Here is a 219881-nt window from a genome sequence, read left to right on the forward strand (position 1 = left end):
CGGAGAAGAAAATCCGGTTTTCCTGACAATGAATGGCGCCATCTCACGGGCACTCTCTTTAAATAGCCAGGTAAAAGCAAGCAGCTATGCTGTAAAAAAAGCAGATTGGGATAAACTATACGCCTGGACGCTTCTATTTCCAACCATCAGTTTTAATTCCAATTATACATGGATTGATGACAGTACTTTCGCTCTACGTGATTTTAGCCGCTACTTTCAAGATCCAAACTCACCTTTTCAAATTCCACAAACTGTCTTTCAGGAATCTTACTACAGTTCTTTAGATTTGAATATGCCAATCTTCCGAGGTTCTCTTTTAAATGGTTTATCAATCGCCGGATCGAATCAGGAAATGGCTGTTGAAATGGGTGAATCAACACGTAGAAATATTATCTTTACAACGGTCAGCAGCTATTTAAATAAATTAAAGGCCGAAGAAATTTTAAGACTGCAAAAAGAATATCTGAATCTTTCAAAATTGAATTACGAAAAATCCGAAAGACTTTATAACGCCGGGAGAGCCTCTAAAACAGAATCTTTACGCTGGAAGGTTGAATACCAAAAACAAAAAGTGACAGTGGTTAGCAGTGAGTCTGGCTTGCGAACTGCGAACGCTTTTTTGAACCGGGTTTTAAATATTGATATGCAAAAGAGTTTGAAAACTGAAAACCTGATCCCGGAAAAAATAGATCGTGAAAGTAAGCATTTAATTTCTTTAAGTGATGAAGAAATCATTGCTATGGGTCAGCTTGATAATGATAAACTGATAAAAGCCAATGCATCATTAAAGGCAGGAAAGCTTGGAGAAGAGATCAGTTATTTACAATACCGAAACTCTTACGCTTCATTTATGCCCGATATTTCCCTGACATATTCCCATGCCTGGCGGGAAAACAGTACCATCGATCTTGATGATTATTCACCCAAAACTTTGATGGTAAATTTTTCGCTACCACTGTTTAACAGCTTTCAGGATTACACCCAGCTAAAATCCGCCTATTATGAATACAAAAAAAACCAGGAAGATTTTAACGATCAGTTACAAAATACACGCTATGTCATTACTGAAACTATTAACAAGGTAATCAATCAAAAAACTCAAATTGAGCTCGCCAGACTTAATATAGAATATACGGAAGCAAACTATACCACGGTGGAAAAGCAAAAGGACCGAGGGCTAATTTCCAATATTGATTTTATTGATGCCAAATTAAATATGCAAAATGCGCGGCTTGAAATGATCAATAATCAATACGATTTCGTTTCATCTATGGTTGAGCTTTATTACCTGGTTGGTAAATTAGAGACACTTATAAAATGAGCAAGAGTTATGCTTTTGGGAGAAAGAATAATGAAACCATTGTTGATAATTTTTTTTACTTTATTACTTTTTTCATGTGAAGAAAATAATTCGCCAGATCAGAACGAAGAATTAATAGTTGATAAAGAACCTGCAAAACCACAGCTGGTTGTCCCTGTAGAAGTTTCAATCGTAAAATATGAAATCGTCAAACAAAGCATTCCTTTGACTGGCATATTACAGCCAATATCTGCCATTGATATTATTTCCGAAACCAGCGGGAAAGTACAACAAATATTTAGAAATCTTGGCGATCCCGTTTCAACCAGAGATACACTTGCCAGAATTGATGACCGTGTTCCACTAAGCCAGTATCACCAAGCTCAGGCACAAGTTCTTTCTGCAAAAAACAATTTGGATATTGCAAAATTAAATCTTAGTAGCGATAAAGATTTATTTGAAAGTGGTGATATTTCCAAACTCGAATTTGAAAACACCTTACTCGCGGTAAAAACTGCAGAAGCTAATCACCTATCAGCCTTGGCCAGCTTGAGCTTATCAGAAAAATCATTTCTTGATACACGCATAACTTCCCCAATATATGGAGAAATCTCACGAAAACACATCGATCCCGGCACTATGGTAAATATTGGGATGAACCTGTTTCGGGTTGTTGATTATAGTACACTAAAAATAGAAATCGGCGTATCGCAAAAGCTTATCAGCCTAATTAATGTAGGAAGCCCTGCAAAAATAACTATTTCCGCGCTGAATGGTTTAACCGTTGAAGGCAAAGTTCGCCACATTTCGCCTCAGGCCGATGAACAGACAGGTACATTTTTAGTAGAGATCCATATTCCGAACAATGCCAAGCAAATGAAAGCAGGAATGACAGTGAGCATAGAGTTGACAATAACAAGTGACGACGAGAAAATCGTTATTCCCAATCACGCTTTGGTTACAAAGAATGGCAATTCATTTGTTTACAAAATTGAAAATGGAAAAGCCCAAATAACCGAGGTTCATCTTAGTAATTCAATCGGTTCAAAAACAATTATTGAAAGTGGGATTTCACAGGGTGATTCGATTGTTGTTGTTGGGTTGAAAAGTCTTGGAATGAATACTCCTGTTTTAATCGAAACTGTTCATGAGTAGGATAAAACCTAGTACACTGTAATGAAATATTTTAGGAAAACTCCATGAATATCTCTGATTTCTCCGTAAAAAATCCCGTGCTAATAAACCTTTTGATGGTCGGCATTATCATATTTGGTATAATTACATTTCTTAGAATGCCAACCGAACTAAACCCCGAAGTTAGTTTTAATTGGGTTTTTGTTACTGTTACATATCCTGGAGCCTCCCCTGAAGAATGTGAAAATTTCATAGTTGATCCAATTGAGGCAGAAATCCAGGACATCGATAATATTTCTGAAATTCAATCAAACTCCGGAGAAGGATTTGGCTTTATTATGGTCAAATTCGAAGACATGTCCGATAGTGATTTTCGAGAACATTTTACGGATTTGAAAGCCGAAGTGGATAAAGTGGATATTCCCGATGATGCCGATGATCCAATCGTAGATGATTTTGGTAGTGGTGATTTTATGCCGGTGATCACCATAAACATGTCTTACGAAATCCCTGAGGACAACGCTCAACTTATTGCTGATGACCTTGAAAAAGATTTGCAGGACCTGCCCGGTGTGGCAAAAGTGCAGGTATCCGGTTTGGCCAAGCGTGAAATTTGGATTGAAGTAGATCCGGTTAAATTGAACGCACTCAATATAACATTTAATGAAATTGTTGCTGCACTAATGGCCCGTAATATCAATATTCCCGGGGGCAACATTTCTTTTGGGAAAACCGAATATGTAATCCGTTCCCTGGGAGAATATACATCCGTTGCTGAAATTGAAAACAGCATACTTCGTACATCAGGAAATGGTGATTATATAAAAATTTCTGATGTTGCAAAAGTTCAGGACCGCCGGGAAGAAGCTAATATCCTTTCCCGAATGAATAATGCCCCATCAATAACATTTTCAATGTCCAAAAAAAGTAATGCCAACTCAATAGATGTTATTGATGACATAAAGGATCTTGTCAAAAAATATGAAGATAAAGTACCGGATGGAATTGAATTTAGCTGGTCCAATGACAATTCTGTTTATATTCTCAGGGTAATAAATGTACTTCGCAATAATGCCATCACTGGGATGGTTCTTATTTTCCTGGTCCTTATGGTTTTCCTTGGAAAAGGAAATGCGCTGCTTGCCTCTTTAGGCATTCCAATCTCATTTTTTGTGGCGTTCATTTTAATGGATGCTTTTGGTTATTCACTGAATGGCAATACACTTTTTGCCCTGGTAATGGTGCTCGGTATTATTGTCGATGATGCCATCATTGTTGTCGAGAACTGCCATCGGTACCGGCTTTTGGGATACAATTCCTTCGAATCTGCGGTTCGTGGTACAAGTGAAGTGGTCACTCCAATTCTATCGTCGATCGGGACAAATATTGCCGCTTTTTTACCTCTGATTTTATTGCCCGGAATTATGGGAAAATTTATGCGGGTTATCCCCGTCGTCTTCGCACTTGCATTAATTGCTTCCATGTTCGAGGCGTTTTTGTTACTTCCTTCCCACTATGCCGATTGGACAACAAAATCCAAAACACATAAAAAAGGCGAAAAACCTTTCTTTAAAAAACTACGAATTAAATACAGCCACATGCTTATTCGGGTTCTTCGTAGGCGTTATATCGTTCTTGTCCTGCTCGTCCTTATTTTTGGTGGATCATTTAGTATAATTGGCCTTGTTGGTGTTGAAATGTTTGGCGATGAAGACTTCGATCAATTCCGGGTTTTAGTCAGAATGCCGGAGGGGACCAGTTTGCAGGAAACTGACCGTGTCATGAAAAAGTTTGAGGATCAGGCAAACCTGCTTGACAAATCAAACATCCAAACAATGGTTTCTAACATTGGCCTTCTCCAGGGTCAGGAAGAGTGGGTGACACGAAAAAGTGTTGCACAACTCATTCTTGAATTAACTCCTCAAGAAAAAAGAATTGCTGATATTGATGAGATTTTAAATGACCTCAGAGAAAAAACTAAAAATATTAGTGGTCCGATTAGTGTGGTTTATGAGAAAGTTAGCGGAGGTCCACCCGTTGGGAAACCAATATCAATAAAGGTTCAGGGAAAATATCTGGATGACATAAAAAAAGCTTCTTTGGCGTTACAAGACTCTATAAAAAAACTAACCGGCGCTTATGGAATTGCGGATGATTTTCCTCCCGGTAAACAGGAAATACGTATCAAAGTTAATGAAGAAAAAGCTGCCTTATTTGGGTTTAATACGCAATATGTCTCTATGATTGTTCGCTCTGCGTTCGATGGCGTCAAAGCCGGTGAATACAGGGATGGCGATGATGAAATTGATATGATAGTAAAATATAATTCCAAACATCGTTCTTCTGTAGATGATGTTCTTAACCTCAAAGTATCTAATGCAAATGGGCAAACTGTTGCACTAAGCGATATAGTTAGTTTCGAAATTAAACCCGGCCCGACCCAAATAAATCGTTTTGATCAAAAACGGACTATTATGGTTACAGGTGAAATTAATGAAAATATAACAACGCTTGATAAAATTAATGATAAAATTGTTGACCTGTTTCCTATGTTAGAGCAAAAGTTTTCCGGAGTAACATTCAGCGTTGGTGGACAGTATGAGGAATTCCAAAACACCTTTGATAACATCAGTTCTCTTTTTGCATTAAGCCTTGTTCTCGTTTTTCTAATATTGGGAACCCAGTTTAACTCATATTCACAGCCATTGATTATAATGACTTCTGTACCATTTGCAATAATTGGTGCGATGCTGGGTCTTCTAATTTCAGGAAATCCATTCAGTATTGCTGCAATGTACGGATTTGTGGCCCTTGCAGGCATTGTTATAAACGATGCCATTGTAATGATTGACTTTTTAAACAAACGCCGCAACGGAAAAAATACGACTGTTTTTCAATATTGGCGCAGTATTATTAATGCCGGCCGTTTACGTTTACGTCCGATTATTTTAACATCGCTAACAACAATTTCCGGATTGATCCCGATGGCTTTTGGGATTGGCGGTAAATCAAATCTTTGGTCACCACTGGCAAATGTTATTTTATTTGGATTGTTAATATCGACGATCTTGACTCTTTTCATCATCCCAAGTTTTATTGCCATTCTTGATGATGTAAAACGTAGTAGAAAAAAAGCACGTTTAGTTGCTTTTGGCAAGATTTAAATCACAAAATTTACAAAGAACCGTGTATAAGCTTTACGTTTAGAGATGTCTTCTTTTAGTTGTTATACAAATCCTGCTAAGTGCTATTTCTTTTTTATATACATACCCCGATTTTTTTTGTATATTTTTGTAAAACCCTAATCATTGGAGGAACAAATGAAAACAAAAAAAATTTTGTGCCCACTTGATTTTTCTGATGTGTCCAAGAAATTATTAGATTATTCTGTAGAATTCGCTCAAGTAAACAAAGCAAAGTTAATTTTACTCCATGCTGTTGATCACCCCCATTTGTATGATAATTATGAAATTCTGACCATCACACCACATGAAATTGGCGACAAGCTGGAAAAAGAAGCACAACAAAAATTAAGAACTATTGCACAAGAAATTGAACATATTATTCCTGTGAAAACCATTGTATGCATGGGCAAACCGTTTTTTGAAATTATCCGCGTCGCTAAAGAAATTCAATCAGATCTGATAATAATTGGCAGCCATGGAAGAGGGGGCTATCGCGCATATGTTGATTGGAAGTACAACTGAGAAAGTTGCTCGCAAAGCACCGTGCCCTGTTCTTATTTATAAGGAAAAGAAAAAATTAGATTTTGTTCTACCGTAACAAAAGATTAAAAAAAATTATTTTTATGGATTTGAGTTCTAATATTTAAAGTGTGACATATTTTCTAAAATTCTGCCAGACTTTCTATATAGTTTTAGTCTACTTATTCACTTTACTTTCAGATATTTTATACTACTTGTCATAAACCTTTGTAATTAAACGAATTACAAAGGTTTTAATTTTTTGGCATGGTTATTGTTTAAATGCCATCGTTTGCAATCAAACTTATGTCAATAAAACAGATCGAAGGAGAAAAAATGAATATTAAACCAATGCAAGACAGGTTGCTGGTAAAACCTGTTGATGAAGAACAAAAAACAGCAAGCGGTATAATTGTACCCGATACTGCTGCCAAAGAAAAACCTATGCGTGGTGAAGTTATCGCCGCAGGTCCTGGAAAAGTATCCGAAGAAGGTACCCGTCTTCCAATGGATGTAAAAGTTGGTGATCAGGTTATATATGGCAAATATGCCGGAACTGAGTTTAAACTTGAAGACGACCAATTATTAATCATAGAACAAAATGATGTTTTAGCCATTTTTGAAAATTAAACTATACAAACGAAAGGAAGACCAAATGTCCAAAGAGATATTATTTGATGCCGAAGCGTTCGGCAAGTTAAAAAAAGGGATCGATGTACTGGCCCGCACTGTGAAAGTGACCCTTGGCCCCAAAGGCAAAAATGTGGTTATCGATAAAAAGTTTGGCGCACCAACCGTTACTAAAGACGGCGTTACCGTTGCCAAAGAAATCGAACTCGACGACTCATTTGAAAACATGGGCGCACAAATGGTTAAAGAAGTTGCCTCTAAAACAAGCGATGTGGCCGGTGACGGAACCACAACTGCAACCGTTTTGGCGCAGGCCATTTTTACACAAGGCCTCAAAAATGTTATCGCCGGATCTAACCCAACCGAACTAAAACGCGGTATCGATAAAGCCGTTTTGGAGGTTGTAAAAAACCTTAAAGGTATGTCACGCGATGTGGCCGGTAAAGAAGAAATCGCCCAGGTAGGTTCTATCTCTGCCAACAACGATCCGACCATTGGCGATTTAATTGCCGATGCCATGGACAAAGTGGGCAAAGACGGCGTGATCACTGTTGAAGAAGCCAAATCAATCGAGACCAGCCTGGATGTTGTGGAAGGTATGCAATTCGACCGTGGATACATTTCCCCATATTTTGTAACCGATAGCGAAAGCATGGAAGCGGTTATGGAAACCCCGAATATTTTAATCTATGACAAAAAGATCAGCGCCATGAAAGACCTGCTGCCGATCCTTGAAAAAAGTGCCCAGACAGGCAAACCGCTGATGATCATCGCTGAAGATATTGATGGCGAAGCGTTGGCCACATTGGTTGTAAACAAATTGCGCGGCACCTTAAAAGTTGCTGCCGTAAAAGCACCCGGTTTTGGTGATCGTCGTAAAGCCATGTTGGAAGATATCGCCATTTTGACCGGTGGCCGTGTTATTTCTGAAGAGACCGGTTTTAAACTGGAAAGTGCTTCTTTGGATGATTTGGGTACGGCCGCGACAGTGACCATCGATAAAGACAACACAACCATCGTTGAAGGTGCCGGTTCAGGTGACGACATCAAAGGCCGTGTCAGCATGATTCGTTCACAAATTGAAAATACATCTTCTGATTATGACCGTGAGAAGTTGCAGGAGCGTTTGGCAAAATTGGCCGGCGGTGTTGCGCTTATCAAAATTGGTGCTGCCACAGAAGTTGAGATGAAAGAGAAGAAAGCCCGCGTTGAAGATGCGCTTCATGCTACCCGCGCTGCTGTTGAAGAGGGAATTGTTCCTGGTGGCGGTGTTGCTTTGCTTCGCTCGATTGCAGCATTGGATGGTTTAAAGCTTGATGGCGACCAGCAAATTGGTGTGGATATCGTACGCCGCAGTTTGGAAGAGCCGATGCGTCAGATTGTTGCCAACTCCGGCTTGGAAGGCAGCGTTATTGTGCATAAAGTAAAAGAAGGCAAAGATGCTTTTGGTTTCAACGCAGCTACTGAAGAATACGAAGATTTAATCAAAGCCGGTGTTTTGGATCCGACCAAAGTTACACGCAGTGCTTTGGAAAATGCGGCCTCTGTTTCTGGTCTGTTATTAATGACAGAAGCCTTGATTACCGACAAGCCTGAAGAGTCTGCTCCTGCAATGCCTGCTATGCCTCCGGGTGGTGGTATGCCGGGTGGTATGGGCGGTATGTATTAAAAATAACTCTCGATAAAAAAAGTAACCTTCCAGGATTAAAAACCTGGAAGGTTTTTTTATTATAAAATTTTCCTTGCAGTTAATATTTCCCTTTTTCCTAAAGGCCCTTTCATTTTTGTTACTTCAAATCCAGCTTCTATCATTGCCCTTCTTACACTTCCTTTTGCTGAATAGGTACTTAGCTTCCCATTCCGTTTCATGGCCAAAAGAAGTTTTGAGAAAAAAGAAACTGTCCATAATTCCAGATTCTTATCCGGGCTAAATGCATCTAAATAAACAGCATTAAATTCTTGTTCTGGAAGAGAAACTTTTATCGCATCACCAATCAATAATTTCAAAAAAATGTTTTTTCCAAAATCTATTTTATATTTTCCTTCTGGAAGAATTTTTGGCTGACCGTCGCGCCATTCCAAAAATGGTGAATATAAATTGTTTTCTGAGGCTGTTTTACTGTGGTTTAGTTTTTGAAAGAGGTCATATTTTAAAAGATCGTTTTCAATTGATGTAAATTCTAATCGGGTTTCTGTTTCGGCAGCTTTCTGCGCTGTAAGGAAAAAATTAAAACCTGTACCAAAACCAATCTCCAAAACCGATGTTTTTAGTTTTTTTTGTAATCTTTCAGCAACACCCGCGCCTTGTAAAAATACATGATTGGCTTCCTGCAAAACACCGTGTTCTGAATGGAAGGTTTGTTTATACTTTTCAGAATATAGTGTATCAAGACCATCCGCTGTTTTTAAAATTTTCATATGAAATATTTTTTAATTGCATTTAATACTAATATTTTTAAATTAGTATTAAGCTTTTCATATATCTAACTATATATAAAAAATTACTTAGAAATTAAAGTGCTTAACCTATAATAAACAATGAAGTTACCCACAAAACCTCCTAACTACAATATTGTTATAAAAAATATAGTAGAATCTGGCAATGTAGATCTACTTTTAAAGTACAATCTCAATACAACTAAACAATATTATCATTGGGATAAGTTAAAACACTTGTCACCCCCAGATAACCTGACCAACAAAGAATGGTGGGCATGTATTAAATATTACAGACATAGTGCAGCGAAAATTGTACCCGGTTTAGTTGACAACTTCACTAAGGATTTTTCATTCGTTCTTACAGACTCCATTTCTCGTGACCTTCATTGGTTAGATATGTATGCAGCTGGAAGTATTCAATCGAGTTCCCTAATTACTACACCTGAAACTCGTAATACATATTTGGTAAAATCTTTGATAGAAGAAGCCATTAGTTCAAGCCAATTAGAGGGGGCATCAACAACACTTCCTATTGCAAAAGAAATGATCCGGCAAAATAGGAAACCCCGAGACATAAACGAGCAGATGATTTTTAATAATTATCATGCTATGGAATTTATCAGGGAAATAAAAAATGAAAGCCTTACACCAGAAATTATATTAGAGCTACACAAATTATTAACCTATAAAACCCTTGAAAAAGAAAGCAAAGCTGGAAAATATAGAACAAAGAATGATAAAGATGACAATGTTGTTGTTATAGACCCAAATGATGGAATAATCTTGCATATACCATCAAAAGCTTCTGAAGTACCTCAAAGAGTTAAGGCTCTCTGCCATTTTGCAAATCAAGTATCGGATGACGAATTTGTTCATCCTGTAATTAAATCAATAGTTCTGCATTTTATGCTTGCATACATTCATCCATTTACTGACGGCAATGGACGGACAGCCCGGGCCTTATTTTATTGGAGTATGGCTAATAAAAAGTACTGGCTTATGGAATTTGTTTCCATTTCCAGGGTTATTAAACAAGCCCCAACTCAATATGGTAAAGCATTTTTGCACACAGAATCTGATGAAAATGATTTGACATATTTTATCATACACCAACTTAAAACTATCAAACAAGCAATTGGCGATTTATTTAAATATCTTGATAAAAAAACAAAACAACTTCAAGATTCTGAAAAACTTTTAGAAGAAAGTAAAACTTTTAAAAATAAATTAAATTTCAGACAACTCACTTTATTAAGACACGCCCTTAAACATCCACGGTTTGCCTACAAAATATCTGAACACATGAACTCACATGGGATAGTCTATCAAACTGCCCGCAACGATTTAATTCAAATGGCTGAAAGATTTAATTTATTAATCAAAGTTAAAGCAGGAAAGTCTTTCTTATTTTTGTCACCGGATGATTTACATGAGCGGTTAAAACAGGGTTAAATAAATCCCCTATCGACTCCGCTTCTAATAAGCCGAAGAGAACTCCTTGCTATTCTTTTAATATGATCGAAATTGGGAAATGATCGCTAAAGCCCTTTTTGTTTAATGACTTGCCCCTACTAAAACGGATTGGAGTGGGATAGGTACCGGTGTTGACCATTTCAGCAAACTGCACTACTTCAACAGAATCTTGCTTAATTTTTAATCCTGAATTACCTGTTAATAATCCTTTGGAGGCCAAAAATTGGTCCAGCATATTGGGATCATTCGCGTTATAATAACTTCCTTTCCCTTCGCCCATTAATGGCCACATCATGTTTAAAAACTTTGCGCTGCGTGCCCTGGTAACTTTTGTACGTGTTTGCTCAGCCCGTGCATACTCTGTTATCGAGCGGTTAAAAGGCTCGTCATTAAAATCACCCATTGCTAAAACAGCAACATCTTTGCCATAGATTTCTCTTATTCGCTCATGAAAATAACCAAGTGTTTCCCCAGCCATCATGCGGTACGGCTCAGATTCGTATTGCCCACCCATTCGCGCAGGCCAATGATTGCCAACTACGACTAAAAGGTTATCATATTTTGTTTTAAAATTTACCTGGAACAGATCACGGGTTGCTGTACGTTTTTGGATAAAATGCGAAAACTGTTCATGGGCTTTTAGTTTTTTAGAATCGTAAATAAAGGCTACATCAATGCCACGATTGTCCTGAGAATTGTCATGAGAGATTTTATAATTACGTCCATCAATTGCAATTTTATCTGCCAACATTTCCAGCACGAAAGCATTTTCAACTTCGCAAACACCAAGTAAATCCGGACCGGAATTATTGTTCATTTGTTTTATTATTGAGGCGAGCTGGTCTAACTTTTTTTCAAGCACTTGGGCTGTCCAGCCAGTTAATTCATTTTTTAAAACACGTTTTAATTTCTCCGACCTTTGTGGTGAATCTTTTACATCGAATAGATTTTCTACATTCCAAAATGCAATATAATATTCCATGATTTTTCCTTTTAATTTTACCGCAGAGTTCGCGGACAAATACACTTCAAATAATCTTTAAATATTATTGACCATCCTCTTTATACCTTCTTTAAATAATTTAACATTAGAATTAATCAGTATTCAAACTTTTAGTTTGCTTAGCTTTAGATAGGTTAATATCTGGGCTTCATGGATGGGCATTATTCTTTCAACAGATTTTAATTCTACAATTATCATGTTTTCAATCAAGAGATCAATCCGGTAGCCAGCATCTATCTTTAACCCATCATAGTTAACCGGTAAAGAAATTTGTAATAATACTTTTATTTTTCTTTTTTGCAGTTCATATTTTAAACATGCCTCATAGGTTGATTCAAGTAATCCTGGACCCAATGACTTATGGACATGAAACGCTGAGTCGATAATTGAACCTGATAAATCATTTATGTGCATTATTTTCCTTTTTCTGCGTTCTCTGCGGTATAATTATCTTGATAACATCGGGCCAAGTTTACGGCCACCAAAAAGATGCATGTGTAAATGATAGACTTCCTGACCACCGTGGTCCCGGCAGTTAATCAGAACGCGGTAACCGTTTTCCGATATTCCCTGTTCTCGGGCAATCTTTGCAGCAACTGTAACCATGTGCCCTAAAACTTGTTCATCAGCTTCAGTCACATCATCCATGGTTGGGATTATTTTATTGGGAATAATTAAAATATGCGTCGGTGCCTGCGGATTAATATCACGGAAGGCAGTAACTGTATCATCCTGGTAAACCATATCGGATGGAATTTCTTTGCGGATAATTTTACTAAAGATTGTTTCTTCATGCATTTCATTTTCTCCATATAAATTTTGTGTGCTGTGCTTGTCGAAGCATTAATAAGCAATCACCATTTCTAAAACTTCAAAAACCTTAGAAGATATCTCTGGTTCTATAGTTACCTTAACTTTAAAATCTTTGTGATTGACCGTAACAGTTTTTCTCCCTTTCTTATATCCCGGAAGTAAATTTTTAAACTCTTCAATTGGATATAGACGACCGTATACATAAATTAATTTTGCAACCAAACTAGAAATTCGTTTTTGGTTTTTTTCATCTGAATTGCCTTCCAAAACTGGCTCTAATAATCGCATTGCTAACAAATAGCGATAATACCAAATTCGGATTTGCCGGGGCGTTGCAATTGGCATTTTTGCTACAACACCTTCCAAGATTAATTCTTCAAATATTTCTAATTCAAATTCATTTGAGGAATCTGATTTTTCTTGTTCAGATCGAACAATCTTAATATCTGCATAATTTTCCAGTGAATTATTTTGTTTTGCTATCCGCTCATTATTAGGATCACCCGTTTTTTCATTTGCACTGTTTTTCTCTTCGGAACCGGGAGAAGCTTGGCCGGCATCATTGACCTTGAAAATATCTTCTGGGTTTACAACTATGCGGCCCGATTCTTCATCATCGGAAGTTAGGCTTTTGAAAAAATTACCCATTTGATTGCTGGTAAGCTGCATCAACTTAATGCCCGTGATAAAAAGCTTATCCATATATTCACGGGTTAAGTTATTTATATAGTCTTTATATTTAATAGTGTTTTCGAACCATTTTTCATCAACAAGTTTTTCATATTTTTTAATGATTGCCCTTTTTAGAATTCGTTCATCCACGGCCGAAAGGACTATCATTCTTTTTACTAGGTTTTCATCTTCCAGCATAACACGCAATGCATCAACAATTTGAATAATTTTTTCTTCGTCACAGCGATCGATATCATCAACAAATAATAATAATCGTTTTTTTAGGGGATTAGGAAACCACGCTTCTAGCAATACAACTAATTCTTTTTGAATCTCTGCTTGTGTTCCTAGCAAACCGGTAAAGGATACTTTTTTTGTAAGCCTCTCGTAGAGATCCATGGCTTTCGTGCTAAAGTTTTTTTTAAGTTTATCATAAATAAGTATTAATAAGGATGGAATGGCAAAGCCGGATGTAAGAACAAAATATTTATCCGTTATTTCAGAAAGATTAATCTTACCTAAAATGGACTCAAGTGTACCAGTTAAAAACAATCCAAAATAGCCAACTACAGAAACCGCCAAAAAAGTAAAAAGTGGTTTTTTCCAAATACCCCGGAACATGTTTAGCTTGAACTTTCGCCAGGTCGATACAATTGGCCTAAATAGAAAAAAAATATGTTTACTTTTTATATAATGGTTTGCCAGTATTTCATAAAGGTAAGCCCAAGAAGCTGGTGTGTCTTGATATTTCCAAGCCTGAAACTCGACAGCTACAAAATGTGGTTTTTTTTCATTTGTAATGATTTTCTTAACCTGTTCCCAAAAATACGTCTTACCCCGCCCCCATTGGCCAAAGATCCCGACGAACTGGCCACGTTCAGAACGAAAATTAGTTAGCAATTGGGCCATTAAACCGGCATGGCGCTCAACATCTAATGCGGGTTTGGTTTTATGACTAACAATAGAAAAAATCGTTTTTTTTACAAATTCGGAAGTTGAACCGACAAGTTTTGAGACCTGCTCCTCGACAAATTTCCCTACTTTATCCCCAAGACCAGGTTTTTCAGGATCAGCCGTTTTTTCCAAAGGTAGGTTAATATAGGCTGCTCCACCAGATTGGTAGCGGTCAAATAATTTTGTGTAGTTGATGGATTCAAGGGCTTTGTAGAAGTTGTTTTCAACTTCATCCCAGTTTTCAGGATGAGTTGTTCTTGGCCATATTGGGCGTTGATAAAAACTTTCTACATTTTTTCTGCCTTTGGAAAAAGGCATTTTTATTAAAAATTCGTAGTCATCCCGATGAACTGAATTCAATTCAAAATCATTCAATGTAGCACTGGCTGCCAAAGATGCTGCTGATAAAACATAAGTGTTATCATTTATTGCTCCTAATGCAGCAAAAGAAGAAGATCTTGCATATGCAGCTTTTGGGTTAGGAATTGGTGCATAAGATGCTATAATAGGTTCATTGGTAATATCAACAGTACTATTTAATTTATTTACGCTAAAAAGAATGGCCTTATGTACTGCTTTTTCAATCTCTAGTAAATACATCCTGTTAAATGCACCCCAAAAACTGAAATTACCACGTTCGCCAATTATTGGCCAAACACGCAAAGCACAACGAGCAGCAAAAGCAACCATAGCCTCATGTGGTAACTGGCTAAGTTCTTCTTCTGTAACGGGTTGCATTTTTTGTGGTTCTACTGCCATGGGATTCTTCACTTCACTTCGTTTCGTTCTGAATGACAAAAAAGGTTTTGGCCTCTTTCGCTTTACGGTGAAAACTATTTGCAATATAGTCCGTGTTTTTCTTTCAGGCAATTTCATTTATGTGATGTTTGCCAATGGCTTTATTCTTGGAAGAATTGTAAGTTCAGCTGAACTTCTTAAAAAAGATGTCGTTACTCAAATTCAAAATCAACTAACATTGTAATAACCTGATGATAAAATCGATTATTTTTGCTGCTATACTTTTCGTATTCACACTTCAATCTTACGCGCAGGATTCCTCGTTATGGACACCCCCGGAGAAAGATTCCCTGCTGGTAATTCTCGATCATGCCTATAACCTGGAATTTGACTCCTTTGAGAAAAAAGTAGACGCCTATCAAAAAAAATATCCCGATCGTCCTGAAGCTTTGTTTGTCGACGTTGTGGCTTTATGGATCAAAGTAACAACTGATCTGCATAATCCAAAATACAATGAAACCTTTGATGAAGCACTTGATAATATTAGCGATAAACTGGATGATTTTGATGATGACCACCCGCTTTACGAAGTAGCTCAGTTTTATGTAAATGCCACTGCCGGGTTTAAAGCCATTATGCATGTTGCCAGAAAAAACTGGTTTTCTGCCGCTTTAGAAGGCCGTGTTGCAGTTCGTGGAATTGAAGATGCGCTGGAAGGAAAAATCCCAAACCCTGATGCAAAATTTGGCACAGGGCTTTATCTATATTATGCCGATTTAATCCCCAACCGATACCCAATCTTGAAACCGTTATTTATCTTTTATCCGGATGGTGATAAAAAACGTGGACTTACGGATTTACAGGAAACAATTGATACCGGTATTTTTGCCAGGGTTGTTGCAGCATATATGAATAGCGTAATTTTATTTACTCGGGAAAAGAAATACGCAAAAGCATTTAAGATTATGAAGGAGCTTTCAGATACTTATCCTCAAAACCCAATATTTTTGATGTGGCAAATAAGTATCGCCACACGTATGCGCAAACACAGTTTGGCGCTTGATTTGCTTGATATTTATACGGAACGTACACAATCTTCCAAGCCCTTTTATCCTGAACATAAAATGCGTATTGTAAACTTTCGCTATGGGGTTATTTATTACCAGGCCGCCAAATATGAAAAAGCGCTAACATATTTATCTGAAGCACAAAAGCCGCTTGAACAACCAATGGAAAGTTATCTTGAACGGTATAAGGTTTACTCAATTCTGCAATCGGGTTATTGTTTTAAAAATTTAGGCCGCTTGGAAAAGGCAAAAAGTATGTTTGAATTGATACTGACTATGAAAGAATATCGCCGCAGCCATGACGTAGCTCTCGACTATTTAAAGCGGTTGGAAAAACTCTCTAATAAAAAAACCGGATCATAAAATGATCCGGTTTCTAATAGTTTCTACTTTAACAATGTCATTTTTTTCCTGAGACGCTGCTGGTCTGAACTTACCTCATAAATATAAATTCCCGAAGCAAAGTTTGATGCATTAAACTCAACTATATGAAACCCGGTATTTAGGAATCCTTTTTTAATTGTGGTAACAACCCGACCGGAAATATCATAAATCTTGATAGATGTTTCTGAGGGCTTGTCTAAGTAAAAGCGGATTTTTGTCGCCGGGTTAAATGGATTTGGATAGTTCTGGTAAAGTGTAAATTTCTGAGGAATTGTTTTGACTTCAGTATCATCGATATTATTTGGATCGATTTTTACAAATCCAGGCTCATTTGTTTTCGTCCAAAATAAACTGGAATAAAGAGGTGTGCCATTATTGGTAGCTCCATTGTCAAAAGATTGGATATAATAATAGTAATCATTGCCTGGGCTAACATCTTTATCCTCATAATGATTTACAACCTGAGGATTGTCTGTATTTAAGCCACAACTATAAATTTGTTCAAAAGTTGTATCGGGTCTATTCAACGCTCGAAATATTGAATATCCTGCAAAATTTTCATCCTCCTCAGCATTCGAAGACCAGGTCAATTGTATATAATCATCAAAAGAATCTACTTTAAATGTATCGGGAGGAACCGGAGCATCTGGGATATTATAGCCACCTTCATAATTTAAAACCGCATTTGTAAATGTATTAAATAATGAGTCCCTTCCAGTGAAAACCCATGCATTTTTAAATTCATCCCGGTTAGATGTTGTAGTACCATCTGGTAAACTAAAAGGTGCATCCCCGTTTAACCATTCATCACCTACACTATAACATAATTCCCGGCTTAACCCAGCGACGCCTTCTGCAATTATTATTCTTATACTATCTTCCGGTGCCAGGTTATAAGGGCCAAATCCCTGAGTATGGGAATAACCGCCTGGTGTACCCCCAAACAGATCGGTATACCCATTTCCAACCGCATCAGCATGCCTAACAATTGCATGCCCTTTAGCCATTGCTGCATATTCGGCAACCATTTTTGTAGAGTCGAAATGGCTGTTATTGGCAGTGATACTTTCATCGGACCCGAGATAATGTGTTGTCGAAGGTTGGTTTGGGTCATTAGAATTATCCTCAGCGGACTTATCTGCATGCAGTACAACACTACCAACAAACTGTGCAGCACCCAAATGCCCATCACCTCCTGTATTAGGCCCGCCGATTAAATTCGCTGATTCTTGTGAATGTCTGCCAAGCCAGGAATATAACGCCCTGAATGGATCTTCTGATCCTGGGTCTTCACCTCTAACGTCAAGCATAGTGCTTTTTCCCCACGAAGTTGATTGAGGTGCAAAGTTATATCCATATGGACCAATTTCACGGGTTGGTGCATATCTGTATTGAAAAAAGAAAACCACATCCTTTAACGTTTGATTAACGGTGGATCCATCCTTATCAAATATTCCAGTATTTTTAAAAACATATTCGTATATATGGTAGTTGTCATGATTTTGCTGGCTGAAAGCATAAATCTTGCGAGTCATTGTAATGCCAATTCCGGTATTTACAACATTATATAGCATTCTATCTGAAACAAGATTTTTGTCAATTTCATCCACAAGGTCGGCATAAAGATTATTTGTAGCGGGAGTCCCGTCTACTTTAACAACTGGATGATGGTACTTTCCAACAAGCCTAAACTCAACAGGCATAAATTCGCTTTCTTCATTTAAGACCCGCGGTCCATTGTGCACAACTTTGTGAGAAAATAATTTTCCTTCTAGCAAAGGATCATTGTAATCAACTGTCCCAATCCACAGTGCCTTAGCGACTTGCATGTCTTGAAATTTATAAAGTGCCGGGAAACGTAAACCATCTTGTTGGTCTGAAATTATTCCACGCCTGCCAACTTCCCTCTCGGCTCCAGAACTGGAATACCAATTATGAAGGTCTCCAATAGCAATCCACTTATTCTCATCAGCAAAAAGTTGTACTTGCAGTATAAGCAAAAAAATAAATATTTTGTGCATTCGCTATTCTCCAAAAATTTGATATCGTCCTAAAGTTAAGCTGTGAATGTTTCAAAAAAAACCGGATTTTAAAAAATCCGGTTTAAATAGCCTCTTACTTTAACAAAGTCATTTTTTTCCTGAGACGCTGCTGGCCTGAACTTACCTCATAAATATAAATTCCAGAAGCAAAGTTTGATGCATTAAACTCAACTATATGAAACCCGGTATTTAGAAATCCTTCTTTAATTGTAGTTACAACCCGTCCGGATATATCATAAATCTTGATAGATGTTTCTGAGGGCTTGTCTAAATAAAAACGGATTTTCGTTGCCGGGTTAAACGGATTTGGATAGTTCTGGTAAAGTGTAAATTTCTTAGGAACTGTTTTGATTTCAGTTTCACCAATACTTGATGGATCTATTGATTTTTTTACAATCCTAAGATCATCAAAATAAATATGACCTGTTGAAGTTGCGGTTGAGTCATAAGTTAACTGGTGACTATCAATCCTGTAAGATGCTCCATTTAATACTTTGTCCGGGCTAATCCAACTACCAACCTGACTTGGATTATTTAAATCCCATTCCACCAAACGCCAACCAATCCAATCAATTGTTATCCACTGCGAGACTTCGTGATCAGACCAGTTGGACCCATGTTTTTCATCAAGTGCAAACCTGTATTTGTTATTACTACCATCTCCAAAAATATAAGTTTGAAGGACATAAGTTGTATCAAACGTTATTCCACGGGGTGTTCCTCCGGACAAGTACTCCCTTAGTAAATGTGACCCCGATGAAAGGTCCCAACCATATTTCAAACTCCCAGCTTTTTTTATATTTGTTGAGGGTACATAAATTTGAGAGGAGTAATTCCACTTTGTTTTGCTAACAATTATACCAACCGTTGATCCACTGCCTTCAGGATTCCACCAATCACCTGGCTGAGAAAAGTTTTCAATCATTTTTATTTCTGCGTAATACTCTGCGGCCGTCATAAAGTTATATGTAAAATCTTCTCCTAGCAGATTGCCAATTGTGTCTGTGATAGCGCTGCTTAAGAAAATGGTATATTCAGTCGAAGGATTTAATTCTTCCTTTGGTGTTATAGTAATAACAGATTTTTCATCTATCAAAGTCACTAAAACATCCGCTTCAATGCTTGCTGAATTTGTTGACAAATATACATTTTCTTCTGTGACTGTCTCAGCATCCAACTCTTCGTTAAAGATAATTGTTATAATATTCTGAACATCAAATTTGTCATTATCCTCATTATCGTTCGGATAGGTGTATTCTACATTTGGAGCTACGTCATCAAAGGCTTTTGTGAAGAAGTTAATAACGTAATTGTCTCCTTCAACTCCATCTGAATTGCCATCAATACTTTTTCCATTAATATCTTTAACACTATTGGTAATTGTGAGCTCATAAGCCGATGCAAAAGTTAAATTATCTTGCAGAATTATGGACAGGGTTTTATCATCATTGCTCCAATTATATCCAGTAATAGTTACTGCCGGATCAAATAGAACATTGCCATCAATTGTTTCCGTATCTATTGTTTTGGAAAAATTGATTGTGATTTCCTTTGTTACAGGAATAGTATCACCCTCATTCATCCCAGCTGATAAAACAACCGGTGGTAGTGATGGTATGGAATCTGATACAGCAATTTGAGATAAATCCGACTCATTCCAATAGCGGTTCATTGTTGTAGCATAATAATGATATGTTCCATCGAAATCCTGGATTCCGCTAATAACGTCATCATAAGTAAAGGCCTGATCATTAAAAAATAAGTCCAGAATTTCATCATTGTCCGGGTTATAATTATCATCTTCTGATCTGTATATTGCAAACCAATGATCTGACCCACCTGTGTTTGGTGTTACTTCTATTTGGTATTTTAATGAATCAAGCTTTGTAACTGCAAGAGATGGGGCTGTGGGTATTGCATCTGAAATTAGTTTTGTATCCCGGATTTTTGTCTTATTTGCAAAAAATGTGTCTCCTGCTTTTTCCCAATAATCTTTGTCGTCCCAGCTTCCGTAGCTAAAAAATTGCGTACCATCAACCCACGGGATAGTTCTTAACCTTTCAATAATAGACGGGTGGTTATTCCAATCGCTTCCAAAATTATACGATCCCGGCCCAACCGTGTATAACCTTCCTGCCGTAATTCCAGGTCCTATCCAGCTTTCCCAACAACTTGGGCAACTGCCTTTTAGCATATCGTAAAAGCCTTCTTTTGTAGTCCAGTGATAATGCATTCCGATCAATTGTTCGATGTACCCTTTGTTAAACCAAAGCGCTGCGTCCTGATAAACTACATTATAACCATTCCAACCACTCCAGTTATATTTGCCAAGAGCTGCGGGAGAAAGCCTTACATAAGGCTTCACACTTTGTACTGAATCATGTAGTGTTTTCACAAATTCAGTTACACTCCAACGCCAGTAATTTTCCCACGAAACAAAAGGTGTTCCCGGAACACTATCAGGCACACCAGCTGAAAACGGGTGTTCAACATCGTACAAGTATCTTCCACCGGCTGCATTGATCAGTGCTTTAGTTTGCTCTTCGGTAAGCGGCTTATCAAGTAGTTTTTCTTTTTCAGATTGCTTTCCAAATACACTTGATGACAATGTACTTGAATATTCATTCCAACGAATATAATCGAGATGCAATCCATCTATATCGTAATTATTAACTATTTCCATTGCTACATCTGTTGTATAATCACGTACAGCTTTTAGTCCCGGAGAAAGAGCACGCGAGGATGTCATCGCATTTCCATTTTGATCACGGCAAACCCATTCCGGATGTTCTGCCGCAGGTGTTCCCGGGTCGGTGTGAGAAGCTGAAAAAACATTGAACCAGGCATGTATTTCCAAACCACGGGCGTGTGCCTGTTCAATTGCATATTCAAAAATATCATAGGTTGCAGGGTCTACATTTGGATAATAAGATCCAACAGGTTCATAAGAAGAATTATAATATGCTGAGCCTCCTTGCCTTACTTGCCAAAGAACTGCATTCATATTTGCCTTTTTAACATTGTCTAAAACTTTATTTATTCTTGCTTTGCTCTCTTCAACATTATCAGACCCACTGCTATGTTCCCATGTTATTACCCAGGCAGATCTAAATTCTTCGTTGTTTCCTGCATATGCGTTTATCAAAAAAAGAAAAAGAACCATGTAAGCGGTTCTTATTATGGTGGCTTTGATCATGATATTTCCTGTATTTTCATTTAAGTTTTATCTAATTATTATAAACTTTCTTACAACTTGTTCACCTTTTTTATAAAGTATCACACCTGTTTCTGGATCGGGATAATCCCTGGTAACCTTAATATGAGCTAAATAAATTCCGCTAACAACAGTTTGCCTGGAAGAGGTAACTGAATTCCATGCTTCATCTCCACTGCCATTTGTATGGTGAATTGTTTTAATTAAGTCTCCACGTTCTGTGAAAATTTTTATTGTGCAAAAAGCTGGTATATTCAAAAACATTATACGATCCGCACCATCATCTGTACCAAACTGTAAATTTTGCGCCCGGATATTATATGGATTAGGAACAACCCTTGCGTCTGAAATACTGCGACCTGGTTCACGTTGCAAAATAGCTGCTTTATTGGTTTTTGTATAAAAACGTCCGCTTTCTAATTGTCCTTTTGGATTTGCTTCTCCACTTGTATTATTACTTCCATCATTGAAAGCCACAAGATAGTAATAATAAGAGAACCCACGTTGTGGCGTTTTATCATCAAATGAATAAACAATATCAGGATTGTCAGTACCTAAACCACATTCGAATATTTCTTCAAAAACGGTATCTGGTTTAGTTACTGCCCTGTAAATTCTATAGCCGCCAAAATCTGATTCTGATTCCGAAGAAGAGCTATTCCATTTCAAACTAATTCTGTCTCCACCGGATGTTATTTCAAAAAGAGATGGAGGAAGTGGGGGTTGCGGTATTTCATAATTCAGATCAAAGTTTCTTTTGGCCCTGCCGAAATTTTTCATTATTGAATCTTTACCCGTATAAAACCAACTATTTTTAAAAACATCTTTATCTGCGGTTGTTGAGCCATCGGGCAAATCAAAAGGGCCTGTATCGTTCGGATTATCGTAAGCTTCTTTCCAGCGATAACCAATTTTTTCACACATTGTCCTGCTCAAACCTGCAACAGATTCAACTTCAACAAGAGTGATGCTTTCATTAAGTTCCAGATCAAATGGACCATAGTTTATCCACACATTTGCCCCGCCGCCGTCATTTTTTCCAATGGTACTTGGATCCGAGTTGGTGTCCATATAACGTTCATCCATTCTTTCTACTCCACCCATACTTTCATGCGGGTTTCCACTTAGCATACTATAAAGCTTGTTCATTAAAGAACCAGTATTTAAATCGCCCAAGCTTGGATATGTATCCCCTGCATGCCAACCGATGGATGCAGGTTGTGTTGCATCATCTGTAGAATCCTGGCTGCTTTTATCTACATGAATTATTGCCGTTCCCGCATGTTGTGGTGCCGTAAGTCTTCCGCCGCCATTTGTGGCCGGGCCACCAATATTATCATGAGTAATTGATGAAGATTGACCTGCCCAGCTAAACCCTGCCCGAATCCAATCCACAATAGGATTGTCTTCAGTGATTACATCGTTTTGATGAAGGGCATAATTTTCTCCACGCGTAGTAATCCAGGAAAATGCACCCCAAGATTGTCCACGTCCAAGATTTGGTGATCCTTCACGGCCTGTGCTGTATCGAGCGCTGTGTCCTATTCGCAATCCTTTTATAGGCGCTGGTAACTCAATGTCATCATCGTAATCCGTGTTACCTGTATTGGTATAAGTATAAATCTTGATGAAATAATTGTCATGATATTGCTGACTAAAAGCTAATATTTTTCTACTGACTGTTAACCCGAGTGAAGTATTAACAATATTTGATACAATTCGGTCTGGTTTCTGGTCTGGATCAAACTCATCAACATCTTCTTTATATGGCGCATTGATATTATCACCATCAACATAAACATCAGGAATTGAGAATTTGGCTGTTTGTTTATGTTCTATTGGAAAAAGCGAAAGACCTACATAATCTTTATTAAAATATATTCCGTAATTTTCCCATACACGGCCATCAATATCGGTAAAGTCCTGGACAGCAATCCACGATCTTTCAATAACGGCATTATCTTGAAGAAGATAATCTGCAGGCCATTGCATTCCCTGATAATAACTGTTATTCCAGGCTCTTTCGGCACCATAAGCCGTAAAATGACTTTGCAAAGAACCAACCCTGATATGCTGTTCTTTTGATCCGGAAACCTGTGAGTGGATAGAGGTTGCTAACAATACGATGGTAATTATTATCAAATTTTTATACATGTCTATCTTTACATTTTAGGTGATTTGATTAAAAGTTTATTTTCAGTCCAAACCAAATATCTCTCGGATTTAAAAAAGTAAAAGATTTAATATTTGGGTTATCAATATAGGATTTATTTTTTTTGCGTTTCTTATTCCTGGCCGCAATTTCGGGATCATTATTTGGGTTTTGTTCAAGCGGATCATATGCAACATTCGAAGGCCTGTAATCACCAATCCGGTCATCTCCCTTTTCTTCCCCTGTTTCCCAGGAAAAATTCAAGGATCCTAAATACTTATAATAATCGTCCCGATCAGAAAAACCTGCACTGCTCATTAACTTGTTATTAAAAACATTTTTTATTTGCATGTAAACCTGAAGGTCAACTGTTTTTATTCTAATATTTTTACTAACACGTATGTCTGTGTTTTGGAAATCTGTCCATTGGGCGTCTCCATACAACGCAGCACTCTTCTTTTGGCTTTCAGTTAAATATGCCCCCGATTTCCATTTCCATAATAAACTTAGGTGCCAATTAGATATTACCTCATTTACAAATGGGTCAATACTATAATTTGCCGGTGAATGGAAAGCTATATTTGCCCTCGCATAAGGACGTGGGCGTGACTTAAACTGAATTGGTGACTCTAAAAGATAAGCCCTTTGTTCATTTGGGTTTTCATAATTTTCTTTTACACCAAAATAACCAGAAGTCCTGACATCATATGTATAGTTAACTAATCCACTAACCCAGCCACCTGCCTGTTTAGAAAGAGTAAGCTCAAAGCCACGAATATCTTCATAGTTATTGTTTTCTGCGATATTGTATTTAACATTTCCACTTAAACTTTGATAATAAACCCAATCAGCCTGGTTTGTTATATCTTTATAGTATCCTGCAACTTTTAATAGAAACAGGTCGGAAATATTATGCTCATAACCCAATTCATAAGAAACCGTTTTTTCTAAATCAAGACTTGGATTCCCAATGCTTTTTACTAGCCCACTAGACTCCCTCTGAATTCTGAAGCGTAGTGATGAAACTGGTTCTGATCTGAAATGACCGTAATTAAAATATAATTTTGAGTTCTCAGAAATTGGGTGTGATATCCCTAAACGTGGACTTATTGTAAACCTGGATTTTGCGTTTGTACTTGGCGCTTCATCTTCAATTAGTGAACCTTTTTCTTCGCTATAAAATTTATCATAATCTTCAAGAGTATATTTCTTTGTATTCGAATTTGAATAATCAAAACGTAGGCCTACGTTTGCTATAAATCCATGAAACTCCATTTTATCCTGGATATAAGCACCAACCCGGAACGGGTTAATTTGATAAACTTGGGAACGGTTCCAAAAATTGTTTGAAGGGCTTACAGAGGTTGAGTTAATATCAAAGTCATTATATGTGATTTGTAAACCCGCTTTAATTAAATTATTGTGGTTCGCATTTAGAGAATAAGCTGAGTTCAGGTTCCAGGTTGAGATTTCACTATCATCCCGGCCAATATTCATCCAGCCTCCCATTCCCATTCCGTCTATTCCCGCTTCTCCAAACCCCATATATCCAAATGGCGCTTCATCTACAAAATAACCTGGAACGGGTTCATACACTTCCGATGTATTTCTGTCTCTTGTTTGGAATGTATTGTATTTACTGTTTTTATATTGAATTGATACTTCATAGAATGAACTTGAATTAATTGTTTCATTTAGCTTTACACCAAACGAACTCCTGTATATTTTAGTTGGGCTGTAATATCCGGGCATATAAAGTATGCTGTTGCCATCACTGCTATTAAGAAGGTTTGCAATCTCTGATGTACTTCTTAAAATGTATCCTGTGGGAGTTGTGGTCCAATTATAAGGCGAGACTGATTCCGTTTCACCATAAAACCCGCTTATCGTCAGCTTCATTGTATTAGTAATATCGCTTGTTATTTTAAGATTTCCCTGTGTATCTCCATAACTATCCCTGGATAATGGAAACACGAACATTTCTCTCAAATTTATAAAAGAAAAATAAAAACGGGCATTACCCAAATAACTGCCAAATGGAATAGGTCCTCCAAAACCAAAATCAATATTATAGTCAGATTTATCTATAGTCCCGTCTCTTCTGTGCTGCCATTTAAAAAGTTGTTGTGCGCCTTCCGGAGTAAGGTCATTTGTGGGGTCATCATCTTCCAAGGTTTCATCGGCAACCGCTTGCCACCCCTTAAAATCAATATATTGGTTTTTTGTGTGTTCATCCCAAGCACCTTCAAGTGTTCCAACCCAAGCGACATCAGGATCATAAAATGGCCGGTTAAAATAGGAGTTTTTATTGTAAATTGATTTGCCGAAATTTTTTAAGCCCGGGGCACTGTATTGGGTATTTACAGTAATGGAGTAACTATTTTTATCACCCTCTTTTGTAATTACATTTACAAGGCCAGACCTTGCTTGACCATATTCTGCGTTAAATCCGCCTGTTTGGACTTGTACCTCTTCTACAGATGCCGGGTTTAAAGAAGAATATGGGTTATTTGAACGTTCATCATTTAAAGAAAATCCATCCATAATTACAGCGGTTTCGTTAACATTGCCACCCCTGATAATTATACCATTTGTTGATAACTCTACACCTGCCTGAATGGATATTGCCTGATTTAAAGTTGTAACTGGAAGTGATTCTAGCTCTTTTGCCTGAAGAACAGCCTGGCTATTAGAAATATCTCTAACAACAAGCTCTTTTTCTGCTGTTACAATTATTACTTCACTTGTTAATGATTCCTGCACCATTTCTATATTAACATTCGTTGTAAGATCAATACTAACTTTAACGTTTTCTATTTTCTTTTCTGAGTAGCCAATATATGAAGCAACCATCAGATATGTACCTGAAGGGACATTAATTATTGAATATATTCCATCCACATCTGTCGCAGCTCCAATGCTGGTTCCTTCGAGATAAACATTCACACCAATAAGCGGCTCATTTGTTTCAGAATCATAAACAGATCCAACAATTTTGCCTGTTGTACCAGCAAATATATATGCTGACAAAATACAAATCATAAATAGCGTAGTAATTATTTTCATAGAAAACTCATTTTATTAAAGCTGTTATATTTTTTGTTGACACGAACCTGATTGAAATATGTATATGCTTACAATATTGGGAAAACGATATTTTCGGTAATTTGATCGGTAGAAAATGGGCTGTCTGCATATGCCTTAAGCCAATGAGGTGAAAAATTAGTAGAATACTTACACAAAAATTAAATAATAACCGGCACACAAGGTGCCGGTTTATGTACATCTTTTAAAAATTACTTAATCAACAACATTCTGTTACTAACTTGTTGTCCATCTACATTCAGACGATAGATATATGTACCGGACGCTAAGTTGCTTCCGTCAAACTGATATTCATAGTTACTTGGAGAAAGTTTTCCATCAATTAGAGTAGAAACTAAACGACCAGAAATATCATAAACTTTCAAAGTAACATGTTTAGTAGCATTAATACTAAATGGAATTGAAGTTGAAGGGTTAAATGGATTTGGATAATTCTGCTTTAATTCAAAACTAACCGCAACTTTTAAACCACCAACATCTTCAAGAGCTGTAACCACTAATTCAGAAAGAGGAATTATCGCACTGCCCGGTCCTTTAGGATCTGCGTTTGTCCATTTATGAATATAGCCTCCATCAAAATCGGCAGTATAAGCAGTTTTCCCATCAGCTGAAAAAGTAATGCCACGTGGAGACCAATAAGAACCAGCTCCAACTTCGCCATCTGCCTTACCATTTCCAAGCTCGGTATCTGCGTTATGACCAATTGTGTCTACAACAGCCCAATCCTGTGTAGGATCAAGTGCATACCATCCAGAAAAATCAAACGCCGCAACATCCCAGTATGTACCAACCCACATAAGACCGTTATTGTCCCAATCCAGGCATTGTGCCCACATCGCACTTGCAACGGCACCAGTGTCGTCAAAAACGGTAGCAAATGTATCCATAAGGGCAAATGATTCAGATTCAGCCCCACCACCATCTGTACTTTGGTAATGACGAACTCCATAACCGGTTGAATAGATTTTTCCAAAATATACATCGTTGCCGTCTGGAGTAACAAGAACACTTCTTTGTAAGCCACTAACTGTATCATCTACAAAGCTGAAAAGTGCAAGGTCTTCATCTAAAATATAACAAGGTTTATTTCCACCAACGTGTCCGACATAAGTATATCCATCTTCAGTCTCAGTTGCCTCAGTCATAGAACCATTATCCGGTGCAAATTTATGCATACCTACCCGTGTTTGATAATTAACCCTGAAAAGCATATACTGACCATTATTACTTTTTATACTTAGGAAAACATTCCCGCTATAGTCAAGGCTTATACCACGGAATTGTACAATTGTATCTGTAACCGCGCTTACTGTAACTGTTCTAATAAATGCATCAAAAGTACCATCTTCATTATAAATTCTAACCGGGTTTGAAAACAATGTATCACCTGGTGCATTAACTAATGTATCTTGCCTACTAAAATTTGCAACCCATATTTTACCGTCAGGTGTTTGGACAACACCGTGCGGCGTATTTTCTTCTGAAAAGATTTTATCAAACTGCCATACTTGTGCCTGAGCAACCGTTGCTGCAAACAAACTTACAGCAAGTGCTAGTATCAATTTCTTCATAACAAAATATCTCCTTAACTTTATAATGATTGATTAGTTAAATAAAAAGTTGTTTTCTCCTCCTTTCTGAAGAAATAAAGTTAGTTTTTAACGTCCATAATATATTGCACCATTTATTGTTGTCTCCACGCGGACAAGTGTCCTTACTGTGGGATCATCCGAATGTTTATTGATATAAAGGAAATTTCCATTTCCCCAGGTTAAACTTGTAACAGGAGCATCTAATATTTGTGGATAAAAATAAGTACCGGCATTTAACATATATATAGCTTCATCTCTACTTTGACCAATATACATCTCACCACTTTCGTCAAAAGTAAGCGATAGTATTTCAGGGCCATTTTCCCCAACAAAACCAGACCAGTTAAACACGTGTTCATTTGGCCCTAAATTACCATCAACATCAAGGATTTGATTGCGCCAAATTTCTTCCAGAACTGCGGTACTATCATAATCAATATCTACTCCTGGCAAACGGTTATATTTCATTGCAGCATATACATAGCCATCATAAACGCGCAAAGCAGTGATTGTATACCCAGGATATTCAGCAACTGTCTCATCGGTACCATCAGAGTTTTTTAAAACCTCAAGTGTCTCTCCTTTTCCTCCAGCAAATAAATTTTTGTTTTCATCAAAATCAATTTGGGCAACATTATTATTATAGGAGATTAGCTTTTTAGTTTTTCCTCCTTCAGCAACAGTATACAAGCTTTTTGTACCCCTGGTCATGTATATTAGCGAATCCGGGCCAATTCGCATGCAAGGTGTAACGATAAAAATTGCATCCCCATATTCAACTGCTGGACTATCCGGATGGCTTATTTTTAATATTTTTTTCTCCAGGGTAAGCACATAAACATTTTCGTTAGCATCAACAGCTAGGCCCGAAACGTCTATATCTTGGTCAATGGCAAAATAAGTTGGTACAGCATTTTTAGCCCTAAATGGAGAGTAATAGTGTTGTCCATTATAATCTGCATATAAAATAGCACCGGCCGAGTTAACATGGACTTTTACAGAATCACCCCATACGTTGGACATTCGAACCTTTAAAAGCGTTGTACTTGCCTCCAACGTTTCACCTAATTTCCCATCAAAATGAACCCTGTTTCCGTTGACAGTGCTTGAAAAGTTCTGCCCTTCAATATACACAATTCCAACGCCGGCAAAAGAAACCGCATTTTGGTCACTTGTAGCAGGATCTGGGTATATTTTTGTGATTACCGGCCTAGGTTCCTCTGCTGAATAGTTTGGAGGCCAAACTTCATTATCCTGTTTTTCTTCACAGCTAAAAACAATAAATGAAAACAGAACAAATAAAACGTGTATCAAATTACGCATTTTGAGATTCTCCTTTTTCCTCTGGATCATCTTTACTTAGAATTAGTTAATATGAATATGATATTGAATAACGTTGAACTGAATCAAAAACACCAAATGGGGTAAAGGAATAATCAATTCCTAATCCCTCCCAATTTAAACCGGCACCAAATGAAACCCCTTGTTCATCTTGTGCAGAAATATAACCAAACCTCAAAGCGGCCATTTCAATGGGAGTGTATTCTAAACCGATATTTAAGTATTCATCAAATGAGCGCGGGTGGACCGCATCAACTGACATAAGGAGACTTTGTGATTCCGGTAAAAATTCAAAATAATCATTTACATTGGCAGAAACACCGATTTTAAATGTTAATGGAAGTTGAAGACTTTCTTTTTCAAATTTAATTTCTTCTGAAAAGTTGCGAACCGACATACCAATTGCAAGGCTCTTAAAGCCTGTTTTGAAAATTGTTCCAAAATCAAATGCCAGGACATCTGCCAGGTTTTTTTTAACACCTTCTCCCGGAATAACACTTTCACCAAGATGTTGACTTACCCATTTAACCTGACCACCAACAGAAAATTTTTCAGTTAGACTACGAGCATACCCAAAACCAATGGCAATAGCATTTGCATCGATTAAACCCGTTTCAATAAAACCATCATTATTTCCCCAAACCTGTGTTCCATGAATATCGTTTCCATAATCTATTGTTGTAACACTTATTCCAAAAACACCATATTGGCCACGTTCCGGGCTAAACGATAACGTTAGTGCATTATAGTTTATGTTGGCAATCCATTCCATTGTTGAAAAAGAAACATCAACCAAACCAGACATATCTGCCATCCCTGCCGGATTATAAAACAATGATGACGATTTACCAGTTACGGTTGTATATGCATTACCCATGGCTGTGGCCCGTGCATCAGTATTTACACTAAGAAATTGGAAACCGGTCTGTCCAAGCTTTGTCTGTCCAATAAGATTTGACAAAGACAATAATACCGCTAAAAAGGAGATTATTATTTTGCTCTGATTCTTCATATTTATTTGCCTCCAAAAAGTGCTAAATGGCACCTGAAGAAAATTATTGATTGATAATTAGTTTAAATGCATTCTTATCTGTCTGATCGTTTTTAAGAAACTGAAAAATAGCATTGTCCGGCACACTGTTAAACACATATCTGGACCGAATATAGTATTCTTTCGAGGTTGTCCCGTATAGGCTTTCAAAAATAGCCGGCAACTCCATCGAGGTGTCATCTGGGTCTGAAGGGTTACCATTACTATCCAGGATTTTGATATCAATATAGTCTTCTATAAAAATAATTATCCGGGAAGCCTCCCCTGAAAAGGTAGCGTAACTTGTATCATTTGTTGAAGGAATTTTGAGAAAATATGCTGTGTCCAGAACAGAAAGAACCGTACCCGAAGTATTAAGCGTATCTCTCAAATCTACCAAAATTGTATCCAGTGCAGTATTTTCCCATTTATTATTGAAGGCTTTTAAAGCTTTTGTAGAAAATGATATGCTAACAGAATCAGCAATGGCAGCAATAGCCTTCTTATCCACATTGGAAGTAGAAAAGCTTTCGGTTTGAAACTCTTCACAACTGAATAACGAAAGCATCAGAATTGTTATAATAAAAATTCGCATAATTCAAACCTCTTTCATCTATCTGATAATAATAAATTTTACGTAGGTTGAGGACCCTTTTTTAAACTTAAGTTTGCTTGTCTCCGGGTCAATATCATCTTCTAAAACTTCTATATAAGCTATATAAACACCACTCACTACCGTTTGCCTGGATGATGTAATAGAATTCCATTCTTCATCACCACTTCCGTCAAGATGTTCAATTTTTTTTACAAGATCCCCACGTTCTGTATAAATTTTTATTCTACATTTTGGTGGTAGGTTTACAAATAGAATTTTGTCTTTTCCGTCATTTATCCCGAATTGAATTTCTCGTGCACGGATATTAAAAGGATTAGGAACAGCCCGGATGTCTGAGAGCCGCTCTCCTGGTGGACGTTTTAAAAACGCCGGTTCATTTGTTAAAGTAAAAAACTTACTACTTATTAGTGGTTGCCCATTATTTGTAGAACCATCATCAAAAGAAACAATATAATAATAGTAATCAAAACCTCTTTGAGGAGAACGGTCATCATATTCGTTTACAATTTCAGGATGGCTTGTTCCCGTTCCGCATGAGAAAAGTAGTTCGTAGGTTGTATCTGGTTTTTCAATTGCCCTATATATTTTGTATCCCGAAAACCCCGGTGAACTTTCAGCGTTTGCTGACCAACTTAGGGAAATTCTGTCCCCGCCTGAGTTTACCTCAAACTTTTCTGGTGGTGGTGGTGGAGATGGAACATTTAGTCCATTCTCAAATGTTGTTATGGCATTATTAAAAGTTTTAAAAAGCGAATCACGCCCGGTAAAAACCCATGCATTTTTAAACTCATCTGCATTCGCAGCTGTGCTTCCATCAGGCTTTATCAAAGGTCCGCCATTCAACCATTCATCTCCAATACTGTAGCATTTATCGCGGCTTAACCCGCTTACGCCCTCAGCGATAACAATGTGAATACTATCGCCCGGTGCTAATGTATAAGGACCAAAACCTTGTGAATGTGAATAACCTCCACCTGTTCCACCAAAGGCATCTGCGAAACCATCTCCAACAGCATCAGCATGCCTAACAATTGCATGCCCTTTAGTCATTGCTGCATATTCGGCAGTCATTTGTGCCGAATTGAATTGATCATTTCCAGATTGAATACCCAAATCTGATCCTATATAGTGTGTCGTTGTAGGCTGGAAAGGGTCATTTGCCTGGTTTTGTGGCGAAGTATCGGCATGAAGAACAACATTTCCTACAAACTGTGCTGCACCTAATAGCCCATCTCCATCTGCGTTGGGGCCACCAATTATATTAACAGATTGGTTGGAATGTAACCCCAACCAGGAATATAATGCCCTAAAAGGGTCGCCGGAATTTGGATCTTCACCCCGGACATCATTCATTGTACTATGACCCCATGAAGTAGACTGAGGTGCATAATCAAAACCATAGGGCCCAATTTCGCGGGTTGGTGCATAACGATATTGAAAAAAGAACATCACACCCTTAAGGGTTTGGTTCACAACCGTTCCATCAAGGTCTATAATACCGGTGTTTTTAAATACATAATCATATATGAAATAGTTGTCATGATCTTGCTGGCTAAATGCATGGATTTTGCGGGTCATTGTCACACCCAAACCCGTATTTACAACATTTAGCAGCATCCGGTCTGCTAATATGGACGCATCAATTTCATCAACAAGGTCATCAAGTACTGTGTTTGATGCCGGAATTCCATCCACTGTAACTTCAGGATGATTAAATTTACCAATTAGTTTAAACTCAACTGGCATAAACTCGCTTTGTTCGTTTAATACACGAGGCCCATTGTGAACAACCTTATGTGAAAAGGTTTTCCCGTTTGCTAAGGGGTCACTATAATCTATTGCCCCAATCCATAAGGCTTTCGCAGCCTGAACATCCTGAAAACTATACAAAGCCGGCCAACGTAACCCATCTTGTTGATCCGGGATTAAACCCCGTCTTCCAACCTCTCTTTCCATTCCTGAACTAGAATACCAGTTTTTTAGATCACCAATGGCAATCCACTTGCTTTCATCAGCAAAACTGAGAGAGTAAAAAACTAAAAATCCAAAAATTAAATATTTCATCGAATTTCCTTGATTTTAAAACTTATACGAAAGATTTATACCAAAAAAGATTTGTCTTGGATTTAAAAAAGTGAAATATGTGTGGTTGGGCATATCAATATATGCTTTATCTTTTTTTATTTTATTAATTCGAGAGGAGCTTGCATGCTGCCACTCACTATTGTCAGAGTTATATTCAAAATATTTACTCGTACTTGCATCATAATAAATTGCCGCCGGATCCCAAGCAGACATATTATCCGTATTTGCAATCCACTCCATCGGAACAAAGTCTACACCATTTTTACGGACATCACCCGGTTGGTCATTTCCAGGTATCAGGTTCTCAGTTGTTTTTGCAATTGTACTTTTTGGTAAATGTAGTGAGGACAAATAATCATCATAATCAAAAGAATCAAAGAAAGAAACTTGTGAAAAGTTTTTAGTATTGCCAAGGTTCAAAATATCTGCAAAAAACTTAACATCTACTGATCCAAAATGGAATGTCTTAGAAATCTTTAGATCAACATTAAAATAATCATTCCACTGCATATTTGGGGTATTACCCTGTACATTGGACCGCCACTGGAAATGTCTTCCAGATGTCCAGCGTGTTAAAAAATTAAAATGCCAATTGTCCAAAGGATATTGACCCAAGAACATAGGCCCAAACCCAAGCGGTGTGTGCAGGTCTATTGTACTCTTAAAGCGGGGTCTTGGAGTCGCTTTTGTTTGTTGCGGAGGATTTTGTCTTATATATTCCCGTTGCTCAGATGAGCTCAAATAAATTTCTCCAAGATCGAAGTTCCCTGAGGTATTTACACGATATTCATAATTTACCATACCGGTAACCCATCGACCATATCTTTTTGTAATATCTGCTTCAAAACCGCGAATATCCTCATAGCTGTTGTTTGTCAGCTGTCTATAATTAACACTACTAGCCGAACCCGCACCTACATATCTGGTCCAATCCTGTTGCTCGGTAATATCTTTATAATAAGCAGCCAAATGAAAAAGATACTCATTCGACAATGCATGGTCGTACCCAAGCTCATATGAGACTGTTTTTGCGAGAGAAATAGTGGGATCCCCGATTCTGTTAAGTTTATCTCCAACACCCCTTTCAACACGGTATAAACCTTCAGAAGTTGCGATTTGACGATAATGTCCATAGTTGAAATAAAGCTTTGCTGTTTCAGAAATTGGATGTGATATTGCTAAACGGGGACTTATTGTAAAACGGGCTTTCGCAGATTTTGTCCTGTATAATTCATCATTTTCAGGGTCAAAATTAGAAGTAAAAAAATCAACATTAAATGGATCAACATCATACCATTCATCATTTGGGTCTGTGTATTCTGCAATAAAACCTACAGTAGAAATAAAACCCTCATATTCAAGCTTATCCTGGAAATACGCAGTAAGCCTAATTGGGTTTTGTTTAAATTTTGAGCGAAAATTTCCTTCAGGTAATTGCTTGTTTACGCTTCCAAAGTTCATTTTATAATCGCTATAAACAAATTCAAAACCAGCCTTCAATTCATTTCTGCTATCAATTTGGTTAACATAGTCAATCATTGCGCTATATGTATAGATTTCGCTTGAATCTCTTGAGTTGCCAATTGACCCGCCCATTGACATTCCATCAATACTAGTAGATGGAATGTCTGAATGCCCAAAAGGTGCCTCGTCAAGAAAATAACCTGGAAATATCTCATATAGTTTTTCTGTATCGCGTATTGCAACAGGGCCTGTCCTATAAATTGTACCAACGCGCTTTATCTGGGCATTATAAAATGAGGTTGAGCTCAAAATATGAGTAAATTTTGCCGAAATTGAATGATTATATCTGGACGTTTGCGATAAGTAACCAGGAACCCAGATTCTCCAATCTTGAGTGTGCCCTGTCTGGTTTAGAAGACTCGCCACTCCGCTTGCTGATGTCATGATACTTGTCCCACCAGAGCGTGAACCTGATGTGGCATAAGTTTCACCAACAAGACCCAGTACCGATAGTTTCATGTTATTAGAAATATCTGAAGTCATCTTAAGCATATAGCTATGGTCTATACGGCCATCTGTTGCCAAAGACATTGCATATTGGTTTTTCTCTTTACGATAAGAACCATAAAAGCGAAGATTACCCAACTGCTTACTAATAAAGGGAGCTGGTCCGCCAAATCCGAAATCTATATTATAATCGCCTTCATCAATCTGACCTTGCTTTCTATGTTGCCACTTAAAAATTCTTTGTGCAGCCTCCGGTGTTAAATCATTTGTCGGATCATCATCCTGAAGGGTTTCTTCCGAAACGGCATTCCAACCTTTAAAATCAATATATTGCCTCTGTTCATAAGTTGACCAAGCACCGTTGTCTGTGCCTGTCCAAGCAACCTCGGGATCTAAAAAAGGCCTATTATAATATGAATCTGCATCATAAGGAGAACCGCCAAAGTTTTTCTGTTGCACTGGGCTCGCTTTTACAGAAAGGGTCGCACTATATTTCTGAGGGTCGCCTTCTTTTGTAACAACATTTACTACTCCTGATCGAACATTATGATATTGAGCATCTGCTCCACCTGCCTGAACAGATATTTCGCTAACAGCACTCATTGGGATATTGGTTATCGGTGTATTGTTTCTTTCATCTCTTAGTAAAACGCCATCAACCATAAAAGCAATTTGGTCAGAACTACTGCCTCTAATTCCAAGATCCGATGTGACCCCTGCTTGTAAACCAACAACCTCTTCAACACTTGTAACTGGTAATGCTTGTATATTCTCAGAGGAGATAATAGCAACGCTTCCAGCAACATCTTTTTGCACCACCGGACGCTCTGCTATTACTACTACCTCATCCGTTTCCAAAACATCGCTATTAAGAGTAATATCTATGCGGGTTGTTAAATCAACACTAACAGCAACATTTTGAATTATATAATCTTTATAGCCTATATATGATGAGATGAGCTGATATTTTCCCGGAGGAACATTTAAAATCACATAGTAGCCGTCAATATCAGTTGCTGCTCCTAATGAAGTGTTTTCCAAATAAACATTTACGCCCGATAAAGTTTCACCTGTTTTAGCGTCTTTAACAATACCTGTGATTTTTCCTGTAGTACCGGCATAAAGTTGGATGGATATAGATAAAACGAGAACTACAAAAAAGAATGATTTTTTCATTAAAATACTCCAACTTATAAAAAACGTTTTTGTATGTAGGGGTTAGTACAGTTGGCGAACAAACTTTGTTAAATATAATACATTCATTCTAGTTAACAAATTTATTTTACTCTATCGTTAGATTTTTTTTGTAATAAATATAATCAAAAGTTGAGCGGATTGTTACTTTTTTTCTAATCGTAAATCCCAGTTACTATGCCTGGGAACAATCGTCTGTCCAGGAAAATGAGTTTTTAAAACCATCATTTTGGTTGTATTAATAGTTAATGAATCAAAACCGGCCCAATTAATATCTGTTGAAATATTATCTTTTAAGCTGTCTAAAACTGTTTTCACTTTTTTAGGTGACTTCAAATATGTCCCAACTGCCTGGGAAAAATAAAAATCTCGCCACATTGATGACTGCCATGTGACATAATTACTGTTATCCATTTTGTATTCAAGACCCTTTTGAAATAATAATTCATCATCGAGTAATCTTTTTGCTGCCCGAATCATACTATACCGAAATGCATCTTTTGAAGAATAGTTTAACGGGTAAGGTGATATAGCCAGGCGTTTAAAAAAAGTTTCCGTTGACCAGGATTTACTATTGCCAAAGTTCACCATTGTTGTTTTTGGATCTATCTCGTTTTTAACTTTTAGGAGATCAAACAGCTCAAGGTTTGTTCCATCTAGCTTTTCTTTTCCTACCAAAAAAGATTCTAAATATTTTGTTAATTCCTTAAACTTCTCTTGATCCAACCTGTAACTGCTTTTCTTAAAAGTTTTTTTTACATACGACAGAAAACGTTTTTGTTTTTCAAACTTTAAATACTGTTTTTTAACTGATCTTTTATTCTGTTGAAATTCTTGTCGGCTTAAGATTTTTTTTTGCCACTCTTGCAAAGGCTTATAGACCAAATATTTATGGCTGATTTTAACCGGGTGAGAAATTTGCCCGAGTGGTGCATTGAACACTTCTTTTTCAAGAACAGCAATATTTCCATCAAAACTAATGCTATCCGTTTGCAAGATTTGTTTAGCCTTGGGATTTTTGTTTTCCCATTCTACCCGGAAGTTTTTTGCACTTGATGAGTCTTTAAAAACAGCAAATTCAACAGAACGTTGTTTATTTGATTTTATATAGAAATCCCATAAAGTGGGATCACTAATATCAATATCCTTAAAAATTACTTCATCCCACAATTGTTCAATAACCGCTTCGCGTTTTTTTTGGTTTGCCAGCAATGAAACAATTTCCGGTTGCTCAAAATTTTCCATTTGGCCGAGAAGTGCTTCTGCGACAATAGAGCTTAACACATCGTTTTTATATTGGGCTTGTGTTTTGTTTCCTGGAATGGGATTAAAATTCGCGCGGTCTTTAAACTCGGAAACCGTAATTTTACGATCGCCAATTGTTGCAATCAGAGGAGTGTTGTTCTGACCCTGCTTTTGACAGCAGAACATAAAGAGGAGTAAAAATAGAAAAGGTTTTCTTAAATTCATTTTTTAGCGAGATCAAAAACTATTCCGAACTCAACAGCAACCATGCTTGTTTCCTGTTCTTCATAATTCCCACTTAAATCCAGTGAATAATCGACACCCGGCTCTAGCAGTTCAAATTTATATTCATCTTTTGTCATAGCATATTTATATGCTACCTGCCCAAACAAACTAAACCCTTCTCCATTAAGGAAAGTCATGCCTACACCTGCGGTAAAATATGGGATTGTTTCACCTGTAAAATCAGGGCCACTAAAACCTATTAGTATCTCGTCGGTACTCATATTTATCAAGCCTGCCCCTAGTGACAAATAAGGATTGATTGTTTCATTTGGCATAGGAAATATTTTTGCACCTATTGATGTTTCCAAAATGTATCTGTTTCCACCATTTACAATAAAGTCGCCAATTTCGCCTTCCAGCTCTGGGATCTCTTCTATTGCGGTTGCTTTCAAATCTTTTTTCCATTCGTCATGCATAAATACAAATGTGTTGAACGCAGCATCCCACTTTAAAGTAATCACATCATTGAGAGTATATTCCAATCCTCCGCCAAAATGAATCCCGGGGTTCCAGTATTCTTCAAAATGTGTTGCGGAAAGAGGTAGCGCCGTTCCTGTATTTATCTGCAAATCAATTTTTTCAGAAAGCTGTGCTGATAGTGTAAATGGAAAGCCAGCTAGTAGCAAAAGTGTTACAAACCATTTCTTAAACATAATTATTTTCCTAAAAATGGAGCATTAAAGTAAATCTTTGTGAATTATCTAAACGACCGAAATCAGCATAGGCATAATCTACCTGAATTTTCATTGTACCCTCAAGACGTAAATTAAAACCCAATCCAGCCGTCATACCTTCTTCAGTATCTTTTTGAAAAAGTGACTTATATCCTGCGCGAAGAAATACAGACTGATTCCAGCCATATTCAAACCCGGTATTAACAGATTCAAAATTATCATTTGGTGTCAGGGCATCAACTGCGATTGTTAGTTTATTTTGTTCTCCAAAATTTAACGTTTTTGCCAAACCAACTTGAAAATACAAAGGCAATGGATATTTTTGCATTTCATATTGTGCGTTAACCACATTTACGTTGCCGGTATTGCGATTATCTGGGTCATAAGCAAATTTAATATCGCGACCATCCAATTGCATTTTAGCACCAAAATTGCGGATGCTGGTTCCAAGTACGATTCCCCAAAATGGTGTGTTGAAAAGAGTTCCAACATCAATTGCCATACTTGACGCTTCTGAATGCCACAATCTTTGATATATATACTTTCCGGTAAAGCCAATTGAAAAATTATTAGTCAGGTTCCGAGAATATGCCAAACCAATTAGTAAATCCTGTACGTCAAATAAAGCCCCGGTGCCATCCGGGTTATCTAACGTGGTTACAGCCATATCTCCCGATGAAAATGAAGATACCATAAAACCTATCGAGCCGATATCTGTTAAATTAAGTGTAACGGCGCCAAAGTCATATTTAGTGCCTGCAATCCATTCCGTATGAGTAAACATTGCCTGGTAGCCGCTAACCCTTGCCAATCCGGCAGGATTTGTATATATAGCGCTGGCATCATTTGCAATAGCAACAAAGGAGCCTCCCATAGCTATTGAGCGTGCACTTACATCAATTTTTAAAAATTGGGCAACGGTTGTTCCAACTTTTGAAATATCCGAAGAGGATATCCTTTGGGCGTTTAATGGTGCCGATACAAGGATAAATGTAAGAACTATTCCAACAAATTTTAATTTCATCTGTAACTCCAGAATAAGTATCCTTATTAAAGGATTATTTTATTATTGCAAATTTACCAACTTTTTTCCCAATCCCGGGAGCGTCAACATGGAAGAAATAAAGACCATACGCTACTTCCATATTATCTTTTGTGAGTAGGTTCCAAAACTCTTTACCATCATCCAATGTAGAGTCATGATGTAGAACTTTTACAAGCTCTCCTGATGTTGTGTAAATCCTTATAGTGCACTTTGCTGGTAGGTGATTAAAATATAAACGCCTAAAGCCACGCTCACTACTTGAAACAGTGTTAACCGGTTCAATTGCGTTTGTTGCTATATAGGGATTTGGTACAACATTAATTCTATCTAACTGGTTTTTTGCTTTGCTAACATTGACGACAGCTTCTTGTGTTGAAAAAGAAAAACGGTCTCCATTAGAAAAGGGTTTGTCAGTTGAAAGAAAAAATACATCGTTTGAGCCGGGAATAACTTTAACTGAATCAGTACTGTTTAGAGTAACCTGCCAAACAATATTATTTGGGCTTACAGGGCCTCGAATAATATTTATCGTTTCTCCAAGATCCCATACACCGTCATTGTTTGTCTCAGTAATTTCATAAGGTGCAAAATCGTTTGTAGAAACATCAATTACTTTAAAATTACTTTTAACGTTTAAGACAGGTGTTGTATCAACAATTGTGTCAAAAAACTTGATTTCATAATCAAAGGGGTCTTGCGCATAGCCGGTTTCACGGGTTATCAAATAATCTAAATCCCCTCTACTTGATGCAGACCAACCCGTTAATTTATTGTTCAATTGAAAATCCGATTCCTTTACAACCAGTCTTAGACCATCAAATACAGGATTGCTTAACTCAGAGTCTATTTTTGTTGTTCTGTAAATCGGGTAGTTTTTATACCTAGCAAGATACTCCTTGTCGTCTTGCATCTGGGCCCCTGGATGTAGGTTTGGATCAAAAACAATTATTGATCCGCCCGAGCTGTCAATTTCGAAATCTGTTCCTGCCTGAAATTCGGTGTTTCCATCCGTTGACAAAATGGAAATATCTCTTAAATAATTATATTTAAGAGGTACTGAGTTTTCATAAAAAGAAATAAACGTTTGTGATTTTTCTTTTGTATCAAGAACGGAATATTCTGTTTCACCGGAGGTATCTGCAAATTCAATCTTGAAAACATTATCACTTTCAACTTGCCGCTCGTCAATAATGTCAATAGAAAAATTGCCTGTTGAAAAACCTTCCTCGCGAATAATGCCATTATTGTCATCAGCATCGTTTATATAAGGGCGCTCATACCCGGCTACTTTAGACCTAGGAATAGCACGTCCGGTATTTGTATCAAAATTGTATACGTTTGTTACGGGGTTAAAAGAAATGATTTTTGAACACTCCGATGGAGCTACGTTCAAAGAATCACTACCGCGGTCATAAGAAACTACGGCGTAAAAATAGGTTTGTCCGTTTATAACATTGTTAGAATCAACAAAAACATGGCGTAACCCTCGATCATCTCCCAGATAATATGAAATACCACGGTCTGTGTATGGAATACTAGAAGGACCTGTTAATCCATTTGCTAAATCAAATCTTGCATCCACGCCTTTATCGGTTTTTAATGGTTCAAACAGAAACGAGTTGCCGTTAGCATCCGTTATTGTTTGCTGGTCTAAAAATTTCGGATCGGTACTTCTATAAATAACATACCCTTCAAAATCCTGTTCTTTAGAAATTGGATCAACAGAGCCTTCGGCAACATCATCCCAATATAAAGTAACTTTCCTGTCACCGGGGACAATCGTTACATTGGGTTTTTCCGGTGGTTTGGCAAATTGATAACCGGAGTTATAAATCCTCTGTACTGCTTTTGCATTTAAAATGAGATCATTTCGATCTGCTGCAACAATTAGTGCTATTGAAAATCGCTTTATCGCATCGCTGACCCGATCATCGCTAACAGTAAAAATAGATTTTAATGTGAATTTCCCGGAACCATATAGAAAAACATAATCTCCCTGGACTTGTGTTGTATCAAATTGTCCTGATTGCAAATAATCCGTCCACATTTTTTCGTCATCACCAATACTCAAGCCGGAAAACAAAGGTTGTGCAAAGCTTGTCAATCCCAACATGTCAGATTCATCAATATCTGTAAACTCAAAATTTGGTTCACCGGGCTTGGTAATATCAAATGGATCTCCAGCGGTTGGCACACCATCTTTCTCGCCTTCATCGCCTGTATTTGGAATTCCATCTCTACCAATGTCATCCGTATCGGCACGCCAGTCACCATCATTGTCAATACCGTCGGTCCAGCTTTCATCCACAAGGCCATCTAAATCATTATCTATACCATCAGTTGAAACACCGGGGCTTTCCAAAAACTTGTAACCCAGGTATCCGGGAATAATATTCGCATCGTTTAAACTGAAACCATCAGCATCCCAAGCAAAGGTCATTTCAAATTCTTTATCAAAGTTTGCCCAATCATCACGCCAATCATCAGGACCTCCAATATGAGGATCTCCCCACATTCCAAAAGCAACTTTCTCAAGATCAAAATGTCCTTTGTTTTGGATTTTATAAATCAAAAATATTGCATCTTCCGCTTCTGCATTAGACCATTGATAATACCTGGCTTCAACTTCCAGGCCAAGCCCTCTTCTATCGGTTTCACCAGGATATGGAAAATATTGAAACTCCAGGTTGTCGCGGTCATCCATTACAAAAAAAGTTTCTTTATCCGCATTTGTTGCACCAAGCCCTAGTGCGCCCGGCCAAACATATTTTCTTAAATTTTCATCAAACCATTCTTTTGGCCAACTATCCGGCTTACCGTCACTATCGGTGTCACCGTCATCGCTTGTAGGCATATACTGAGACTCCAATGTTAAAAACTGGGTTTCGCCATCATCACTTTGTACAAGCGGTTGCCATGCCCAGCGTGTTGTTAAATCACCGGAAATCTCCGGACCTGATTTTAATCCGTCAGAGATTACATGTGCAACCCAAACTGTATCACCATTATCATCTGTAACTACACGGCCAAAATTATCACGTTTTATTTGAACATCGTGGTGGCTTCCTTTAGGAACAGGAACTTCAGACCCCACGAAAGGCCCAAATTCATAACCGTAACCTAAGCCTTCCCAAATAATATCAGTAATTCTGTTACCCGGGCTGGATATGGATCCAAAGTTCCAAATTTCTGTTGTAATTTTGTTACCGTTCATAATAGCACTTTGTCTTAAAGTACCCCCTGCTGTAGAAAATTGAGCGGTTTCCCAAGCCAAAAAATCATTAACCTGGGCCTGTGTCCAATCCTTTTGCATTCCCTTACTGTACAAACTATCTATATTTATTTGGGATGAAACTGAGAATGGTAAAAAGAGAAAAATTAGTCCAATTGTAAACTTCAACATAGTTGATAAAACTCCACATTTAGTGAAATACCTGATACAGGTAATATTATCTATATATAGGATATATAATTATAAGGCCTGGTCTAAAAGTCAACACTTAGACCTATGCGAATCTCCCTTGGCGAACGATAATAGTGCGGACGAACATTATATTCATCATTTGTATGCACACCTTCTTCGCCATAGTGTTTCTTGAATGATTCCGGTTCATCAATACTTTTATTTGCATAAGTATATTTTGCCGTGCCGGTGTCATCAAATACAAAACGTTCGTTCAAAGTATCAAACAAGTTATAGGCTTTAACAAAAAATTGGTATTGATATCCGGCCAAAGTAAAATTGTAGCTCGCCCTTAAATCAACACCTTTCAAAGTCGGTTTTCTGTCTGAATTGGAAACGGCATCATAGTTCGACTCGAAAAACTCCGGATTGTATGGATACCCTGCAGATATTTTACCAATCATACTTACAGTTAATTGGTCTACCGGGAACCAGGTTACAGAAGCAGAAAGGTTGTGCGTTTGATCCCAATCTAAAGGAATTATTTCTTTAACATTCTCCTGTCCGGAAATTGAGTTATAAAAAAAAGATGCTACATTGTTGTCGTTTCCTTCGGCAACTTGAAAAGTATAATCTACTTTAGCTGCGAATGGTTCTCCAGGCATTGCCCGTTTTTCTAAAGTTACTGTTACACCTTTTACATTTCCATAATCCTGATTGCGGCGTATTCTGTAATCCTGTGTTTCCCCGCTCTTGTTACCATCTTCATTTAAAAGGAAAAAGCGAATTGTTTGCCACGCCAGCAAATTACGAATGTCTTTATAAAATCCTGTAACATCGATTGCGATTGAATTTGTAAATTGTTGTTGCAGACCAATTTCATAACTTATTGTTTTTTCAGGGTCAAGATTAGCATTGCCAAAAAGTGGCGCTGAGTTTCCAACAGGTAATGAAAAATTTGGGTTGCTATACAAGTTTCTTAGAGATGGCATCTGAAAAAAATGTCCGTAAGACAAATGAATTATACCCTGAGCAGTGATTGGAAATGATATTCCAAGACGTGGTGCAAGCATATGTTTAGAATCTGCCATTTTGCGTTCGCCATCAGGTTGTAGCTCATCTACTGCATAAGGCGCGTCACTATTAAAATAATCGTAACGTAAACCAAGGTTTATAATCATGTCATCATACTCTAGCTTATCCTGGAGATATGTTGAGATTTGTCTTGGGTAACGGATATATTTACCATCACCAATAAATATCTTAGTTGGCTGATAATAATCACTGCGGTTGTAGCTTATGGAGTAGCTTTCTCGATCTAATACATGCAACCGGGTTTCAACCCCGGCTTTAACTAAATTTCTTTTATTAACCTGGCTTGTAAAATCAAATTTTGCTAAGAATGTTTTTGAGTTTTCAAAAATCTGGCTTCTTTGCATTCCACCAAAATTAAAAGTTGCACCACCCGGATCACCCTGGATTAAATCTGTGGGCGTATATTTACTGATATCTTCATGGACATATTGATCATAGTCGCGGGTATTAAAAGCAACTTTCAAATCATAAAAAGTGCTGTTGTTTAGGGTATGTGTTAGTTGAAGGGAGTTGTTTGTGCTGGTTGAAAAATATTTATACGTGCCATCCGGATTGTACTTATAAGAATGAACATAGCTTTTCCATTCAGATGTATTCAACAGACTCTGGACGCGCATGGTTACACCCGGTGCCAATTGGAATTTTACTTTCCCCAACAGGTTTAAACCTTCACTCGGGTTCATTGGAACAACTTTGCCGTCTCCGTTATTTTCGATATACCAAGCATCGCTATAGACCGGGATTCTTGTAACGATACCCTCATCTGACTCTTCTATATAGGAAACCTTTTGTAAAAAATTTGCCGAATCGGCTGGGGTGTGTTCGCGAATACCATATAAATATCCATCCGATTTACTTGCCCGGGCAGAAACAAAAAAAGTATTATTCCCACCCAAAAATGACAATGGACCGGAGAGAGATCCCTCCACGTTGTATTTTGAAAATGGATTAACATCATCAATATTAGTGTAAATGTCTTTATGATCGCTTATGTAGTCACCACTGTAAAAACTCAAATAAGTTTTAAAGTCACGGCTTCCATCTTTGGTTGTAAAATTAACTATGCCGCTCATTGCGTTTCCATATTCCGCATTAAAAGCTCCACTAACAACTGTCATTTCTTGTATAGAGTTATTTGATACGCTTGTTGCCAAGCCATTTGTATTAAAGGGGTTTGCCACTGAAACTCCGTCTACAAGATAGGCAATCTCGGTTGATCGTCCACCCCTAATATGAAGAGCACCATCAGCACCCTGGGAAACCCCAGCCTGTGTTAACATAATTCCGGCATAGGTTTCAACCGGCAATGTTTTTATTTCTTCAGTTGTGGTAACTTTTTTAGATGATGTTAAATCTTTTTGCACGAGGGGTCTTTCAGCAATCACAACAATTTTCTCATCCAACTCTACAACTTGTTCGCTTAGTTTAAAATCCAAAATTGTAGTCTGATCTGATTGTATTAGCACATTTTGAGTAACTGTTGTTTGATAGCCAATATAGCTGCATTCAACAGAATATGAACCGGGTGTGATATTGAGGACAAAATATTCGCCGTTTTCGTCCGAAGAAGCTCCCTGAAGCTGGTCAACAAGAATGATGTTCACACCAATAAGTGGCTCTCCGGTATTACTATCGGTAACCCGGCCAAGAATTTTTCCGGTATTACCAGCAAGCAAATTGCCGAATTGAATAAATACAATGAGCACCAATGCAAGACAACGTTTCATATTAAAATACTCCAAAAACCAATTGATGTTAGTTTGATACTTGAACTAATTGGCATAATATAGAAAAAAAGACAACAAGTCAAAACACAAATGCATATTTCAAAAAAACTTGCTTTTAAGGAATGACCGTGCTTAGTTTAGCGCAATTAGTTCACTTCCTTAATTAACTTAACAATTCAATTTATTTGGAGGTTTCTTTATGAGAAAACTTACCGCTCTTTTTGTGAGTCTGTTTCTTAGTTCAATGTTTATGCTACAAGCACAAACAATGGACTTTAAAACCGGCTATCAGTTTCCAACAGTTGATCAGGATTCAGTATTAAGTGGCCTGGCCAGTATTCGTGGAATGGATCTGCATGATGATCCATTAGGTGAAGGCGTTGCCGGATTTGCAGTAACAAACTATTACGAAAATGGTTTTATCCATGTATTTAAAAATGCAGGCGATGATGCAATGGAACTTGTTTGGACCAGTCCTGACTTTGATAGTTTAGGTGGAGCCAGCCATCCTCGTTTTGTAAAATGGGGAGATTTGGACAACGATGGTATTATAGAACTTATTGCTCCATTTGATGGAAATGGAATTGCAATTTTTGAATGGGATGGAGTTGCAGGAAGCTGGAACTTTGGCGATGCCCCTGCTAAAACAATTAGTTCTCCTTTATATTCTGTTTATCCTGATTCTGCAAATGGTTATAATAATGTTGAGTTTATGGATGTAGCAGATGTTGATGATGATGGCCAAAACGAACTGATGTTTGCCAACAACTCTTCAGGAAGTGGCTTTGACAGATATTATGTTTTTAGTATTAATGGTACATATTCAACAGGAAACCCTGGTTTTTCTGTAGTAAAAAGAGAAGGTCACTGGCCTCGTAATGAAGTTTATGCGAACTATGGTGGTGGTACTCCTTATGCTGTAGTTGCTGCTGACCTTGATGGAAATGGCGTTAAGGATATGGTTTTTCACAACTGGAACTATGGGCACCATACTCCTGTACGTTCTACAGGCGCTGATACATATGAACTTGCAGATACAACAGGCGGAAACAACTATGTATATGGTGATCCTACTGATGATATGGTTTCTCTTGGTGGCGGACGTGCTATTGATATTGATGAAGATGGTAAAGAAGAAGTTTATTTCCCAATGTATAGTGCAAACGGAATGGTGTTAATGGCTCATTATGATGATGGCAACTTGGCACATGTTGATACAACTAATGCGTTTATGTTAGACGTAGTTCCTGAAAACGATGACCGCTATGATTTCTTTGGCCGTCCAGGTGTAGGTGATTGGGACAGTGATGGTAAACCAAACTTATATTATGCTGCACGTCATGGAGCATATGTAAGGACGTCAGAATTTATGGGTGGTGAAAAAACTGATCCTAACAATTGGGAACATTCTATACTTTATACAGGTGACGAACTAGATTCTAAAATCTACAGCTCTATTACTACAACTGATTCTGCCGGACATATTGTTTCAGATACAGTATTGCAAGCAAATAGCGAAGGCACTATCGCAATGAAGCTTTTTGGAAATTACACTGATTTTGATGGCGATAAGTTCGAAGATATAATTATACCAACTCAGGCCTGGGGTGACAGCATTGATATTTTCAATTACACCTGGGTTAGGGATACAGCATGGACAGTTTATGATACAATGTATGCCGGTACTGACTCAATGGAAATTGACACCGTTGACTTTACACACTCTGTTTATGATACAGTTGAAACAAAAATTGTTGAGCCAAACAGGATTTCTATCCGCATGATTGAGTCTACTCAGATTAACAGCATTGAAAGCAAAGAGATGACTGTAATCTTACCGAGCGACTATAAACTTAGACAAAACTATCCTAATCCTTTTAACCCTGAAACAAACATTGAGTTTTTCTTACCTATTAAGAAAAAGATTAGTTTGACAATCTATAACAGTGTTGGTCAAAAGGTTAAAACGCTTATTAATAACGAAGCTTACAACAAAGGTACACATACAATGCAATGGAACGGTACTAATAATGCCGGGGTTAAAGTTGCAACAGGTATGTATATTTATGAGTTGAAGTATGGTAACTTTAAGAAAAATAAGCGAATGATGCTTATTAAGTAATTAGGTTTTAATAAATAAAAAAAGGCGTCCATTGAGACGCCTTTTTTTATTTATACCATTGTTTAAAAAGTTCTTTACTTCGTCTCCCCATATTTTTTTAATTCCAAAGTTTGGCCATTAAAAAATGCATAGGAAAAATGGTTTATCCAGTCCCCAAGATTAATATATTTTTTTTCACCAACCTGATGCACAAGGGGATTGTGCCGGTGACCCATCATCACATAATCAAATCCATTTAAAAATTGTTTTTCAGCAAATTCAAAATAATCGCTCTCATCCCTAAGGTGGTTTAATTGATTTGTGTAAAGTCTGCTTGACCCGGAAACAAAGCGGGCAAATGGAATTCCAAAATCCGGGTGAAGCAGCCGAAAAAGTTTTTGGTTAATTCTGTTGCGCATAACTTTTTTTAAAAAACGATATCCACCGTCCTTTTTTCCCAAGCCGTCTCCATGCCATAAATAAAATTTTTTATCTGCCAATTCAAAAGTATACTCATCATGATAGGTTTCTATTTTTACATAATTATCAAAAAATGTACCCAAAGAAAAATCATGGTTCCCGGCAAGATAATAAAGCTTAATTCCTTTTTCAGTTAGTGACCTAAAACAGTGTAAAAATTCAAAGTATTTTTTGGGAACGACATAATTATATTCAAACCAGAAATCAAACAAATCACCAACAAAATAAATATGGCTGGCTTCATTTTTTATATTATATAAAAAATCGAGAAAAACCTTTTGTCGTTTGTGTTCTTCCGGTGAGTCATCGGTGCCCAAATGTATATCGGATAAGAAATATGCTTTTACCATGTCCATTCTATAATAAATTGAAAAATGGAAGCTAACTTTTACATTAAATAAAATCAAATGCCTACCTTGTTTGTTTGATAATAAAAGATTATGATTTAGAAAAAATGAGGATAAAATGAATAATAATGCCCTAATAATTCTTGCACCAGGATTTGAAGAAGTTGAAGCAATCACAATTATTGATTTGTTAAGACGTGCAGATATTCCGGTCACAACTGCCTCAATCTCAGAAAAAACTATAACCGGCTCTCATGGAGTTACCATTGAAGCTGATGAACTAATTGATGATTGCATAAACCGTGACTTTTTTGTAATTATTTTACCCGGCGGTCAGCCTGGAACAAACAACTTAAAAGAGTCTGAGAAAGTTATTGCCCTACTAAAAAAGCAATCTGAAAAGAAACGGTTGATAGCCGCAATTTGTGCTGCGCCAACTGTTTTAGAAAAAGCAGGATTAACAAAAGGGAAGAAAGTGACCAGTTATCCAACTGAAGAAAAAGTCTTTGTTGATTCAGAGTATGTAAATGACAGAATCGTCCAGGATGGAAATATTATAACAAGTAGGGCTCTTGGGACTGCGATTGACTTTTCACTTTATTTAATTAAAAGTCTTTGCGGAGAAGAAAAGGCAACGGAAATTTCTAATAAAATCTTACATTCTCAAACAAGGTCATTATAGCTTTTCAATTGATTTTACAGCATCCAACAACCCGGATAAATCTGTCCTTAACGGGTCTACCACTGGAATATTCATTTGATTTGCTGCACTTTGAACTATTTCTTCCGCTTCCGTTTGCGAAAGTAAAGCAGTGTTTAAGGAAAGGCCAATAATAGGGGCGCAGTTAATCTGTTTTAATAATTGATTATAATTTTCGTGGGCATCAGTGATTCCTTTTAAATCATTAGCCTTGCTAACTTTGTGACACAAAATCACCGCATCCGGTTTTGTACCATGCAAAATCCCCATCATCGTTCCAGCCTTAATCGGATCATTTACAGACCCCTGACCTTCAACAAACAGGTATTCAAATTTTTGGTCTCTTTCAATTAAATCCGATTCAATATAACCGGAGATTAAATCACCAATAAGAGATTCTGCAATAAAGCCTTTTCCTTTAATTAAACGGGAAGATAATCCTGTTGGGATCCAATCGGCAGAGATGCCTTTTTTGTGGATCATATCAATCAACTCAAGAGTTGTTGAAAGCTCTCCACTATTTTCGTTGCTTCCTGCCATCAATACTTTTTTTGCCTGGATATTTTTTGTCAAATTTCTGTACTTGACAGGTTTGTCTCCTCTTTCACGAAGATCTACAATATTTGCCTTATATTTTTTTGCCAGCAAATCAAACTCTGCCAATGAACTTAAGGGTTGATGAAGGCCATTTAAAATATGAACCCGCATCTGCAGTGCCTTAATTATCATCGGGTACCATTCCATAGGAAATGTGCCTTTAAAGGAAGAAGCACCTATAAGAAGATAATTTGGTTTTTGAGTCAAAAATTCATCTAGAGATGATGCGATCGGTATTTCGCCGCCAAAACCTAAAACTTCTTCAACTGTTTTGCCTGCATTACCGGTATCAATAATACCAATAATTTCACTGTTCAAATAGCGGATCAGTTCGCATTCAATTTTTGAATTTACTTTTTTTAGAGGAGTATCGGTGTGGATTATTATTCTTCTTTTCATGGGCTTTGGATGAGTTAGACAATCACTAAATTTATAGAAAACTTCAACTTAGAACAAATTTATACTTTGTAAGCTTTAATTATTGCGAATCGCCCAGTGTAATAAACGGTTTGATCTTTTCCAGTGTTTTGGGTCCGATTCTTTTAACTTTTGTTATTTCTTTAATTGTTTTAAAGGTGCCATTTGCAGTACGATAATTAATAATATTTTTTGCCGTTGCAGGGCCTATTCTTGGTAACTTTTCAAGTTCTTTTTGTGAAGCTGTATTTATATTTATCAGCTCGTTTAATTGAATATCTTTTTTTTTCTTACTTTTCTTTTTTTCCTGATACTCGGGCACCGCTGCTTCTTTAGTCACACCGGTTGTATCAGAAGAGATTTTCTGAAAAACACTATCCTGAACTGAGTAGTCGTATAAATCATCCTGAACAATATAGGGTTGAATCCATTGAATAATAAATGCAACAAAAAGCAGGGCGCTAACCATGAGCAATCCTCTTTTTTCGGATGGAGATAATTTTGACATTCACAATTTTCCCGGCCAAGGAATAATCAGATATTTAAAGCATCTTTAAAGCGTTCAAAAACATTCTTTGATGAAGTATCTCCCGGTTTCAAGTTTTCACTTTCTTGAAGCTCGGCAAGTACTTTCTTTTCTTCGGAAGATAATTTTGTAGGGACAACCACCTGAACCTGTACAAGTTGATCCCCAACCCCCGCTCCATTTAAATGCGGGATGCCTTTACTGCGCATCCTTAAAATTTTTCCGGATTGTGTCCCAGGCGAAATTGTCAGTTTTGCCTTTCCTGTTAATGTTGGGATCTCAACATTCGCCCCCAGTGCAGCATCAGGAAAACTTACAGGTAATACAAGAATTACATCATCACCACGCCGTTCAAATATTTTGTGTGATTTCTCTTCAATATGGACAATCAAATCTCCGGCAGGGCCGCCTCTTAATCCGGCATGCCCCTCTCCGTTTAACGGAATATAGTTCCCCGTTTTTACACCGGCAGGGATATTTACTTCAATGGTTTTGGTGCCGTTTACTCGTCCATCACCACCACATGTTGCACAAGGATTCTCAATTATTTGTCCTTCACCAGAGCAGCGCTGACACGATGAAATATTTACAAATTGCCCAAAAAGAGATTGTGAAACATTCCGTACTTCACCACTTCCCTTACAAATAGGGCAAACAACCGTTTTACTATACTTTGCCGAACCTGAACCGGAGCATGTAGCACAGTCAATTTTTTTATTTACTTTGATTTTCTTTTTTGCACCCGCCGCAATTTCTTCCAAATCTAACTTCAAACGGATTTGCAGGTCAGCGCCTTTTCGACGGGAGCTTCTCCGCCGTCCACCGGATTGTGAACCTCCACCACCAAAAATATCGCCAAAACCGCCAAAGCCTTGTTCCATAAATTGTCTAAGCGCATCCGATAAATCTATCCCGCCACCAAAACCAAAAGGATCGCCGCCTCCAAAACCGCCGCCACCCATATTTTCTGCAGCATGGCCAAAACGGTCGTATTTAGCGCGTTTCTGGTCATCACTTAAAATTGAATAGGCTTCTGCAATTTCTTTAAACTTTTCCTCGGCTTCTTTATCTCCAGGATTTTTATCAGGATGGTACTTCATTGCCAGCTTGCGGTAGGCTTTTTTTATTTCATCCGCTCCACTGTTTTTTTCAACACCTAAAACTTCATAGTAATCTCTTTTAGACATAACTTACCTTATTTTGAAACCAGCACCTGGGCATGCCGGAGAACTTTTTCATTTAGTTTATAACCCTTTTGGTGCTCATCAACAACAAAGCCGCTTTCAAATTTATCAGAATCAACTTGCATTAAAGCATCGTGTTCATCCGGATTAAACTCTGTACCTATGGCTTCAATTTCTGTCAAACCGCGCTTTGTTAAAGCCTTCATCAAATTCTTATATACAAGCTGAACACCATCCAGCAGTGTGGATTTTTCTTTTTCTGAAACAGCATGGTTTATCGATCTTTGAAAATCATCAATAACCGGAAGCAGTTCTTCTATAAGCTCCTTACTTGCAGATTGAATGTTTTCGATAAACTCTTTTTCTGTGCGTCGTTTATAATTATCAAATTCCGCCATTTTACGTAATAGCTGGTCTTTTAATTTTTCCTGCTCTTCTGAAGAAGCTGCCAATTTTTCTTTGAGATCCTTTACTTGTTTTGTCTCTTTTACATTTTTCCTTGCAGAAGGCTTACTATTTTTTGGTTTTCTTGTTTTTGTTTCTTCCATTGTTTCCTGTTCGCTTTTTACTTCATCTGACACTTTTAAATCTCCATAGATAATTAATAATACTTCTTAATCGGTTTAGATAAGAAATATAGCAATACGTTACTAAATTATTAGAACCGAGGAAGTTAAAAATTGTAGGGGCAGGTGTCAAGCTGGATTGCGTGAGAATTAACGATTATTCAAGATAAAGCGCCATCAAACATTACTTAAATGTTTTTGAACGCTAATCCGGCTGGAAAAATATCCAATAAGCATCCCCATTATAATAACTATAAAATAAATATCAGCTTTAAAAAGCAAAAACGGATATAAAAACTTAATTACCAGTTTTACTGAAAAATAAATCGCGCCCGATGCAATTAAAGCACCAAATACCCCCTGCAATAATCCCTCAATAACAAAAGGCCGCTTTATTAAAGATTTTTTTGCACCAACCAGTTTCATTATTTCAATTATATCCCGCCTGGCATAAATAGTTAAGCGAATAGTGTTGTATAGCAAAATGAATGTAATCGTAATAAGCAGAATTATGATTATTGCCCCAATCAAATAAACAATATCCAAATAGTTATCTATTATTGAGATAAGTTCTTTGTGATAAACAATTTCCTCAACCCCGTTCACTTTTCCCAACTCGTTACTGATTTGAGCGGCCTTTTCGGCATTTCTAAAACCGGGTTTCAAAGTGATAATTATAGAAGCCGGTAATGGGTTGTTCTGAAGAATTTCATAAATATTTTTGCCAAACTCTTTTTCAAACCTTTTTGCTGCAGCTTCTTTAGAGATATAAACAGATTTTTCAATGCCATCAATTTTAGCAATTTGTTGTTCAGTCTTTTTTGCCTCCTCATCCGTTGAGGTACGATCAATATAAACTTCAAGCTCCAGTTTTGATCGGATCTGGCCAATCCAGGAGTCAACATTGATACTTAAAACTAAGAATATTGCAATCAAAAAAAGTGAAAAGACAATTGAGGTAATTGTAATAAAAGTTGACAGTCGGGCGCGAGAAAAGCCTTTTAACCCTTCACGAATAGTAAACCAAAAATTCATAAGTTATCCGATAGCCCCATTATCAACAGTAATTTTACGATGACGATATTTGGTTAAAATTTCTTCTGAATGTGTGGCCATTAAAACTGCCGTTCCCTGACGGTTTATTTTTTCCAGGATATCCATAATTTCAAATGTGTTTTCCGAATCAAGGTTTCCTGTTGGTTCATCGGCCAAAATAATAAACGGATTGTTTACAATAGCCCGGGCAATTGCCACTCGTTGCTGCTCACCACCAGATAACTCCCGGGGATAAAAGTTACGCTTTTGACCAAGATTAACTTCAGCAAGAACCCGCATTACTTTCCGTTTAATCTCGTTACTTTTTGCACCTGTTACACGAAGCGCAAAGGCGACATTTTCAAAAACATTACGGTCCGACAGTAGTTTAAAATCCTGAAAAACCACTCCAAGTTTTCTGCGCAGTAAAGGAATTTCTTTTTCTTTAATTTTTGCTGAACTGAAATTTTCAACAATCACCATTCCTTCTTCAGGAATAATATCCATATAAATGTGGCGCAGCACTGTAGATTTTCCTGCACCGCTGGATCCTGTTAAAAAAACAAATTCCCCTTTTAAAATACGAAAGGTGATGTTTTTGAGGATAACGTTTTTATCTATTTTTGTATGGACGTTGTAAAATTCGATCATAGATATCTACAGGTTTTTCCTGCAAACAAAATGTATGCGTTGGCTTTTAATGTTTGGTTTTGAATTTGAAAAATTACTAAACTCCGCGCACAAATGCACCTTACTTTTTTTAATAAACTTTTTCCACTCTGCAGAAGGCCTTATACGTTGAACATGTTCTTCAAAAAATGGCTGCCCATTAAAGAGTAAATTGAATCTATTATATTGTAACTTCTCCTTTTGGGAGTAGTTGCTGTGCCTTTCATAAGCCATTCCATCCCAACTATCACTTTCATAATAACCATCAAAACATTCTTTTAACCCTTCTTCGGTAACATAATCAAAAATGAAGATCCCTCCCGGAGTAAGAACCCGGTAAATTTCATTAAACAAGCTTTCAACTTCTAAATCCTCTAATAAATAGTTTATCGAATCATATAACATTAAAAGCACATCTGTTGATTGGTTTTTAAGAGCAATATTACGCGCATCATTTACTAAAAAACTTGTTCTATTATTTTTTTTTAGATTGGCTTTTGCTGCAAGAACCATTTTCCTGGAAAGGTCGGCCCCTGTAAATGAATTATTATCATTTAGAAGAAATGAAATATGTTTCCCTGTTCCGCAAGATAAATCAACAACTTTTTCAATTTTCACCTCTGCAAACTGATAGAGGTTTTTTACATAAGAAGCCCACATTTTATAATTTACATGCACCATCACCCGGTCATAAATTTGGGCAAGTTGGCTATACGGGGCTGAAAACATTATCATTCCTTTTTGAAGAAACCATTATCAAATTCGCTGGTTAGTTTATCTCAATATTAATTAATGATCAACCAGGAAATTGTGTTGATTTCTATAGGGCATAGTGCTAAGCTCTAGCAGACTAATAATTTATAGCAAAGGAAATTTCTTTTTACATGATTAGTTTTTTAAACGGTTTTATTTTACCGGCCCTTTTTGCTGCGAGTATCCCAATTCTTCTACATTTCCTTAGCCGCAAAAAAGCCCGGAAAATGCCTTTCAGCTCTATAAAATTTCTAAAAGTTATTGAAAACCAAAGAATTAAAAGAGTAAAGTTATATCAATTTCTGCTTATCCTTGTGCGTACACTTTTTATTGTATTTTTGGTAATTGCTTTCGCACGACCAACGGTAACTTCTCTTTTGGGAAACGTTTCGGGAAATGCTCAAACCACCGCTGTAATAATTATCGACGATTCTTACAGCATGCAGGCTTTTGCCTCTTCACAAACATATATGGAGATAGCAAAACAACAGTTATCAGAAATTGTGGCCGTCTTCAACACACAGGATAAAGTATTTCTTCTTTCAGGTTTTGATAAAAAGCCTGTACTAATAAATAGTTTAAACCGCGATAAGTCACTTAAAAATATCAAACCCTCAAACGCTGTCCTGAACTTAGAAAGATTATTAATCTCAGCCGATTCACTTTTCACAACGCATCCAAATTTAAATAATGAGCTATACATTTTAAGTGATTTTAAACTTACAGATCATAAACCTTTTGCTGAATATAGTTTTAATTCTACTCCAAATTTTAAAGCATATAAAATCGATTTGGCACAAGAGCCCTCTTTTAAGAATGTTAGCATCGATTCAATTGTATTAAACAATCAGCTTATTGAAACAGGAAGTACAATAAATATTTCTGCTTATATCAGCAACCATGATCCTCAAAATAAAATGGAAACAAATCTTAATCTTTATAATGAAGATATGCGGGTTGCCATGAGTTTTGTTGAACTTCAACCAGGTGAATCAAAGGTGGTTGAAATACCATTTGTTCCTCAAAAACCTGGAACACATTATCTCAATTTACAAATTGATGAGGATGACCTTTTTGTTGATAATAAGTTCTATTTTTCTCTTTTTATGAAAGAAAAAATCAAGGCGCTTTTTGTTTCCGATTTAACCGCTGATAAAATATCATTGGCAACTAAGGTTTTATCTCAAAACAGTTTATTTGATATTGATCCCAAAAGACAAAATGAATGGCCCGGTACTAATCTCAGTCTTTATGATTTTGTAATTCTAAATGATTTTGAAAATACTAGTGAAGCAAATATTGAAAAGCTGGGCGCTTATTTAAAATCCGGGAAATCTATTTTAGTAATTCCCGGGGAAAAACTTACAGTTGCTGACTATAATAATTTTTTCAAAAAACTGGAAAGTCCGGTTCGTTTCGGAAAAATAAACTCTGGCGGGCCAAATAGTTTTTACTCGTTAGAAAATGAAAAAGCTGCCAACTCAATTTTTGATGCTTTATTCAGGGATAAAAAGAATCCCTTTTCGCCTCCCAAAATATTCCGCTATTACACACAAACCGGTTTTGATAAGTCCATGATAAACCTATCTAACAGGAATACTTTTTTAAGCAAGAGTGGGGGCTTGTATGTTTTTAGTTCTGCCTTTTCACAAAACTGGTCTAGCTTTGAGATAAACGGATTATTTCTCCCACTTTTATACCGCAGTTTTTATATTGCCGCCCAAACTAAAAATCCGCTTTCAGGAAGCATTGTTTCCGGTGAAGCTGTCGTATTTAACTCAGATGGAATAAATATAGAAAACCGTTTTTCCATTAAACCTCCAAACAATAGTTCTATTTCTGTGATCCCAAAATCAATGCGTAATAAACTTTATTTTGATGGGGGAATTGCGGTTGATCCCGGATTTTATTTGCTAATGGAAAACCAAAACGTAATCGGTGCAATTGCAGCAAACCATTCTGCCGATGAATTAAAAAAACCTTTTATATCAAGCAGCTCCTTTGAGTTTGATCTAAAAACTTTGGATTCAGACAAACTCAATCAACAAATTTTAAATGCCCGCACAGGATTTGAGCTTTGGTTGGTTTTTCTTATTTTGGCTTTAAGCATGTTGCTGCTTGAACAGGTTTTGATAAAGAGAATTGAAGGACTGCCATTGTTTGGTTGAATTTTAAGTAAGTTTTTATTTTTAACATTTGTCTACAACATAGCTTTAACCTATTAAAACAGATAGTAATAAATATGATTGAAATTAAAAAAAACTATATTGATACAAAGACCGAATTTGCCATAATAATCGGCATCCGTAGGGCCGGTATGGAGCGTATTGAAGTTGATGAACATCTGAACGAACTTAAAGAGCTTGCCAGAACTGCTGGTGCTGTTGTAAAAGCCCAGGTAATACAGGAAAGAATTGCGCCCAACGCTGCATATTTTATCGGCAAAGGTAAGTTAGAAGAGGTTGTCGATTTAATTGAGGAGCACGCAGCAACAATTGTAATTTTTGATGATGAACTTACCCCAGCCCAGGTAAAAAATATTTCTAAACTACTTGGCGATGTAAAGGTTATAGACCGAACAGCATTAATTTTAGATATATTTGCAGACCATGCCCAAAGCGCCGAAGCCAAAACACAAGTTGAACTGGCTCAACTAAACTATCTCTTGCCACGGTTAACGCGTGCATGGGAGCACTTGTCCAGGCAGGTTGGGGGAATTGGGACAAAAGGCCCCGGTGAAACTCAGCTTGAAACCGACAGAAGATTAGTGCGCACACGAATTTCCAAACTACGCGCCCGTTTAAAAGTAATTGAAAAACAAAATACTACAAGGCGTCAAAAAAGGGATACAATGTTTCGTGTGGCGTTGGTTGGTTACACCAATGCCGGGAAATCTACATTGATGAATGCCTTATCCGGAGCGGATGTATTAATTGAAGACAAACTTTTTGCAACACTGGATACAACGGTACGGCGTGCTGAAATTGATCCTTCTCTTTCTGTTTTGCTAAGTGATACTGTTGGGTTTATTCGAAAATTACCGCATCAGCTTGTTGCCTCATTCCGTAGCACTTTGGCCGAAAGCAGTGAGGCCGATTTGCTTTTACATATCGTTGATGTCTCACATCCTCAATTTGAAGAGCATATTGATGTTGTTAATACATTGCTTGCAGAAATGGATAGCAATACTGATAACCGGCTTTTAATTTTAAATAAAATTGACCTGGTTAAAAACCCTGAAACACTTCAACAGATTAAGGTAAATTATGAAGAGGCTGTTCTAATATCTGCTGGTCGCCATCTCGGATTAAATAATTTGAGAAATGTAATTTTACAAAAGTTTGAAAGTGATTTTTGTATTAAAGATTTAAAGCTCAATTTCAACAATGGTGGTGGTGAACATTTATTTCATTCTTTTGCAACCGTTTTGAGTAAACATTATGATGATGAGTTTGTATATTTAAAAATTAAATATCATCAGGAAAATGAATACAAGGTTTTACAGGTTTTGAAACAAAATGGTACTAAATAAATAGGTTATAAATTACATTTTGCTAAAGTATCTTTCCTATTTAACAGAATAAATTATAAAATATGAAACCTCTAATCCTATTTTTATTTTTACTTTCCCAAATCTCTTTTGCTCAGGTAATTCACCAAATATCATTTGATCGATTTTCACATTATGATGCGGATGATTGGATCACTTACGCCTATTCCAACCATATTACCTCAATAGATATTGGTAGTGAGAATATCTATTTTGGAACATCTCATGGCGGCATTTTACGTTACAATTTTTTTGATGAAGAGTGGCTTTATCCTCAAACCACAAGTAACGGCCTACACAGCAACCGAATAAAACGAGTGGTGTTTGACACGGCAACCAACCAGCTCTTTGCACTTACTCCAAAAGGAGTTCAGGTTTTTAATAAAGCTTTTGAGTATTGGCAAAATGCAGGCCCGGAACTTCCGGCAAGAACCATCAACAGACCTACTGAAAATCCGGGCAATACACGCTTTCCGGCCTTATCACGACCGATTCTTTCCAGCTGGCCCAACTTTATTGTTGATGACAATTATGAGCTAATGCTTGATGGTTTAATTTACAATCCGGACAATGAAGAATATAGGGTTGGCGAAAGAATTGTTGACCGATGGTATAAAATGTGGATTGCAACCAACGGAACCGGCATTGGCCTTGCTGATTTTGATATGGTGGAGCTTAAGTTTATTAAACAGTCCACTCCGGCAATCCATACAAAAGATGTTTTAGTTACTGCAGATAACATTTGGGTCGCCGGCACACCATTCAAAGAAAAAGAGCGGGGGATTGCTCGCTGGAATTTTGAAGATGATAGCTGGGATTATTTTAAATCCGGAATAAACTTTAATATTTTTTCTGATGATATCAGAGTGATAGAAAACATTGGATCACAGATATTTTTTGGTACCGAACAGGGTTTATTGCAATACAATTCTAAAAGGGATGAATGGATTAGTTTGCAAAAAGCCAATCCACTAAAGAATGATGTCATATATGATTTAGACCATTTAGATGGCCTGCTTTACATCGCTTCAGAAAATGGCGCATTTAAATACGATTACAAAATGCTCAACATGGAAAATGTAGGAAAGAAATTTCTACACCAAACAAAAGTGAATAAAATTACCAATACTTCTAACAATGTTTATTTGGCAACTGACCGCGGTATTTTTGAATACAATCCACAAAAAGATAAGACTTCTCTTTTAGATTCTCATGCCGCTATTGCCGATAATTTTATTGATGCTATTGGTGCAAATAATGACACTCTTTGGTTTGCGAGCCAAAAGGGTATTGGTTTTTATGATATAACCAACGGCGATTGGAAATCTTTCCCTGCTACAAATTTTAGACTAAACAGCAAAATAAATGATATTACTTTTAGCGATTGGTATGTCTGGTTTGCCACAAACAAAGGCCTGCTAAAATATGATAAAGAACGGGACTATTGGTATCTATACACCAAAAAAGACGGCCTGGCAGATAACCGTGTTTTCAACATCGATGTTGATGGTGATCATTTGTGGCTTTCAACTTTTAAAGGAGTTACTCTTTTCCGCTGGTACAGAGAAGGGCGGTTTGAGTAATGAATTGCCTCATATGAATTTGGCAAATTAAGGTTTATGAAATTTTAGGTTTTAGCAAAAAATGAGAATCTTTGAGTAAGCATGTAATGGAAAACCGTCAAAGAATAATCGATCGGATATTTAAAGCTCAAGGCGATGATGGGTTTTGGAAAGTACTTGCGAAATCTGACAAGTATTACCCAGGTTATATGCACTATGTTCCAAACTTCAAAGCTTCACTTTGGACACTTATACTTCTTGCCGATCTAGGTTGTAAAAGAAACGAACCAAGAATTAAAAAACCCCTAAGGGAAATTCAAAATCACTTTTTTGATGATAATCATAAAATCTTCACGCTAAAAGAAGATCATTTTCCGATACCATGTTTAAACGGAAATATGATTTATTTAGACAGCTATTTTAACAAAACTCCCGACAAAAAAAGTCTTACCGCATTGGAGTTTTTTTACAGGTTTCAGAGATTTGACGATGGATCTTACAATACCAAAACCAACACATACTGCTCAAATAAAAGTTGTTATGGTAAGCATAGCTGTTATTGGGGAATTGTTAAATTATTAAAGGGAATTTCTTTCATTCCTAAAACCTTCAGAACAAAAGATATTTTATATCTTCGTGATAAATGTATCGAGTTTATACTATTGCACAAAGTCTGTTATAAATCCCGCAACACAAACATAATAATGATTAAAAAAATGGATTTACTTACTTTTCCCAATATGTATAAATCTGATTTTTTAGAAATACTCTGGTTACTGAAAAGAGAAAAAATCAAATCTGAAAAGTTGGAACCTGCCCTAAAACTTCTGAAATCTAAACAGCAGGAAAGCGGCTATTGGCAATTAGAAAGAAAAGTAAATAGCATGGTTTCTTCAATTGGAGAATTAGGTAAACCGAATGAGTTTGTTACCGATAGAGCAAATGAAGTGCTTAAGTATTATTATAATTAATACCAATAATTTGCGATAAAAAAAGGCGCCGGGTGGCGCCTTTATTAAAGACATAAATAACTAATCTTATGATGCTTCTTTGGCAATCTTTTCAAGCATGGTTGTAGTCAAAGATTTTGGCCTTTCTAAAGACTGGCCAACAGCCCTGTCCCAAACCAGGTTACTTAGCACACCTATGGCACGACCAACGCCAAACATAACCGTATAAAAATCATACTCAGTAACACCATAATGCCACTGGATTACACCGGATTGAGCATCAACATTTGGCCATGGATTTTTAGCTTTGCCCTGTTCAACAAGAATATCCGGAACAACATCATAAAGCAGACTAACAATTTTAAAAATTTCATCGTCCGGTAAATGCTTTAAACAGAAATCTCTTTGCGCCGCATAGCGTGGATCTGTTTTTCTCAATACCGCGTGTCCAAAACCAGGAATTACCTGGCCGGAATTTAATGTATCCCAAACAAACTTTTGCATTTCTTCGCGTGATGGGATTTTATGATCCATTTTTTCCATAACACCCTGAACCCAACGCAGAACTTCCTGGTTTGCCAACCCGTGTAATGGCCCTGCCAATCCGCACATCCCGGCTGTGAATGAATAATATGCATCAGATAAAGCTGTTCCAACCAAGTGCGTTGTATGGGCGCTAACATTGCCGCTTTCATGATCACTATGCAGCATAAAATACAAACGGGATATTTCATCATATGGCTTATCGATACCCATCATATGGGCAAAATTTGCTCCAAAATCCAATGATGGATCACTGGCTATTGGCGTATCACCTTTATATTTTAAGCGATAAATGAATGCTGCCACTTCCGGAAGTTTTGCCAGCAAATTCATTGAGTCTTCATAAGTCGGATCCCAGTAATCCATTTTTGACATACCGGCATTATACTGTGGTACAAAAACTGATTCACGCTGTAGTGACATCACTGCAGCTGAGAACATTGCCATTGGATGGGAGTCTTTTGGCATGGCGCGAAGCACATCAAAAACATACTCAGGCACTTTGCTTCTTCCTGCAAATTCTTCAACAACGCTTTTTATATCATCTTTGCTGGGAATTTCACCAGTAAGTAAAAGATAAAAATGGCCTTCTACATAAGGCATTTCCGCGCCATTGGGTTTAGGCATTTTTTCAAGACATTCAGGAATTGTATATCCACGGAAACGAATACCTTCTTCTGGGTCAAGGTATGAAATATCCGTACTAAGTGATTTAAGGCCACGCATTCCGCCATAAACCTGGAACATTTTAACTTCATCAATCTTTACCTGGCCATGGTTCTTCAGCAAATTCCCAACTCTTTCCCTATACTCAGGAATTTTGCTCTGGAGTTTTTCTTTTAGTTTTGACATTTTAATGTCCTTTCTTTAAAAATAATTGTGACCGTTGAATTGTATAAAGAGTACAAAAATTCTTTTAAAATTACACTTTTTTTTCACTCTTAGCTGTTTCGGGTTTTGATTTTTCTGTACTCTTTTTCGGTGTTTCTTTTTTAGAGTTTGACTCACCTGAGGATTGTTTGTTTTTATAGTCAGTTATATAAAAACCGCTGCCTTTAAAATGCAGACCAGCACCACCTCCAATTTTGCGCTGTAATTTTCCATCGCATTCCGGGCATTCTACTAAAAGTGGATCCGACATTTTTTGAAACTCTTCAAACTCATGAGTACAGCTTGTGCATACATAATCATATGTTGGCATTACTAAAATTAACTCCTTACTTCTTTCTTTTTACTTTTAATAAATTATTAGGCCATTAATCCCAAAATACATGCTGTGTTAATAACATCTTCTACACTACATCCGCGGGAAAGATCATTATATGGTTTTGCTAAACCCTGAATTATTGGACCGATTGCCTGGGCATTGCCAAGGCGTTGGGTTATTTTGTATCCAATATTACCGGCATCCAGATCAGGGAAGATAAACACATTGGCCTTTCCTGCAACAGGGCTGCCCAGGGCTTTGCTTTTTGCAATTTCCGGATTATAGGCTGCATCGAACTGCAGCTCACCATCAACATTCAGGCCTGGTCTGGTTTTTCTTACAAGCTCCGTTGCATCAACTACTTTGCTTACATTATCATGTTTAGCGCTTCCTTTTGTGGAAAAGGAAAGCATGGCAACATTGGGTGTCTGATGAACAACTTTTAAATGTGTTTCAGCGGTACTCAGTGCAATACTGGCCAACTGTTCAACATTTGGATCCGGAATTACAGCACAATCACCATATGTTAAAACGGTTCCATCTTTTAAAACCATAAAAAAGCAACTGGAGACAGCTGTAATGTTTTCTGCTAATCCGATTACCTGAATGGCTGCACGAAGTACATTTCCTGTTGTATTAACTGCACCGGCCAAAGCACCATCTGCCTGATTATTTCTAATCATCATTGCAGCATAAAACAATGGATCCCGTATTATTTCATGGGCATCTTCAGGGCTGACACCTTTATGTTTTCTTAGCTCATAATATTGGTTTTCAAAATCTGTATTGTTTTGTTCTTTGGGGTCAATAATTTGAATGTTTTCCAGGTTGAAATTGTGTTTTTCAGCTGTCGCTTTGATTATCTGCCCGGTTCCTAGAATAACGGGGATGATGAAATTTTCCTGTTTCAAAGCTATCGCGGCTTCCAATATTCGAGGATCTTCACCTTCTGGTAATAAAATAGTTTTGGGGTCTGATTGTTTTACTGCTTGTCTTATTTGTGAAACAAAATCCATATATTAGTCTGTTTTTTTATTAAATTTTTTGGTCAATTCGGTTGCAACCAATTTAGTAACAAAGCTATCAACATTTCCATTAAATTTTGCAACATCTTTCACTATTGTCGAATTTAAATATGTATATTTTTCGTTTGGCATTAAAAACACTGTTGTAATATCATTTGATAGTTTTTTATTCATTAATGCCATCTGAAATTCGTATTCAAAATCAGAAATTGCTCGAAGCCCGCGAATAATTACCAAAGCAGAATTATCCCTGGCAAAATCCACTAACAAACCATCAAACTCAGCAACCCGCACGTTATTAAATTCATCAATCGCATCATGAATCATCACCATCCGTTCTTCAATTGTAAACAGTGGTTTTTTTGTTTGGTTTATCGCCAGCGTAACAATTACCTCATCAAAAATTTTACTGGCCCTGTGGATTATATCAATATGGCCACGGGTAATAGGGTCAAACGTGCCTGGATAAATTGAAATCTTTTTTTCTTTCATTTCTGTGTCCTTTTTTCAATAAAAGAAATTAAACTTCTGCTCATTTTTTTTTGTTTTAGAATTGTATAATACTCGCTTTCTTTTTCAATTGGATTAGAAACTTCATGCTCTAAAACCATTAGGTTACCAATCAAAAAGTTTGCAGAATTTGTAATGGAATCGATTAAGTCCTGAAGCTTCGGATAAATAAATGGCGGATCGAGAAAATAGAGTTCTATCTCACTATGATTCTCTTTGGCAAAGTCTTCAGCTGTTTTATGAACAATGGAATATTGGGAGTGATCCAGCGAAAAAGTAAAGATGTTTTTCTTGAGAACATTAACAGAAGAGATATTTTTTTCAACAAATGTAACATGCTTTGCCCCGCGGCTTAAAGCTTCAAACCCCAGGTTTCCACTTCCTGAAAAAATATCAGCAATAACCTTATCTTGCTGAAAATCCTGTAAAACATTAAATATAAATTCTTTTACGCGGTCCGTAGTAGGTCTGATGGAAAGATCTTGACCGGCTTGTAATTTTCGTCCCTTATATTGCCCGGATATTATCCGCATATTCTATACAAATACTTCTAATATCAGTTTGAGCTGGTATTTTTGGGATTGAAATGTTTTTTGGTCAATTGCATTCAGATTGAGCTTATGTATTTGTAGCTGACCTACATCACTTGACATCTTTTTTAAGAATGCGTTGCAGGCATCTATTGATCCTGTGATGGTTGTTTCTACTTCAAACTTCCGGAAATCACTCTCTTCTTTTACATATTTACTATCAAGAGATTTTACTTTTAATCCACTAGATGCAGTAGTATTATTTATCCAGCTTTCCAGATCATTTATGGTATTAAAGTTTTGTTGAACATTTTTAGAACTTGCAGCGCCCGAAGAAGACAGAGTTCCTTTAAATATTCCAAAAACACCTCCATTTGAACCGGGCCGTGACTGCGATGAAATAACAGTAAAATTATTGGAGGCCATATTTTCTTTTAAGCCCATATTTACACGGGCAATTTCACTTCTGTCTGAGCCAAAAACCTGAAACATAAAAGATTCACCATACAATAAAACACTGGATAGCTTTGCTGAACTTTGTGCGTTTTGAATTGCCGAATTTACTGCAGAAATATCTGAGCTGGTTTTACCTGCAACTTGTGATAGGAATTTTGCTTTTCTTTCAGCTTGTTGCTCTTGTGCGATTTGTTCAGGGGTTTTTGCCTGCGTATCAGTAGGTTCAACTTCTTCCGCAGAATCTGAGCCTGTAAATACCCAGGTATCCAGGGCTACATATCCCAGCAAAAGGAAAATAACTATTATTCCACCGATAACAATTGGTTTATAATTTATACCTGATTGTTTATCATCTTCAAAATCATCTGTTAAAAATGGTTTTTCTTCTTCAAGTTCAGGCTGTTTTATTTCAGTTTCTATTTCAGGTTCAAGCTCTTGAACTACCGGTTCTGGCTCAGGAGGTGCGACTTCTTCTTCAAGTGAGTCTATTTCAATATCTTCCTGAAGATCTTGTTCATCCAGAATTGTATCTGTTGATTCAATATTTAATAAATCTTCATCAATATCTATATCAATATCGTCAGATGTGTCAATCTCCTGCTTGTCTTCCAATGCCGCCGTAGGTTCATCTTCCGTCAGGTCTTCCTCTTCATCAAATATATCATCATCTTCTAATAAATTATACTTTGCCATAAGTCCTCCTCAGTCAAATGCTGAGATTATAAAATTGAGCCCCATGCTTCAATATATTTATACCCATCCGATTCTGAATAATTACCAATTCCTGCATACTCAACTGATAATGACAGACCATTTTTCAAGGTGTCTACTATACTTTCTGATACGGAGTTTCCAAAAACAATTAAATTAAATTTGTTACTATTTTCCATTTGACCGGCGATATTAACAGCCTGCTTATATCGTTCATTAGATAGCTCTAATACCAATTCTTCTTTACTTCGGTTATTCGCTTCCATCACAAGGTCCACACAAGAGCTAAAATAATCTTTACCTAAAAAGTAATGATGCTCAATATATTTTTCACCCATTTTCAAAAAAATATAGTTTTGATCCTGGCCAAAAGCTTTATTGTAATCCAAGTAATTTTCCAGGGAAAAACAATTCAAGAATACTCCAGAAATCCCTGCACCACTTTCTTCCGCTACATATTGTAATTTTTTTATCAGGGATTTGTTTATTGCTACTATCAGTGCTTCGTTGTATTCTGAATGCTTTTTGTTTTCATTCAAAACTGATATTTTAAAGTCTTTAATATTATCGGATGTGACGGATGCTAACTCCCATTCAATTTGAGTTCGCTTTAATTTTTTATCACTGTCTTTGGGATAAGCGACTTTTTTTATTTTTGCATAGTTAAACGGTAAAGAAAATGCGAGCTCAATATCTTCCAGGTTATTGCTTGTCTTGAGGTTATTAACAGCATCAATCAAAGCTAATAAATTATCCGGATTAAAAATCTGATCCACAGATACAGGATTTGGGTAAGGGTGCTGACTACATGAAACAAGTGCCTGCTCTTTGCCATCACTTGCCGAATGAATTAGTTGAAAAGAATTATCAGAAAAAGAAACACTAAATGTATTATTCATAAGTAAGAAAGGAGGCAAAAACCTCCTTTATAAATTATTCCTCTTCCCAGCTTTTTTCAGATCTGTTAACATAACCATAGTTTTGCTGGTTTTTTTCAAAAACAACATAAACCCTTTCAGACTTACCTTCAGAGGCGAAAAGCAATGCTTCTTCTAGTTTTGCCTGAATACCTTTCAAATGCTCCGAATTCGATGAAGATGATTGTTTTTTCATGTTAGCAAGAATTTCATTTACCTGCGAAGGTTCATTATCAAATTTTTCTACACCTCTTGGCAATCTTCTTATGTTCGAAAGGATTGTATTATATTCTTCAAGATCAGCGAGAATACTGGTATTCAATGAGTCAATATTATTGAATTTGTTTCCGCTGTATAACTGGTCAAAAATACTTACGGCATTCCTTGAACTTTCAACGCTATTTTTTAAATCACTGAAGCTTCTGCTGCTTCCAACCAATTCGACAAATGTAATAAGATCATTAGCCGCATTAAATTCACTACTATTTTGGTAGTTATTTATTCTTTCTTCAATTTCTTTGTTTTTTACGGTAACATCGATGTTTCGACGCATCAGCTTTTTAATTCCCATACCTTTATTATGGATGGACTTAATTGTATCCAGGTAAGCAATATAATGCTGAACAAAATCAAAAGTAGAAACTGTTTCCGCAAGAGGCCTAACTTTTTCAAGTAACTCATCTACCAACATCGGGCTTTCAACTTTTATATCTGAGGAGTCTTCTGTAATTCCTAAAACGTATGGTTGGTTATTGCCAATACTGGTGAAGTTTTTTTCATTAATATACAGAACCATTGAGTCTTCTAATGCAAGCCTGTATAGCGCGCGTTTGCTTGTGACTATATAATCTTGTAAGAATGTATCATATAATCCTGCCAGTTTAGTACTAGAGGATTCTGCAGCAGAAATACTTTCACTAATGTTAATAGTACCAATTGCCTGAACGTTTTCTTCTATTAAGCCGCTAAATTCTCTAATCCTTGCGGCAACACTTGTCTGTTGGCTTATATCTTCAATTTGATCTACGTCTTTTCTAAAAGAAGTTAATTCAACAAATAGTTGGGACCATTCCGTTTCAAAATTTTCAAATTCAACATCTGATACAAAGGTGTTCAACTTTTCTGTCAGTTCAGCACATCTAGATGCTGCTGTTTGTAAATTGTAATCCGACAAATCCCTTCTTAACTGATATAGTGTATCTAAAATATTTGTTGTACCAATGTAATTTGGGTAATTCAAATCATTGTTAAATGATTGTAATTTTAAACTTAAACCATCAGCTCTTGTGGCAATATCATCATTAATTGCAAACCAGCGAGCATTTTTTTCCACATCTTCTGATATTGTTGTAATATTCTGGTCAATAATTAAAAGGCTTTTTAGATAGGGGTTATTTAAATAAACATCCAATTCTGTTTTTAGGTCTTGCGTATGATGGACAAGCTGTTGAACTTGTTTCAAGGTTGAGTCTTCGCGGATTACCGATAAAAGTTTATCTTTATCCGTTGTAAACTCTTTTGTCATGCGATAATAGAATTTTTCAGCTTCATATATACTTGTCATATTATATTGCGCCGATGCTTGTTCTAGTTCCTCTTCTTTCCAGATATCAGCAGGAATTGTTATTACAAAAACCAATGCAATAAATAATAACGCGATTAAGATTTTAAACAAGATGGAGCCTTTAGCAGAATTTGTAGCCATTATTCCTCCAGTAAAACATATTTTTTATATTGAGATTTTTAGAAAAATTGGAATTAAAAATTAAATAATTACTAAATTAATGTCAAACCTTTGCTATAATAACAAATGACAAAGTACTTAAAAATAGACTGAAAGGGAAATTTAGTGTATTCAAGAATCATATTATTGATATTATCGGCCATTTTTTATTTTTCTTGTACAGATAAAACACCTTCTGTTAATTCAATTTCGGCCCTAAAACAGTTGGAGTTTTCCCGGGAAAACAATCCTGCTAAATGGAAGGCAATTTATAAAAACGCTAGCCCTGTTTTAAAGCAGGAAATTCTTACATCAATATCAAAAACTAAAAATGATAGCCTGATTTCCTTTTTAAGTGAAACTTTTGCTCAAGAAAATGATGAAAATTTAAAAAACATGTCCGTTTTTGCATTAGGCCAAACAGGTTCCGAAAAGGCAGAGTCTTTTTTATTGAAAATTTTTAATTCTAATATATCCTTAAATATTAAAAATGAAATTCTCAAGGCTCTGGCCCAATGCGGTACTAAATCATCTGTTTCAATATTAAATGAAGCCCTATTTAATGATTCCCTTGTAAAAAATGCTTTGCAAACCTCAGCAATTTTAGCCCGGAAGAAAATTGATATTACGCTTATTAAGCAATCAGTATCAGACTCGAACTGGATTCATTCACAACTAAAAGAAAATGCCTACTTTATTTATTATAGCGCAGATAATAAGGATTTAAGTTTGGTTGTAAAAAACCTTTCTAAAACGAGTGCTCTTTCTCAGAAATACTATCTTAAAGCTTTAAATACTATTCTTAAAAATGAAACATCCGCTTCAGAACTTAAATCTGACAGCATTTTATTTGAAGAGGCGGGCGAATCTTTGAGGAAGATTTTGAATGAAAAAAATGAATGGCAAAACAAACTTCATGCGCTTAAAAGTTTTGCCCACATTGCCGATAGTAATGATTACAAACTTATAAAGAGTTTTACTTCTTCTAAAAATACTGCTTTGCGAATAGAAGGCTTTAATGTTTATAGTTCTGTGTTTCCAAAAAAGTCCGTCACTTATCTCTTAAATACCATTAATACTGAAAATGACTTTTCCATTAAAGGAAAACTTATTGGAATGGTTGCAAAACAATCTCCAAACACCGGTTTCCGATTAATCCAAAAAAATCTTGATAAAGGAACAATATCTTTTAAAGAAGATTTACTTCGTGCACTAGAACCTTATAATAATAATTTTGCCCGAAATACTTTGTCCGGATTTTTAATGGTCCAGGAAAAACGATTGATTAATCTTGCTTTTTCTATTTTGAATGAGAAAAAGAAAATTTCATTAAGCCAGATTAGTGACTTAATGGCAACTGAACATTTTTCTGTTTTATATAATATTTTGGATTGGCAAAAAAAGAATAAGAAATATGTTGATACAGATTTATTAATTGGTGCTTTTATAAATTTCAACAAATCCGATCAATCTGAAGTCCAGGAATTAGTACTTGATATTCTTCATGAAAAAAAGGAAAAACTGAACGCATCTCAATTAGAAGAATTTTCGTTTAATATAAGTACACCAAAAATAAGCCAAAAATTCCAAAGTAATTTTCCTAATTTCAAAATTAATAAACAACTTTGGGACTCTCAAAAGCCTAAATATATTGAAGTTGATTCCGTTCTCAGTTTAGGTCAAGAAAATATATTAGTTGAAATTGCTACAAATAAGGGCGAAATTACTGTAGAATTATTTTCAAAAGTTGCGCCACTAACCGTAAAAAACTTCCTGGAACTTGCAAAAAAAGGATTCTATACTAAAACAATCTTTCACCGCGTTATTGCCGATTTTGTAATTCAAGGTGGTGACCCAGGCGGAGACGGTTGGGGTGGTGCAGGCTATACAATCGCCTCTGAAGATTTTTTAACATTTGAACGGGGTACAATTGGAATTGCCACTTCAGGGTTTGATACCGGTAGTTGCCAGTTCTTTATTTGCCAATCTGAACAGCCACATTTGAGAGGAAATTATACCGCATTTGGAAAAGTCACGGAAGGATTTGATGTTGTTGATAACATTCAGATTGATGACATTATTCTTTCCATAAAACCCATTTCACAAAAGTAGGAGGGAGAATGCAGAAATTATTTATGACTATGGTCTTGCTAAGTTTTGTTTGTTTTAACTTTGTTATCAGCCAGGAAAGTGAGGCGTCTTTTATCTCACAAGGTGATGAAGCGTATGCAAAGTTTGATAATAAAAGCGCTCTCGAAAGCTATAAAAAAGTATTAACCATAAACCCTGAAAATTACGAAGCCAATTGGAAAACAGCCCGTGCTTATGTTGATATTGGTGAAGACCTTGAAGACGATGATGAAAGAGCTGAATATTATAGAAATGCAGAACAGTTTGCTCGCAATGCCCTTCACAATAATGAAGAAAAAAGTAACGGGCACTTATATTTAGGAATTGCTCTTGGAAGGGTTGCTTTAGACGCCGGGGCAAAACAACGAATTAAAATGTCCAAGGAAATAAAAAAAGAAGCTGATTTAGCAATAAAATATAATGATCAAAATGACATTGCTTATCACGTTCTTGGTCGATGGAATCGAAAAATTTCAAATTTAAGCTGGATTGAAAAAGGATTTGCAGATATTTTTCTTGGCGGCGTACCCGAAGATGCTTCTAATGAAGCCGCAATTTCTAACTTTAAAAAAGCAATCGAGATTAAACCCAACTATCTAAATCATCATTTGGAACTAGGTATTACTTATGAAATGATGGGTGAAGATGAAAAGGCTATTGAAGCTTTTAAAAAATGTCTTGAACTGGAAATTAGCCACGCCAACGACAGTGATCATAAAAAAACAGCTCAAGAATTTTTGGATGATTTACAATAGGAAAACCATTGCTTCAGTTCTTTACAAAAAATAGTGCGAATTTTAAAGGCCTGCTCTTTGTAGTAGGCCTTTTAATTATTGGTGGGTTTCTGTGGTATACACAGCAAGTCGTAAATGTCCTCAAAGAAAAATCTACCAAAGAACTGCAGTTTAGGATTAAAATTTTTGAATCTAATATAAATAATCCTGATGCAGACAATGACGTTGGCTTTTTTTTTAATGAGGTAATTAAAAAGGCTGACTATCCAATCATTTACACCGATACTCAAGGCATTCCGCAAAGCTGGTTAAATATTTCGGCCAAACTAGATTCAATTTCTGATTTAACAAAAACAGATTCACTCATCTTATTAAATACTTTGTCAGAAATAAAGACCCAAAATGAACCGATCCCAATTGCCTATCAGGAAACAGTTTTAGGTTATTATTATTACGGCTTTCCTCCTGAAATTAATAAAATTAAAAACCTGCCAATTTTTGCAATAGTTGTAGCTATAATTTTTATTTTGTTTGGCTATCTTGGATTTGCTTATATCAAAAGAAGCGAGCAAAGGAATATTTGGGTTGGGATGGCCAAGGAAACTGCTCATCAGCTTGGAACACCCTTAACATCATTGTCTGGGTGGTTAGAGTTAATCAATCTTGATATAAAGCAGAAAGACAATGCTGTTAAAGAGATGAATAACGATTTACTTCGGTTGAACAAAATTGCCAATCGTTTTTCCAAGATTGGATCTGTTCCACAGTTAAAAAAAGAAAACATTACACAAGTAATCGAAAGTGTTATTTTCTATTATCAAAAACGGCTTCCAAACTTAAATAAACAAATAACAATCTCTTTAAACAGTGATCAGGACATTTTTGGAAATATAAGTCGCGACTTATTTGAATGGGTTCTCGAAAATCTTATTAAAAATTCGATTGACTCTATTGAAAATAAAAACGGAAGAATATCTGTTTCTATTGATAATAAGTCCAGCACTAAATGGATTTTAATTTCTATTTCAGACAATGGGAAAGGAATTGCAGTAGTTAATAAAAAGAATGTTTTTAAGCCCGGCTTTAGTACAAAAAAACGAGGTTGGGGGCTTGGATTAAGTTTGGCTAAAAGAATTATTGAAGAATATCATCAAGGCAAAATTTATTTATTAGACTCACAAATTGGCCAAGGTTCAACATTTAGAATTAATATAAAAAAGCCTTTATAAGAGAAGAGTACTTGCTTTAAAAAACACTTTTTTTTAATATAGCTTCTCATCATTGTGGAGGGCATTGTATGAATGAACGGCAACTAGAATTTTCAAAATTAGTAGAACCACATTTTCCATCACTCATTAGTACCGCTACAAGAATGGCCCGCAACCAAAATGACGCGGAAGACCTGGTTCAGGAAACCTTGTTTAAAGCCTATCGGGCGCTCGATCAATATCAGGAAAACACAAATTTTCGTGCCTGGGTATTCAGGATACTTGTTAATACTTTTATTACAGCATACCGGAAAGCCGTTAAGGCTCCTCAAAGAATCAGCTATGATGATCTTGAAGATTTCATACTTTATAAAAAAGGTGAGGTCATTAATCCTGATCAAGTTGAGTCAAATAATGATTTGCTTGACAGTTATTTTGAAGATGATGTTAAAACAGCTCTTGAAAACCTGCCATATCAATTTCGCCTTGTAGTTCTTTTATGCGATGTTGAAGGCTTTTCTTATAATGAAATAGCCACAATAATTAACTCACCTCTTGGAACAGTTATGTCACGGCTTTATCGTGGTCGTAAATTACTGCAGCGAACGCTTTGGAATTATGCCCAAAAAAGAGGGTATATAAACGAAAATACTAAACGAAAAAAATAACTCCTGATTTATTTAGTTGGTTGTATAAACTGTAATGGTTGGTTAAACAAAAAATTCCTGAATTTTATTGAATCATTAAAAGTAGTGCCTGGCGTTTTTGTTTGCTGAACCGCAATCATCATGTCTGATGGTACCCAGACATCATTATACATTTTACTTTTTAAGTTTATTACAAACCCTGTTTGAATTTTATTATTTTCACTCATTTGGACTTCCCAACCCGTAACAAGCCATTTGGTTTTTACAATTTTAAAATGCGGATATGTTTCAACTTTTGTATTTTTTGTGGGTGTTTCCGCAACAATTTTTAGGCAAAGACCATTTTCTCCAAAATAATAAGTGAAATAGGTTGAGTCTCCTTCAAACACAGAATTAAATTTCACCTCAATAAAATTCCCCGCTTTTTTTAATGTGTAGTCTTGTGAAATACTTTTATCAATTCCGCTAAAGTAAAATCTTTTAAGATCATACAAGACGCCCGTAATCTGTTTTTTTAGATCAGAAACCATTGGTGTATATGTTTTTTTTGATGAATCACTTAAAGCCGGAACACCTTGTTCAGCAAGAAACACCCTGTCCGATGAATGCCAGATTAGTTGCAATGGAAAAATTTCTTTATTATTCCAATTATTTTTTGCAAATACTTCCGTTCTTAAATTGGTTAATAATACAGTAAAGTTTTTTACTCCGGTCGATCCAAGGTCATAATACGAATGCTCAAGTTTTTTAAAAAACGCTTGTTCTTCAAATGCAGTATCCTGAGAATAAACATTTTGCGTTAAGACAATTATTATGGAAATAAATATGCATTTTTGAATATTGTAGAATTTCATTTTTTTCCTTTTATGAGATTAAATTTTCTTGATATAGATTTGTCATTTTAATAGCTTCAAGATTTGCAATTATAGTAAAAGAGAATGAAACTGGAAGCTATTTCGTTTAAAAATAATACTTTGTCAATAATTGACCAGACTCTTTTACCACAGCACTTTAAAATAATAACTCTGGATAGTTTAAACAAATCCATAGAAGCAATAAAAAAATTAAAAGTTCGTGGGGCGCCGGCAATTGGCATCATTGCTGCATACACAATTTATATCGAAGCCAAGAAATTAAGCCAAAAGAACTCTCTTACTAAACGTTCTTTCAATGATGTATGCAAAAGTGTTGCGTCTTCAAGGCCTACAGCCGTTAATTTATTTTGGGCTGTACGCCAGATGGAAATAACATTTAGAAAATTCAGTCCCAATGGAAATTCGATATTAATATCAGAGCTCAAAAAGCGTGCAATTTCCATACATAAAAAAGACAAAATCAAATGCTCAAAAATTGGGGAAAATGGTTCTCCTTTAATTAAAAATGTGAACAATGTATTAACTCACTGCAATGCAGGAATGCTAGCAACCGGTGGATCAGGAACAGCTTTATCTGTAATTTACGAGGCACATAATAGTAATAAAAACTTACATGTTTATGTTGATGAAACACGGCCTCTTGGCCAAGGAGCGCGCTTAACTTATTTTGAGTTAAAACATAATAATGTTGAATGCACATTATTATCAGATAATGCTGCGGGAAGCCTTTTTGCACAAAAGGAAATCGAAGCTGTTATTGTTGGGGCGGATAGAATTGCAATGAACGGGGATTTTGCCAATAAGATTGGTACTTTTCCTTTAGCGGTTTTAGCAAAAACCTTTAACATCCCTTTTTATGTCGCAGCGCCAATTACTACTTTCGATCAAAATGCCAAAAGTAAAGAAGATATTCCGATTGAAATGCGATCAAAAAAAGAAATTCTTTCATTCTGGAATATTGATGATGAGTTAAATTACAATGTTTATAACCCTGCGTTTGATATCACGGAAAGCTCTTATGTCAGCGCATTTATAACTGATATTGGAATTATAAAAAAACCTTTTACAACAAATATAAAAAAATCACTACAACTTTAAGGAGATTTAAGAATGAAGAATATATTAAAAATGGTCGTTGTCATTTTTACAATGATGTTTATAATGGGACCTGGTGGATGCCGTCCCAAAGATTTAGAAGGAGCATTTGTTCATTATGGAGCAAATCGCTACGATGAAGCTTTGGTTCTTGCAGAAAAAGTAACAAAAGAAATTCCTACTAATCCAGAAGGCTGGTTTTTGCTTGGAAAGCTTTATGGTCAAAAAGATAGAATTGCGGATATGGTGATGGCCTTTGATAAATCATTGGAAATTGCACCAACTCATAAAGCAGATATTGAGATAGAAAAACAAAGCTACTTTGCCAAGAAGTTTAATAGTGGTGCTAATCTATATAATAAATATTTAGGGTTCGAAGACCGAACAAGCGAAGAGGCAATCGCAAAAATGGAGAACTCCATAAAAAGTTTTTCGGATGCAAACACAATTAAAGTTGATTACAAAGCAATTGATTTAAGCGCTACCGGGTATAAACTCCTTGGCAGAAATGATGATGCTTTGAAAAGCTATTCAATGCTTACAGAAACATTTCCCGATTCTTCAAAGGCTTGGTTAGCTTTAGGCAAATATCACTATGATGAAAAAGATTATACAACAGCTGTTAAAAGTTTTGAAAAGTCAACGGAACTTGATGACAAAAATAGCGAAAGTTTAACTTATCTGGCTCAAAGTTATGACTTTTTAGAAATGCCGGATAAAGCAATTCCAGCATATAAAAAAGCAATCGAAGCAAATGATGATGACGCTGCAATTCCATTCAATTTAGGTTTATTATTGTATAAAGCTGCCGTTGAAAAAGGGGTTCCCTTGGTTACAAAAAAAGAAAAACTAAATATGGCAATAGAGTTTTTTACAAAATCAATTGAGCTTAACCCAGACTTTATAAGCTCGTATCAATTAAAAGGTAACTCAGAATTGTTAATAGAAAAATATGCTGATGCCAGAATGACTCTTGAAGAAGGTGTTAATATGTTCCCTGAAGATGGGCAAATGTGGGAAGATTTAGCAAAAAGTTATGCGCTATTAGGTGAAAAAGAGAAAGCAAATGAAGCTTATAAAAGAGCGGATGAATTAAATAAATGAAATATGGATTCTTCTGTAGTATTTTTCAAAGCTGTCCTTTAATTAAGGGGCAGCTTTTTTTATTTGTTGTACAAAAAGAATGAGAGCGCTTCCAGTTCTATAGACATATTTTCATTTTTTACGAGAACATCTTCCGGAGCTTTTAAGCTAATTGGGGCAAAATTTAAAAATGCCTTTATACCGCAGTCTATAAATCTATCAACAATTGCCTGAGCATATTTTCCTGGGGCAGCAACTATTATAATTTCCAAGTTTTGGTCTTTTACAACCTGGCAGGCATCATCAATGTTATTGATTTCAATTCCATCAATTACCTGTCCATATTTTTGGGAATCACTTTCAAATATTGATTTTATATAAAAGCCTTGTTTCTTGAACTCTGCATAGCGCAGTAATGCACGGCCAATATTTCCAAAACCGACCAGTCCAACACTCCATTGTTTTTTTAGGCCCAATATATTGGCAATTTGATCTTTTAATTGTTCCGTATTATAGCCCAAACCCCTTTTTCCAAAAGTACCAAAAAAAGATAAGTCCTTTCTTACCTGAGCAGAAGTAATACTATTAATATTTGCAATTTCATTTGATGAAATTGTTTCCACACCATTATCAATCTGGAGCGCTAGAGTTCTGTAATATTTTGATAATCTGCGAATTGTTGAATCTGATATTTTTTTCATGTCTACTCTTCGGTCGGTTCAACTTCTTCTGATTCGTTTTCACCATTGACAACCAAGGCTATATCACTTACCGAATCATTTTCGTCAAGTCTGATCATTCTTACGCCCTGAGTATTTCTGCTTATAATACTAACTTGTTCAATTTTCTGTCTTATTACAATACCTTTTTCAGTTATGATCATAATATCTTCATTTCCAGAGACCTCTACTGCAGCAGCAAGTTTACCTGTTTTTTCAGTAACCTTCATTGCAATAATTCCGCTTCCACCACGATTTTGAACCCGAAAATCTGTAACCTGTGTTCGTTTTCCATATCCATGATCTGAAATTGTAAGCAGCATTCTTTCAGGATCGGCAACGGCCATTGCAATTACTTCATCATCCCCTTTTAGTTTAATCGCCTTAACACCGGTAGAATTTCTACCCATTGAGCGAACATCACTTTCTTTGAAATGAATTGAGCGACCATTTCTTGTTACAATTAAAATTCCATCATTTCCAGAAGTAACTTGCGCATTGATAAGTTTATCATCTTCGCGGATATTTATAGCTATTATACCGCCTTTTCTAGGACGGCTGAATTTTTCCAGGTCTGTCTTTTTTATGGTTCCATTTTGGGTAGCCATCGTAATATGGCCATCCTGTTCAAAATCACGAACCGAAACAAAAGCCTGTATTTTTTCACCCTGTTCAATATTAATCAAGTTGATTATTGAACGTCCACGAGCTGTCTTACTCGTTTGCGGAATCATGTAAACTTTTAACCAATGGCATCTGCCACGATCTGTAAAAAATAAAATATAATCGTGTGTACTGGCCACAAAAAGATGTTCAACAAAATCTTCATCTTTAACCGTGGCGCCTGAAACGCCTCTTCCTCCGCGATGTTGCGTTTTATATTCCTGAGTTGCAAATCGTTTAATAAATCCACCATGAGAAATTGTAACAACCATTTCTTCTTCAGTGATCAAATCTTCATAAGCAATTTCTTCATAATTTTCAATGATTTCGGTACGGCGCTCATCAGCATATTTGCTTAGAATCTCATCCAGCTCATCTTTAATAATTACAAATTGTTTTTCCTGGCTACCAAGAATTTCTTTGAGGCTATCGATAAGAACGAGTAACTCCTGATATTCAGCTTCAATTTTGTCACGCTCCAGTCCAGTCAATCTTTGCAAACGCATATCAAGAATAGCTTTTGCCTGAATTTCGGATAGACCAAAACGCTTCATCAATTGCTCACGGGCTTCAATAGGGTCTTTTGATTTTTTTATCAGCTCTATTATTTCATCAATATTATCGATAGCAATACGCAATCCCTCTAAAATATGTGCTCGTCTTTCTGCCTGGTCCAGTTCAAATTGCGTGCGGCGGACAATTACATCCAACCTGTGCTTGATAAAGTGATCAATAATTTCTTTTAAATTTAAAACTTTGGGCTGGCCATCAACCAAAGCCAGAAGAATGATTCCAAACGTTGTTTGCATTTGGGTATGTTTATAAAGCAGATTTAGAATGGCTTCCGGATCAATATCTTTTTTTAACTCTAAAACTATTCGCATTCCATCGCGATCCGATTCATCTCTTAAATCAGAAATACCTTCAATTTTCTTTTCTTTTATTAATTCTACAATCTTGTTTAGTAGATTAAGCTTATTTACCTGGTAAGGAATTTCGGAAACGATAATGCGCTGCCGGCCATTTTTCATTTCTTCAGTAGACGTTCGTGCCCTTACTCTGGCTTTTCCTCGTCCTGTTGTATATGCCCGTTTTATTTCTTCCGTGCCATACAAAATTCCTGCCGTTGGGAAATCGGGGCCTTTTACAAATTCCATTAAATCGAGAATTTCAATTTCCGGATTATCAATTGTGGCTTTTACTGCTTCGATTACTTCCTGCAAATTGTGCGGCGGAATATTTGTAGCCATCCCAACAGCGATTCCTGTTGATCCGTTTATTAAGAGGTTGGGGATTTTTGCCGGCAGAACAGTTGGCTCATCAAGGGTATCATCAAAGTTTCTGGAAAAATTTACAGTGTCTTTATCTATATCTGTGAGTAGTTCGTCAGATATCTGGTCCATTCGCACTTCAGTATAACGCATCGCAGCTGGGGAGTCACCATCAACAGAGCCGAAGTTACCTTGACCATCTACCAAAGGATAACGTAATGAAAAATCCTGAACCATTCTAACTATTGTATCATAAACTGCAGTATCGCCATGCGGATGGTACTTTCCTAAAACCTCACCAACAATACGTGCACTTTTTTTATAAGGACGGTTGTGCGACATTGAAAGCTCACGCATACCAAAAAGTACACGGCGGTGTACAGGTTTTAAACCATCCCGAACATCGGGAAGCGCCCTGGAAACTATCACCGACATAGAATAGTCTAGATAGGATTCCTTCATTTCCTCTTCAATTAACCGCGGGAGTATATTTTCGTTTTCAGCCATTCTAAATTTTCACCTTTATATATCAAGATTTTTTACATATTGGGCATTATCTTCAATAAATTTTCTGCGTGGTTCAACTTCGTCGCCCATCAAAGTTGTAAACAAATGATCCGCATCAAAAATACTTTCAACACTTACTTGCATCATGGTTCGTGTTTCCGGGTCCATTGTTGTATTCCACAACTGATCCGGGTTCATTTCACCGAGGCCTTTATATCTTTGTAAAGATATCTTTTTCCTCTCTTCTTCATCAAATGGTTCCAGTAATCTGTCTTTCTCAAATTCTGTATAAACGTATTCTTCTTTTTTGCCATTTTTAACTTTATAAAGCGGGGGCTGTGCAATATAAATCTTGCCTTGAGTAACTAGATCATTCATATATCTAAAGAAAAAAGTTAAAAGCAATGTCCGGATATGTGAACCATCAACATCCGCATCCGTCATAATGATAATTTTATCATAACGAAGTTTTGTGAGTTCAAAATCTTCCGATCCAATACCCGTTCCAAGGGCAGTAATGATGGTTTTTATCTCATCGTTTGCCAAAAGTTTGTCAAAACGCGCTTTTTCGACGTTGAGAATCTTTCCTTTAAGCGGGAGAATCGCCTGAAATCTTCTGTTTCGCCCCTGCTTAGCTGAGCCGCCAGCAGAGTCGCCTTCCACCAAGTATATTTCACATTCTGCGGGATCATTACTGGAACAATCTGCCAATTTTCCTGGAAGAGAATTGCTTTCCAAAGCGCTTTTCCGACGGGTTAACTCCCTGGCGTTTCTTGCTGCCTCCCTGGCCCGCGATGCTTGAATACATTTTTCAATAATACGTTTTGCATAAGATGGATTTTCTTCTAAAAAGTCGGTTAATTTTTCATTTAGTAAAGACTCTACAGCGCCTCTAACCTCGGAATTTCCTAACTTTGTTTTTGTCTGGCCCTCAAATTGTGGCTCAGCTACCTTCACAGAAATAATTGCCGTTAAACCTTCGCGAACATCTTCACCGGAGAGTGTGCTTTTATCCGATTTCATTAAATTGTTTTTTTGTGCATAAGAATTTAATGATCTTGTTAATGCAGATTTAAAACCCGATAAGTGGGCGCCGCCTTCAATTGTGTTAACGTTGTTACAGTAAGTTAAAATATTTTCGGTATAGGAAGAGTTATATTGGAGAGATATTTCTACCGGTGTTTCTTCACGGGTACCTTCTATGTAAATAGGTGGTTTATGGATTGGGGATCGGCCTTCATCCAGGTATTCCACAAACTCTAAAATACCGCCTTCATACTGGTATTTTTCTTCACGACCGTCACGATCATCATGTAATATTATTTCCAGGTTTTTATTTAAAAAAGCTAATTCGCGAAGTCTTTTTGATAAAATATCAAACTGGTAAATTGTGTCTTTGAAAATTGATTTATCCGGCAAAAAACTAACTTGAGTGCCTCGTTTATCAGTCGCTTCACCTTCTTTTACTTCAGATTGTGTTATCCCTTTTGAATAAGTTTGGGTATAGGTTTTCCCGTTGCGAAATATATTTACTTCACACCACTCCGATAATGCATTCACTACAGAGGCACCAACACCATGTAAACCACCGGAAACTTTATAGGATGATTTATCAAACTTTCCACCAGCATGCAAAACTGTCATAATTACTTCAACAGCCGGCTTTTTTTCAACAGGATGTATATCGGTTGGAATTCCGCGTCCATCATCTTCAACAGTGATACTATTATTCTCACCAATATTTACAGAAATTTTTGTAGCGTGTCCGGCTAGGGCTTCATCAATACTATTATCAACAATTTCATAAACCAGGTGATGTAAACCTTTGTTAGTGACATCGCCAATATACATCGCTGGTCTTTTTCGAACAGCTTCCAGCCCTTTTAATACCTGAATATTTTGGGCTGTGTAATCTTTTTGGGACATATATTTCCTTAGATAAATTCTATATTATGTATCTCGATTGTCTTAAAATAAGCTTTTGTTTTTGCAAGAAACATTTCTCTGTTTTCAATAAATTCTTTTTTCCAGGATATGTTCTCAATTTTTAATTTCAATATTTTCGTTTTTGGATCATATTCAACCGGCGCAGAATGTGCGGCGATTGTTTTATCCATATTTGACCAGTCTTTTTTTATTGTTTCAAGCGAGTAAACATGAGACAGGTTATATTGCTCTAACAGTTTACCAAGAGTAGTATTAATGTTTTTAAAATTCTTTTTCACTGTTTTATTAAACTATTCTCAAGGTGAAATAAACTAGCTGTATCAGCTATAATATTTTTTCCTTTTTGATCATCTGTAGTTGTGATAAAAGTTTGACCGTGGTCTGTAATTATTTCTAATAAATTTTCTATTCTATAACTATCTAATTCCCCAAAAATATCATCCAAAAGCATTAGTGGTCTCTTTTTTGATACATCAAAAATATACTGACTTTCTATTAATTTTAATGCAATTAAAAAAGATTTGTTTTCTCCTTGAGATCCATGTGATTTAAATGAATAACCGTCTTTCAGGAATTCTAAATCATCTCGATGGGGGCCAAAAAGACATGATTGTCTTTTCAACTCACTGGGTTTTGATTTTTCAAGTGTCTCAGAAAAGATTTTTTTTATCTGATCTGAATTATAATCATTTTTTAAAATACCGCTATTTGTTTTATAAAGAACTTCAATTTTTTCTTCTTTTGCAGAAATTGTAGTATAAGAGCTATTAATATTTCGGTTTAAATAATCAACAAACTCCATTCTGCGCATAAGAATTTCTACAGCAAATTCAATTAACTGTTTATTCCAAATATCTAATTCATTCAGTTTATTTGGATAATCTTCAAGTGAAAGCAGTTTATTCTTTTGAAGCACACTTTTTTTATATTTTTGAAGTGCAAATAAGTAACCGGGATAAAGTTGGGAAAGTAGAACATCCAAAAATTTTCTTCGCGATGCAGGCATTCCAAAAGTTAATTCAATATCTTCCAAAGAAAGTAGAATCGCTGGGAACTGGCCAACAATTTCAGAAAATGTTTTTACCTTTTGCTTGTCTAAAAAAACATGTTTCCCATCGCTTCTTGAAAAATATATTCTAAGCTCATTTACTGTTGTGTTATTATTGCAGCTCCCTTTTATATCAAAAAACTCCCGTTCATGTTTTAATACGTATGTATCTGTTTTTGCTTTAAAACTCTTGGTTATCGATAAAAAATATATTGCTTCTAAAATTGATGTTTTACCCTGGCCATTTCTTCCAAAAATGATATTTATTTTTGGATGAAAGTTGATATTTAGTTCTGAAAAAATCCTAAAATTTTCAATCCTAATTTTTTCTAAAAACATTTAGTTAATTCTAACAGGCATTATCAACATAACCATATTTATATCTCCCTGATCATTATTTTCAGGAAATATTAAAGCAGGACCATCCGCATCATTGACAGTGAATTTTATTTTATCATCATCAATGTGCCGTAAAATATCAATCAGGTAGTTTGCATTATAAGCAATTTCAATATTTTCAAATTCATATTTGCATGGAACATTTTCATTTGCTTCACCGCCAAAATCAATATCTTGCGCAGATATGTTCATGGCATTTTGATTTAAAGCAATTTTTACCTGTGATGTTATCGGATTTGAGAAAAGCGAAACCCTTTTTACTGAAGAAATAAATTGGTTTCTATCAACAACAAGATCTTTTGAAAACTCTGCCGGAATTACACGATCATAATCCGGATAAGGCTCGTTAATTATCCGTGAAAATATTTTTGTATCTGGTAGTTCAAATAAAACATGATTATCACTAAGTGTAATTTTTTGATTTCCAGAATCCGGAAGATTTCGAGCAACAAAATTCAATGCTTTTGTAGGAATAATCAAATCTCTTGATATTCCGCCACCGCTAAACTGGTTATTAATTATCTTAACCAATCTGTGTCCATCTGTTGCAACCATCCTGTATTCATTTTCCATTATTTGGCACAAAACACCGGTAAGGGCTGGTCTAAAATGATCAGTAGAACAGGCAAAGATTGTTTTTTCTATCATCAGCTTTAATGAGGTATTTTCAATTTCCACTTGTAGATTTGAATCTACCATGGGAACTGATGGAAATTCTGTTTTATTTTCGCCAGATAATTTATACTCACCAAGTTCTGACTTTATTAATATTTTATGATTTTCATCAGCAGTAAAATCAATATTTACATTTGGTAATTCTCGTATTATATCCAGAAGCAATTTGCCTGGTACAGTAATATCTCCCTCTTCAATAGTATCACAATCTGTCCACGCAATTTGAGTAATTTCCAAATCTGTAGCAGTTATCGAAAGAGTATTATCTTTTGTAGAAATTAAAACATTATAAAGAATTTCAACTGTAGATTTTGATGGAATAACATTTATTACTTTTTGTAGTGCTTTAAAAAAATTGTCCCGTGAAATGGAAAATTTCATCGTTCCTCCAATAGTATCAAATAAGTCGCAAAATTAACCAAATAGAATATTAATATCAAGCAATGAAAGTGTTGTATTTTTATATATTTTTGAGCTATTAATTATTAGTATTATATATTTTTAATTTAATAATTATTATTGTTAGAGGTGTGGATTTGTGGAAAACCGTAGCAATCCTTATTGATCATGGTATTGTTTAATAAAAAAACTGTTGATTAATTATTAAAAGAATGATGATAAATTTAGTAAAGAGATTTTTTTTTAGATGAATTAAAAAAAATATTATTTATTAACACTTTGTTCACATTTTTAGAAAAGCTTTATAAACTGTTGTTTTTTTTTATCTTAAAAAAAAGATAATTATTTTTAATAAATAAATATGTGGAAAACATTTATATAAGTATTTTGGAAAATTGGGCATTTATATATTAGATTCCCTTTCTGTTTTTAATTGTGGAGGAAAAATGAAAAGAACGTATCAACCAAGTAACAGAAAACGGAAGAACAAACACGGCTTTAGAGAAAGAATGAGTTCTAAAAACGGTCGTGCAGTTCTTGCCAGAAGAAGAGGCAAAGGCAGAAAGAAATTATCTGTTAGCGATGAATTTATCAAAACAGCCTAATATTTGTTCTCTTTCTAATAAAGAAGAAATTTCTGTTATCTTGTCAAACGGGAAAAAAGTAAACACTAAGTTTGGACCCGTTTATTTTTACAGTGTCCAGGAAGATACTCGTAATAGAATTGCCATTCTTCTAAAAAAAAAGATAGGCAAAGCATATTATAGAAACTATATAAAAAGAACAATCCGTTTTTATATTCGTTCTGAAATCACTCTGTTGGGTAAATATAACAGAGTGATTTTTTTATATAGATACATGGGACCGGTAAAATATTATCAATTAAAAAATGAATATAATTTTAAAATTAAAGAAAATCTCATACTAAATTAATCCGAATTTTTAAAGGTATAAAAATGGATAAGAAATCTCTTATCGCAATGTTTTTAATTGCGATAATTTTAATTTTGTTGCCTACTTACCAGGAATATGTATTAGGAGTAAAACCTCAGGAGAATGGTGCTGCTGACTCAGTTGTTACAGAAAGAAAAATTGAACCCGCTCCGCAATCTAAAACTGTTGTTCAAGAAAAGACTGAATCCACTGATGAATTGATTATTCCAAATGAAAATGTTGAGGGCGACAGTCTTGAAAAAAATATTGTAATTGAATCGGAAAACTATATTGTAGAGTTATCTAATAAAGGCGGCGGAAGTATAATTTCGTATGTATTAAAGAAGTACTCTAAATATGATTCAAGTTTGGTCAACATGGTTTCCAGGGAGTTGGAAAACAATTTAACACTATCATTTCAAGAGTCTGGCGGAAGTTATATTGAAACAAAAGATTTTGTTTATAATGTATCCTCAACCCTAAGCAATAAAAATTTGTCTGATAATGAAGAGTTTAGCCTTGTCTATACCATGCAGTATAATGGCACAGAAATTAGAAAAGAGTTTATTTTTTATAATGATGCTTACCATATTGATCTAAAAGTTTCTATCTCAGATATGGCAATATTATTAAATAATCAATATCAGATTAATTGGATAAATGGGCTTCCATCAACGGAGTCTTATGTAGCAGATGATAGTGAGTATAGCACAGCATTTGTATTTATGGCAGATGACCTGGAGAGTTTTGAAGTTGATGAACCAGGAAATACAAAAGCTACTTTTTCTGGAAAAGCTGATTGGATTGCAGTAAGAACAAAATATTTTATAACGAGTATTTCAGTTTTAGACGCAAATGTTTCAAACGGAGTTTACTTTAATGGCGTTGGAATTGAACAAGAAGAATACTTACAAAAATTGTTTAATACAGGTTTCTTTGCTCAATACAATCCAAATAAAGGCAGTGATATTTACCGTTTGTATATAGGGCCGTTGGATCATAATGAACTCGGAAAATATGATAATAATTTAGATGAGCTAATTATGAATAATGGGGCGTACGAACAATTCTTTCGTCCTGTTAGCAGAATAGTTTTGGTTGCCCTTGAGTTTTTACATTCATTTATTCCAAACTGGGGCATTGTAATAATTGTATTTTCGATCTTAATAAAAATTCTTTTGTGGCCTCTAACTAAAAAGAGTTATCAGTCCACAAAAAAAATGCAAGTGTTACAACCAAAGATGAATGCTATAAAGGAGAAATATAAAAACGATCAGCAAAGAATGAATAAAGAAATGATGGAGCTCTATAAAGTACATGGCTATCCTTTAAGCGGATGTTTGCCAATGCTTTTACAAATGCCATTATTATTAGCTCTGTATATTGTTTTTAGATCAACAATTCAATTAAGAGGAGCTGTTTTTATTCCTGGTTGGATTGAAGATTTATCTCGGGCAGACACTTTGTTTTCATTACCGTTCTCTTTACCCATGTATGGAGATCAATTTAATTTGTTGCCGCTATTAATGGCTGTAACAATGTTCTTTCAATCAAAAATGACCATGCAAGATCCAAAGCAAAAAGCAATGGTTTATGTAATGCCCATTTTTATGCTTGCAATTTTCAACCGCTTTCCGTCCGGATTAAATTTGTATTATACGCTGTTTAATTTGTTTACTATAATTCAGCAGAAATTTGTTCATGCTGATGATAGCGGGGGTAAGAAAAAGGTTGAAAAAAAGAAATTAAATAAAAGAAAATAAAAATTAGGCCTCAAGAAATTGGGGCTTTTTATTATGTACGAAAAAGACACAATCATTGCTCCTATAAGTTCTGTTTCTGGTGGGAGCGTAAGTTTAATACGAATATCAGGAATAGATGCAATAAATATATCTGATGTTTTTTTTCCAACATTGGACATAACAGAAAAAAAGGGAGGAACCTTTTATTTTACAAAATTCATTTCTAACAGAAGTGATATTGTTGATGAAGTGATGGTTTATGTTTTTAAAGGTCCTAAATCTTATACAGGTGAAGATGTTATAGAAATAAGTTGTCATGGAAATGTTTTCATTGTTGAAGAAATACTACAAAACTATTTGAGTGCTGGATGCAGAATAGCAAAGCCAGGAGAGTTTTCTCAGCGTGCTTTTTTAAACGGAAAGATGGATCTTACTCAAGCAGAAGCAGTTGCGGATATTATTGCTTCAAAATCAAAGAGCGCGGTTAAAAATTCTTTACAAGCACTTGAAGGAAAATTATCAGAAAAAGTGTCCAGTTTAAAACAATATCTGATCGACATAGGATCGCTATTGGAACTGGGGTTAGATTTTTCTGAGGAAGACATTGAAATCGTTTCAAATGAACAACTTAAAACAACCCTGATTAAAACACTTTCTGAAATAACTATACTACTCAATTCTTTTTCAAACTCGCGACAATTTCAAAAAGGAATTGAAGTACTTATAGCGGGAAAACCTAATGTCGGAAAATCAAGCCTTATGAATGCGCTACTTGAGAAAGACCGAGTTATAGTTTCTCATATTCCCGGAACAACCAGGGACCATATTCATGAAGATATAATAATTGATGATACTCTTATTCGTTTGATTGATACGGCAGGTATACGGTTTACGAAAGATCAAATCGAAGCCGAAGGTGTTAATAAAACAAAAAGATTTTTAAATACAGCAGATATCATTTTAGCGATTTTTGATATCTCAAAAGAGATTGAAAATGATGATGAAGAAATTATAAATCACATCACTAAAGAAATGAAAGACAGGGCGATATTTGTTGGAAACAAAAACGACAAAAAAACCAACGAAGAAACAGTTGAAACACTAAAAAAATATTCTGATATAATGGTTTCGGTTTCCGCAAAAAATGATAACAATATTGATGAGCTTAGGAAAATAATAGCATCACACATAACGAAAGAAAACAATCACGACCCAGAGCATATTGTAATTTCAAATGAAAGACATTTTAATATTTTGAATACAGTTAAAAATCAAATCAGCACTACAATCGATTCTTTTGATAATGAACCCGGACATGAATTTATTGCGATGGATATTAGAGCAGCGATAAACACTCTTTCTGAAATCACAGGCGAGATAACAACAGACGACATTTTAAACAACATTTTTTCAAATTTTTGTATTGGGAAATAACACGTTTCACGTGGAACATTTTTTATGATTTATGATATAGCCATTGTTGGTGGAGGACATGCTGGAATTGAAGCTGCAGTAATTTGCGCAAAAATGGGGTTCGATACCGCGCTAATATCTCTGGATAAAAAGAAGATCGGATTAATGTCTTGTAATCCTGCCATTGGAGGTTTAGCAAAGGGGCAATTGGTTCGTGAAATTGATGCTCTTGGTGGGGCAATGGGCAAGATTATTGATGAAGCAGGAATTCATTTTAAGATGCTCAATACATCAAAGGGGCCTGCTGTACAATCACCGCGTGCACAGGCTGACAGAGATTATTATGCGCAGGTTGCCCAAAACCATATATCTTCATTTGAAAAGATAACGGTGGTTGAAGATATGGCTATAGAAATTATTATAGAAGAAAATGGCCATATAAGCGGATTGAAACTATTGAATGATAGACTCCTTCAGGCAAAGGTTGTTATTATTACAGCAGGAACATTTTTAAATGGATTAATACATACCGGCACGCATAAACTTGAAGCAGGTAGGGCAGGAGATTTACCCGCAAAAGGAATAACTGAATCATTACAAAAAATTGGTTTTAGATCTGGCAGGCTCAAGACGGGTACGCCGCCAAGGATTCATAAAGACACAATTGATTACTCTAAAATTGAAAACCAAAAACCTGACGAGGTTCCCCAGCCGTTTTCATTTTCTACGGAAAAAATAGAGCGTAACCAATTAAGCTGTTTTATTACATATACAAATACTGAAACCCATGAAATTTTGAAAGAAGGTTTTGACCGCTCCCCACTTTTTACCGGAAGGATTCAGGGAGTTGGCCCGAGATATTGCCCGTCAATTGAAGACAAAATTGATCGCTTTTCAGATAAAGAAAGGCATCAACTTTTTCTTGAACCGGAAGGCTTTGAAAATGACGAAGTATATGTTAATGGTTTTTCTTCAAGTCTACCAGGCGAGATTCAGGAGCGTGCTTTAAAAACGGTTCAAGGTTTGGAAAATGCAAAAATTATTCGGTTGGGTTATGCAGTTGAATATGATTTTTTTCCACCGGATCAACTAACAAACACTCTGGAAACAAAACTCGTAAAAAATTTATATTTTGCCGGACAAATCAATGGAACCTCTGGTTATGAAGAAGCAGCAGCGCAAGGGTTAATCGCAGGAATAAACGCTTGCCTTTCACTCAAGAAGAAACCACCGTTTATTCTTAAAAGATCCGAAGCATATATTGGGGTCTTGATAGACGACCTTATAAATAAGATCCATGAAGAACCATATAGGATGTTTACCTCACGGGCAGAGTTTCGTTTGTTGTTAAGACATGACAATGCAGATTTAAGGTTGATGGATTATGCTAAAAAACTTGGGGTGTTAGATTCGCTGACTGCTAAACATCTTGAGAACCGAAGGCAGGAAATTGATGAAATCAAAAATAAAATTCTTCCAGAAAAGATAACCCCGGAAGTTTTCAATTCTGGATTAGAAGTAAAGACGAGCTCAATAAGCCGATCGGAAACCATCGAAACTCTTTTAAAAAGGCCAGAACTAAAACTGCAGGACTTAATGGCTTTGCTAAAAACAAAAAGGCAGTTTCATGATAATTCTATTTCAGAGGTGGAGTACTCGGTTAAATACAAAGGGTATTTGGATCGACAACAAATGCTTGTGGATAAATTTAGCAAAGTAGAGAAAAAGACGATTCCGTCAGAACTGAACTATCTTGAAATCAAATCTTTGTCTGCTGAAGCACGCGAAAAGTTAAATAGAATAAAACCCAAGAATCTTGGACAGGCCTCTCGTATTAGCGGGGTTCGTCATGCGGATCTATCTGTATTAATGATATTTATTGAAAAGTTTAAATTGGAAAATGTTTCACGTGAAACAGCATAATGACCTGGAAAGATTCTTTGAGTTTCTTCAGAAGAGACTTATCAGTTTATCATCAGAGCAGAAGGAAAAATTAAAAATTTACCTGAACCGGCTTATAACTTTTTCGAGTTCTCATCGTGTGGTTTCCAGAAATGATATTGATCTAATTGTAGAAAAACATTTTTTAAGCAGTTTTTGTTTTGTTGATCAAATAAAAAGGTCGGTTTCAATAAACGATTCTATTTTGGATTTGGGAAGTGGGGCAGGGTTTCCCGGAGTACCGCTCTCTATTTTTTTTAGTGAAAACAAGGTGGTGCTTGTAGAAAGTATCAGGAAAAAGGCACTCTTTTTAAAAAAAATATGCAAAGAGCTGGAACTCAGCTGCGAAGTAAAAAACCTTAGAATTGAGGATTTCCGTAAAACAAATAAAGATGTTTTTAAGTTCATTACTGCAAGGGCACTGGCATCGATTGATGAGTTGATTGCTTTGTCTTTGTCTTTAATGGGAAATGGAGAACTGCACACTATTAAAGGGTTTGACTATCTAAATGAGTTTACAAAAAATGAAAACCACATAATAATGCCAACGGAATTTTCAAATAGTTGGACTGACTATTCGAATTATTTAACTAACAAGGTCTATTTAAAGATAAGAGTAAAATGAAAAACCAAATATTCAATGAGTTGTCTGCACTGGTAACTGAGAGTAGAAACACCAATAGTTCTAATATTGATGAACTTAATACACAGGAAATACTTAATGTAATGAACTCCGAGGATCACAAAGTCCCGGAAGCGATTAAAAATGAAATACCATTTATTTCAGAAGCCGTTGATATTGTTACTTATGCTTTTAAAAATGGGGGGCGATTGGTTTATGCCGGTGCTGGAACATCCGGTCGGCTTGGAGTTTTAGATGCTTCAGAATGCCCGCCAACTTTTGGTGTACCAAAAGATATGGTTATTGGATTAATTGCCGGAGGTTATGAAGCTTTGCATCAGGCTGTTGAAGGTTATGAGGACTATGAGGAAAATGGAGCTAAAGATGTTTCATCTGTGAACTTAACCGAAAAAGATGTTTTGTGCGGAATCGCTGCCAGTAAGAGAACTCCTTATGTTTTAGGGGCAATTAAGGAGGCCAAGAAAAGAGGAGCAAAAACATTAGCTGTAGTCTGTAACCCTAGGGAGCATTTGCAATTCGATGTGGATGTAGCGATTTGTCCGGTTCCCGGGCCCGAAGTAGTAATGGGTTCAACACGGCTAAAAGCAGGATCTTCACAAAAAATGGTTTTAAATATGATTACAACTGCTTCAATGATAAAGCTTGGCAAAGTCTATGAAAACATGATGATTGATTTACAGCAAAATAATTTAAAACTTGTTGAACGGTCAAAAAAAATAATAATGCTTGCAGCTGATGTAGATTACAATCAGGCCGCTAAGTTTTTAGACATGGCGAACGGTCATGTAAAAACAGCAATTTTTCTTTCTTTAACTGATGTAACTCCCAAAGATGCAGAAAAATACTTATCACAAAACAACGGTTTTCTAAAAAAAGCAATAAAGGATTGGCAAGTTAATTCAAAATAGCCCCTAAGCCTTTGTTTTTAAAAAACTTAAACCTCTATGAGCATTCTTGAAAAGAAAAAGCAGCTTAAAAAAGAATTATCACTTCTTCATATTTATGCAATGGCAACCGGTGCTACGATAGCCAGCGGTTTTTTCCTTTTACCTGGGTTGGCTTACTCAAGTGCCGGTCCTGCAATGGTCTTAAGCTATTTAATTGCTGTCATCCCGGTTATTCCAGCATTGTTTAGTATGTCAGAACTATCAACTGCTATGCCGCGTGCAGGCGGTGTTTATTTTTTTCTGGATAGGAGCATGGGCCCGTTATTAGGGACTATAGGTGGCTTTGGAACCTGGCTTGCATTAATTCTGAAAACAGCTTTTGCGTTGGTTGGAATTGGCGCATACATGGGAGTTTTTTTTCCGGAAATTTCGATGACTCCATTTGCAATTGGCTTTGCTATTTTCTTTGGTATAGTAAACCTGCTAGGGGCTAAGAAAACGGGAGGCTTTCAGCTATTTTTAGTTTTTGGTATTCTGGTCTTATTGATATGGTTTTCTGTTACAGGCTTGTTTGAAATTAAAACAACACACTTTGTAGATATTTTTGAAACAAGCTATGGTTCAATAATCAGTACTACAGGGCTCGTTTATGTTAGCTATGTAGGTTTATCTAAAATTGCCAGCGTTTCAGAAGAAGTTAAAAATCCGGAAAAAAACATCCCGATTGCAATGTTTATGGCCCTTGGGACAGCGGTTTTAATATATGTTGTCGGTACATCTGTTATGATCGGCGTTATACCTGGTAGCGAATTGGCTAATAATTTAACTCCCGTTGCGACAAGCGCAAATCTCCTTGTTGGAAAGTGGGGAGCAATCTTGATGACTCTTGCCGCTGTCCTGGCATTTTTGTCTGTTGCAAATGTTGGGATTTTAAGTTCGTCCCGCTATCCATTGGCTATGAGTCGGGACCACCTAATGCCTCCTTTCTTTAGAAAACTGACAAAAAACCAAATTCCAATAAATGCAATCCTTTTTACTGTCGCTGCAATTATTTTTGTTTTACTTGCTTTCGATATTCAAAAAATTGCAAAACTTGCCGGCGCCTTTCAATTAATCCTCTTTGCATTAAGTTCGCTTGCAGTAATTGTCATGAGAGAAAGCAAGATCGATTCATATGACCCGGGATTCAAATCACCACTGTATCCTTGGATGCAAATAATTGGAATAATCACTCCATTTTGGATTATTGTGGAAATGGGCTGGTTACCCTCTTTGTTTTCAGTTGGATTATTAGTGCTGGGAACAGCCTGGTATTTTTATTACGCTCGCGGAAAAGTTATTAGGGATGGCGCAATATATCATATTTTTGCGAGACTGGGTGAACAGCGGTTCGAAGGCCTGGATGCTGAACTGAGGGGCATTCTAAAAGAAAAAGGATTACGTGACCAGGATCCATTTGATGCGGTAATTGCCAGTTCAACAATTATTGATATAAAATATAAAGTTGAGTTTGACAAAATTGTTGAGAAAGTTTCTGAAAAATTTGAAAAGATTGTAAAAACAAAAGCAGAAACGCTAAAAAAAACATTTCTGGATGGAACACTTGTTGGAGCGACTCCTGTTTCTAATGGCGCAGCATTGCCACATCTTAGGCTGCCTGAGATAAAACACTCGGAAATAATTATGGTTCGGTCCAAATATGGTGTTGTGGTAAATGTTGATGACAACCTGCCTGGTAAACACATTCCGGCAGACAAAATTAATGCTTTCTTTTTTCTAATAAGTCCTGAGGAAAACCCGGGGCAGCATTTAAGAATATTAGCACAAATCGCCAGCCATGTGGATGACAAGCGTTTTATTAAGCGTTGGTTGGATGCAGAAAACGAGCAAGATATAAAAGAGCTAATGCTTAGGGATGATCGTTTTATCCGGTTGTTATTGCGGCCAAGTACAAAAGCTGAAAAATTAATTGGGATTCCAATAAGTAAACTATCACTGCCGGAAGGTTGCCTTATCGCTTTGATTCATCGATCGGGAGAAATTATTGTTCCAAAAGGACAAATTGTTTTAGAAGTGAATGACCAGTTAACAATTATTGGATATCCTGAAGGCATCCAGACATTATATGAGAAGTTTGATGTTTCGGCATAGTCAATTATGAATCAATTGTATAAAAGTGAGCCAATTTTCAAAAAACAATCTAAAAATGGATTGTTGATGCTTCACGGTTTTACAGCAACCCCATATGAGTTTTTAGATTTTTCTAAAGAGTTTGAACAAGATAATTATTCTTTGAGTATTCCATTGCTAAGGGGCCATGGTAAAAGCGTTGAAGACCTTAAAAACTGTCATTGGTACCAATGGTTTGAAGATGCTAAAAATGCGCTGTTTGAACTGAGAAAAATATGTGATCACATTTTTGTAATAGGACAATCTATGGGTGGAACCTTGGCTTTGCACCTGGCTTCACATTATCAGGTTGAGGGAGTAATACTGCTTGCCCCGGGTCTGTTTTTAAAACAAAAAGGATCTTCATTCTTACCTGCAATTTCTCCATTCAAAACATATTTTGATAAAAAAGATGGCCCTGATATTAAAAATGAAATTTCAAGGGCAAAAGCAGTCTCATATGATAAAACACCAGTCAAAGGTGTAATTGAATTAAAACGACTTTTTTCGCATGTTAAGAAAGATTTGCCAGAAGTTTATGCCCCCACATTGCTTTTTCATTCTCAGGATGATCATGTAATTGATTATAAAAGCTCAGAATATATTTACGACCACATTTCCTCAAAAAACAAAAGAATTCTCACCTTAACAAATTCCTACCATGTCTTATCTCTGGATAATGAAAAAAATATAATAAAAAAGGAAACAAAAAAGTTTATAGCACGGATATTGAAGTAATTGAACGATAGCGCACTCTTGCTTGATTAGATTCTAAAATCTGTGTAAATTTGCTCTTAAAAATTTTTAATGGAATTGAATGTCAGAAATTCGGCTTGATCCAGTTGATAATGATGCTGTTGTAATATCGCCGGAAAGAAATAAACGACCAAAAGATAATTGGGACAAGTCGGAAAAAGATATAACAAAATGTCCCTTTTGTCCAGGAAACGAAAACCTAACACCTGCTGAAAATTTTAGCCTAAAGGATGATTTAAAAAATTGGACAATTAGATCCTTCCCTAATAAGTATCCCGCATTTACTGATTCTTCGAACCATATTTCAGGTATTCAGGAAGTAATCGTAGAATCTGTTAATCACGACTTAAATATGGGGGAATATTCAAAAGTACATTTAACTGATTTACTTTACACTTATAAGCAGAGGATAGCTGAACTTAAACAACAAAAATCCGTTAAATATGTTGTGGTATTTAAAAACCATGGTGTGCATGCAGGAGCTTCACTTGCTCACCCACATTCACAAATTGTTGGGTTAGGTTTTATTCCTCAGGAATTAAAGAATAAAATAGAAAGACTGGAAAGATTATATCATAAAAACAAAAAATGTTATTATTGCGGTTTAGCCGAAACTTCAAATATTATTTATGAAAATGATTCGTTCATCTCATTCATACCTGAAACCGCAAAATATTCATACCAAAGCTGGATAATTCCGAAAGAACATTTCAGCTATTATGAAAAAACACCGTCTGCTATGCTGGGAGAGTTAGCGGATGTTATATTAAAAATTCTAAAATCAATAAACAGGTTTTTAGATTGCCCGCCATTAAACTTAATCATAAATAGCGGGTTTGATGTCAAGGCAAATCCCTATTTCCATTGGAATATTCAAATTATTCCAAGAACGGCACAGCTGGCCGGATTCGAAATGGCAACGGGATGTTATATTAACCAGGTAAAGCCTGAACAGGCAGCAGCTCATTTAAAGAAATTGATATAGATAAACAGAGGAATTAAATGGATCAACTTAAAATTTTATATTTGGCTTCAGAAGTTACACCATTTGCAAGGGCAGGTGGTTTGGGCGATGTAACCGGCGCACTTCCGAAGGCTTTAAAAAACCTTAATCAGGAAATTCGCATAATAATGCCAAAATATAAGTTTATAAATGAACGAAAATTTGTATTACGCGAGGTTATCAGATTAAGGGAGATTCCTGTTACAGTTAATGGGCGGACAGAATTAGCCAGTGTAAAATCAGCATTTGTTCCTGACAGTAAAGTTCAGGTTTATTTTGTTGAAATAGCAGACTTTTTTAACAAGCCCGGTTTGTATAATGATCCTATTACTAATGAAAAGTACGAAGACAATGCAGAACGCTTTGCATTTTTTGCCAAGGCTGCAATGGAAACATTGAAAACATTATCCTGGCAACCGGATCTTATCCATTGTAATGATTGGCAAACAGCATATGTCCCGGTTTATTTAAAAACAATTTATCATGCAGATGAATTTTTTAAAGGCATAAAAACAGTTTACACGATGCACAATTTAACCAATCAGGGATCATTTGATAAATCAGTAGCAGAGAAAATTGACTTTGATGAAAATGAAGTAAAAGAAGACGGTATGTTCGGCAAAGATGGACAGCTTAACCTGACTAAAGCGGCTATCTATTTTTCGGATTATATCACCACCGTTTCTGAAAATTACTCCAATGAAATCCTTGAAAATGATGATATTGGATATTCTTTTGGGCAGTTATTAAAAGACAAGGGTGAAAATTTTGAGGGCATTTTAAATGGCGTTGATTACGATGTCTGGTCTCCAGAAAAAAATAAAACCTTGCCCGCAAACTATTCTATAGAAGATTTATCCGGTAAAGAAGAAAACAAGAAGGCTTTATTAACACGGCTTGGTTTGGAATATACAGAAGGAAAACCCGTCTTAACAATGGTTTCAAAGTTGACAGAACAAAAAGGGTTGGATTTACTAATTGAAGCGTTACCCAAATTAATGGATATGGATATTCAATTATGTATTTTAGGCGAAGGCGATCCTGATATTGCACAAACGTTGATGGACGCACAAGTTAAGTATGCCGGAAACCTTGTAGTTAACGTAACCTATGATGAAAATATGTCTCATTTGTTTGAAGCAGGTGCTGATATATTTCTAATGCCTTCAAAATATGAACCATGTGGTCTAAACCAGATTTTTAGTTTGAGGTATGGTACAATTCCAGTTGTGTCGCCCATTGGCGGGTTGTTAGACACGGTAGAAGAATATGATCCCCAAATTGATGATGGAACTGGTTTTGTAATGGAAACATTAACAGCAAAAAGCCTTCTTGAAGAAGTGAAAAAAGCAATTGAGCTATATAATAATCCTGAAAAATGGCAAGAACTTCAAAAACGTATCATGCAGGAGGATTTCTCCTGGGAAATTTCCGCAAAACGTTATTTGGAAATTTATGAAAAAATGATCGCCGGTTAGGTCTTGCAAAAACTCCAGACAGAAGAAAAAATGCAAAAAGCTATATTTCTGGATAGGGATGGGACGCTCAATGAAGAAATGGGCTATATAAACCATGCGTCACGTTTCAAAGTATTTGACTACACGTTTAAAGCCATCCGAATATTAAACAATTCCGGTTTCCTGGTTTTTGTGATTACAAATCAATCTGGTTTGGCAAGGGGATACTTCGATGAGGATTTACTGTCGGATATTCATAATCGTTTTATTGAAGATGCTAAAAAAGAAGACGCAATAATTGAGCAAGTTTATTTTTGTCCACATCATAAAGATGGGGTCATAAAAAAATACAAAAAAGACTGTGATTGTAGAAAACCAAAACCTGGGATGCTGTTAAAAGCACGTGATGAGTACAACCTGTCACTTGAAAATTCTTTTATGATTGGAGACAGATACAAAGATATCCAATTTGGTCAAAAAAACAATCTCAGCACTATCATGGTATTGTCGGGATATGGATTAGGAGAGTTCACTTATCAGAGAAAATCCTGGGATAAACATCCTGATTTTATTTGCAAAAATGTACTCGAAGCAGCAATGCTAATTGAGAAAATTGAAACTTCAGAGCTGTAATTTAGTTGGATGTAGCTGTACAATTAAATAATTCACTCTCAGAAAAATTAAGAAAACAATAATTAAGGGAAGTATGATTTACAGAATAGTAGTTTTATTAACACTCGGAATACTTTATTCCTGTTCAAATGTTGACCCAAACGAGGATCCAAATCCATTATATGGAACAGACAACCGGTATGGATCATTTGTCCAGGATACAATTTATGCCCAGGCAGATACAGTAATAAGAGCAAATTTTGAACACACGGGACTTACTTCAAAACTTTCATTGGGAGAATTTGATGGGTTAAGCGCAGGTTTTGAAATAAAATTTAATGGGCTCCCTCATGATTCAATTTCAGTAGATTCAGTATTTTTAAAATTTACAACATTAAATAGTTTTGGACCCAACGCTTTTGATTTTATAAATGGAACAATGTATACAATCATTGATTCTTTTGATACGGATAGCATAAATACCGGAATGCGCTGGCGCGATCCTTTGAATCCTCAATATGTAGATGAGGGAACATCCAGACAGGTAAGTTTTAATTTGAAAGATTCTTCTGAAACATCCCTTGATTTATCGATGGAAGTTTTTAATGGATGGAGAACGGGAACTCTGGAAAATTATGGATTATATTTTCATCCATTGGAGGAAGATGTGATAGTCGAGCTTGGTTCTTTCAACTCTTCATTGGACCCCCTTTTAGTTTATTATACTCATATTGAAGACAGTGTTGTTAAGGATACACTTTATCCTGAAACAGACGGCACAATTTTTAATTATGATGAAAATGGGACAGCACTCTTAAAAGAAGCAGATAAAATATTTGTATCTAGCGGGGTTATTTCCAAATCCTTTTTGAAATTTAATTTTGATAACATTCCTGATAAAGCCATTATGTACAGTGCAAATATTGTCTTAACGGAAGATGATTCCAATCCGGTCGAAAACCCAGAGAATTCAACATCATTTTTTCTGAAACCTCTTGAAGAAATTGTTTCCGACTTAGATGAAATTGAATTTAATCCAAACATCACATTTTCATTAACAAGTGATGCTGGAATTACAGATGTGTTAGGAGCACATAAAAATAGTTTATCCATTGACGTAGTTCAGGAAATCAGAAACGGATCGGTAAACAGCGAGTGGTTTCAAGTAGATTTTTCCTCAGATAATGATGAACTTTCAATAAAAAGATTTTGGGGTGTTAATGCGGATAAATCTGTATCTCCCAAAATGATAGTTAAATACTTAAATGCAAAAAAATAGGATAATTAAGTTGAAAATTAAAAGTCTGATAATCACACTTATTTTCACCCTTTCAATAAGTTATGCAGGTGAATCACAGTTTGGCCTGGTAAATCAAAGCCTGGGAAATATCAAAGTTCCTTATTCAGCATCTGGCCTGGCACGATCTTATGAAATAGCAAATAGTGATTCTGTACAGCTAAATTTTAGAAATTATTCAACCTGGACAAACATATCACAAACCACTGTGACTTTTAGTTTGGGCTATAATCAATATTGGGGTGAAAATAGAATAGGAACATCATTTATTGATAATGCAAACTTTGATGGTGTATTCTTAGCAATTCCAATCCAGCAGAAAAAACTAATCTTCGGCGCCGGTGTAATTCCTTTTACATCCATTGAACAAAGACTTTCCACCGAAGGATCTCAACTGGGGGAAAATTTTACAGAAAAAGTATATATCCACGGTGGTGCAAGTAAAGCCAATTTTAATCTGGTTTATAAAGTTTTCGAAACACTTTCCGTTGGTCTGGGATATGAATATACATTTGGAAAAATAAGCGAAGATGTTCGATTTAATATTGATGATGATTTAGAAACGGTGGTCGATTTTAATTCTGAGAAAAAGATATCTGGCAATGGGGTTATTCTGAGTGCGTTTGCTACACCGCTTCCTAATTTAAATTTAGGAATAATGTTCAGGCCATCTGTATCTGGAGAACTTATCAAATCAGCAGAAAGCCAATCTGAAATATTTAACTCTGATGAAACGCTTGACTTGACATTACCATCTGAACTTAACTTTGGATTGGAATATGCTTTTAATGAAACATATTCTGTTGGTGCTGATTTGGTATGGCAAGATTGGAAAAACGGTTATGAGATTGAAGGCTCAAAAGTTGGACAGCATGACACTTATTATCACCTGGGATTTGGAGTTGAAAGAAAAGGAAGTAAACGAAAATTTGTAAAATATGGAACACAAATAGATTTTAGGCTGGGAGGTTTTTATAACCAGCTTTCTACCTTAAATAATGCTGAAACAGTAAATGAAATTGGTTTCTCTGCTGGCTTGTCATTGCCAATTCAGAGATTTAGTTCTAAAATTGACTTAGCTGGTTATATTGCAAGGCGAGGAAAACTATCAAAGAATTTTTTGGAAGAAACCATTGTTGGTTTTACTTTTTCGGTAAGCGCAAATGAATTATGGTTTGTTAATTTGGAAGATTAATAGCGAGGTACCTTTATGTTACGGATAAAAAATTTACTATGGTTTTTACTTTCTGTTTTGGTTTTCACTTCTCCAGGATTTTCACAGGATGATATGCTGCTGGATGATGAAGATGAAATGGTTGAAGAAGATGTTGTTTGTATTCCAGAAAACCTGGCTGTTACTTTTGATGCCTATGCCGGCACAATTACTGAACCAAGAGAAATAAGCCAGATGTACAGTTTTGGTAGTGAACATTTTAAAAATAAAAACTACGACGAGGCTTTACCTTATTTGTGGAAAGTATTTTTAAACGACAGTGTAAAAAAGGGTAGCCTGGCAATCGGAAAAATTGCAGAAAGCTACTTTAAGCAAAAAAAGATAGATAGTACTTTGATTGCTTGTTACAAAGGTTTTGAAAAATTTCCAGATCAGCAAAAGCTTCACTACTATGCAGGTTTTTTGCAAAAAGAACTTGGAAAATCAACATGTGCTATTCCACATTATGAAGCACTGGTAGCAAAAAACCCTAAAAGCAAAGCATATTTATCAACACTCGCTTTTTTGTATTATAAAGCAGAAGATTTTGATAAAGCTATTAAAACACAAACGACTGTAACAGAAATTTTTCCTGATGATGCTAAGGCTAAAGACGACCTTGCAAACTTTATAAGCGCATCAGGCGAAAGCCCATTTGAACAATACCTTATCGTCTGGAAAGAGGACAATACAAATTTTGATGCAGGTAGAAATGTAGCAAAATGGGGTCTTGAAGAAGGCGAGTATCAAAAAGTAATAAACGCATTAAATGTCATAATTCCTAAAGACCCAAAAGCGAATGACTATAAAATTCGCGCATCTGCCTATGAAAACCTTGGCCAGAATTCAAATGCAATTAAAGACTTAAATTCCTGGTTGGCTTTGGAACCGGACAATGCAGACATCATGCTTTATATTGCTGTTAATTATTCTGCAAATAATCAATTTAAAACTGCCAATAGCTGGATCACAAAAGCAATTCGCAAAAAACCGGGTTACGGAAAACCATATATTGTCCGCGGGGAACTATATGAAGCAATGGTAGCTTCTTGCCAGGATAAAGAAAGTGGACCAAAAGCACTTCTTGATGCAAAACTTGTTTATGAAGAAGCACAGAAAGTATATGCTCAGGCACAAAAAGATGTAGCTTATAAATCTAAGTCCAAAATAAAAATTTCTAATTTAAAATCATTTATTCGGACAGCTGAAGATCGGTTTATGAATCCGAATGCAAAAATTAAAAGCAATTGCTATAGCTTTTTAGTTGGAAAATCAGGTCACCCAAAATGAAAGTAGTTATAGGTGCAGACCATGCCGGATATGTTTTAAAAGAAAACATCAAAACCTATCTCAATGCAAAAGATATTGCGTTTACAGATATTGGCACATTTAAAGAAGAGTCTGTAGACTATCCGGAGTTTGCATACAAAGTTGGGAATGCTATTCTCAAAGAAGAAGCTGATATGGGTATTCTTATTTGTGGCACAGGGATTGGTATGAGTATTTCAGCAAATAAAATAAAAGGCATTCGCGCAGCATTAGTACATAACAAAGAAACTGCTGAGTTAAGCAGGCTGCACAACAATGCCAACGTGTTATGTATTGGTTCGCGCCAAACAGAAAAAGACACTGCTCTTGAATTACTAGACGCATGGCTTAATACATCTTTTGAGGGTGGCCGGCATGAAAAACGAATTGATCTGATTAATAAATTAACCGGATTATAAAACATGTTAGATAATTTAAAAAAACAAGACCAAAAGGTTTTCGATTCAATTGAATTGGAACGTGACAGACAAAACAACACAGTCGAGTTAATCGCATCAGAAAACTTTGTATCTAAAGCTGTTCTGGAAACAGCAGGATCTGTTTTAACAAATAAATATGCAGAAGGTTATCCTGGCAAAAGATATTATGGTGGATGTGAATTTGTCGATATTGCCGAAGACATTGCGCGCGATAGAGCCAAAGAACTTTTTGGATGTGAATATGCTAATGTTCAACCACATTCCGGCTCTCAGGCAAATATGTCTGTTTATTTTACATATTTAAATCCGGGTGACACAATTCTTGGAATGGATCTGGCCCATGGAGGACATTTAACACATGGATCCCCGGTAAACTTTTCCGGACGGCTTTATAATTTTGTTTCTTACGGTGTGGATAGAGAAACCGGCAAAATTGATATGGATGTTGTAAAACAAAAAGCAGAAGAACATAAACCCAAAATGATAGTTGTTGGTGCAAGTGCCTATTCCCGTCATTATGATTTTGAGAAGTTCCGTGAAATAGCAGATTCGATTGATGCCATCCTTTTTTGCGATATTGCACATCCGGCCGGATTAGTAGCAGCGCGGTTGCACCCAAATCCGCTTCCTTTTTGCGATGTAGTTTCTACAACAACCCATAAAACTTTGCGCGGTCCTCGTGGTGGCATGGTTATGATGGGCAGAGATTATGAAAATAAAATGGGCAAAGTTGCTCCAAAATCCGGACGCGTAAAAATGATGTCTGAACTGATTGATAGCCAGGTTATGCCGGGAATTCAGGGCGGTCCATTGATGCATGTTATTGCGGCTAAAGCAGTTGCTTTTGGTGAAGCCTTAAAACCGGATTTTAAAAACTATGCTCAGCAGGTGATAAATAATGCCAAAGCCCTTTCACAAGGATTGGTAGAAAAAGATTATAAAATTGTTTCCGGAGGGACAGATAACCATGTTTTTCTTGTTGATTTAACCGATAAAAATATTACCGGTAAAGCTGCAGAAAATGCGCTTCATGCATCCGGAATTACAGTGAATAAAAATATGGTTCCATTCGATGCGCGTTCTCCGTTTGTAACAAGTGGAATTCGCCTTGGCACAGCAGCAATGACAACAAAAGGAATGAAAGAATCGGAAATGCAAATAATTGCTGGCCTTATTGATAAAGTTCTTTCAAATATTGAATCAGAAGAAATTCAAAAAGAAATCAGCCTTTCTGTAAGAGAGCTCAACAAAGATTTCCAGTTATATTAAAAACTATACCGGCCCCGCCTGCGGGGCTTTTTTTTTGCAGGATTTGAACCACAATGCAAACAAATGAAATGCCATTTTTAGACCATCTGGAAGAACTTAGATGGCGAATAATTAAAGCATTAGTCAGTGTTGTTTTCTTTACAATTATTGCCTTTTTCTTTTCAGATTATTTTCTCAACTGGTTATTACAACCCTCCTTCGAAGTAGATGCCCAGATAAGCTTGCAAGTTTTAAAAGTCCAGGCTGTGTTTATAATTAAACTTGAAATTGCTCTTTTGGTTGGTGTTATAATCAGCATTCCAGTAATACTGTTTCAGATTTGGTCTTTTTTGTCGCCGGGTTTAAAAAGTAGCGAGAGAAAATATATTTGGCCAATCATTATTTTCGCGATGATAAGTTTTGCTATTGGAGCTGCTTTTGCCTATTACTTAATTATACCCTATGCCTTAAAATTCTTCTTAGAACTTGCTCCGCAAAATGTAACAAACAATATTGCCATCGATTTTTATTTTGGGTTTTTACTAAGATTGCTCGTAGTTTTCGGAGTGGTCTTTGAACTACCGGTTATTAGTATTGTTTTGGCAAAATTGGGATTAATAACCCCTGCATTTTTAAAAAAATATCGTCGGCATGCTATTGTTTTATTTTTTGTGGCAGCCGCACTTCTTACACCACCAGATCCCACAACTCAGGTTTTCTTAGCTCTCCCATTAATTCTTCTTTATGAGTTTACCATTTTTATTTTGCGGTTTGTCACCAAAAAAGAGAAAAATGAAGAAGCATAGATCTAAATTCAATATTGTATAAAAAGTCCAGAAATGTTACCTTCCCTTTTTTGCAAAAATTGAATAATAATGAGCCTTTCTATAAAAAGTATACAAAAACCTTTTGCTGTAGAGTTAAAAGAGTACGACCGTGTTTTTAAAGAAATCATGTCATCCAATGTGACTTTGATAGACACTGTTGTTAAATATATCGTTAAGCACAAAGGAAAAAATTTACGCCCCTTATTAGTTTTAATGAGTGGTAAACTTACAGGTACACCAAACAACAACACGTATATTGTCGCATCAATTGTAGAAATGCTTCACTCTGCAACGCTAATACATGATGATGTAGTTGATGATGCAGACTTGCGCCGCGGGTTCCCTTCAATAAATGCTGCCTGGAAAAATAAAATTGCTGTTTTGATAGGTGATTACCTTTTATCAAAATGTCTTATCGGAGGTACAAAAACCGGTAGCCTGGATGTAATGAATATTCTGGCAGATTCTTCAAAAAGGTTGAGTAAAGGTGAGCTACTGCAAATCGCTAAATCAAAAACACTAAACATTACAGAAGATGAGTTTATCGGGATGATTTCTGATAAAACAGCAGCTTTGATTGGCGCAGCTTCTGAGCTTGGAGCAATCACCTCTAGTGATAATGAGCAAGACCGTGAAAATATGAAACAGTTTGGTGAATCATTGGGAATTGCGTTTCAAATACATGATGACTTACTGGATTATTATGGAAATCAAAAACTTGTTGGTAAACCAATCGGCAACGACTTCAAAGATAAAAAACTAACCCTTCCTTTGATCTATGCTTTTCAAAAAGCAGAAAAAAAGGAAACTTCAAAGATAAAGAAAAAAATTAAAAAAGGTGTGAAGCGTAAAGAGATAAAAGAAATTATTTCCTTTGCAGAAAAATATGATGGCATATCATATGCTCAAAAGATGCAGGACAAATATGCTCAAAAAGCAAAAGACTCTCTCGAAACCTACCCTGATAGTGATGTAAAAAATGCACTTTTCAAATTTGTAGATTATGTAATTGAACGGTCAATGTAAAATGTCAGTTGAGCCTAAAAACATTCTCATTTTGCGCCTTAGCTCTATTGGGGATATTTTACTTACTACAGCTTTTCTTAGGCAGGTTCGAAACAAATATCCGGATGCCAAAATAAGCTATATTGTAAAGCAAGAGTTTCAAGATTTGCTAAAATATAATCCGCACATAAATAATCTTATTCCATTTGACAGTTCTACAAAAATGGAGGGTTTAAAAGCTCTTAACTTAGAGTTTTGTAAAAAAAATTTTGATTTCATTTTTGATCTGCATAATAATCTGCGTACAAACCGTATGCATGCAGGTATAGAAAAGAAAAAGATATTCAAGATTAAAAAGAGTAAAGTTAAAAGAGCAATCCTGGTTTATCTTAAACTTAACATGTATAAATCTATCAAGACAATCCCGCAGCGATATTTTGAAGTTGGTCATGAGATTGAAGATGATGGGCAAGGGTTAGAACTTTTCCTTGGACCGGGGAAACCCAAAAAGTTTCTTGAGTTTGATTTAACTGAAAATAGATATATCTGTATAGGACCAGGTGCAGCACATTTTACAAAGATGTGGCCGGAAAAAAATTTTGAAGAGTTGGCTGAAAAAATTGTTTCTAAAACAGGATATAAAGTTGCAATTTTAGGGAGCGCGCACGAAAAAAACTTACTAAATGGAATACAGGAAAATGAGGCCGTTGTTAATTTATGCGGAAAGTTAAATTTGCTGGAATCCGCAGAAATAATTTCAACATCGGCAGGGATAATCAGTAATGACTCAGGTTTGATGCATATGACTGCAGCACTGAACAAACCTCTTTTGGCGATTTTTGGTTCAACAGTTGAAGAGCTTGGATTTTTTCCTTTTAGAGCAGATGCTACAATTCTTCAAAACAAACTTTGGTGCAGGCCATGTTCTCACATTGGCAGGAAAAGTTGTCCACTGGGGCATTTCAATTGTATGCATTTAACAACACCGCAAAAAGTTTTTAAGGAAGTAAAAAGAAAGTTGATAAGCTAATGAACTTTTTATACTCCTTTTTCCTTTTACCGATACTAATTGTATTTCTCCATTTGGTTTCGTTGTTTTCAAAAAAATTGCGCAGGCCAATATATTCCAGAAATAGAATCCTAAAAGATATTGCAGAACTAAAACCAATTTATTCAGCTTCCGGTAAAAAAACATTTATCATTCATACAGCTTCAATGGGGGAATTTGAGCACGTAAAACCGATTATAAAAAAGTTAAAAGAAAAATTTAACAGAAATATCATTGTAACTTTCTTTTCGCCATCGGGTTATGAAAATGTAAAGGATTATCCCGGTATTGACCATATTTTTTACCTGCCATACGATTTTCAATGGCTTTGGCGAAAGTTTTATAAGGCTGTAAATTGCGAACTTTTAATCGTTTCAAAACATGATGTTTGGCCAAATCAGGTAAAAACAGCAAAAAAACTTGGTATGCAAACAATCCTATTAAATGCCTCACTTAGTGCTCAATCCAGCAGAAAATCATTTTTGGCTAAGGCAATTTTGTCATCTGCATATCAAACACTGGACAAAATATTTGTAATTAGCCAGCAAGACAACGAGCAAATTGTAAACACTTTCTCTTGCAAAAATACTGAGGTTGTCGGGGATACAAAATTTGATCAGGTTCTAATCCGAAAAGAAGCGGCTGAAAAGCAACAATTGCTAAATCTTGATTGGATTTCCGAAAAAACGATACTTGTTTTTGGCAGTTTATGGCCACAGGATGCCGAGCATGTTTTAAGCAGTTTAAGCGACCTGCTGGATAAAAATACAAATTTAAAAACCATAATTGTCCCGCATCAGCCAACCGGGGAGATAATTTCTAAATTCGTTGCACACTTTGGAGAGTATGGATACGGCCTGTTCAGCCAAAAAACAAATCCTGAAAACAGGATTTTAATTGTTGACAAAATTGGGCTTTTGGCTGACATGTATAAACATGCAGATATTGCATATGTTGGTGGTAGTTTTAAGCAAGGAATACATAATGTATTGGAGCCGGCTATTTACAATATTCCTGTAATTTATGGTCCGGTTTATAAAAACTCCTTTGAAGCAAAACAGTTATATAAAAAAGGAGGATCGTCAATAGTGAATAACTCTGAAGAATTTAGCAGAGAGATACAAGCTTTATTGAATGACGAATCCCTACGAAAGTTAAAAGGACAAAAGGCCAAAAAATATGCAACACAAAATATTGGAAGTACAAGTAAAATTCTAGAATATATTGGTCACGCAATTCAGTAAATGATGTAACATAATTTGATACTTCGCTTTTTTTTCTAACCATCAAAACCTTCTTTCCGAATATTACTCAAGAGGATCTAACTTATATTTGGAGATTTAATGCATCGCAAAATAATATTTTTCATTTTATTATTATTGTCATTTTCAAACGCTCAAATTTTTAATTCAGCCAGAATTTTAAAACAAAAAAGGCTTTCTTTATCAATAAACCCGGTTTTAATAAATGGACTAGTCGAGGATGATGCGGGTATTTTCGTACACAGTGAATATGGAATTGGTTCTGGTATGCAGGCAGCGGGACAATTAGGACTTGGTTTTAATCAGACTTACTGGGGAGTACTTTTAGAAAAATCATTTGTAAACAGCTTTCCGATTATTTCATTTTCCGGGGGAATACACAATTTTGAAAATGTCGGACTTGACTTTACACTCAATTTTTCTGTTCCGGTAAACAACCTTGTGGACTTATATGGCGGTCTTGACTCAGACCTGGTTTTTGCTGATAAAAAAACATTTAATTTCCGTACAGAAACCTGGAAAAAGGAATCGGATACTCAATTTTTAACCTGGTTTTTTATGGGTGCAGAAGTGGTAATTCGTAATAAAGTGCATTTACTTTTTGAAGCAGAAATAGGCATTGCCGATGAGGCATATAATTTGTTCGGAACGGGTATTAAGTTTTATTTTTAAAGAACCTTCCAAGTTTCAAAAACCCGGAAGGTTTTACTACTTTTTAAATCTTTCCAGGATAGACCTTTAAACCCTCTGCTAAAATATTTATCGACTTTTTAATATCGTCTACATTTAAAACATAGGCAATACGCACCTCATCTTTTCCTAAACCATCGCTGGAATAAAATCCGTTTGCCGGTGCCATCATCATAGTTTCATTATTTATATGGAAATCAGTCAACATCCATTGGGCAAACTTATCTGCATCATCCACAGGGAGTTTGCATACCAGGTAAAACGCACCTTTTGGATTTGGGCAGACAACACCGGGAATTTCCCGCAGTAAGGAAACCATAGTATCGCGGCGTTTTTTATATTCAACAATCACTTCATCAAAATAGGAATCGGGTGTATCGACAGCCGCTTCACATCCAACTTGTTCAATACTTGGCGGACATAAGCGGGCCATTCCAAACTTCAGTGCGGCTTCAATTACTTCATTATTTTTTGATACAATCATGCCAATACGTGCACCACAAGCGGAATATCTTTTTGAAACGCTGTCCAGCATAATCACACGATCTTCAATTCCTTTTAGATGCATAGCGGAAATATGTTCGGCGCCATCGTATACAAATTCGCGGTAAACCTCATCCGTTAAAAGAAACAGATTATGATCAAGTACAATTTGGCGCAATGCTTCCATTTCTTCTTTAGAATAAACATAACCGGTAGGATTGTTTGGATTGCAGATCATTATAGCACGGGTTTTATCTGTAATTTTTTCTCGAATAGATTCGATCGGTGGTAGTTGAAAATCATCATTTATGGATGACATAATGGGAACTACATTTACTCCGGCCTGAACTGCAAAGCCATTATAATTTGTATAAAATGGTTCAGGAATAATCACTTCATCGCCAATATCCATGATGGCCATAAGTGTAAAAATTATTGCCTCGCTGCCACCGGTTGTAATAAGAATATCTTCTGCATTAACATTAATATCAAAGCGCTGATAATACTCTGCAAATTTTTTGCGTAGGGAAAGAAATCCTGCTGAAGGGCCATAAGCTACTACAGGCATATCCATATCTTTTATGGAATTACGAAAAGTGTCCGGGGTTTTAATATCGGGCTGGCCAATGTTTAAATAGTAAACATGTTTTCCATCGGCAACGGCCTGGTCCGCAAAAGGTACTAGTCTGCGAATTGGCGAAGAGGGCATTTCATGGCCCCGATTTGATAATATTTTCATAATAATAATTCCTTTTAATAGTGAAAAGAAAGAGCTCAAATATAAGCAAAAGAAGGGATTAAGGGTAGAAAAATTCAATTCATTATTACGGCAGTTTTAGCTATAGAAACAAAAAGAAATTTGCCTGATACCTGAATATCGGTTGAGCAGGCAGTTGTTTTTTGTTAAGTTATGATCAGTATGATATTTTAAAGATAAGTATTATTATGTCGGGAACTTTTGGTATTAATTTGAACAGATCTCTTATAATGGTTTTTGTTTTATTAAATTTTTCATTTTCTCAAACAAATCAAGACTCATCATTTTCAAGTGATTCAAAATTTGATCTAATAATTGGAGCAAGTTTATTATACGGAAATTACACCTTTGGAATAAAAGATGGTTCAGAAAAAGGGTATACAACTGGTTATAGTTTATCTTTGAATTTATTAAATGAAACGACTCGAAAGGTTTCACTAGAACTGGGTTCACTTAAAATAGCTCAGAAAAGTTCAAGATTTTGTGAAGGGGCAGGATTGATAGATAGAAACTTTAACGAAAACATATGCAAAAGTAGATGTAGAAATTTTTTCAACGATGTATGTAAAAGTCAATTATGGAGTATCAATTAACAACTCTAACGAAGAAAGTACTGTATGCTCTAATGAAATTGATTTTAAATCTCTTTTATTAAATTATAATATCGGACTTGGTTTAATTGAAAAAATATATTTAAACTACGGCTTTAACACAGACTATGAAATTAACAAAAGTTTTGTAAGCAATTCCGGCTTATATAATACAGGGGTTAATTATTTAATTAATAAAAGAGATTTTTTTATTCTTAACTATTACTGGAAAAGAAATAACTATAATAGGGACTTTTATTCCGGATGGATCTTTAAATCACACTTAAAAATAATTGAAGACTATGGAATCAGTTCAAAGATATACTATTCAACGGATATAGGTGGCTTCAGTTTCAATTTTGGTTTTACATATCTTCTGTAATTTTTAACATTTGGTATAAGCAAATTATTAGTCTGTGAATTGCCAAATTAATGACATTAATTTTCTTCTAGAAAAAATCAAAATAATAAATTATCGCTGCACGCCGCCAATCGCCATCGCCAACAATGCTGCCGCGAGATGAACTGCCGATCCACACTTTTCCATCTTTAGTAATTGAGCCAACCTGGCTACCTCTTTTCCAGACTTTGCCATTATCTTCTATTGTACCTACGTGGTTTCCATTATGCCAAACTTTGCCATTTTTTTCAATGGAACCGGCGCGGTTTCCTTTAACCCAAATTTTTCCATTCGATTCAATATCACCAACTTTATTACTGTTTATCCAAACCTGGCCTTTTTTTGTTATTTCACAAAACCGTGAACCATCAAGCCATAACATTTGGCTCGTAGATTTCTTCTTTTTCTTTTTGGGTTTTGTAGCTGCTATTTTTTGGTTGGCTATATAAGAAACACGCATTTCTTCCAGCTTCTTTTGGGCTGCTTCTATTATTTCTTTTTTTCCGCTTCGGTCAACCGGGCTTCCAATGGATGCTTCAAAAGCCAAACTTTCCAATCCCTCTTTAAAGATTTTCTTATTTGGGTCATACATATATTTTCCGGCGATATTATTAATCTTGTTAATATCTTTTGGGTTGGCATTGTTTACAAAGTTTGCTTTGTCTACAGCGACCGAAATTCTTTCGTTCAGTTCATACAGTTTTGCTTTGCTGACTTGCTGAGCAGGCGTTGATTTTACTGCTGTACTGTTTTGTTGAACAGTTTTTGGTACGTTGGCTGGTTTGGCAGGAACAACAGGTTTGGGTGCTGCAGCTTTTGGGGCCGGTTTTGGATTCTTCCACTCATCGGCTATTTTAACAAGACTGTTTTTTTGAGCATTCCACCGATTAACAAGGCCTTTATAGTCTTTATGGGTTTTTGATTTTGTAGCTTCCAGAAGCGATCGAGCAGAGGTAAGTTTTGCAGAAAGATCATTATATGAGGCCACATCACCACGTTTTAAATATTTAATTCCATTATCAATTTGGTCTAGGGTTTTTTTTGCCCGGACAAAATCAGAATCCTGTGCTAATGTAAAACTTCCAAGAAAACAGAAAAATAAAAATCCATATAAAATTTTCATGATTAACTCCATTTAATAATTATTGAAGCAAACGAATCTATTAAACCACTAAATTTAAAGGTAGATTAAGATGACATTTTTGGGGACAACAATTAAAATAAAAAACCAGACAGAAAAATTCCTACCTGGTTGAATGTAAAATCTTTTAGTATTAAAACTTACAAAACTTAAATGTGAAATTTTATGAAATTACCTAGTCAATCCCAGCGAAATCACCCCAACTTGTTACTTCAATTAAACCGGTTATAGCATTTTTAACAACTACAACATTTACGGTACGTTCATCGCTACCCCAATGAGTAATAGATGATTCTTGCTCAATATAGCCTTCCTGTAAATAGAGTTTAATTATTGATCCATCGTTATCTTTAACAGTTAAGCGATATTTGCACCAATGTAAGTTTGGAATTTCAGCATAGAAATAACTTACCCCTTGCGGTGCAACTTCAACACCATCATCAAGTACATTTTCACTCCAGGTTCCACTGGGCTCAGGTGTTTCACCTGCAACCCCCATGTCTTGAAGTTCAATTCCGGTAATTATATAAGTGGAACTACTATCATTATTAAATTGTACGTAAAGTCTGTCATCCTCTTTGTCATCAGAAGAATTATTTACCAAATCACAGCCGTAAAACCCCACAGTCAAAACAACAATTAAAAATGGATTAAAGAAAATTCTAAATAATGTAGCATTCATTTCATCCTCGAAGAATAAATTAGTGAATAGTTAATTATCCCCTGGGTCAGGGATATTTAATCTATCGTCTTTAAAAGAAAGAAAATAAAACAATTCTGTAAGTTTGGTAAAATTGTGTTTTAGTGAAGTTAATATCCGATTTCTACAAATTTTTCATCCATGCTTTTCGCAAAGCTATTTGTTCTTCGCTGGCATCTTCCATTAGCTCAAAAGAATGCTTCTCAATTTTTTCACGGGTGAATTTGGTGATTGTAAAATCCAATTCTTTGTCATTCCGCGAAACGGTGAGTCCAAAACTTTCGCCAGCGCCAAGCTTATTCATTGTACCAAAAACAGAACGAATATTTCCAATATTGATTTCTTCGCCATTAAACTTTAGCAATTTGTCTCCATTTTGTAAGCCTAAATCTAAAACAACAGAATCGAGTTTTTCCAGAACAAGCGCTTCATTTTTATATGTTATTCCAAGACCTGAAGTTGTGTCAATCTTGCCGGACTTGTAGCTCTCTTTGTACGAAATACCAAGTTTGGAAAAGTATTCAGCTAAAGGCATAGGGTTGGCCTTTTTGATATAAAGATCAAAAAACTGCTCTATTTCGGGATAAGTTTTTTTGGTAAAAGTTTGGAAAAATGTTTTTTCATCAAAGGATTTTTCCGGCCCATAGGTTTTTGCCAATTCATTAATAACCTCGCGCAACCCACGTTTTCCTCCGGATAGTTCTAGAAGTCGAATATCTAGCAATCCGGCAATCATAGCTCCGCCGTGATAAACATTGCCATATTCTTTTTGGCCGGCAACTGAAAAAGAGTTTTTGCTTAATTCCAGTAAACTATAGCTTGGATTAAAATGATCATTAATAATGAGCTTCCTTTTCATCCAGGATAAGTATTTGTCCAAATCAACAAGTCCGCCACGAAGTTGCATTATTTTAGCCGCCCACTCGGTGGTCGATTCATAGAGCCAAAGATGAGCAGAAGGTTGGGGCTTTACAAAATCAAAATGCTCAACTAGTTCACTATGGATTTGAAGCGGTGTTATAATGTGGAAGAATTCATGAGCCATAGTTCCGGGCAAACCTTGTTTCAACATGGTTTCAATCGGGGCTTCAGGGAAAGCATAAATTGAGCTGTAGTTATGTTCCCAAGCACCGGCTCCAAATTGACTTTTATTCTCAAAGTGAAAAAGAAAAGTATAGCGCTCAACGGGCATTTCTTCAATAAACTCTGCTGAAGCATTGAGAATATCTTCAACACTATTTAGAATTTCATCCGCTTTGATTACATCGTTTCCGGAATAGGTATAAACCTCAACTTTGGTTCCCTGTACATCGAGTGAGGCACTGGTCAATCTGCCAAGTAAAATGGGAGAGTCAACAATATGATCGTAATCATTAGCAAAGTAAAATCCATTCTTATCTTGTGACAGCGCAGTTCCAACAAGCCATTCTTTGGGATATAGAAGCTTAATTTTTAACGGCCTTTTTTGCATGCCGGTCGGGTAGCCGAAAACGGCTTGCCCGTTTATCAAAGTGTGGTCATTTTCCATCGAAGTACCGCACATAACATAAACACTGTTTGAATCTACCGGAGTATCCCAAGTTTCAGCAACACAGTATTGGATCAGTACAACTTTTTCGGGATTGGATATTTGCCATTGGTTGGTTGATATTTGTTCAGTCGGGATTTCTTTTCCTTCCCGGTCAAATGCGTTAAAACCCTTTACAAAGCGACCAATATCCATTGTACGGTAAGTCCCGGGTGCAGAAGACGCAAACTGAAAAATAGCATTTTCTGCTTTTAGATTATTGACAAATAAATTGACATGAAAATTATCATCCTGGCGATTATTCAGATCCACTTCATAAACTAAATCTGTGGCCATATTTTCCTTTGCGCGATTTATCAAAGAAGGAGTACAGGATGAAAACAACAATGTTATCGCTAGTAAACTAAAAATATATTTCATGATGGGCCTTTGTTAAACTCCGGATTAACAGACAAAAGTCGCTTTAATGGATTGAGTGTTACCTGCGTGCTTTGGCAAGCAACCTTAAAATTTCAATATAAAGCCAAACCAACGTTACAAGCAGTCCAAAGGAGGCATACCATTCCATATACTTTGGAGCACCTTTTTCAACACCGCTTTCAATAAAATCGAAATCTAAAACCAGGTTCATTGCAGCAATGGCAATTACGGCAAGGCTAAACAAAATACCGAATAATCCATTATCGTGGATCAAAGGCATACTTATGCCAAACATACCCAACACAAAACTGAGCATATAAACTAAAAATATTCCACCCGTGGCAGAAACAACCATCAGCTTAAAATTCTCGGTAACTTTAATTAACCCTGAGCGGTATGCAACCAGAAGACTAAAAAATACAGCAAAAGTAAGCGCAACAGCCTGAATAACAATTCCCGGAAAACGGGTTTCAAGGTAAGCAGATATACCACCAAGAGCCAAGCCTTCCAGCAATGCATAAACTGGCGCGGTGATATTGGCAATATTGGGCTTAAAGGTTGTAACAATGGCAACAATAAATCCGCCGATTATTCCACCCCACATATAAAGTGCAACATCTGAATAGATAAGCGTCTGAAAATATTTATCCCAAACCCAGTAAGCGCTGATAAATAACAACCCCAATAGAATTGCAGATTTGTTTACAACTCCTTCAATCGTCATTCTCTCCGATCCAACGGAACTGACATTGAAACTTTTATCTGATAAAACGGGATTTCCGGTTCTCATTTATTTCTCCAAATTTTTAACAAAAGTTAACTCATCATCATCTTTTTTTGTCTCACTCTTAATAAACCGATTAAGATGACAGAGCAATGTTTTGATTTTATATGTTACTTGTCTTTTAAAATGCTGTTTAAAATAATGCTGATAATACTTATAAAAAGAGAGGCAAAAATAGCAGTACCAAATCCATCTACAACAAAATCATCAATCCAGTAATCAGCCAGCTTTAAGATAAGTGCATTGATAACAATTGTAAATAAACCAAGTGAAAGCAGGTTGATCGGTAGAGTGAAAATCACAAGAATTGGTTTTATAAAAGTATTTAGCAATCCAAAAACAATGGCGGTTAAAATAAGTGCGCCGGTATCCTGAAACCAAATATCCTGAAAAAGTTTATCCACAACCCAAAGTGCGGCTGTATTAATGAAAATGCGAAGTATAATATTACGCATTGCGAACTCCGTTTATCGTACTTAATTTTTGATCTAAAAATTCACCTAATTCATTTACTGAGCAAAAAGAATTTGTTTTTTGCTCAATGCTTTTTAAACACTTTTTGTCAGTATTTAAAACAACATTCTTTACGCCGGGAATTGAAACAGGTTGCATACTAAAATCATTTACACCCAGTGAAAGTAGTAGTTGTGTATATCTTGGGTCACCGGCCATTTCTCCGCAAACCGAAACAGGTTTTTTATTTTTATTACTAACGGAAATAACTTTTTTTAACAAATGAATTACGGCAGGATTAAGCGGCTGATAAAAGGAAGCAACTTTTTCATTGTTACGGTCAACGGCCAATGTGTATTGAATCAGGTCATTGGTGCCAATGCTAACAAAATCAACCTCATCGATCAGGTCTTCGATAATAATAGCAGCAGAAGGTATTTCAATCATAACACCAATTTGGATTTCAGGATCATATTTTATTTTTTTATTGTCCATTTCAAGAAGCACTTCGTTGAGCACTTTTTTACTCTCGATCAATTCTTCTTTACTCGAGATCATCGGTATCAATATTTTTACTTTTCCAAAAGCCGAGGCACGCAGTATAGCCCGGAGCTGAGTTCTAAACAGTTCTTTTTCAGTTAGTAAAATACGAATGGAACACCATCCAAGGAATGGATTAGGCTCCTTGTGGGTATCTGCAAAAGGCAGGAATTTATCCCCGCCTAAATCTAATACACGGATAACAACTTCGTTATCTTCAAAACTTTGAGCCAGTTCTTTATAGCAAGAAAATTGCTCGTCTTCTGTTAAAAACTGCTCTTTAGCAATGAACTGGAGTTCGGTTCGGAAAAGACCAACACCTTGTGCCTTATATTTTTTTGCAAGTTGGATTTCACTTGGTTCGTTTATGTTTGCCAGAAAGCGGATCTTTCTGTTTGGCAAATTGTGTATAGGTTTTTCGAGACCGCGGATTAATGCTTGCTTTTTCTGAGAAAAACGCTCTTGCTTAAGTTTATAAAAATCAAGTTTTTCTTCATCCGGGTTAATTATTAATACGCCTTCTGTTCCATCGATAATTGTGGTAGCATTGTTTTTGACTTTTTTCAGTAAATCTTTTACACCCACAATAGCAGGAACTTCCATTGATCGGGCCAGAATAGCAGCATGACTGGTACGCCCACCAAATTCTGTAACCAGGCCTTTTAAGCTTTTATGGTGAAAATGAATTGAGTCAGCCGGTGTTAGTTCACGGGCAACAATAATATTATTTGATGAAGAACTCTGATCGGGAAACTCATGTTGTAGAAGGTGATAAATTAAACGACGGCTTACACCGCGAATATCGTAAATCCGCTCTCGCAAGTATTCATCTTCAACAGATTCAAAATGTTTTTCATAAAGGTCTAATTTGGAGCAAATAATATATTCAGCATTTTTCTGACGAGAGTTTATTGCAGCGGGAATTTCTTCCTGGAAAAACGGATCTTCCAAAATCATATGGTATGTTTCATATATTTTGGCATTATCCAATCCTACTTCTCTGGCAACCCGTTTTTGATTATTTTGAAAAATAAGATTTACTTCATTTACAGCAGCAGAATAACGATCAATTTCATCGATGATTTTATTCTTTTCAATGGTGTATTCTGTTACATCATCAAAGTCAGTTCTATAGACCATAATTTTCCCGATACCGATTCCATCGGAAACAGAAATACCTTTTAATACAATATTACGGACGGAAAAATCAACTGACATTCTTTTCTAATTTCTTTTAAAATGAAAGGACTGATTAGGATATAATTGAGCCAATTAACGATAAAAAAATATAATAGATTTTTGGGATAATTCCTAATAAGGCAAAATAAAAAAAGGGCTTTAAAAAGCCCTTTGTGAACAAAGATATAAAATAGTTAAAATCTTGTTTTAAGAAGATTATTTTACAATTGCAAGAATATCGCTACGTTGGATAATCATGTACTCAACGTCTTCCATTTTGATTTCATCACCAGCATATTTTGAGTAGATGATGGTATCACCAACTTTAACATTCTCTTTTAAATCTTCATCAGTTCCAACGGCAACAACCTTACCTGTGGTTGGTTTTTCTTTTGCTGCAGTATCCGGAATGATAATGGAACCTACTTTTTGCTCACCATCTTCTTGTGCTTTTTCAATTAATACACGATCATCAAGTGGTTGAATTTTCACTTTGTTTCTCCTTTATTTCAAACCCAATAATTTATTTATTTTTATTTTATCAAATCCTACAATTGGCCGGTTGTTAATCATAATTACCGGAACACCCATTTGCCCGGTCCTTTTTTGCATATCTGCTGCAGCTGAAGGGTTTCGCGAAACATCGATATCCCGGAAACGAATATTCTGTTCTTTAAAGTACCTTTTCGCAACTTTGCAAAAATGACACGTGGGCGTTGAAAACATTAAAACTTTTGCTTGTGTCTTTGCCTGAGTCTGCATTTTTTCCTCACATTTTTATAGTTTTTCAAATCTCAGGCATTAAAAAAACCTGAGCTAAAATCCTGTTTAGAATGAAGCCGATCTTAATAAAAGGATTCCTGATCAGGTAAAAAAATGTGATCGCTAATTTAAAGCCGGGCTTAGAGAATGTCAAGCTTTGTAAAAGCTTATTCACTTGGCTTTAGGAATCATTTTTTATGTATGCTTCGACTAATGATTTTATTTGATGCATCTCCTCTTCTTTGGTTACTCAAGCTGAAACATTTATTTTTCTTCAACAATTACCGGACTAAACATAAGGTATAAAACCGGTACAACGAGCAGCGTTAACATAGTTGAAACAGCCAGGCCGCCAATTATTGCCCAACCCATCGGCGCCCATAATGAGCCGCCAGCTAAAGTTAAAGGAAGTAAACCGCCAATAGTTGTTGCCGTTGTCAGAATAATCGGAATAAAGCGAGTTGTGCTCGCCTCTTTTAAGGCCTTAAGAACTTCTTTCCCGGAACGCCGCAATTGGTTTGTATAATCGATCAAAATAATTGAATTATTGATAACAATACCCACCAGGCTGGTTATGCCAATAAAGGCTGTAAATGAAAATGAATATCCGGTTATAAATAGTGAAATAATCGAACCAATAATTGCCAGCGGTAAAGCAGACAATACAATAAAAGGCTGAGAAAAAGATTTAAACTGTAAAACCAAAACACCAAAGATCCCAATGATAGCAACAATTAGTGCCTGGCCCATTCCGCCAAAAGATTCTTCCCGGCTTTCAAGCTCACCTCCAACATAATAGTTGTAACCATCCGGCCAGGTATAGTTATCCATCTTGCTAATCACAGCCTGGGTAATTGCATCTACAGAGTATCCATCAAGAACATCTGCAGTTATAGAAACGTTTCTTTGGGTTTTAAAGTGGCTGATCAATGCAGGCGAATCGGCAAACTCAACATCAACAACTTGTCGGAAAGGAACCTGGTGTCCAACAGCATTTGAAAAATAAATTTTATCAAGATCACTTAATGTAATTTTATCATCAAAAGGCATTTTAACCACAAGATCATATTCATCACCATTTTGATCTCTGTATGTAGTAGCAGTTATGCCGGCCGCAGCCGCACGGATTGTCATATCAATGCTTGCAAGATCAAGACCCAGAATTGCAGCTTTATCTCGGTTGATGTTCATCTGAAGATCAATAGAAGAAGTAGCCAATGGGTTATTAATATTAATGGTTCCGTTTTCAGCGGAAATCATTTCCTCAACATCATGGGCAATATTTTTTAGAATATCCAGGTTTTCACCAAGGATTTTTATAGCAATTGGTGCTTCTACAGGAGGGCCTTGTGCAAACTCTTTCACTTCAATCTTAGTACCCGCAATTTTAGGGAGAGTGTCACGAAGGCTGGAAATGAGTTGGGCCATTTTGCCCATATCTTCATCAGTTTGCTGAACAAAAAGTTGCGCATAGTGGCTGGTTTCCCTCTGCGAAATAATATTGTAATAAATACGAGGATTACCACGGCCGACATTTGTTGCATATGTAACATCGCCGGAAAGTTCTGTAATTATGGATTCAACCTGTTTTGTAACGGCATTTGTCTTATCAAGATTTGTTCCTTTGGGCATTTTTATATCAATCAGAAATTGAGGTTTTTCAGCTTTTGGAAAAAAACTGACTCCAACGTATGGGAAAAGGAACAAAGAAAACAGTAAGGCAACAGTTGCGATGATCAGAACAATAGTGCGATTGTTTAATGCTTTTGATAAAATCCATTTATAATGTTTCTCAATAATATGGTTTAATGAACGGAACAGCATTTTATCTTTATCATTTTGTTCAAATTTAAGATACTTTTTTGAAAGATACGGTGTTAAAGTTAGTGCCAGAACTAGTGATGCACTTAAAATGTAAACAACCGTAACCGGCATACTGCGGATAAAATCTCCTGTAATACCCGGCATAAAAATGATTGGGACAAATGCCAGTATAGTTGTTACAGTTGAGCTGGCAACTGCCCATCCAACCTGACTAACACCACGAATAGCGGACTCTTTTTTGCTGTAACCGAGGCGGCGAAAACGGATAATATTTTCAACAACAACTATGGCGTTATCAACCAACAACCCAAGTGCAATAACCATGGCTACAATTGACATTTGCTCCAATCCATATCCACTCATATCCACAAATCCAATTGCAATAATTATGGAGAGAGGGATTACCAAAGCTATTATCATAGAAGTTTTTAAACCAAATGCCAAAAAGACAATTAACCCGACTAAAAGCATACCGCCAGCAAGATTAGAAAAAAATGTGTCCATCCTTTTTTCAACACTCAGGGATTGATCAAAAACAGTTTCAAGCTGGATGTCTTGAGGCAGTTTTTCTTTGAAGTCGGTAACCTCCTTTTTTACTGCCCCAACGACATTAAAAATATTTGTTCCGCTTTTTTGTGTTACTGTTATAAAAAGAGATTTTTTATCTCTGAAACGCGCAATATAATTCTGTTCTTCATAGTCAATTTCAACAGAGGCGATGTCCTTTATATAAACCGGTTTGTTCAAACGGGCATGGACAACAGTGTTACGAATCTCATTTAATGACTCGTATGAACCGCTTGTTTTTATATTAAAACTTTTGGGCCCAAGTTTTATTGTTCCACCGGGAATGTTCGAATTACTGCTTTGCAAAGCACCAATAATTTGCTGCAGAGGAATGTTTAGTTGAGCAATTTTTTGAAAATCCAGCTTAATTTGAACTTGCTGATCTGGTGCTGCCCAAACTTTACTTTTCTTAACGCCGCTAATTCGCTCTAAGCGTGTTTTTAAAATATCGGCCTTTTTTTCAAGCTCGTTGTAGCTAAGCGAATCAGAGTTTATTGCAAGCTGGACCACAACAACATCCGAAATGGACCACTTAAGAATATCAAGCAAAAGGATATCTTTCGGCAGCTTGTTTCTAACCCGGTTAACTTTTTGCAGCACATCACTATATTTATCTTCGGCATCGGTTCCGGCAATAAACTCCACAGAAATGACAGCTAATCCATTTTCAATAGTTGTGTTAAATTTGTGAATATCTTCCAGCTCATTTATAGCTTCTTCAATAGGATCAACAACCAACCGTTCCAAATCTTCTGTACTGGCTCCGGGATAAACCACAACAACATTTGTCCCCGGAGGAGTGACAGCCGGATCTTCTGATCTTGGCATTGAAAAAAATGATACAACCCCCATTAATGAAAGGAGCAAAACCATCATTATGGTAAACTGATGATTATCTATTGCAATTTTGGGTAATTTCATGTTTTAACTTTCTCTTTTTATTCAAGTTAATTTATTATTGTAACCAATGAACCACTTGTAAGATAATCATTTCCTTCACCGGCAACTTTATCAATTCCTTCAAGTCCTTCACTAATTACAACCTGATCATCCAGTAATAAGGAAATTTTCACTTTCTGTTTTTTTGCAATATTTTGCCCGTCAATTTTGAAAACATAGCCACTTTTACCAGATGCACCTAAAAGTGATTCTATTGGAATTATGCTAACTTGCTCTCGTTTTTGTGGTAATATCTTTGCTTTGCCTATAAACCCGGAATATAGGATTTGCTTAGAAGTCGCCAGCTGTAACTCCACTTCAAAAGTTCCACTTCCCTTACTTGCGCCGGCAGCGATTTGGGAAACAGTTGCATTAAATATACTTCCGGGGAAGGCATCAAATTCAAGAGTAGCAGGATCACCAAGTTGTAACTTCACAACATCTTTATCAGAGACACCGACTTTTAAAACAAATGCCTCATTTGTTGAACCAAAAGAGAGAATAGGGCGCCCCTGAGAAGTCAGTTCATTTTTCTCAGCAAAACGGGATAGAATTTTACCATCAGTTGGGGCATATATTTTTGAATGCTGTTCATTGAAAGAGGCGATTTTTGCATTAGATCTTGCCACATCAAGAGCCGTTTTAACATTTTGCTTTTGTTCAAGAGTCACAACTTTTTCATTATAAAGGTTTTCTATTCTTGCCATATCACGCTTTGCTTTGGCAAGGGCACTTTCTGCCTGCTCACGATAAGACGATATTTCTTCAAGATCCAGCTGTGCCAGTAGTTGTCCTTTTTTCACTTTTTGTCCGGCGTCTACAAAAATATTTTTGATAACGCCACCAGTTTTAAATGATAAAAGAACTTCTTCTTTTGCAGCCAACAATCCACTTGTATTAATCGGGGTTTGTAATTCAGTTGAAACAACTTCAACCATTTTAACCTTGATACTTTTAAGTTCATTGTTTTCCTGGGCTTGGGATTCGCAGCCTATAAACAATAAATACGAGATACTTAACATCAGAAATAAAAGTGTTATTTTTTTCATGATAAACTCCTTTGTTAAATTAATTAGAATTTCCCAAAACATGATCCAGCTCAGCTTGCTTTATAAAAAAATCATATTTTGAAATAATATTATTTATCCTGGAATTGGTCATATTTAACCGTGCATCAATAAACTCAATCTGAGAGGCGACCCCTTCCTTGTATTTTGTTGATACAATTTTAAAAGATTCGTTGGCCTGGGTTTCCTGCTTTTGGGCACTTAATAAAGTTTTATGCGAAACCTGTAAACCCCAAACAGCATTTTTTACCTGCATACGAATTTGCTTTCTAAGTTCATTAGATCGTGCCTGCATAATTTTATTATCCATTGCAGCTTGCTCCCTTTTGGCATTATCCTGAAACCCGTTAAACAAATTCCAGCTTAAAACAGCAGAGGCCATCCAATAATCATTTTCTTTACTAAAATTATATTCCGCGCCCTGGAAACCATAATCCATAACCAGGTTAAGGTTAGGAAAATAACCGCTGCCTGAAAGAGCGTGGGCATTTTCTGTTGCTGATAAAGCATGTTCAATCTGCCGGATTTCATCCCGATGCTTTAGAGCACGTTCCTCAGAAGTGTTAAGATTTATTACAGGGTAAAGTGGGGATTCATTGTTTTCGCTGATTAAGATATCTTCATCCAAAGGCCGGTTTAATAAAAAGTTAAAATAAGATTTGGCTAGAATGTTTTTATGTTTTGCTTCTTCAAGCTGCTGATCAACTTTTAGTTTTTCGGAACCGGCGCGATAAATAACATCTATTGTCACCATATCATTATCATAAAGAGCCTGGCTAACCCGAATGTTTTCATTTAATAAATCAAGAGTTCCCTCAAACAAAGTAACAAGCTGAATAGTTTGCATATATTTATAATAAGCGGATTTTATTTCTGAAATAAGCTGGCTTTTGTAAGCTCTTACTTCCGACATAGAGGCTTCAGACAAATTATCTTTAAGTTGATAATTATAGTATATAGCGGGTTGGATTAACGGTTGCACAAGGCGAAGCTTTGTTTCATGTTCTTCCTTTCGTAAAAAAGGAATTTGTTCATTTTCCAATGTTGGGAAGTTTTGCTGCGGCAATCCTGTGGCAGCAAAAAGCTGGTTTAATGAGCCGTAAACCGGGTTCATTAAGTCGCCAACCGGAAAAATAATTTCACGTCCGCCACCAGCTCGTGAGTAGCGTGCCTCAATTGAAATGGACGGCATAAACATTCCACGCGCCTCTTTCAGCGCCGCGGAGCTTTTCTGATACGAAAAGTTCTTTTGTTTTAAAGCTTGATTGTTTTGTATGCCTATTAAAACATACTCCTCCAAAACCTTCTCCATGCTTTCCTGAGCGTACCCATTTTCAAAAACAAGGAAAGGTATAATCCATAAAAAGCTAATTATTTGTCGCATATACATTCTCCATACTAATGTTGATTTAATGACTGCGAGTCATTGTTGGTGCAAAAAAATTTATTTTTTTAACGAACGTCCAATCATCTCAAAAGAGAGTTCAACCAAATCATTGACTTTGACACCATGCTGCTCTTCAATATGAGATCCACGCTGAGAAATTACTGTAATGATCCCTGTACAGTGAGCCCACATAACAGTAGCTACTTGCAGTGGATCTAAGTCTGACCTGATGCTTTCATCATTTATACCTTCCTGAACAGCTTCTACTACAGGCTGCAATGTTCTGTTTACTTGTTCCTCACATGTTTGGGCGTTTTCGTTATTATCAATTTGTATGTCACTTGTTTCAAAATAAACCATTGAATTAAAATAGTTGGGATATTTATGTGCAAATTCAAAATATGTTTCACCCATTCTTCGTGATTTGCAAAGCCCATTTTCAGAAACTTTTAATGCCTCGCGAAACATTTTTTCCAGTATTTTCATGCCTCGTACGGTTATTGCCAGATAAAGATCTTCTTTACTTTTAAAATAAAGATATAATGTTCCTTTACTGTATTCGGCTTCTTTTGCTACCTCATCCATCGTTGTATTAGCAAGCCCTTTGCTGAAAAAGAGTTTTTCCGCTGCATTAATAATGTCATTACGTCTTTGATGTTTTTCTCTTTCTTTACGCTCACTAATTCCCATGTTCTTCCTTGTATAAAATGACCGATAGTCATAAATTGAGCTGGAATATAATTATTGAAATTTGAGAAAGCAAGTTTTTTATTTTTTACAGTCCCTTTTATGTTTTTCCGGGCCGTTATCATTAACCCATTTGTTTGATTTATCAATTTTGGATAGATTACCCTTTTTAAAAAATAAAAAGGACTTAACCCGGGAAATAAATGGAACTTATAAAATCAATTATTTTGGGGCTTGTACAAGGATTGTCGGAGTTTTTACCAATATCCAGCTCAGGTCACCTGGTCATTTTTGCAGAGATACTTAATTTTCATGAAGAAGGGATTGCCTTTGAAGTATTTGTTCATTTTGGGACATTGTTATCCATCCTGGTTGCATTTCGCAAAGAATTAATACAAATGATAATCGCCCTATATCAGGTTCCAATCAAAAAAAATAATGACCCGGAATTACAAGAATATTTTAAATGGGATTTATATGTTATCATCGCCACAATTCCTGCCGGTGTAATTGGGCTTACATTTAAAGATCAAATTGAAACCGCTTTTTCAAATGTTTTGCTTGTATATTTTATGCTGGCTATTACCGGGTTGATTATGACTTTGACGCCTTATTTAAAAGATCGCGGCACACTGTTTAAAACTTCAAACACTTTTCTGATTGGAGTAGCTCAGGCATTTGCAATTTTGCCGGGGATTTCCAGAAGTGGCAGTACAATTTTCACCGGTCTGCTTTTCGGTATAGATCGTGATAAAGTTGCCCGCTTTTCATTTATAATGTCTATTCCGGCGGTTTTTGGGGCAGTACTTTTAAAAACAAAAGATTTAATGGAAGTTGGCATCGACTCATCCGGAATGTTGAATTATTTTGCCGGGACAATTGTTGCATTTGCTACTGGTTATTTGGCGATTATCTGGCTTTTGGATATTGTAAAAAAAGGCAAACTACAATGGTTTGGATATTACTGTTTTGTAGTATCGGCTCTTGGCTTGGGGTGGCACTTTTTGGGATAAATGGATATGCATAAAATAGAATCATTCAGTTCACGATTTGGTTTGATAGCAGCAACCCTGGGCATGGCAATTGGTGCGGGAAATATTTGGCGTTTTCCACGTCTTGCCGGTCAATATGGCGGTTCATTTATTATTCCCTGGCTCATCTTCCTTTTTTTGTGGTCTATTCCTTTGTTAATGGTTGAGTTTTCTGTGGGAATGAAAACACGTAAAGGGGTGCTCGGTGCTTTTAAAAAAGCTATGGGTGAAAAATACACCTGGATGGGATGGTTTGTAGCATTCTGTACAAGCGCAATTATGTTTTATTATTCAGTTGTAAGCGGTTGGGCTCTAAAATATTTTTTGCTTGCCGTTTCAAGTGAATTAACAACTCTTAATCACGAACAGTTTTGGACAAGTTACACCACATCCTACAATGAGCCGGTTCTTTTTCATTTTGTTTCATTGGCCCTTGCAGAAATTTTAATTTACCTCGGTGTGGTCAAAGGGATAGAGCGTTTTTCAAAAATAATAATTCCGACTTTATATATTCTTTTAATAATATCTGCAATAAAAGCAATAAGCTTATCAGGATCTGATGTTGGGCTATCCTATCTGTTTTCTTTTGAGCTTCAAAAATTAGGCGATTACAAAATCTGGCTTGATGGACTTTCTCAATCAGCTTGGTCTACAGGCGCGGGTTGGGGATTGGTTTTAACATATGCTGTTTATGCAAAAAATAAAGCCCGCATTACAGGTAATGTTTTTATTACCGGGATCGGAAATAATTTTGCATCTATTTTAGCTGGCTTGGTCATTATTCCAACAATCTTTGCATTAAGCCCCTCAACAGATGTAGCAAGTTCAGCACTGGCATCCGGAAACCAGGGACTTGCATTTATTGCCATTCCAAAACTTTTTTCACAGATGAGCGCAGGGGGTATTTTTGCGATTATCTTTTTTATGGCACTGTTTTTTGCAGCTCTTTCCAGCCTTATATCAATGTTAGAGCTCGCATCACGGGTAATGATGGACTTTGGAATGGATCGAAAAAAAGCAGTCATTGTTATCGCCTTAATTACTGCCATAGTAGGCACTCCATCTGCTATATCAATGGATTTTTTCAACAATCAGGATTGGGTTTGGGGGCTTGGATTAATTTTAAGTGGCTTATTTTTTACTTTACTTGTATTGAAAGTTGGCGTAACAAAATTTGTAGATGAATGGTACCAACCACAAAAGTACACTACTTTCACGCATTTGGCATTTAAAGTATTATTTTATGTTTTATTGCCTCTTGAATTTATTGCCATGCTTGGATGGTGGTTTTATCAATCAGTAACCCGGTTACCAGAGTCTTCATGGGATATTTTTGAGAGTTTCAGTTTGGGGACTACACTTTTTCAATGGATTTTTATTTTGGCAATAGGTATTATTTTTAACAAGAAAATCAACAATTGGATGTCTAAAACGGAGTCGAAGGAGAATTAAAATGGCTTCAGTTTCTGACATCATCAAATCAATTGGCGAAGAAAAATTTGCCCCCGTTTATTTATTAAGCGGTAAAGAAAAGTTTTTTCATGATCAGATTATTAACGCACTTACCAGTAAACTTTTTGCAGATTCTTCTTCTAGAAGCTTAAACCGCATTATGCTACATGGAAGTGAAAACAGTTTATCCGATGTTGTAAATGCGTCCCTTTCTTATCCGATGCTTTCCAACAACAAGCTTGTTGTGGTTAAAGAGCTTTCCAGAATCAAAGTTTCGGATACCTCGACTTTTTTAAACTATCTTGAAAATCCAACGGTAACAACAGTTTTATTATTGTCAACAGAAGAGATGGGTAAGACCAAGCTGTTTATAGAATTAAAGAAAAAAGCGGTTTTTGTTGATTGCAAACCGGTTCCGGATTATAAAATTCCGGCTATAATAAAAGAACGGCTGGGTCTGAAGAAAAAGCAAATGTCTTCCAGGGCAGTTACAATGCTTGCCGAGTATACCGGGAATAGCTTGCTAAATATTGAGCATGAACTGGAGAAGGTAAAAGAGTATAAATCGGATGGATCTGAAATAGGCGAAGATGATATAATTGCCGTTACAGGAATGTCCAAAGATTACAATGTTTTTACCTTGCAAAAAATGTTAAGTGAAAAAAACCTGGAACGTAGTTTTGTGATCGGCAAAAAGCTGATTGAAAAAGGCGAAAATATAAATCTATTAATATCGGTTCTTTTTAATTATTTTAGAAAAGCATTGTTGGTTGCAAAAGGAAAAAGTAGCGGTCAGGATTTTGGCGCTATTTCCCGTGAGTTAAAAATAAATGAATATCAACAGCGGGATATTTCAGCAACATTGAAATATTTTAGTCCAATAGCTTTAGAGAATGTTGTTTCTGAACTGCATGTAATTGACAAAAAAGCAAAAAGTACAGCAAGTACAGATTGGGCGCTTGTTCAATCTTTATGTTTTACTATATGCAGGCTTTAAAGCGGAATTTTGTTTAATTTTAATGACTAAATCACTAGCAAGAAAAACACGAAAACTGCTTTCATTTTTAAAAAGCAAAAGAAGAAGAATTTTATTATAATATTTGGGAACCATAAACCGACTACAATGTTAAAAAAGCGCATACAAAAATGACAACAGTAAACAAAGAGATAACAAATGTAAAAAATGAGTCTGGGCCAACGGATGAGCAGCTGATAGCGCGCTTCCAACAAGGAGATGCCTATGCTTATGATCTACTGGTAAAAAGATACCGAGACCCGTTAATGAATTATATATTTCGGTTTCTTGGTGATAGAATTGACGCTGAAGATATTCTTCAGGAAACCTTTTTAAGACTTTACAAAAACAAACATTATTATAAGGAAATAGCAAAGTTCTCCACTTGGATTTATACAATTGCCGGAAACCTTGCAAAAACAGAACTAAGAAAGAGAAAAAGAAGGAACATTTTTTCAATTCATAACTTTATGTCTACAGAAAAAGATTATGAATTGCCGGACAAGGGAATTACACCTGATAAATATGCAAATTCTGCAATAACTGATACAGAGATTCAAAAAGCCATTGCTAAACTTTCACCAAAATTTAAACAGGTGATATTACTGCGGGATGTGCAGGGCTTTTCTTATGAAGAAATATCTCAAATTGTAAATATTCCACTTGGGACTGTTAAATCTCGTGTTAACCGGGCACGTTTAAAACTACAGTATGATCTAAAAAAAATATTAAAAGATGTTAAATAGAAAGGGAGAGGAATCTACGCCTATGATGACTTGTGACAAAGCAAAAGCATTATTATCAGATTATATAGATGAGACGTTAGAGCCAGGTGTCAAAAAAGAAATTGATGAATTCTTAGAGAGAGATCCGGAATGTAAAAATATTTTTATGGAGTCGCTTTCGATAAGCGAAAAAATAAAAAACCTGCAATCAGTATTACCCTCAGAAGATTTTGATTCAAACCTGAGAAATGAAATTATTAAAATAAATAATGAAGAGAAGACACCGGCGTTAAATAAAAAAGGCCTGTCTCTAATATTTTCTGGAACAGTTTTAGCCGCCTCTATTTACTTTTTTATCTTTACTGATATTGGAGTTCAGCAAAATATACAAGAAGGCTCTATGCCATCTTCAGCTATCGGAAACCCAGCTGCTAGCTTTCAAGACGAAAAAAATGCTGAGGATAAGTTTGTAGAAGCAAAAGAAGATGAAACTAAGAGTGACAGCCTTAAAAATGTACCGGAAAAAGTTAACTCAGAAAATATTCATCTTACGGGTGATAAATAATACAAGGCTTATTTTTGGTTTTAACAAAGAATCTCCTTAACTTTTTTTAAATATAAGGACATTCTTGTGCTGTATTACATTTTAGTAATTATTCTATCTTTGATTGGATTTTTTGTAAATATTGACTTGTTGGGTTTTACAGGAAATATTCTTCTGAAGATAATGCTTTTTTCCGGGTTAGGATTTATTGTATACAGGCAATACTCAGCTTCAATTGCTCAAGACGAAAAACAGCAATCCCTACCGGACCAAGAGGAAAGTAAATCTGTAACTCAACCAACAGAACAAATTTTTCTCGAAAGTTCAGAAAAGGGGGATATAAATAAACTTCTTAGTGATAAAACTATTTCACTAAACTCTCTACTTTTAAGCCAGTTTGAAATTTTATTTAATTATTTCCTTCCTGCCAATGGTTACATCTTTATTCAAAACAAGAAAAACGACCTTCGGCTTTTCTATAAACAAATTAAACAAAACATTTCCTGGACTGAATCGGATGAAACTCCATCAATAATAAAACTATTAAGAAATCATTCAAATGAAATTTTGGTTGAGAATAACCTGGGAAATGGATCAAACATATTACCTTATTATACCGATTCAAATTACACACCCGGCTCGATTTTATCTTTATCTACAAAAATTACTGAAGACCAAAAAATTTTCTGGGTCTTCGATGCCCCTGCAACAGGCTACTTTAATGAAGAGGACTTTAAGGTTTTAACACAGGTTAGCTTTACATCCCAATTTTTAACAATTAATGCTTTTAAACAAAAACATGTATTTGAAGACCTATCAAGAGAAAGAAATAAACTTGAACTTGCCAATAAGTTAAATGGTTGTTCGACTAAAGATAAATTGACATCGGTATTTATTGAGTTTTTAGCGGAACTATTTGAAGCACATAAATTGACAGTTGCAATGGTTGATGAGAATAACACACAAATGGCAACTATAACCAAAACAATAGGTCAAATTGATTCTATAAAAGCAGGAACACGTTTCAGTTTAAACGAAGGTCTTTGTGGAAAAGTATTAACTAATAAACAAATTTATCTCTTAGATGATATTGAAAAAGACGGCTACTTTATTCCACGATTTTCAAAGAATGAAAAAACCAATTATGGGTTGCACTCTTTCCTTGCTATTCCTTTTATCAATCAATCGGAAGCAATAGGCTTGCTAATTTTAGAGCACAAGACCCCGGGTTTTTATCAAGACAATCACAAAATTGAGCTAAATGAATATTGTGAATATTATTCTGTCGCTATTTCACGTTTTGTTGAAAACCAATATTTTGAGGGAGCAGAAGAGTAATACAGCGCAATATCAAAAAACCCCGCGAAGCCTTCATCCTTAAAGGCTTGCGGGGTTTTTTGCTTTTTCAAGATAAAATATCATCCTTGATATTTATTCCTTTAAAAACAAACCAAAAAACAAGAATTATTATTTGGCTAATTATAAAAAACTCCATATTAATGCTTAATATACAAAGTTCGAAAAGTTGTCCACCGGTCGATATAGTGTTTTAAATTTTTTATTTTAACCGGTTCCTGAACGACTTCTACATTTGTACTTTTGGGTGGATATAAACTGGAAACCATCTCATTATCATTTCCGATATAAATCACAGGGATATGTGATGTTTCAGGATCATTTTTAAGACGATTAATTGTTTCAACCCCACAATTTTCATTAAACCCTTCATTGACAATAATTACAGCAGGACGTTGTTGATTTACTTGTTTAAAAAGATCTGTATTTTTCTGTACTGTAACTACTTTGTAGCTATAGTGACCTAAAATGGCCTGCATAGATTTTGCTTTGCCTTGGTCTTGTTCACAAATAAAAATCTTCATTTATCCTCCTAATTTACTGTCTGTAGCCCATCGACCATTCGTGCCTGAATAGCAGAAGAAATAATTTCGGGTAACTCATCCATGAGTTCATTAATAGAGTTTTTGTAAATTGTAAGAATGTCCTTTTCTGAAAAGGCTACCCGAATTGTATAATACGTTCTTCCAGAATTGTCGCTTAATGTGCTGATGTCTAAGTTACCAGATATTAAGTTTTCCACAGTTACACTTCCTTTTGTAAATCGACACTCAACCGATTACAAAGTCTGTGCCACTCAGCAAATAGTTGTTTTTTAAGGGTTTATAAAAAACGAACTCTAAGATTAATAAAAACAGTGGTTAAGGATAGAAAGAAAACAATAAGTTGTAAAAACTGCATTAAAAAATAAGGGCGGGATTGTATTTTTTACAATCAAGGCTTTTCCAGTCGTGACACTAATGTGCGGTAGTTAATATTTAGAAACTTACAAGTCTCTTTTTTGTTTTGATTTAAATGATTATAAACCAAATGCGCATACATTTTAGTCAAATCATCCATGGTATATCGGTTTAAAAGTGAATTCTGCAAAAAGGGATTTTCCTGTTCCTGAATATCCTGAGGAATATCGTTGATAGATAGTGTATCACTATTCACAACCAGCATTCGTTTAAGTGTATTCTCAAGCTCTCTTATATTTCCTTTCCATTCCAGCTTTGAGAGATACCTAATAAGCGTATTTTCTATTTTGGGTTTTGTTTTATGGTTGTAGGTTTTGCAATACCGATCAATGAAATAATTGATTAAGGCGGGTATATCATCAGGCCGTTCCCGTAATGGTGGGATCAATACAGGAATTACGTTCAATCGGTAAAACAAGTCTTCTCGGAATTCTCTTTTTGATATCTGCTCAGGCAGGCTTCGGTTTGTCGCTGCAATTAACCGGAAGTTGGCATTAATTTCATTTGATCCGCCAAGCCGAAAAAATTTTTTCTCCTGGAGAACTCTTAATAGTTTGGCCTGAATAGAAAGGGGGAGCTCACCGATTTCGTCCAAAAACAAAGTGCCGTCGGCAGCGAGTTCAAATTGTCCGGGTTTTAAATTTTTTGCTCCTGTAAATGCCCCCTGCTCATGGCCAAAAAGCTCGTTTTCCAGTAGGTTTTCGGGAATTGCGGCAGAATTAATCGCAACAAAAGGCTTGTCTTTTCCAAGACTACGTGCATGTATATGTTTTGCAATAATTTCTTTGCCCACTCCGGACTCGCCGGTTAATAAAACGGGCTCTTTGGTGTTTTTTGTCTGCTCAACGAGTTTTAAAATACCCTGCATTTGCTTACTAACAGCAATAACATTGTCAAACTGAAGCTTAGCAGAAAGCTGATCGCGGAGAAGCCTGTTGTCGCGTTCCAATGTTTGCATACGTATGGCACGTTTAACTAATAAAGGTAATTCATCCTGAATATTTTCGCTTTTAAAGAAATATGAATACGCTCCTCTTTTCTGTGCTTCCAATGCATGCTGGTGGTCCTGAGAGGAAGTAATTACAATTACTTTGGCATCAGTTCCCTGGCTTACAATATAATCCAGCATTTTAAGGCCAAACTCTATTTCCGGTAAACCCAGGTCTTGCAATACAATGTCTGGTAAAAAAGAATTAAAAGTGTTTTTTGCATCTTCTATATTGCTGGAAAAAGAAAATGAATAATCCTGACTAAGCCATTTTTGGTACTTACGTTGCCAGATTGCATTGTCTTCGATAACAAGAATTTTATCCTTATTCATATTAGTTTTGGGGTATAATTATTTTGACTTGTGTTCCATTCTGAGAACTTATTTCTAAAAATCCGTTATGTCCTTCAATAATTTTCTTTGTATTTGCCAGGCCAAACCCACATTTGTCTAAATATTTTTGTGTCGTAAAAAAGGGTTTGGTGACGTATGGAATAAAATCATCCGAAATACCTTTTCCCTGATCATTTACCTCAAAAACGATCCAATTTGTTGCTAAAAAGGGTGAATTGGATTTTATTGTATGTACATTCAAGCTAAGTTTAGAGAGGTTTGATTCGACTGCTTCAACCGCATTTTGAATTATTTGATTAAAAGCTTCTGCAAAAAGTTCAACATCAAGGGCAACGGTTAAGCCAGGGTTCTGAATATTAATATGGAATTGTTTTTCATTTAGCTTGATCATTTTTAAAGAATCTTTAATGAGCTGCTCAATTTCAATTTCGGATTTAAATAAATCGAAGTCTCTAATGAAAAATAAAAGGCCTTTATTTAGTTTTTTTTGATATTCCAGTTTATTTAAAAGCAATTCATTTTGATGGCAGTCGGCTTTAACTTCCATCAAAGACTGAACATCATGCAGTAATTGGGAAATTAAGTTTCCATATTCATTTACAGCTTTTCTTTGTGTATTTAGATTTGTTTCCTTTAATATTCCATACAAAGACTGCCAGATATTTAAGATATTACTGACAGACTCGTTTATTTCTTTTTTGAAAATAAAAATACATACAGGCTCATGGACAAAATCTTTCCCGGAAAAACAAAAAATATGCCCATTCTCATCAAAAGGACCAATTTTACTAATTGGGTTAGATACTTTTGTTAATAATTCTAACCAATAATCAAAACCCTCCGGTAAGTTAGATTCTACTAAACTTAATGCATCAGGTTTTGGTTGATGCATCATTAAACCAAGTTTTATTTCCGGAAAATGTTTAGTAATAAAATTGTATGTAGTTTTTGATAACTCCTGCGGTAAATTGATATTTTTACATGATTGAATATAATCGTTTACAATTGGCATTTAATCGAAATCCTTACTTTTTTCCCAAAGTGTATCCAGTTCTTTCATCGAAGCAGCAGACATTTTTTCAGGATTGTTGTTGAATTGTTTTTCTATAAAATTAAATCTTTTAATGAATTTGGTGTTAGTTTTATGGAGTGCATCTTCTGAAATTACATTTGTAAATCGTGAAATATTTACAAGAGTAAACAGGATATCGCCAAACTCTTTTTCAATATTTAAAGAGTTGTTTTCTTTGACGGCTACTTTGAACTCTGAGACCTCTTCTTCCAGCTTTTTAATAACATCATTTATTTCATCCCAGTCAAACCCAATTGATGATGCTTTATCTTGCAGGCGTTGTGCTTTTAATAAAGCTGGCAAATAGATTGGAATCCCGCTAAGAATAGATTCTCGTTTTTCTTTTTTGTGTTTATTTTTTTCCCAGTTTTCCTGAACCTCCTCTGCGGTTACTTTTCCGTTTTCTTGAAAAACATGTGGATGTCGCTCGACCATTTTATCCGAAATTGCATTAACAACATCCTTAAAAGTAAATGAATTGTTTTCAGAAGCAATTTCACTATGAAATACAATCTGCAGCAAAATATCGCCTAACTCACTTTTCAAGCTATCCATGTTTTTTTGATCAATTACTTCGATGGTTTCATAAGCTTCTTCCAGCAAATATCTTTTCAGGCTGTCATGGGTTTGTTTGGCATCCCAGGGACAATTTTGCCTGATATCTTTCATTATGCCGAGGAGGCGTTCCATTTCTTTCATATCTGCTTGGGGATTCTTGATTAAAAGTGTGATTGTATTTTTTACAATCTATACATAAATAAGGAATTCTGCAATTTGGCAGGAGGGATTTAAATTATTGTTTTTTGCTCGAGAGAGTTACAAAACCTTTGTTTTTAAAGATCCAATTTTTTCTATTTGACATTGAAGTATGTCACCACTTTGTAAAGGGCCAACACCAGCCGGAGTACCGGTTAAAACTATATCACCCTGTTTTAAGGAGAATATCGAAGAGATATAACTTATCAATTCTGCAACTTTAAAGATCATTTGATTCGTATTACCCCTTTGCATTTGTGTGCCATTTTTTATCAGCGAAATTTCCAGGTTTTGTGCATCACTAACTTCCAGTGCAACAAACTTTGAGATTGGGCAGGAATTATCAAAACCTTTTGCCACAGCCCAGGGCAGACCTTTCTTTTTTGCTTCAGATTGAATATCGCGTAAAGTCAAATCTAAGGCGATACCATAGCCGGCAATAAAACGCATTGCTTCATTTTCAGAAATATTGCTACAGTCCTCACTTATACTGAGGGCCAGTTCAATTTCATGGTGAACCTCACCCATATTCTGAGGAATTGAAAGCGGGGCTTCAAGGTTACATAAAGCACTATTTGGTTTTAAGAAAAGCACTGGCTGTTTAGTTTTTTCCGAATGCATTTCCTTGATATGTTCAGAATAGTTGCGGCCAACAGCCACAATTTTACTTGGATTAAACTCACGCCCATCATCAAAGAGTATTTTATTCATCTTCCAAAATCCTGAAAAACTTAATATCACCTTGTACCAGTTGTAGTTTCTTTATTTCTTCAATAGCTGCCTTTATCTCACTCTCTTCAGTATTGCCAAGAAAAATATGTACATAGCCTACAATCTTACCATTATATTTACCTGTTTCAGCATGGGCCGATGTTATATTTATTTTATGTGTCCCGATTATTGTGGTCACTTCTCCCATAACACCGGGTCTGTCCACACATGGAAAACGCAGATAATACGAAGTCCTGATTTCATTGATATCCAACACACGCTTATTATTCCAGTTAAACTGAAACCTCTGTCTGCGCGGATTGTTATAAATGCGATTTCCAACTTCCACCAAATCTCGCAAGATTAAGCTGCTGGTTGGGCTGGTACCAACACCAAGCCCGTAAACCATATATTCACCAAGTAAGTCTGTTTTAATGTAGTATGCATTATACTCGCCTTTTACCGAAATCATAGCATGGTCTTTTCGAACTAAGGCTGGATGAACCCTTGCTTCAAAGCAATCGCTATGATCGCGCATTATGGCAAGAAGTTTTATTTCGTAGCCAAACTGATCGGCCCACCTTATATCCTGAAGTGAAATACTGGAAATCCCTTCAGCGTAAATGTGCAAATAGCTAATATCGATTCCAAATGCTGTTGCCGCAAGGATTGCTACTTTCATAGCAGCATCCGATCCCTCATAATCAACAATGGAAATTGATTCAGCCATTTTTGGAATATCGGGATCACGGAGCACACTTTGAAGGGAAACTTGATTGTCTGTCATTTTGTTTAGAAGAAAATTTGAAACACCGCTAACAATTCCATGCAGTTCGGTTATTTTGTTGGCAATTAAATCACGCTGCAGAATATCTGAAACAGGAATTCCTCCGCCAAGAGATGGCTCGGTTAAAAAGTGTATCTCGTTCTCATTTGCCAAATCGGATAACTGATGCATTTTGGTTGCCAATAAAACCCGGTTGGCAGAAATGATATTGATTTTTCTTGAAATAATTTTTTTGATTATTGAGAACGTTGGCTCGATGTCTCCGATTGCATCGATAGCAACTTTTAAAGTGCGGTCTTTAAGAATGACATTTATATCGGTCGTAAATACTTTTTTGTCAATTTCTTTAGGGCGTTTAAAATGTTCATTTTTTACCAGGATTCTTTTTAGTATCAGCTCAAATCCTGTTTGCTCTCTTATCTTTTCCTTTTTTTTCATCCATGCTTTATAAAATCCCTGACCCAGTTTTCCAAATCCGAGAAGTGCAAAAGTTATTTTTTTACGCTCTGACATAATTATTCCGGAATATTAGTGGAAATGACAAGTTTATATAATTTATTCTTTCGCAGCATATCCATAATTTTAATTATTTCTCCGTGGTCAACTTCTTTGTCGGCCTTTAAAACAATGCTGCCCTCTTCTGTTAATTTACCAAGATTATTGATCTCGGAGATCATTGTGTTTTCACTAATTAGCTGATCATTTAGAAAGAGGTTGTTGTCTTTATCAATATATAAAATAATTTTCTGAGTTGTAAATGATTCCGAACTTTCAGCTTCCGGAAGTTTAAGCTCAATACCGGGTTGCTCTAAAAATGTAGATGAGACGGCAAAAAAGATTATTAAAATAAACAAAACATCAATCAATGATGTCAGGTTTAAAGTTAACTTTTTCGATTTTTTTGTAGTTAACTTCATAATTAATCCATTGACTTCAATGAATGAATTTTTTGAACAAGAGTATTAGCATGTTTTTCAATATCAAGAATCAGGCTTTCAGATTTGCTGGTAAAATAATTATAGGCCATCAAAACCGGGATACCAATAAATAAACCGGCTACTGTTGTTAATAAAGCTTCAGAAATACCACCGGAAAGAGCTGCCGTTTGTCCGACCCCCTGTTCTTTAATTACAGCAAAAACACGAATCATGCCAAGGACAGTTCCAAGTAAACCCATAAGCGGCGCAATTGCAGCAATAGTTTCTAAAAGCCCTAATCCGTTTTCCAGGCTCCTGATATCCTGCCGGCCCTGGTCTTCCAAAAGTTCACGAATCTCAGCTTTGGGTGATTCGTTATTTTCCAGGGCAATATTTATAAGATTGGGCAATGGACCGTTGTATTTTGTACAGACATTTTTTGCAAACTCAATATCTTTTTCAGTTTTAAAATTGTCTACAACAGAAATAATTTCCGGGATGATTATTTTTCTTTTGCGTAAAGCTATGGCGCGTTCAATAATAAAAATCAGCGCAATAACAGAGGCCAATAATAGCGGGTACATCATAATACCGCCGCGTTCAAAAAGTTCGAGCATGGATTATCTCCTATTTTTATAAAGCTTTTTTAAATCTGGGTAAACTAAGGTTGCAGTTATTACTAAAGTTTCATCCGGGAAATCTTTTGGCAAAGGCAAAAAAGGAAAGATAGCTTTTACGGATGCAAGGCTGGCTACTTCCAATGATTCATGACCTTTATGCCCAATAACTTTTGCCTCGATTAGCTTACCATCTTTTGAAATTTCGAAAATAATTTTTGTTGTGCCGTGTATTATTCCAAGACGGCTGTATGCCGGCGGTGCAAACCAAACGCTTAAATGCTTTTCTTTCAGCTTTCGCACATAAGGAGCCCATTCCCAGGCATAGGTGCTTAAGGACAAAGCCCCAACTTCTTCCACTGAAAATTCTTTTTGCCTTAAACGCTGATTGAGCCCGTTGCTTGCACTCTGGCTTTGCTGCTGAACACCTTCTTTATCAAAAGGATTTGCTTCACCGTCGTTGGAGTTTTCAAAGTCAACTTGTTTCCCTGTTAGGGCCTGGCTGTTAAATTTTTTGTAACCATATGGAAGTTTTGGTTGGGCTTTATTTCTTGGATTTGATAGTTCCTGGTGATCAACATTGCCTTCACTAAAAGGTGTATTTTTGTTTATTTGATTTGTTCTTTCAGGATTGCGGGCGCGTGAGTCTTTTTCTGAAAGCAGGTTGGCGTTTTCAGGGACTTCACCACTTTCATTTTGGTTGTCAACAATATAAAACTCTTTATTTGGACTTTGCTGTTTGGGCTCTGGTTTGTTCTCTGGAAAAATAACCGTAACTTCCTGCGGGATTTCTTTTTCCAGCTCCTCAACTTTAACGGCAAGCCATTGAAATAAATCAATTAAATAAAGAAAACCAATATGGAAAACTAACGAGAGGATTAGTGCAATTAATATGTTTCTGTTTCTTTTGTTCATTGATACTACTTAATCGGTATATGACCAAACCTTCCGGATTAAAAAAAAGGAAAGTTACAATGAAAGGATGCTTGTAAAAGCTAAAGATAATCCTGCCTAAACATTTAATCAATTTGACAATCATTAAAAACATTTCTTTCACTGTCTTTAACCAAAAATCATTTTTAAGTATATTGAAATCAAATCATTCAAAATTCTTTAAGATTAAATAGTTTTTACCTTTAAAATATACACCAATAAGTATGAATACACCCTATTTTGAAAACCTTATAATTCAGGATAAGATAAAAAGTTTCTTTAATAATGTAATCCGGAATGATCACCTTGCACACGCTTATCTTTTTTATGGTAATGGCGGTACAGGAAAAGTTGCCTTTGCACTGGAACTGGCCAAAACACTGAACTGCATTGGCCCGCAAAACAAGCCATGTGGAGAATGCCCGGCATGTATAAAAATAAGCAACTCTGGACACCCGGATGTTAAACTGATTTTTCCCATTTCAAAATCTGTAAAAGAGGAAAAGCGCAGTGGTTTGATAAAGCAAAAAACACAACATCCTTATAAAAAGCTCGCTATACCCGGACATTTGAATATTCCCATTGAGACAATCAGAGAGCTAAAAAAAGAAGCAATGTATGCACCCTTTGAAGCAAAGAAGCGTGTTTTCATTATTTCAGGTATTGAATACTTTTCCAGGGAAGCGGCAAACTCATTTTTAAAATTATTGGAAGAGCCACCGGACAATTTAATGATTATCCTGATTGCCAATGATATTAATTCAGTATTGGACACAATCCGTTCCCGCTGTCAGCCGGTTCTTTTTCCAATGTTCAGCGAAGAACAGGTTATGAAAATAGTAGCAAAATATTTTGACCCTAATGATGATTTACGAGCGATAATACGCATAAATCAAAATAATATTGGGGATATTCTTGATAATATTGAAAACAGCGATGAAGATATCCGGCCGATTATTTTAAATTATATGCGTTCAGTGGCTTCTAACAAATGGGTGGAAATTAATAAAATTAATGAAGCAATTGTACAAACCCGCGACAAAAATAAAGCACTGGAATTTATTAATATGATGCTTTTATGGATTAGCGATGCTTTTCGTTTCAATACGGTTGGCTCCGGTAAGGATTTGTTAAATATAGATATGGAAGATGTAATTGTTAAGTTTGCCGGACATTATAACAAGATAGATTATAACCAGGTTATTATTGTTTTAGAGCAAGCTTATCAGGATATAAAAACAAATCTCAATGTGTCGTTAACAATGACCAACTTGGCCATAAACATGCAAAAATTGCTACGGGCCAATAAATAATCATGGACCAATCCAGAATAACGTTTTACAAAATCTGCATTGATGGAACCGATTGATGAATGAATCTAAAATATATGATATCGCCATAATTGGGGCAGGAATTATAGGGCTTGCAACAGCATTAAAACTTTCCCAAAGGGCAAATCAAAAAATTATAGTAATAGATACAGAAAAAGAGGTTGCCGCACATCAAACAGGGAACAACAGTGGTGTAATCCATTCCGGCCTTTATTATACGCCCGGCTCGTTAAAAGCACAAAATTGTGTTAATGGCCGTAATGCCATGTATGTTTTTTGTGAAACCAACCAGATAAAACACGAACGTTGCGGTAAAATAGTTGTCGCTACAAATAAAAAAGAACTGGCCGCTTTAAAACGTTTATATCAAAGAGGTGTTGAAAATAAACTAAAAGGTGTTAAACGTTTATCTGCCAAAGAGCTTCGGGAATATGAACCAAATGTGAGTGGAATTGCCGGGTTGCTAGTGCCGGAAACAGGTATTGTAGATTACAAAGATGTATGCAAAGCTTACATGTACCACATAAAAAATTCCGGAAATGAAATAAGCCTGGATACAAAGTTTTTAAAGCTGCACAAAAAAGAAACCCTTATCCTGGAAACTACCAAAGGTTCAATCCATACAAAAAACATAATTAATTGCGCCGGATTGTATTCTGACCGTGTTGCAAAATTATGCGGAGTAAACCCTCATTTGAAAATCGTACCGTTTCGTGGTGAGTATTACGAGTTGGTTCCTGATAAACATCATCTTGTAAACAACCTTATTTATCCGGTTCCTGATCCAAGCTTTCCTTTTTTGGGAGTTCATTTTACGCGAATGATCCATGGTGGCGTTGAAGCTGGTCCCAATGCTGTTTTGGCATTTAAGCGTGAAGGATATATACGCAGCGATTTTGATTTTAAGGACTTTTTAGAAACTCTGACATATCCCGGATTTTTATTACTTGCAGCAAAATACTGGTATACCGGTTTTGGTGAGTTTTACAGATCTTATAGTAAAAAAGCATTTGTAAAAGCATTGCAGAAACTTATTCCGGATTTGCAGGAAGAAGACATTTCACCTGCAGGTGCAGGCGTTCGTGCGCAGGCACTTCGTGCAAATGGCAAATTGGTTGATGATTTTCATATCGAGCAGGCAAAAAATATGGTTCACGTTTTAAATGCTCCATCACCAGCAGCAACAGCCTCATTAAGCATTGGTGAAACTATTGCAAAAATGGCAGCGAAAAATTTTGATTTATAAATATTATTGTATTCCAGGATCCAATCGAGTTATTACAGGTATTCCCAATCATCTTTTAGATTTTGTAGTGGGATAACGGAAATGTTCTTTGCAATCTTGTATTCAGTGCTTCCAGGATAAATAATCCATAAATGTGCCAGGTTCAAATCGACTATTGCGTTTTTCATTGAAGGAGTTAAACGAGGAGCATCAGAGTACTTAAATTCTATCGCCCAGTTTTTACCAGCATCCTGCCAAAAGAGATCAACTTCTGTACCTGCGTGAGTACGCCAGAAATAATATTCTTGTGCATCTTTTCCAATACAATTACATGCTTGTTCTATGGCAAAACCCTCCCATGAGGCACCAATTTTATTATGTTCGTATATTTGGTCGATAGTCTCTATTGATATTAAAGAATGGAAAAGTCCTGAATCACGAAAATAAATCTTTGGTCTTTTAACAATCCGTTTGCTTAAATTGGAAAACCATGGTTGCAGTACCCTAATCATAAATGTGCCTTCAAGGATATCAATATATTTTCTAATGCTCATGTCAGAGATTCCAAAGGCCCGGCCTAATTCGGCATAATTCAAAACTTGGCCATGATAATGACTTAACATTGTCCAAAACCTTCGCAAGGTATTTGCCGGAACTTGAATCCCTAATTGTGGGATATCCTGTTCAAGGAAGGTGGTTATATAATTTTTACGCCAGCGGGATGATGCCTTTTCACTGTTTTGAATAAAAGAGTCCGGGAAACCGCCCCTAAGCCATAATGATGAAAATTGATTGGGATTAATATCGCGAACCCGAAAGCCACCTAATTGAAAGTATGCGATTCTCCCGGCAAGTGTTTCACTGCTTTGCCGTATCAAATCACGTGAAGCACTACCCAAGATTAGATATTTTTGATTTTTATTTGAATCAACTAAATAACGTATTAATTGAAAAAGCTTTGGGCTGCGTTGGATTTCATCGATTGCGATGAGTCCTTCTAAGTTTTCTAAAGCTAATTGAGGTTGGTCAAGTTTTGCCGAGTCCCGTGGGTTTTCCAAATCAAAATAATGTTGAAATGGAAGCTGCTTTGCAAGCGTGGTTTTACCGGTTTGTCTTGCACCTAAAATACATGTAACTGGGAATTGTTCTACTAATTCGAAAAGGGAATTTAGCTCTAAGTTTCTTTTAATCATGGTAGAACATACAAAAAACACCTTGAAATGTCAAACAGGCCATATGATATTTCAAGGTACTCTAACGCTATAAAAACCGGCTTTAGTAATTTAAAGACTCAATATCTCCTGCGCCTTCCCGGATAATTTCCGGTCCATCATCTGTAAAGCTTACAATGGTAGAAGGGTTATTAAACATAACTCCCGCATCCAAAATTAAGTCAATTTCATTTCCATATTTCTCAGCAATTTCAATTGGATCAGTATGATATCCTTCATCATCTCCCTGCGGTACACTGGTGCTTAATATTGGATGGCCCAATTCTTCAACAATTTTTAATGCAAAGGTAGCATCGGGTATACGAATGCCGACCGTTTTACGCTTATGTAGTAAAAGTTTTGGAACCTCTTTGGTTGCATTTAAGACAAAAGTATATTGCCCCGGTGTTACGCGGCGCATTATTTTATAAGCATAATCAGGAACATTTGCATAGGTAGAGATGTCTTTTAAATCTGGTAAAATAAAACTTAAAGGCTTGGTGGTGGTTTGTTTTTTAATGCGCAATATTTTTTCCATAGCCTTTTTGTTATACAAATCAGCCCCTAATCCGTAAATCGTATCCGTTGGATATACTATTACGCCACCCTTTTTTAAAACATCAACAACCCTGTTAATTGTTCTTTGATGCGGTGTTTCCACATAAACAGTTATAATTTCTGCAGCCATAAACAAATCCTAAACTTAATCTTAAAACAAGTCACTAATTTATCAGGAAAACAGTTTATTTAAAAGACAATATCAATCTTTTTCTAAATCTGATTCAATAGCTGCTTGTTGTAAATTTGCAACAAATCAAGAATTTATTTTGTCGTATTTCGCAGACAAGAAGTTTTTATTTGCAAAAACGAACCCACCCTTAGCTTTTGTTTTTACGTGACTTATGCCTCAAAAAAAAATGATGGCATGTTTATTGGTTTTATTGTTTCAAAAAACCATCAGGAGGAAGGGATATGAGAAGTTCAATTATTTTATTTCTATTCTTAAGCGCTGCGTTACTTTTTGGGCAAAGTGCAAATGACCTTTTTGACAAGGGAAATTATTCAAGTGCAATATCTGCCTACCAGCGAACGGTTGATTCGAACCCGGCAGGTTACTTGAATCTTGCCAAGTCACACATCGCATTAAAGCAGTTTGACGAAGCAATTGATGCGTTGCAAAATTACAAAGCGAAATATAGCTCGGCAGATAAAACTTATGCGGATAAAATGATTGCCTTGCTGGAAAGAGATGACGACTTTGTAAAAATTGAAAACTTAGGTTTAAATGTGAACTCTGCCGGGAGTGAGGTTTTTCCAAGAATATCTCAGGATGGAAATACACTTTATTTTATTGCATCAGATAGAACCGGAGGAGTTGGTGCAAGTGATTCCTGGTATTCTACTAAAGATAAAAATGGGAAATGGGGCAAAGGTGTAAATTTTGGTTCGCCTTTAAATACATCCAGTAACGACGGTTTACTTGCAATTTCCGGTGACGACAATGTGGCAATATTTTTTGGGCATTACCAGGGTACTTTTGGTGGTGGCGATTTGTTTTACACAGTCCGCCAGGGAAATGGCTGGTCAGATCCATGTAACCTGGGTGCAACAATAAACAGCGATGGCTGGGAGAGCATGGCCAACCTTGCTCCGGATGGCAGGACACTGTTTTTTACTTCCAGCCGTTCGGGCGGTGTTGGAGATGAAGATATTTATGTAACAAGTTTAACCCCAAACGGATGGACAAAACCGGCTAACCTTGGATCTACTATCAACACAACGAAAAAAGAGAAATATCCATTTTTAAGTGCGGATGGCAAAACATTATATTTTTCCAGTGATGGCCATATAGGTTTTGGCGGCCAGGATCTTTTTTATAGTAAAAAGCTTGGAGACTCATGGACCAGTTGGTCTGAACCGGTCAATATGGGAAAACATATTAATACACTGGAAAATGATCAGGATTTAACAATTCCAGCTTCTGGTGTGCGCGGTTATGTCGTTAAAAATAATTTGTCCGATGGCCACGGCAAGACAGATATTTACTCCTTTGTTTTACCTTATGAAATGCGTCCGGAACCGGTTTTCCAAGTATACGGAACGGTTCAGGATGATAAAGGGAATCCTGTTGCAGCAGTTATCCGTTATCAGGATTTGGATACAAATGAAGAAATTGCGCGGGCCACAAGCAACAGAAGTGACGGTTTATACAAGATCGCTTTGCCTGCACATCGCAGGTATGCTATTTCGATTGATATGAAAGGCTATCTTTACTATTCCGATTTACTGGATTTGCGGAATCCGGATGATTTGTTGGAGCAACAGACGATTAATCAATTGTTGTCAAAAGAAGTTCAAAATATCAGGAAGGCCCAATCGCGCTTTAATGAACTGAATGGTGAACTAAACCTGCTTCTCCAGAAAGACAGTAAAGAAGTGTCTCAGGCATTCGCAGAATATCAAAAACTGAGTACTCAGTTCCGGGATAACAGCCGAAACCTGAACACTTATGTTAAAAGGGCAAAAATGGAATGGCTGAGCAGTGAAGATGATCAGCGCGAGTTAAGAAAAGATTATGTTTTGCAGCCGATAAAAGTTGGCGCGAAACTGGAGCTAAAAAATGTGTATTTCGATTTTGGAAAGGCTTCATTGAGACCAGAATCTAAAAATGAAATTAATAAATTGTTTGATTTAATGAACCGCGCAGGAATTAGTGTTGAGATTGGCGGACACACAGATAATGTAGGCAGTGACCAAACAAACTTGCGGCTTTCCCAATCCAGGGTTGATGAAGTTAAAAAATATCTGGTTCAAAAAGGAATGGCGCAGGGGCGGGTTTCAGCCGTTGGTTATGGTGAAAAACATCCTATTGCCACAAATGATACAGATGCTGGCCGTCAGGCAAATCGCCGGGTAGAAATGAAAATTACAAATATCCAGCAACGTGAAGGCACAGATGAAGTTAAAGAAGAAATAAAATATGATATGCTTGCTTTGTTGCGCCATGCGGCGATTGTTGGGGGACTTCCTGAAGATAGCCCTTGCAGCAATAGAGTTGCTTCTTCCGGTAAAAAAACAGAAACAAGAAAAACACCGGTTAAACAAAAAACAGTTCAAGTTTCAGCACCAGCGAAAGAACTGGAATTGGATGATAACATCTATGGCGGTTGGAATATACATCTGCTTAATTATGGATTTAAAAATGCTGATGCATCTCTTGGGGTTGGAATAGTAACAGCGGACGATGACTTGGATGAATATCACCTGGAGTACTATTTTGACAATCCAAAAGGTGTCTCTTTTATGGCTGGGCTCGGTGCGCTTTATACAGTTCAGTTTAATGACATTTTTAATATCAACCTAAACGGTTTGTTTGGTGTGGATGGAAAGTTTTACTCTGTGGAAGTACTTAAAAAAGACGAAGGCCGTATCTTTGTAAATATTCCACTTGGTTTTAGGTATATCCATAATTTTGATGATTTAATTTTGGGGTATGATGCAATTTATAATATAAATGTTTTGAAATCAGAAGAGATTCCAAACAGTTTAAGTCCATCTAATTTTAGAGTAGGCGCAAATGTACGCTGGAAGGTTTTACAAGGAGGATTGTTTTTGAATAGTGGTGATTTTGTGGATTATTTTGGTTTCAGAGCAGGTGTTGCATTCTAAAAAAATAAAAAAAATATGAAACATCTCTAAAGAAATGGTAGTATTAACACGAGTAATTTTAAAAAGACAATTAATCTAAAAAACTACTTGCATCCCCCAAAAGCAGGTACTGAACCCGGTAACACCCACGCTACCGGGTTTTTTTTGTTACCCAATCTTTAAATGCTATTTACATATATTTTTTTTATTGTATAGTTTACTATATCTTAATAGCGTCTTAAATGTAGCTTTCGGGAGAACAAGTGAAAAAAATAAAGACCTTTTTAAATTACTTTAACTTACCCTGGTTAAAAGAAAAAGAGGAAGGGTCTATTAAAATAAAAAAATATATATATCAAAAAGATAAAATATCCGCACAACCAACAGAATCCAAGACCAAACCAATCCCGAAAACACCCCGAAGAAAAACCGCTTCTGAATCAAAGAAAAATGACAGGAAATATGAGGTACGTTTTTATGGCAAATTAAAAAAAGGAATTAGCCGTGAAATTGCAGAAAAAAAACTAATACATTTGTTTAAGATTAGTCCTGAAAAAGTGAAAATAATGTTTTCAACAAAACCAGCCATCCTAAAACGTAATATTTCCAATCAAGAAGCCTGGAAGGTAAAAAGCTTTTTAAAAAGAGCGGGAATTATATGCAGTTTGAGAGAAGTGAATATCCAAAATAACCAGGATCACTTTCAGACAATCATTCCTGATATTGACTTAAATGAGAGTTAAAAATAATTAAGATCACTTCCTTTTAAATCAACCCTAACCTTCTATGCATATTCATCAAAAATCAGAACACCTTTTTTTAATTGATCTGGACCAGGAAATTGAAGGGTTTCGCCAGTTTATTAGTGCATGGGTTTATCAGGGTCATAAAAGAACACTCCTTATTGATCCTGGGCCGGCATCAACAATTCCAATACTAAAAGAAGCCTTGCGTGAGCTACAGGTAAACTGGCTGGATTATATTTTATTAACTCATATTCATATTGATCATGCAGGTGGTACAGGATTGCTGATGTCGCAATATCCTGAAGCACGGGTTGCTTGCCATCCAAAAGGAATTTCTCATATGATCAATCCGGACAAACTTTGGCAAGGATCTTTAAAAGTGTTGGGTAAAATAGCAGAAACGTACGGATCCATTGCTCCTGTCCGTGAGAATCTTATTTCTTATCCTGATAAAATTGAAAAAGGTTCGCTTGAGGTAAACATTTTTGAAACTCCCGGTCATGCATCGCATCATTTAAGTTATTTGGTTGATGGAATTTTATTTCTTGGTGAAGCAGCGGGTGTAAATATTACTTTGGAAAATGATTTTTATCTGAGAATTGCCACGCCACCAAAGTTTAATTATGAGGTTTACAAAGAGTCACTTTTTAAAGCTTCCAAACTGGATTGTGACAGAATATGCTTTGGGCATTATGATATGCGAGAAGATGTTCAGAATGTATTTAATAAAGCAAAAGATCAGCTTGAACTTTGGATGGATGTGACACGACGGCATTTTGAAAATAGCAAAATTGCAAATGCAGAGAATATTTTTAATGAATTAGTGGAATCCGATCCTTGTATAAAAGCTTTTGGAAAACTTGAAAAAGATGTTCAGAAAAGAGAAAGGTATTTTGCTCTAAATAGTATTAATGGAATGCTGGGCTATTTGGCAGGATCTTAAAAGTATATCCCGTAACCAATAAAATCAGGGGCAATCCTAATAGCTGGTGCCGGAAATTTATACCTGTCCAAAGTATGAATTATATGATTGAGAAAAACTGAATTTGTTTTAATCCTTTTAAGATTAAAATCCAATCCGAGTAAAATTTCTGTTTTGTGTGGAGTTGAATGCGTAACACTTATTCCTGTTGCGATATTTATCCAATTTGGCAGCCAGCTTTTTTTTAACTTAAAAAGCCCAACGGGATTCGCGGTTACCCAAAAGGTCATATTAGCATAGCTTTCAATTACCGCATCGTCACTTTTTTTACGTGTAAAATCATAACTAATTTTATAATCAAAATTCTGCAAAAATGGGATGTTATGCTGCCCAACAACAAAAGAGGCTCCGGCAACATTCGCTACAAAGTCCCCGATTGAAAATCCCCAACGCTTATAATATGCATCATGTACTTCCATGGCTCCCATTATGCTGCTAGCCAAAATAAAAGCGCTGTAAGATGAAAAACTCTTATCCAGTCCACTCCAGCGTGACATAAAGTAGATATTTTGGGAGAAAAGACTGGAAGAAAAAATATGGCCAAATTTGTCCAATCCACGAACGGAGTTATCAAAGAACTCTAATTCATTGGATTTGTTTTTGGTAAAATGGAAGTCTCCACGAGGTTGGTTATAATAAATTGGTTTTCCGGTGTTATAAATTGAGATAACTGTGAAAGTTAATATTCCACCTGAAATAAGACCCCGTTCCCAAACAAAGCCGTTGTCATTTTCTGGAAATTGAGGTGAGTAATCAATTGTCTGGGAAAAAAGAGTAGAGCAAAAACTAAGTAGTAAAGCAATTTTTTTCATAGGTACCAATATGTTTTTTGTGAAGCAAAGATAATCCATATTGGTTTTGAAAACAATGACAGAGTGTGTGACTAATTTTTATAGTTTTCTTTAATTTCCTGAAGCTTATTGCGAATATCTGTGACTGACTGAAATTCTATTTCTTTCGCACAAGAAGCTTGTGCACTGGCCAGGTGATTTTCTGCTTCATTAAAACGATCAATGAACCAATTGCGTTTGTCTTTTAAATCGCGGTTGTTTAAAATTTGTTTTGCCTGGAGCAAATGAATGTTTAATTGAAGTTCCCGGTCTTTTTCTGATTTGTAGATAAAATATATTGCATATGCGACCAGCAGAGTGATGATTGTGTAGTATAAAAATGCCATTTTTCCTCCCGTGAAAAAATTAATTCCTAATATTAATCCTCGGGAACAGAAGTAGGCTCTTAAATATGCAGTCTCTTTATACGGGAAAATTGACCATAACCAAAAACTATGGAAACAGATGATATTTGATAAGCCGGTTTATTTTGGAAAACTTATAAAGCGTTATAAACGATTCTTGGCCGATATAAAGCTTGATGATGGCAATGTAATTACAGCGCACTGTGCAAATTCCGGTTCGATGAAAACGTGTGATACTGCGGGCTGGAGAGTTTTGGTCAGCGACAGTTTAAACCCCAAAAGAAAATTACGCTATACTTTTGAAATGATTCACAATGAAAAATGTTGGATTGGAATTAATACACAAATTCCCAATAAGCTTGCCAAAGAAGCCATTGAAAGTGGTATTATAAAAGAGCTGCAGGGTTATGATAAAATTTTGCCAGAACAGAAATACGGTGTGAACAGCCGTATTGATTTGTTGTTAACAAACGCTGTAGAGAAATGTTTTGTTGAAGTTAAAAGTGTAACTTTAGTACAAGATGGTGATTATCAATTTCCAGATTCTGTGACAGCGCGAGGGCTTAAACATTTAAATGAGCTGTTGGATATGAAGAAGCAAGGCCATCGGGCTGTGATGCTTTTTATTATACAGCGCTCGGATGGTAATATTTTTAAACCGGCCAAAGATATCGATCCAAAGTATTCTCAAAGATTAAGAGAAGTTTATAAAGATGGTGTTGAGGTTTTAGTATATCTTGCAAAGGTTTCACCGGAAGAAATTGTACTTTCACATAAAATAGATTTTGTGTTATAATGAATTATTAGTTGGGACAGGACACCTGTCCCGTCATTACATTAAAGATTAGAGAAAAAAATGCTTTTCGATAATATTTATATAATTTTAGTTGAACCGGAAACACCGGGAAACATCGGATCTGTTGCCAGGGCAATGAAGAATACGGGGCTGGCTAATCTGCGTTTGGTTAATCCGTGTGATACTGATACCAAAGAGTTGCGCCAGTTGGCACACCGCTCAAAAGATATCGTTCATGAGGCCGAACATTTCTCATCGTTGAAAGAAGCTTTAAAAGATATTAATGTAAGTATTGGCACAACTATGCGCAGGCGAAGTATAAAGTTTCCAAATTTCACCCCGGAAGAAGTAGCTGCAAAAGTATTGGCTTATGAAAATGATACAAAAATTGCATTTGTTTTTGGGCGGGAAAGAACCGGCCTCTATACGGAAGAATTGAACCTGTGCCATCTGCATTCCACAATCCCCACAGCTGTGCAAAACCCTGCGATAAACCTTGCACAATCAGTAATGATTTTTAGTTATATTTTATACCGCGAGTCTTTGAATGAGAGGAAGACAACATCTTACAAACCGGCTTCGCATGAGGCGGTTGAAAGTTTATATGCCCATTTGGGTGAGGCTTTGCATAGCTCCGGATTTATTCCGCGGGATGATATGGAAACTTTTATATCCCGCTTTAGGAGAATTCTTGGCAGGACGGTTCCTGAGTATCAGGATTTACAAACTATTCATAAAATTATCCAAATGCTTTCTGGTGAGAAGAAATAATAATTTTACTAAGCCTTAATCACGTTAAAGGTATTTTTTCTCCATACATTTTGGGCACACAGTATACATTAAAATGGAAGAGCCATATTGGTTAAACATTTTTTCAAAAGTTATCCACTCTTTCTTGTATAGTTTAATTTTATTGCATTGTTCACAAATTGAAAGTGAAGATTCCTGTTGATTAATTACCTGCATGAGCTGTTTAAAATTTAACTGTGCTTGTACTCGCGCAATCACTTCATTGATATGAAAAGGTTTTGTTATAAAATCATTCGCACCCACTTCAAACCCCTTAATAATTGCATCGCTATCAGCAAGGGCTGTTAAAAATATAACCGGGATGTGTTTTGTAAGACTATTGCTCTTTAACTCTTTACATACCTCATATCCATCCATTTCGGGCATCATAATATCCAACAATATTAAATCAGGTTGGCGTTCTTCTATAAAGCCTAATACTTTTTTTCCACTTTCTGCTGAATGGACTTTAAAATTATTTTTTACAAGTATTTGCCCTAACAGCTGAATATTATCAGGATGATCATCAATTATTAAAATCTCTGATTGTTTCCGGTTTGATTCATCATTAAAAAAAGATTTATCAGTTTTCTGATCTGAAGGAAGTGATTTTGATTTGCAGGAAGGACAGATACTGCTATTAACAGTGACATTGGAATGCTGACGAAGAAAATCAGCCAGTTCAAACCAATATTTATTGTCCCAAATTTTATTACATGTCGAGCAGATTAGAGGGTTGCGTGTTTGTATGTTTGGAGCGGCATTATCATTACTCATTTGAAGATAAACATTTATTCGCGATAAGAGCTCTTCTGTTTCATATGGTTTGGAAATATAATCAACAGCACCAACGGCAAAACTTTTTGAAATGCTGTTCTGGTCAGCCAACGCAGTTAAAAAAATGACTGGAATGTTTTTGTAGTTTGGTTTTTCTTTTAATATTGAACAGAGTTGATAGCCATCCATTCGTGGCATCAAAATATCTAATAAAATGAGGTCAACATTATTTTCTTCTAAATAATTAAAAGCCCTTTGTGGAATTGAATCGACGACGACATTATATCCGGCTTTTGTTAATATTGACTTTAAAAGGTTTAAAGTACTAAGGTCATCATCAATTACTAATATTGTTTTACGGCTTTGCATAAAAATCCATTTTTATGATTTGTTAATGGTTATATAATCGAAAAATAATCATCCGATTTTAAGAATTTGACACAACTGTCAAAAATACAAACATTAATTCGAAAAAGGAAGTGTTTATATTAATATTGTGTGATTGATTTATTTTTTATTTAAAAGCAGCGATTTGATAAATCGCGAGGTTCCAAAATAAACCGAAGCCTGTATTTTTTAATGGGTTGACAGGTTTTTTTGCAGCATCTGTCTTTTTTTAAAGGTAGTGTAATATTTTCTTTTTTGAGCCACTAACAGTGAAAAAACAAAAACGATTAGGTTAAAAAACTAAATGAGCAGCGATTTTTACACAATATCTATTTTGCCATTTGCAGCAATTATTATAAAGATCTGCAGGGCGTATACTAATAACCAGGAAGATTTTGAAGATTATTATCAAGAGGTCTGTCTTCAGATTTGGAGAAGCCGGGAAAATTTTCGAGGGCAGTCTGAGTGGTCTACCTGGATTTATAGGCTTAGCTTAAATGTGTGTTTAACTTTGCTTAAGAAAAAGAAAAACAATAACAGGCATTTTGTTTCGGATGCAGTTCCTCCAGAATTGACAGAAGATAGCCGGGCTTTCGCAGATGAATCTTTGAACCAACTTTATGCCGCCATCCGGCAATTATCGGAAGTTGACAGAGGTGTAATTTTGTTATATCTGGAAGAGAAATCTTATCAGGAAATAGCTGATATCATTGGTACAAACCCTAATAATATTGGAGTGCGAATTAAGCGAATCAAAGAACGTTTAAAAAAATTATTAGATAAAAAGTAGTATGATAATAAAAGGAAGGTAGTATAATGGATAAAACAATCGAAACAATCTGGAAAGAAGGTTTTTTAAAAAACGACGCGTTGGTAGCTCCTAAACTAAATGATTTGTATAACCAAAAATCGCAGCTGATAATAGAAAAACTAAAGGGCATGTTTAAAGTAAATTTAAAAGCTATTGTAATTGGTGCAGCTGTTATATTTGTTGGTACAATTTTTTGGGGAATTCCCTACGTTGGGGCATTTATGTTTTTGGCATTGATCGGGCTGGTGGTTTATAGCAAAAAGGTTGGGGATAAGATCGAAGAAATAGACAGCGGCTTAAGCAGCTATCAATACCTTATCGCGTTTAAAGCGTGGAGAAAAGAAGCAATGGCAGGTTATTTAAAGGTTTACCGTTTTTTCTACCCGGCAATTGTTATGGCAACGTTTACAGGATTGTGGTTAAAAGGAGGTGAACCCCTATCAACTTTAATTATTCGAGAATTTCCGGATGTTTTCTTGCTGTTTGGTATTCCGGTTTATTTGATAGTTGGTGCAGTTGTTTTAGCTGGATTATCATCGCTATTTGCAGGCCCGCTTTATAGATGGGATCTAAATATTATCTACGGCCGTGTCTTTAAAAAACTGGACGAAATAATAGCAGACATGGAAGAATTAAGAAAATAATTTATTGTAAAATATAGGATATGAATTATGGAAGCTTTTGGAATTATCGGCATGTCAATGGGAACAATGGGTTTTATTTTTGCAATAAATGCTATAACAAGAATTGGTAAACTGGAAAAGCAACTCAAAGAAACAGGAGTTTTGGATAAAGATTTCAAGTCGGAATAATTAGGCTAATTTTCCTGTCAAGTCCAAAATCCATTTCATGCATTTATGAGCAACGTCTGCTTTCAAAAACATCATTGGGCAGCCGGAAGAAATGCAATTGATATTATTTTCAATGCAGAAACTTTCGGCTTCCTTGTTGAAACTGCCTTGATCAAACGAGCGGTGCATCCACACATGTTGAATATTTAATTCTTTACACATTTTTACAACTTCCAAAGTAGCAGCTGGTGGTGTACAAATTATTACACCTTCTATTTTCTCCGGAACATCTTTTAAAGAAGCAAAACAATTAATATCTTTAACGGATTCATTTTTAGGGTTTACTGCAAAAACGGTGTATTCATTTTTTATGAGTTTGTCATAAATAAAATTACCCGGCTGGTTTCCTTCACTTGAATAGCCCACAACAGCGATATGCCTTAGTCCAAGAAAATCATCTATTTTCTTTCTGTAAGATTCATTCATTTGTTCACCTTTTCTTAGCTTTTAAACGGAAAAAGTTACACAATAAAACCAGCAAGATAAAGTGAAATAACTTTTGGTTGAATGCTACGTAAAATGCTGAGAAAATTATTTTGATGACTCAATAAACTGAAAACATCGTTTACATTTTTCTGTAAACACGAATAGCATTTTTTGCAGATATGGGGCATGAGACACTAATTTACACATTTAAACTCTGGCATACTTTTTGTCCCGTTGAACCAATCAGATAATTTATTTACATAACTAATATGGGGAGTATTTGATGAAGGCAATAACATTTCTTCTAATAACTTTAGCAGTATCACCAATTTGGGCAAATAATATTCAGCAGGGTAAAGACCATTATGCAGCCGGAGAATTTGATAAAGCCAAAGAAATTTTCGAAACAATTTTGGATGAAAACGATGAAAATGCAGAAGTTCATCACTGGCTCGGGCGAACATTTTTCAGGCTAGGAGATATTGATGAAGCCGTAGATCATTGTGAGGAATCTGTTGAGTTGGATGATAAGAATGCAGAATATCATTTTTGGTATGGCCAGGTTCTTGGTAGAGAAGTCCAGGAGGCCAGTGTTTTCCGGCAACCATTTTTAGCCCCAAAAGTTTTGGAAGAATTTGAGCGGACAATTGAGCTTGATCCAAAGCATGTTGGCGGAAGAGTCGGGGCTGCTCAATACTATCTAATGGCGCCAGGAATAATGGGTGGCGATAATGAGAAAGCAGAAGAATATGCAAAAGTTTTGATCGATATGGAAGTAAGCCGAGGGTATTTATTATTAGCACAAGTTTATGAAGCGGAGGACAAAATTGATAAGGCAGAAGAGGTTTTTGCCCAGTATGACGCTGCATTTAATGACAGTACCGACAATCCCAATTTTTATAATAGTTATGGTTACTTTTTAATAAATCAAAAAAAATATGATCTGGCAATTGAAAAGTTTAATCGGCAGGTTGAGTTGAATCCCAAAAGTGCAAATTCTTATGATAGTCTTGGCGATGGCTATCGTGCTGCCGGCAGACTGGAAGAAGCTTTGGCTTCATATAAAAAGGCGGTAAAGATTAATCCAAACTTTGAGGCATCAAAAAATAATATTGAAGAATTAGAAAAAGAGTTGAAAAAGTAGAATTAAATGTAAGGACAGGAAATTGTCCTGTCCCTACAAAAAAATTAATTTACCCAATCGGCAATAAATACATTTGTATCGCGTGGGTTTTTATTAAAACGATTTGAAGCAAAAACCAATTTTGTACCTGCTTTATTAAACATTGGGAAACCATCAAACTGATCAAAGTGAGTAACCTGTTCTAAACCGGTTCCATCTTCATTTACCAGCCATAAATTAAAATCAGGTCTTCGTGGATTTGTACTTCCCATGCTTGAGCAAAAGATTATCCGGTTGTTATCAGGATGAAAGAAGGGGGCAAAGTTTGCAAATGTATTATCTGTAATTTGGCGTTTGTTACTGCCATCCACATCCATCACCCAAATCTGAAAAGCATTTGGCTCAATCAACTCTTCGGCTAATAAATCTTTATAGCGCTTTATCTCTTCTTCTGTTTTTGGATGATAAGAGCGATACACAATTTTTGAACCATCCCATGAGAAAAATGGGCCTCCGTCATAGCCAAGCGCATCGGTTAATCTATTCACATCGCTGCCATCAATATTACAGGTATAAATATCCAAATCACCATCCCGCATAGATGTAAAAACAATTTTATCACCTTTTGGTGAAACGGTTGCTTCAGCATCGTAACCTTCGGCTGGTAAAAAAACTTCAGGATTACTACCATCCGCATTAGCTGTATACATTTCAAATTCTTTATAAACTTTCCACACATAACCTTTGGAATGATCCGGAGGAGTTGGGCAATTTTGATCTGCAACATGCGTGGAAGCATAAATGATTTTTTTGTCACCTGGTAAGAAAAAAGAACAGGTTGTACGACCCATTCCGGTACTTACAAGTTTTTTGTTTTTTCCATCAAGGTCCATTGTAAAAATCTGGTCACATTTATATTCACCATGTGTGGATTGAAAAATCAGTTGATCTTCTGCAAAGGCAAAATAAGCTTCTGCGTTTTCACCATCATCGGTAAGCATTTTTATGTTTTTCAGATGTTTCTCATTAGCAAATTTCATTGTATCTGCAGATTCAGATTCAGATTGGGATTGCTCTTGCTTCTTACACGAGATTAGTAAAAGTGAAAAAGAAATAAGTAATATTAAAAGCTTCATTTTTTCTCCAAAATTGATTGTGTTTAACACCGGATGTCATTCAGAGCTAAAAGTAGTGGAGAGAAGAATCCTTGGCACAGATGGATGCTTCGCTATTGCTCTGCATGATACTTTCTAAATATGAATTGCCTCATCATCAGCATCTGCAGCAGCTTCCATAATCATTTCAGAAAGTGTTGGATGCGCATGCATTGTTTTTGCCAACTCAACCGGCGTTGATTCAAGTGACTTTGCCATTGCAATTTCACCAATTAACTCCGTGGCCTCATTACCTACAATATGGGCCCCTAAAAGCTCACCATATTTCTTATCAAAAATAAGTTTAACCATTCCATCCCTTGCACCAATTGCGCGGGCCTTACCAGATGCGGAGTATGGAAATTTTCCAATCTTTAATTCATAACCGGCTTCTTTGGCTTTTGCTTCAGTCATACCAATGCTGGCAACCTGTGGCTGACAATAAGTACATCCGGGGATGCTGTTATAATCAACCGCATGTGTTTCAACACCGGCAAATTTTTCAACGCAAACCAAGCCTTCGTGGGAGGCTACATGTGCCAAAAGTGGTGGGCCAACAATATCTCCAATGGCGTATACACCTTTTACATTTGTTTCGTACCATTCATTTACATTTATAAAACCGCGCTCATTTTTAACACCAATACCTTCAAGGTTCAGGTTTTCAACATTGCCTTGAATACCAATGGCCATCAAAGCTTTATCAGCTTTTAAAACTTCACTTTTTCCTTTGGCAGAAACAGTAACTTCTACCCCCGTTTTTGTCTTTTTTAGTGATTCGACTTTGGTGCCGGTATGTAGTTTAATTTTTGATTTTTTAAAATTGCGTTCAACAACTTTGGAAATTTCACTGTCTTCAATCGGCAGTACATTATCCAGCATTTCAACTATTGTTACATCTGTTCCGATAGAATTATAGAAATATGCGAACTCAGCTCCAATTGCCCCGGCTCCCATAACGATCAGGGATTTGGGCTGTTTCTCCAGCACCATTGCTTCTTTGGATGTTATAACTTTGTCTCCATCAATATCAATCCCGGGGATCGTACGAGGCCGGCCACCCGTAGCAATGATTATATGCTTGGCGGACAATTCACTTTTTTTGCCATCTTTTTCAATTTCTAAAGTGTTTGCCGATTTAAAAGATCCGTTTCCATAAACAACATCAATGCCGTTTTTTTTCATCAAAAATTCGATGCCTTTGGAATTGGTTTCAGCAACAACACGGCTTCGTTTAATAACAGCCGGAAAATCTACTTCAGCTTTTTCAATTTTTAATCCAAACGATTTTGCATGCTTTACTTCTTCAAAAATTTCTGCGCTTTTTAATAATGCTTTTGTTGGGATGCATCCCCAGTTAAGGCAGATGCCGCCAAGTTTATCTCTTTCTACCAATGCCGTTTTCATTTTTAATTGGGCTGCCCGAATGGCCGCAACATAGCCGCCGGGACCAGACCCGAGAACGATTACATCGTATTGTGACATGTCGTCTCCTGAATATTATTTTTATATACTTTAAATTGAGCAGAGAACTTAGCTGTAGTGCATAATAAAGTCAAGAATAGAGAAGGCAATTTGAGTCCTGTTTATTCCTTGTTTTTAGACCATAAATATTGGCCCTTTTAATGAATAAAAAAATTATGACGAAAATTTGAAAAATGTGATAGTTTCTAATTGCCTTTCAATTTTAAATGTGTAAATTCTGCCTTTTAGCAAAATGTTGAAATACGAAGGAAGTTAAAATGAAAAATGTATTGGTTTTAGGTGCCGGAAAAAGTTCTCCTTATTTGATTCATTATCTATTGGAAAATGCTGAAAAATACAATTGGTTTGTAACCGTTGGTGATCTTGATATTAAAGCGGCCCGCTCAATGACAAATGGGCATCCTCGCGGCTCGGCAATCAAGTTTGATGTAAACGATCAGGAAATGCGTACTTCGCAAATCTCTAAAAGTGATATAGTTTTGAATATGTTGGCACCAATGTTTCAACACCAGATTGCCCTGGCTTGTGTGAGACATGGCAAACATATGATTTCAGTTTCATACGAAGATGAGCGTATCCGTGATATTCAGAAAGATGCAATCCGTAAAGGGATTTTAATTTTAACAGAAATGGGATTGGATCCCGGAATCGACCATATGGCTGCGGCTGCAATGATTGAGGATATCCGTAAAAAAGGCGGCATTGTAACCAGTTTTGAATCTTATGGTGGTGGCCTGCCGGCTTTGGATTCTTTAATCAATCCATTAAAATATGTAATTAGCTGGAATCCCAGAAATGTTGTTATGGCCGGTAAAACAGGAGCGCAATATTACAGGGATAAAAAGATCAAGATTATTCCACATCATTATGTCTTTTTACATTCCTGGCCAATGGAAATTGATGGCTTGGGAATGATGGAAGCTTATCCCAATCGTGATTCACTAAATTACAAAAGCCTTTATGGTTTTGAAAAAGCTGATACAGTTATTCGTGGTACTTTGCGCTATCCCGGATGGAGCGAAACATGGTTTCAGATTGTACGTCTTGGCTTGCCAAACGAAGAACAGCGAATCCCCGGTTTAAAAAATAAAACCTGGGCAGAATTGACCGAAATGTTTTTGCCTCATAATGCCGTTGGCCCCGATGTTTCTCAGCGGGTCGCCAACTTTTTAAATATCAGTCCAACCGGGCAAATTATGCAAAACCTAAAATGGCTTGGCCTTTTCTCGGATGAAAAAATAGGTGTTAAAGTTACAACTTCTGCGCAAGCCATGACCTACCTGATTGGCAAAAAATTAGAGCTAACTGATGATGCCCGTGACATGGTGGTTATTATGCACCGTATGAATGTTAAATATCCAAAATCTGATAAGCGGGAAGAAGAGTATGTTGCAACTATGATTTATAATGGCGAGCGAGGCGGATTTACGGCCATGGCCAAATCAGTAGGTTTGCCAGCCGGTATAGTTGCCAAATTGTTGTTGACCGATAAACTACCTTTAACCGGCTGCCATATCCCGATGCATCCGGCAATTTACCAGCCCGTATTAAAAGAATTGGCCGAATATGGCCTGGAGTTTACCGAGAAGGTTGTGCAGAAAAAATAGTAAGACTTTATTTTCCCACATAAAATGAACCTGGCAAAATGGGTTTTGAAAAAGTTTTGCCAGGTTTTCCACTTTATAACCAAATTCAGGTTTTTTGTCAGAACTTTATTACAAATACTTCTTCAAATATTCATAATCAGGAGTGAGGTTTCCTTGATGAGCTATCATGGCCCGTTTAAATGGAGCAGGCATTTCCAACTTTTCAAAAGGAACTGTAAAATCAACTTTTGCCAAATCAGCTACAAAAGGAAATAACAAATCCCCAAAAAATTTAGTTGCCTCGCGGGGCAATTCACTGGGTAGTTTATCCACGGCCAAAATAACGGGACCGTTGCCCTCAATACCATCTTTAATAGTTTGCTTAAAAGCATCAAAAACATAGGTTGGGTTATCGGAAGCGGTTGATTTTTGATTGCACTCAATGGAACCTTCTACATCGCAGGTTATATCGGCTATAATACGCAGGTTTGGCTGGCTCTCTTTTCCATACAAACTTTTAATATTCTGCTTGGTAACAAGTTTTGGGAACATGGTATCCCAGAAAATACAGTTTATCAAAACGGTGATGTCAGGAATATATTGAGCAAAGTCTGCTTCATATTTTTCAGGGTGAGTAAAATAATCCTGCCAATCAAAGTTATCTGCCGGATTGATAGGTTTAACAAAATTGTCACAATCGATTACAACCTTATATAATGTGTTTAAATCAAAGCTATTATCTTGTTGCATTTTGCGAAACTCTGCCGGGCTGACTGCTTTGACCGGTAATAAATCTACAATTTCCTGCGCGCCTTTCGAAACGGTTCCCGCACCGGTTACAGCTATAACCCACGGCTTGCCAGTTTGTGGCAGCCCATTGGTTTGAATCTTGTTGTTGATATTTTTTAATACAGCTTTGGCATCATCCAATGATTTATAACTATTTGCCTGCTGCATCATTTCAAATGGATTTTCAATACCTTCAACTTTTAATCTTTGCCCCAGAAGCCAGATTGAGTTAATGGCTCCCGCCAGTCCCGCATATGGCCCAAAAAATATAAGACGCTTACCGGACTCATCCGTAACTTTTTCATAATCAATCAGGGTTACATTTTTATCCAAAACAGCTTGCAGCAAAGGCATATTGTAAGATTGTCCTTTAATTGTGTGCGAGAAAAATACTGCGGCCTGGTTTTCCGGTAAATCTTCAATGGGGATTTCCTTTACGCCAAAAATAATATTAGCACCTGTTAAATCCTCTGAGATTTGCCCTCCATTATCGATATAGTTTTGATGCGTAAAATGGCGGTTTTCCCAGGGCTCAAGGAGCATTTTTATTTTGTTGTTCTTAACAAGCTCATTTATATGGTTTGGTGAAAGGGGTGATCTTTTTTCAGTTGGTTCAATATTTTCTTTTCTGATTGCGATAGTATTTAACATTGTTACTCCGGTTTTAAAATAGACGTTAAATTTAGTATGTTAAAATTTGTTTATCAATAGGTGAATTTGCTACCTTTGGATTTATTACGAAGCTCACAACGAAGCTCACAAAATTCATTCGGGGGATTTATGTTTTCAAAAATGATAGTAGTTTTTTTTGTACTGCTAAGTTTAAATTATGCTCAAAGTTTACCTAAAATTACACCTGAAAAAGTGGGGTTGGATTCAAAGCAATTAAACCACGTGGAGGTAGTAATAAAGGAGGCAATTGAAAAAAAGGAAATCCCCGGTGCTGTACTTATGGTTTTAAAGGATAACAAAATTGCCTATAAAAAAGCATTTGGTTCTCGTCAGCTCGTACCAAAAAAGTTACCAATGACAACTGAGACAATCTTTGATATGGCTTCTTTGACAAAACCGGTTGCCGCAGCAACATCAATGATGGTTTTACTACAGCAGGGAAAGTTGAGATTGCTTGACAAGGTCTCGCATTATTTTCCTGATTATGTTGCCTGGACAGATTCGTTGTCTGGTAAAAAAACAGATATCCGGCTAATCCACATTCTTACTCATACTTCGGGGCTTCCTGCATATGCACACCCTGATATGTTGCAAAAGAAATATAATAGCGTCAGCAAAGAAACACTTTTTAAACACATAGAAAAAGTTGAACGATTTGCAAAACCAGGTACAGCGTATAAATATAGCGGGCTCAATTTTATTACAATTCAACGAATCGTTGAGAAACTTTCCGGAATGCCCTTAAATGAGTTTGCCAAAAAACATGTTTTCAAACCTTTACAAATGGAAAACACAGGCTATGTCCTTTCTTCAAGCCAGTTGCAAAACTGTGCCGCCACCGAGGTTATAAATGATGTTGCTTTAATCGGCAATGTGCACGACCCAATGGCGCGGGTGGTTATGAAAGGTATTTCGGCAAACGCTGGTATGTTTTCCACAGCAGATGACATGGCCATTTATGCATCAATGCTTTTGAATGATGGTACGTGGAATGGCAAGCAAATTTTGAGCCCGTTGGTAGTAAAAGCATTTTCAAGCATGCCTCAGGGTTTGGAAAAATTTGGACGCTCACTTGGTTGGGACTTAAATTCGGCCTATGCTTCAAATCAAGGCGACTTATTAAGCGAGGCAACTTTCGGGCATACAGGTTATACCGGCACATCAATGGTAATTGACCCGCAAAACAATCTTGCCATTATTCTTCTTACAAACCGTGTACACCCAAATGATAAAGGCGCTGTTGTGAGGCTAAGAAGTATCGTTTCAAATATTATTGCCGCTTCTTTAAAATAGTTATCGAGAAGAAATTGCCATGGATTTATAGATATACTCGCAAAAAAACAGTTTTATAAATTTATTTAATTGCTACATCCGTGTTTGATCTGTGTAATCCGTGGCAAAAATGCTTCTTTATTTTAATTTTTGATCAAAAACTATTTTTAATATCTTTGACCCTTTCAAAATTTCCACTTCAATATAAACATCATTCTACAGGGAGGAAGCTTTATGTCCGCTACCGCAGAAAAGGTTGTTGTTCGCCGCGGGGCTTATCCGGAATTGACACCAACCGCACTGTTTGTTGGTTATGGTCTTGGGATATTAATTGCCTTAAGTATAGGATACGCATCATTAATTCTAGGTTTCTCAATTGAAGGATCAGAACTGGCCGCAATTTTGGGCTTTGGTATTTTACGCGGAATTATGGGGCGCAGCAGTATTGTCGAAAACAATATCAACCAGACAATTGCCAGCGCAGTAAACGGGGCTTCATCGGGAATGATGTTTTCTGTACCAGCTCTTTTTATTCTCGGGCAAACCGACTTTAATGCGGTAATCATGGTTTTTGCAACAATTGCAGGGGGCATTTTAGGAATTGCTTTTATTATCCCTTTACGCAAACAGATGATCGATTTTGAGCGGCTTACTTATCCGGGCGGCGTAGCTGTAGCGACTATTTTAAAATCGCCTGGTGCCGGAATTAAAAAAGCCTATTATTTGTTAGGCGGAGCAGCTATTAGCGCGGTAGTACATTTTTTTAGCCAATATATCGGTGTTGAAGATTTTCATCTTGGTGAAATGATCGGTATGCCGGATTACATGAATGGCGTCTGGTACATTTCATTATTAACGTTTGGCGCAGCTTATATTGCCGGCAAAGGTGGGATATTTTTTATTGTTGGTGGATTTGTCAGTTATTGGATTTTAGCACCAATAATGGCCTCAACCGGAATTATTCCTACGCCGGAGGTTTTAACAGCAGCCGGGCAGGATATGCCGGACTATCTGCGCTTGCAACTTTTTCGTCCGGTTGGAATCGGCATGTTAATCGGTGGCGCGTTGATGGGAATTGTTCTGGCGTTACCATTAATTTTAAGTGCCATTAAAAGTATGCAACAATCAGGTAAATTAAAAACAGGCGCATCGCAAGATGAAATGCCAATTAAACTTTTATATATGGCGGTTGCCGGGGCAGCTATTCTTCTTTTTGTGATTGCTTTGTATTCTACTGCAGAAATGGGCTGGTTTCGTGGACTATTAATGGCAGTTCTTGGCACACTTTGGATTTGGGTTGCAGGTGTAATTTTATCGGAATGTATTGGCCGGACAAATTGGTCACCATTAAGTGGGATGACACTTATTGCTGTTACGATATTGATAATTATTGCATCCGGTCTTAGCGATAGCGCTGCGATTATTTCTTCACTTTTGGTTGGTGCGGCTGCATGTGTGGCCATGTCCCAGGCAACTGACTTGATGATGGATTTAAAAACCGGCTACCTGGTTGGAGCTACACCCAAGAAACAGCAGATTGCTCAATTCTCCGCAGCTTGGCTTGGACCAATTGTAATTATGGCTTTGATTTTTGTTTTGCATGAAGCTTATGGTTTGGGTAGTGAGCGTTTGCCGGCACCACAAGGTCAGGCACTTGCTTCCATGATTGAAGGCATTCTTGGCGGAGATGTCCCCGTACAAAAATATATTGCCGGAGCGGGACTTGGTGCTATGCTAAGTGCAACGGGCGTTGGAGGACTTGGTGTTTTGGTCGGCCTTGGTTTTTACCTGCCTTTTAATATCGTCCTTACTTATAGCCTGGGAACTTTAGCGCGTTTTATTACAGATTGGAAAATGGGTAAAGAGTGGAGCGAGCAAATGGGAATCCCTGCCGCTGCCGGATTAATTGTTGGTGAAGCACTTGTTGGTGTTGGCTTTGCTATTTATTTCATCATTCAAGGCATGGGCGCATAGGAGGCAAAATGAAAAATTTAGGATATTTACTTATCACGATTGGATTTATTGCGGCATCCTATATAACTGTCATCGATGTGTTGGAAGTTAATTGGATGTATTTTGGCTCAATGATTCTAATTAGTGTTGTTGGCATTTTTATGGTACGATCTACAGAGAAGCAAGAGACCTTTCATGAAGAAACTTTAACGACAAATATGAAAACCATTGAAGATAGTTTGGAGCTTATTGTCAAAGATGTTAAACGCATTCGCTCAGAAATTAATGAAGAAAACCCGCAGGAAGTTCACCACAAAATTGATGAAGAGCTTCCCGGGCACCTGGAAGCATTTGTAGATTCCCGTAAAACAATCGGCCATGTACATGGGCTTGAAAAATATGCCAATGTGATGAATTATTTTGCTACTGCAGAAAGATATTTAAACCGGGTTTGGTCTGCATCTACCGATGGTTATATCGACGAGATAAAGATGTATATTGTAAAAAGTGAAGAACAATTTGAACTTGCACTCCAAGCGGTCAGAGGGTTAAGATAATTTTATTCCCCTTTTGGGAGGGGCGAGGTGTGGGTTACATTTTTAAAAAAGAACAGTTTTTATTTTAAGAATTTTTTTTAAAGAAGCTCAACATCATAAGGTAATTCTATGGGTTAATGAATTAGAAACCCACCCCTAACCCCTCCAAGGAGGGAAGCTAGGATACACAATTATATAATATTCTGTCTTTAAAACAATGACTATTTCAGTTTATGTACAAATTCAAAAATTAGCCGATTGTCCCGGGGATAATAATTGGTTTGGCGAGCAGGAAAAAGCTGTTCTTGATAATCTACGTTTTACAAAGCGCCGTTCCGATTGGCGCCTGGGAAGATGGACAGCCAAACAGGTTATCTTCAGCTTTCTTAAATCAGAAGGCTCACATAAGGACAATCTTTCTGAGATTGAAATTTTAGCCGATCCGGATGGAGCCCCTCAAGTTTACCTGCAAAATAAAAAAGCGCCCTTCTCCATTTCTATAAGTCATAGCCATGGTGTGGCCATGTCGGTTTTAAACCCAGCAAAAATACCTATTGGTTGCGATATAGAATTTATAGAAGAACGCGAAGAAAATTTTGTGGCCGACTATTTTACTGAACAGGAAATGGTTTGGGTAAAAAACAGTGAAGCGAGCATTAAGCCAGTTGTTTGTAATCTTATCTGGAGTGCCAAGGAAAGTACCTTAAAGGTTTTAAAAGAAGGTTTGCGACTTGATACAAAAACTGTAAATATTTTGGAAACAAAATTGGGAAACACTGAAGAATGGCAACCAATTGAAATTCAGTTCAACGAAACAAATGAGTTTTTTGGTCAATGGAAAATTATGAACGGGTTTATTTTAACAATTGTGGCTGAGCGAAATGTCATTCCAGTCTGTTTTGAACAGGGAACTTAATTTTGATTCCCGATACCAATACTCCAGAAGACATATTGAATAGTTAATTTTCAAGCTGTGGAAAATCCTTGGCATATTTTGCAATCCACTCTTTAGATGCATCCTGCCAATCAAGGTCGCGGCCTTTGGCAATCATTTCATCGCGATACTTTTCTATATAACAGATTTGTTCAATCATGCGCATGCGGAATGAGGTTTTGTCATCATTAAATTTAACGCCAACCTCATATCTCTTTTTTGCTTTGCGGCACCACATAACAACACATTCTTCTACAAAAGGATATTTTAAGTTTGGGATTTTTACACTTAAATGCGATCCACTTGGGATTTCTGAATCTGAAAAAAAACATAGCCCGCCTGTGCTGACATTCTGCATATTTTGTTTATGAGCGTTTTTATCACTCTGGAAATTAAAATGAATCGGCATGTTGGCCGCATGGCGAATAAAGGAACGCATAGGAGCCTCTTGTTGAAAAATGAACCAATAACATCATAAATACATCAAATTCTTGCAGTCAGAAATATCACAAATTTGGTTTTTTAGTCAGTAAGCTTTTCAAAAATATCTCTTGCAATGAATTACCAATTTCTGTTTTTGCTTTATCGGATTATCGGCCGAATGCTCAAGTATATAAACATCCAACAGCATTTACTGTTATATTCTGGTTAGGAATTTATTCTTGCTATTTGTATATTTGGTAGCATAAACCTAATTCAATTTTGACACATTTTTATCGTTTATCCTGGAGTTTTGAGTGATTAAAGTTTATGGTGTCCCTTCCTGTGATCAAATAAAAAAAACCAAAACCTTTTTTCAAAAAGAAAATATTGAATTCACTTTTGTTAATATCCGCAAAGAAACATTGGACAGAGATAAACTAAATAAAGTTATAGATCAGCTTGGCATTGATGTCGTTTTAAACAGGCGAGGAATGCTGTACAGAAAATTAGGTTTAAAAGATAAAAACTTAAATAACGATCAACTTGCTGATGAGCTTTTTAATGAACAGGGAATGATTAAAAGACCACTGATTGAACAAGGTAAGTTGTTTCACATTGGCTATAATGAACAAGAAATTTTGAAATTTTTAAAAGAATAATTTGTCATTGGACCGGCAAAAATGCTTTATGAAATTAAAGATGTTCAACAAGAAGATGGCGCCCCTTTTTGCCGTTGGTTTGCAGATAGGGAATTTGATCTTTTTGTGTGGATAAACCCGGATGATTCTTTTTTTGGTTTCCAACTTTGTTATCAAAAAAATAAAAATGAAAAAGCAATAACCTGGAAAAATACAACCGGTTTTGCCCACGAACGGGTAGATTATGGATCGCGCGAAAGGGCAAATGTAACCCCTGTTTTGGTAACAGACGCTGTTTTCCCGAAAGACAAGGTTGCCAGACAATTCCTTGAAAAAAGTAAAGAGATTGATCCCAAAATTTCAGAATTTGTTTATAACAAAATAATCGAATCAAGAATTTAAAGAGAAGAAGCTGATTATGAGTAAAATGACTGCAATAATATTGGGTGGTGGAAGAGGAACACGTTTAGATCCGTTAACAAAGATGCGTTCAAAACCGGCTGTACCAATCGGTGGCAAGTTCCGGTTGATTGATATTCCTTTAAGTAACTGCCTGCATGCCGGTGTAAGAGACGTTTTTATACTTACGCAGTTTAACACTCAATCTTTACATCAACATATTTCCAGTACATATATTTTTGATAATTTTTCACGGGGTGCAATAAGAATTCTGGCGGCACAACAAACAATGGAAATTTCCGATTGGTACCAGGGAACGGCTGATGCCGTGCGCAAAAACCTTTCATTTTTCGAAGATGCCGAAGAGAATATAATTATTCTTTCCGGAGACCATCTATACCGAATGGATTATTCCGATTTTTTAGCCCATCATGTAAAAAATAAAGCTGATATTTCTATTGCTGTGAAACCGGTGTTTGAACATGAAGCATCGGAACTTGGAATTTTGAAGGCGAATAAAAAAGGATTAATCACCAGTTTTTATGAAAAGCCAACAGATAAAGAAGTTTTAGAAGAATATAAAATCGCCCCGGAATTATTTGATGCAGTAAAAGTAAATCCGGAAGGTCGTACACATATTGCTTCCATGGGTATTTATATCTTTAAAAAGGAAGCATTGTTTGAGCTTCTGGAAAATAACAAAAAGGAAGATTTTGGAAAGGAAATTATCCCGGACAGCATAAAAGAAAAAAGGCTGGTTACATATTTCTTTGATGGTTATTGGGAAGATATAGGGACCATCCGGGCCTTTTTTGATGTGCATATGGAGTTAACAGCACCAATCCCAAAATTTAATTTTTATGATGAGCAAAAACCGATTTTTACACATCCGCGTTATTTGCCCGCTTCAAAAATAAACAATTGTCAGATAAATCATTCTGTTGTCGCAGAAGGCTGCATCATCATGGGATCTATAATTGAAAATTCGGTTATTGGAATCCGTTCTTATATCGAAGAAGGCACTCTTGTTCAAAAATCTATTATTATGGGCAGCCAGCATTATGAAACAATTGAAGAACATAATAAAAACAAAGTTAGTGGTAAACCTAACATGGGCATCGGGAAAAATTGTGTAATCAGAAATGCAATCATTGATATGAACTGTTCAATTGGTGATAATGTACATATCATTAATAAAGATGGGCGTGTTGAAGCAGAAGAAAGCTTTTACCGTATTCGGGATGGAATTGTTATTATTCCAAAAGGAACGATTGTACCGGATAATACGATTATTTAAAATAAGAAATACTTCATTATTGAAGTTATGATTTAAAGCTGAGGCAGCTTGTATGCGTAGAAAGTTTTTGTACTTCAAAATTTATGATTTAAAAGAACATCCAAAGGAAATTGAAACCTTCTCTCAGCTGGAGCTTGAAAATTTAATTGGTGATGTTGAACCAATTGACAATGTTTTCCAGCTTAGCAAGCAGCCCGAAGTAAAACGGATTCTTGAAAAAGATATAAACCTGCAAAATGCCTTAACAGACTCTTTGCCAAGAAGAGGACGGCACGGTTATTTATGGATTGGTGACAATCTGCCGGATGTAGTGAATGCTCTTTCCCGCCTCAGTTATATCAAAGAAGTTTTCTTGTTTCAGCAACTTTTGGAACCAGAGCCGGATTTTATTAAGCAAAGATTAAAAAATATGACTTTTTTGGAGTTTGATATAAATCTTTGGCGTGTATACAAATTCTGGACATTTTCATATTTTTTAAATCGTACTTTATACATAGGGACCATAAGTAAAACAGAAAGCGAGATAGACGAGCATTTCAAAACATTTCGCGATGAACTGAAACTTGCCCCGGGAAAACTAGTAGATACTGATCCTTCACAAATGATTTCGTTTGTTCAGGATAGTCCGATAAAAAACCTTAACCTTGACCAGAGAAATCAAAATGATAGTCAATTAAATAACCGCTGGTTACATGCTCTGATTAACACTATTTCGAAATCTGAAAATGATCAACTTTTTAACCCGTTTTCCGGAAACGGATCTGTTTTGATTGAAAGCTTGTTGGCCGGTGTAAATATAACTTCAAATGATTTAAATCCGGTTCAGGCAATTATGTCAGAAGCCAACGGATCATTAATCAAACTCGATATTCAGGAATACAACAGGCTTGTAACCGAGCTTCATTCAAAAATAAAAATGCTAATGTCTGCCTCAGCAGCAACACAAACAGACTTGTTTTTATACAGCGCCGAAGGACAGTTTTTAAATTTTTGGGAAACGGAGAAAAAGCGTTTTAAATCATTAGGCTTAAATCCACAGGTTGAAGCAATCCAAAAACAAATAGCCGCAACCCGGTTTCTGATTCAAACCAAGGCTATTACAAAATCCACAGAAATAAATGCACTGTTTAACTCGGCTTTAATCAATCTTATTGCCCAGGCTATTCGTAAAAAAGAAAAACTCAATTTTGGTGAGATTTTCTCCAAGGCTCTTCATGATATTTATCTAAAGTTATATTTAATCAAAAAACTTAGATCGTTTTATACACCTGATTTTGGCACTGCTATAGTTGAGAATAAATCAAATTATGAAGCTGTGAATAACGAATCCTTTAATGGGGTGATTGCTTTTATGCCTTTTAGGATTTCGCGCAATGGCTTCGAAAAAGACCGTCTAATTGTAGAGATGTTAAACCTTCATGGTGCGGTAACCAAACTTGAACACGCTTTGGTTGGCAGTAAATATATTAAAGCTGAAGACCGTGAAAAACTACAAAATGAAATTACAAATCACGACGGTTTTTATAAACTGATTTCTAAAGAAGGCCACGATGTCTTATCACGATTAGAATTGATGGGTAAGCAGGAAGAAGTTTTACGTTATTATCTTTTATGGAAACAATATTTTGGTATTTTTAAGGAGTTTTACAACTCTGTGGAAATGGATTCTAATATTTGTTTGATGATGGAAAACCCATCTATCAAAGTAGACAAAACAGCAATAAGCATTCAGTCAAGCCAGGTTCTTTTGAGCTGTATTGAAAATGATGAAACAATTTCAACTAAACTATTAACAGCCTTCTCCAAAAATATTCCGCAGGCAAAACTTATCTACAAAAAAGAAATTCAAATACTACTCTTTGAAAAGGTGGATTAAAACAATTTTGGCCCCTGTTTAAACATTCAGTTTATGAAGGTTTTTAACAGCATCACCAACTCGGTTTTCAATAATAAATATTTTTGATAATTGTGTCTTATCAAAAATCCCCTTTATTTTTTTATTAAGCCCCGATAAAAACAAGTGTCCCTTTTGCTCATTTGTCCAGGACAAACATTTCATAAGTGAGCCTATGCCCAAACTATTTATCCAATTCACCTTTTCTAAATCGATTACAATAAGCTTTTGTCCTTCATCTAAAACTTGGTAGACATACTCAAATAAAATATGTGTTTCCGGCTGCCCCATCAGGCGACCTGAAATTGATAAAACAGCAACATTTTGTTCAATAGTTTTGATGATATCCATTAATTATCCAGTTTAGTCAAACATTTCTTCCAGCTTCATTTGCAGATCGAACCCACGTAGGTTTTTGGCAATTATTTTCCCACCTTTATCAAGTAAAAAATTTGCCGGTATCGCACTGACATTGTATTCTTTAGCGATTTTGCTTCCCCATCCGTTAAGCTCAGAAGTATTTGTCCAGACAACACCATCCTTTTTGCTGGCTTGCTCCCAAAGCTGTTTTTTGGTTTCCAGGGCAACACTTAATATTTCAAATCCATATTGTTTATACTTCTTGTATAGTTTTGCATAATTGAGGTTTTCGGTTCGGCATGGTAAACACCACGATGCCCAAAAATCGAGCAAAACATAAGATCCTTCAAAAGAGGAGAGTTTAGTTTCATTTCCCTGCAAAGATAGCAAACTGAAGTACGGGGCTTTTTGTCCAATCTCAATTTTTTTGAAGCGATTTACTTTTGCAACAAACTCTTTTGTCAAAAAAAGATTGGGACGGTTTTCAGCAAACCATTCAGACATTTTTTTTAGATATGGTAACTCAATATCTGGATTAAAACGGATCGCTGCATAAAAAAAGGCGATGGAGTGCCCGACATTATTTTTAGTAAAGCTCGTAATTTCCTCAGTATAAATAGAAAGGCCACGTACCTCATCCGCGGTTAACTTTTTTATCAACTCAAAATCACCTTTCTTGCGTGCTATCTTCATTTTTTCCCGAAAAGGTTGAATCCATTTTTTAAAAGAAGTTTTTCGATATTGCTCATATTGAACCATAAATTCTGCGTCTTTGGAGCCTTTTACGTTTGTTATAATTTTCATATTGCTGTCTTGTTTGATTGAAAAATCAACAGTTTGACCTGGCTCAAGGGCTGTATTTATTTTTGTCAAACCCTTAAAATCTAATTGATAAATTCCCGGATCGTATCCATAGGTTTTATTAAAGGTTCCATTTTTATCAAGCAGGATTGTATCTAACACGGTTTGAATATTTTGGCTAATATCATACTTTTTTATAAGTAATAATGTAACCGCTTTTTGACTATTTACCACGCCTTTGATTGTAATGTTATCTGTGTTCGAATATATTGGTGAATAAAAAAAGAAAAGCAAAAAAAGAAAAGTTAATCTATATTTCATGAACTGCTCCAATAAATGGTTGAAAGAGTTAGTGGTTATCCGAATAACAATTTGATAACAAAAACAATTAAAATAATAATAAAAAAGAAACAATTTATTAAAAAAAGGGCATTCACCGAGTGATATGTACAGTTTACCGAATAAATTATAACTTTTATCACCATAACCGTATCTTATCCCAAAACAAAAAACGGAATCAACGGAGATTGTTATGAGAAACAAAATCGATATAAAAGTATTTTTTGGAATTGCTATTATTGCAGTTGGCATTATCCTATTTTTAGATAACATCGGGTTTGATTTACGAGTAAATATATTTGATTTCTGGCCCTTAATTCTTATTGCAATTGGTTTAAACCAGCTTGTCCAACCTGCAGAAGCGCGGCAGCCATTATCCGGTTCAATATTTTTGTTTCTTGGCGCATATTTCCTATTAGACGAATTTATTTATATCCCTTTTGATTTGGGCGACCTTTGGCCAGTATTACTCATTCTTGTTGGTATTTCTATTTTAAGAAACCACGTTTGGGGTACACCGGAAAAAGGTGGGTCGGCAGATTTTATTAACCTTACATTTATTTTAGGTGGTGGTGATCATAAATTTACATCACAAACTTTAACTGGCGGAAAAGTGACAGCTATTATGGGTGGTGGCACTATTGATTTACGCCAGGCAAGTTGTGAGGGAGAAGACCTTGTTATTGAAGCATTTGCTTTTTGGGGCGGCGTTGAAATTATAGTTCCTTTCCACTGGCAGGTAAATATACAGGCAAGTCCTATAATGGGTGCAGTTGAAAATAATACAACTTCACCAGCAGGTATCGAAGGTATTGAAGTAAACCTTGCGCCGAAGAATTTGATCATCAAAGGGTCGGCAATAATGGGTGGCGTAGAAGTTAAGAATTAGCAAACAATGTAACGAACTACGGGTTTCTGATTATCAAAATTAGAAACCCGTTAAAAAATCCAGAGTTTTGTAGTGACAATTTCATATTCAAAACAAATCGATCAATATTAATAATCAATCATAAAAATGCATCCATTACTCAAATCTGTTAGACACCTTCTTTTGTTAGTGGCAGCCTGGTTGCCGGCAGTTGCAGGAATAGCGTATGTTCATACATTTGTAGCAGGTGCTTCGTATAAGCAAGCTTTTATTTTGCTTACTCCGGTGATGGTTTTGGAGCTATTTGTTTTTTTATCGATTTGGTTTGTCTGCAAATCAACACCCTTGGAAACAAGAAATATTGGCTACTTCCTTTTAAGACATTTAGTTACTCTAGTAGTGATGAACGCAATTTGGGTCCACTTTGCAATGTTGTATAGTGAAATGCTAAATGTTATTTATGAAGCAACCATCTGGCGTACCCAGTTTGATTCCATAATGCCTGTTTTAACAGTAATTGGGGTTTTTATCTATTTTCTTTCTGCAATGCTAAGTTACTTGCTGTTGGCTTTAGAACAGGCCAGGGTTTCTGAGCAAGAAGCTTTAAACAACCAGTTAAAAGCCAGCCAGGCAGAACTACGTTTTTTAAAAGCAACAATCCATCCTCATTTTTTGTTTAACAGCTTAACTGCTCTCAGTACTCTTACAAAAACCTCTGCAGATAAAGCGCAGCAGGTTTGTTTGCAACTGGCCGAATTTTTACGCTACAGCCTTACATTTAGTAAAAAAGAGTTTGTATCAGTCTCAGAAGAAATGGATCATATTAACAACTATCTTGGTGTTGAAAAAATCCGCCTTGGTAAGCGCTTAGACACAGCATTTGAGATTGATGACTCTGCTTTGAATGAAACCATCCTCAGTTTTAGTTTACAACCCCTTATTGAAAATGCCATCAAACACAGCATAGAACAACGTTTGGATGGCGGTACAATCTCGCTTATTTTAAAAAAAGCCGACGGCCATATTTTTGTAAATGCTTCAAATCCCGTTGCTGAAAACAGTCAGCAAACAAAAGGCGGGCATGGGTTACCAAATTTAAAGGCGCGCCTGGAAAAAGCTTATAACAACGATGCAAAAATTTTGGCCCATAAAGGCGAAGCGGCATTTTCAGTAAAGCTATATCTACCCCTTTTAAATACAGAACCCAAATGAAATCCGATTCAAGAATTAAAGCAATAATCATAGATGATGAAGACCTTGCCCGCGAAGGCTTAAATCTTATGATTAGCGAAGTATCAGATATTGAAATTGTGGCTATGTGTTCAAACGGAGTAGATGCAGTAAAAACCATTAATAGTTTGAAACCGGATGTCATATTTCTCGATATAAAAATGCCAATAGTAAATGGATTTGATGTTTTAGAACTACTGGGAAAAGAGGCTCCGGCGGTTATTTTTGTTACGGCTTATGATGAGTTTGCGGTAAAAGCATTTGAGGCAAATGCATTGGATTATTTGCTTAAACCGGTGAATCCTGAACGTCTGAGAAAAAGTATTGAGAAACTGAAGAAACATTTTAAAACAGATTCATCTGCAATTGAAAATGTGATTTCTGTTCACAAAAAAGAACAGACAAATATCGAGCGAATTCTTGTCCGTGATGGAAGTACTGTTCATGTTATACCGGTTGAAGATATTCTTTGGTTAGAATCTCAGGATGATTATGTTGCCATCAAAACAGAAAAAAGTGTTTTTTTAAAATTGGAACGTTTGGGTAAATTTGAAGAGCAATTAAATAAACAAAAGTTCAAACGTATTCACCGTTCCTATATTATTAACCTGAACTGTTTACAGCGCATAGAAAACCACCGTTTTGCAATATTAAAAAATGGTGCTAAACTCCCGGTTAGCAGATCGGGCTACAGCCGTCTTTTTGAAACTAATGAATAAATCCTTATGAAAAAAACAGAGCTTAAAATCCGCATACCTCTTATTTTTGCAGCGATAATTTTTGCAGCAGCAGCCTCTGATGCATTTATAAATCAAAATATTTGGTGGGGAACCTTAAACCTTTTTGTTGCCATTGCCAATTTGTTCGCATTAAAAATAGCTCCAAAATATCCAGAACTGACCACCGTCTTTTTAGGAATTCTAAATGCTTTAATTGCTTTTTTAACGGCCTGGATTTACATAGAAGAGGGGAAACAATACATCCAGTTTGTCTGGGTTTTTACAGGGATTATTTATCTGGTTGTCTCCTATTTGTTTTTGAACAAAGCCCAAAAGAAGTATATGTGATTTTTTCTTATAATTAAAAATGGTTTGCCTTTTGCTTACTATGAAGAAAGATACTTCACCCTGAGCGAAGCCGAAGGGTCTTTTTTCACAAGTTTATTGGCTTTAATTTCCGTCAGCTTACCCCTTTATCTTTATCACTCTATTTTTTATCTTATATAACTTTCCAATTTAGTCTTATCATAAAAGGTGGATACATGGGTGAAACCTCCGTTAAGCATTCAGCAAAGCTGGAAGATAAAAATAAATTTATCCTGAATATCTTGAAAGATATAAAAGCCTTTGAAATTATGCTTGAAAAGGGGCTTTTTGAAAAAGGGATTGAGCGTATTGGCGCAGAGCAGGAAATGGCCCTGGTCAATGAAAATTGGAAACCAGCCCCTGTAAACCGCGAAATCCTGGATTCGCTCAAAGATGATCATTTCACGACTGAACTTGCCAAGTTCAATATGGAAATCAACCTTGATCCTTTGGAGTTTAAAGGAAACTGTCTTTCAAGCCTTGAGTCGCAACTGCGGTCAATGATGGACAGGGTAGATGAGGCAGGAGATGAGTTTGGCGCCCGCCCTCTTTTAACCGGCATACTGCCAACTATTCAAAAGTCTGATCTAAATTTTGATAATATCACACCCAACCCTCGCTATAAAATTTTATCAGATTTGCTGTTGGAGTTTCGTGGCGGGCATTTTGAACTTCATATAAATGGTACAGACGAACTTATAACGAAACATCAAAATATACTTTTTGAAGCGTGCAATACCAGCTTTCAGGTACATCTTCAGGTAGAAGCAGATTCATTTGTCAGCAAATATAATTGGGCCCAGGCTATTTCCGGCCCGGTGCTTGCTGCTGCAACAAATTCACCCATTTTATTGGGTAAACGTTTGTGGCGCGAAACCCGCATAGCTCTGTTTCAACAATCCATAGATATTCGCAAAACCGAAAAAATTATCCGCGACAAAAATCCGCGTGTTCTGTTTGGAAACGCTTGGGTGCGTGATTCTATAATTGAACTTTTCCAAGAAGACGTTGCCCGCCATAAAGTTATTTTTACAGCGCCAATCGAAGAAGATTCACTGGCTATGATTGAGGAAGGTAAAATCCCAAAACTAAAAAGCCTTATGTTGCATAACGGCTCCGTTTATAAATGGAACAGGCCATGTTATGGAATTATGAACGGCAAGCCGCATCTGCGTATTGAAAACAGGTTGTTCCCTTCCGGCCCGACAGTTATTGATGAAATTGCAAATACTGCATTCTGGCTTGGATTAATGAAGGGTATGCCAAACGAATTTGAGAACATTGCAGATAAAATGGATTTTGATGATGCCAAGACAAATTTTGTAAAGGCAGGAAGAATGGGGCTTGGCGCACAGTTTACCTGGATCGGACACGAAAAAATGATTCCGTCGCACGAACTAATTTGCAAAGAGCTGTTACCAATTGCTCGGACAGGATTGGAAAGTGCAAAAATTGATAAAAAGGATATTGACACCTATCTGGATATTATCGAAGAGAGAGTTGGCTCTCAGAAAACCGGCTCACAATGGATGGTGGATTCCTTTTCCACCCTAAAAAAAGATGTAACAATCGATGAAGCCCTGGTGGCAACAACAGCAGGTTTATATAATCGCCAAAAAATTGGCAAACCGGCCCACACGTGGGATCTCGCCGTTTTAAAAGAAGGGGGGAGTTGGGTGAACCGCTACAGATATATTGGACAAATTATGTCCACGGATCTTTTTACCGTCAGCGATGAAGATTTGGTCAATTTAGTGACAAACATAATGGATTGGAGAAACTTCCACCAGGTACCTGTCGAGAATAAAAAAGGTGAGCTGATAGGTTTGATTTCTTCTGATTTGTTGCTCCATTATTATGGGACAAGTTTTGGATCAGATATTGGTAATGTGACGATTGGTGATGTAATGATCCGAAATCCTGTTACGGTAAAACCGGGAACCAAAACGATTGACGCCTTAAAAATTATGCGGCAAAAAGATGTAAAATGTTTACCGGTAATTGAAGAAAGAAAACTAGTCGGAATTGTCACGGAGTTCGATTTTGTAAAAATTTGTCATGCACTATTTGAAGAACTGGAAGGAACTACAACATAAATGATACGGGTTAGAAGCAAAGCATTAGATAAGGAAATCAGCATTCAAAGGGAAATTGGACGCTTTGGTGGTGATGAAACAGGACCGACAATAATAATTTTTGCAGGGATTCACGGAAACGAACCTTCGGGTGTTTTCGCAATAAACCAGGTACTTTCACAGTTAAAAGAAAGCAATCCACAGTTTTCAGGACAATTGATTGCACTAACTGGAAATGCCGCAGCGCTGGAACGAGGCGAAAGATATATTGATCGAGACCTTAATCGTATCTGGCATGCCGATTTTATAAAAAAAATCCGCAACGGCGGGTTTGAGCAAGATGAAGTTTTGCCGGATATCAATGAACAAATTGAAATTTATAAGCAGATCGATAATATTTTTAAAACTCATAAACCACCTTATTATTTTATAGATTTGCATACAACCTCTGCGGACAGCGTTCCATTCATAACATTAAACGACACTTTGCGAAATCGTGATTTTGCGCTTCAATTTCCATTACCATCTATTTTGGGAATAGAGGAATTTCTATCCGGAACAATGCTCAGTTTTGTAAATGAACTTGGTCCTATTGCTATTGGATTTGAGGCTGGTAGTCACGATGTTGCTTCGTCTATTGACAATCATATTTCATGTATCTGGCTGACCCTGGCTTTTTCCGGATGTATGAAAGCAGAACAGATCCCTGATTATCAGAAACATTTTGACAGCCTGCATTCGCAATCGAAAGACAGTAAAAAAGTTTTTGAAATTCGATTTCGACACGAACGTACGGAAGAGGAAAATTTTGAAATGCTGGCCGGCTTTGAAAATTTTCAACCCGTAAAAAAAGGCCAGCATCTTGCAGAAAATGATAGTGGGAAACTTTATGCGGTTGAAAACGGCCGAATATTTTTGCCGCTGTATCAAAAGCAGGGTGATGACGGTTATTTTATCGTTCGTGAAATTAAAATGTTCTGGCTTAAGGTTTCTGCACATTTGAGAAGATTTAATGCGGAAAGACTTTTAAAAGTGTTGCCGGGTATTAACCAGGATAAAAAAGATCCACATACTTTTTTAATAAACACAAAAGTTGCCCATTGGCTGTTTATTGAAATATTCCACCTGTTGGGTTTTAGACATTCTGTTTCCACGGATAATCACCACTATTTTATTCGCCGTAAGTTTGATACCGAAGAACCCGAGATTTATACAGACGAGTTTATAGATTCAAATTTGTAATTTGTCTTAAAACCATTTCTTAATTTTAATGAAACCTGTTTTTGATAAAATCCGCTGGGGCATTATTGGCTGTGGCGACGTAACAGAAAAGAAAAGCGGACCCGCCTTTCAGAAAGTTGCTAACTCTGAGCTGGTGGCCGTTATGCGTCGTGATGCAAAACTTGCACGGGATTACGCTCAGCGTCATAATGTTCCTAATTGGTACAGTAAAGCCGATGAGCTTATAAACGATCCGCAAGTAGACGCGGTCTATATTGCCACACCACCTTCATCACATAAAGAATATACACTTGCAGTAGCTAAAGCCCGCAAACCGGTTTATGTGGAAAAGCCGATGGCTATGAATTATGCTGAATGCCAGGAAATGATAAACACATGTGAAACGGCAAAAGTCCCTTTATTCACGGCCTTATACAGACGTGGATTGCCGAGATTTTTAAAAGTGAAAGAACTCATTGATTCAGGCTCTATTGGGGAAGTGCGTGCTGTGAACATGGCATTATATAAACCGGCTTCAACGCAGGATATTCAAGGTGGAAAGAATTGGCGTGTTGATCCGGCCATTGCAGGCTGTGGCTATTTTTGTGATCTCGCGCCACATATGATTGATTTATTAATTTATTTTCTTGGTCCAATCGATTCGGCTCAGGGTCACACTGCCAACCAGGGAAAATTGTATGATGCCGAGGATCTGGTCAGCGCCATGTTTGAATTTGAAAGCGGGGTCCAGGGAGTTGGTCTTTGGTCATTTAATGCCAATCATCATTTAGACAGAGTTGAGATAATCGGATCTAAAGGCTGCATCAAATATTCCTGTTTTATGGACAAGCCAGTTCTTCTCAATAAAAATGGAAAAGAAAAAGAATTTTCTATTGAACATCCAATTCACATCCAGCAAGCCTTGATTCAAACAATTGTTGATGAATTACTAGGCAAAGGCACGTGTCCAAGCACCGGCAAAACTGCTGCTATAACACAGCTTGTTATGGACAAAATATTAAATACACCCTGAGCTTGTTGAGCTTGCAAAATCCCGACATTTTGGTCATCCTCCATAAAAAACTTTTTCTCCCGTGTCTTTTACCTACAGGATTGAATCACCTGCGCTACTTGAGTCGGTTTGTTTACTCCCACATTTGGGATCAAAAATTTTTTACTGGCAAAGAAGTGGTCAGAGATTGGCAGCAAGTTTGATAAAGTGTCCCCGGATAGTTTTGAATTCATTTTTAAAATTTTTTGGCCAGGGATGAAAGACATCAGGAATTTTAAATGAAGGTAATTTTTTACTTAGCCGGGCTTTAATATTTTCGATGATTTCTTTTGAATATGGGTTGATAAATGCGATAGGACGAAATCCAAAAGTCTTGTTTTCAACAGGGACAACAATAGCTTGGTCAATACCCTCCATTTGCAGAATATATTTTTCAATTTCTTCAGGAAAAATGTTTTCTCCCCCGGAAATAAACATATTGTCTTTTCTTCCAAGTACGGTTAAGCGATTCATTTTATCAAGACGGCCTAAGTCTTTTGAAGAAAACCAATTCTTGTCATTGAGTTTGTTTTCTATTTTTCCATTGGCCCAATATCCAGAGAACAAACATTTTCCTTTTAGCAAGATTTCATTTTCATCGCCAATTTTAATGTCATGGATTGGAAGAACCGTTGCCCCGCCAGTGTGGCCATCTTTAATTTGTTTAATTGCTACGGTTGAACTCATTTCAGTTAAGCCATAACTGGTAAAAAGATTTAAACCATATTTTAAAGATTTGCTTATAAGCGATTGAGGAATGGCACTACCGCCCAGAAAGATAACCTTACATTGTTTCAAGATTTCAATATCTTTTTCATTTTCCAAAAGCCAACTAAGCTGGGTTGGCACAAGGGAAATATGAGAAGGTTTATAACTTTTTAAAGCATGGCTTAAACTTTCGTCTGGAGCTGGGATTGATAAAGTTGCACCAGCCAGGAAAGCGCGAAGAATAATTGCTAGCCCTGCAACATGAAAAACCGGGAGTGCAAGTAACCAGTTATCCTTGATTGAAATATTGAAATATTGGTTTACGGCCTGCGCGTTAGAAAAATGATTAGCTAATGAATGGACAGCGTATTTTGGTTCGCCACTACTGCCGGAAGTTAAAATTATTGTGGCAGGATTTTCTAAATCTAAAAGAATTTCTTGAGATTTTGTATCGGAGGCTGTCTCATAAATATCGGTACTTTTAATATGTTTAATGCGGATGGTTTCGTCATGGATAGTTTTTTCTGAGATATAAAATTTAGCTCGGCTTTTTTTTATGATGTTTTCAATTTGTTTCGTTGGAAATTTGGGGTTGACCGGAAATGCGATTGCTTGGTTTAGCCAAATAGAAAATAGAATTGAAGGAAGCGATTTTGCCGAAATGTCGTTTATCAGTATAAGATCGCCTTTTTTTACACCGGACTTTTTTAAAAAAAATGAAAAATGATTTATGGCTTCATAAAACTTTTCAAAAGAAAACGTATCCTTTCCTGATTTTATGAAAACATTGGAGGAAATTTCTTCAATATGTTTTTCAAGGCTAAAATGCGTGTTCATGAATTTTTTTCAATTTGTTTCTTTTGAGCTGAAAGCTTTGGTTTGAAAGATCAATAGAATTGTTAATTGCAGAAAAAGCAGGTATTGTAATATCCTCTTTTAGCCAGTTAAATGTATCAAGCCCGTGCGCTAAACCATTTGTACCATATGCAGCAGCTAAGTTGCAGATTGCTCTAAGCCCAACGCCGGATTCAAATGTACTCGAAAAAACAATACCTTTGTTTTGATTTGCTGCCCAATTAACCCAGTCTCTTGTTTTAGACAAATATCCCAAAACCGCTGGTTTTAATATGAGTGTCTTTAATCCGTCAAAATTTTTCATCTGGTTAACGGTATTTTGCAAAAGTGATTCATCAAAAGCATAGGGAATTTTTGTTTCACGGTAAAAATTTTCAAATAATTCCGGATTAGAACAAGGCTCCTCAAGATACTCAATATTTGTAGATTTGACAGCTTTTCCAAATTTAACAGCTTCATCAAACTTCCAGGACTGATTGGCATCAAGCCGTAAACTAATCTTACCACCAAATAACTCGTTTAGCTCTTTAATCAGATTGATTTCTTCTTCAATTGCATGTGTTGCGACTTTCACTTTGATGCTTTGGTAGTTTTTTGAAAATAGTTTCTTGGCACTTTCTACAATCTCAGCAGGCGAGCCAGTCAATAATCCATTTATAAAAACTTCACTGATATTATCTGAACCTAATATTGTTACAGGACTCAGTTTAGTTTTCGCAGATTTCAATTCGACGAAAGCCCAATCCAGTGCAAATCGCAGAGAGGGAGAACATTCAGGAAGTGAATTTAGTATTTGCCAAATATCAGAGCCACTTTGTGAATCCAATTCCGAAAAAATGGGATAAATATTTTTGAATTCATCAATAATATCCTGAAGTGATTCCTTATGTAATCCAGGAAAAGGTGCGGCATCTCCAAGACCGGTTAAGCCGTTTCTATCTATGATTTCAACAATCAAGCCATCCCGATGATCCTGAGCAGAGCCTTTCATTAGGAGCTGTTTTTTTAAAGGCAGAGAATATTTATAAAGGGAGATTTTACTCAGCTTCATGAGAATCAGGCAATCCAGCCCAAAGAAAAAATGACAGCATAGAGAAAGAGCACTTTTCCTGTATCGGCAAGGACTTTGTTTAGTGCAACGCCCCGTGTATTGCTGAAAACAAGTTTAATACCCGGAATAGCAGGAATCATTGCCAGTAAAGCCAGTGTGGAAAAATAGTTTTCATTTGTCAGGTAAACAAGAAGCAGAGGTAAAAGGCAAGCAATGCTAATGGAAAAAAAATATTCTTTTTGCGCAAAACCAATGCCAAAGCGTACAGCAAGTGTACGTTTCCCGGCCTTTGCATCGGTATTAATATCACGTAAATTATTAGCGGTTAAAATTGCAGTTGAGATAAGTCCCGGCGCTAATCCTGACAGAAGGACGACATGGTTTATTTCCAGGGTTTGGACAAAATAGGTTCCGCCAACCGCAACCGGCCCAAAGAAAATCAGTACAAAAATATCCGCCAGACCATTATAACCAAGTGGATATGGACCACCCGTATAAAGCACGCCAAACAAAATGGATGACAATCCGATAAACAGAACCGGCAGGCCACCACGATAAATAAGATATAGCCCAATCGTAAACGCTAAAGCAAAAGTTACGATAAAAGCCAGCTTCATTATATTTGGTTTGATAAGGCCTGCAGCTGTGGCTCTCACTGGCCCTAGTCTTTCATCGGTGTCAGCACCTTTTTTAAAATCGAAATAATCATTGGCAAAATTGGTTCCAATCTGGATAAAAAGTGCACCAATCAGCGCAGCTAAAGCAGAAGGCAAATGAAACAGCTTATCATGAAATGCCATCGCGCTACCCATAATTACCGGTGCAGCTGCAGCGGGTAAAGTTTTGGGTCTGGTTGCATCAAACCAAATTTTTAGATTATTCATATTAGTTATGGGCGGCGTGTAAATTTTTTAAAATCCGGTTTACGTTTTTCAAGAAAGGCATTTTTTCCTTCCTGGCCTTCTTCACTCATATAAAAAAGCATGGTGGCATTTCCAGCCAATTCCTGTAAACCGGCCTGTCCATCACAATCGGCATTTAGAGCTGATTTAAGCAACCGGATCGCAGTCGGTGAGTTTTGCAAAATCTCACGACACCATTGAATGGTTTCTTTTTCAAGATTCTCGTAAGGAACAACCGTATTAATCAATCCCATATCCAAAGCTTGCTGCGCATCATATTGACGGCAAAGATACCAAATCTCACGCGCTTTTTTCTGGCCGATAATACGGGCCATATAACTGGCGCCATAGCCGCCGTCGAAAGAACCGACTTTTGGGCCGGTCTGGCCAAAAACAGCATTTTCAGCTGCGATGGTCAAATCACAAATAAGGTGTAAAACGTGGCCGCCGCCAATCGCGTATCCTGCAACCATTGCAATAACAGGTTTTGGACAGGTACGGATTTGCCGTTGAAAATCGAGCACATTTAAACGATGGACGCCATCATCTCCGGCATAACCGGCTTCTTTTCTAACACGCTGATCACCGCCGGAACAAAAAGCCTTTTCGCCTTCGCCGGTTAAGATAATGACACCAACTTCCTCATCCTGGCGTGCATCTTCAAAAGCGTGGCTCATTTCCTGAACGGTTAAAGGACGAAAAGCATTGCGTACTTCGGGCCGGTTAATTGTTATTTTAGCTATTCCTTCAGCTTTATGAAATTTAATATCGGTATAATCGCCAACAGCGGACCATTCTGGCATTTCTCCCCCAATAATTTTTTTTGATGAAATTTAAGATTTGTTGTGTGTTGTCAAAGATAACACCTGAAGCAGATGTTCTGCAAATTGTTTGGATTTTTCAAAATGGATATTATGTCCGCAATTCTTGAATATTTTTAAATCAAGATGTGGGTTTTTTAGTTTTATCTGATTCATTAATGCAAGATATTTTTTATCATTTTCTCCACAGATTAGGTTTACCGGCATTTTAAGTTTTGCCAGTTTTTCCATTAAATAAGGTTGCCGCCCCGGACTAAAGGAATCCAAAGCTTTTGCCAGCAATGTGGGATTGTTTTTTTTGCGACTTTCAAAAAGATTTGGAAAATCCGGGTGATTTTTAATTCCGGAAAATAACGGAAGGTCGTACCAGCTTTCCAGAAACTGGTCAAATGATTGTTCTTGTATTTTCTTTGCTAACAATTTATCATTTTGAAGCCGTGCTTTTCTATCATCAATATTTTCGATTCCGGGAGAGGCCGATTCTAAAATAAGTTTTGAAACAAGATGCGGATATTTTATTGTGAAGTACAAAGCCAGCCGTCCACCCATTGAATATCCCACCAAAGAAATGGGTTTTACCCCCAAGTGGTTTACTAGCTCAGAAAGGTTTTGGGAAAAAGAATCAAAGGACCAAAGATTATCTAATTGGTTTTGATTATTTGAATTGCCATGCCCGGGAAGGTCAATTGCGATACAATAATATTTTTTAGACAAGGAGGAAATAGTTTTGTCCCAATCAAGAGAGTGTCCTAAAAAACCATGAAGAAATAAAACGGGAGGATATTCTTTGTTTCCAACTATTCTATAAGAAAAACCTAACTTATGATTTTTGATAAAAATTTCTTCCAAATTTATGTTATCAGTTCGCATGATTTAAACAGGCCAAGAATGATAACAATAATAAAATATCCAAATAAAAGATATCCGAATCCTGCCTTTAAAAAACTTTTTATTTTGCTTTCAGGTTGGCTATCCCAGTAATTATTATTTATAGGACTTCTAATGGTTTCCGGAAATCCAATCTTTGCTAATTCTTTTGCTACAAGTGGTGGGTAATCGCTCAAATTTTTTAGTTGAGCTGCCTTTGGAAAAATGCTATAAACCTGTTTTATTCCATTTTTTAGGAATTTCTTTTTAAAAAGTTGGACTGATTGAAAATACTCCTGTTTTTCAACTCCTGATAAAAACAAAAACCGCCCAGCTTCTACCAAGTCAGACATTTTTAATAGAATAATCCCATAATTCTCATAAATTTCTGCATTGTATCCATACGTGCCTATTGCGCTTTGGAGAATTTCTTTGGCGCGCCAAAGGCTCCCATTATCCATTTCTGTTTTTGCTTTTAGAAGTGTTTTTTCAATTGCCATATGAATAACTTTTAAGAAAATTGTAAATCATTTTGTAGTTTTTTATGAAGCAAAAAGTTGTCATTTCTATTTGTCCGAACTTCAATTATGGTTGACTTTTTTCCTTCCTGGCAAGTCTTGTAATTTTCTGCAAATTGATTCACAGAGCCGGGTTGAAAATAAGCCAGTCCAAATAGTTCAACTGCCTTTTTAAAGGTCAGGTTATGCGGAGTTCCAAAATTTTCCTCAAAAACATCGGTATGTTCGGCAATGGGTAAAAAAGAAAAAATTCCGCCACCCTGATTATTGATAAGAATTATGGTAAGCGGAAAATCATTTTTAGAAACCATGGCCAGTGAATTCATGTCATGCAAAAAAGCCAGATCGCCAATTATCAAAGTTGCTGGTTTTTTTGATCCGCATGCAAAACCAATTGCTGAAGCTATGGTTCCATCAATCCCACTTGCACCACGGTTAGATCCGATTTTAACGTACTCATTCCCGGGAACTGCAAACATATCCATATCACGAACAGGCATACTCGAGGCAAGGAACAAAGCTGAATCAGGAAGAATTTTTTCCGATATTATTCGGGCTACAGAAACTTCATTTATTTGAACTTGTAACTTATCAAAATTTTTTAAGTGTTTAATTATTTTTAAGTTTTGATTAAGAAGACTTTTAATGAAGCTTTCATTGGTTTTTTTCGAAACTTGCGGAAGAATTATTTTTACAAATTCATTAATTGCAAGTTGAATGCGCAGAGAAACATTCTTTGCAGGGTCGATTGTTTTTTCTGTTTCAAGAATATGAATGTGTTGGCCTTGATGTTTTTCCAGAAACTGAAGCAATCTTTTGGATACAAATTGTCCACCGAAATGAAGTATAGGTAAATTAGAAAGTTTCTCCTTTAGGGAGCCGGATAAAAACAATTGATCGAAATGATTAATTATATTTTCGGAAGGAGACAATCTTAAACCTGATGTGATATCAGCAAAAACAGGCCAGTTCAGTTTTTTAGATAATTGAAGGACAGCTTGCTGGTCACTTTTGTTTTCACATCTTCCTGCCAGGATAATTCCTTCTAAAGAATCTTCAATTGTTGAAACAATATTTTGTAAATCTTTATTAGGGATATCAAGAGATTTTGCGGCAAGTTTCTTATAAGGTGTATTTGAAATTAACCAGTGATTAATAGTATTTAAATAATCGGGAGACCAATCTATTTTTTTAGGTTCAAGTGGTTCGCGAAACATACAATTCAAATGCACAGGGCCGGGATTGATTCCGGATGAGAATTCAGCGACGTCATCAATTTTTGTTAAAACAAAAGAAGCGTTTTCACTTTCACCGGGGCAGGGAAGATCAAAAAAGAAACGCGGATAATCTCCAAAAAGCTTAACCTGGTTTATGGTTTGGTTTGCGCCGGTATTGCGTAGTTCGGTTGGCCGGTCAGCAGAAAGGATAATCATGGGAATATATTCCTGGGATGCTTCAATCACTGCCGGGTAATAATTGGCAGCAGCAGTTCCGGATGTACAAATTAGTACGGCCGGTTTCCGATTAGCACGGGCAAAACCTAAGGCATGGAAAGCAGCGCCTCGTTCATCATAAATGATTTTAGTGTTAGTTTTTGGATGGCGTGCTGCAGCAATTGTTAGTGGTGTTGATCGCGAACCTGGGGATATACAAAAATAGTCAATCCCATGCCGAACCAATTCCTCAATTATAAGATTGGCCCAAAGGATATTAATATTTTCTGAGGATTGGATTTGGCTCATGGTGCATGTTCCATTTTGAGAAATGCAGGAAGGATTAAGGAGACTTTGTTTTAACGTGTAACATGCAACCCGGAATCCGTTTTTACAGTTTGAGGCTGATCAATTTCTTTCAACGCATTCATAAAACCGGAAATTTTTGTTTCAATTTCTTCCCATTCACTTTGAGAATCAGAGCCCTCAACAATGCCTGCTCCGGAGTAAAGATATAGCTCGTCTTCATGGACAAGCCCCGATCGTATTGCAACTGCAAATTCCGCTTTATCTTTGCCTATCCAGCCAACAGGCCCTGCATACCATCCACGATCAAATTGCTCAATTCTTTCAATCTCGCTAATGGATTTTTGTGATGGTACTCCGCCAACAGCAGGAGTTGGATGTAAATTTTCCAGGATATCACAGTCTTGCACATCATCTTTTATTTTGCCGGAAAACTGCATCAATAAATGTTGCAGGCGGGACAGTTTTAAAATGGAGAGTTTTTCTTGTTCGATAATATTCGTGCACAATTTTTTTAAGGCACCTCTAATACTATCCACTACAAAGCGGTGTTCGCGGATATCCTTTTCGCAGTTAAGCAAATCATTTTCAAACTTTATATCTTCATTTGTTGTTGTGCCTCGTTTACGGGTTCCTGCAACAGCTTCAGTATGGATCTGGTTTTCATGCCGGCAATAAAGCTGTTCCGGTGTTCCTCCAATAAAGGCCACATCTTTCTTTGGCTGAAAACAAAAATAATAAGCGCGGTGATTATTTAATCTCAAGCGCCAAAGTAACTCAATAGGATCAATGCTTTCACCAAACTTTAAAGTGGTTTTTCGAGCTAAAACAATTTTATCAAGATTTGTTTCATGGAATGCAGTTAGCGCTTCTTCGATGTTGTTTTTCCACCCATCAAAGTCAGGGAAATCTATCCGGTTTGTTACCTTGGGGAAGTCATGCGATTGTGCCGCTTGATTGAATTGTATCTCTTTAAGTTCGTTTAAAGCTGTCTCAACAATTTTGCTTACTTCTTCGCCTGTATGAACCAGCAAATTACAAATAAAATATGTTTCAGTTCCCTTGCGAAACAGTTCAAACTTTGGAACAATAAAACGGTATGAAGTAAAAGCCTGCCATTTAAAATCAGAGTTATGCCTGCGGTTAAAGCGCATTCCGCCATAGTAGCGCACATCTTCAACAGTATCGCCCAAATATTCTTTTAACCTGGAAAAAAGCGCATGATAATCGGGCATCAATGATCCGGAAATAATATCTGCTTCACCAAGACCGGCCATTTCAAATTTGCCTTCACGATCCCGCCAATAGGTTTTTATTTCAAAGGATTGTTGTCTAAGCCACTGAATAATATCGAGTCCGTCTATACTAACCTGTAAACGAATAAAACGATGATCAAGCGACGACTCTGTTAAAAACAGTGATAATTTATCCGCTAACCGATCTTTCGCTGTAGATAGTAACCCTGAAATATTTTCGTTCATAAACTGCCTGGATCCCATTTTCAGTTATTCTTTATCGCCCTGATAAATAGATGCAATGCCAAAAGTAAGTGTCTGGTATTTCACATTATTAAACCCGTTACGCTGTAAAACTTCACAAAACTTATCGCCATAAGGGAAAGATTCGACACTTTGGTTTAAATAATTATAGGCATAACTATCACCGGAAATTGCTCCGCCAATAAATGGTAAGATTTTTCTAAAATAAAAAAGATACAATTTTTTCATCAGGATATTTTGAGGAAGAGAGAACTCTAAAATAAGTACCCGTCCACCTGGTTTTAATACCCTGTACATATTTTGAATTCCAAGGTCAAGGTCGTTTACATTCCGGATTCCAAAAGAAATTGTGGCTACATCAAAGGTGCCTTCATTAAACTGGATGTCCGTTGCATTTCCCTGATGGAGTTCAATTTTATCATCAAGATTTAACTTTTTGATTTTTGGGCGGCCAAACTCAAGCATCTTCACGGCCATATCAATGCCGATGGACTTTGAAATTTTATTTTTTGGAGATTTTTTTAAAAGGGAAATGAGAACATCACCTGTACCTGTAGCCACATCTAATACAACCAGGTTGTTGCGGTTTGGTAAAAAACGGGTGAGTTTATTTCGCCAGGCTACATCTTGCCGGAAAGACAACAACCGGTTTAGCAAGTCATACCTGTGTGCAATACGGTCGAACATAACCCAAACATTTTTACGGGTTTCTTCAACCTTTACAGGAGCATGTGTATTATTTTCAATTGTCATTAAAAGAATTTCATTTTGTTAAACCTTCCAATTTATCCAAAATATTCAATCTGGGCAAATCTTAACCGGACTTGTTTAAAGCATCCTCTATTTTGATAAAAAATGAAAATGGAAACAGGTTCTATATAATTTTAAAACTAACTGTTAACAAAACATGCAAATTATGCTTTTATTGATTCAATAATTACGTAAATTAAGATAGTTAGAGTTGGCATGAAAAAATTAAACTCAAATAACAGGAGGCTAAAGGATGGTTTTTCAAAAGTGTTTTAAATTAAGTCTATTATTTTTCGTACTTTTAAGTTTTGGTTTGCATGCTCAGGATAGTACCTCAGAAAATTCACGAACAAATAAGCTCCAGTTTTATTTAGTTAATGGCTTGGATATTTCTTATTCAGACCTATCATTGTCATTTCCTTTACGGTACAATTTTTTTATTACAGGAGCTTACGACAATCGTGATGCCCAGGAAAAAGATATGCACATAATAAGTGACTCAAATTTATATAAGCAAAATTATATATTTAAAGGATTTAATTACAAAATAAGTTCAAAAATCCTATATATAAATTTTTTGTATGAAACGAAATCTTTTAAATCCTACTTTGGAATAGGCCCTATTGTATCATTTAAAAGAAGCCATGCAAATTATATTTCTAAATATGTTGGAGATAATTCTTTTGATTCGAATAAATTTGAAAATGATGTTTGGTCAAATAGCTATGAAGTAGGGTTGTCTACTCTTATCGGGATAGAGGCAAAACTAATTGATCTTATTGCTCTTTTTGCTGAATATGATCTTGACTTTTTGTATAACTTTGTTGAAAGAAAGGTACATAATAGAGATAAGAGCTCTACTAGAAAATATCTACGGGAAGAGGATAATTATCAAATAAGTTTGAGTAATGTAAAGCTAGGTGTGTCGGTTTTTTTTTAGGAATAAAATAATCATGCAGAGAGAGTATCTCTGCATGACTGTTTTGAATGTGTTTTAATTTCCTTGTTTAAAACCTCCAAACCCTTCGCGCATTTTGTCTTCCATCTTAGTTCTTTTAAAACCAGCCGGGGGAGTAAACGTCCCCGGTTTATGGGTTGTTTTTTCAATTGAGTAAACTTCGTCATAATTAACGCTGCCTTGTCCGCGCATCATGTTTATTTCAACATCAACCTGGTGTACCGGCCAGCCTTTTATTTTTTCCCAAACCGGACTTTTTGAATTTTGCATATCACCCATTGATAATTCCATTTCTTTAAACATGCGCTGAAGCTCAGCATACTGTGTTGATGCCCAAATTTGTTCCATTTTGTTTTTCTTACTGACGATATATTCCGCACAGCTAAACGTATTTATAGTTTTAGTTTTTCCTGTAGCATTAACATCTGCTTTTTCTTCTGCACCCGGCATATTACCGCTTTGCATAGCTTCTATTTTTTTGCGGGTTTCAGGTGGAAGTTTATCTAAGTATGCGCCCATTCCCTGCATTTTTGTAGCCATTTGTTTTTGCATTTGGTCACGCATCTTTTTCATTTTTTCTATATCAACCTCCATGTACTCCTTTTTTGCCCAAAATATTGAGTACATAATTTTAGTTTCCAAATTCATGATTACTGACAATTTTCCATCTTCATCCTGCGTGTCAAAGCGAAACTTTTTTCCATCCACATAAATTTTTCCTTCTTCAACAGTAGGGTTTACGCCTTTGGCTTTTGCAGCTTTTATCGCTTGAGGAAAAGTAAGCCCAAAATAATAAGAAGAGGCTTTTTCCAGATTGCCATCACCACTGAAAATTTTCATCATTTCTTCGGTTTCCAGTGTAAAACTGTGTTGCTTTCCCAGATAGCTTTGGGCATTTAAAACGGAGGCTGTAAATAATAATATAAAAATTACGGATACTTTTTTAAACATGGTGACCCCTTTCTAAAAAGTCGGTTTTATTAAGTTCAAAACGGATAATACCTTTTTGTTTGGTATTTCCTGCAAGTCGAAAATAATTTTTTTCTAAAACACGAATGGATGGCCTTAATCCTACCATTGTGTGTGCTACAATTTTTTTCACAGATTTATTGGAAAAGGCCCATTCAATTAAACCTTTAGCCGCTTCTGTTGCAATACCCCGTTTGTGGTAAAGTCCGATAACTGAGTACCCGATTTCAACCTCGCCCTTATCATTGGGAATGCCTTTGAACCCGCCATCACCAACTAAAATATCTTTCTTATCACTTTTGTTTTTTAAAAGAAAATACCACATTCCCCAGCCTAAATCATTGGGGTGGTTTTTTACAAAATTTAAGTAAAACTCCTGTGATAACTCATCATTTAAAGGTGGTGGCCAGTTATAAGGTTTTTGGACATTTAATAATTCAGCAAGTTCATTTGGGTTATTTATATCAGCTTCAATTAACTGCTGCGTAGCCGGGATAAGCTTTAAACGGTTTAGGTCAAGTATCATTTGGGGATGGTTTTAAATAGACTTACAGAGCATACAAAAAGCTGTGAAAAACTGCAAGCGCGGATGTCTCAAATCAAAACTATTACAAGTGGAATTACCCAACTGACTGCAATTCCAAACCAGAACCAGCGGAAGTCATCGCGGCTGTCTTTTTGGAAAGCCAGGAAGCCGTCTCCATAAATTTTTTCAACATCCGGGTTAAGGGCTTGCTTAATCTCGTTCCAGCATTGCAGATGGTGTGCTACCTGCACAGAAAAAACAAATCCTATTAGCGCAGTAACTGTTTTCCCTAATGTGGGAATAAGTGGCCCTGATAGAAAATACCAGAAAATGAAAAAGGAAAGGGCAACTGCTACTACACTCAGAATAAAGTGCCATTTATTATTTGGGATACCTAGAGTCATATTTATACCTTCATTTAGTGGAAATAAAAAAGGGAGTAATTATACTCCCTTAAAAGATGATTTAAATAATATTAAATAGATTAGTTTTCTACAGCTTCCATTTCTGGTTCTTCGGCCATTTCTTCCTTTGAAGCAGGCATATTTTCTACAAGGTTTTTAAGGTTAGTTAAACCTCTTTCATATTGAGGCCCAAGCATTGATTCTAAACCCAAGGTCCAATAGCGCATAAAATAAGAGTACGATCCTCCATAATGCCAGGTTACTTTAGTTGTTGTACTATCAATCTCTTCTAAAATCCAGCCGGAAGATGCAACCATTTGAAAGGGTGCTTTAAATTCCAATTTCTCTTTCATAGATTTATTGGGAACAACTTCTTCAATAGTCATCATTCCACTACCAAGCTGCTCGTTTTGGCTTTCCCACTCATAGGTTGAGCCAACTTCACCTGCATTACCCGTGATTTTTGTGACGACATCCGGATCTATTTCCATCCAGGGGTTCCATGCTGTCATACGATTGTAGTCACTTACTACATTGTAAATATCAGCAGCCGATTTATTGATTTCGGCAGAACGTTGTAGCTTTGCCTCCTCATCTAGAAAAGCAGGGATGATTGCAACAATGCCAATAAGAATTGCTATTACAGCAACGATAATTATTAAAATCTTCATGGTGCCTCCTAATGAAGTTTGTAGTGAAATAGTTATGAAAGAAGTTTGGTCAGGTTACGCTTTAAAACATGAAATATAAATTTTATTGTTTGAAAATGAAAGAACAATGACCTAAACGTTTGTTACCATCGTTTTTATTCCAATAAGAACTTGCAAAGGAAACTAAAGACTTTCCAAAAATACGGGCAAAGCTTAACAAAAATATATCCAATCCGAATATATATCTATTCTTTAATAAACCGGTATTAGAATGAAAAAACAAGATCTACTTATTTTGTTGCGCAAAGAAAATATGAGCGAGTTTAATAAAGCTGTGAAGGGCTTGCTGGATTTTGATTTAAAAAGTGTTAACCTAAGGGGGCGCACGCTAAAAAAAGCAAATTTCAAATATGCAGATTTGAGAGGAGCCTACCTCTCAAATTGTAACCTAAAAGGTGTGAACCTGAGCCATGCGAAACTTGAAGGGGCAAGCTTACACCGGGCAAAAATTAGTGGGGTGTATTTTCCCAAAAATGTCCGAGCTGATGAAATACTTAATACTATTAATTATGGTACGCGGATTAGGACAGATGATTGTGAGGATATCCATGAATCAGATGTTCTATTAACAAATACAGATTTTGACGAATAATTTTTATAAGACTGATTACTTAGCCAGACTATATTTACAGTATTGATTTATCGGGCATTCTTCACACAGTGGTTTCCGTGCTTTACAAATTTTTCGGCCATGCCATATAAGCCAATGATGCGCTTCCGACCATTTCTCCTTTGGAATATTCTTCATCAATTGTTTTTCTGTGTTTAAAACATCATTTGCTTTTGCTAATCCAATGCGGTTGCTTAACCTAAAAACATGGGTATCAACAGCAATTGCCGGAATATTTTTGGCAATACTTAAAACCACATTTGCAGTTTTTCTACCAACACCGGGTAGTTTTACCAGCTCTTCTCTGGTGGAAGGAATGTCATCTCCAAAATTTTCAGCGAGAATTTTGCAGGTTGCTGCCAGGTTTTTTGCTTTCGTTTTATACAGACCAACCGTTTTTATCCAGCCGATGATTTCATCAACGCTTAATTGTGACATACTTTTGGCATCGGGGTATTTTGCAAAAAAATCCTTTGTTACAATATTGACACGGACATCGGTGCTTTGTGCTGCAAGCATTGTCGAAACCAATAATTGAAAAGGTGTTTGGTAATTTAATGCGGTTGTTGTGTCTTTGTAGGTTCCTTCCAAAATCTCAAGAACCCTTGAAACCTTCTCTTTTTTCTTCATAATTTCTAAAATACTATTCTTCAATTTTTATTCAAAACAGATTTTTGATATATTCGAATTCTTATTCATTTTAATAGTTTCTCATCAAATATGCAGCATGATCTTTTCAAGTGATCTGCTCGAAGTTTGAATAAAATCATATACTTTTCATAAGGAGAAAACAGGTGCCAGACGAAACCAATTTGATACGTCCCTCTGTACCGGAGCTTGATGCAATTCTTGGCAAAAAGTTTAAAGTTTTAAATGATGGTTTTGTGCGTTTGATAGACTATATGGGCTCGGATGCTTCTATTGTTCAGGCGGCGCGGGTATCTTATGGTGCCGGGACAAAAAAGGTATCTGAAGATCGTGGTTTAATTCGTTATTTAATGCGACATCGTCATACAACTCCTTTTGAAATGTGTGAACTGAAACTTCATGTCCGCGTCCCGATGGATGCCTGGCGTCAATGGATTCGTCATAGAATGGCATCTGTGAATGAATACAGTACACGCTATTCGATTGCAATTGAAGCAGCTCAGGAAACAGAAATAAATGAATGGCGCTTTCAATCTTCTGATAATAAGCAGGGCAGTGAGGGGTTTTTGCCTGAAGAAGAAGGAAAATATTTTACAAAGCAGGAAAAAGATTTACACGACAGTTTAAGGGCCATTTACGATGAACGTCTTGAAAAAGGCATAGCCCGTGAACAGGCACGTAAAGATCTTCCTTTGGCCACTTACACTGAAGCCTACTGGAAAATAGATCTGCATAATTTATTGCATTTTTTAGCATTAAGAATGGACAGTCATGCCCAATATGAAATCCGGGTTTTTGCCGAAATTATTGGGAATGAAATTGTAAGCAAATGGTGTCCGGCAGCCTGGGAAGCTTTTATGGATTATAGATTCAATGCTAAAAACTTATCGGGGATAGAAGTAGATGTTATCAAGGAAGTGGCAGCAGGAAACCATGACAAAGCGGTAAAAATATTAGAAGATCTGGGTATGTTAAAATACCGCGATGGTAAACGATTACGCAACCGGGAACGCAATGAGCTGGAGGCAAAACTTGAAATGATGAACTTGCCAACACCATGGAAAAATTCTTAGTCATTTAAAACCTTCCAGGTTTGCGAAACCCGGAAGGTTAAGCATATTTCTATTCTTCACCCAAGCCTGGAGTGAGCGCACCCAGTTTTTGATCCAACATAAATAAAGCACTTTGGCTATCGCCCACTTGCTTGCATTGTTGGATTATTTCGCTGGCTTCCTTTTCTTCCTCAACCTGCTCCTCGATAAACCACTGCAGCATTACAGATGTGGCGTAGTCTTTTTCTTCCAATGCCAAAGCATAAAGGTTGTGGATTAAAGCGGTTACTTTTTTCTCGTGTTCCAGTTGTTTTTCAAATATATCAAGAAAAGATTCAAATTCAGATGGTGGCTGCTCAATTCCTAAAAGGGTGACTTTTCCATCACGGTCATGGATATAATCATAAATTTTCATTCCATGTACTCGCTCTTCTTCCCCTTTTAATTTCATAAATGAGGCCATTCCGGGCAGGTCATTAGAATCACACCAGGCAGACATGGAGAGATAAAAATATTCTGAATAAAACTCGTCACGTATCTGGTTATTCAAGGCAATTAACATTTTTTCACTTAACATAGCAGTTCCTTTCTAAAGCGTCAGTTTTATTTCAAAGAGATAATTCTTTAAGAAGCTTAAAATTTAAATAATAATTATAGGCCATTCAATTTTATTATCTGCCTATGCCGGTTATAACAGGTCTTATATTTGTATTTTTTTAAGGATTGGCTAAATTACTTTTTGTATTTATAATGTAATTCAGCTTATTAAATTTAAGGTATTCAATGATTGAATGGACGTTTGACCGGGAAATTTACTCTATTGGTTTTGTCACGATTCGTTATTACAGTTTATTTTTTGTTATTTCTTTTCTTTTGGGAATCGTAATAATGAAAAGAATATTTGTGGCAGAAAACAAACCCCATACTGATGTAGATGATCTTTTGGTTTATACTATGGTTGGGACTGTACTGGGCGCGAGACTTGGCCATGTTCTATTTTATAACCCAGGTTTCTATTTTAGTAATCCCATTGAAATTTTAAAAGTCTGGGAAGGTGGGCTTGCCAGCCATGGGGCGGCCATAGGTATTCTTTTGGCGTTACACTATTTTATAAAACACAAAAAAATCTATAACTATTTATGGCTTGTAGACAGGGTGGTAATTACAGTAGCCCTTGCAGCCTTTTTCATCCGTACGGGTAATTTGTTTAACTCAGAGATTATTGGAAAAGCTACCACCGTACCCTGGGCATTTAAGTTTAGCAGATACGTGGATAATGTCCCCCGCCACCCAACACAAATTTACGAGGCTCTGGCTTATATCATTTTGTTTGTTGTTTTAGCAAAAATCTACAGCGCGAAAAAAGAGAAGTCACCACCGGGGCTATTATTGGGGTTGTTTTTAGTGGGTAACTTTGGCTTTCGTATTTTTGTAGAATTTTTTAAAAAGAATCAGGAAGCTTTTGAAGCAGGAATGATTTTAAATATGGGACAGATTTTGAGTGTTCCTTTGGTTTTGCTTGGGATTTATATGATTTATACATCGCGTACCCGGCCAATACCTGAACCAATAAAAATGCCTAAAGAGAGAAAACAAAATAAAAGAAAAAAGAAGCAAGATTAAAGTTTATAAGTGATAGGTTTTTTGAAATAATTTATGAAAGTCTATTATAGAGGGCCTTGAATCAAGTAACTAAATTATGAACCTCAATTTAAAACCCATCTTTCTTTTTGCTGATAGTCAGCCACTTTTTGATTGCCCAATTAATTTTCCACAGGTTTTGGGGATAAATAATTGTAAAGCTGCATATATCAGTTTTTCCAATAATGACGAACCTGAATACTATGAAATTTTTCTGGCATTGATGGAAAAACAAAATATCAAAGAATGCATGCACATAACATCAAACTATACAACTTCAGAAAAAACCTTTCTTGAACAAGCAGATCTGATTTTGCTTTCCGGAGGAGATACAGAAAAGGGCTGGAAAAAAATTGAGGAAAAAAACCTGCCGCAACTTTTGCTTAAAAAATACAGCCAGGGTAAAATAATAATGGGCGTCTCCGCCGGGGCAGTTCAATTGGGGAGTGGCTTTCGTTCCAAGCAAAGCTTTGTTTCAACCTTAAATCTCCTTCCCATTACTATTGATGTGCATAATGAAGAAGATGAATGGGCTAATCTTAAAAGTATAGTCACTGAAGACAAACCAACACTATTAGGAATAGGGATTCCATTGCATGGCGCAATGCTATATCATGCAGATGGAGCTGTTGAGGCATTACAAAAACCCTTGGCTGAGTTTTACATGGAAAAAGGCAGTTTAAAAAATAATCTAATTATGATAGGGGAAAAAATTGCTGGCGGATCAAATTAAAGAGTGGCTTGGTGAATATGCCGCATTTGGTAATTTATTTTTATTCATTTTTACGCTTGCTGTAGCCGGCCTGGTTTATATAATTGTAAAAAAAATTGTACTAAAAATTGCTTCAAAACTCATCCACAAAACCAAAGTTAAGTTTGATGATTACATCTTAGAAAGCAAAGTTTTTGAGCGCCTGACTTTGATCGTTCCGGTAATAATTTTTTATAACACAATTTATCTGTTTCCCGGTTGGCAGGATTTAATTGATAAACTCACGGGTGTTTTAATTGCCCTGATTATTAGCCGGGCACTGACTTCGCTTTTTACTGGCCTAACTAATTACTACTCTACTTTAGATATTGCCAAAACCCGCCCTATAAAAGGCTATGTTCAGGTGATTAATCTGCTTATATATCTGATCGCTTTCATTTTTATTATCGGTCTAATTACAGGTGAATCACCCTGGGAACTATTAGCCGGGCTGGGCGCTTTAACGGCCGTTTTGCTGCTTATTTTTCGTGACACAATTCTTAGTTTTGTGGCCAGTTTGCAAATTGCCAGTAATGATTTGGTGCATGTGGGCGATTGGATTGAAATGCGGAAATTTGGGGCTGACGGAGATGTAATTGATATTGCCCTGCATACTATAAAAGTGCAGAACTGGGATAAAACTATTACTGTTATTCCAACCTACAAGATAATCGATGAGAGTTTTAAAAACTGGCGTGGAATGACAGCTGCAGGGGGCAGGCGTATTAAACGGGCATTCTATGTGGATTTAAACAGCATCTCCTTTTGTACAGAAGACATGCTGGCACGCTTTGAGAAAATTGAATTGATATCAAGCTATGTTAAAACCAAACGTGAAGAACTGGCATCCTATAACCAAAACACAGTCGGTAAAGAAAGAATTAATCAACGCCGTTTAACCAATATTGGCACATTCCGTATTTATGTTGAAACATTTATAAAAGCACACCCAAAAGTACATAAAAACCTTACGTGCATGGTTAGGCAATTGGCGCCAGGGCCACATGGTGTGCCACTGGAAGTTTATCTTTTTACAAATGATATTGAATGGATAAACTATGAGGCAATCCAGGCAGACATCTTTGATCATATCTTTGCAATAGTTCCAGAGTTTGATTTGCGCATGTATCAGCAACCTTCAGGTCAGGATATGTCACGCATCCAATTTATCCCTTCGGAAGCCTAGCCAAAACGGATATTTGCAATTTATTTCTATTATTGTATTTTGATGGCATTATTTCTCCTCTTAGAACACGCTGAAAGCGGAATATCGTCATAAGAAATGACGTTCATTTAAACAGTATTTTAGTGCTTTTAACCAACTTCAAATATCTAAATAGGATTTAAATAAGGAAAGGAGGTCCTAGCTTTTGTACTCTACATGGAATGTAGTTTAATAAAAGGATTTTTCTGTTCACCTAGTTAAGGAGATTGTTTATGCGAATACTTAATTACAATAAAATTCTGTATAGTATCGTTCTCTCAGTTTTTCTTATTTCTTTTTCATTTGCCTCAGAAACAAGGGTTTCTACAATGGGATCCAATGGAATCTTTTTAAAAGATGATTCGAATGTGATGCTGTTTCCCGCCCGCATAATGCAATATTCAGATTTGGTAATTTCAGAATTGCGCACTAAAAAAGACAATAGCAGTTACACTATTGGTCTTCACATGGGATATGATAATATGGCTTCCGGCCTGTATATAAATGCACCTATTGGTTCAGGATTACTTAGCGTAGGTCTTTCCAGCTTTGGAGGACTAACCTCTACTCTTAACAATGGCTATGTATTTATGTTTGGAATGGGCATGAATGACATGGATGTTGGCTTTGGATTGGTAACTGCCGGTTCTGGCTTTGAAACAGGTACCGGAGATACCAAAACAACTGAATCACTATACTACATCGGTGTTCTTGGTGGGGTATCCAATGATGTAATGGATTTGGGTGCGATGATTGAATTGCCATCAATTACCCAGGAAATTGGCAGCGGAAAAGCCGAATATAGTGGCTTTGGACTAAATGCTCAAGGGCGATACTTTTTAATGAAACGTCGCGGGATGTCAATTTTTCCTGTAGGACGGGTTTCCTTTGGCTCAACATCGTTTGAGGTTAAAGACGGTGGAACTACTGATTATAGTACATTTTCAGCCGCCGTTGGTGTTGGAGTGGAAAAGCCTATAAATGAAGACAATACATTGGTAATAGGTTTAGAGGCAAGTATGTCATCCGCTGGACGTGACATCAAAGATGGTACTGAATCTACTACTACAGTCTCTACACTGCCGGGTATTTATGTGGGTGTTGAATCCAGGATTGCAAGCTGGTTAATTGGACGCGTAGGAGCGGCACAGGTAAACCAACAAACAGTTGCTGAAACAACACCGGACGGCGGAGATAAAGCTGAAACAACAACAAATGGTTCAAATGTTAAAGTTTCTCTTGGCCTTGGTATGGAGTTTGGTAATTTTTTAGTTGATTTTGCTTTTAATGAAGGGTTGTTGTTTGATGGCCCGGCTGTCTTAAGTAATACAGGTGAACTTTTAGCCTCAAAGATATCAGTCACATATAACTTCGGAGGTGACAATGAATAAGCTTAGAGCAATGATTGGAGTTTTAGCCGTTGTGTCATTATTTATCGGCCAGTGTGGGTGCCCTTATATTGGGAGTAATCCTGCCGGAGCATTAAACTCAGAGGGGATTTATTATTTACTTCATTACTGGTTCTGGTATGGTAGTGATGCAAAATATGAGTTTAGCCAAAATGGTGAAATGGAAATAACACCTACCGATACAAAAGAAACAAAAAAAGGTTTTTGGACAACTGAAGGCGAAACAGTAACCTTTGTGCTGGATGGAGAAGTGACTGTTTATACATTGGAAGAAATATCTGATTCTAAAATTCGACTGTATAATGATGAGACCTCTTTCCATTTGGAAAAAGGTGAGAAAAAGTAAATCTATTATACATCATGATAAGGAGATTGTTTATGCAAAGGTTTAAATTACAGAAATTGTTTCTTACATTCGCAGTGGTGTTTTCTGCTTCTGTTTTTGCCTCAGAAACCCGAATAACAACGATGGGAGGAAATGGGTTATATTTAAAAGATGAAGCGAATATTATGTTGTTTCCTGCTACACTTTTAAAATTCTCTGATTTGGTTGTTGCTGAAATGAGAGCAAAAAAGACAAACAGTCGATATTCAGTTGGTGTTCATATGGATTATGGAAATGTTGCCTCCGGACTGTACATAAATATGCCGATCACTTCCCCAATAGTTACAACTGGCCTTGGTCGGTTTGGAGGACTAACAGCAACATTAAATAATGGCTACGCTTTTATGATGGCCATGGGAATGGGAGATATGGATGTTGGTTTTGGATTGCTTACTGCCGGATCAAACTATGAAACAGGTGATGATCCTAATAAAACAGAAGAATCTTCATCTTATATAGGAATTCTTGGTGGAGTTTCAAATGACATGTTGGATGCAGGTATTTTGATTGAGCTTCCTTCAATTACACAGGAAATTGGAGCCGGCAAAGCGGAGTATTCCGGTTTTGGTTTTTCAGCCAATGGCCGCTACTTTTTAATGAAACGTAATGGAACAAATATTTTTCCTGTTGGACACCTTACATACGGAACAACCACTTATGAAGTAAAAGACGGTGAAACGACTGATTATACAAATATGATTGTAACCGTTGGTGTTGGAACAGAAAAACCAATCAATGAGGACAATGTTTTGGTGGTTGGTGTTGAAGCTGGTTTAGCTTCGGTAACAACGGATACAAAAGATGCAGGAGAAACAACCTTTTCTACTTTAACCTTACCGGGTATTTATGTAGGTGTTGAATCTCGAATTGCAAGTTGGTTAATAGGCCGCGTTGGAGCAGGTCATGTAAATCAAAGCTTCACAACTGAATCAAAACCGGATGGTGGTACTAAATCTGAAACAACTTCAGACGGCTCCGCTTTTAAAATAACACTTGGGCTTGGTATGGAGTTTAGTAATTTTTTAGTTGATTTTTCTTTTAATGAAGGTCTGTTGTTTGATGGGCCTGCAATAATCAGTAACACAGGTGAAGTTTTGACTTCCCGTCTTTCAATTACATATAATTTTGGAGGTGATGATGAGCAGAAATAAATTATTTTTTGGTGTATTACTGGTTGTCTCCCTTTTTATGATCCAGTGTGCTACGCCATGGAGAACCGATAATGTAAATAATACCAACACATATTCTAAAAGTATAATTGGTGATTGGAAAACTATTGATGCTACCTGGTCTTTTAAAGACAATGGTGAACTATCTATAAACCATAATTCCGGGGCCAAGGAAACTGGTTCTTGGGTTGTTCAGGAAGAACAAATAGAAATTGTAATAAATGAGGAGAGAATGACTCTTTACACGATTGAGCTTTTAACTGATACAAAGCTAAAACTTTCCAGCAATTTAAAGACAATCATATTAATAAAATAATAAAAGCCCCTTTTGGGGCTTTTTTTTTAATATATAAATGGAATGAAATAATATGTCCCGGATTTATATTTTTCATATTCGGGGAAAACGGCCACCAGTTTTTTTTCTTCATACCTGAGTTTGAAAACCAAATCGATCAACAAAAATAAAAAGCCCAAAAACATATACCATACCGGGTTGCTCAATATTAATCCGGTACATAGCACTAACAAAGATGTGTACATAGGATGACGGATAAGTTTATAAGGCCCATGCGTAACAAGTGTCGCCCCTTTTTTAATATCCGGTAAAACATTTACCTTATAAATCCCCATTGTAAAAATAGCCCACAATCCTAAAATTATTGCTGCCAAAATTAGAATAATCGAAGCCATTTTTATATTTTCCCAATTTGTTACAATGCCCATAAAAAATAAAAGCGCAAACTGGATTATGACAAAAACCATCGTTTCCTGAGATTAAAATTCACTTGTTTATAAATTCAAAAGTTATAACTTTTTTTGAAAATATATTATTTCAAGATTTGACTCTACCCCCGGGGCAATGCTTATATTACTAATATTGTTTAACCTTTAGCCGCAGAAAATGAAAGAACTATTATTTAACATCGGTGAGTTTTCACGCATGACAGGGCATACTTTAAAAGCCTTGCGTTTGTATCATGAAAAAGGTTTGTTAATTCCTCACAGGGTGGATGAATTTACAAATTATCGCTATTATAATTCTTCAAACCTGGATCAGGCCAGGATTATTTCTATGCTGCGTTCGATGGATTTTAGCCTGGTGGATATAAAAACTATTCTTGAAAATTATGATAATGATTCAGATATCATCACAGTGTTGAAGAATCAAAAAATAAAAATAGATGAAAGAATATCAAATCTGGAAAACATAACCCATCGCATTGATTCAATTATCCAAAAAGAAAAGCCTGGCAAAAACAACCTGTTCGATGGACAGTTTCATGTTGAAGAAAAAACAGTTCCTCCAATGCTGATTGCAGGTTTACGTTTCAAAGGTGCGTATCCTGAATCGGCAAAGTATATTGGAAAACTTGCAGCTAATTTAAGAAGCAATATGTGCAGCCCACCGTTTTGCCTTTATTACGATGGCGAGTATAAAGAAAATAAAGCGGATATTGAAGTTTGTTTTCAAATAAAGAAAGACAAGAAATATTCAGGTATTAATGTTCGTCGCACAAAAAAAACAAAGGTTTTGTCTTTGATCCACAAAGGGCCATATGAAGAGTTAAGCCGTTCTTATTCAAAAATAATCGCTGAAATTAAAAACCAAAAACGGACAATGGATTTACCCATCAGGGAGATTTATTTAAAAGCACCGGGAATGGTTTTTAAGGGAAACCCTCAAAACTATTTAACAGAAATACAAATTTGTGTCAGAAAAAATGGAGACAAAAATGAAGACAGTGTTTAAAATAGTTGGAATCCTTGCAGTAATTGTAATTATTGCTGGCGGAGTTATTTACTATTTTATGCAACAGCCAATGTATAAGCCTGGTATGGTAAATCAGGGTCAGAACTTACGGTCCGGTTTAAATCCGCCTTCACAGATTGGGCAGGACAGTTTATTTTGGCAGGTTGAAGATGACATAAAATTGTATCACACTGCCCAAGGATCCGGAGAGGATGTTTTAATAATACATGGTGGTCCTGGAATTCCTTATGCTAAACATTGGTCAGGATTGGATTCCTTGCTTCACAACTATGCATTTCATTACTATCATCAACGGGGAGCGGGTAAGTCAAGCAAGCCGTTCGATAAATTTCAATCACAAAATTATTATGACAATATGCAGCTCCTGGAGAGAACTTTGGGTCTTGGAGCGCAAATAGCAGATATCGAAAGGATACGCCAGATACTGGGCAAAGAGAAACTAACGCTTATCGGCCACTCGTTTGGGGCTTTTTTAGCCTCGCTTTATGCTGCAGAATTCCCCGAACGGGTTAAGGCATTGGTACTTATAGCTCCGGCAGATGTAATGGTTTTGCCTTCAGAAACAGGTTTATTTGAACAGGTAAATTCTATGCTGCCAGAAGATGAGCGCCAAAACTTTGCTGTATTTATGGAAAAATATCTGGATTTTTCAAACCTGTTTTCCAAAAGTGAAAAAGACCTGGCCAATAATCAAATTGAGTTTGGCCGATATTATGCAATGGCTATAAAGTCACGAGGAATACAAATGCCGGAATTTCAAATGTCAGAAAATGATATTGCCGGATGGGCTGTTTATGCAATGTATTTTAGCATGGGCCAATCTCATGACTATAGTTCATACTTTACTGAAATTAATGTTCCAACATTGGTAATTCACGGCGGCGAAGATATACAATCGGAGGAAACGAGTAAAAAGTACAATAGCTATTTTAGTGGATCTGAATTTGTAAAGATTGAAAATGCCGGCCATTTTCCTTTTTACTCACAACCGGAGTCCTTTGCCAGTGCTGTTAATGTATTTTTGGAAAAAACAAATCTGGGGAAATAATGCAAAAATTTGATTATAAAAAAGAATTAAAACATCTGTACAAACCGTCTGTTAAAAATATTGAGACTATTGATGTGCCTAAAATGAATTTTTTAATGGTTGATGGTCACGGTGATCCTAATAAAGAAAAAAGCTTTGAAGAAGCCATTACAGTTTTATACTCAGTTTCATATACCCTCAAATTTATGATAAAAAAAGGAGAAGTAGAAATTCCTCACGGGCAGGTGCTTGATTATGTAGTAAGACCTTTGGAAGGGCTTTGGTGGGCTGAAGATATGATGGATTTTGATAAAGGAAATAAAGACAATTGGAGCTGGACGCTGATGATAGCCCAACCGGATGTTGCAGATAGTGAAATGGTGGCAACAGCTATCAATAAAGCAAAAAGTAAGAAACCTTTACTTGAATTTGAAAAGCTCAACTTCAAAGATTTTACTGAAGGCCGTTCTGCACAAATTATGTATATGGGGCCTTACTCGGATGAAGGACCGACGATAAAGAAAATTCATCATTACATAAAAGAACAGAATGGATCATTATCTGGTAAACATCACGAAATATATTTAAGCGATCTACGACGAACAGCCCCGGAAAAACTTAAAACAATTATCCGTCAGCCATTTCAAGAAAGTCCCTAATCTAAATATTGTTTATCAAACATGTTTTACCTGTTCCGCATATCGATGCTTTTTTTTATTGAGTTAGGGAAATATTTCCTTAAATGTAATAAAAAGCCAAAAAATGCCGAAGCATAAATCAGAATAACTCACGTACATTTTATGTTAGTTGATTTTAACAGCTTTGATCAGATCAGGCAAAGGGTACTTTTAACAGGTTTTGTATTAGGTTTTGTTGCATGCACGTATGCAAGTTTAGAGTTGATTTACGTTAAAAGCCACTCATCTCCCATATGGGTACCAACGGGGTTTGCTTTCGCCATTTTACTTATTTTTGGAAAACGGACTTTGCTTTCCTTGGCAATTGGTTCATTCGTTTCCATTATTCTCACAAGAAGCTTTAATGACCTTCCATTCTACCAAACAATAACAATAGCAGCAATTTCGGCATTTGGTGTTTATTTACAAGTACTTGCGGGCTATAAACTTTTAAAGTATTTCAAAAGTGAAATGGATTATCTAAAAGATGTTCGTAGTACATTTATTTTCGCAACGGTTTCGATGGTTGTTGGGGCAATTGGTGCAACAATAGGCGTTTCAGTTAGAATGATTTTTTCGGGATTCGATTTTAGTATTGTATCAACCCTATGGACACGATGGTGGATGGGAGATGTAGTCGGATTGTTGGTTTTCAGTACCCTTATTTTAAGCTTTTATAAAAAACCGAAACTGGACATCTCATTTGCACGCTTATTTGAGGTACTTTCTCTTTTTACACTTATTATTGTTTTTACACAAATGGTTTTTGGGGAATGGATCCAAGATGAAATTAGCAATTCGTTGCCATTTTTGATTATTCCAATTCTGTTATGGATAGCATTTCGTTTTTCAACCAGAGAAACATCACTGGCAATATTGATTGTGGCATTTATAGCAACCTGGTTTACCAGAAACGGCATGGGCCCTTTTATGCGTGAAGATTTAGCCCTCTCGCTTTTGGTATTACAATTATATTTAGGGGTTATCACTATAATGGCAATTGTAATGTCAGTTTCAGTACAGGAAAGAAAACGTGTAAAAAAAGAATATTCCAATATAAGCGAGTCTCTGGAAAGACGAGTTTCAAAACGAACGGATGAGTTGGCAACCCTGAACAAAGAACTTCTTATCGAGGTAAATCAGCGTAAAAAAGCAGAAGCAGAATTAAAAGAAAGCCAGGAAAGAAACCAGGCTCTTTTGCTGTCTTTGCCGGATTTAATTTTTCTTCATGATGGTGATGGTAAAATAATTGACTACCAGGCGCCAGACATAAATATGTTATATTTAGAACCACAAAACTTCCTTGGCAAACCTTTTGAAAGTATTTTCCCGGCAGATATCGCAAATGATTTGAAATTGGTTTTTAAAAAAGTTTTCAAAACAGGGCAAACACAAAGTTATGAATATTTCCTAGATATAGCAGACCAGAAAAGCTATTTCGAATCCCGAATCAGCCTTTGCGGAGAAGACCGTCTGATGAGTGTTGTTCGTGATATATCTGATCATAAACGTGCAGAACAGGAACGGGGTCAACTTGAAGATCAGGTCCGCCATGCGCAAAAATTAGAAAGTTTGGGCGTATTGGCAGGCGGCATTGCACATGATTTTAACAACCTTTTAACTGCAATAATGGGTAATACAGGCCTGGCATTAATGAATATTCCGGATAAATCACGGGCCGCAAAAAACTTAAATAATATTGAAAAGGCTTCTTTGCGGGCTGCCGATTTATGTCGTCAATTACTAGCCTATTCCGGAAAAGGAAAATTTGTTGTTGAAGCAATAAATATAAATGAGCTTATAAAAGAAATGTCTAAGCTGCTTGATGTTTCCATATCTAAAAAAGCAAAGTTGAGTTATAATTTTTCTGAACCGATCCCGTTTTTTGAAGCAGATGCAACCCAGGTTCGCCAAGTTGTAATGAACTTAATTACAAATGCTTCGGAGGCGATAGGAAATAAAGGGGGTAAAATTGTAATTAAAACGGGAACCCATAAATGCACAAAAGACTATTTAAGTAACTCTTATTTTGATGACGATCTTGATGAAGGCGATTATATCTACTACGATGTTATCGATGATGGAAGTGGCATGTCTGAGGAGACAAAATCAAAATTGTTTGACCCGTTTTTTACAACAAAATTTACCGGGAGAGGCTTAGGGCTTGCAGCAGTTATTGGTATTGTACGCAGCCACAAAGGAACTATAAAAATTGAGACTGAAGAAGGAAAAGGGACACGCTTCCGTATTTTGTTTCCCATCTCAGATATCAAACTTGTTAAAGAGAAAAAACCAAAAGAAGAATATTTAATTTGGCAGGGAAGTGGAACAGTTTTGGTCGTTGATGATGATGAGTCTATCCGCCTGTTGGGCAAAGCTACTCTGGAACAAGTTGGAATGAATGTTATTACTGCAAATGATGGCAAAGAAGCTGTTGAAGTTTTCAAGCAAAATTCGGATGAAATTAAACTTGTTTTAATGGATATGACAATGCCGCATCTTAGTGGTGATGAGGCATTTAAACAAATACAAAAACACCGTTCGGATGTTAAGGTCATTTTATCCAGCGGATACAGCGAGCAAGAGGCAACTCAAAAATTCAGCAACTCGGGCTTAGGTGCCTTTCTACAAAAACCTTATAAACCATCCGATCTGATTATTAAAGTAAAAAATGTTCTTGCAGGTTAGTGAATATTTTGCCTAATCCTTAAAGAAACATATCCTTTGGCAACCCCCTCTTAAACCTATTGCTTTCTACAAACTATCAATTTCACAAAGATTTTTAAGTTTTTCACTAACGGTTCGAAGTATAAGTGAAATAATATTTTTATACTTTGATTGGCTTACTTTTAATAAAAGCTAAGGCAAGATTTAAAGGAGAAAGATTAGTGATTAAACGGGTATGCATAAATGACCTTCGGCCAGGTATGTTTATTGTGGATGTGACAGATAGCTGGAGTAAGCGCTTAGGTATAGAAAAGGAATTATATCTTACGGATCAAGGCCTTCTACAAAAACTGCAGCAGATGGGCTATAAAGATGTACATATTGATACAGCAAAAACTAAAATTCTTAAAAGCAAACAAAAGGCACCAGCTAAAATATCAGAAAAAAAATCATCTATTCAAGAAAAGCTTTCCAATGCTGCAAATGTACATAAAAAAACATACAAAGCCGTTACATCAATAATGAGTGATTTTAAAAGAAGCGGGAAAATTAGACTGGGTAACATTCAAGAAGTGGTTTCAGATGTTGTTGATTGCGTATTAGAAAATAAATACATAATTACCGGACTTGGCATGATGCAATCTAATAATAATGCTTTATTTGAACATGCGGTTAATAGTTTAACTTTGATGGTCGCCTTTGCAAATTCTCTTGCCTATGATTATGAAAAGCAAACGGAACTTGGGACGGGCGCGCTACTTCACGACATTGGCATGCTGGAAGTGCCTTCCAATATTTTAAATAAGCGTAGCAAACTTTTACCAGATGAAATGATCGAAATGAGAAAGCATGTTAAACAAGGCTATGAAATTCTGAAAAACATTCCAGGTATACCTCAAAGTACTTTGCTTATGGCCAGCCAACATCATGAACGGATTAACGGGTCAGGTTATCCTTTAAAACTAAAAGGGGATAAAATAAGTGAATATGGGCAAATGGCAGGAATTATTGACGTTTACCATGCAGCGACATCTGATAGGGGATATAGAAAAGGTATTTCTCCTTCGCAAGCCCTGGCTGAGATACTGTTGAAAAAAAATGACATGTTTAATGTTGAATTAGTTGGAAAATTTGTAAAAGCCATTGGTATTTATCCATTTGGCTCGCTTTTAAAACTTAAAAACGGATTAGCAGGAATAGTTGTAAACATCGAAGAGGAAGACCTTTTGCACCCAACGATGAGAATTATATATGATCAACAGAAAGGTGGATTAATAAGGCCTTACGATATTTACCCTGGGAATTATAAAAAGGACTCAAATTATAAAATTATGGGTGTTAAGCCTATAGAAGAACTATTCCTAAAAAAGGCGGATATTTCAAAATATTTAGGAGTCCAGTATTAACCGTTTTTAACTTTGAAACTATTGTGTCACTTTTTTGAAATACGAATTAAACGGTTTCCCAGCCAAATATAACTCGTAGATTTGATCTGCCAGGTTTTCACTAAGCAGAACGTCGAGGTCAAGCGTTGCTCCATAGTAAAAAGTTTTATTAAAAAGAATAGGCAGCTTTTCTGCGGCATCCATAAACTCTTTTGGCAATCGTTTGTTTTTCTGACCCAGCAATTCTCCGAAATTGGTAATAAAAGATATTGCCTTTACCACTTTATTAAACTCAGCAGGATCCTTCATGATCGCTGTACGCACTTTTAGTAGTTGATCTTTTTCAACATGATGCGCCCCCCCATAAACCTGAACACCATTCGGGCTGAATTCAAAATAAATCCCTGGCGTTGAAAAATCCTTTCTGCCACCTGGAGAGATAACTGCCGAAACATTGGTCTTATAGGGCGTTTTATCTTTTGCAAAACGGATATCGCGGTTTATTCTGAAGATAGCCTCTTTGGGTTGGATTGCCACAGAGGGGTCATCTTTTTGAATTCGGCCAATCATTTCCGCAACAAAGTCATGAAAGGGTTCTTTAACCATTTTCTCATAGCGTTTTTTATTTTCATGAAACCATTCTTTATTGTTATTTGCTTTTAGTTCTAAAAAGAAAGCTACAAAATCATTTTCAAACCAAGGCATCGATCCCTCCATTATTTTTTATTAATAAAATCATCTATTAGCGGGCAAATTTCGGAAGCCAGCTCTTCCTGTACAAAATGGCCTACATCCTCTAGTTTTTTTACAGTATGCTTTTTAAGCAGGTCTTCCCATTTGTTCAATTCATTTTCGCGGAAAGCAATATCTTTCATTCCCCACAAGATAAGAGACGGTTTATCTGCAATCTTTTCCCTTTGAGACCACAGTTTCTCTAACCAATCATTTGATCCGATTATTTCTTTTGGAAAAACCCAGCTGCCTTTTCTATGTGCTGGTGTATCCAATGGATTTAGGTAATGGCTGTGAATTTCTTTGGTGAGCTTTGAAGTATCGCCATAGGCTTTTTTCATCACGACTTTTGCAAAAAAATTAAAATTCCTAATCAGGAACTGTCCAATTGTACCACCCATAAATCCACTAAATTTTTCATAATGTGGGTCTCCTTTAGCAGGCCAAACCCAAGTATTCATAATAACCAGGTTCTTTATTTTTTGTGGGTGCTTTAATGCGTACGAAAGCCCAATTGGTCCACCCCAATCCTGAACCACAAGTGTTATGTTTTCGAGGTCAAGGTTTTCAAGTAAAGCCTCAAGGTTTTCAGCATGTTGTTCCGGAAGATAAGACCAATCGTGTGGTTTGTCAGATAGCCCAAACCCAATATGATCCATTGCAATACACCTGTTATTGCCGGATAATCCTTTTATCATATGCCGGTATAAATAAGACCAGGTTGGGTTGCCATGAACCATGACAATTGGGTCACCGCTACCTTCATCGACATAATGCATTTTACCAATATCATCCAAATCCAAAATTTTTGATTTAAAAGGATAATCATTTCTGTCTAACCATTGGGGAGTATTCATTTTTAACCTTATAAAACCTTCCGGTTTTGCGACCCGGAAGGCATAATTAAGAATCTACTTTGGAGAATGAAAGGCGATTTTATTTCCTTCTGTATCCATAAAAAAAGCCATATAACCAATCTCATCAGAGATTTTAGTTTTTGGCATAACCACTTTACCGCCAGCTTTTTCTACTCGTCCAAGCGGTGTTGAAAGATCTTCACCACCATTCAGATATACAACTGCTCCATCAGCAGAAGGTTTGTATCCTTCGCCTGTACATATCGAGCCGCCTACTTCACCGGGATCATTGCTTAAAAAGGCCATTTTAATCCCTTGCATTTCCATAGGTTGTAGGTCTGTGCCAAGAACAGAGCTATAAAAATTTACTGCCCTGTCATGATCGGTTGCAGGTATTTCAAACCAGTTGATTGCATTTGCCATTATATTTCTCCTTTTGTGTGTTATTGTTGTGAATGTAATGCTACACGATTGCCTTCGCAATCTTCAAAATGGGCAAAAAACCCATGTTCCCCAATGCTTGTTTTAGGTACCAGTGTTTTACCTCCCGATGAGTTAACATTTGAAAGTGTTCCTTCAATGTCATTTACACTAAAGTAAACAATTGACCCGGAATGTGAAGGTGTATATCCTTCGGCTTTGATTAAAGTTCCTGCTGACCCGCTTGCTTCAGGATCTATTGGAAAAAAAGCCATCTTCATTGGCCCCATTTCGTTAAGGTCCAGCTTTACATTAAATATACCTTCATAAAAAATTTTTGCCCTGTCCAGGTCAGAAACAGGTATTTCGAACCAGTTAATTGCATTTGCCATAAAATTTCCTCCGTTTGGTTGGTTTATAATTGCAAAAAATTGTGGAACAAACATAGCAGAAATCAAAATAGCTTCAAATGATAAATCTTAAAAAACGTAAAAACCTATTTTTTTTATTTTTGCACGCAGGGCTTATATTGTTTAGTCTATTGGGGAAAACCACAAAAAAACGTAAAAGTCTATGCTAAAAAAGACCCAGTTATTTTTTTTAATAAAATCGATGAGCAAAGCAGAGAAAAGGTATTTCAAATTGTTTGTTTCATCAACAAGTGGAGATAATAATTACCTGTTGCTCTTTGATGAAATAGACAATCAAGTTGAATATGATGAAAAATCAATCAAAAAAAAATTTGCCGGTAAAGCATTCATAAAACAGCTTCATGTAACAAAAAACTATTTAAGCAATCTTATCCTGAAAAGCTTGCGCAATTATCATTCTAAAATTTCTAAAGAAGCCGAATTAAAAGATTTACAGCGCAATGTGGAAATTCTTTTAAAGCGAGAGCTTTTTCAACAATGTCTGTTTAATGTTGAAAAGGGTATTCTAATTGCTGAACAATATGAAAAATGGCCGGACCTCTTAAGTTTTCTCGAAATAAAAAGGACAATTCTGCGAAATAAAAAGGGTACGTCTGCAGCATTGGACGAACTCAATCAAATTAACAAATTGGAGCAATCTGTTTTAAACAAATTGATGCATACTTCCCGCTATTGGGATTTGACAGTAAATATGTTTTCAAATTTTTCAGAACCGGAAAAACTGGAATCAAACTCATTGCTTCAAAATGAAAAACTTGCAGATTCCTTCCAGGCAAAAATGCTTTATCACTATGCTTGGCAGGCGGTACATTTCACAAAAAACAATTTACAGGAAACGCGTAAAACAATGGAAAAGGTAATCTTTTCCTGGGAAGAAAATGAACATCAGATTTATGAAAACCCGGCAGCATATTTAACGGCTTTAAACAATCTTGTTGGAATTGCTCTACAGGCAAAGCAATATGAATATGCCGAGCATATGATTTACAAAATACGCAGGGTTCCAATCCGTTATGGACTGAAAAGCAATAATCCGATTGCAGTTAAGGCGATGTTGCACAGCTATAATGTGGAGCTTGAAATGTATCGGGATACACGACAGGCCGACCGTGGTATTGAGGTTATCCCCAAAGTAAGAGAATTCCTGGAAGATAAATCATTAGATAGGCCAAAGTCTTATGAGCTTTTGCTATATTATCAGTTTTCAAGTTTGCATTATTTTAAAGAAAACTATGAAGAGGCTCTAAAATACTTAAATATAATTCTTGCCGGCAAGTATGCAAACACCCGTGATGATATTATGAGCTATGCTCATCTGTCTTTTTTGGTGATCCATTTTGAACTGGGCAATATGATTCTTTTAAGATATGCTGTTGAATCATGCAGAAGATTTTTAAAGAAAAAACGTGATCTTCAGGATTTTGAAAAAACGCTTCTATCTTTTTTTTCGAAGTTAAGTACAGTTCCCAAAGCTGAATATAAAGATCATTTTAAAAATCTAAAATCGGGACTATTTGCAGGATTATCAGAAAAAGAGAAAAACAATATTTTAGATTATCTGAATTTTGAAGAATGGATTGAAAACAATCTAAACAAATAGACTTTTTTAATTATTATGTTTGACGAACTCATAAATCATTTTTGAAACTTCCGCCATGGTTTTTACCGCGCCATCAGGGTCTTCCAAATTTTTGGAAAGCAGAACCAGGACATATTTATTCCCATCTTCTAAAATTACAATTCCTGAGTCATGTCGAACACCGCTAATAGATCCTGTTTTATGGGCGACTTTAATACTTTTAGGAAGCAGCGCCGGGATAATCGAATTGTATTTTTGATCTAATAAAATGTCTGTCATTTTTTTAGAAGCCGATTTACTTACAGCGCGACCAGAAGCGATTTTTTCATAAATAGCCAGTAAATCTTTGGCAGTTGTTGTGTTGCTTAAACCAGCATTATAGGCTTTCATATCTTCAACACCACGCAAAACCTGAATAGTATTTGCCCCCATTTCGCGCATGGTTTGGGTAACTTTTTTTGCATCAAGAAACTCGATGACAATGTTTGTGGCCAGATTACTGCTGCGGATAATCATATCATAAACAAGATCAGAAATTGTTTTTTTCTTTCCAATAAAATCATAAAGCCCCTCACCTCCATCACGGGAAATTTCTAAACTAAAACCGGATCCGTCGACAATGCTTTTAAACTCATTTTTTATTTCAAGTGAATCTGTAAGATTAAATTTTCCGCTTTCCGCTTGCTTAAAAACTTCAATCATTACCGGCGTTTTCATTGTACTGGCCGCGTGGAAAATTTCGTTTTCATTTAGAAAAAGTGAGATAGGGTTTTCTTCAATTGTTCTAAATGCCACGGCAAAATTTCCATTATGTTTGGCAAGTTTGCTCTTAATCTCTTCTTCCAGTTTTAAAGTGTTCTTTTCCATATTTATGATTCCCGTAAATGAAATAAAACTTAACAATATAATGAACATTTTCTATCTCCTGTTAACGATATAAACGCCACCAATAATTAAAGCCATGCCAACAAAATGAAGTGCGAAAAATTGTTCACCATCCAAAAATCCTATAAATAGCGCAACAATGGGAATTATGTAAGTGACAGAACTTGCAACTACCGGAGAGGTCATTTTCAATAATCTAAAAAACAAAATTAGTGCTAATGCAGTGTTAACTATTCCAAGAATCGCAAGATAACCTAAAGCTTCAAGCGAGCCGGGTTGTGTTGAAAGCCGAGTGGTAAAATCTGTAAAAAAAAGATAAACTAAAGCCGGCGGCCCAATAAAAAACAAAGCAAGCCCGGTTAACTGAACGGAAGGTACATCTGACAGATATCTTTTGATATAGTTAACATTAAATCCATATAAAAAAGAGGCTAAAATTACAAAAAACACAAAGTAGTTGATTGTACCAAGAGCCCCGCTTTTATTTATTAAACTTAAACCGATTGATCCGGCCAGGCCAATTAAAATACCGGCCACTTGTTTTCGATAAATTTTTAAATGAAACAGGAAAATGCCAACCAGTAAAGTAAACAACGGAGTTAATGCATTTAGCACACCAGTAATTCCGCTTTCTAATTGAGTTTGCGCCTTGGCAAATAAAAATGCAGGGATTAAATTGCCGGTTAACCCGGAAATAAACAATTGCCAGCCATGAGGCTTTAAATATTTCTTTATGTGAAAAATTGCGGTTGGAAGTAAAACGATATAAGCGAATAAAATTCTAAGTAATGCAACCTGCTCAACGGAATAAACAAAAAGCCCTTTTTTTATCAGAATGAATGAGCTGCCCCAGATTACGGAAGTAGCTAGTAAAAGTACGATGGCAAGTGTTCGCTGTTTTTTTTCTCCCATCTTAACCGTTGCCGTAAACTTTAAAAACAGGACCGTGTAAATCGGCAGCTTTTGAGGAGCATGCAAATTGTATCACATTTGTAATTGCTTTTGGAGTAACCCAAAGTGATGGGTGGACTGCGGCTGCAACAGAATAGCCATTTTTCAAAAACAATTCTTTAACAGCTTGCCCTAAATTACCCGAAGCTCCTGTTAGTAAAACTGTTTTGTTTTGCATATAATTAGTCCGGTAATTTTTGGGAATCTATTAAAAAAGAAAAATGCCTGGCATGACAAAACTAAGTTGTTATAAGAAACACTATTCAATCAATATTAAAACTTTTACTGATTTATCTACAAGGTCGCTGCTAACAAATCCAATTGAGCCTGGCGTTTTTGCAATGGTTTTTAACATCTCTTCTTCAGTTTCCAATACTTCTGGGGGATCGCCTTCTCCAAGCAACACCTTTTTTAACCAAATTGATTTCATGCGTGAAGAACTTTTTCCAATAAACTTATAGAATATGTCACGTACGCCGGGTTTTGGTTTTAAATCAAAAACAATCAAAGTAAAATCGTTCTCCCATTCACGGATGTCACCCGTATAAAAATCCAATAATTGACTTTTAGAAATAGAATCCACAGAAACAGAGTTGTGGGCTATTACGGCTACTTGAGAATAGCCTTTTACAGATAGGAGTATAATAAAAACAAATAGAAAAATGCTTTTCATTCTTTTACCAATTAAAAGAAAACTGAGACTGCTAACGCATGATTACCAAAGTCAGCCGTTGGTCCAACATGATACTGATCGGTAAAAACTTTGGTTTTAAATTTGATAAGCGCACTTTGGGCTTTTAGAGTGATACGATCGTTTAACATATAAGACACGCCGACTGTAGGAACGGAAAATGAAAAGTCAGCATTCGGTAAAAATTTTTCTCTGATGTGCCAATAACTAAAATATGGATACCACTCATCAGTAATAAAATACCCAAGTGTTGCATAATAAAAAGTTTTGGTTAAATCTAATTGAGGAATATTTTCATCATACAAAACTCTGATAAACTCTGACTTAAAATCAAAATTTCCGAATTCAAAGGAAATATCTGCGCCCAGCCGCATACGATGGACAAGTTTATTGATGGATGAATCTTCTAAAAATATTTTAGGGCTAAACTTAACACCGGCAGCCTGGTCAGAGGTAAATGAAACACCCAGTTTAAAATTCTTTGTTCTAAACCCAAGCCGTGTACCGAATAAAAATGTGTCAGTTGTATCAAGGCCGGAAATTGCATTGCCTTCCCAGGTTTCAACATTTGGGCTGTTACCAAGGTAAGTTGCGTAGTCGATTTTAATTGAGCCAACTCTATGAAAACCATAGGCTTGGATAAAAGTTTTTTGGGGAACAAAGTCACTAATAGCAATTATTTCGGAATACGAATCCTCGTAAACTAAAGGCTTGGTTACATAAGGAACAAGCGGTGTCCTGTTTTTGATTTCATTAAAACTGTTAAAGATTGGAATTTGTAAACCAAGCTTCAGATTAAAATGATTCCCTTTTCGAAAACGAAGCCAGGCTTCTTCAACACTAAAAGCACCCCATTGCTTTACGGAAGTAAAATTATTAACAGCCTGAAAATTAATAAAAGCGCTCCAACTTTCTGCTATGTCTTTTTGGGCAATCAGGTTTAGTTGCTGCATATTAAATGATGATCTGCGGATTTGACTTCTGCTAGTCTTTTCATATACAAATGAATTTTGAAAATAGCCAAAAATGCGTAGAGGAGATTCTTCTGTTTGGGCAAAGGAAAACTGAAACAAAAAGATCATCAAGGTTAAAACACTAAATATTTTTATCATCAATAATTCCCATAGGTATTTTGGAGTGTTAAGCCCATAGTTTAATTAATAAACCTATTGAAATAAAGGAATATCCAATTTTATAAAAGTAGGGCTCTATATTGATTAATTAAACACTTATAATTTGAAATTGACGATGATCATAGATTTTGGGTTTCCGTATTATTTTATTATGTCATGAAAGTGAGATAAAAAAATCGGGCTCCCCCACGTCCGAAAAGTCTGCTCCCCCTAATGCAGACACCAAACCCGGTCAGTTTGGCCGGGTTTTATATCATACATAATAAAAAATATTTTAGACTTGTCTTTATGTTTGATAGTTTTAAACGACTAATTAGAAAATCATGAAAGATGAAGAGATATGTCAAAATTGTTTTTTTTGATCCTTATTTTGGGCACGACTTTATTTGCTCAATCACCGAAATCGCTTGTTCATAAATATCAAAAAAGAGCTGCGTTGAAAAATGCACAATGGTCTGTCTTTGCCAAATATGTCGAAAGTGAGAATATTGTTATTGATCATAACAGTAGTTTCAGTTTAACTCCGGCATCCGGGTTGAAGTTATTTACAACCGCAACAGCTTTGGATGTGCTTGGGAGTGATTTTCGCTTTTCAACCAGGCTCTATTTAAACGGAACAATTGAAAGTGGTGTTTTAAAAGGAGACCTTTTAATTATCGGAGGTGGTGATCCTACTTTGGGCAGTTCACAGGTTAAAGGTTCTCTTCCTTTGGATAGCCTTATGATGAGTTGGACGGAAGCAATCTCGCAAAAAGGCATTAAGCAAATCACAGGGAATATTGTTTCTTTTACCGGACTTTACGATGAACAATCAGTGCCTGGATATTGGTATTGGATTGATTTGGGTAATTATTATGGGGCTGGAAGTAATTCGTTAAATATTAGTGATAACCTGTACCATGTTTTTTTTAAGCCTGCAAAAAACGTTGGTAATGGTGCTAAAGTATTGAGGACAGAACCTGAGATACCGGACCTGACTTTTAACAATAATATGAAAACCGGCAAAAAAGGATCTGGAGATAATGGTTATATTTATTGCGCTCCCGGTCAATTTAGGGCAACATTAAGAGGAACAATTCCCGCTGGTGTAAAAGAGTTTTCGATCAAAGGTTCAATTCCCGACCCAGCTTTATTTGCAGCACAGGAATTAAAACGATCATTGCAAAAGGTGAAGGTAAATGTAGATGGAGAAGCAAAGGTATCCCGCAAAGAATTTAATTTTGATAAATCCAGGGTTTTGCATACAACCTGGTCGCCGCCTTTAAAAGATATTGTTTACATTGTTAATAAACGCAGCAATAATTTGTATTCTGAGGCGATTGGTAAAATGGCCGGGTTAAATGTTTTTAACTATGGCTCAAATGAAAACTCCGTTAAAGCAATTTCCTCATTTTTTGAGCGCAATAATATTGATGATGAAATGAGTCTTTATGATGTTTGTGGGTTATCACCAACAAATACAATCTCCACAAAAATGATGACAGAACTACTTGTTACCATGAGCAAACATGAAGAATTTGACGCTTTTTATAACTCGATGGGTGTTGCAGGAGATGCGGATGACATTGGCCATTTTAAAAACTTTGGTGTGGGGACAAAGATTGAAAAAAATGCGCGGATTAAGTCAGGAACAATTACCCGTGTAAAAAGTCACTCAGGATATTTACAAGATAGAAAAGGCAGGTTGATTGCATTTTCTATGATTGCTAATAATTACAAAGGTTCTGTGCGAAATATAAATAACATGCATAAAAAAATACTAATTGCCCTAGCAAAATTAAACTAATCTGTAAATGAGTTTTATCTTAGCAAAAGCATCTTTTTGGTCAAGATTTTTGAACCGGCTTTTATTCGGTATATATAAATTCCACCAGGTAACCCAGAAGCATCAAACTTAATTGAATAATCTCCATTAACCTGATCCATATCAACCAGGGTTTGTATTTTTTGCCCCAATGTATTATAAATGTCTAGTGAAACATGGCTGGGTTTACTAAGCTTATATTTTATGGTTGTTACAGCTTCTTTTGCCTGGGCGCTTTTTTCTCCAAAAGGATTGGGATAGTTTTGGTTAAGCTGGAAAGATTTTGGCTGTTTAAACTGTTTTATATCTGAAACAATATCTGTGTAAGATCCTGTTTCTAACGGAGAGATATTGTCGGCTTCGTCTTTTGTTCTGATTGCAAAGTATTTAGAATCATCAGTTGTACCACTCATATCAATCTGGACAGACCCTTTCGCAAAATCACTTGAATCTCCCTGGAAAACCACGGTTGCAGTTTCCCATTTTGCATTTGTGTTAACTTTTTCATCATTTGCCCAGCGGATCTCGAAAGAACTAATACTGCCAGATGTGCTGTCATCACCTGAACTTGAATTATCCCATGAAGCAGTTGCCAAACTAAAATCAGAATTAACCTCAGTCACAAGAAAATTGCTAACGGACGCAGGGCTAATTGCATCGGGAACAGAAATTAAATCTGAAAAAGAGCCATTTTCTAATTGCGAAATGTTTCCGGCTTCATCACTGGTGCGGATTGCAAAATACTTATCTCCAATATTAAAACTACTCATGTCAATATCTGTTGAGCCATCGGCAAAAACAGTAGAATTTCCTTGAAAAGCTATTGTTGCAGCACTCCATTTTTCATCGTTATCAATCAGTCCGGCTTCTTTTGATGCCCATCTTATTTCAAAAGAACTAATGCTGCCGGATGTGCTATCATCGCCTGAACTTGTGTTATCCCAGGAAGCCGCAACGGAACTACCATCTGAATTAATGAGAGAAACAGAAAACTCGGAAACCGAAGAAGGGGCAATGAAATCAAGGTCAGGTTCGTCAGCCGTCCGCGGGTCCGGCATCTCAACAAGATGACGAACCACTTCAATCTAACTGTTTTTATTGAGTTTAAGAGACTTGATAAACCGGGATTATCGTACCATAAACCCAAAATATTCTTCAATGCAGGTGCAATTCTCATACATTTTTACCGCGTTTATAATATGCCTAAACCGGATAAAATAACTAAAGATGAATATACATTTAAAAGGAATAAGCGGGCCAACACATATAAATCTTTGATGGAAAGCAATAACTGGACTCAGGCTGATTTAGCACGACACTTAGGAGTTTCCAGAGCTTGGGTAACTAACGTACTAAAAAATAAATAGGTGTGATGCCTATTTATTTATCTTGAATTTCAGTATTAAATATATTACCCTCGTTTTGGACATTTAGACATATGGACACAAAGTATATACATT

The 219881-nt window shown here is 36.3% G+C and carries 196 protein-coding genes and 1 pseudogene (1 of these 197 cut by a window edge); 93 read left to right on the forward strand and 104 right to left on the reverse strand.

Annotated features, from left to right (window positions below; translation table 11 throughout):
• The 6 genes and pseudogenes from HND50_08330 to groL all read left to right on the forward strand — a co-directional run.
• Positions 1 to 1321, forward strand: partial view of a TolC family protein gene (locus HND50_08330; protein ID NOG45223.1) — the 3' portion only. Its footprint begins 95 nt before the window's first position; 1321 of the gene's 1416 nt are visible here — the last part of the coding sequence; the start codon falls outside the window, past its left edge; it ends in the stop codon at positions 1319 to 1321.
• A gap of 30 nt (positions 1322 to 1351) precedes the next feature.
• Positions 1352 to 2455 carry an efflux RND transporter periplasmic adaptor subunit gene (locus HND50_08335; GenBank protein NOG45224.1) on the forward strand — a complete coding sequence of 368 codons (1104 nt, stop codon included), beginning with the start codon at positions 1352 to 1354 and terminating at the stop codon, positions 2453 to 2455.
• A gap of 44 nt (positions 2456 to 2499) precedes the next feature.
• The gene (locus HND50_08340) at positions 2500 to 5598 is read left to right on the forward strand and encodes an efflux RND transporter permease subunit (protein ID NOG45225.1); all 3099 of its coding nucleotides are present in this window, start codon (positions 2500 to 2502) and stop codon (positions 5596 to 5598) included.
• Positions 5599 to 5754: 156 nt separating this feature from the next.
• Positions 5755 to 6217, forward strand: a pseudogene (locus HND50_08345) (universal stress protein).
• Between the two features lie 257 nt (positions 6218 to 6474).
• A complete protein-coding gene (locus tag HND50_08350; GenBank protein ID NOG45226.1) occupies positions 6475 to 6768 on the forward strand; it encodes a co-chaperone GroES in 294 nt (97 codons plus the stop codon).
• A gap of 25 nt (positions 6769 to 6793) precedes the next feature.
• On the forward strand, positions 6794 to 8437 hold the full coding sequence (gene groL / locus HND50_08355; protein NOG45227.1) for a chaperonin GroEL: 1644 nt from the start codon (positions 6794 to 6796) through the stop codon (positions 8435 to 8437).
• A gap of 59 nt (positions 8438 to 8496) precedes the next feature.
• On the opposite strand, the gene mnmD is transcribed toward groL, so the two are convergent.
• Positions 8497 to 9186, reverse strand: a complete 690-nt coding sequence (gene mnmD, locus HND50_08360; protein NOG45228.1) for a tRNA (5-methylaminomethyl-2-thiouridine)(34)-methyltransferase MnmD — start codon at positions 9184 to 9186, stop codon at positions 8497 to 8499.
• Positions 9187 to 9306: 120 nt separating this feature from the next.
• Here mnmD and HND50_08365 point away from each other — a divergent pair, with 120 nt between their 5' ends.
• Entirely contained in the window at positions 9307 to 10659 is a 1353-nt protein-coding gene (locus HND50_08365; GenBank protein ID NOG45229.1) for a Fic family protein, read from the forward strand.
• Between the two features lie 49 nt (positions 10660 to 10708).
• Here the strand turns inward: HND50_08365 and HND50_08370 are convergent, their stop codons facing one another.
• The 4 genes from HND50_08370 to HND50_08385 form a co-directional block, all read right to left on the reverse strand.
• On the reverse strand, positions 10709 to 11662 hold the full coding sequence (locus HND50_08370; GenBank protein NOG45230.1) for an endonuclease/exonuclease/phosphatase: 954 nt from the start codon (positions 11660 to 11662) through the stop codon (positions 10709 to 10711).
• A gap of 123 nt (positions 11663 to 11785) precedes the next feature.
• A complete protein-coding gene (locus HND50_08375) occupies positions 11786 to 12097 on the reverse strand; it encodes a GxxExxY protein (GenBank protein NOG45231.1) in 312 nt (103 codons plus the stop codon).
• A 33-nt stretch (positions 12098 to 12130) separates the two neighbouring features.
• Positions 12131 to 12481 carry an HIT domain-containing protein gene (locus HND50_08380; protein NOG45232.1) on the reverse strand — a complete coding sequence of 117 codons (351 nt, stop codon included), beginning with the start codon at positions 12479 to 12481 and terminating at the stop codon, positions 12131 to 12133.
• Between the two features lie 45 nt (positions 12482 to 12526).
• Positions 12527 to 14881, reverse strand: a complete 2355-nt coding sequence (locus tag HND50_08385) for a hypothetical protein (protein ID NOG45233.1) — start codon at positions 14879 to 14881, stop codon at positions 12527 to 12529.
• 230 nt (positions 14882 to 15111) lie between these two features.
• On the opposite strand from HND50_08385, the gene HND50_08390 reads away from it, so the two are divergent.
• The gene (locus tag HND50_08390; GenBank protein ID NOG45234.1) at positions 15112 to 16290 is read left to right on the forward strand and encodes a hypothetical protein; all 1179 of its coding nucleotides are present in this window, start codon (positions 15112 to 15114) and stop codon (positions 16288 to 16290) included.
• 23 nt (positions 16291 to 16313) lie between these two features.
• Here the strand turns inward: HND50_08390 and HND50_08395 are convergent, their stop codons facing one another.
• The 15 genes from HND50_08395 to HND50_08465 all read right to left on the reverse strand — a co-directional run bounded on the left by HND50_08395 (position 16314) and on the right by HND50_08465 (position 46127).
• Entirely contained in the window at positions 16314 to 18332 is a 2019-nt protein-coding gene (locus tag HND50_08395; GenBank protein NOG45235.1) for a T9SS type A sorting domain-containing protein, read from the reverse strand.
• A gap of 94 nt (positions 18333 to 18426) precedes the next feature.
• Complete coding sequence (locus tag HND50_08400; GenBank protein NOG45236.1) at positions 18427 to 21549, reverse strand: family 10 glycosylhydrolase; 3123 nt, start codon at positions 21547 to 21549, stop codon at positions 18427 to 18429.
• 27 nt (positions 21550 to 21576) lie between these two features.
• On the reverse strand, positions 21577 to 23721 hold the full coding sequence (locus HND50_08405; GenBank protein NOG45237.1) for a fibronectin: 2145 nt from the start codon (positions 23719 to 23721) through the stop codon (positions 21577 to 21579).
• Positions 23722 to 23749: 28 nt separating this feature from the next.
• Positions 23750 to 26785: a TonB-dependent receptor gene (locus HND50_08410; protein ID NOG45238.1), complete on the reverse strand. Its 3036-nt coding sequence runs from the start codon at positions 26783 to 26785 to the stop codon at positions 23750 to 23752.
• 230 nt (positions 26786 to 27015) lie between these two features.
• On the reverse strand, positions 27016 to 28395 hold the full coding sequence (locus tag HND50_08415; GenBank protein NOG45239.1) for a T9SS type A sorting domain-containing protein: 1380 nt from the start codon (positions 28393 to 28395) through the stop codon (positions 27016 to 27018).
• An 87-nt stretch (positions 28396 to 28482) separates the two neighbouring features.
• Positions 28483 to 29739, reverse strand: coding sequence for an IPT/TIG domain-containing protein (locus tag HND50_08420; protein NOG45240.1), 1257 nt, complete (start codon positions 29737 to 29739; stop codon positions 28483 to 28485).
• A 46-nt stretch (positions 29740 to 29785) separates the two neighbouring features.
• Complete coding sequence (locus HND50_08425; protein ID NOG45241.1) at positions 29786 to 30769, reverse strand: PorV/PorQ family protein; 984 nt, start codon at positions 30767 to 30769, stop codon at positions 29786 to 29788.
• 43 nt (positions 30770 to 30812) lie between these two features.
• Positions 30813 to 31382 (reverse strand): hypothetical protein, encoded by a 570-nt coding sequence (locus HND50_08430; protein NOG45242.1) that lies wholly within the window; start codon positions 31380 to 31382, stop codon positions 30813 to 30815.
• 18 nt (positions 31383 to 31400) lie between these two features.
• Positions 31401 to 33467 carry a fibronectin gene (locus HND50_08435; GenBank protein NOG45243.1) on the reverse strand — a complete coding sequence of 689 codons (2067 nt, stop codon included), beginning with the start codon at positions 33465 to 33467 and terminating at the stop codon, positions 31401 to 31403.
• Between the two features lie 15 nt (positions 33468 to 33482).
• A complete protein-coding gene (locus HND50_08440) occupies positions 33483 to 36635 on the reverse strand; it encodes a TonB-dependent receptor plug domain-containing protein (protein NOG45244.1) in 3153 nt (1050 codons plus the stop codon).
• Between the two features lie 162 nt (positions 36636 to 36797).
• Positions 36798 to 38123, reverse strand: a complete 1326-nt coding sequence (locus tag HND50_08445; protein ID NOG45245.1) for a hypothetical protein — start codon at positions 38121 to 38123, stop codon at positions 36798 to 36800.
• Positions 38120 to 38836: a hypothetical protein gene (locus HND50_08450; GenBank protein ID NOG45246.1), complete on the reverse strand. Its 717-nt coding sequence runs from the start codon at positions 38834 to 38836 to the stop codon at positions 38120 to 38122. The genes HND50_08445 and HND50_08450 overlap by 4 nt, the downstream gene beginning before the upstream one ends.
• 10 nt (positions 38837 to 38846) lie before the next feature.
• Positions 38847 to 39881, reverse strand: coding sequence for a PorV/PorQ family protein (locus HND50_08455; GenBank protein ID NOG45247.1), 1035 nt, complete (start codon positions 39879 to 39881; stop codon positions 38847 to 38849).
• Positions 39882 to 39915: 34 nt separating this feature from the next.
• Positions 39916 to 43305: a hypothetical protein gene (locus HND50_08460; GenBank protein ID NOG45248.1), complete on the reverse strand. Its 3390-nt coding sequence runs from the start codon at positions 43303 to 43305 to the stop codon at positions 39916 to 39918.
• A gap of 83 nt (positions 43306 to 43388) precedes the next feature.
• Positions 43389 to 46127, reverse strand: a complete 2739-nt coding sequence (locus HND50_08465) for a TonB-dependent receptor (protein NOG45249.1) — start codon at positions 46125 to 46127, stop codon at positions 43389 to 43391.
• 199 nt (positions 46128 to 46326) lie between these two features.
• On the opposite strand from HND50_08465, the gene HND50_08470 reads away from it, so the two are divergent.
• Positions 46327 to 48249: a T9SS type A sorting domain-containing protein gene (locus HND50_08470; GenBank protein ID NOG45250.1), complete on the forward strand. Its 1923-nt coding sequence runs from the start codon at positions 46327 to 46329 to the stop codon at positions 48247 to 48249.
• 74 nt (positions 48250 to 48323) lie between these two features.
• On the opposite strand, the gene HND50_08475 is transcribed toward HND50_08470, so the two are convergent.
• Entirely contained in the window at positions 48324 to 49058 is a 735-nt protein-coding gene (locus HND50_08475; protein ID NOG45251.1) for a UDP-2,3-diacylglucosamine diphosphatase, read from the reverse strand.
• Positions 49059 to 49173: 115 nt separating this feature from the next.
• Between HND50_08475 and HND50_08480 the strand changes: the two genes are divergently transcribed.
• Complete coding sequence (locus HND50_08480; GenBank protein NOG45252.1) at positions 49174 to 49737, forward strand: DJ-1/PfpI family protein; 564 nt, start codon at positions 49174 to 49176, stop codon at positions 49735 to 49737.
• Here the strand turns inward: HND50_08480 and HND50_08485 are convergent.
• The 7 genes from HND50_08485 to HND50_08515 form a co-directional block, all read right to left on the reverse strand.
• Entirely contained in the window at positions 49732 to 50751 is a 1020-nt protein-coding gene (locus HND50_08485; protein NOG45253.1) for a DUF1611 domain-containing protein, read from the reverse strand. The genes HND50_08480 and HND50_08485 overlap by 6 nt on opposite strands.
• A gap of 79 nt (positions 50752 to 50830) precedes the next feature.
• Positions 50831 to 51238 carry a helix-hairpin-helix domain-containing protein gene (locus HND50_08490; GenBank protein NOG45254.1) on the reverse strand — a complete coding sequence of 136 codons (408 nt, stop codon included), beginning with the start codon at positions 51236 to 51238 and terminating at the stop codon, positions 50831 to 50833.
• Positions 51239 to 51303: 65 nt separating this feature from the next.
• The gene (gene dnaJ / locus HND50_08495) at positions 51304 to 52482 is read right to left on the reverse strand and encodes a molecular chaperone DnaJ (GenBank protein NOG45255.1); all 1179 of its coding nucleotides are present in this window, start codon (positions 52480 to 52482) and stop codon (positions 51304 to 51306) included.
• Between the two features lie 8 nt (positions 52483 to 52490).
• Positions 52491 to 53060 carry a nucleotide exchange factor GrpE gene (gene grpE, locus HND50_08500; protein ID NOG45256.1) on the reverse strand — a complete coding sequence of 190 codons (570 nt, stop codon included), beginning with the start codon at positions 53058 to 53060 and terminating at the stop codon, positions 52491 to 52493.
• A gap of 162 nt (positions 53061 to 53222) precedes the next feature.
• Entirely contained in the window at positions 53223 to 54080 is an 858-nt protein-coding gene (locus tag HND50_08505; protein ID NOG45257.1) for an ABC transporter permease, read from the reverse strand.
• A 3-nt stretch (positions 54081 to 54083) separates the two neighbouring features.
• On the reverse strand, positions 54084 to 54731 hold the full coding sequence (ftsE, locus tag HND50_08510) for a cell division ATP-binding protein FtsE (protein NOG45258.1): 648 nt from the start codon (positions 54729 to 54731) through the stop codon (positions 54084 to 54086).
• A gap of 6 nt (positions 54732 to 54737) precedes the next feature.
• On the reverse strand, positions 54738 to 55478 hold the full coding sequence (locus HND50_08515) for a class I SAM-dependent methyltransferase (GenBank protein ID NOG45259.1): 741 nt from the start codon (positions 55476 to 55478) through the stop codon (positions 54738 to 54740).
• Positions 55479 to 55633: 155 nt separating this feature from the next.
• On the opposite strand from HND50_08515, the gene HND50_08520 reads away from it, so the two are divergent.
• The 4 genes from HND50_08520 to HND50_08535 all read left to right on the forward strand — a co-directional run bounded on the left by HND50_08520 (position 55634) and on the right by HND50_08535 (position 61585).
• Positions 55634 to 57670 carry a hypothetical protein gene (locus HND50_08520; GenBank protein NOG45260.1) on the forward strand — a complete coding sequence of 679 codons (2037 nt, stop codon included), beginning with the start codon at positions 55634 to 55636 and terminating at the stop codon, positions 57668 to 57670.
• 74 nt (positions 57671 to 57744) lie between these two features.
• Entirely contained in the window at positions 57745 to 59034 is a 1290-nt protein-coding gene (gene hflX / locus HND50_08525) for a GTPase HflX (GenBank protein ID NOG45261.1), read from the forward strand.
• 62 nt (positions 59035 to 59096) lie between these two features.
• On the forward strand, positions 59097 to 60635 hold the full coding sequence (locus HND50_08530; protein ID NOG45262.1) for a hypothetical protein: 1539 nt from the start codon (positions 59097 to 59099) through the stop codon (positions 60633 to 60635).
• A 71-nt stretch (positions 60636 to 60706) separates the two neighbouring features.
• Complete coding sequence (locus tag HND50_08535) at positions 60707 to 61585, forward strand: hypothetical protein (GenBank protein ID NOG45263.1); 879 nt, start codon at positions 60707 to 60709, stop codon at positions 61583 to 61585.
• 66 nt (positions 61586 to 61651) lie between these two features.
• Here the strand turns inward: HND50_08535 and HND50_08540 are convergent, their stop codons facing one another.
• The 8 genes from HND50_08540 to HND50_08575 form a co-directional block, all read right to left on the reverse strand.
• Positions 61652 to 62965, reverse strand: a complete 1314-nt coding sequence (locus tag HND50_08540; GenBank protein ID NOG45264.1) for a citrate (Si)-synthase — start codon at positions 62963 to 62965, stop codon at positions 61652 to 61654.
• 64 nt (positions 62966 to 63029) lie between these two features.
• Positions 63030 to 63308: a zinc ribbon domain-containing protein gene (locus HND50_08545; GenBank protein NOG45265.1), complete on the reverse strand. Its 279-nt coding sequence runs from the start codon at positions 63306 to 63308 to the stop codon at positions 63030 to 63032.
• A 47-nt stretch (positions 63309 to 63355) separates the two neighbouring features.
• Positions 63356 to 64330 (reverse strand): phosphate acetyltransferase, encoded by a 975-nt coding sequence (gene pta, locus HND50_08550; GenBank protein ID NOG45266.1) that lies wholly within the window; start codon positions 64328 to 64330, stop codon positions 63356 to 63358.
• 3 nt (positions 64331 to 64333) lie between these two features.
• On the reverse strand, positions 64334 to 64831 hold the full coding sequence (gene coaD / locus HND50_08555) for a pantetheine-phosphate adenylyltransferase (GenBank protein NOG45267.1): 498 nt from the start codon (positions 64829 to 64831) through the stop codon (positions 64334 to 64336).
• Positions 64828 to 65382 (reverse strand): 16S rRNA (guanine(966)-N(2))-methyltransferase RsmD, encoded by a 555-nt coding sequence (gene rsmD / locus HND50_08560; protein NOG45268.1) that lies wholly within the window; start codon positions 65380 to 65382, stop codon positions 64828 to 64830. The genes coaD and rsmD overlap by 4 nt, the downstream gene beginning before the upstream one ends.
• Positions 65383 to 65385: 3 nt before the next feature.
• Complete coding sequence (locus tag HND50_08565) at positions 65386 to 66528, reverse strand: hypothetical protein (GenBank protein ID NOG45269.1); 1143 nt, start codon at positions 66526 to 66528, stop codon at positions 65386 to 65388.
• Between the two features lie 26 nt (positions 66529 to 66554).
• Positions 66555 to 67463, reverse strand: a complete 909-nt coding sequence (locus HND50_08570; protein NOG45270.1) for a hypothetical protein — start codon at positions 67461 to 67463, stop codon at positions 66555 to 66557.
• Between the two features lie 16 nt (positions 67464 to 67479).
• Complete coding sequence (locus tag HND50_08575; protein ID NOG45271.1) at positions 67480 to 69168, reverse strand: hypothetical protein; 1689 nt, start codon at positions 69166 to 69168, stop codon at positions 67480 to 67482.
• A gap of 1368 nt (positions 69169 to 70536) precedes the next feature.
• Here HND50_08575 and HND50_08580 point away from each other — a divergent pair.
• The 4 genes from HND50_08580 (at position 70537) to HND50_08595 (ending at position 73926) form a co-directional block, all read left to right on the forward strand.
• Complete coding sequence (locus HND50_08580) at positions 70537 to 71298, forward strand: peptidylprolyl isomerase (protein NOG45272.1); 762 nt, start codon at positions 70537 to 70539, stop codon at positions 71296 to 71298.
• Positions 71299 to 71306: 8 nt separating this feature from the next.
• Complete coding sequence (locus HND50_08585; GenBank protein NOG45273.1) at positions 71307 to 72071, forward strand: hypothetical protein; 765 nt, start codon at positions 71307 to 71309, stop codon at positions 72069 to 72071.
• A gap of 8 nt (positions 72072 to 72079) precedes the next feature.
• Positions 72080 to 73279, forward strand: a complete 1200-nt coding sequence (locus tag HND50_08590; GenBank protein ID NOG45274.1) for a HAMP domain-containing histidine kinase — start codon at positions 72080 to 72082, stop codon at positions 73277 to 73279.
• Between the two features lie 68 nt (positions 73280 to 73347).
• Positions 73348 to 73926, forward strand: a complete 579-nt coding sequence (locus HND50_08595) for a sigma-70 family RNA polymerase sigma factor (protein ID NOG45275.1) — start codon at positions 73348 to 73350, stop codon at positions 73924 to 73926.
• 8 nt (positions 73927 to 73934) lie between these two features.
• On the opposite strand, the gene HND50_08600 is transcribed toward HND50_08595, so the two are convergent.
• A complete protein-coding gene (locus tag HND50_08600) occupies positions 73935 to 74759 on the reverse strand; it encodes a hypothetical protein (GenBank protein ID NOG45276.1) in 825 nt (274 codons plus the stop codon).
• Between the two features lie 84 nt (positions 74760 to 74843).
• Here HND50_08600 and mtnA point away from each other — a divergent pair, with 84 nt between their 5' ends.
• Both mtnA and HND50_08610 read left to right on the forward strand, forming a co-directional pair.
• The gene (gene mtnA, locus HND50_08605) at positions 74844 to 75878 is read left to right on the forward strand and encodes an S-methyl-5-thioribose-1-phosphate isomerase (GenBank protein NOG45277.1); all 1035 of its coding nucleotides are present in this window, start codon (positions 74844 to 74846) and stop codon (positions 75876 to 75878) included.
• Positions 75879 to 75890: 12 nt separating this feature from the next.
• Positions 75891 to 76979, forward strand: a complete 1089-nt coding sequence (locus HND50_08610) for a tetratricopeptide repeat protein (protein ID NOG45278.1) — start codon at positions 75891 to 75893, stop codon at positions 76977 to 76979.
• Positions 76980 to 77038: 59 nt separating this feature from the next.
• Here the strand turns inward: HND50_08610 and HND50_08615 are convergent, their stop codons facing one another.
• Genes HND50_08615 through dnaN form a run of 6 tightly spaced genes read right to left on the reverse strand, consistent with a single transcriptional unit; the run spans position 77039 to position 84568 of the window.
• Positions 77039 to 77659, reverse strand: a complete 621-nt coding sequence (locus HND50_08615) for a redox-sensing transcriptional repressor Rex (GenBank protein ID NOG45279.1) — start codon at positions 77657 to 77659, stop codon at positions 77039 to 77041.
• A 2-nt stretch (positions 77660 to 77661) separates the two neighbouring features.
• Positions 77662 to 80118 carry a DNA gyrase subunit A gene (gene gyrA, locus HND50_08620; GenBank protein NOG45280.1) on the reverse strand — a complete coding sequence of 819 codons (2457 nt, stop codon included), beginning with the start codon at positions 80116 to 80118 and terminating at the stop codon, positions 77662 to 77664.
• 15 nt (positions 80119 to 80133) lie between these two features.
• Positions 80134 to 82044, reverse strand: a complete 1911-nt coding sequence (gene gyrB, locus HND50_08625) for a DNA topoisomerase (ATP-hydrolyzing) subunit B (GenBank protein ID NOG45281.1) — start codon at positions 82042 to 82044, stop codon at positions 80134 to 80136.
• 8 nt (positions 82045 to 82052) lie between these two features.
• The gene (locus HND50_08630) at positions 82053 to 82343 is read right to left on the reverse strand and encodes a hypothetical protein (GenBank protein ID NOG45282.1); all 291 of its coding nucleotides are present in this window, start codon (positions 82341 to 82343) and stop codon (positions 82053 to 82055) included.
• On the reverse strand, positions 82340 to 83452 hold the full coding sequence (gene recF, locus HND50_08635; GenBank protein ID NOG45283.1) for a DNA replication/repair protein RecF: 1113 nt from the start codon (positions 83450 to 83452) through the stop codon (positions 82340 to 82342). Before recF ends, HND50_08630 begins: the two co-directional genes overlap by 4 nt.
• On the reverse strand, positions 83453 to 84568 hold the full coding sequence (gene dnaN / locus HND50_08640) for a DNA polymerase III subunit beta (protein ID NOG45284.1): 1116 nt from the start codon (positions 84566 to 84568) through the stop codon (positions 83453 to 83455).
• Positions 84569 to 85032: 464 nt separating this feature from the next.
• On the opposite strand from dnaN, the gene rpmH reads away from it, so the two are divergent.
• The 22 genes from rpmH to HND50_08750 all read left to right on the forward strand — a co-directional run bounded on the left by rpmH (position 85033) and on the right by HND50_08750 (position 108462).
• Entirely contained in the window at positions 85033 to 85191 is a 159-nt protein-coding gene (gene rpmH, locus HND50_08645; GenBank protein ID NOG45285.1) for a 50S ribosomal protein L34, read from the forward strand.
• A complete protein-coding gene (gene rnpA / locus HND50_08650; GenBank protein ID NOG45286.1) occupies positions 85124 to 85519 on the forward strand; it encodes a ribonuclease P protein component in 396 nt (131 codons plus the stop codon). Before rpmH ends, rnpA begins: the two co-directional genes overlap by 68 nt.
• A 23-nt stretch (positions 85520 to 85542) precedes the next feature.
• Positions 85543 to 87282 (forward strand): membrane protein insertase YidC, encoded by a 1740-nt coding sequence (gene yidC / locus HND50_08655; protein NOG45287.1) that lies wholly within the window; start codon positions 85543 to 85545, stop codon positions 87280 to 87282.
• A gap of 33 nt (positions 87283 to 87315) precedes the next feature.
• Positions 87316 to 88695: a tRNA uridine-5-carboxymethylaminomethyl(34) synthesis GTPase MnmE gene (mnmE, locus tag HND50_08660; protein ID NOG45288.1), complete on the forward strand. Its 1380-nt coding sequence runs from the start codon at positions 87316 to 87318 to the stop codon at positions 88693 to 88695.
• Positions 88696 to 88719: 24 nt separating this feature from the next.
• Positions 88720 to 90597: a tRNA uridine-5-carboxymethylaminomethyl(34) synthesis enzyme MnmG gene (gene mnmG / locus HND50_08665; GenBank protein NOG45289.1), complete on the forward strand. Its 1878-nt coding sequence runs from the start codon at positions 88720 to 88722 to the stop codon at positions 90595 to 90597.
• The gene (gene rsmG / locus HND50_08670) at positions 90575 to 91240 is read left to right on the forward strand and encodes a 16S rRNA (guanine(527)-N(7))-methyltransferase RsmG (GenBank protein ID NOG45290.1); all 666 of its coding nucleotides are present in this window, start codon (positions 90575 to 90577) and stop codon (positions 91238 to 91240) included. Before mnmG ends, rsmG begins: the two co-directional genes overlap by 23 nt.
• A gap of 8 nt (positions 91241 to 91248) precedes the next feature.
• Positions 91249 to 92166 carry an N-acetylmuramic acid 6-phosphate etherase gene (gene murQ / locus HND50_08675; protein NOG45291.1) on the forward strand — a complete coding sequence of 306 codons (918 nt, stop codon included), beginning with the start codon at positions 91249 to 91251 and terminating at the stop codon, positions 92164 to 92166.
• Between the two features lie 36 nt (positions 92167 to 92202).
• Positions 92203 to 94296, forward strand: coding sequence for an amino acid permease (locus tag HND50_08680; protein NOG45292.1), 2094 nt, complete (start codon positions 92203 to 92205; stop codon positions 94294 to 94296).
• 6 nt (positions 94297 to 94302) lie between these two features.
• Entirely contained in the window at positions 94303 to 95052 is a 750-nt protein-coding gene (locus HND50_08685) for an alpha/beta fold hydrolase (protein ID NOG45293.1), read from the forward strand.
• 79 nt (positions 95053 to 95131) lie between these two features.
• Positions 95132 to 96055 (forward strand): DUF4931 domain-containing protein, encoded by a 924-nt coding sequence (locus HND50_08690; protein NOG45294.1) that lies wholly within the window; start codon positions 95132 to 95134, stop codon positions 96053 to 96055.
• Positions 96056 to 96072: 17 nt separating this feature from the next.
• Complete coding sequence (gene glgA, locus HND50_08695) at positions 96073 to 97551, forward strand: glycogen synthase GlgA (protein NOG45295.1); 1479 nt, start codon at positions 96073 to 96075, stop codon at positions 97549 to 97551.
• Positions 97552 to 97581: 30 nt separating this feature from the next.
• Positions 97582 to 98163 (forward strand): HAD family hydrolase, encoded by a 582-nt coding sequence (locus tag HND50_08700; GenBank protein ID NOG45296.1) that lies wholly within the window; start codon positions 97582 to 97584, stop codon positions 98161 to 98163.
• Positions 98164 to 98236: 73 nt separating this feature from the next.
• Positions 98237 to 99421: a hypothetical protein gene (locus HND50_08705; protein ID NOG45297.1), complete on the forward strand. Its 1185-nt coding sequence runs from the start codon at positions 98237 to 98239 to the stop codon at positions 99419 to 99421.
• Positions 99422 to 99431: 10 nt separating this feature from the next.
• Entirely contained in the window at positions 99432 to 100634 is a 1203-nt protein-coding gene (locus HND50_08710; protein ID NOG45298.1) for a hypothetical protein, read from the forward strand.
• A 15-nt stretch (positions 100635 to 100649) separates the two neighbouring features.
• A complete protein-coding gene (locus HND50_08715; GenBank protein ID NOG45299.1) occupies positions 100650 to 101942 on the forward strand; it encodes a hypothetical protein in 1293 nt (430 codons plus the stop codon).
• Positions 101939 to 102379, forward strand: coding sequence for a ribose 5-phosphate isomerase B (gene rpiB / locus HND50_08720; protein ID NOG45300.1), 441 nt, complete (start codon positions 101939 to 101941; stop codon positions 102377 to 102379). The genes HND50_08715 and rpiB overlap by 4 nt, the downstream gene beginning before the upstream one ends.
• Before the next feature lie 3 nt (positions 102380 to 102382).
• Positions 102383 to 103669, forward strand: coding sequence for a serine hydroxymethyltransferase (locus tag HND50_08725; GenBank protein ID NOG45301.1), 1287 nt, complete (start codon positions 102383 to 102385; stop codon positions 103667 to 103669).
• 53 nt (positions 103670 to 103722) lie between these two features.
• Entirely contained in the window at positions 103723 to 104454 is a 732-nt protein-coding gene (tatC, locus tag HND50_08730; GenBank protein NOG45302.1) for a twin-arginine translocase subunit TatC, read from the forward strand.
• A gap of 69 nt (positions 104455 to 104523) precedes the next feature.
• Complete coding sequence (locus HND50_08735; protein ID NOG45303.1) at positions 104524 to 105501, forward strand: polyprenyl synthetase family protein; 978 nt, start codon at positions 104524 to 104526, stop codon at positions 105499 to 105501.
• Position 105502: 1 nt separating this feature from the next.
• Positions 105503 to 106510 carry a lipopolysaccharide heptosyltransferase II gene (gene waaF, locus HND50_08740; protein NOG45304.1) on the forward strand — a complete coding sequence of 336 codons (1008 nt, stop codon included), beginning with the start codon at positions 105503 to 105505 and terminating at the stop codon, positions 106508 to 106510.
• Positions 106510 to 107772 carry a hypothetical protein gene (locus HND50_08745; GenBank protein NOG45305.1) on the forward strand — a complete coding sequence of 421 codons (1263 nt, stop codon included), beginning with the start codon at positions 106510 to 106512 and terminating at the stop codon, positions 107770 to 107772. Before waaF ends, HND50_08745 begins: the two co-directional genes overlap by 1 nt.
• 99 nt (positions 107773 to 107871) lie before the next feature.
• Positions 107872 to 108462 (forward strand): hypothetical protein, encoded by a 591-nt coding sequence (locus HND50_08750; GenBank protein NOG45306.1) that lies wholly within the window; start codon positions 107872 to 107874, stop codon positions 108460 to 108462.
• A gap of 43 nt (positions 108463 to 108505) precedes the next feature.
• Here HND50_08750 and HND50_08755 read toward each other — a convergent pair whose 3' ends face one another.
• The gene (locus HND50_08755) at positions 108506 to 109702 is read right to left on the reverse strand and encodes a pyridoxal phosphate-dependent aminotransferase (protein NOG45307.1); all 1197 of its coding nucleotides are present in this window, start codon (positions 109700 to 109702) and stop codon (positions 108506 to 108508) included.
• Between the two features lie 161 nt (positions 109703 to 109863).
• Between HND50_08755 and HND50_08760 the strand changes: the two genes are divergently transcribed.
• A complete protein-coding gene (locus HND50_08760) occupies positions 109864 to 110313 on the forward strand; it encodes a hypothetical protein (GenBank protein NOG45308.1) in 450 nt (149 codons plus the stop codon).
• Between the two features lie 446 nt (positions 110314 to 110759).
• Here the strand turns inward: HND50_08760 and HND50_08765 are convergent, their stop codons facing one another.
• The 12 genes from HND50_08765 to HND50_08820 form a co-directional block, all read right to left on the reverse strand.
• Positions 110760 to 111833, reverse strand: a complete 1074-nt coding sequence (locus tag HND50_08765; protein NOG45309.1) for a hypothetical protein — start codon at positions 111831 to 111833, stop codon at positions 110760 to 110762.
• Between the two features lie 193 nt (positions 111834 to 112026).
• Positions 112027 to 112533: a hypothetical protein gene (locus tag HND50_08770; GenBank protein ID NOG45310.1), complete on the reverse strand. Its 507-nt coding sequence runs from the start codon at positions 112531 to 112533 to the stop codon at positions 112027 to 112029.
• A 142-nt stretch (positions 112534 to 112675) separates the two neighbouring features.
• Positions 112676 to 114415 carry a peptidase gene (locus tag HND50_08775; GenBank protein NOG45311.1) on the reverse strand — a complete coding sequence of 580 codons (1740 nt, stop codon included), beginning with the start codon at positions 114413 to 114415 and terminating at the stop codon, positions 112676 to 112678.
• A 142-nt stretch (positions 114416 to 114557) separates the two neighbouring features.
• Positions 114558 to 115289 carry a Bax inhibitor-1/YccA family protein gene (locus HND50_08780; protein ID NOG45312.1) on the reverse strand — a complete coding sequence of 244 codons (732 nt, stop codon included), beginning with the start codon at positions 115287 to 115289 and terminating at the stop codon, positions 114558 to 114560.
• A 104-nt stretch (positions 115290 to 115393) separates the two neighbouring features.
• Positions 115394 to 115738 (reverse strand): phage holin family protein, encoded by a 345-nt coding sequence (locus HND50_08785; GenBank protein NOG45313.1) that lies wholly within the window; start codon positions 115736 to 115738, stop codon positions 115394 to 115396.
• A complete protein-coding gene (gene ptsP, locus HND50_08790) occupies positions 115731 to 117494 on the reverse strand; it encodes a phosphoenolpyruvate--protein phosphotransferase (protein ID NOG45314.1) in 1764 nt (587 codons plus the stop codon). The genes HND50_08785 and ptsP overlap by 8 nt, the downstream gene beginning before the upstream one ends.
• A gap of 177 nt (positions 117495 to 117671) precedes the next feature.
• Positions 117672 to 117947, reverse strand: coding sequence for a co-chaperone GroES (locus HND50_08795; GenBank protein NOG45315.1), 276 nt, complete (start codon positions 117945 to 117947; stop codon positions 117672 to 117674).
• A gap of 12 nt (positions 117948 to 117959) precedes the next feature.
• Positions 117960 to 118217, reverse strand: coding sequence for an NrdH-redoxin (locus HND50_08800; protein ID NOG45316.1), 258 nt, complete (start codon positions 118215 to 118217; stop codon positions 117960 to 117962).
• 264 nt (positions 118218 to 118481) lie between these two features.
• The gene (locus tag HND50_08805; GenBank protein NOG45317.1) at positions 118482 to 121529 is read right to left on the reverse strand and encodes an efflux RND transporter permease subunit; all 3048 of its coding nucleotides are present in this window, start codon (positions 121527 to 121529) and stop codon (positions 118482 to 118484) included.
• A gap of 26 nt (positions 121530 to 121555) precedes the next feature.
• Complete coding sequence (locus tag HND50_08810) at positions 121556 to 122596, reverse strand: efflux RND transporter periplasmic adaptor subunit (GenBank protein NOG45318.1); 1041 nt, start codon at positions 122594 to 122596, stop codon at positions 121556 to 121558.
• Positions 122597 to 122615: 19 nt separating this feature from the next.
• A complete protein-coding gene (locus HND50_08815; protein ID NOG45319.1) occupies positions 122616 to 123998 on the reverse strand; it encodes a TolC family protein in 1383 nt (460 codons plus the stop codon).
• Positions 123999 to 124058: 60 nt separating this feature from the next.
• On the reverse strand, positions 124059 to 124691 hold the full coding sequence (locus HND50_08820; GenBank protein NOG45320.1) for a TetR/AcrR family transcriptional regulator: 633 nt from the start codon (positions 124689 to 124691) through the stop codon (positions 124059 to 124061).
• A gap of 200 nt (positions 124692 to 124891) precedes the next feature.
• On the opposite strand from HND50_08820, the gene HND50_08825 reads away from it, so the two are divergent.
• The 6 genes from HND50_08825 to HND50_08850 all read left to right on the forward strand — a co-directional run bounded on the left by HND50_08825 (position 124892) and on the right by HND50_08850 (position 130793).
• Positions 124892 to 125701: an undecaprenyl-diphosphate phosphatase gene (locus HND50_08825; protein ID NOG45321.1), complete on the forward strand. Its 810-nt coding sequence runs from the start codon at positions 124892 to 124894 to the stop codon at positions 125699 to 125701.
• A 6-nt stretch (positions 125702 to 125707) separates the two neighbouring features.
• A complete protein-coding gene (locus HND50_08830; GenBank protein NOG45322.1) occupies positions 125708 to 127171 on the forward strand; it encodes a sodium-dependent transporter in 1464 nt (487 codons plus the stop codon).
• Position 127172: 1 nt separating this feature from the next.
• Entirely contained in the window at positions 127173 to 128168 is a 996-nt protein-coding gene (holA, locus tag HND50_08835) for a DNA polymerase III subunit delta (protein NOG45323.1), read from the forward strand.
• Between the two features lie 149 nt (positions 128169 to 128317).
• Entirely contained in the window at positions 128318 to 128932 is a 615-nt protein-coding gene (locus tag HND50_08840; GenBank protein ID NOG45324.1) for a sigma-70 family RNA polymerase sigma factor, read from the forward strand.
• A 22-nt stretch (positions 128933 to 128954) separates the two neighbouring features.
• Positions 128955 to 129476 carry a hypothetical protein gene (locus HND50_08845; GenBank protein ID NOG45325.1) on the forward strand — a complete coding sequence of 174 codons (522 nt, stop codon included), beginning with the start codon at positions 128955 to 128957 and terminating at the stop codon, positions 129474 to 129476.
• A 66-nt stretch (positions 129477 to 129542) separates the two neighbouring features.
• Entirely contained in the window at positions 129543 to 130793 is a 1251-nt protein-coding gene (locus tag HND50_08850; GenBank protein NOG45326.1) for a GAF domain-containing protein, read from the forward strand.
• Between the two features lie 158 nt (positions 130794 to 130951).
• Here the strand turns inward: HND50_08850 and HND50_08855 are convergent, their stop codons facing one another.
• The 10 genes from HND50_08855 to HND50_08900 form a co-directional block, all read right to left on the reverse strand.
• Positions 130952 to 131335, reverse strand: a complete 384-nt coding sequence (locus HND50_08855; protein NOG45327.1) for a response regulator — start codon at positions 131333 to 131335, stop codon at positions 130952 to 130954.
• A gap of 8 nt (positions 131336 to 131343) precedes the next feature.
• A complete protein-coding gene (locus tag HND50_08860) occupies positions 131344 to 131553 on the reverse strand; it encodes a hypothetical protein (GenBank protein NOG45328.1) in 210 nt (69 codons plus the stop codon).
• A gap of 191 nt (positions 131554 to 131744) precedes the next feature.
• Positions 131745 to 133091: a sigma-54-dependent Fis family transcriptional regulator gene (locus HND50_08865; protein ID NOG45329.1), complete on the reverse strand. Its 1347-nt coding sequence runs from the start codon at positions 133089 to 133091 to the stop codon at positions 131745 to 131747.
• Between the two features lies 1 nt (position 133092).
• Positions 133093 to 134124 (reverse strand): HAMP domain-containing histidine kinase, encoded by a 1032-nt coding sequence (locus HND50_08870; protein ID NOG45330.1) that lies wholly within the window; start codon positions 134122 to 134124, stop codon positions 133093 to 133095.
• Positions 134125 to 134883 carry a nucleoside triphosphate pyrophosphohydrolase gene (mazG, locus tag HND50_08875; GenBank protein NOG45331.1) on the reverse strand — a complete coding sequence of 253 codons (759 nt, stop codon included), beginning with the start codon at positions 134881 to 134883 and terminating at the stop codon, positions 134125 to 134127.
• A 117-nt stretch (positions 134884 to 135000) separates the two neighbouring features.
• Positions 135001 to 135651: a fumarylacetoacetate hydrolase family protein gene (locus HND50_08880; protein ID NOG45332.1), complete on the reverse strand. Its 651-nt coding sequence runs from the start codon at positions 135649 to 135651 to the stop codon at positions 135001 to 135003.
• Entirely contained in the window at positions 135644 to 136951 is a 1308-nt protein-coding gene (locus tag HND50_08885; GenBank protein NOG45333.1) for a homoserine dehydrogenase, read from the reverse strand. The genes HND50_08880 and HND50_08885 overlap by 8 nt, the downstream gene beginning before the upstream one ends.
• A 2-nt stretch (positions 136952 to 136953) precedes the next feature.
• Complete coding sequence (locus HND50_08890; protein NOG45334.1) at positions 136954 to 137355, reverse strand: biopolymer transporter ExbD; 402 nt, start codon at positions 137353 to 137355, stop codon at positions 136954 to 136956.
• Between the two features lie 2 nt (positions 137356 to 137357).
• Entirely contained in the window at positions 137358 to 137972 is a 615-nt protein-coding gene (locus tag HND50_08895; GenBank protein NOG45335.1) for a MotA/TolQ/ExbB proton channel family protein, read from the reverse strand.
• A gap of 3 nt (positions 137973 to 137975) precedes the next feature.
• Positions 137976 to 138887: a hypothetical protein gene (locus HND50_08900; GenBank protein ID NOG45336.1), complete on the reverse strand. Its 912-nt coding sequence runs from the start codon at positions 138885 to 138887 to the stop codon at positions 137976 to 137978.
• A 242-nt stretch (positions 138888 to 139129) separates the two neighbouring features.
• Between HND50_08900 and HND50_08905 the strand changes: the two genes are divergently transcribed.
• On the forward strand, positions 139130 to 140218 hold the full coding sequence (locus HND50_08905) for a hypothetical protein (protein NOG45337.1): 1089 nt from the start codon (positions 139130 to 139132) through the stop codon (positions 140216 to 140218).
• Between the two features lie 55 nt (positions 140219 to 140273).
• Positions 140274 to 141482 carry an L-2-hydroxyglutarate oxidase gene (gene lhgO, locus HND50_08910; GenBank protein NOG45338.1) on the forward strand — a complete coding sequence of 403 codons (1209 nt, stop codon included), beginning with the start codon at positions 140274 to 140276 and terminating at the stop codon, positions 141480 to 141482.
• Between the two features lie 32 nt (positions 141483 to 141514).
• On the opposite strand, the gene HND50_08915 is transcribed toward lhgO, so the two are convergent.
• Positions 141515 to 142654, reverse strand: coding sequence for an ATP-binding protein (locus tag HND50_08915; GenBank protein ID NOG45339.1), 1140 nt, complete (start codon positions 142652 to 142654; stop codon positions 141515 to 141517).
• 82 nt (positions 142655 to 142736) lie between these two features.
• Positions 142737 to 143360: a threonylcarbamoyl-AMP synthase gene (locus HND50_08920; GenBank protein NOG45340.1), complete on the reverse strand. Its 624-nt coding sequence runs from the start codon at positions 143358 to 143360 to the stop codon at positions 142737 to 142739.
• Positions 143361 to 143644: 284 nt separating this feature from the next.
• Here HND50_08920 and HND50_08925 point away from each other — a divergent pair, with 284 nt between their 5' ends.
• From HND50_08925 to HND50_08935, 3 genes are all read left to right on the forward strand, one after another.
• Positions 143645 to 146341 (forward strand): OmpA family protein, encoded by a 2697-nt coding sequence (locus HND50_08925; GenBank protein ID NOG45341.1) that lies wholly within the window; start codon positions 143645 to 143647, stop codon positions 146339 to 146341.
• Between the two features lie 242 nt (positions 146342 to 146583).
• On the forward strand, positions 146584 to 147063 hold the full coding sequence (locus HND50_08930) for a hypothetical protein (GenBank protein NOG45342.1): 480 nt from the start codon (positions 146584 to 146586) through the stop codon (positions 147061 to 147063).
• A gap of 43 nt (positions 147064 to 147106) precedes the next feature.
• Positions 147107 to 148009 carry an MBL fold metallo-hydrolase gene (locus HND50_08935; protein NOG45343.1) on the forward strand — a complete coding sequence of 301 codons (903 nt, stop codon included), beginning with the start codon at positions 147107 to 147109 and terminating at the stop codon, positions 148007 to 148009.
• Here HND50_08935 and HND50_08940 read toward each other — a convergent pair.
• Together HND50_08940 and HND50_08945 are read right to left on the reverse strand one after the other, a co-directional pair.
• Entirely contained in the window at positions 148006 to 148860 is an 855-nt protein-coding gene (locus tag HND50_08940) for a DUF2279 domain-containing protein (protein ID NOG45344.1), read from the reverse strand. The two genes, HND50_08935 and HND50_08940, sit on opposite strands and share 4 nt — an antisense overlap.
• A gap of 71 nt (positions 148861 to 148931) precedes the next feature.
• The gene (locus tag HND50_08945) at positions 148932 to 149225 is read right to left on the reverse strand and encodes a hypothetical protein (GenBank protein NOG45345.1); all 294 of its coding nucleotides are present in this window, start codon (positions 149223 to 149225) and stop codon (positions 148932 to 148934) included.
• A gap of 118 nt (positions 149226 to 149343) precedes the next feature.
• On the opposite strand from HND50_08945, the gene sfsA reads away from it, so the two are divergent.
• A complete protein-coding gene (gene sfsA / locus HND50_08950; GenBank protein ID NOG45346.1) occupies positions 149344 to 150039 on the forward strand; it encodes a DNA/RNA nuclease SfsA in 696 nt (231 codons plus the stop codon).
• A 60-nt stretch (positions 150040 to 150099) separates the two neighbouring features.
• A complete protein-coding gene (locus HND50_08955) occupies positions 150100 to 150810 on the forward strand; it encodes an RNA methyltransferase (GenBank protein NOG45347.1) in 711 nt (236 codons plus the stop codon).
• 24 nt (positions 150811 to 150834) lie between these two features.
• On the opposite strand, the gene HND50_08960 is transcribed toward HND50_08955, so the two are convergent.
• The gene (locus HND50_08960; GenBank protein ID NOG45348.1) at positions 150835 to 151974 is read right to left on the reverse strand and encodes a response regulator; all 1140 of its coding nucleotides are present in this window, start codon (positions 151972 to 151974) and stop codon (positions 150835 to 150837) included.
• 322 nt (positions 151975 to 152296) lie between these two features.
• Here HND50_08960 and HND50_08965 point away from each other — a divergent pair, with 322 nt between their 5' ends.
• Genes HND50_08965 through HND50_08975 form a run of 3 tightly spaced genes read left to right on the forward strand, consistent with a single transcriptional unit; the run spans position 152297 to position 153615 of the window.
• Positions 152297 to 152782, forward strand: a complete 486-nt coding sequence (locus HND50_08965) for a sigma-70 family RNA polymerase sigma factor (protein ID NOG45349.1) — start codon at positions 152297 to 152299, stop codon at positions 152780 to 152782.
• Positions 152783 to 152808: 26 nt separating this feature from the next.
• Positions 152809 to 153447, forward strand: a complete 639-nt coding sequence (locus HND50_08970; GenBank protein ID NOG45350.1) for a hypothetical protein — start codon at positions 152809 to 152811, stop codon at positions 153445 to 153447.
• A gap of 27 nt (positions 153448 to 153474) precedes the next feature.
• Positions 153475 to 153615: a hypothetical protein gene (locus HND50_08975; GenBank protein NOG45351.1), complete on the forward strand. Its 141-nt coding sequence runs from the start codon at positions 153475 to 153477 to the stop codon at positions 153613 to 153615.
• Here HND50_08975 and HND50_08980 read toward each other — a convergent pair whose 3' ends face one another.
• The gene (locus HND50_08980) at positions 153616 to 154080 is read right to left on the reverse strand and encodes a CoA-binding protein (GenBank protein ID NOG45352.1); all 465 of its coding nucleotides are present in this window, start codon (positions 154078 to 154080) and stop codon (positions 153616 to 153618) included.
• Positions 154081 to 154363: 283 nt separating this feature from the next.
• Here HND50_08980 and HND50_08985 point away from each other — a divergent pair, with 283 nt between their 5' ends.
• Entirely contained in the window at positions 154364 to 155224 is an 861-nt protein-coding gene (locus tag HND50_08985; GenBank protein ID NOG45353.1) for a tetratricopeptide repeat protein, read from the forward strand.
• A gap of 44 nt (positions 155225 to 155268) precedes the next feature.
• Here the strand turns inward: HND50_08985 and HND50_08990 are convergent, their stop codons facing one another.
• Both HND50_08990 and lpdA read right to left on the reverse strand, forming a co-directional pair.
• Positions 155269 to 156339 carry a hypothetical protein gene (locus HND50_08990; protein NOG45354.1) on the reverse strand — a complete coding sequence of 357 codons (1071 nt, stop codon included), beginning with the start codon at positions 156337 to 156339 and terminating at the stop codon, positions 155269 to 155271.
• Between the two features lie 114 nt (positions 156340 to 156453).
• Positions 156454 to 157842, reverse strand: a complete 1389-nt coding sequence (gene lpdA / locus HND50_08995) for a dihydrolipoyl dehydrogenase (GenBank protein NOG45355.1) — start codon at positions 157840 to 157842, stop codon at positions 156454 to 156456.
• 257 nt (positions 157843 to 158099) lie between these two features.
• Here lpdA and HND50_09000 point away from each other — a divergent pair, with 257 nt between their 5' ends.
• Positions 158100 to 159449 carry a hypothetical protein gene (locus HND50_09000; protein ID NOG45356.1) on the forward strand — a complete coding sequence of 450 codons (1350 nt, stop codon included), beginning with the start codon at positions 158100 to 158102 and terminating at the stop codon, positions 159447 to 159449.
• A gap of 108 nt (positions 159450 to 159557) precedes the next feature.
• Here the strand turns inward: HND50_09000 and HND50_09005 are convergent, their stop codons facing one another.
• The gene (locus HND50_09005; protein ID NOG45357.1) at positions 159558 to 160868 is read right to left on the reverse strand and encodes a hypothetical protein; all 1311 of its coding nucleotides are present in this window, start codon (positions 160866 to 160868) and stop codon (positions 159558 to 159560) included.
• 129 nt (positions 160869 to 160997) lie between these two features.
• Between HND50_09005 and HND50_09010 the strand changes: the two genes are divergently transcribed.
• The 4 genes from HND50_09010 to HND50_09025 all read left to right on the forward strand — a co-directional run bounded on the left by HND50_09010 (position 160998) and on the right by HND50_09025 (position 165566).
• Positions 160998 to 162182, forward strand: coding sequence for a serine hydrolase (locus HND50_09010; protein ID NOG45358.1), 1185 nt, complete (start codon positions 160998 to 161000; stop codon positions 162180 to 162182).
• A 213-nt stretch (positions 162183 to 162395) separates the two neighbouring features.
• Positions 162396 to 164135 (forward strand): oligopeptide transporter OPT family protein, encoded by a 1740-nt coding sequence (locus tag HND50_09015; protein NOG45359.1) that lies wholly within the window; start codon positions 162396 to 162398, stop codon positions 164133 to 164135.
• 8 nt (positions 164136 to 164143) lie between these two features.
• The gene (locus tag HND50_09020) at positions 164144 to 164671 is read left to right on the forward strand and encodes a hypothetical protein (protein NOG45360.1); all 528 of its coding nucleotides are present in this window, start codon (positions 164144 to 164146) and stop codon (positions 164669 to 164671) included.
• Positions 164672 to 164867: 196 nt separating this feature from the next.
• A complete protein-coding gene (locus HND50_09025; GenBank protein NOG45361.1) occupies positions 164868 to 165566 on the forward strand; it encodes a 4'-phosphopantetheinyl transferase superfamily protein in 699 nt (232 codons plus the stop codon).
• A 43-nt stretch (positions 165567 to 165609) separates the two neighbouring features.
• Here HND50_09025 and HND50_09030 read toward each other — a convergent pair whose 3' ends face one another.
• Positions 165610 to 166023 carry a PilZ domain-containing protein gene (locus tag HND50_09030; GenBank protein ID NOG45362.1) on the reverse strand — a complete coding sequence of 138 codons (414 nt, stop codon included), beginning with the start codon at positions 166021 to 166023 and terminating at the stop codon, positions 165610 to 165612.
• A 298-nt stretch (positions 166024 to 166321) separates the two neighbouring features.
• Between HND50_09030 and HND50_09035 the strand changes: the two genes are divergently transcribed.
• Genes HND50_09035 through HND50_09050 form a run of 4 tightly spaced genes read left to right on the forward strand, consistent with a single transcriptional unit; the run spans position 166322 to position 170217 of the window.
• Positions 166322 to 166666 carry a Spx/MgsR family RNA polymerase-binding regulatory protein gene (locus HND50_09035; GenBank protein ID NOG45363.1) on the forward strand — a complete coding sequence of 115 codons (345 nt, stop codon included), beginning with the start codon at positions 166322 to 166324 and terminating at the stop codon, positions 166664 to 166666.
• 21 nt (positions 166667 to 166687) lie between these two features.
• Positions 166688 to 167047, forward strand: coding sequence for a hypothetical protein (locus HND50_09040; protein ID NOG45364.1), 360 nt, complete (start codon positions 166688 to 166690; stop codon positions 167045 to 167047).
• Positions 167048 to 167063: 16 nt separating this feature from the next.
• Positions 167064 to 168341, forward strand: coding sequence for a glucose-1-phosphate adenylyltransferase (locus tag HND50_09045; protein ID NOG45365.1), 1278 nt, complete (start codon positions 167064 to 167066; stop codon positions 168339 to 168341).
• Between the two features lie 52 nt (positions 168342 to 168393).
• Positions 168394 to 170217: a hypothetical protein gene (locus tag HND50_09050; GenBank protein ID NOG45366.1), complete on the forward strand. Its 1824-nt coding sequence runs from the start codon at positions 168394 to 168396 to the stop codon at positions 170215 to 170217.
• An 18-nt stretch (positions 170218 to 170235) separates the two neighbouring features.
• On the opposite strand, the gene HND50_09055 is transcribed toward HND50_09050, so the two are convergent.
• On the reverse strand, positions 170236 to 170586 hold the full coding sequence (locus HND50_09055; protein NOG45367.1) for an STAS domain-containing protein: 351 nt from the start codon (positions 170584 to 170586) through the stop codon (positions 170236 to 170238).
• 12 nt (positions 170587 to 170598) lie between these two features.
• Positions 170599 to 171717, reverse strand: a complete 1119-nt coding sequence (locus tag HND50_09060; protein NOG45368.1) for a TlpA family protein disulfide reductase — start codon at positions 171715 to 171717, stop codon at positions 170599 to 170601.
• 211 nt (positions 171718 to 171928) lie between these two features.
• Here HND50_09060 and HND50_09065 point away from each other — a divergent pair, with 211 nt between their 5' ends.
• The 7 genes from HND50_09065 (at position 171929) to HND50_09095 (ending at position 179247) form a co-directional block, all read left to right on the forward strand.
• The gene (locus HND50_09065; GenBank protein ID NOG45369.1) at positions 171929 to 172624 is read left to right on the forward strand and encodes a hypothetical protein; all 696 of its coding nucleotides are present in this window, start codon (positions 171929 to 171931) and stop codon (positions 172622 to 172624) included.
• A gap of 126 nt (positions 172625 to 172750) precedes the next feature.
• Positions 172751 to 173815: a histidine kinase gene (locus HND50_09070; GenBank protein ID NOG45370.1), complete on the forward strand. Its 1065-nt coding sequence runs from the start codon at positions 172751 to 172753 to the stop codon at positions 173813 to 173815.
• Complete coding sequence (locus tag HND50_09075; protein NOG45371.1) at positions 173812 to 174552, forward strand: response regulator; 741 nt, start codon at positions 173812 to 173814, stop codon at positions 174550 to 174552. Before HND50_09070 ends, HND50_09075 begins: the two co-directional genes overlap by 4 nt.
• A gap of 6 nt (positions 174553 to 174558) precedes the next feature.
• Positions 174559 to 174900 (forward strand): hypothetical protein, encoded by a 342-nt coding sequence (locus HND50_09080; protein NOG45372.1) that lies wholly within the window; start codon positions 174559 to 174561, stop codon positions 174898 to 174900.
• A gap of 194 nt (positions 174901 to 175094) precedes the next feature.
• On the forward strand, positions 175095 to 177014 hold the full coding sequence (locus tag HND50_09085; GenBank protein ID NOG45373.1) for a CBS domain-containing protein: 1920 nt from the start codon (positions 175095 to 175097) through the stop codon (positions 177012 to 177014).
• Entirely contained in the window at positions 177015 to 178235 is a 1221-nt protein-coding gene (locus HND50_09090) for an aspartoacylase (GenBank protein ID NOG45374.1), read from the forward strand.
• Positions 178236 to 178263: 28 nt separating this feature from the next.
• Positions 178264 to 179247, forward strand: coding sequence for a Gfo/Idh/MocA family oxidoreductase (locus HND50_09095; GenBank protein NOG45375.1), 984 nt, complete (start codon positions 178264 to 178266; stop codon positions 179245 to 179247).
• A gap of 159 nt (positions 179248 to 179406) precedes the next feature.
• Here HND50_09095 and menE read toward each other — a convergent pair whose 3' ends face one another.
• From menE to ubiE, 9 genes are all read right to left on the reverse strand, one after another.
• Entirely contained in the window at positions 179407 to 180810 is a 1404-nt protein-coding gene (gene menE / locus HND50_09100; GenBank protein NOG45376.1) for an o-succinylbenzoate--CoA ligase, read from the reverse strand.
• Positions 180794 to 181819, reverse strand: a complete 1026-nt coding sequence (menC, locus tag HND50_09105) for an o-succinylbenzoate synthase (GenBank protein ID NOG45377.1) — start codon at positions 181817 to 181819, stop codon at positions 180794 to 180796. Before menC ends, menE begins: the two co-directional genes overlap by 17 nt.
• 65 nt (positions 181820 to 181884) lie before the next feature.
• Positions 181885 to 182763: a 1,4-dihydroxy-2-naphthoate polyprenyltransferase gene (locus HND50_09110; protein NOG45378.1), complete on the reverse strand. Its 879-nt coding sequence runs from the start codon at positions 182761 to 182763 to the stop codon at positions 181885 to 181887.
• Positions 182764 to 182768: 5 nt separating this feature from the next.
• Positions 182769 to 183584, reverse strand: coding sequence for a 1,4-dihydroxy-2-naphthoyl-CoA synthase (gene menB / locus HND50_09115; GenBank protein ID NOG45379.1), 816 nt, complete (start codon positions 183582 to 183584; stop codon positions 182769 to 182771).
• Positions 183585 to 183614: 30 nt separating this feature from the next.
• Positions 183615 to 184472, reverse strand: coding sequence for a 2-succinyl-6-hydroxy-2,4-cyclohexadiene-1-carboxylate synthase (gene menH, locus HND50_09120; GenBank protein ID NOG45380.1), 858 nt, complete (start codon positions 184470 to 184472; stop codon positions 183615 to 183617).
• Positions 184454 to 184969: a hypothetical protein gene (locus tag HND50_09125; protein NOG45381.1), complete on the reverse strand. Its 516-nt coding sequence runs from the start codon at positions 184967 to 184969 to the stop codon at positions 184454 to 184456. The genes menH and HND50_09125 overlap by 19 nt, the downstream gene beginning before the upstream one ends.
• Before the next feature lie 11 nt (positions 184970 to 184980).
• Positions 184981 to 186729, reverse strand: coding sequence for a 2-succinyl-5-enolpyruvyl-6-hydroxy-3-cyclohexene-1-carboxylic-acid synthase (gene menD, locus HND50_09130; GenBank protein ID NOG45382.1), 1749 nt, complete (start codon positions 186727 to 186729; stop codon positions 184981 to 184983).
• 50 nt (positions 186730 to 186779) lie between these two features.
• Positions 186780 to 188207: an isochorismate synthase gene (locus HND50_09135; protein NOG45383.1), complete on the reverse strand. Its 1428-nt coding sequence runs from the start codon at positions 188205 to 188207 to the stop codon at positions 186780 to 186782.
• 24 nt (positions 188208 to 188231) lie between these two features.
• Entirely contained in the window at positions 188232 to 188978 is a 747-nt protein-coding gene (gene ubiE / locus HND50_09140) for a bifunctional demethylmenaquinone methyltransferase/2-methoxy-6-polyprenyl-1,4-benzoquinol methylase UbiE (GenBank protein NOG45384.1), read from the reverse strand.
• A gap of 250 nt (positions 188979 to 189228) precedes the next feature.
• On the opposite strand from ubiE, the gene HND50_09145 reads away from it, so the two are divergent.
• Positions 189229 to 189915, forward strand: a complete 687-nt coding sequence (locus tag HND50_09145) for a hypothetical protein (protein NOG45385.1) — start codon at positions 189229 to 189231, stop codon at positions 189913 to 189915.
• A gap of 54 nt (positions 189916 to 189969) precedes the next feature.
• On the opposite strand, the gene HND50_09150 is transcribed toward HND50_09145, so the two are convergent.
• The 4 genes from HND50_09150 to HND50_09165 all read right to left on the reverse strand — a co-directional run bounded on the left by HND50_09150 (position 189970) and on the right by HND50_09165 (position 192503).
• Positions 189970 to 190884 (reverse strand): hypothetical protein, encoded by a 915-nt coding sequence (locus HND50_09150; protein ID NOG45386.1) that lies wholly within the window; start codon positions 190882 to 190884, stop codon positions 189970 to 189972.
• The gene (locus HND50_09155) at positions 190877 to 191428 is read right to left on the reverse strand and encodes a GNAT family N-acetyltransferase (protein ID NOG45387.1); all 552 of its coding nucleotides are present in this window, start codon (positions 191426 to 191428) and stop codon (positions 190877 to 190879) included. The genes HND50_09150 and HND50_09155 overlap by 8 nt, the downstream gene beginning before the upstream one ends.
• 68 nt (positions 191429 to 191496) lie before the next feature.
• On the reverse strand, positions 191497 to 191832 hold the full coding sequence (locus HND50_09160) for a hypothetical protein (protein NOG45388.1): 336 nt from the start codon (positions 191830 to 191832) through the stop codon (positions 191497 to 191499).
• A gap of 80 nt (positions 191833 to 191912) precedes the next feature.
• Positions 191913 to 192503: an SRPBCC family protein gene (locus tag HND50_09165; protein ID NOG45389.1), complete on the reverse strand. Its 591-nt coding sequence runs from the start codon at positions 192501 to 192503 to the stop codon at positions 191913 to 191915.
• A gap of 250 nt (positions 192504 to 192753) precedes the next feature.
• On the opposite strand from HND50_09165, the gene HND50_09170 reads away from it, so the two are divergent.
• Positions 192754 to 193134 carry a pentapeptide repeat-containing protein gene (locus HND50_09170; protein NOG45390.1) on the forward strand — a complete coding sequence of 127 codons (381 nt, stop codon included), beginning with the start codon at positions 192754 to 192756 and terminating at the stop codon, positions 193132 to 193134.
• A gap of 15 nt (positions 193135 to 193149) precedes the next feature.
• Here the strand turns inward: HND50_09170 and nth are convergent, their stop codons facing one another.
• Positions 193150 to 193782, reverse strand: coding sequence for an endonuclease III (nth, locus tag HND50_09175; GenBank protein NOG45391.1), 633 nt, complete (start codon positions 193780 to 193782; stop codon positions 193150 to 193152).
• Between the two features lie 164 nt (positions 193783 to 193946).
• Between nth and HND50_09180 the strand changes: the two genes are divergently transcribed.
• Complete coding sequence (locus tag HND50_09180; protein NOG45392.1) at positions 193947 to 194873, forward strand: FAD-dependent thymidylate synthase; 927 nt, start codon at positions 193947 to 193949, stop codon at positions 194871 to 194873.
• A gap of 49 nt (positions 194874 to 194922) precedes the next feature.
• Here the strand turns inward: HND50_09180 and HND50_09185 are convergent, their stop codons facing one another.
• Positions 194923 to 195429, reverse strand: coding sequence for a ferritin (locus HND50_09185; GenBank protein NOG45393.1), 507 nt, complete (start codon positions 195427 to 195429; stop codon positions 194923 to 194925).
• Positions 195430 to 195635: 206 nt separating this feature from the next.
• On the opposite strand from HND50_09185, the gene lgt reads away from it, so the two are divergent.
• The 7 genes from lgt (at position 195636) to HND50_09220 (ending at position 201727) form a co-directional block, all read left to right on the forward strand.
• Complete coding sequence (gene lgt, locus HND50_09190) at positions 195636 to 196475, forward strand: prolipoprotein diacylglyceryl transferase (protein ID NOG45394.1); 840 nt, start codon at positions 195636 to 195638, stop codon at positions 196473 to 196475.
• Between the two features lie 76 nt (positions 196476 to 196551).
• Positions 196552 to 197226 (forward strand): type 1 glutamine amidotransferase-like domain-containing protein, encoded by a 675-nt coding sequence (locus tag HND50_09195; GenBank protein ID NOG45395.1) that lies wholly within the window; start codon positions 196552 to 196554, stop codon positions 197224 to 197226.
• Complete coding sequence (locus HND50_09200; protein NOG45396.1) at positions 197222 to 198430, forward strand: mechanosensitive ion channel; 1209 nt, start codon at positions 197222 to 197224, stop codon at positions 198428 to 198430. Before HND50_09195 ends, HND50_09200 begins: the two co-directional genes overlap by 5 nt.
• Before the next feature lie 251 nt (positions 198431 to 198681).
• On the forward strand, positions 198682 to 199839 hold the full coding sequence (locus tag HND50_09205; GenBank protein NOG45397.1) for a hypothetical protein: 1158 nt from the start codon (positions 198682 to 198684) through the stop codon (positions 199837 to 199839).
• Positions 199832 to 200203, forward strand: a complete 372-nt coding sequence (locus HND50_09210) for a hypothetical protein (protein ID NOG45398.1) — start codon at positions 199832 to 199834, stop codon at positions 200201 to 200203. The genes HND50_09205 and HND50_09210 overlap by 8 nt, the downstream gene beginning before the upstream one ends.
• Before the next feature lie 32 nt (positions 200204 to 200235).
• The gene (locus tag HND50_09215) at positions 200236 to 201393 is read left to right on the forward strand and encodes a hypothetical protein (GenBank protein ID NOG45399.1); all 1158 of its coding nucleotides are present in this window, start codon (positions 200236 to 200238) and stop codon (positions 201391 to 201393) included.
• Entirely contained in the window at positions 201380 to 201727 is a 348-nt protein-coding gene (locus HND50_09220) for a hypothetical protein (GenBank protein NOG45400.1), read from the forward strand. Before HND50_09215 ends, HND50_09220 begins: the two co-directional genes overlap by 14 nt.
• A 26-nt stretch (positions 201728 to 201753) precedes the next feature.
• Here the strand turns inward: HND50_09220 and HND50_09225 are convergent, their stop codons facing one another.
• Positions 201754 to 202173: an isoprenylcysteine carboxylmethyltransferase family protein gene (locus HND50_09225; GenBank protein ID NOG45401.1), complete on the reverse strand. Its 420-nt coding sequence runs from the start codon at positions 202171 to 202173 to the stop codon at positions 201754 to 201756.
• A 139-nt stretch (positions 202174 to 202312) separates the two neighbouring features.
• On the opposite strand from HND50_09225, the gene HND50_09230 reads away from it, so the two are divergent.
• The 5 genes from HND50_09230 (at position 202313) to HND50_09250 (ending at position 208959) form a co-directional block, all read left to right on the forward strand.
• Positions 202313 to 203161, forward strand: a complete 849-nt coding sequence (locus HND50_09230) for a MerR family transcriptional regulator (protein NOG45402.1) — start codon at positions 202313 to 202315, stop codon at positions 203159 to 203161.
• Positions 203145 to 204230 carry an alpha/beta hydrolase gene (locus tag HND50_09235; protein ID NOG45403.1) on the forward strand — a complete coding sequence of 362 codons (1086 nt, stop codon included), beginning with the start codon at positions 203145 to 203147 and terminating at the stop codon, positions 204228 to 204230. The genes HND50_09230 and HND50_09235 overlap by 17 nt, the downstream gene beginning before the upstream one ends.
• Positions 204230 to 204868 carry a hypothetical protein gene (locus HND50_09240; GenBank protein NOG45404.1) on the forward strand — a complete coding sequence of 213 codons (639 nt, stop codon included), beginning with the start codon at positions 204230 to 204232 and terminating at the stop codon, positions 204866 to 204868. The genes HND50_09235 and HND50_09240 overlap by 1 nt, the downstream gene beginning before the upstream one ends.
• Before the next feature lie 141 nt (positions 204869 to 205009).
• Positions 205010 to 207574 (forward strand): response regulator, encoded by a 2565-nt coding sequence (locus HND50_09245; GenBank protein ID NOG45405.1) that lies wholly within the window; start codon positions 205010 to 205012, stop codon positions 207572 to 207574.
• 200 nt (positions 207575 to 207774) lie between these two features.
• Complete coding sequence (locus HND50_09250; GenBank protein ID NOG45406.1) at positions 207775 to 208959, forward strand: HD-GYP domain-containing protein; 1185 nt, start codon at positions 207775 to 207777, stop codon at positions 208957 to 208959.
• Between the two features lie 18 nt (positions 208960 to 208977).
• On the opposite strand, the gene HND50_09255 is transcribed toward HND50_09250, so the two are convergent.
• Genes HND50_09255 through HND50_09270 form a run of 4 tightly spaced genes read right to left on the reverse strand, consistent with a single transcriptional unit; the run spans position 208978 to position 211339 of the window.
• Positions 208978 to 209643, reverse strand: coding sequence for a DUF2461 domain-containing protein (locus HND50_09255; protein ID NOG45407.1), 666 nt, complete (start codon positions 209641 to 209643; stop codon positions 208978 to 208980).
• A gap of 11 nt (positions 209644 to 209654) precedes the next feature.
• Entirely contained in the window at positions 209655 to 210527 is an 873-nt protein-coding gene (locus tag HND50_09260) for an alpha/beta fold hydrolase (protein NOG45408.1), read from the reverse strand.
• 54 nt (positions 210528 to 210581) lie between these two features.
• Entirely contained in the window at positions 210582 to 210950 is a 369-nt protein-coding gene (locus HND50_09265; GenBank protein NOG45409.1) for a VOC family protein, read from the reverse strand.
• A gap of 20 nt (positions 210951 to 210970) precedes the next feature.
• Positions 210971 to 211339 carry a VOC family protein gene (locus HND50_09270; protein NOG45410.1) on the reverse strand — a complete coding sequence of 123 codons (369 nt, stop codon included), beginning with the start codon at positions 211337 to 211339 and terminating at the stop codon, positions 210971 to 210973.
• A 181-nt stretch (positions 211340 to 211520) separates the two neighbouring features.
• Here HND50_09270 and HND50_09275 point away from each other — a divergent pair, with 181 nt between their 5' ends.
• Positions 211521 to 212978, forward strand: coding sequence for a hypothetical protein (locus HND50_09275; protein ID NOG45411.1), 1458 nt, complete (start codon positions 211521 to 211523; stop codon positions 212976 to 212978).
• Between the two features lie 6 nt (positions 212979 to 212984).
• Here the strand turns inward: HND50_09275 and HND50_09280 are convergent, their stop codons facing one another.
• The 5 genes from HND50_09280 to HND50_09300 form a co-directional block, all read right to left on the reverse strand.
• Complete coding sequence (locus HND50_09280; GenBank protein ID NOG45412.1) at positions 212985 to 213872, reverse strand: serine hydrolase; 888 nt, start codon at positions 213870 to 213872, stop codon at positions 212985 to 212987.
• Positions 213873 to 213875: 3 nt separating this feature from the next.
• Positions 213876 to 214754, reverse strand: coding sequence for a DMT family transporter (locus HND50_09285; GenBank protein ID NOG45413.1), 879 nt, complete (start codon positions 214752 to 214754; stop codon positions 213876 to 213878).
• Position 214755: 1 nt separating this feature from the next.
• The gene (locus HND50_09290; protein NOG45414.1) at positions 214756 to 214971 is read right to left on the reverse strand and encodes a hypothetical protein; all 216 of its coding nucleotides are present in this window, start codon (positions 214969 to 214971) and stop codon (positions 214756 to 214758) included.
• Between the two features lie 81 nt (positions 214972 to 215052).
• A complete protein-coding gene (locus HND50_09295; protein ID NOG45415.1) occupies positions 215053 to 215466 on the reverse strand; it encodes a hypothetical protein in 414 nt (137 codons plus the stop codon).
• 11 nt (positions 215467 to 215477) lie between these two features.
• On the reverse strand, positions 215478 to 216596 hold the full coding sequence (locus HND50_09300; GenBank protein ID NOG45416.1) for a hypothetical protein: 1119 nt from the start codon (positions 216594 to 216596) through the stop codon (positions 215478 to 215480).
• Positions 216597 to 216957: 361 nt separating this feature from the next.
• Between HND50_09300 and dacB the strand changes: the two genes are divergently transcribed.
• Positions 216958 to 218403: a D-alanyl-D-alanine carboxypeptidase/D-alanyl-D-alanine-endopeptidase gene (gene dacB / locus HND50_09305; GenBank protein ID NOG45417.1), complete on the forward strand. Its 1446-nt coding sequence runs from the start codon at positions 216958 to 216960 to the stop codon at positions 218401 to 218403.
• A gap of 14 nt (positions 218404 to 218417) precedes the next feature.
• Here dacB and HND50_09310 read toward each other — a convergent pair whose 3' ends face one another.
• On the reverse strand, positions 218418 to 219500 hold the full coding sequence (locus tag HND50_09310; protein NOG45418.1) for a T9SS type A sorting domain-containing protein: 1083 nt from the start codon (positions 219498 to 219500) through the stop codon (positions 218418 to 218420).
• Positions 219501 to 219881 lie beyond the last annotated feature (381 nt).

The sequence above is a fragment of the Calditrichota bacterium genome (assembly GCA_013112635.1).
Classification (GTDB): domain Bacteria; phylum Calditrichota; class Calditrichia; order Calditrichales; family J004; genus JABFGF01.

Bases quoted from the DNA above. Each gene is read 5' to 3' on its own strand.
- sfsA (NOG45346.1), top strand. From the start codon at position 149,344: ATGATATTTGATAAGCCGGTTTATTTTGGAAAACTTATAAAGCGTTAT.
- HND50_08840 (NOG45324.1), top strand. From the start codon at position 128,318: ATGACAACAGTAAACAAAGAGATAACAAATGTAAAAAATGAGTCTGGG.
- HND50_08490 (NOG45254.1), bottom strand. From the start codon at position 51,238: ATGGTTAGCGCCCTGCTTTTTGTTGCATTTATTATTCAATGGATTCAA.
- HND50_08800 (NOG45316.1), bottom strand. From the start codon at position 118,217: ATGCAGACTCAGGCAAAGACACAAGCAAAAGTTTTAATGTTTTCAACG.
- HND50_08575 (NOG45271.1), bottom strand. From the start codon at position 69,168: ATGGCTACAAATTCTGCTAAAGGCTCCATCTTGTTTAAAATCTTAATC.
- HND50_08770 (NOG45310.1), bottom strand. From the start codon at position 112,533: ATGAATGCTACATTATTTAGAATTTTCTTTAATCCATTTTTAATTGTT.
- HND50_08745 (NOG45305.1), top strand. From the start codon at position 106,510: ATGAACTTTTTATACTCCTTTTTCCTTTTACCGATACTAATTGTATTT.
- HND50_08825 (NOG45321.1), top strand. From the start codon at position 124,892: ATGGAACTTATAAAATCAATTATTTTGGGGCTTGTACAAGGATTGTCG.
- HND50_08750 (NOG45306.1), top strand. From the start codon at position 107,872: ATGCATCGCAAAATAATATTTTTCATTTTATTATTATTGTCATTTTCA.
- HND50_08965 (NOG45349.1), top strand. From the start codon at position 152,297: ATGAGCAGCGATTTTTACACAATATCTATTTTGCCATTTGCAGCAATT.
- HND50_09225 (NOG45401.1), bottom strand. From the start codon at position 202,173: ATGGTTTTTGTCATAATCCAGTTTGCGCTTTTATTTTTTATGGGCATT.
- HND50_08960 (NOG45348.1), bottom strand. From the start codon at position 151,974: ATGCAAAGCCGTAAAACAATATTAGTAATTGATGATGACCTTAGTACT.
- HND50_08505 (NOG45257.1), bottom strand. From the start codon at position 54,080: ATGAATTTTTGGTTTACTATTCGTGAAGGGTTAAAAGGCTTTTCTCGC.
- HND50_09060 (NOG45368.1), bottom strand. From the start codon at position 171,717: ATGAAATATAGATTAACTTTTCTTTTTTTGCTTTTCTTTTTTTATTCA.
- HND50_08415 (NOG45239.1), bottom strand. From the start codon at position 28,395: ATGAAGAAATTGATACTAGCACTTGCTGTAAGTTTGTTTGCAGCAACG.
- HND50_09235 (NOG45403.1), top strand. From the start codon at position 203,145: ATGAAGACAGTGTTTAAAATAGTTGGAATCCTTGCAGTAATTGTAATT.
- HND50_08420 (NOG45240.1), bottom strand. From the start codon at position 29,739: ATGCGTAATTTGATACACGTTTTATTTGTTCTGTTTTCATTTATTGTT.
- HND50_09215 (NOG45399.1), top strand. From the start codon at position 200,236: ATGCAAAGGTTTAAATTACAGAAATTGTTTCTTACATTCGCAGTGGTG.
- HND50_08880 (NOG45332.1), bottom strand. From the start codon at position 135,651: ATGAATAAAATACTCTTTGATGATGGGCGTGAGTTTAATCCAAGTAAA.
- HND50_08480 (NOG45252.1), top strand. From the start codon at position 49,174: ATGAATAATAATGCCCTAATAATTCTTGCACCAGGATTTGAAGAAGTT.
- hflX (NOG45261.1), top strand. From the start codon at position 57,745: ATGATTGAAATTAAAAAAAACTATATTGATACAAAGACCGAATTTGCC.
- coaD (NOG45267.1), bottom strand. From the start codon at position 64,831: ATGAAAGAAAAAAAGATTTCAATTTATCCAGGCACGTTTGACCCTATT.
- rpmH (NOG45285.1), top strand. From the start codon at position 85,033: ATGAAAAGAACGTATCAACCAAGTAACAGAAAACGGAAGAACAAACAC.
- HND50_08425 (NOG45241.1), bottom strand. From the start codon at position 30,769: ATGAAGAATCAGAGCAAAATAATAATCTCCTTTTTAGCGGTATTATTG.
- HND50_09025 (NOG45361.1), top strand. From the start codon at position 164,868: ATGACTATTTCAGTTTATGTACAAATTCAAAAATTAGCCGATTGTCCC.
- lhgO (NOG45338.1), top strand. From the start codon at position 140,274: ATGAATGAATCTAAAATATATGATATCGCCATAATTGGGGCAGGAATT.
- HND50_08370 (NOG45230.1), bottom strand. From the start codon at position 11,662: ATGGAATATTATATTGCATTTTGGAATGTAGAAAATCTATTCGATGTA.
- HND50_08545 (NOG45265.1), bottom strand. From the start codon at position 63,308: ATGCCAACATATGATTATGTATGCACAAGCTGTACTCATGAGTTTGAA.
- HND50_08915 (NOG45339.1), bottom strand. From the start codon at position 142,654: ATGATTAAAAGAAACTTAGAGCTAAATTCCCTTTTCGAATTAGTAGAA.
- HND50_09220 (NOG45400.1), top strand. From the start codon at position 201,380: ATGAGCAGAAATAAATTATTTTTTGGTGTATTACTGGTTGTCTCCCTT.
- HND50_08905 (NOG45337.1), top strand. From the start codon at position 139,130: ATGAATACACCCTATTTTGAAAACCTTATAATTCAGGATAAGATAAAA.
- HND50_09300 (NOG45416.1), bottom strand. From the start codon at position 216,596: ATGATAAAAATATTTAGTGTTTTAACCTTGATGATCTTTTTGTTTCAG.
- menH (NOG45380.1), bottom strand. From the start codon at position 184,472: ATGCGAACTGATAACATAAATTTGGAAGAAATTTTTATCAAAAATCAT.
- ftsE (NOG45258.1), bottom strand. From the start codon at position 54,731: ATGATCGAATTTTACAACGTCCATACAAAAATAGATAAAAACGTTATC.
- mtnA (NOG45277.1), top strand. From the start codon at position 74,844: ATGAAACTGGAAGCTATTTCGTTTAAAAATAATACTTTGTCAATAATT.
- HND50_08385 (NOG45233.1), bottom strand. From the start codon at position 14,881: ATGGCAGTAGAACCACAAAAAATGCAACCCGTTACAGAAGAAGAACTT.
- HND50_09210 (NOG45398.1), top strand. From the start codon at position 199,832: ATGAATAAGCTTAGAGCAATGATTGGAGTTTTAGCCGTTGTGTCATTA.
- HND50_09145 (NOG45385.1), top strand. From the start codon at position 189,229: ATGGTTTTTCAAAAGTGTTTTAAATTAAGTCTATTATTTTTCGTACTT.
- HND50_08920 (NOG45340.1), bottom strand. From the start codon at position 143,360: ATGGCTGCAGAAATTATAACTGTTTATGTGGAAACACCGCATCAAAGA.
- HND50_09040 (NOG45364.1), top strand. From the start codon at position 166,688: ATGCTTTATGAAATTAAAGATGTTCAACAAGAAGATGGCGCCCCTTTT.
- HND50_08700 (NOG45296.1), top strand. From the start codon at position 97,582: ATGCAAAAAGCTATATTTCTGGATAGGGATGGGACGCTCAATGAAGAA.
- HND50_09245 (NOG45405.1), top strand. From the start codon at position 205,010: ATGTTAGTTGATTTTAACAGCTTTGATCAGATCAGGCAAAGGGTACTT.
- HND50_08925 (NOG45341.1), top strand. From the start codon at position 143,645: ATGAGAAGTTCAATTATTTTATTTCTATTCTTAAGCGCTGCGTTACTT.
- HND50_09080 (NOG45372.1), top strand. From the start codon at position 174,559: ATGAAAAAAACAGAGCTTAAAATCCGCATACCTCTTATTTTTGCAGCG.
- HND50_09015 (NOG45359.1), top strand. From the start codon at position 162,396: ATGTCCGCTACCGCAGAAAAGGTTGTTGTTCGCCGCGGGGCTTATCCG.
- HND50_08610 (NOG45278.1), top strand. From the start codon at position 75,891: ATGAAGAATATATTAAAAATGGTCGTTGTCATTTTTACAATGATGTTT.
- HND50_09070 (NOG45370.1), top strand. From the start codon at position 172,751: ATGCATCCATTACTCAAATCTGTTAGACACCTTCTTTTGTTAGTGGCA.
- HND50_09110 (NOG45378.1), bottom strand. From the start codon at position 182,763: ATGAATAATCTAAAAATTTGGTTTGATGCAACCAGACCCAAAACTTTA.
- HND50_09005 (NOG45357.1), bottom strand. From the start codon at position 160,868: ATGTTAAATACTATCGCAATCAGAAAAGAAAATATTGAACCAACTGAA.
- HND50_09065 (NOG45369.1), top strand. From the start codon at position 171,929: ATGAGAAACAAAATCGATATAAAAGTATTTTTTGGAATTGCTATTATT.
- HND50_08375 (NOG45231.1), bottom strand. From the start codon at position 12,097: ATGCACATAAATGATTTATCAGGTTCAATTATCGACTCAGCGTTTCAT.
- HND50_08895 (NOG45335.1), bottom strand. From the start codon at position 137,972: ATGCTCGAACTTTTTGAACGCGGCGGTATTATGATGTACCCGCTATTA.
- HND50_08935 (NOG45343.1), top strand. From the start codon at position 147,107: ATGCATATTCATCAAAAATCAGAACACCTTTTTTTAATTGATCTGGAC.
- nth (NOG45391.1), bottom strand. From the start codon at position 193,782: ATGAAGAAAAAAGAGAAGGTTTCAAGGGTTCTTGAGATTTTGGAAGGA.
- HND50_08565 (NOG45269.1), bottom strand. From the start codon at position 66,528: ATGGCAAAGTATAATTTATTAGAAGATGATGATATATTTGATGAAGAG.
- HND50_09285 (NOG45413.1), bottom strand. From the start codon at position 214,754: ATGGGAGAAAAAAAACAGCGAACACTTGCCATCGTACTTTTACTAGCT.
- HND50_09085 (NOG45373.1), top strand. From the start codon at position 175,095: ATGGGTGAAACCTCCGTTAAGCATTCAGCAAAGCTGGAAGATAAAAAT.
- mnmD (NOG45228.1), bottom strand. From the start codon at position 9,186: ATGAAAATTTTAAAAACAGCGGATGGTCTTGATACACTATATTCTGAA.
- HND50_08350 (NOG45226.1), top strand. From the start codon at position 6,475: ATGAATATTAAACCAATGCAAGACAGGTTGCTGGTAAAACCTGTTGAT.
- HND50_08900 (NOG45336.1), bottom strand. From the start codon at position 138,887: ATGAACAAAAGAAACAGAAACATATTAATTGCACTAATCCTCTCGTTA.
- menD (NOG45382.1), bottom strand. From the start codon at position 186,729: ATGAGCCAAATCCAATCCTCAGAAAATATTAATATCCTTTGGGCCAAT.
- HND50_08735 (NOG45303.1), top strand. From the start codon at position 104,524: ATGAGCCTTTCTATAAAAAGTATACAAAAACCTTTTGCTGTAGAGTTA.
- HND50_09230 (NOG45402.1), top strand. From the start codon at position 202,313: ATGAAAGAACTATTATTTAACATCGGTGAGTTTTCACGCATGACAGGG.
- ptsP (NOG45314.1), bottom strand. From the start codon at position 117,494: ATGTCAGTTGATTTTTCCGTCCGTAATATTGTATTAAAAGGTATTTCT.
- dnaJ (NOG45255.1), bottom strand. From the start codon at position 52,482: ATGTCTAAAAGAGATTACTATGAAGTTTTAGGTGTTGAAAAAAACAGT.
- HND50_09195 (NOG45395.1), top strand. From the start codon at position 196,552: ATGAACCTCAATTTAAAACCCATCTTTCTTTTTGCTGATAGTCAGCCA.
- menC (NOG45377.1), bottom strand. From the start codon at position 181,819: ATGAAAGGCTCTGCTCAGGATCATCGGGATGGCTTGATTGTTGAAATC.
- HND50_08585 (NOG45273.1), top strand. From the start codon at position 71,307: ATGCAGAAATTATTTATGACTATGGTCTTGCTAAGTTTTGTTTGTTTT.
- HND50_09170 (NOG45390.1), top strand. From the start codon at position 192,754: ATGAAAAAACAAGATCTACTTATTTTGTTGCGCAAAGAAAATATGAGC.
- HND50_08515 (NOG45259.1), bottom strand. From the start codon at position 55,478: ATGTTTTCAGCCCCGTATAGCCAACTTGCCCAAATTTATGACCGGGTG.
- HND50_08755 (NOG45307.1), bottom strand. From the start codon at position 109,702: ATGAAAATATTATCAAATCGGGGCCATGAAATGCCCTCTTCGCCAATT.
- rpiB (NOG45300.1), top strand. From the start codon at position 101,939: ATGAAAGTAGTTATAGGTGCAGACCATGCCGGATATGTTTTAAAAGAA.
- HND50_08475 (NOG45251.1), bottom strand. From the start codon at position 49,058: ATGGTAAAAGCATATTTCTTATCCGATATACATTTGGGCACCGATGAC.
- HND50_08335 (NOG45224.1), top strand. From the start codon at position 1,352: ATGAAACCATTGTTGATAATTTTTTTTACTTTATTACTTTTTTCATGT.
- HND50_09275 (NOG45411.1), top strand. From the start codon at position 211,521: ATGCTAAAAAAGACCCAGTTATTTTTTTTAATAAAATCGATGAGCAAA.
- mnmE (NOG45288.1), top strand. From the start codon at position 87,316: ATGTACGAAAAAGACACAATCATTGCTCCTATAAGTTCTGTTTCTGGT.
- HND50_08780 (NOG45312.1), bottom strand. From the start codon at position 115,289: ATGAGAACCGGAAATCCCGTTTTATCAGATAAAAGTTTCAATGTCAGT.
- HND50_08820 (NOG45320.1), bottom strand. From the start codon at position 124,691: ATGGGAATTAGTGAGCGTAAAGAAAGAGAAAAACATCAAAGACGTAAT.
- mnmG (NOG45289.1), top strand. From the start codon at position 88,720: ATGATTTATGATATAGCCATTGTTGGTGGAGGACATGCTGGAATTGAA.
- HND50_08400 (NOG45236.1), bottom strand. From the start codon at position 21,549: ATGATCAAAGCCACCATAATAAGAACCGCTTACATGGTTCTTTTTCTT.
- dacB (NOG45417.1), top strand. From the start codon at position 216,958: ATGTCAAAATTGTTTTTTTTGATCCTTATTTTGGGCACGACTTTATTT.
- HND50_08530 (NOG45262.1), top strand. From the start codon at position 59,097: ATGAAACCTCTAATCCTATTTTTATTTTTACTTTCCCAAATCTCTTTT.
- HND50_09260 (NOG45408.1), bottom strand. From the start codon at position 210,527: ATGAATACTCCCCAATGGTTAGACAGAAATGATTATCCTTTTAAATCA.
- HND50_09270 (NOG45410.1), bottom strand. From the start codon at position 211,339: ATGGCAAATGCAATTAACTGGTTCGAAATACCTGTTTCTGACCTGGAC.
- HND50_08410 (NOG45238.1), bottom strand. From the start codon at position 26,785: ATGAAAATAATTACTACGCTATTTATGATTTGTATTTTGTCAGCATAT.
- HND50_08440 (NOG45244.1), bottom strand. From the start codon at position 36,635: ATGAAAAAATCATTCTTTTTTGTAGTTCTCGTTTTATCTATATCCATC.
- HND50_08340 (NOG45225.1), top strand. From the start codon at position 2,500: ATGAATATCTCTGATTTCTCCGTAAAAAATCCCGTGCTAATAAACCTT.
- HND50_08445 (NOG45245.1), bottom strand. From the start codon at position 38,123: ATGAATTTAAGAAAACCTTTTCTATTTTTACTCCTCTTTATGTTCTGC.
- HND50_08595 (NOG45275.1), top strand. From the start codon at position 73,348: ATGAATGAACGGCAACTAGAATTTTCAAAATTAGTAGAACCACATTTT.
- HND50_08600 (NOG45276.1), bottom strand. From the start codon at position 74,759: ATGAAATTCTACAATATTCAAAAATGCATATTTATTTCCATAATAATT.
- HND50_09135 (NOG45383.1), bottom strand. From the start codon at position 188,207: ATGAACGAAAATATTTCAGGGTTACTATCTACAGCGAAAGATCGGTTA.
- HND50_08980 (NOG45352.1), bottom strand. From the start codon at position 154,080: ATGAATGAATCTTACAGAAAGAAAATAGATGATTTTCTTGGACTAAGG.
- HND50_08395 (NOG45235.1), bottom strand. From the start codon at position 18,332: ATGCACAAAATATTTATTTTTTTGCTTATACTGCAAGTACAACTTTTT.
- rsmG (NOG45290.1), top strand. From the start codon at position 90,575: ATGTTTCACGTGAAACAGCATAATGACCTGGAAAGATTCTTTGAGTTT.
- HND50_09000 (NOG45356.1), top strand. From the start codon at position 158,100: ATGAAAAATGTATTGGTTTTAGGTGCCGGAAAAAGTTCTCCTTATTTG.
- HND50_09150 (NOG45386.1), bottom strand. From the start codon at position 190,884: ATGTTTAAAAAAGTATCCGTAATTTTTATATTATTATTTACAGCCTCC.
- HND50_08890 (NOG45334.1), bottom strand. From the start codon at position 137,355: ATGAAGTTAACTACAAAAAAATCGAAAAAGTTAACTTTAAACCTGACA.
- HND50_09155 (NOG45387.1), bottom strand. From the start codon at position 191,428: ATGATACTTGACCTAAACCGTTTAAAGCTTATCCCGGCTACGCAGCAG.
- HND50_08690 (NOG45294.1), top strand. From the start codon at position 95,132: ATGTCAGAAATTCGGCTTGATCCAGTTGATAATGATGCTGTTGTAATA.
- HND50_08765 (NOG45309.1), bottom strand. From the start codon at position 111,833: ATGAAAATTTTATATGGATTTTTATTTTTCTGTTTTCTTGGAAGTTTT.
- HND50_08465 (NOG45249.1), bottom strand. From the start codon at position 46,127: ATGAAACGTTGTCTTGCATTGGTGCTCATTGTATTTATTCAATTCGGC.
- menE (NOG45376.1), bottom strand. From the start codon at position 180,810: ATGAACACGCATTTTAGCCTTGAAAAACATATTGAAGAAATTTCCTCC.
- HND50_08865 (NOG45329.1), bottom strand. From the start codon at position 133,091: ATGAATAAGGATAAAATTCTTGTTATCGAAGACAATGCAATCTGGCAA.
- recF (NOG45283.1), bottom strand. From the start codon at position 83,452: ATGTTTTTAGAAAAAATTAGGATTGAAAATTTTAGGATTTTTTCAGAA.
- HND50_08435 (NOG45243.1), bottom strand. From the start codon at position 33,467: ATGAAATATTTAATTTTTGGATTTTTAGTTTTTTACTCTCTCAGTTTT.
- HND50_08520 (NOG45260.1), top strand. From the start codon at position 55,634: ATGATTAGTTTTTTAAACGGTTTTATTTTACCGGCCCTTTTTGCTGCG.
- HND50_09205 (NOG45397.1), top strand. From the start codon at position 198,682: ATGCGAATACTTAATTACAATAAAATTCTGTATAGTATCGTTCTCTCA.
- glgA (NOG45295.1), top strand. From the start codon at position 96,073: ATGGATCAACTTAAAATTTTATATTTGGCTTCAGAAGTTACACCATTT.
- HND50_09290 (NOG45414.1), bottom strand. From the start codon at position 214,971: ATGCAAAACAAAACAGTTTTACTAACAGGAGCTTCGGGTAATTTAGGG.
- menB (NOG45379.1), bottom strand. From the start codon at position 183,584: ATGCCAGAATGGTCCGCTGTTGGCGATTATACCGATATTAAATTTCAT.
- HND50_08970 (NOG45350.1), top strand. From the start codon at position 152,809: ATGGATAAAACAATCGAAACAATCTGGAAAGAAGGTTTTTTAAAAAAC.
- HND50_08470 (NOG45250.1), top strand. From the start codon at position 46,327: ATGAGAAAACTTACCGCTCTTTTTGTGAGTCTGTTTCTTAGTTCAATG.
- HND50_08845 (NOG45325.1), top strand. From the start codon at position 128,955: ATGATGACTTGTGACAAAGCAAAAGCATTATTATCAGATTATATAGAT.
- gyrB (NOG45281.1), bottom strand. From the start codon at position 82,044: ATGTCCCAAAAAGATTACACAGCCCAAAATATTCAGGTATTAAAAGGG.
- HND50_08390 (NOG45234.1), top strand. From the start codon at position 15,112: ATGATAAAATCGATTATTTTTGCTGCTATACTTTTCGTATTCACACTT.
- HND50_09255 (NOG45407.1), bottom strand. From the start codon at position 209,643: ATGCCTTGGTTTGAAAATGATTTTGTAGCTTTCTTTTTAGAACTAAAA.
- holA (NOG45323.1), top strand. From the start codon at position 127,173: ATGGCTTCAGTTTCTGACATCATCAAATCAATTGGCGAAGAAAAATTT.
- HND50_08685 (NOG45293.1), top strand. From the start codon at position 94,303: ATGAATCAATTGTATAAAAGTGAGCCAATTTTCAAAAAACAATCTAAA.
- HND50_08940 (NOG45344.1), bottom strand. From the start codon at position 148,860: ATGAAAAAAATTGCTTTACTACTTAGTTTTTGCTCTACTCTTTTTTCC.
- HND50_08870 (NOG45330.1), bottom strand. From the start codon at position 134,124: ATGCCAATTGTAAACGATTATATTCAATCATGTAAAAATATCAATTTA.
- HND50_09020 (NOG45360.1), top strand. From the start codon at position 164,144: ATGAAAAATTTAGGATATTTACTTATCACGATTGGATTTATTGCGGCA.
- HND50_08810 (NOG45318.1), bottom strand. From the start codon at position 122,596: ATGAAAAAAATAACACTTTTATTTCTGATGTTAAGTATCTCGTATTTA.
- HND50_08380 (NOG45232.1), bottom strand. From the start codon at position 12,481: ATGCATGAAGAAACAATCTTTAGTAAAATTATCCGCAAAGAAATTCCA.
- pta (NOG45266.1), bottom strand. From the start codon at position 64,330: ATGGATTTTGTTTCACAAATAAGACAAGCAGTAAAACAATCAGACCCC.
- HND50_08725 (NOG45301.1), top strand. From the start codon at position 102,383: ATGTTAGATAATTTAAAAAAACAAGACCAAAAGGTTTTCGATTCAATT.
- HND50_09030 (NOG45362.1), bottom strand. From the start codon at position 166,023: ATGCGTTCCTTTATTCGCCATGCGGCCAACATGCCGATTCATTTTAAT.
- HND50_08975 (NOG45351.1), top strand. From the start codon at position 153,475: ATGGAAGCTTTTGGAATTATCGGCATGTCAATGGGAACAATGGGTTTT.
- HND50_09045 (NOG45365.1), top strand. From the start codon at position 167,064: ATGAGTAAAATGACTGCAATAATATTGGGTGGTGGAAGAGGAACACGT.
- HND50_08705 (NOG45297.1), top strand. From the start codon at position 98,237: ATGATTTACAGAATAGTAGTTTTATTAACACTCGGAATACTTTATTCC.
- yidC (NOG45287.1), top strand. From the start codon at position 85,543: ATGGATAAGAAATCTCTTATCGCAATGTTTTTAATTGCGATAATTTTA.
- HND50_08775 (NOG45311.1), bottom strand. From the start codon at position 114,415: ATGGCCACAGATTTAGTTTATGAAGTGGATCTGAATAATCGCCAGGAT.
- HND50_09165 (NOG45389.1), bottom strand. From the start codon at position 192,503: ATGAAGATTTTAATAATTATCGTTGCTGTAATAGCAATTCTTATTGGC.
- HND50_08680 (NOG45292.1), top strand. From the start codon at position 92,203: ATGAGCATTCTTGAAAAGAAAAAGCAGCTTAAAAAAGAATTATCACTT.
- HND50_09185 (NOG45393.1), bottom strand. From the start codon at position 195,429: ATGTTAAGTGAAAAAATGTTAATTGCCTTGAATAACCAGATACGTGAC.
- HND50_08885 (NOG45333.1), bottom strand. From the start codon at position 136,951: ATGTCAGAGCGTAAAAAAATAACTTTTGCACTTCTCGGATTTGGAAAA.
- HND50_08365 (NOG45229.1), top strand. From the start codon at position 9,307: ATGAAGTTACCCACAAAACCTCCTAACTACAATATTGTTATAAAAAAT.
- HND50_09050 (NOG45366.1), top strand. From the start codon at position 168,394: ATGCGTAGAAAGTTTTTGTACTTCAAAATTTATGATTTAAAAGAACAT.
- HND50_09240 (NOG45404.1), top strand. From the start codon at position 204,230: ATGCAAAAATTTGATTATAAAAAAGAATTAAAACATCTGTACAAACCG.
- HND50_08805 (NOG45317.1), bottom strand. From the start codon at position 121,529: ATGAAATTACCCAAAATTGCAATAGATAATCATCAGTTTACCATAATG.
- HND50_09075 (NOG45371.1), top strand. From the start codon at position 173,812: ATGAAATCCGATTCAAGAATTAAAGCAATAATCATAGATGATGAAGAC.
- lpdA (NOG45355.1), bottom strand. From the start codon at position 157,842: ATGTCACAATACGATGTAATCGTTCTCGGGTCTGGTCCCGGCGGCTAT.
- HND50_08990 (NOG45354.1), bottom strand. From the start codon at position 156,339: ATGAAGCTTTTAATATTACTTATTTCTTTTTCACTTTTACTAATCTCG.
- HND50_09125 (NOG45381.1), bottom strand. From the start codon at position 184,969: ATGGCAATTGAAAAAACACTTCTAAAAGCAAAAACAGAAATGGATAAT.
- HND50_08580 (NOG45272.1), top strand. From the start codon at position 70,537: ATGGCAACTGAACATTTTTCTGTTTTATATAATATTTTGGATTGGCAA.
- lgt (NOG45394.1), top strand. From the start codon at position 195,636: ATGATTGAATGGACGTTTGACCGGGAAATTTACTCTATTGGTTTTGTC.
- ubiE (NOG45384.1), bottom strand. From the start codon at position 188,978: ATGACAATTGAAAATAATACACATGCTCCTGTAAAGGTTGAAGAAACC.
- HND50_08405 (NOG45237.1), bottom strand. From the start codon at position 23,721: ATGTATAAAAATTTGATAATAATTACCATCGTATTGTTAGCAACCTCT.
- groL (NOG45227.1), top strand. From the start codon at position 6,794: ATGTCCAAAGAGATATTATTTGATGCCGAAGCGTTCGGCAAGTTAAAA.
- HND50_08815 (NOG45319.1), bottom strand. From the start codon at position 123,998: ATGCGACAAATAATTAGCTTTTTATGGATTATACCTTTCCTTGTTTTT.
- HND50_09055 (NOG45367.1), bottom strand. From the start codon at position 170,586: ATGGATATCATCAAAACTATTGAACAAAATGTTGCTGTTTTATCAATT.
- HND50_09160 (NOG45388.1), bottom strand. From the start codon at position 191,832: ATGACTCTAGGTATCCCAAATAATAAATGGCACTTTATTCTGAGTGTA.
- HND50_08785 (NOG45313.1), bottom strand. From the start codon at position 115,738: ATGCGTAATATTATACTTCGCATTTTCATTAATACAGCCGCACTTTGG.
- HND50_08955 (NOG45347.1), top strand. From the start codon at position 150,100: ATGCTTTTCGATAATATTTATATAATTTTAGTTGAACCGGAAACACCG.
- HND50_08855 (NOG45327.1), bottom strand. From the start codon at position 131,335: ATGAAGATTTTTATTTGTGAACAAGACCAAGGCAAAGCAAAATCTATG.
- HND50_08985 (NOG45353.1), top strand. From the start codon at position 154,364: ATGAAGGCAATAACATTTCTTCTAATAACTTTAGCAGTATCACCAATT.
- waaF (NOG45304.1), top strand. From the start codon at position 105,503: ATGTCAGTTGAGCCTAAAAACATTCTCATTTTGCGCCTTAGCTCTATT.
- HND50_08615 (NOG45279.1), bottom strand. From the start codon at position 77,659: ATGAAAAAAATATCAGATTCAACAATTCGCAGATTATCAAAATATTAC.
- mazG (NOG45331.1), bottom strand. From the start codon at position 134,883: ATGAAAGAAATGGAACGCCTCCTCGGCATAATGAAAGATATCAGGCAA.
- HND50_09010 (NOG45358.1), top strand. From the start codon at position 160,998: ATGTTTTCAAAAATGATAGTAGTTTTTTTTGTACTGCTAAGTTTAAAT.
- rsmD (NOG45268.1), bottom strand. From the start codon at position 65,382: ATGCGGATAATATCCGGGCAATATAAGGGACGAAAATTACAAGCCGGT.
- tatC (NOG45302.1), top strand. From the start codon at position 103,723: ATGCAAACAAATGAAATGCCATTTTTAGACCATCTGGAAGAACTTAGA.
- gyrA (NOG45280.1), bottom strand. From the start codon at position 80,118: ATGGCTGAAAACGAAAATATACTCCCGCGGTTAATTGAAGAGGAAATG.
- HND50_09295 (NOG45415.1), bottom strand. From the start codon at position 215,466: ATGAAAAGCATTTTTCTATTTGTTTTTATTATACTCCTATCTGTAAAA.
- HND50_09095 (NOG45375.1), top strand. From the start codon at position 178,264: ATGAAACCTGTTTTTGATAAAATCCGCTGGGGCATTATTGGCTGTGGC.
- HND50_09265 (NOG45409.1), bottom strand. From the start codon at position 210,950: ATGGCAAATGCAATCAACTGGTTTGAAATACCTGCAACCGATCATGAC.
- HND50_08485 (NOG45253.1), bottom strand. From the start codon at position 50,751: ATGAAAAGAAGAATAATAATCCACACCGATACTCCTCTAAAAAAAGTA.
- HND50_09090 (NOG45374.1), top strand. From the start codon at position 177,015: ATGATACGGGTTAGAAGCAAAGCATTAGATAAGGAAATCAGCATTCAA.
- HND50_08830 (NOG45322.1), top strand. From the start codon at position 125,708: ATGCATAAAATAGAATCATTCAGTTCACGATTTGGTTTGATAGCAGCA.
- HND50_09280 (NOG45412.1), bottom strand. From the start codon at position 213,872: ATGTTCATTATATTGTTAAGTTTTATTTCATTTACGGGAATCATAAAT.
- HND50_08945 (NOG45345.1), bottom strand. From the start codon at position 149,225: ATGGCATTTTTATACTACACAATCATCACTCTGCTGGTCGCATATGCA.
- dnaN (NOG45284.1), bottom strand. From the start codon at position 84,568: ATGAAATTTTCCATTTCACGGGACAATTTTTTTAAAGCACTACAAAAA.
- HND50_08715 (NOG45299.1), top strand. From the start codon at position 100,650: ATGTTACGGATAAAAAATTTACTATGGTTTTTACTTTCTGTTTTGGTT.
- HND50_08430 (NOG45242.1), bottom strand. From the start codon at position 31,382: ATGCGAATTTTTATTATAACAATTCTGATGCTTTCGTTATTCAGTTGT.
- HND50_08460 (NOG45248.1), bottom strand. From the start codon at position 43,305: ATGTTGAAGTTTACAATTGGACTAATTTTTCTCTTTTTACCATTCTCA.
- HND50_08450 (NOG45246.1), bottom strand. From the start codon at position 38,836: ATGTTTAAGAAATGGTTTGTAACACTTTTGCTACTAGCTGGCTTTCCA.
- HND50_08455 (NOG45247.1), bottom strand. From the start codon at position 39,881: ATGAAATTAAAATTTGTTGGAATAGTTCTTACATTTATCCTTGTATCG.